Origin of the sequence: Methylohalomonas lacus (assembly GCF_024808875.1) — a bacterium.
In the GTDB taxonomy this organism is placed as follows: domain Bacteria; phylum Pseudomonadota; class Gammaproteobacteria; order Methylohalomonadales; family Methylohalomonadaceae; genus Methylohalomonas; species Methylohalomonas lacus.
Map to the genome: position 1 here is coordinate 1 of NZ_JANUCT010000001.1, position 228,695 is coordinate 228,695.

At 59.2% G+C, this 228,695-nt stretch carries 228 protein-coding genes, 3 tRNA genes and 1 pseudogene (1 of these 232 running past the window's edge); 135 read left to right on the top strand and 97 right to left on the bottom strand.

What is annotated here, in order from left to right; translation table 11 throughout:
• The first annotated feature begins 355 nt into the window (after positions 1-355).
• The 6 genes and pseudogenes from J2T55_RS00005 to J2T55_RS00030 form a co-directional block, all read left to right on the top strand.
• On the top strand, positions 356-1,855 hold the full coding sequence (locus J2T55_RS00005; RefSeq protein WP_321170916.1) for a protein adenylyltransferase SelO: 1,500 nt from the start codon (positions 356-358) through the stop codon (positions 1,853-1,855).
• 327 nt (positions 1,856-2,182) lie between these two features.
• Positions 2,183-6,202: an LAGLIDADG family homing endonuclease gene (locus tag J2T55_RS00010; protein ID WP_259053230.1), complete on the top strand. Its 4,020-nt coding sequence runs from the start codon at positions 2,183-2,185 to the stop codon at positions 6,200-6,202.
• Positions 6,203-6,522: 320 nt separating this feature from the next.
• Entirely contained in the window at positions 6,523-7,989 is a 1,467-nt protein-coding gene (locus J2T55_RS00015) for a mechanosensitive ion channel (protein ID WP_259053232.1), read from the top strand.
• Between the two features lie 293 nt (positions 7,990-8,282).
• Positions 8,283-9,335 (top strand): FtsH protease activity modulator HflK, encoded by a 1,053-nt coding sequence (gene hflK / locus J2T55_RS00020; protein ID WP_259053234.1) that lies wholly within the window; start codon positions 8,283-8,285, stop codon positions 9,333-9,335.
• Positions 9,332-10,273 carry a protease modulator HflC gene (hflC, locus tag J2T55_RS00025; protein WP_259053236.1) on the top strand — a complete coding sequence of 314 codons (942 nt, stop codon included), beginning with the start codon at positions 9,332-9,334 and terminating at the stop codon, positions 10,271-10,273. The genes hflK and hflC overlap by 4 nt, the downstream gene beginning before the upstream one ends.
• An 85-nt stretch (positions 10,274-10,358) precedes the next feature.
• Positions 10,359-10,712, top strand: a pseudogene (locus tag J2T55_RS00030) (ribonucleoside-diphosphate reductase, adenosylcobalamin-dependent); the annotation flags it as partial.
• Positions 10,713-11,706: 994 nt separating this feature from the next.
• Here J2T55_RS00030 and J2T55_RS00035 read toward each other — a convergent pair.
• Positions 11,707-12,045, bottom strand: coding sequence for a hypothetical protein (locus tag J2T55_RS00035; RefSeq protein ID WP_259053238.1), 339 nt, complete (start codon positions 12,043-12,045; stop codon positions 11,707-11,709).
• A 396-nt stretch (positions 12,046-12,441) separates the two neighbouring features.
• On the opposite strand from J2T55_RS00035, the gene J2T55_RS00040 reads away from it, so the two are divergent.
• Positions 12,442-13,143, top strand: coding sequence for a transposase (locus tag J2T55_RS00040; RefSeq protein WP_259053241.1), 702 nt, complete (start codon positions 12,442-12,444; stop codon positions 13,141-13,143).
• Positions 13,144-13,173: 30 nt separating this feature from the next.
• On the opposite strand, the gene J2T55_RS00045 is transcribed toward J2T55_RS00040, so the two are convergent.
• The 5 genes from J2T55_RS00045 to recQ form a co-directional block, all read right to left on the bottom strand.
• Positions 13,174-13,686: a hypothetical protein gene (locus J2T55_RS00045; RefSeq protein ID WP_259053243.1), complete on the bottom strand. Its 513-nt coding sequence runs from the start codon at positions 13,684-13,686 to the stop codon at positions 13,174-13,176.
• 75 nt (positions 13,687-13,761) lie between these two features.
• Complete coding sequence (locus J2T55_RS00050) at positions 13,762-14,115, bottom strand: DUF2513 domain-containing protein (RefSeq protein ID WP_259053245.1); 354 nt, start codon at positions 14,113-14,115, stop codon at positions 13,762-13,764.
• Entirely contained in the window at positions 14,112-14,462 is a 351-nt protein-coding gene (locus J2T55_RS00055) for a hypothetical protein (RefSeq protein ID WP_259053247.1), read from the bottom strand. Before J2T55_RS00055 ends, J2T55_RS00050 begins: the two co-directional genes overlap by 4 nt.
• A gap of 88 nt (positions 14,463-14,550) precedes the next feature.
• The gene (locus J2T55_RS00060) at positions 14,551-15,048 is read right to left on the bottom strand and encodes a hypothetical protein (protein ID WP_259053249.1); all 498 of its coding nucleotides are present in this window, start codon (positions 15,046-15,048) and stop codon (positions 14,551-14,553) included.
• Positions 15,049-15,484: 436 nt separating this feature from the next.
• On the bottom strand, positions 15,485-17,332 hold the full coding sequence (recQ, locus tag J2T55_RS00065; protein ID WP_259053251.1) for a DNA helicase RecQ: 1,848 nt from the start codon (positions 17,330-17,332) through the stop codon (positions 15,485-15,487).
• Positions 17,333-17,731: 399 nt separating this feature from the next.
• Between recQ and J2T55_RS00070 the strand changes: the two genes are divergently transcribed.
• Both J2T55_RS00070 and J2T55_RS00075 read left to right on the top strand, forming a co-directional pair.
• Entirely contained in the window at positions 17,732-18,847 is a 1,116-nt protein-coding gene (locus J2T55_RS00070; RefSeq protein WP_259053253.1) for an aminomethyltransferase family protein, read from the top strand.
• Positions 18,848-18,985: 138 nt separating this feature from the next.
• Entirely contained in the window at positions 18,986-20,197 is a 1,212-nt protein-coding gene (locus J2T55_RS00075) for a PAS domain-containing protein (protein ID WP_259053254.1), read from the top strand.
• Between the two features lie 145 nt (positions 20,198-20,342).
• Here J2T55_RS00075 and J2T55_RS00080 read toward each other — a convergent pair whose 3' ends face one another.
• Complete coding sequence (locus tag J2T55_RS00080; protein WP_259053256.1) at positions 20,343-22,301, bottom strand: sigma-54-dependent Fis family transcriptional regulator; 1,959 nt, start codon at positions 22,299-22,301, stop codon at positions 20,343-20,345.
• 361 nt (positions 22,302-22,662) lie between these two features.
• Between J2T55_RS00080 and J2T55_RS00085 the strand changes: the two genes are divergently transcribed.
• The 16 genes from J2T55_RS00085 (at position 22,663) to J2T55_RS00160 (ending at position 39,844) form a co-directional block, all read left to right on the top strand.
• Entirely contained in the window at positions 22,663-23,265 is a 603-nt protein-coding gene (locus J2T55_RS00085) for a dimethylamine monooxygenase subunit DmmA family protein (RefSeq protein WP_259053259.1), read from the top strand.
• Positions 23,262-24,218 carry a PDR/VanB family oxidoreductase gene (locus J2T55_RS00090; protein ID WP_259053262.1) on the top strand — a complete coding sequence of 319 codons (957 nt, stop codon included), beginning with the start codon at positions 23,262-23,264 and terminating at the stop codon, positions 24,216-24,218. Before J2T55_RS00085 ends, J2T55_RS00090 begins: the two co-directional genes overlap by 4 nt.
• A gap of 29 nt (positions 24,219-24,247) precedes the next feature.
• Positions 24,248-25,312, top strand: a complete 1,065-nt coding sequence (locus J2T55_RS00095) for a heme-dependent oxidative N-demethylase family protein (protein WP_259053264.1) — start codon at positions 24,248-24,250, stop codon at positions 25,310-25,312.
• A 317-nt stretch (positions 25,313-25,629) separates the two neighbouring features.
• The gene (locus J2T55_RS00100; protein WP_259053266.1) at positions 25,630-26,871 is read left to right on the top strand and encodes an FAD-dependent oxidoreductase; all 1,242 of its coding nucleotides are present in this window, start codon (positions 25,630-25,632) and stop codon (positions 26,869-26,871) included.
• A gap of 14 nt (positions 26,872-26,885) precedes the next feature.
• On the top strand, positions 26,886-27,176 hold the full coding sequence (locus J2T55_RS00105) for a sarcosine oxidase subunit delta (protein WP_259053268.1): 291 nt from the start codon (positions 26,886-26,888) through the stop codon (positions 27,174-27,176).
• On the top strand, positions 27,173-30,091 hold the full coding sequence (locus J2T55_RS00110) for a 2Fe-2S iron-sulfur cluster-binding protein (protein ID WP_259053270.1): 2,919 nt from the start codon (positions 27,173-27,175) through the stop codon (positions 30,089-30,091). The genes J2T55_RS00105 and J2T55_RS00110 overlap by 4 nt, the downstream gene beginning before the upstream one ends.
• 15 nt (positions 30,092-30,106) lie before the next feature.
• Positions 30,107-30,823, top strand: a complete 717-nt coding sequence (locus J2T55_RS00115) for an aminomethyltransferase family protein (protein ID WP_259053272.1) — start codon at positions 30,107-30,109, stop codon at positions 30,821-30,823.
• 82 nt (positions 30,824-30,905) lie between these two features.
• Positions 30,906-31,583, top strand: coding sequence for a helix-turn-helix domain-containing protein (locus J2T55_RS00120; RefSeq protein ID WP_259053273.1), 678 nt, complete (start codon positions 30,906-30,908; stop codon positions 31,581-31,583).
• Positions 31,584-31,902: 319 nt separating this feature from the next.
• Positions 31,903-32,802, top strand: coding sequence for a class II glutamine amidotransferase domain-containing protein (locus tag J2T55_RS00125; RefSeq protein WP_259053275.1), 900 nt, complete (start codon positions 31,903-31,905; stop codon positions 32,800-32,802).
• A 124-nt stretch (positions 32,803-32,926) separates the two neighbouring features.
• A complete protein-coding gene (locus tag J2T55_RS00130; RefSeq protein ID WP_259053728.1) occupies positions 32,927-33,613 on the top strand; it encodes a GltB/FmdC/FwdC-like GXGXG domain-containing protein in 687 nt (228 codons plus the stop codon).
• Between the two features lie 45 nt (positions 33,614-33,658).
• On the top strand, positions 33,659-35,011 hold the full coding sequence (locus J2T55_RS00135) for an FMN-binding glutamate synthase family protein (RefSeq protein ID WP_259053278.1): 1,353 nt from the start codon (positions 33,659-33,661) through the stop codon (positions 35,009-35,011).
• Between the two features lie 51 nt (positions 35,012-35,062).
• Positions 35,063-36,400 (top strand): type III glutamate--ammonia ligase, encoded by a 1,338-nt coding sequence (gene glnT, locus J2T55_RS00140; RefSeq protein ID WP_259053281.1) that lies wholly within the window; start codon positions 35,063-35,065, stop codon positions 36,398-36,400.
• Positions 36,401-36,656: 256 nt separating this feature from the next.
• A complete protein-coding gene (locus J2T55_RS00145) occupies positions 36,657-37,385 on the top strand; it encodes a TorF family putative porin (RefSeq protein ID WP_259053283.1) in 729 nt (242 codons plus the stop codon).
• A 78-nt stretch (positions 37,386-37,463) separates the two neighbouring features.
• Positions 37,464-38,885: an ammonium transporter gene (locus J2T55_RS00150; protein ID WP_259053285.1), complete on the top strand. Its 1,422-nt coding sequence runs from the start codon at positions 37,464-37,466 to the stop codon at positions 38,883-38,885.
• A gap of 75 nt (positions 38,886-38,960) precedes the next feature.
• Positions 38,961-39,206 carry a hypothetical protein gene (locus J2T55_RS00155; protein WP_259053287.1) on the top strand — a complete coding sequence of 82 codons (246 nt, stop codon included), beginning with the start codon at positions 38,961-38,963 and terminating at the stop codon, positions 39,204-39,206.
• A 278-nt stretch (positions 39,207-39,484) separates the two neighbouring features.
• Complete coding sequence (locus tag J2T55_RS00160) at positions 39,485-39,844, top strand: hypothetical protein (RefSeq protein ID WP_259053288.1); 360 nt, start codon at positions 39,485-39,487, stop codon at positions 39,842-39,844.
• Between the two features lie 124 nt (positions 39,845-39,968).
• On the opposite strand, the gene J2T55_RS00165 is transcribed toward J2T55_RS00160, so the two are convergent.
• The 3 genes from J2T55_RS00165 to J2T55_RS00175 all read right to left on the bottom strand — a co-directional run bounded on the left by J2T55_RS00165 (position 39,969) and on the right by J2T55_RS00175 (position 42,328).
• The gene (locus J2T55_RS00165) at positions 39,969-40,223 is read right to left on the bottom strand and encodes a hypothetical protein (RefSeq protein ID WP_259053290.1); all 255 of its coding nucleotides are present in this window, start codon (positions 40,221-40,223) and stop codon (positions 39,969-39,971) included.
• A 66-nt stretch (positions 40,224-40,289) separates the two neighbouring features.
• Positions 40,290-41,666 (bottom strand): DNA recombination protein RmuC, encoded by a 1,377-nt coding sequence (rmuC, locus tag J2T55_RS00170; RefSeq protein WP_259053292.1) that lies wholly within the window; start codon positions 41,664-41,666, stop codon positions 40,290-40,292.
• Positions 41,667-41,743: 77 nt separating this feature from the next.
• The gene (locus J2T55_RS00175) at positions 41,744-42,328 is read right to left on the bottom strand and encodes a SprT family zinc-dependent metalloprotease (protein ID WP_259053295.1); all 585 of its coding nucleotides are present in this window, start codon (positions 42,326-42,328) and stop codon (positions 41,744-41,746) included.
• Between the two features lie 131 nt (positions 42,329-42,459).
• On the opposite strand from J2T55_RS00175, the gene J2T55_RS00180 reads away from it, so the two are divergent.
• Positions 42,460-43,254, top strand: coding sequence for a M48 family metallopeptidase (locus J2T55_RS00180; RefSeq protein ID WP_259053299.1), 795 nt, complete (start codon positions 42,460-42,462; stop codon positions 43,252-43,254).
• A 213-nt stretch (positions 43,255-43,467) separates the two neighbouring features.
• Here J2T55_RS00180 and J2T55_RS00185 read toward each other — a convergent pair whose 3' ends face one another.
• The 9 genes from J2T55_RS00185 to J2T55_RS00225 form a co-directional block, all read right to left on the bottom strand.
• Positions 43,468-43,968 carry a cupin domain-containing protein gene (locus J2T55_RS00185; protein ID WP_259053302.1) on the bottom strand — a complete coding sequence of 167 codons (501 nt, stop codon included), beginning with the start codon at positions 43,966-43,968 and terminating at the stop codon, positions 43,468-43,470.
• Complete coding sequence (locus J2T55_RS00190; RefSeq protein WP_259053304.1) at positions 43,961-44,560, bottom strand: sigma-70 family RNA polymerase sigma factor; 600 nt, start codon at positions 44,558-44,560, stop codon at positions 43,961-43,963. Before J2T55_RS00190 ends, J2T55_RS00185 begins: the two co-directional genes overlap by 8 nt.
• Positions 44,561-44,685: 125 nt before the next feature.
• A complete protein-coding gene (locus J2T55_RS00195; protein ID WP_259053306.1) occupies positions 44,686-45,141 on the bottom strand; it encodes a DMT family transporter in 456 nt (151 codons plus the stop codon).
• A gap of 142 nt (positions 45,142-45,283) precedes the next feature.
• Positions 45,284-45,637, bottom strand: coding sequence for a hypothetical protein (locus J2T55_RS00200; RefSeq protein WP_259053308.1), 354 nt, complete (start codon positions 45,635-45,637; stop codon positions 45,284-45,286).
• A 147-nt stretch (positions 45,638-45,784) separates the two neighbouring features.
• Complete coding sequence (locus J2T55_RS00205) at positions 45,785-46,723, bottom strand: coiled-coil domain-containing protein (protein ID WP_259053310.1); 939 nt, start codon at positions 46,721-46,723, stop codon at positions 45,785-45,787.
• A 49-nt stretch (positions 46,724-46,772) separates the two neighbouring features.
• Complete coding sequence (locus J2T55_RS00210; RefSeq protein ID WP_259053311.1) at positions 46,773-47,402, bottom strand: thiol:disulfide interchange protein DsbA/DsbL; 630 nt, start codon at positions 47,400-47,402, stop codon at positions 46,773-46,775.
• A 45-nt stretch (positions 47,403-47,447) separates the two neighbouring features.
• Positions 47,448-48,602, bottom strand: coding sequence for a c-type cytochrome biogenesis protein CcsB (gene ccsB / locus J2T55_RS00215; RefSeq protein ID WP_259053313.1), 1,155 nt, complete (start codon positions 48,600-48,602; stop codon positions 47,448-47,450).
• An 81-nt stretch (positions 48,603-48,683) separates the two neighbouring features.
• Positions 48,684-50,654: a cytochrome c biogenesis protein ResB gene (locus J2T55_RS00220; protein WP_259053314.1), complete on the bottom strand. Its 1,971-nt coding sequence runs from the start codon at positions 50,652-50,654 to the stop codon at positions 48,684-48,686.
• 86 nt (positions 50,655-50,740) lie between these two features.
• Positions 50,741-51,355, bottom strand: a complete 615-nt coding sequence (locus J2T55_RS00225; RefSeq protein WP_259053316.1) for a c-type cytochrome — start codon at positions 51,353-51,355, stop codon at positions 50,741-50,743.
• Between the two features lie 194 nt (positions 51,356-51,549).
• Here J2T55_RS00225 and yihA point away from each other — a divergent pair, with 194 nt between their 5' ends.
• On the top strand, positions 51,550-52,155 hold the full coding sequence (yihA, locus tag J2T55_RS00230) for a ribosome biogenesis GTP-binding protein YihA/YsxC (protein ID WP_259053317.1): 606 nt from the start codon (positions 51,550-51,552) through the stop codon (positions 52,153-52,155).
• Positions 52,156-52,671: 516 nt separating this feature from the next.
• Here the strand turns inward: yihA and J2T55_RS00235 are convergent.
• The 8 genes from J2T55_RS00235 to J2T55_RS00270 form a co-directional block, all read right to left on the bottom strand.
• Positions 52,672-54,150, bottom strand: a complete 1,479-nt coding sequence (locus J2T55_RS00235) for a M48 family metalloprotease (RefSeq protein ID WP_259053321.1) — start codon at positions 54,148-54,150, stop codon at positions 52,672-52,674.
• 65 nt (positions 54,151-54,215) lie between these two features.
• Positions 54,216-55,043 carry a thermonuclease family protein gene (locus tag J2T55_RS00240; protein WP_259053324.1) on the bottom strand — a complete coding sequence of 276 codons (828 nt, stop codon included), beginning with the start codon at positions 55,041-55,043 and terminating at the stop codon, positions 54,216-54,218.
• Positions 55,009-55,209 carry a 50S ribosomal protein L31 gene (gene rpmE, locus J2T55_RS00245; protein WP_259053328.1) on the bottom strand — a complete coding sequence of 67 codons (201 nt, stop codon included), beginning with the start codon at positions 55,207-55,209 and terminating at the stop codon, positions 55,009-55,011. The genes J2T55_RS00240 and rpmE overlap by 35 nt, the downstream gene beginning before the upstream one ends.
• A gap of 144 nt (positions 55,210-55,353) precedes the next feature.
• Positions 55,354-56,124 (bottom strand): exodeoxyribonuclease III, encoded by a 771-nt coding sequence (gene xth, locus J2T55_RS00250; protein WP_259053331.1) that lies wholly within the window; start codon positions 56,122-56,124, stop codon positions 55,354-55,356.
• A 6-nt stretch (positions 56,125-56,130) separates the two neighbouring features.
• Positions 56,131-56,763, bottom strand: a complete 633-nt coding sequence (locus J2T55_RS00255) for a TIGR04211 family SH3 domain-containing protein (protein ID WP_259053334.1) — start codon at positions 56,761-56,763, stop codon at positions 56,131-56,133.
• Positions 56,764-56,767: 4 nt separating this feature from the next.
• Positions 56,768-58,816 (bottom strand): oligopeptidase A, encoded by a 2,049-nt coding sequence (gene prlC / locus J2T55_RS00260; RefSeq protein WP_259053336.1) that lies wholly within the window; start codon positions 58,814-58,816, stop codon positions 56,768-56,770.
• A gap of 63 nt (positions 58,817-58,879) precedes the next feature.
• A complete protein-coding gene (locus J2T55_RS00265; RefSeq protein ID WP_259053338.1) occupies positions 58,880-59,800 on the bottom strand; it encodes an E3 ubiquitin ligase family protein in 921 nt (306 codons plus the stop codon).
• A gap of 15 nt (positions 59,801-59,815) precedes the next feature.
• Positions 59,816-60,388 (bottom strand): LemA family protein, encoded by a 573-nt coding sequence (locus J2T55_RS00270; RefSeq protein ID WP_259053340.1) that lies wholly within the window; start codon positions 60,386-60,388, stop codon positions 59,816-59,818.
• A 187-nt stretch (positions 60,389-60,575) separates the two neighbouring features.
• On the opposite strand from J2T55_RS00270, the gene bfr reads away from it, so the two are divergent.
• From bfr to J2T55_RS00315, 9 genes are all read left to right on the top strand, one after another.
• A complete protein-coding gene (gene bfr, locus J2T55_RS00275; protein ID WP_259053342.1) occupies positions 60,576-61,040 on the top strand; it encodes a bacterioferritin in 465 nt (154 codons plus the stop codon).
• 174 nt (positions 61,041-61,214) lie between these two features.
• On the top strand, positions 61,215-61,436 hold the full coding sequence (locus J2T55_RS00280; protein ID WP_259053344.1) for a (2Fe-2S)-binding protein: 222 nt from the start codon (positions 61,215-61,217) through the stop codon (positions 61,434-61,436).
• Positions 61,437-61,578: 142 nt separating this feature from the next.
• Positions 61,579-63,822 carry a TonB-dependent receptor family protein gene (locus J2T55_RS00285; protein WP_259053346.1) on the top strand — a complete coding sequence of 748 codons (2,244 nt, stop codon included), beginning with the start codon at positions 61,579-61,581 and terminating at the stop codon, positions 63,820-63,822.
• Positions 63,823-63,935: 113 nt separating this feature from the next.
• A complete protein-coding gene (locus J2T55_RS00290; RefSeq protein WP_259053349.1) occupies positions 63,936-64,961 on the top strand; it encodes a Fe(3+) ABC transporter substrate-binding protein in 1,026 nt (341 codons plus the stop codon).
• 357 nt (positions 64,962-65,318) lie between these two features.
• Entirely contained in the window at positions 65,319-66,896 is a 1,578-nt protein-coding gene (locus tag J2T55_RS00295) for an ABC transporter permease (protein ID WP_259053730.1), read from the top strand.
• A complete protein-coding gene (locus J2T55_RS00300) occupies positions 66,880-67,929 on the top strand; it encodes an ABC transporter ATP-binding protein (RefSeq protein WP_259053351.1) in 1,050 nt (349 codons plus the stop codon). Before J2T55_RS00295 ends, J2T55_RS00300 begins: the two co-directional genes overlap by 17 nt.
• 100 nt (positions 67,930-68,029) lie before the next feature.
• Positions 68,030-68,416: a glycine cleavage system protein GcvH gene (gcvH, locus tag J2T55_RS00305; RefSeq protein ID WP_259053354.1), complete on the top strand. Its 387-nt coding sequence runs from the start codon at positions 68,030-68,032 to the stop codon at positions 68,414-68,416.
• 36 nt (positions 68,417-68,452) lie between these two features.
• Positions 68,453-68,956, top strand: coding sequence for a thiol peroxidase (gene tpx, locus J2T55_RS00310; RefSeq protein WP_259053355.1), 504 nt, complete (start codon positions 68,453-68,455; stop codon positions 68,954-68,956).
• A 3-nt stretch (positions 68,957-68,959) separates the two neighbouring features.
• The gene (locus J2T55_RS00315) at positions 68,960-69,334 is read left to right on the top strand and encodes a diacylglycerol kinase (protein ID WP_259053358.1); all 375 of its coding nucleotides are present in this window, start codon (positions 68,960-68,962) and stop codon (positions 69,332-69,334) included.
• 14 nt (positions 69,335-69,348) lie between these two features.
• Here J2T55_RS00315 and J2T55_RS00320 read toward each other — a convergent pair whose 3' ends face one another.
• Both J2T55_RS00320 and J2T55_RS00325 read right to left on the bottom strand, forming a co-directional pair.
• The gene (locus J2T55_RS00320) at positions 69,349-69,480 is read right to left on the bottom strand and encodes a hypothetical protein (RefSeq protein ID WP_259053360.1); all 132 of its coding nucleotides are present in this window, start codon (positions 69,478-69,480) and stop codon (positions 69,349-69,351) included.
• A 20-nt stretch (positions 69,481-69,500) separates the two neighbouring features.
• Positions 69,501-69,794, bottom strand: a complete 294-nt coding sequence (locus tag J2T55_RS00325) for a hypothetical protein (protein WP_259053363.1) — start codon at positions 69,792-69,794, stop codon at positions 69,501-69,503.
• A gap of 204 nt (positions 69,795-69,998) precedes the next feature.
• Between J2T55_RS00325 and J2T55_RS00330 the strand changes: the two genes are divergently transcribed.
• Entirely contained in the window at positions 69,999-70,139 is a 141-nt protein-coding gene (locus J2T55_RS00330) for an entericidin A/B family lipoprotein (RefSeq protein WP_259053365.1), read from the top strand.
• Between the two features lie 45 nt (positions 70,140-70,184).
• Here the strand turns inward: J2T55_RS00330 and J2T55_RS00335 are convergent, their stop codons facing one another.
• From J2T55_RS00335 to hemA, 6 genes are all read right to left on the bottom strand, one after another.
• Positions 70,185-70,355 carry an entericidin A/B family lipoprotein gene (locus J2T55_RS00335; RefSeq protein WP_259053368.1) on the bottom strand — a complete coding sequence of 57 codons (171 nt, stop codon included), beginning with the start codon at positions 70,353-70,355 and terminating at the stop codon, positions 70,185-70,187.
• A gap of 59 nt (positions 70,356-70,414) precedes the next feature.
• Entirely contained in the window at positions 70,415-70,837 is a 423-nt protein-coding gene (locus J2T55_RS00340; RefSeq protein WP_259053370.1) for a M67 family metallopeptidase, read from the bottom strand.
• Positions 70,800-71,585, bottom strand: a complete 786-nt coding sequence (locus J2T55_RS00345) for a HesA/MoeB/ThiF family protein (RefSeq protein ID WP_259053373.1) — start codon at positions 71,583-71,585, stop codon at positions 70,800-70,802. The genes J2T55_RS00340 and J2T55_RS00345 overlap by 38 nt, the downstream gene beginning before the upstream one ends.
• A gap of 126 nt (positions 71,586-71,711) precedes the next feature.
• Complete coding sequence (gene prmC / locus J2T55_RS00350) at positions 71,712-72,557, bottom strand: peptide chain release factor N(5)-glutamine methyltransferase (RefSeq protein WP_259053376.1); 846 nt, start codon at positions 72,555-72,557, stop codon at positions 71,712-71,714.
• 14 nt (positions 72,558-72,571) lie between these two features.
• Positions 72,572-73,672, bottom strand: a complete 1,101-nt coding sequence (prfA, locus tag J2T55_RS00355; RefSeq protein ID WP_259053380.1) for a peptide chain release factor 1 — start codon at positions 73,670-73,672, stop codon at positions 72,572-72,574.
• Between the two features lie 97 nt (positions 73,673-73,769).
• Positions 73,770-75,035, bottom strand: a complete 1,266-nt coding sequence (gene hemA, locus J2T55_RS00360) for a glutamyl-tRNA reductase (protein WP_259053383.1) — start codon at positions 75,033-75,035, stop codon at positions 73,770-73,772.
• 212 nt (positions 75,036-75,247) lie between these two features.
• On the opposite strand from hemA, the gene J2T55_RS00365 reads away from it, so the two are divergent.
• From J2T55_RS00365 to J2T55_RS00400, 8 genes are all read left to right on the top strand, one after another.
• On the top strand, positions 75,248-77,002 hold the full coding sequence (locus J2T55_RS00365; protein WP_259053386.1) for a tetratricopeptide repeat protein: 1,755 nt from the start codon (positions 75,248-75,250) through the stop codon (positions 77,000-77,002).
• A gap of 167 nt (positions 77,003-77,169) precedes the next feature.
• On the top strand, positions 77,170-78,399 hold the full coding sequence (locus J2T55_RS00370; RefSeq protein WP_259053389.1) for a tyrosine-type recombinase/integrase: 1,230 nt from the start codon (positions 77,170-77,172) through the stop codon (positions 78,397-78,399).
• A gap of 26 nt (positions 78,400-78,425) precedes the next feature.
• On the top strand, positions 78,426-79,445 hold the full coding sequence (locus J2T55_RS00375) for a hypothetical protein (RefSeq protein WP_259053391.1): 1,020 nt from the start codon (positions 78,426-78,428) through the stop codon (positions 79,443-79,445).
• A gap of 82 nt (positions 79,446-79,527) precedes the next feature.
• Positions 79,528-79,728 carry a helix-turn-helix transcriptional regulator gene (locus J2T55_RS00380; RefSeq protein ID WP_259053393.1) on the top strand — a complete coding sequence of 67 codons (201 nt, stop codon included), beginning with the start codon at positions 79,528-79,530 and terminating at the stop codon, positions 79,726-79,728.
• 261 nt (positions 79,729-79,989) lie between these two features.
• Positions 79,990-80,673: a hypothetical protein gene (locus J2T55_RS00385; RefSeq protein WP_259053395.1), complete on the top strand. Its 684-nt coding sequence runs from the start codon at positions 79,990-79,992 to the stop codon at positions 80,671-80,673.
• Positions 80,666-82,012, top strand: a complete 1,347-nt coding sequence (locus tag J2T55_RS00390) for a replicative DNA helicase (protein WP_259053397.1) — start codon at positions 80,666-80,668, stop codon at positions 82,010-82,012. Before J2T55_RS00385 ends, J2T55_RS00390 begins: the two co-directional genes overlap by 8 nt.
• A 375-nt stretch (positions 82,013-82,387) precedes the next feature.
• On the top strand, positions 82,388-82,786 hold the full coding sequence (locus J2T55_RS00395; protein WP_259053400.1) for a DUF5681 domain-containing protein: 399 nt from the start codon (positions 82,388-82,390) through the stop codon (positions 82,784-82,786).
• Positions 82,787-82,788: 2 nt separating this feature from the next.
• A complete protein-coding gene (locus J2T55_RS00400; RefSeq protein WP_259053403.1) occupies positions 82,789-82,995 on the top strand; it encodes a hypothetical protein in 207 nt (68 codons plus the stop codon).
• A 322-nt stretch (positions 82,996-83,317) separates the two neighbouring features.
• Here the strand turns inward: J2T55_RS00400 and J2T55_RS13215 are convergent, their stop codons facing one another.
• Entirely contained in the window at positions 83,318-83,506 is a 189-nt protein-coding gene (locus tag J2T55_RS13215; RefSeq protein WP_407660008.1) for an SEL1-like repeat protein, read from the bottom strand.
• A gap of 817 nt (positions 83,507-84,323) precedes the next feature.
• Here J2T55_RS13215 and J2T55_RS00405 point away from each other — a divergent pair.
• The 16 genes from J2T55_RS00405 (at position 84,324) to J2T55_RS00480 (ending at position 103,406) form a co-directional block, all read left to right on the top strand.
• Entirely contained in the window at positions 84,324-85,232 is a 909-nt protein-coding gene (locus J2T55_RS00405) for a hypothetical protein (RefSeq protein ID WP_259053405.1), read from the top strand.
• A gap of 181 nt (positions 85,233-85,413) precedes the next feature.
• Entirely contained in the window at positions 85,414-87,249 is a 1,836-nt protein-coding gene (locus tag J2T55_RS00410; protein ID WP_259053408.1) for a DNA methyltransferase, read from the top strand.
• The gene (locus J2T55_RS00415) at positions 87,236-89,335 is read left to right on the top strand and encodes an Eco57I restriction-modification methylase domain-containing protein (protein ID WP_259053410.1); all 2,100 of its coding nucleotides are present in this window, start codon (positions 87,236-87,238) and stop codon (positions 89,333-89,335) included. Before J2T55_RS00410 ends, J2T55_RS00415 begins: the two co-directional genes overlap by 14 nt.
• Positions 89,332-92,541 (top strand): N-6 DNA methylase, encoded by a 3,210-nt coding sequence (locus J2T55_RS00420; protein WP_259053412.1) that lies wholly within the window; start codon positions 89,332-89,334, stop codon positions 92,539-92,541. The genes J2T55_RS00415 and J2T55_RS00420 overlap by 4 nt, the downstream gene beginning before the upstream one ends.
• Before the next feature lie 183 nt (positions 92,542-92,724).
• On the top strand, positions 92,725-93,342 hold the full coding sequence (lolB, locus tag J2T55_RS00425; RefSeq protein WP_259053414.1) for a lipoprotein insertase outer membrane protein LolB: 618 nt from the start codon (positions 92,725-92,727) through the stop codon (positions 93,340-93,342).
• On the top strand, positions 93,335-94,195 hold the full coding sequence (ispE, locus tag J2T55_RS00430; protein WP_259053416.1) for a 4-(cytidine 5'-diphospho)-2-C-methyl-D-erythritol kinase: 861 nt from the start codon (positions 93,335-93,337) through the stop codon (positions 94,193-94,195). The genes lolB and ispE overlap by 8 nt, the downstream gene beginning before the upstream one ends.
• 73 nt (positions 94,196-94,268) lie before the next feature.
• Positions 94,269-94,344: transfer RNA gene (locus tag J2T55_RS00435), tRNA-Gln, on the top strand.
• A 165-nt stretch (positions 94,345-94,509) separates the two neighbouring features.
• A complete protein-coding gene (locus J2T55_RS00440) occupies positions 94,510-95,463 on the top strand; it encodes a ribose-phosphate pyrophosphokinase (RefSeq protein ID WP_259053417.1) in 954 nt (317 codons plus the stop codon).
• A gap of 269 nt (positions 95,464-95,732) precedes the next feature.
• Positions 95,733-96,425, top strand: a complete 693-nt coding sequence (locus J2T55_RS00445) for a 50S ribosomal protein L25/general stress protein Ctc (RefSeq protein ID WP_259053418.1) — start codon at positions 95,733-95,735, stop codon at positions 96,423-96,425.
• Between the two features lie 12 nt (positions 96,426-96,437).
• Complete coding sequence (pth, locus tag J2T55_RS00450; protein ID WP_259053419.1) at positions 96,438-97,019, top strand: aminoacyl-tRNA hydrolase; 582 nt, start codon at positions 96,438-96,440, stop codon at positions 97,017-97,019.
• Between the two features lie 7 nt (positions 97,020-97,026).
• Complete coding sequence (gene ychF / locus J2T55_RS00455; protein WP_259053421.1) at positions 97,027-98,118, top strand: redox-regulated ATPase YchF; 1,092 nt, start codon at positions 97,027-97,029, stop codon at positions 98,116-98,118.
• A 270-nt stretch (positions 98,119-98,388) separates the two neighbouring features.
• Complete coding sequence (locus tag J2T55_RS00460; protein ID WP_310521953.1) at positions 98,389-98,757, top strand: aspartate 1-decarboxylase; 369 nt, start codon at positions 98,389-98,391, stop codon at positions 98,755-98,757.
• Complete coding sequence (locus tag J2T55_RS00465; RefSeq protein WP_259053424.1) at positions 98,750-99,406, top strand: class II aldolase/adducin family protein; 657 nt, start codon at positions 98,750-98,752, stop codon at positions 99,404-99,406. The genes J2T55_RS00460 and J2T55_RS00465 overlap by 8 nt, the downstream gene beginning before the upstream one ends.
• Before the next feature lie 58 nt (positions 99,407-99,464).
• Entirely contained in the window at positions 99,465-100,514 is a 1,050-nt protein-coding gene (locus tag J2T55_RS00470; protein ID WP_259053427.1) for an NAD(P)/FAD-dependent oxidoreductase, read from the top strand.
• Between the two features lie 46 nt (positions 100,515-100,560).
• Positions 100,561-101,145: a YajG family lipoprotein gene (locus J2T55_RS00475; protein WP_259053431.1), complete on the top strand. Its 585-nt coding sequence runs from the start codon at positions 100,561-100,563 to the stop codon at positions 101,143-101,145.
• Positions 101,146-101,282: 137 nt separating this feature from the next.
• Positions 101,283-103,406 carry a putative bifunctional diguanylate cyclase/phosphodiesterase gene (locus J2T55_RS00480; protein WP_259053434.1) on the top strand — a complete coding sequence of 708 codons (2,124 nt, stop codon included), beginning with the start codon at positions 101,283-101,285 and terminating at the stop codon, positions 103,404-103,406.
• A gap of 63 nt (positions 103,407-103,469) precedes the next feature.
• On the opposite strand, the gene J2T55_RS00485 is transcribed toward J2T55_RS00480, so the two are convergent.
• The 7 genes from J2T55_RS00485 to rpe are packed head-to-tail and all read right to left on the bottom strand — an operon-like array spanning position 103,470 to position 109,745.
• Positions 103,470-104,354 carry an SMP-30/gluconolactonase/LRE family protein gene (locus J2T55_RS00485; RefSeq protein WP_259053437.1) on the bottom strand — a complete coding sequence of 295 codons (885 nt, stop codon included), beginning with the start codon at positions 104,352-104,354 and terminating at the stop codon, positions 103,470-103,472.
• Between the two features lie 39 nt (positions 104,355-104,393).
• Positions 104,394-105,200 (bottom strand): indole-3-glycerol phosphate synthase TrpC, encoded by an 807-nt coding sequence (gene trpC, locus J2T55_RS00490; protein WP_259053440.1) that lies wholly within the window; start codon positions 105,198-105,200, stop codon positions 104,394-104,396.
• 25 nt (positions 105,201-105,225) lie between these two features.
• The gene (gene trpD / locus J2T55_RS00495) at positions 105,226-106,245 is read right to left on the bottom strand and encodes an anthranilate phosphoribosyltransferase (protein ID WP_259053443.1); all 1,020 of its coding nucleotides are present in this window, start codon (positions 106,243-106,245) and stop codon (positions 105,226-105,228) included.
• An 11-nt stretch (positions 106,246-106,256) separates the two neighbouring features.
• Positions 106,257-106,838 (bottom strand): anthranilate synthase component II, encoded by a 582-nt coding sequence (locus J2T55_RS00500; RefSeq protein WP_259053444.1) that lies wholly within the window; start codon positions 106,836-106,838, stop codon positions 106,257-106,259.
• A gap of 22 nt (positions 106,839-106,860) precedes the next feature.
• The gene (gene trpE, locus J2T55_RS00505; RefSeq protein WP_259053446.1) at positions 106,861-108,354 is read right to left on the bottom strand and encodes an anthranilate synthase component I; all 1,494 of its coding nucleotides are present in this window, start codon (positions 108,352-108,354) and stop codon (positions 106,861-106,863) included.
• A gap of 20 nt (positions 108,355-108,374) precedes the next feature.
• Positions 108,375-109,064: a phosphoglycolate phosphatase gene (locus J2T55_RS00510; RefSeq protein ID WP_259053448.1), complete on the bottom strand. Its 690-nt coding sequence runs from the start codon at positions 109,062-109,064 to the stop codon at positions 108,375-108,377.
• A gap of 12 nt (positions 109,065-109,076) precedes the next feature.
• Positions 109,077-109,745, bottom strand: a complete 669-nt coding sequence (gene rpe / locus J2T55_RS00515; protein WP_259053449.1) for a ribulose-phosphate 3-epimerase — start codon at positions 109,743-109,745, stop codon at positions 109,077-109,079.
• A 209-nt stretch (positions 109,746-109,954) separates the two neighbouring features.
• Between rpe and J2T55_RS00520 the strand changes: the two genes are divergently transcribed.
• Positions 109,955-110,797 carry an alpha/beta hydrolase family protein gene (locus J2T55_RS00520; RefSeq protein WP_259053451.1) on the top strand — a complete coding sequence of 281 codons (843 nt, stop codon included), beginning with the start codon at positions 109,955-109,957 and terminating at the stop codon, positions 110,795-110,797.
• 66 nt (positions 110,798-110,863) lie between these two features.
• A complete protein-coding gene (locus tag J2T55_RS00525) occupies positions 110,864-111,232 on the top strand; it encodes a DUF4870 domain-containing protein (protein WP_259053453.1) in 369 nt (122 codons plus the stop codon).
• Positions 111,233-111,280: 48 nt separating this feature from the next.
• Here J2T55_RS00525 and queG read toward each other — a convergent pair whose 3' ends face one another.
• Positions 111,281-112,354: a tRNA epoxyqueuosine(34) reductase QueG gene (gene queG, locus J2T55_RS00530; RefSeq protein ID WP_259053456.1), complete on the bottom strand. Its 1,074-nt coding sequence runs from the start codon at positions 112,352-112,354 to the stop codon at positions 111,281-111,283.
• An 88-nt stretch (positions 112,355-112,442) separates the two neighbouring features.
• Between queG and J2T55_RS00535 the strand changes: the two genes are divergently transcribed.
• Positions 112,443-113,549, top strand: a complete 1,107-nt coding sequence (locus J2T55_RS00535) for an AI-2E family transporter (RefSeq protein WP_259053459.1) — start codon at positions 112,443-112,445, stop codon at positions 113,547-113,549.
• 31 nt (positions 113,550-113,580) lie between these two features.
• Here J2T55_RS00535 and J2T55_RS00540 read toward each other — a convergent pair whose 3' ends face one another.
• The 4 genes from J2T55_RS00540 to J2T55_RS00555 form a co-directional block, all read right to left on the bottom strand.
• Entirely contained in the window at positions 113,581-114,102 is a 522-nt protein-coding gene (locus J2T55_RS00540; RefSeq protein WP_259053461.1) for a hypothetical protein, read from the bottom strand.
• A gap of 172 nt (positions 114,103-114,274) precedes the next feature.
• Positions 114,275-115,699 carry a PhoH family protein gene (locus J2T55_RS00545; RefSeq protein ID WP_259053462.1) on the bottom strand — a complete coding sequence of 475 codons (1,425 nt, stop codon included), beginning with the start codon at positions 115,697-115,699 and terminating at the stop codon, positions 114,275-114,277.
• 16 nt (positions 115,700-115,715) lie between these two features.
• On the bottom strand, positions 115,716-116,183 hold the full coding sequence (locus tag J2T55_RS00550) for a peroxiredoxin (RefSeq protein ID WP_259053464.1): 468 nt from the start codon (positions 116,181-116,183) through the stop codon (positions 115,716-115,718).
• 45 nt (positions 116,184-116,228) lie between these two features.
• On the bottom strand, positions 116,229-116,756 hold the full coding sequence (locus J2T55_RS00555) for a glycine cleavage system protein R (RefSeq protein ID WP_259053466.1): 528 nt from the start codon (positions 116,754-116,756) through the stop codon (positions 116,229-116,231).
• 210 nt (positions 116,757-116,966) lie between these two features.
• Here J2T55_RS00555 and dapA point away from each other — a divergent pair, with 210 nt between their 5' ends.
• Both dapA and bamC read left to right on the top strand, forming a co-directional pair.
• Positions 116,967-117,857, top strand: coding sequence for a 4-hydroxy-tetrahydrodipicolinate synthase (gene dapA, locus J2T55_RS00560; RefSeq protein WP_259053468.1), 891 nt, complete (start codon positions 116,967-116,969; stop codon positions 117,855-117,857).
• Positions 117,858-117,867: 10 nt separating this feature from the next.
• Positions 117,868-118,935 carry an outer membrane protein assembly factor BamC gene (gene bamC, locus J2T55_RS00565; protein ID WP_259053470.1) on the top strand — a complete coding sequence of 356 codons (1,068 nt, stop codon included), beginning with the start codon at positions 117,868-117,870 and terminating at the stop codon, positions 118,933-118,935.
• A 219-nt stretch (positions 118,936-119,154) separates the two neighbouring features.
• Here the strand turns inward: bamC and der are convergent, their stop codons facing one another.
• From der to iscR, 17 genes are all read right to left on the bottom strand, one after another.
• Entirely contained in the window at positions 119,155-120,534 is a 1,380-nt protein-coding gene (gene der, locus J2T55_RS00570) for a ribosome biogenesis GTPase Der (RefSeq protein WP_259053472.1), read from the bottom strand.
• A 152-nt stretch (positions 120,535-120,686) separates the two neighbouring features.
• Entirely contained in the window at positions 120,687-121,847 is a 1,161-nt protein-coding gene (gene bamB, locus J2T55_RS00575; protein ID WP_259053473.1) for an outer membrane protein assembly factor BamB, read from the bottom strand.
• Positions 121,844-122,521: a YfgM family protein gene (locus tag J2T55_RS00580; protein ID WP_259053475.1), complete on the bottom strand. Its 678-nt coding sequence runs from the start codon at positions 122,519-122,521 to the stop codon at positions 121,844-121,846. The genes bamB and J2T55_RS00580 overlap by 4 nt, the downstream gene beginning before the upstream one ends.
• A 165-nt stretch (positions 122,522-122,686) precedes the next feature.
• Positions 122,687-123,982: a histidine--tRNA ligase gene (hisS, locus tag J2T55_RS00585; protein ID WP_259053477.1), complete on the bottom strand. Its 1,296-nt coding sequence runs from the start codon at positions 123,980-123,982 to the stop codon at positions 122,687-122,689.
• A 23-nt stretch (positions 123,983-124,005) separates the two neighbouring features.
• The gene (locus tag J2T55_RS00590; RefSeq protein WP_259053479.1) at positions 124,006-125,025 is read right to left on the bottom strand and encodes a RodZ domain-containing protein; all 1,020 of its coding nucleotides are present in this window, start codon (positions 125,023-125,025) and stop codon (positions 124,006-124,008) included.
• Positions 125,026-125,049: 24 nt separating this feature from the next.
• On the bottom strand, positions 125,050-125,817 hold the full coding sequence (pilW, locus tag J2T55_RS00595; protein ID WP_259053481.1) for a type IV pilus biogenesis/stability protein PilW: 768 nt from the start codon (positions 125,815-125,817) through the stop codon (positions 125,050-125,052).
• A complete protein-coding gene (gene rlmN / locus J2T55_RS00600) occupies positions 125,814-126,929 on the bottom strand; it encodes a 23S rRNA (adenine(2503)-C(2))-methyltransferase RlmN (RefSeq protein ID WP_259053483.1) in 1,116 nt (371 codons plus the stop codon). Before rlmN ends, pilW begins: the two co-directional genes overlap by 4 nt.
• A gap of 18 nt (positions 126,930-126,947) precedes the next feature.
• Complete coding sequence (gene ndk, locus J2T55_RS00605) at positions 126,948-127,388, bottom strand: nucleoside-diphosphate kinase (RefSeq protein ID WP_259053486.1); 441 nt, start codon at positions 127,386-127,388, stop codon at positions 126,948-126,950.
• Positions 127,389-127,536: 148 nt separating this feature from the next.
• Positions 127,537-127,875 (bottom strand): non-heme iron oxygenase ferredoxin subunit, encoded by a 339-nt coding sequence (locus J2T55_RS00610; RefSeq protein WP_259053488.1) that lies wholly within the window; start codon positions 127,873-127,875, stop codon positions 127,537-127,539.
• Positions 127,875-128,450 (bottom strand): putative Fe-S cluster assembly protein SufT, encoded by a 576-nt coding sequence (sufT, locus tag J2T55_RS00615; protein WP_259053734.1) that lies wholly within the window; start codon positions 128,448-128,450, stop codon positions 127,875-127,877. Before sufT ends, J2T55_RS00610 begins: the two co-directional genes overlap by 1 nt.
• 16 nt (positions 128,451-128,466) lie before the next feature.
• A complete protein-coding gene (gene sufU, locus J2T55_RS00620; protein WP_259053490.1) occupies positions 128,467-128,922 on the bottom strand; it encodes a Fe-S cluster assembly sulfur transfer protein SufU in 456 nt (151 codons plus the stop codon).
• Positions 128,922-130,193, bottom strand: a complete 1,272-nt coding sequence (locus J2T55_RS00625) for a cysteine desulfurase (protein ID WP_310521954.1) — start codon at positions 130,191-130,193, stop codon at positions 128,922-128,924. Before J2T55_RS00625 ends, sufU begins: the two co-directional genes overlap by 1 nt.
• Positions 130,190-131,527: a Fe-S cluster assembly protein SufD gene (sufD, locus tag J2T55_RS00630; protein WP_259053492.1), complete on the bottom strand. Its 1,338-nt coding sequence runs from the start codon at positions 131,525-131,527 to the stop codon at positions 130,190-130,192. The genes J2T55_RS00625 and sufD overlap by 4 nt, the downstream gene beginning before the upstream one ends.
• Complete coding sequence (gene sufC / locus J2T55_RS00635; protein WP_259053494.1) at positions 131,524-132,279, bottom strand: Fe-S cluster assembly ATPase SufC; 756 nt, start codon at positions 132,277-132,279, stop codon at positions 131,524-131,526. Before sufC ends, sufD begins: the two co-directional genes overlap by 4 nt.
• A 116-nt stretch (positions 132,280-132,395) precedes the next feature.
• Positions 132,396-133,844, bottom strand: a complete 1,449-nt coding sequence (sufB, locus tag J2T55_RS00640; RefSeq protein WP_259053496.1) for a Fe-S cluster assembly protein SufB — start codon at positions 133,842-133,844, stop codon at positions 132,396-132,398.
• A gap of 24 nt (positions 133,845-133,868) precedes the next feature.
• Complete coding sequence (locus J2T55_RS00645) at positions 133,869-134,228, bottom strand: HesB/IscA family protein (protein WP_259053498.1); 360 nt, start codon at positions 134,226-134,228, stop codon at positions 133,869-133,871.
• A gap of 39 nt (positions 134,229-134,267) precedes the next feature.
• Entirely contained in the window at positions 134,268-134,726 is a 459-nt protein-coding gene (gene iscR, locus J2T55_RS00650) for a Fe-S cluster assembly transcriptional regulator IscR (RefSeq protein ID WP_259053501.1), read from the bottom strand.
• A gap of 281 nt (positions 134,727-135,007) precedes the next feature.
• On the opposite strand from iscR, the gene J2T55_RS00655 reads away from it, so the two are divergent.
• Positions 135,008-135,766, top strand: a complete 759-nt coding sequence (locus J2T55_RS00655; RefSeq protein ID WP_259053504.1) for a hypothetical protein — start codon at positions 135,008-135,010, stop codon at positions 135,764-135,766.
• A gap of 56 nt (positions 135,767-135,822) precedes the next feature.
• Here the strand turns inward: J2T55_RS00655 and J2T55_RS00660 are convergent, their stop codons facing one another.
• Positions 135,823-136,257: a GlcG/HbpS family heme-binding protein gene (locus J2T55_RS00660; RefSeq protein WP_259053506.1), complete on the bottom strand. Its 435-nt coding sequence runs from the start codon at positions 136,255-136,257 to the stop codon at positions 135,823-135,825.
• 187 nt (positions 136,258-136,444) lie between these two features.
• Here J2T55_RS00660 and J2T55_RS00665 point away from each other — a divergent pair, with 187 nt between their 5' ends.
• Positions 136,445-137,092, top strand: coding sequence for a DUF1326 domain-containing protein (locus J2T55_RS00665; RefSeq protein ID WP_259053508.1), 648 nt, complete (start codon positions 136,445-136,447; stop codon positions 137,090-137,092).
• 3 nt (positions 137,093-137,095) lie between these two features.
• Entirely contained in the window at positions 137,096-137,878 is a 783-nt protein-coding gene (locus J2T55_RS00670) for a DUF2182 domain-containing protein (protein WP_259053510.1), read from the top strand.
• A gap of 184 nt (positions 137,879-138,062) precedes the next feature.
• Here the strand turns inward: J2T55_RS00670 and J2T55_RS00675 are convergent, their stop codons facing one another.
• Positions 138,063-138,446, bottom strand: coding sequence for a hypothetical protein (locus J2T55_RS00675; protein WP_259053512.1), 384 nt, complete (start codon positions 138,444-138,446; stop codon positions 138,063-138,065).
• Positions 138,447-138,658: 212 nt separating this feature from the next.
• Here J2T55_RS00675 and J2T55_RS00680 point away from each other — a divergent pair, with 212 nt between their 5' ends.
• From J2T55_RS00680 to J2T55_RS00765, 18 genes are all read left to right on the top strand, one after another.
• Positions 138,659-139,201 carry a hypothetical protein gene (locus tag J2T55_RS00680; protein ID WP_259053514.1) on the top strand — a complete coding sequence of 181 codons (543 nt, stop codon included), beginning with the start codon at positions 138,659-138,661 and terminating at the stop codon, positions 139,199-139,201.
• 83 nt (positions 139,202-139,284) lie between these two features.
• The gene (locus tag J2T55_RS00685; protein ID WP_259053516.1) at positions 139,285-139,602 is read left to right on the top strand and encodes a hypothetical protein; all 318 of its coding nucleotides are present in this window, start codon (positions 139,285-139,287) and stop codon (positions 139,600-139,602) included.
• A 2-nt stretch (positions 139,603-139,604) separates the two neighbouring features.
• Complete coding sequence (locus J2T55_RS00690) at positions 139,605-139,766, top strand: hypothetical protein (RefSeq protein WP_259053518.1); 162 nt, start codon at positions 139,605-139,607, stop codon at positions 139,764-139,766.
• 203 nt (positions 139,767-139,969) lie between these two features.
• Positions 139,970-141,790: a methanol/ethanol family PQQ-dependent dehydrogenase gene (locus J2T55_RS00695; RefSeq protein ID WP_407660013.1), complete on the top strand. Its 1,821-nt coding sequence runs from the start codon at positions 139,970-139,972 to the stop codon at positions 141,788-141,790.
• A 111-nt stretch (positions 141,791-141,901) separates the two neighbouring features.
• Positions 141,902-142,759 (top strand): methanol oxidation system protein MoxJ, encoded by an 858-nt coding sequence (gene moxJ / locus J2T55_RS00700; RefSeq protein WP_259053520.1) that lies wholly within the window; start codon positions 141,902-141,904, stop codon positions 142,757-142,759.
• A gap of 22 nt (positions 142,760-142,781) precedes the next feature.
• On the top strand, positions 142,782-143,324 hold the full coding sequence (moxG, locus tag J2T55_RS00705) for a cytochrome c(L), periplasmic (RefSeq protein ID WP_259053523.1): 543 nt from the start codon (positions 142,782-142,784) through the stop codon (positions 143,322-143,324).
• 199 nt (positions 143,325-143,523) lie between these two features.
• Positions 143,524-143,784 carry a methanol dehydrogenase [cytochrome c] subunit gene (locus J2T55_RS00710; protein ID WP_259053740.1) on the top strand — a complete coding sequence of 87 codons (261 nt, stop codon included), beginning with the start codon at positions 143,524-143,526 and terminating at the stop codon, positions 143,782-143,784.
• 95 nt (positions 143,785-143,879) lie between these two features.
• A complete protein-coding gene (locus tag J2T55_RS00715) occupies positions 143,880-144,920 on the top strand; it encodes an AAA family ATPase (protein WP_259053525.1) in 1,041 nt (346 codons plus the stop codon).
• A gap of 21 nt (positions 144,921-144,941) precedes the next feature.
• Positions 144,942-145,859 (top strand): DUF58 domain-containing protein, encoded by a 918-nt coding sequence (locus tag J2T55_RS00720; protein ID WP_259053526.1) that lies wholly within the window; start codon positions 144,942-144,944, stop codon positions 145,857-145,859.
• A gap of 2 nt (positions 145,860-145,861) precedes the next feature.
• Positions 145,862-146,773: a hypothetical protein gene (locus J2T55_RS00725; RefSeq protein ID WP_259053529.1), complete on the top strand. Its 912-nt coding sequence runs from the start codon at positions 145,862-145,864 to the stop codon at positions 146,771-146,773.
• On the top strand, positions 146,770-147,765 hold the full coding sequence (locus J2T55_RS00730; RefSeq protein ID WP_259053531.1) for a vWA domain-containing protein: 996 nt from the start codon (positions 146,770-146,772) through the stop codon (positions 147,763-147,765). The genes J2T55_RS00725 and J2T55_RS00730 overlap by 4 nt, the downstream gene beginning before the upstream one ends.
• Positions 147,753-148,325 (top strand): hypothetical protein, encoded by a 573-nt coding sequence (locus J2T55_RS00735; protein ID WP_259053534.1) that lies wholly within the window; start codon positions 147,753-147,755, stop codon positions 148,323-148,325. Before J2T55_RS00730 ends, J2T55_RS00735 begins: the two co-directional genes overlap by 13 nt.
• Complete coding sequence (locus tag J2T55_RS00740; protein WP_259053536.1) at positions 148,325-149,341, top strand: vWA domain-containing protein; 1,017 nt, start codon at positions 148,325-148,327, stop codon at positions 149,339-149,341. Before J2T55_RS00735 ends, J2T55_RS00740 begins: the two co-directional genes overlap by 1 nt.
• Positions 149,334-149,867, top strand: coding sequence for an SRPBCC family protein (locus J2T55_RS00745; RefSeq protein ID WP_259053537.1), 534 nt, complete (start codon positions 149,334-149,336; stop codon positions 149,865-149,867). The genes J2T55_RS00740 and J2T55_RS00745 overlap by 8 nt, the downstream gene beginning before the upstream one ends.
• 23 nt (positions 149,868-149,890) lie before the next feature.
• The gene (locus J2T55_RS00750) at positions 149,891-150,841 is read left to right on the top strand and encodes a YncE family protein (RefSeq protein WP_259053540.1); all 951 of its coding nucleotides are present in this window, start codon (positions 149,891-149,893) and stop codon (positions 150,839-150,841) included.
• Between the two features lie 82 nt (positions 150,842-150,923).
• Positions 150,924-151,700 carry a quinoprotein dehydrogenase-associated SoxYZ-like carrier gene (locus J2T55_RS00755; protein WP_259053542.1) on the top strand — a complete coding sequence of 259 codons (777 nt, stop codon included), beginning with the start codon at positions 150,924-150,926 and terminating at the stop codon, positions 151,698-151,700.
• 236 nt (positions 151,701-151,936) lie between these two features.
• Positions 151,937-153,310 carry an ATP-binding protein gene (locus tag J2T55_RS00760; RefSeq protein WP_259053544.1) on the top strand — a complete coding sequence of 458 codons (1,374 nt, stop codon included), beginning with the start codon at positions 151,937-151,939 and terminating at the stop codon, positions 153,308-153,310.
• The gene (locus J2T55_RS00765) at positions 153,307-153,972 is read left to right on the top strand and encodes a response regulator transcription factor (RefSeq protein WP_259053545.1); all 666 of its coding nucleotides are present in this window, start codon (positions 153,307-153,309) and stop codon (positions 153,970-153,972) included. The genes J2T55_RS00760 and J2T55_RS00765 overlap by 4 nt, the downstream gene beginning before the upstream one ends.
• Before the next feature lie 6 nt (positions 153,973-153,978).
• On the opposite strand, the gene cysE is transcribed toward J2T55_RS00765, so the two are convergent.
• The 5 genes from cysE to J2T55_RS00790 form a co-directional block, all read right to left on the bottom strand.
• Positions 153,979-154,710: a serine O-acetyltransferase gene (cysE, locus tag J2T55_RS00770; RefSeq protein WP_259053547.1), complete on the bottom strand. Its 732-nt coding sequence runs from the start codon at positions 154,708-154,710 to the stop codon at positions 153,979-153,981.
• 157 nt (positions 154,711-154,867) lie between these two features.
• Positions 154,868-157,669 (bottom strand): valine--tRNA ligase, encoded by a 2,802-nt coding sequence (locus tag J2T55_RS00775; protein ID WP_259053549.1) that lies wholly within the window; start codon positions 157,667-157,669, stop codon positions 154,868-154,870.
• 112 nt (positions 157,670-157,781) lie between these two features.
• A complete protein-coding gene (locus J2T55_RS00780; RefSeq protein ID WP_259053551.1) occupies positions 157,782-158,201 on the bottom strand; it encodes a hypothetical protein in 420 nt (139 codons plus the stop codon).
• Positions 158,202-158,246: 45 nt separating this feature from the next.
• The gene (locus tag J2T55_RS00785; protein ID WP_259053553.1) at positions 158,247-158,693 is read right to left on the bottom strand and encodes a DNA polymerase III subunit chi; all 447 of its coding nucleotides are present in this window, start codon (positions 158,691-158,693) and stop codon (positions 158,247-158,249) included.
• 196 nt (positions 158,694-158,889) lie between these two features.
• Complete coding sequence (locus J2T55_RS00790) at positions 158,890-160,389, bottom strand: leucyl aminopeptidase (RefSeq protein ID WP_259053555.1); 1,500 nt, start codon at positions 160,387-160,389, stop codon at positions 158,890-158,892.
• 134 nt (positions 160,390-160,523) lie between these two features.
• Here J2T55_RS00790 and lptF point away from each other — a divergent pair, with 134 nt between their 5' ends.
• Positions 160,524-161,657 carry an LPS export ABC transporter permease LptF gene (lptF, locus tag J2T55_RS00795; protein ID WP_259053559.1) on the top strand — a complete coding sequence of 378 codons (1,134 nt, stop codon included), beginning with the start codon at positions 160,524-160,526 and terminating at the stop codon, positions 161,655-161,657.
• Positions 161,657-162,721, top strand: coding sequence for an LPS export ABC transporter permease LptG (gene lptG, locus J2T55_RS00800; RefSeq protein WP_259053561.1), 1,065 nt, complete (start codon positions 161,657-161,659; stop codon positions 162,719-162,721). Before lptF ends, lptG begins: the two co-directional genes overlap by 1 nt.
• Before the next feature lie 69 nt (positions 162,722-162,790).
• Here the strand turns inward: lptG and J2T55_RS00805 are convergent, their stop codons facing one another.
• Positions 162,791-163,216 (bottom strand): RDD family protein, encoded by a 426-nt coding sequence (locus tag J2T55_RS00805; protein WP_259053563.1) that lies wholly within the window; start codon positions 163,214-163,216, stop codon positions 162,791-162,793.
• Between the two features lie 127 nt (positions 163,217-163,343).
• Between J2T55_RS00805 and J2T55_RS00810 the strand changes: the two genes are divergently transcribed.
• A complete protein-coding gene (locus tag J2T55_RS00810; protein WP_259053565.1) occupies positions 163,344-164,288 on the top strand; it encodes an alpha/beta fold hydrolase in 945 nt (314 codons plus the stop codon).
• A gap of 409 nt (positions 164,289-164,697) precedes the next feature.
• Here J2T55_RS00810 and J2T55_RS00815 read toward each other — a convergent pair whose 3' ends face one another.
• The gene (locus J2T55_RS00815) at positions 164,698-166,368 is read right to left on the bottom strand and encodes a sensor domain-containing diguanylate cyclase (RefSeq protein ID WP_259053567.1); all 1,671 of its coding nucleotides are present in this window, start codon (positions 166,366-166,368) and stop codon (positions 164,698-164,700) included.
• A 290-nt stretch (positions 166,369-166,658) separates the two neighbouring features.
• On the opposite strand from J2T55_RS00815, the gene J2T55_RS00820 reads away from it, so the two are divergent.
• Positions 166,659-166,874 (top strand): hypothetical protein, encoded by a 216-nt coding sequence (locus tag J2T55_RS00820; protein ID WP_259053569.1) that lies wholly within the window; start codon positions 166,659-166,661, stop codon positions 166,872-166,874.
• Positions 166,875-166,884: 10 nt separating this feature from the next.
• Here J2T55_RS00820 and J2T55_RS00825 read toward each other — a convergent pair.
• Positions 166,885-166,960 (bottom strand) — tRNA-Glu (locus tag J2T55_RS00825).
• Between the two features lie 156 nt (positions 166,961-167,116).
• Between J2T55_RS00825 and pcnB the strand changes: the two genes are divergently transcribed.
• The 6 genes from pcnB to panD are packed head-to-tail and all read left to right on the top strand — an operon-like array spanning position 167,117 to position 171,754.
• Positions 167,117-168,466, top strand: coding sequence for a polynucleotide adenylyltransferase PcnB (gene pcnB, locus J2T55_RS00830; protein WP_259053571.1), 1,350 nt, complete (start codon positions 167,117-167,119; stop codon positions 168,464-168,466).
• Positions 168,466-168,957 carry a 2-amino-4-hydroxy-6-hydroxymethyldihydropteridine diphosphokinase gene (folK, locus tag J2T55_RS00835; protein ID WP_259053573.1) on the top strand — a complete coding sequence of 164 codons (492 nt, stop codon included), beginning with the start codon at positions 168,466-168,468 and terminating at the stop codon, positions 168,955-168,957. Before pcnB ends, folK begins: the two co-directional genes overlap by 1 nt.
• Complete coding sequence (locus J2T55_RS00840; RefSeq protein WP_259053575.1) at positions 168,947-169,594, top strand: deoxynucleoside kinase; 648 nt, start codon at positions 168,947-168,949, stop codon at positions 169,592-169,594. The genes folK and J2T55_RS00840 overlap by 11 nt, the downstream gene beginning before the upstream one ends.
• A 12-nt stretch (positions 169,595-169,606) precedes the next feature.
• A complete protein-coding gene (gene panB, locus J2T55_RS00845) occupies positions 169,607-170,395 on the top strand; it encodes a 3-methyl-2-oxobutanoate hydroxymethyltransferase (RefSeq protein WP_259053577.1) in 789 nt (262 codons plus the stop codon).
• Between the two features lie 57 nt (positions 170,396-170,452).
• Entirely contained in the window at positions 170,453-171,313 is an 861-nt protein-coding gene (gene panC / locus J2T55_RS00850) for a pantoate--beta-alanine ligase (RefSeq protein WP_259053579.1), read from the top strand.
• 60 nt (positions 171,314-171,373) lie between these two features.
• Positions 171,374-171,754, top strand: a complete 381-nt coding sequence (gene panD, locus J2T55_RS00855) for an aspartate 1-decarboxylase (protein WP_259053580.1) — start codon at positions 171,374-171,376, stop codon at positions 171,752-171,754.
• 38 nt (positions 171,755-171,792) lie between these two features.
• Here panD and J2T55_RS00860 read toward each other — a convergent pair whose 3' ends face one another.
• The 4 genes from J2T55_RS00860 to J2T55_RS00875 form a co-directional block, all read right to left on the bottom strand.
• Complete coding sequence (locus tag J2T55_RS00860; RefSeq protein ID WP_259053583.1) at positions 171,793-172,518, bottom strand: ferredoxin--NADP reductase; 726 nt, start codon at positions 172,516-172,518, stop codon at positions 171,793-171,795.
• 5 nt (positions 172,519-172,523) lie between these two features.
• Complete coding sequence (locus J2T55_RS00865; RefSeq protein ID WP_259053585.1) at positions 172,524-172,856, bottom strand: Rieske (2Fe-2S) protein; 333 nt, start codon at positions 172,854-172,856, stop codon at positions 172,524-172,526.
• A 117-nt stretch (positions 172,857-172,973) separates the two neighbouring features.
• On the bottom strand, positions 172,974-173,507 hold the full coding sequence (locus J2T55_RS00870; protein ID WP_259053587.1) for a response regulator transcription factor: 534 nt from the start codon (positions 173,505-173,507) through the stop codon (positions 172,974-172,976).
• Between the two features lie 5 nt (positions 173,508-173,512).
• The gene (locus tag J2T55_RS00875; protein WP_259053589.1) at positions 173,513-174,781 is read right to left on the bottom strand and encodes an ATP-binding protein; all 1,269 of its coding nucleotides are present in this window, start codon (positions 174,779-174,781) and stop codon (positions 173,513-173,515) included.
• Positions 174,782-175,111: 330 nt separating this feature from the next.
• Between J2T55_RS00875 and J2T55_RS00880 the strand changes: the two genes are divergently transcribed.
• From J2T55_RS00880 to J2T55_RS00920, 9 genes are all read left to right on the top strand, one after another.
• Positions 175,112-175,855, top strand: coding sequence for a competence/damage-inducible protein A (locus tag J2T55_RS00880; protein WP_259053591.1), 744 nt, complete (start codon positions 175,112-175,114; stop codon positions 175,853-175,855).
• A 523-nt stretch (positions 175,856-176,378) separates the two neighbouring features.
• Complete coding sequence (locus tag J2T55_RS00885) at positions 176,379-177,278, top strand: hypothetical protein (RefSeq protein WP_259053593.1); 900 nt, start codon at positions 176,379-176,381, stop codon at positions 177,276-177,278.
• 1,479 nt (positions 177,279-178,757) lie between these two features.
• On the top strand, positions 178,758-180,008 hold the full coding sequence (locus tag J2T55_RS00890; RefSeq protein WP_259053595.1) for a DNA cytosine methyltransferase: 1,251 nt from the start codon (positions 178,758-178,760) through the stop codon (positions 180,006-180,008).
• Between the two features lie 26 nt (positions 180,009-180,034).
• A complete protein-coding gene (locus tag J2T55_RS00895; protein ID WP_259053597.1) occupies positions 180,035-181,720 on the top strand; it encodes a nuclease-related domain-containing DEAD/DEAH box helicase in 1,686 nt (561 codons plus the stop codon).
• Entirely contained in the window at positions 181,720-184,872 is a 3,153-nt protein-coding gene (locus tag J2T55_RS00900) for a DEAD/DEAH box helicase (protein WP_259053599.1), read from the top strand. Before J2T55_RS00895 ends, J2T55_RS00900 begins: the two co-directional genes overlap by 1 nt.
• Positions 184,872-186,695, top strand: a complete 1,824-nt coding sequence (gene drmB, locus J2T55_RS00905; protein WP_259053601.1) for a DUF1998 domain-containing protein — start codon at positions 184,872-184,874, stop codon at positions 186,693-186,695. The genes J2T55_RS00900 and drmB overlap by 1 nt, the downstream gene beginning before the upstream one ends.
• Positions 186,696-186,757: 62 nt before the next feature.
• Positions 186,758-187,963, top strand: coding sequence for an AAA family ATPase (locus J2T55_RS00910; protein WP_259053603.1), 1,206 nt, complete (start codon positions 186,758-186,760; stop codon positions 187,961-187,963).
• A gap of 38 nt (positions 187,964-188,001) precedes the next feature.
• Entirely contained in the window at positions 188,002-189,642 is a 1,641-nt protein-coding gene (locus J2T55_RS00915) for a hypothetical protein (protein ID WP_259053605.1), read from the top strand.
• Between the two features lie 147 nt (positions 189,643-189,789).
• Positions 189,790-190,347: an HhH-GPD family protein gene (locus tag J2T55_RS00920; RefSeq protein WP_259053607.1), complete on the top strand. Its 558-nt coding sequence runs from the start codon at positions 189,790-189,792 to the stop codon at positions 190,345-190,347.
• 417 nt (positions 190,348-190,764) lie between these two features.
• Here J2T55_RS00920 and J2T55_RS00925 read toward each other — a convergent pair whose 3' ends face one another.
• The 5 genes from J2T55_RS00925 to J2T55_RS00945 all read right to left on the bottom strand — a co-directional run bounded on the left by J2T55_RS00925 (position 190,765) and on the right by J2T55_RS00945 (position 195,417).
• Positions 190,765-191,640, bottom strand: coding sequence for an endonuclease I family protein (locus tag J2T55_RS00925; protein WP_259053608.1), 876 nt, complete (start codon positions 191,638-191,640; stop codon positions 190,765-190,767).
• Entirely contained in the window at positions 191,633-192,919 is a 1,287-nt protein-coding gene (locus J2T55_RS00930; RefSeq protein ID WP_310521955.1) for a Y-family DNA polymerase, read from the bottom strand. The genes J2T55_RS00925 and J2T55_RS00930 overlap by 8 nt, the downstream gene beginning before the upstream one ends.
• A 351-nt stretch (positions 192,920-193,270) precedes the next feature.
• Positions 193,271-193,999: a hypothetical protein gene (locus tag J2T55_RS00935; RefSeq protein ID WP_259053610.1), complete on the bottom strand. Its 729-nt coding sequence runs from the start codon at positions 193,997-193,999 to the stop codon at positions 193,271-193,273.
• A 105-nt stretch (positions 194,000-194,104) separates the two neighbouring features.
• Positions 194,105-194,689 carry a LexA family protein gene (locus J2T55_RS00940; protein WP_259053612.1) on the bottom strand — a complete coding sequence of 195 codons (585 nt, stop codon included), beginning with the start codon at positions 194,687-194,689 and terminating at the stop codon, positions 194,105-194,107.
• 56 nt (positions 194,690-194,745) lie between these two features.
• The gene (locus J2T55_RS00945) at positions 194,746-195,417 is read right to left on the bottom strand and encodes an SOS response-associated peptidase (protein WP_259053614.1); all 672 of its coding nucleotides are present in this window, start codon (positions 195,415-195,417) and stop codon (positions 194,746-194,748) included.
• 443 nt (positions 195,418-195,860) lie between these two features.
• Here J2T55_RS00945 and J2T55_RS00950 point away from each other — a divergent pair, with 443 nt between their 5' ends.
• The 4 genes from J2T55_RS00950 to J2T55_RS00965 all read left to right on the top strand — a co-directional run bounded on the left by J2T55_RS00950 (position 195,861) and on the right by J2T55_RS00965 (position 198,978).
• Positions 195,861-196,316: a hypothetical protein gene (locus J2T55_RS00950; RefSeq protein WP_259053616.1), complete on the top strand. Its 456-nt coding sequence runs from the start codon at positions 195,861-195,863 to the stop codon at positions 196,314-196,316.
• Positions 196,317-196,404: 88 nt separating this feature from the next.
• Positions 196,405-196,728: a hypothetical protein gene (locus J2T55_RS00955; RefSeq protein WP_259053618.1), complete on the top strand. Its 324-nt coding sequence runs from the start codon at positions 196,405-196,407 to the stop codon at positions 196,726-196,728.
• A 751-nt stretch (positions 196,729-197,479) separates the two neighbouring features.
• Positions 197,480-197,986: a DUF1737 domain-containing protein gene (locus tag J2T55_RS00960; RefSeq protein WP_259053620.1), complete on the top strand. Its 507-nt coding sequence runs from the start codon at positions 197,480-197,482 to the stop codon at positions 197,984-197,986.
• 11 nt (positions 197,987-197,997) lie between these two features.
• The gene (locus J2T55_RS00965; protein WP_259053622.1) at positions 197,998-198,978 is read left to right on the top strand and encodes a CFI-box-CTERM domain-containing protein; all 981 of its coding nucleotides are present in this window, start codon (positions 197,998-198,000) and stop codon (positions 198,976-198,978) included.
• Positions 198,979-199,129: 151 nt separating this feature from the next.
• Here J2T55_RS00965 and J2T55_RS00970 read toward each other — a convergent pair whose 3' ends face one another.
• Positions 199,130-199,753, bottom strand: coding sequence for a tyrosine-type recombinase/integrase (locus J2T55_RS00970; protein WP_259053624.1), 624 nt, complete (start codon positions 199,751-199,753; stop codon positions 199,130-199,132).
• 122 nt (positions 199,754-199,875) lie between these two features.
• On the opposite strand from J2T55_RS00970, the gene J2T55_RS00975 reads away from it, so the two are divergent.
• The 3 genes from J2T55_RS00975 to J2T55_RS00985 are packed head-to-tail and all read left to right on the top strand — an operon-like array spanning position 199,876 to position 200,920.
• Complete coding sequence (locus J2T55_RS00975) at positions 199,876-200,079, top strand: hypothetical protein (protein WP_259053625.1); 204 nt, start codon at positions 199,876-199,878, stop codon at positions 200,077-200,079.
• Between the two features lie 18 nt (positions 200,080-200,097).
• Positions 200,098-200,304, top strand: a complete 207-nt coding sequence (locus J2T55_RS00980) for a hypothetical protein (protein ID WP_259053627.1) — start codon at positions 200,098-200,100, stop codon at positions 200,302-200,304.
• Between the two features lie 10 nt (positions 200,305-200,314).
• Positions 200,315-200,920, top strand: a complete 606-nt coding sequence (locus J2T55_RS00985; RefSeq protein WP_259053629.1) for a hypothetical protein — start codon at positions 200,315-200,317, stop codon at positions 200,918-200,920.
• A gap of 57 nt (positions 200,921-200,977) precedes the next feature.
• On the opposite strand, the gene J2T55_RS00990 is transcribed toward J2T55_RS00985, so the two are convergent.
• The 6 genes from J2T55_RS00990 to J2T55_RS01015 form a co-directional block, all read right to left on the bottom strand.
• Positions 200,978-201,265, bottom strand: coding sequence for a hypothetical protein (locus J2T55_RS00990; RefSeq protein WP_259053630.1), 288 nt, complete (start codon positions 201,263-201,265; stop codon positions 200,978-200,980).
• 87 nt (positions 201,266-201,352) lie between these two features.
• Entirely contained in the window at positions 201,353-201,916 is a 564-nt protein-coding gene (locus J2T55_RS00995) for a terminase small subunit (protein ID WP_259053632.1), read from the bottom strand.
• 31 nt (positions 201,917-201,947) lie between these two features.
• Positions 201,948-202,871 (bottom strand): hypothetical protein, encoded by a 924-nt coding sequence (locus tag J2T55_RS01000; RefSeq protein ID WP_259053752.1) that lies wholly within the window; start codon positions 202,869-202,871, stop codon positions 201,948-201,950.
• Positions 202,798-203,019, bottom strand: a complete 222-nt coding sequence (locus J2T55_RS01005; RefSeq protein WP_259053634.1) for a helix-turn-helix transcriptional regulator — start codon at positions 203,017-203,019, stop codon at positions 202,798-202,800. Before J2T55_RS01005 ends, J2T55_RS01000 begins: the two co-directional genes overlap by 74 nt.
• 327 nt (positions 203,020-203,346) lie before the next feature.
• Positions 203,347-204,528 (bottom strand): tyrosine-type recombinase/integrase, encoded by a 1,182-nt coding sequence (locus J2T55_RS01010; RefSeq protein ID WP_259053636.1) that lies wholly within the window; start codon positions 204,526-204,528, stop codon positions 203,347-203,349.
• A 244-nt stretch (positions 204,529-204,772) separates the two neighbouring features.
• Positions 204,773-204,859, bottom strand: a tRNA-Leu gene (locus J2T55_RS01015).
• 103 nt (positions 204,860-204,962) lie between these two features.
• Here J2T55_RS01015 and queA point away from each other — a divergent pair.
• From queA to purN, 7 genes are read left to right on the top strand one after another with little or no spacing between them, the layout of a single operon-like run.
• Positions 204,963-206,000: a tRNA preQ1(34) S-adenosylmethionine ribosyltransferase-isomerase QueA gene (gene queA / locus J2T55_RS01020; protein WP_259053742.1), complete on the top strand. Its 1,038-nt coding sequence runs from the start codon at positions 204,963-204,965 to the stop codon at positions 205,998-206,000.
• Between the two features lie 11 nt (positions 206,001-206,011).
• Positions 206,012-207,127: a tRNA guanosine(34) transglycosylase Tgt gene (gene tgt, locus J2T55_RS01025; RefSeq protein WP_259053638.1), complete on the top strand. Its 1,116-nt coding sequence runs from the start codon at positions 206,012-206,014 to the stop codon at positions 207,125-207,127.
• Positions 207,128-207,159: 32 nt separating this feature from the next.
• The gene (gene yajC, locus J2T55_RS01030) at positions 207,160-207,486 is read left to right on the top strand and encodes a preprotein translocase subunit YajC (protein WP_259053641.1); all 327 of its coding nucleotides are present in this window, start codon (positions 207,160-207,162) and stop codon (positions 207,484-207,486) included.
• Between the two features lie 49 nt (positions 207,487-207,535).
• Positions 207,536-209,386, top strand: coding sequence for a protein translocase subunit SecD (secD, locus tag J2T55_RS01035; protein WP_259053645.1), 1,851 nt, complete (start codon positions 207,536-207,538; stop codon positions 209,384-209,386).
• A gap of 15 nt (positions 209,387-209,401) precedes the next feature.
• The gene (gene secF, locus J2T55_RS01040; protein WP_259053648.1) at positions 209,402-210,337 is read left to right on the top strand and encodes a protein translocase subunit SecF; all 936 of its coding nucleotides are present in this window, start codon (positions 209,402-209,404) and stop codon (positions 210,335-210,337) included.
• Positions 210,338-210,370: 33 nt separating this feature from the next.
• Positions 210,371-211,504: a 4-phosphoerythronate dehydrogenase gene (locus J2T55_RS01045; RefSeq protein WP_259053650.1), complete on the top strand. Its 1,134-nt coding sequence runs from the start codon at positions 210,371-210,373 to the stop codon at positions 211,502-211,504.
• 19 nt (positions 211,505-211,523) lie between these two features.
• Positions 211,524-212,138 carry a phosphoribosylglycinamide formyltransferase gene (gene purN / locus J2T55_RS01050; protein ID WP_259053652.1) on the top strand — a complete coding sequence of 205 codons (615 nt, stop codon included), beginning with the start codon at positions 211,524-211,526 and terminating at the stop codon, positions 212,136-212,138.
• A gap of 78 nt (positions 212,139-212,216) precedes the next feature.
• Here purN and J2T55_RS01055 read toward each other — a convergent pair whose 3' ends face one another.
• Positions 212,217-212,639, bottom strand: a complete 423-nt coding sequence (locus J2T55_RS01055) for a DUF4399 domain-containing protein (RefSeq protein WP_259053654.1) — start codon at positions 212,637-212,639, stop codon at positions 212,217-212,219.
• Between the two features lie 194 nt (positions 212,640-212,833).
• Between J2T55_RS01055 and J2T55_RS01060 the strand changes: the two genes are divergently transcribed.
• The 10 genes from J2T55_RS01060 to hisC all read left to right on the top strand — a co-directional run bounded on the left by J2T55_RS01060 (position 212,834) and on the right by hisC (position 220,915).
• The gene (locus J2T55_RS01060; RefSeq protein ID WP_259053656.1) at positions 212,834-213,676 is read left to right on the top strand and encodes an ABC transporter ATP-binding protein; all 843 of its coding nucleotides are present in this window, start codon (positions 212,834-212,836) and stop codon (positions 213,674-213,676) included.
• The gene (gene mlaE, locus J2T55_RS01065) at positions 213,673-214,473 is read left to right on the top strand and encodes a lipid asymmetry maintenance ABC transporter permease subunit MlaE (RefSeq protein ID WP_259053657.1); all 801 of its coding nucleotides are present in this window, start codon (positions 213,673-213,675) and stop codon (positions 214,471-214,473) included. Before J2T55_RS01060 ends, mlaE begins: the two co-directional genes overlap by 4 nt.
• A gap of 95 nt (positions 214,474-214,568) precedes the next feature.
• A complete protein-coding gene (gene mlaD, locus J2T55_RS01070; protein ID WP_259053660.1) occupies positions 214,569-215,069 on the top strand; it encodes an outer membrane lipid asymmetry maintenance protein MlaD in 501 nt (166 codons plus the stop codon).
• Between the two features lie 28 nt (positions 215,070-215,097).
• Positions 215,098-215,739 carry an MlaC/ttg2D family ABC transporter substrate-binding protein gene (locus tag J2T55_RS01075; RefSeq protein WP_259053663.1) on the top strand — a complete coding sequence of 214 codons (642 nt, stop codon included), beginning with the start codon at positions 215,098-215,100 and terminating at the stop codon, positions 215,737-215,739.
• On the top strand, positions 215,736-216,032 hold the full coding sequence (locus J2T55_RS01080) for an STAS domain-containing protein (RefSeq protein WP_259053666.1): 297 nt from the start codon (positions 215,736-215,738) through the stop codon (positions 216,030-216,032). Before J2T55_RS01075 ends, J2T55_RS01080 begins: the two co-directional genes overlap by 4 nt.
• Positions 216,033-216,178: 146 nt before the next feature.
• The gene (locus tag J2T55_RS01085; protein ID WP_407660014.1) at positions 216,179-216,433 is read left to right on the top strand and encodes a BolA family protein; all 255 of its coding nucleotides are present in this window, start codon (positions 216,179-216,181) and stop codon (positions 216,431-216,433) included.
• A gap of 53 nt (positions 216,434-216,486) precedes the next feature.
• On the top strand, positions 216,487-217,746 hold the full coding sequence (murA, locus tag J2T55_RS01090; protein WP_259053670.1) for a UDP-N-acetylglucosamine 1-carboxyvinyltransferase: 1,260 nt from the start codon (positions 216,487-216,489) through the stop codon (positions 217,744-217,746).
• Between the two features lie 28 nt (positions 217,747-217,774).
• Positions 217,775-218,407: an ATP phosphoribosyltransferase gene (gene hisG / locus J2T55_RS01095; protein WP_259053743.1), complete on the top strand. Its 633-nt coding sequence runs from the start codon at positions 217,775-217,777 to the stop codon at positions 218,405-218,407.
• Positions 218,408-218,513: 106 nt separating this feature from the next.
• Entirely contained in the window at positions 218,514-219,818 is a 1,305-nt protein-coding gene (gene hisD, locus J2T55_RS01100) for a histidinol dehydrogenase (RefSeq protein WP_259053672.1), read from the top strand.
• Between the two features lie 23 nt (positions 219,819-219,841).
• Positions 219,842-220,915: a histidinol-phosphate transaminase gene (gene hisC / locus J2T55_RS01105; protein ID WP_310521956.1), complete on the top strand. Its 1,074-nt coding sequence runs from the start codon at positions 219,842-219,844 to the stop codon at positions 220,913-220,915.
• Between the two features lie 416 nt (positions 220,916-221,331).
• Here hisC and J2T55_RS01110 read toward each other — a convergent pair whose 3' ends face one another.
• Positions 221,332-222,492, bottom strand: a complete 1,161-nt coding sequence (locus J2T55_RS01110; protein WP_259053675.1) for a S1C family serine protease — start codon at positions 222,490-222,492, stop codon at positions 221,332-221,334.
• Positions 222,493-222,666: 174 nt separating this feature from the next.
• Here J2T55_RS01110 and petA point away from each other — a divergent pair, with 174 nt between their 5' ends.
• The 5 genes from petA (at position 222,667) to J2T55_RS01135 (ending at position 226,387) form a co-directional block, all read left to right on the top strand.
• Positions 222,667-223,263: a ubiquinol-cytochrome c reductase iron-sulfur subunit gene (petA, locus tag J2T55_RS01115; protein ID WP_259053677.1), complete on the top strand. Its 597-nt coding sequence runs from the start codon at positions 222,667-222,669 to the stop codon at positions 223,261-223,263.
• Positions 223,260-224,495 (top strand): cytochrome b, encoded by a 1,236-nt coding sequence (locus J2T55_RS01120; RefSeq protein WP_259053679.1) that lies wholly within the window; start codon positions 223,260-223,262, stop codon positions 224,493-224,495. The genes petA and J2T55_RS01120 overlap by 4 nt, the downstream gene beginning before the upstream one ends.
• An 8-nt stretch (positions 224,496-224,503) precedes the next feature.
• A complete protein-coding gene (locus tag J2T55_RS01125) occupies positions 224,504-225,223 on the top strand; it encodes a cytochrome c1 (RefSeq protein WP_259053681.1) in 720 nt (239 codons plus the stop codon).
• A 91-nt stretch (positions 225,224-225,314) separates the two neighbouring features.
• Complete coding sequence (locus tag J2T55_RS01130; protein WP_259053747.1) at positions 225,315-225,917, top strand: glutathione binding-like protein; 603 nt, start codon at positions 225,315-225,317, stop codon at positions 225,915-225,917.
• 29 nt (positions 225,918-225,946) lie between these two features.
• Positions 225,947-226,387, top strand: a complete 441-nt coding sequence (locus J2T55_RS01135; protein WP_259053683.1) for a ClpXP protease specificity-enhancing factor — start codon at positions 225,947-225,949, stop codon at positions 226,385-226,387.
• A gap of 23 nt (positions 226,388-226,410) precedes the next feature.
• Here J2T55_RS01135 and J2T55_RS01140 read toward each other — a convergent pair whose 3' ends face one another.
• The 4 genes from J2T55_RS01140 to J2T55_RS01155 all read right to left on the bottom strand — a co-directional run.
• Positions 226,411-227,187, bottom strand: a complete 777-nt coding sequence (locus tag J2T55_RS01140; protein WP_259053685.1) for a TIGR01458 family HAD-type hydrolase — start codon at positions 227,185-227,187, stop codon at positions 226,411-226,413.
• 50 nt (positions 227,188-227,237) lie between these two features.
• Positions 227,238-227,822: a BON domain-containing protein gene (locus tag J2T55_RS01145; RefSeq protein WP_259053687.1), complete on the bottom strand. Its 585-nt coding sequence runs from the start codon at positions 227,820-227,822 to the stop codon at positions 227,238-227,240.
• A gap of 6 nt (positions 227,823-227,828) precedes the next feature.
• Positions 227,829-228,422 (bottom strand): SIS domain-containing protein, encoded by a 594-nt coding sequence (locus tag J2T55_RS01150; RefSeq protein WP_259053688.1) that lies wholly within the window; start codon positions 228,420-228,422, stop codon positions 227,829-227,831.
• Between the two features lie 62 nt (positions 228,423-228,484).
• Positions 228,485-228,695, bottom strand: the 3' portion of a protein-coding gene (locus J2T55_RS01155) for a YraN family protein (RefSeq protein WP_259053690.1). The gene runs 173 nt beyond the window's last position; the window shows 211 of its 384 coding nt (coding positions 174-384); its start codon lies off the right edge, out of view; its stop codon occupies positions 228,485-228,487.

Sequence of the window (228,695 nt, forward strand, 5' to 3'; positions counted from 1 at the left end):
CACTCTTTCCAGGGCATCGGAGGTCTCCCTCAAATGCCTTTATTGTGTAACCCATGTCTCCGGAATACGCTGTCACCTATGTATCGGGAAGCTCATCCAATTTAACTCCAGCTTCCTGAAGATTCCCTTGAGGCAGGTTGCCGGATTCGAACCTGCGACCATCAAAAAAATATAGGTTCGACAGCCGCACCACGTGCGGCTGAACGTCGCCGCGCAGCGGCGGCGGCCCGAAGGGCGAGCGGGTCAACACTAATTTCCCTGCCGGGCGCACGATTATCGGTTTGACGCGTCTGAATGACTGTCCGATAGTGCTGTTCAATTCGTTTCGTTTGAGTCCCTATATAATATGTCAGCAGTGCCACCATCGTTACAGTCAGCCAGACCGATGTTCGCTTTCCGGAACAGTTACGCGCAGTTGCCCGAGGCGTTCTACCGGCTCTGCGAACCGACGCCGGTCGCGCAGCCGGCGCTGGTGAAGCTCAACCGGCCGTTGGCCGAGGGCATCGGCCTGGAACTGGGCGACGCTGACGAAGCGGTCCTGGCCGAGCTGTTTGCCGGCAACTGCCTGCCCGCAGATGCCGCACCGCTGGCCACGGCTTACGCCGGCCATCAGTTCGGCAACTTCGTGCCGCAGCTCGGCGACGGCCGTGCGATTCTGCTCGGCGAGGTCGTCAATGACGCGGGCGAACGCCATGATATTCAGCTCAAGGGTGCCGGCCGCACGCCGTTCTCCCGTGGCGGCGACGGCCGTGCGCCGGCCGGTCCGGCGATCCGCGAGTACCTGCTGAGCGAGGCGATGCACGCGCTCGGCGTACCGACCACGCGCGCGCTGGCGCTGGTGACCACCGGCGAGCCGGTCATGCGCGAAGAACCATTGCCGGGCGCGGTGCTGACGCGGGTCGCCGCCAGTCATGTCCGCGTCGGCACGTTCCAGTTTTTTGCCGCGCGCGGCGATACCGACAGTGTCCGCCAGCTGGCCGACCATGTGATCGCACGCCATTACCCGGACGTTGCCGCCGCCGACAATCCTTACCGGGCGCTGCTCGAGGCGGTCAGCCAGCGCCAGGCCGAACTGATTGCCGACTGGATGGCTATCGGCTTCATACACGGCGTCATGAACACCGATAACATGAGCATCTGTGGCGAAACGCTCGACTACGGCCCCTGCGCCTTCATGGATCATTACCACCCGGAGACGGTGTTCAGCTCCATCGATCGCGGCGGCCGCTACGCCTATAAGATGCAGCCCGCCATCGCGCAATGGAACATCACGCGGCTGGCCGAGTGCCTGCTGCCGCTAATTGACGACGACGAGGAACAGGCGAAAACGTCGGCGCTGGAAGCCATCGAGGCATTCATGACGCATCACCAGACCGCCTGGCTGACACGCATGCGCGCCAAGCTGGGCCTGGTCGACGAACACGCCAACGATCAGGCCCTGATCGACGACCTGCTGGCCATCATGGCCACCAGCCAGGTCGACTTTACCGTGCTGTTCCGCGGTCTCGCCGACGCGGTCGCGGATCCCGGGCGCGCCGATGTGCGCGCGCATTTTACCAACGAACAGGCGTGGGACGACTGGGCAGCGCGCTGGGCCCAGCGGCTGCAGCAGGATTCGGCCGACACGGGCCGCCAGGCCGCGCTAATGCGCGCCAGCAACCCGGCCATCATCCCGCGCAATCACCGCATCGAGCAGGCCATCGACAAGGTCGTCGCCCACGGCGACTTCAGTGACTTCCACCGGCTCGACGCGCTGCTGGCCAAGCCGTTCGCGGACCCGGCACCGGCCGACCGCGACTGGATGGCGCCGCCGGCGCCCGAGGAGCGCGTCCGGCGCACCTTCTGCGGAACCTGATGCGGCGGCCAATGCCCCAACAGGCGTAGGCCGGGCGCATGGCGGCGCTTCAACCAGGGCAGACCGGTCGCAAGATATAGAGCGATCCTGCCTGGCAACCCCCACATTTAGTTTTTACTCGCCAACGCCGGCCATACACGTTACAGTTTCCTTATCATCCGATGCGGCCGTGACCGGCGCGCGGCACCGCCCCTGTTTCTGCAGGCCGGCGGTTCGCCCAAGCGCTCATGCAAATCGAAGCGCCGCCGGCCGCCGGCCCATCGGCGATGAATTCGACACCTTGCCATGATCGATAACCTGTAAAAGCAACAGGGGGAGACCGGGACCATGGATCTACCACTCCAGGGCGTTTCGCAGGACGTTCTTAATACCAAGTACATGAAGGACGGCGAGACCGATCTGTCGCAGATTCACGATCGCATCGCGCGCTCGCTGGCGGCGGTCGAGTCCGATCCGGCGAAGTGGCAGCCGGTATTCCAGCGCGCACTCGACCAGGGCTTCGTGCCGGCCGGGCGCGTCGTTTCGGCGGCCGGCACCGATCTGCAGACCACGCTCATCAACTGTTTCGTTCAGCCGATCGGCGACTGCATGCGCGGCATCGATGACGATGGCTATCCCGGCATCACCGACGCGCTGGCCGAGGCCGCCGAGACCATGCGCCGCGGCGGCGGCGTCGGCTACGACTTCTCGCGCATCCGGCCGCGCAACGGCATCGTGCGCAAGACCCGCTCGACCGCCTCGGGGCCGATCTCCTACATGCGCATGTTCGACAGCATGTGCAAGACGGTCGAGTCGGCCGGCGCCCGGCGCGGCGCGCAGATGGGCATCCTGCGCTGCGATCATCCCGACATCGAGCAGTTCGTCGTCGCCAAGAGCCAGCAGGGCGAACTGACCCAGTTCAACATCTCGGTGGGTGTCAGCGACCCGTTCATGGAAGCGGTCGAACAGGATCGCGACTGGCCGCTGCTGCACAAGGCCGAGCCCAGCGACGAACTCAAGGCCGAGGGCGCCTATCAGCTCGACGACGGCCGCTGGGTCTACCGCACGATCCGCGCCCGCGATCTGTGGGACACGATCATGGAGCAGACCTACGACTTTGCCGAGCCGGGCGTCATCTTCCTCGATCGCGTCAACGCCGATAACAACCTCTGGTACGCCGAAACCATCGAGGCGGTGAATCCCTGCGTCACCGGCGACACCTGGGTGCACACGGCGGAAGGCCCGCGCCAGGTGCACGAGCTGATCGGCCGCCCGGTCGACCTGCTGGTCAACGGCCGGCGCCAGCGCTCCACCGATGCTGGCTTCTTCGTCACCGGCGACAAGCCGGTGCTGCGGCTGATGACGCGCGAGGGCCAGAGCCTGCGCCTGACCGCCGATCATCCCGTGCTGCGCCGGGTCGAGCCGGCCGCCCGCAACGCGCTGCCGCGCAGCGAATGGGTAGCGGCCGGCGATCTGCAGGCCGGTGACCGGGTGATATTGCACGACCACGGCGCCGACATCGCCTGGGCCGGCGAGTCGAACGCCGACGAGGGTTACCTGCTCGGCCTGCTGCTGGGTGATGGCACGCTCAAGGCGCAGACCGCGACCCTGTCGGTCTGGGACGAAGCGGTCGCACCCGCCGCCGACGGCACGCTGCCCGGCAATGCCGTCATGCGCGCCGCCGAGACGGCCGCGCGCAGCCTGCCGCATCGCTCCGACTTCGGCGGCTGGCACGCGATCGAGGGTCGCAACGAATTCCGTTTGAACTCCACCTCATTGCGCGATCTCGCCGGCCGCTTCGGCATGGCGCCCGGCCGCAAGGCCGTGACGCCGGCGATCGAACGCGTCTCCAGCGATTTCTATACCGGCTTTCTGCGCGGCCTGTTCGACAGCGACGGCAGCGTTCAGGGCACGCAGGTCAAGGGCGTGAGCGTGCGTCTCGCGCAGTCGGACCTGGCGACGCTGGAAGCCGTGCAGCGCATGCTCGGCCGGCTCGGCATCGGCAGTACCATTTACCGCGAGCGCCGGCCGGCCCGCCGCGCCCAGCTACCGGACGGCAAGGGCGGCCAGGCCGAATACGACTGCCGTGCGCAGCACGATCTGGTCATCAGCGGCGGCCACCTGCCGCGATTCGCCGAGCGCATCGGCTTCAACGATACCGCCCGCGCCGAGCGTCTGCGCCGCGCGCTGGGCAGCTACCGCCGCAACATCAACCGGCCGCGCTGGTACGCCACCGTCGACAGCCTCGAGGCCGACGGCACCGAGACCGTCTACGACGTCCAGGTGCCGAACGTGCATGCCTTCGACGCCAACGGCCTGTACGTGCACAACTGCGGCGAGCAGATGCTGCCGCCGTACGGCTGCTGCGATCTCGGCAGCCCCGACTTGACGCGGTTCGTGCGCGATCCCTTCACGCCGGAGGCGCGCTTCGACTTCGATGCGTTCAGCGAAGTGGTGGCGACGGCCACGCGCATGCTCGACAACGTCCTCGATGCGACCTACTGGCCGCTCGAGTCGCAGCGCGAGGAGGCGATGAACAAGCGCCGCATCGGTCTCGGCTTCCTCGGCCTCGGCGACGCGCTCATCATGCTGGGCCTGCCGTACAACACCCAGGCCGCGCGCGACAAGGCCGAGCAGATTATTGCCGCCGAGCGTGACGCCGCCTATTGGGCGTCGGTGGAGCTGGCGCGCGAGAAGGGCGCCTTCCCGCTGTTCGACGCGGACAAGTACCTGGCCTCGGCCTTCACCCAACGTCTGCCCGAGGATCTGCGTAAGGCCATTGCCGAACACGGCATCCGCAACAGTCACCTGCTGTCCATCGCGCCGACCGGCACCATCAGTCTGGCGCTGGCGGACAACGCCTCGAACGGTATCGAGCCGCCGTTCGCGCTGGCCTACAACCGCCGCGTGCGCCAGCACGACGACACACACCGCGACTACCTGGTCGAGGATCACGCCCTGCGCGTGTTCCGTCACGTCAAGGGCATTGCCGATCCGCGCCCGGGCGAGGCCATCGGCGACTGGCTCATGGCGCTCAAGCCGCAGCTCGGTCCCGAGTGGGTCACCGCGCTGGAGATGTCGGCGGCCGACCACCAGAAAATGGTGTCGGTGATCGCACCGTACGTCGACTCGGCGATCTCGAAGACCGTGAACGTGCCGGGCGACTATCCGTACGAGGACTTCAAGCAGCTGTACACGGAGTCCTGGAAACACAACGCCAAGGGCCTGGCGACCTACCGGCCCAGCGACGTGCGCGGCGCCGTGCTGTCAACCCACGACAGTAAGACCGAACAGGTCAGCGACATGGACGAGTCGGACCCGGACCGCCGCCTGCGGCTCGACGAAGTGCCGGAACCGCCGCTCGCCAGCCTGCGCTGGCACAAGCGGCCGCGGCCGGCCGCCGGCAACATGGCGTGGACGTATCTCATCGATCACCCGAACAGCTCGTTCGCCGTGTTCATCGGTCAGCTGTCGGGCGGCGACGGCCGCGAACAGCCGTTCGAGGTTTGGGTCAACGGCGCCGAACAGCCGCGCGGCCTCGGCGCGCTGGCCAAGTCACTGTCGATGGACATGCGCTCCGCTGACCGCGCCTGGCTGAAGGCCAAGCTCGAGTCGCTGGGCAAGCTGTCTGCCGACGACGCCTTCGACATGCCCATGCCGCCGGACGGCGAGGTCATGCGCCTGCCGTCACTGGTGGCCGCGTTCGCGCGTCTGGTGCAGTACCGCTGCGAGGCGCTGGGCGCACTGAACGACGACGGCGACACGCCGGTGCTGAACGCGCTGATGAGCGCCAAGGAACCGAAAACCGGCACCGACGGCACGCTGTCTTGGACTGTCGACATCAACAACCCGGCGACCGGCGACGACTTCATGCTGGGCGTCAAGGAACTGGTGCTGCCGGACGGCCAGCGGCGGCCGTACTCGCTGTGGCTCTCCGGGGTCTACCCGCGCTCGCTGGACGGCCTGGCGAAGAGCCTGTCATTCGACATGCGCATCATCGACCCGGCCTGGGCCGGCGCCAAGCTGCGCCAGCTGCTCAGCTACGCCGAACCGCAGGGCGATTTCCTCGCCTGGGTGCCCGGTGCCGATCGCCAGGCCAGCTACCCGTCGACGGTGGCCTATATCGCCCGACTGGTGATCCACCGCTACGCCATGCTCGGCATCCTCGACGAGGAAGGCTATCCGATGGACGCCATGGGCGTGCTCGCCTACAGCCAGGACCATGACAACGTCGTGCCGCTACGCAACGCCGGCGCCCAGGAAGTCATGCCCGGCCGCGGCTGCACCGAATGCGGCAACTACGCCGTCATCAAAAAGGACGGCTGTGACTTCTGCACCGCCTGCGGTGCTATGGGTGGGTGTGGCTAACGTTAGCACTGCGCTCGGCCATACTCCTGGCGATGGCAGCTTGAGTCATTAAAACCGAGGGTTACAGCTTGGCAAGGCCCTCAAGCTGTCCAAAAGAATGGATCCACTTCATCTATTCATAACCATTAAGACTTTTTAACTTTCTGATTTAATTGAAAAAATAAAGCCAATTTGTCGCGCTAATACCACACCCCGGTTTGCCCCTGGGGGGGATATCTCTGTATGGTTGGGCACAGGATTGATGAACATTCAGCCACTGGTTCAGGCCTGTGGTTGACTTGTATTCAATCAAATCAATACAAAGAATAAGGGGAATTGCCGTGGACGCAGGCTCAACTTTTTCATCATTTCAGGAAGTCATGGGCATGCAACTGCCCCGCATTCTGGGTGCTGTTATCGTACTGGCGGTCGGCTGGATACTGGCCATTATCATTCGCGCCGGCAGTCAAAAAGCACTCGCCGCCCTCAAGCTGAACCAGCGCATCACCAAGGAGGCCCACACCAAGCCTGACGTTGATCTGGAGTCGGGCATATCAGCCGGTCTGTTCTGGCTGGTCATTCTGGTGACGGCGATTGCGATTCTGGACGTGCTCAGCATGCAAGTGGTTTCGACGCCACTGAATGCGCTGGCGACCCAGATATTCGATTACATGCCGAATCTCATCGGCGGCACGTTGTTGATTCTTGTTGCCTGGCTGGTGGCATCGGCTATCCGTTTTCTCATCAATAAGACACTTACCTCGACCAGTCTCGATGAGAAGCTATCCAGTGAGGCCGGGATCAGCTCAGTCAGTGACAATCTTTCAAATGCACTCTACTGGTTTGTCATCCTGCTGTTTTTACCCGCGATACTGAGCGCCTTCGAACTGCAGGGATTGCTGGCCCCGGTAGAGCGCATGCTGGACAAGGTACTGGCGTTTATTCCGAATATCTTTGCCGGCGCGGTGCTGGGTGTGGTCGGCTGGTATGTCGCCAAGGTATTGCGTGATCTGGTCACCAACCTGCTTATGGCAACCGGCGCCGACAGACTGGGTCAAAAGGCCGGGCTGAATGAGGATTTCAGTGTCTCGCGGCTGGCCGGCATCCTGGTGTTCATCTTCATCTTCATTCCGGCGCTCATTGCGGCGCTGAATGCGCTGGAGATACGCGCAATCTCCGAACCGGCAACAGAAATGCTGGGTGTCATCCTTAATACCATCCCGAACCTGTTCGCAGCGGTCATTATCATCTTCGTGACCTACTATGTCGCCAGGCTGGTTGCAGGGCTGGTCGTTAATCTGCTGGACAGCATGCAGTTCAACACCCTGCCGGAAAAAATCGGCTTGGCGGGTGTCTTCGACAGCAGCCTGACACCGGCGACCCTGGTCGGTCGTATCATCGTGTTCTTCGCCATGTTGTTCGCAACGGTCGAAGCCGCCAACAGTCTCGGTTTCGATCAGGTTAGCGAGATTGTCTCGATGTTCATCGAGTTCGGCGGTCAGATCGTGATTGGTGCCATCATCCTGGTTGTCGGCTTCTGGCTGGCCAATCTCATTCACCAGGGCATTATGCGTGTCAGTGGTGAGGATTCCAGGGCACTGGCCGGTCTGGCCCGGGTGGCTATTCTGACGCTCGTGATTGCCATGGGCCTGCGCTCGATGGGTATTGCCAATGACATCGTCAACCTGGCCTTCGGCCTGACACTCGGCGCCGTTGCCATCGCCGTGGCCCTGTCTTTCGGTCTGGGCGGCCGCGAGGCGGCCGGTAAACAGATGGAATACTGGCTGAGTAAACTGCGCAAGGAATAGTCATTACGGCTATCCAAACCAGGAAAGAATCGGCCTCGCAGGAAGGAGGCCGGTTCTAACATTCCACGACAACGTGGTGCAGCAGCGTAACGCCGGCGCCAGGGAAGGCATGCCGGCCGCGGCTGTTCGGAGTGTAGCAATTACGCCGTCATCAAGAAGGACGGCTGAGATCTGAACCTGACTCTGCCCCCAGTTTCCTCCCCAGTTCCCTTGGCATTCGTTGTAAACGATAGGCGCTGTTCCGGAGCGTTCTGGACGCGTAGACTGGCCGTTCGATTCAAGAGGGGGCAGGCATGATTCAATCGGTAAAAGGCAATGGTCGCGGGCAACCCGGACCACCCGATCTGTTCGAGTTGATGAAAAAATTCACGCGCCGACTGCCGTCCGGCAAGGGCCTCAGTAGCGGCATCGGTGTTGTCATTCTCATCCTGCTGGTCTGGGCTGGCCTGACCTGCTTTTACACGGTTCAGCCCGAAGAGCGGGCGGTGGTCAAGCGCTTCGGTGCCGTGATCGGTATTACCGATCCTGGCCTGCACTTCAAGATCCCGTTCGGCGTGGATCAGGTGCAACTGGTCGCCACTGAACGCGTATTGAAGCAGGAATTCGGTTTCCGTACCCAGGGCACGCACAGCAGTGGTCGTACGAACTACAGCGAGCAGGCCTTCGAGGACGAGTCGCTCATGCTGACAGGCGATCTCAACATGATCGACGTGGAATGGGTCGTGCAGTACCGCATCGCCGATCCGATCAAGTTCCTCTATGAAACGCGCGAACCGACCCGAACTCTGCGCGACATCGCGGAATCCGTCATGCGCCGCATCGTCGGCAACATGCTCGGCTCCGAGGTGCTGACCATCGGTCGGGTGGAAATCCAGAAGCAGGCGACCACCGAAATCCAGGAAATCCTCAGCGGCTACGACACTGGCATCCACATCAATACGGTGGAGATGCAGGATGTGGTCCCGCCGCCGGCCGTACAGCCCGCCTTCAACGAAGTCAACGAAGCCCGCCAGGAACGCGAGCGTATGATTAATGAGGCCCAGAAACAGGTAAACCAGAGAATCCCCAACGCTGAGGGTACCGCTCTGCGAACCGTTGCCGAAGCCGAAGGCTATGCGACGGAGCGTGTCAATCGGGCCGAGGGTGAGAGCACGCGCTTTTCCGCCGTATTACGCGAGTATCGCCAGGTACCGGAAGTGACGCGTACGCGGCTCTACCTGGAAACGCTTAACGATATCCTGCCCAACATAGGCCAGGTCCTGGTTGTTCAAGACGGACAGGTCGGGCCATTGCCTTTGCTGGATGTGAACCGTCAAGGTCGCCAGGCCATTGGAGGTGACCAATGAAAACGACATTGCTTGCCATCATAGTGGCCATTGCCGCCATTCTCGGCTCTACCATGCTCTATACCGTGGATGAAGCCAAACAGGCCATCGTCGTTCAATTCGGCGAACCCATCGGCGATGTCATCAATGAACCGGGCCTCAAGGTCAAGTTGCCCTGGCAGGACGTGCGCTATTTCGACAAGCGCCTGCTGGTCTGGGATGGCGACGTCACGCAGATTCCTACCCTGGGGCGTGAGTTCATACTCGTCGACACCACCGCGCGCTGGCAGATCACCGACCCGCTGCTGTTTCTCACCAGCGTGCGTGACGAAGCCGGTGCGCGTACGCGCCTGGATGACATCATCGACTCGGTCGTCCGCGACATGGTTTCCTCCACCGAACTCGAGGAAATCGTCCGTTCACAGGACTGGGAAGTCGACATGGATAACCTGGATGATCCGGCACTGGCCGAGCGCAGCGACGTCAACCTGGAAGAACAGCCGAAGCTGGGTCGTGAACTGCTGGAGCGCGAAATCCTGGAGCGGGCACGACAGTCCATGCCCGACCTCGGCATCAAGCTCGACGACGTGCGGATCAAGCGCGTGAACTATATCCAGTCTGTCAGAAAACAGGTGGAAAGCCGCATGATTGCCGAGCGCCAGTCCATCGCCGAGCGCTTCCGCTCTGAAGGCCGTGGTCGCAGCCAGGAAATCCTCGGCAACATGGAACGCGATCTCCGCCGCATCCAGTCCGAAGCGGCCAAAACGGCCGAAGAAATCCGTGGTGAGGCCGACGCCGAAGCCACGCGGATCTACGGTCAGGCCTTCGGTGCCGATCCGGAGTTCTACGCCTTCTTCCGCACCCTGGAAAGCTACCGCGCCCTGGGCGAGAACAGCACCCTTATGCTGCGCTCGGACTCGGACTTTTTCCGTTATCTGGAAGAATCCCAGCGCCAGTAAACAGGACCGCGACCCGCCGTGCCACAAAGCCTGGCATGGCGGGTTTCTTTGAAAAGCCGGGATACCCTGCCAATTTAGTCACTCCGGCGCCAAGCTGCGCCAGCTGCTCAGCTACGCCGAACCGCAGGGCGATTTCCTCGCCTGGGTGCCCGGTGCCGATCGCCAGGCCAGCTACCCGTCGACGGTGGCCTATATCGCCCGACTGGTGATCCACCGCTACGCCATGCTCGGCATCCTCGACGAGGAAGGCTATCCGATGGACGCCATGGGCGTGCTCGCCTACAGCCAGGACCATGACAACGTCGTGCCGCTACGCAACGCCGGCGCCCAGGAAGTCATGCCCGGCCGCGGCTGCACCGAATGCGGCAACTACGCCGTCATCAAAAAGGACGGCTGTGACTTCTGCACCGCCTGTGGTGCTATGGGGGGATGTGGCTAACGCTTTGCTCTGGAAAAACCGAGGCGCAGCGCAGGTTTGTCTCTAGCAGCATTTTGTTATGCACGAATTAAATTACTCCGACCCCTTTTATTCTTTTGGTATTGCCATAACTCCACCTTCCCTGTTTCCGATGACGCTCAACGTTCAGTTGAGCGGCGCGTTACAGCGGGCTTGTCGGAAGTGAAAATGCGAAGCCGCTAGAGGAAGGCCCGCTGTAATGCGTCCGCCTCGAACCGATGGTTAGATTTCACTATTTCGGCCTCCGCGCAACGATTTTATCTATGTCACCTGCCGTGATCTTGTTGAACATAAATTTATGGCCATCCAACGAACTGTGGCATAGAGCGCATAGTGCACTCAAATTCGATTCATAGTTGTTCTTGGGATTTCTATCGTGGTGATGCACATGCAGAAGTTCTCGGCAGTCTTTCAAGTCTGCCTTACACCTCTGGCATCGGTATCCATTCTTCTCCCGGAAATTCGATGATATCGAAAATGACCATTCAAGTGTATAGGGCCCTTCGTCAGTTTCCGTACCTTGTACGAACGCTGCGTGTTCTGGATCGGGCCGCGAACCTTGGCCCAGACGATATGGATCGGTGAGTTCGGGATCGTGGAACTCTTCGGACCAATCGCTTCCATCCCAGTCGTCTTGCGAATACTCATCGGATTGACGTCTGCGGGGAGGCATCGGGAAATCTAACGCCCGCCATAAACGGCGCGAGGAACGAGCGCCCGGCGGCAGAGAGCGAATTTGATGGCTTTGTTAGCTGACTTCCGCGCTACACGCCGGACACTTAGGTTTTGTTGCACGCACTGCCTCCGAGTAGCTCATTTGAACTGGTTTCTCTACTTGTTTTGAAATGCAATCAAGGTTGTTGAAGGTCCAAATCCCATAGGAGGAATAAGGGTTGTCTTCTTCTCGGTAATAAGCGGATGCGATATAACCGCATGAACACGTAATCTCTTTTATTTCTGCTACGGAAAGCTACCTTTAACGATGCTCGATAATAATATCGCTATCTCTCCGTTCATCAGCACGGATGAAAGCAGGATGATCTTCATCAAGACAGCGAAACTCAAGAACCGTTTCACCTGCTTCATTGAACCACCGGTCATTTGTCATGCTGGATTTCAATAAACGCTTACCTTGAGACATGCAGAACTCTCCAGCCTCTTTATAAGCCATAGTTGTTGATTTTGTGGTTCCGCCACAAGCTGGACAGGCTACCGTGCTAATCATGTATGAATCTGGCCCGGTAGGGACAATGTCGCCAGTCATGGTGCAAGACACAACTAAGCCAGCAATTGGCAACAAAAATAATTTCTTCACATTTTCTCCTTTTGTACAACTAGCGTTTTCATTAACCGGCGCCGACTTTGCCGGCGTCCGAATTGCATGCATAGTTAGCCGTCATTTAGCTCATCCTTTTACGCAGATTTGAGATGTTAGGGAATCCACGAATGGGTACAGAGTCTATGTTAATAAAACAATTTGCAACAGGCGAAATAATTGCAAGAAGTGAACCGCCCCGGTTGTCCCGGAGACTGATTTGTGTGAGTCAGGCGGAAATGGCCTGACGGTTCAGGGTTTCATGGTACTGCTGTTCCAGTTCGACCGGTGGCCGGTAACCATTCGGTTCCAGGAATTAAGGGGTCGGAGTGATTTAATTTTCATCAGTTATTCGTTACTCTGACACTTGGCTCCATACACGGCAAAGGAACTGCCATGCCCCGTAAGCCACGGATGTATCTACCCCATATTCCGGTCCATCTGGTCCAGCGTGGGAACAATCGGAACGCCTGCTTCTTCGCCGAGGACGATTATCACTTCTATCTCGACTGCCTCGGCCGGGGCCTGCGCCGCTATGGCGTCCAACTGCATGCCTATGTGCTGATGACCAACCATGTTCATCTCCTGCTCACACCCCAGGATGAAACAGGGATTTCGCGTCTAATGCAATACCTCGGTCGTCAGTATGTTGGCTATATTAACAAGACCTACCGACGTAGCGTCACCCTCTGGGAGGGTCGCCACAAGGCCAGTCTGGTGCAGGCGGACAATTATCTGCTCACCTGCATGCGCTATATAGAATTGAACCCGGTCACAGCGGGCATGGTGGAAAGACCGGAGCAGTATCCATGGACTTCTTATCACCACAATGCCTGGGGCAAAACGGATAATCTCATCAGTCAACAATTGGTATATCAGGCACTGGGCGCATCATCCACCGAGCGCCAGCTCGCTTACCGAGCGTTATTCCGCAATCAACTTCCAGACACCGACATACACGAGTTGCAGGCGTGTCTGACGTATAATTATCCCCTCGGCAATAGCCGGTTTAGGGATGAGATTGAGGCCATGCAAGGACGACCCATCGGCAAGCGTCAGCGAGGCAGACCGAGCAGTCCATCAACTGGCGAAGATTAAATCACTCCGACCCCTTTTTCCCCTTTCCTTCTATGCCGCGGACAGGTAAGGCTGGAACAGTGATTTGAGTTCACGGTTTTCCTCTGCAAACCAGTCTACAAGTGCCTCGATGTTTTCTTCCGCCGTGGAGTACTGGCGATCGTGCGAATTATTCTTCTCTCCGTCAATTCGATCAACGAGCCTCTGCATCTTCCAGGCGTTCTGAACGAACTGCTTTGCTTTGTCTTCTACGTCAGGCATCTCGAGATGTCCGTGCTGTTCGATCTCCCACTTGAACGTGTCGATCCGAGCCGCCAGTTTCCGGCTGCGTCTAACCTCTCCCATGTGATACAACGTCCAGTACGTGGAGCAGTAGTGCGAAAAGTGGTGCATCGCCTGAAACACCTGCAGTCGAAGAGGCCGCCGGCTTTCTCGCGTGGAAATCTCGTTAGCTCGCTTAGCCGCGTTCCGTGCGCCACGAGAGTAGATTGTGGAAAGCACCGCGACAAGTAAGGCGGCCAAGGCAATGAAATCGGTTGGCGACAGTGCCATCTTAAGCGGCATAACGCCTGTCTTCAGCCAGCAGCGGCATAGCGTAGCGAAGCCGCTGTCGGCTGCAAGGCATTGTTATGCATAAAATCACGACAACGCACCCCGGACCACCTGCGAGAGAGCGATCTTTAGCGTCTCAATCGTGAGCGCAGACCCGCGCTCTACAACAATACTCTTGGCCTTTTCCCAAATAGTATTGTTCCTGGCCGCATCAAGGAAGTCATGCCCCGCGGATGTCAAAGAGGTCGCCACCCACTCAGGACCATCATCTGTCGACCAGTTCTGCGCATCGATAAGACCGGCCTCGAACAAAAGCTTAATGTGGTAGACAACCTCGTGCTTCGATCGATCCGGTATATCTGGAATGACAGGCTCATCAAAGCTTTCCAGCTCTTCTAGCGCAACCAGAATATCCCGAGCGAGCTCGATATCACGTTTCATTCAGCCAGCCTCTCCAATTCTCGGCACGCATTATCGCCTTTGCTTAGCATCAACAGATTTCGAACCACACACATTTCAACCCAGCCGGAAATGTTGTTTGGCTGCACTGAAGCCTCAAACGCCTCATGATTAACGGAGCCATGATCACTGAACTCATATAACTCAACCCTGTCTCCAGCCCACTCGCCGCTCCATCCATCATTAGCGCCAACCATCTGAAAAATCTGCTGCTCGTCCTTCTCAAATCCTGCTACCTCCGCGCCATCGATTGACAAATTCTCTGCGGCTTGCCCGCAACCGAACAGAGCTAACAAGGCCACCAAAACTAGCGGATTCATCCTGCGCATGGCATTACCTCCTTATGCATAACGCTTCACATAAACGGCGCGAGGAACGAGCGTCCGGCGACCGTAGGGAGCGAATTTAATGTGATTGTTATATGCCATTCGGCACCCTCTCCAAGAACTTTCTTAGCAGGCATGCTGAATGCGTAAAATTTTCAAACTGGTCGTGCAGATCGTATGCCCACTTGACGCCATGAAAGAAATTATTTCTGAAACGATAAACTATGATCAGGCAACCGATCAGCTGAGAAGCTGAATCTACATTCTCACCGGTTAGCACCATACGCACCAAATCGGGGTTGTCATTGTTACGTAGATGGAGATTCTCAAAGCGTTGGTTCGTATTACCGCCATCAACATATCGGTTGGAGAAGTAGTCTAAATGTTCAGCGAACCAACCGCCGCGAATGATCTCCGGCTCAGCATTTTCGACTTTCTCAGAAATCTTCCTGACGGATGCATTGCTCCCCAACATTTGAGCCTCGAACAGCGTCCAGAGCAGCGTAAACCTTTGCAGCGCTTCATGCTCTTCAGGCGACAGGTTCGCAACACCAGGAGCGATCCTTTCAATATCGGCTAGCTGAACCACAGACCCTCCTTTGGCATATAACTTAAATTCGATGCCCTAAATGGCGTAATAAATCACCCCAATTTTGGGATCTAACATCAATGTTAATGCTCCATGTTGTTGTTTATACGTGCCTTTAATGAGTGTCTTAGAGCAAAATCGGACAAATAACAGAAGAGAAAACCAGACACGTATAACGCGTTTTCTCGCGCGTCACCACGTTGATGATTTCCCATCCCCCTGATTCTGGTGTCATGACCTTAGTAATTAATGGTTGCTCATAGGGACCATAGCGTCAATGTGATGCTCGGATGATGCAGCGCGACATTCCTGCTTATAGCTTTCTGCTTGGCGCTACCAGGCTGAAACCACGCAAAATCCTATTGTTTCCAGGTTCTGCTTTTTCCTGTGGGTGCCGGTGATGGCCATGCAGTGCGGTGACATACTGGTAGCGGTGTCACTCAGCAACCGGCAAAGCATCATCCTCGTCGAGTGTCGTTAACACGCGCAGGAAGATGCGGCCGTATTGCTTCAGCTTGTGCTGGCCGATGCCCGGCACCTGCGCCAGTTCATCCAGTGTGGTGGGGGCGTGGCGCAGCATCGCCGCTAACGTCGCGTCGTGGAATATGACGTAGGGCGGCACGCCTTCTTTCTGTGCCAGGTCGCGCCGGCACTGGCGCAGAGCTTCCCAGGCCGGGTCGTTCGCGGGTCGGTCGTCGTCGGCTTGATCGCTGCGGCTGTGTTTCTTCCGCGGCAGCTGGTCGCGGCGCAGCAGCAGGCTTTCCTCGCCGCGCAGGAGTGGTCTGCAGCTATCAGACAGTTGCAGGCCGCCGTGGCCGTCGGCGTCGGTCTGCAGGTGACCGCGCGCGAGCAGCTGCCGGATGACCGAGAGCCACGTCGCGCGCGGGTGTTCGCTGCCGATGCCGAACGTGCTCAGCTTGTCGTGGCCGAGCTGGGCCACGCGCGGGCTCTTGTGGCCTACCAATATATCGCTGGTATGGGCAGCGCCGAAGCGCTGGCCGCTGCGGTAGACGCAGGACAATGCCTTGCGCGCCGCCTCGGTCGCGTCCCAGCTTTCCGGCGGTGACTGACAGTTGTCGCACTGGCCGCAGTCGCCGGGATGGCTCTCGCCGAAGTAGCGCAGCAGTTCCTGATGGCGGCAGGCGCGGCTTTCGCAGAAGGCCAGCAGCGTCTCGAGCCGTTCGCGCTCGACCTGCTGCTGGTTGGCGTTGACCTCGGAGCGGGCGATGAGCTGGCGCACCTGGACGATGTCCTGCAGCGAATACACCAGCCAGGCATTGGCGGGCTGGCCGTCGCGGCCGGCACGGCCGGTTTCCTGGTAGTACGCCTCCAGGCTCTTGGGCAGATCGAGATGCGCGACGAAGCGCACGTCCGGCTTGTCGATGCCCATGCCGAAGGCGACCGTGGCAACAATAATAATGCCGTCCTCGCGCAGGAAACGCGTCTGGCAGTCCTCGCGCGCCTGCGCCGACAGGCCGGCGTGGTAGGGCAGCGCGGTCAGTCCCTGGTTCGTCAGCCACTCGGCCACCGCCTCGGTGCGCTTGCGGCTCAGGCAGTAGACGATGCCGGCATCGTTCGGGTGGTTCTTTCTAATGAACGCCAGCAGCTGGTCGTTGGCGCGATCCTTGATGCCGACCTGGTAATGGATGTTGGGCCGGTCGAAGCTGTCGATGAAACAGCCGGCGTCGTCGTCGAGTAATTGCTGCTGGATTTCGCCGCGGGTGCGCGCGTCGGCGGTGGCGGTCAGCGCCAGTCGCGGCACCGCCGGGAAGCGCTCGCCCAGCTGGCTGAGCTGCATGTACTCGGGTCGGAAGGCGTGACCCCACTGCGACACGCAGTGGGCCTCGTCGATGGCGAACAGGGCCAGGTCGATGCGTTCCAGTCGCGCCAGCATCGATGCACTGAGCAGTCGTTCCGGTGCGAGGTAGAGCAGGTCGAGCTCGCCGGCGTCCAGTTGCTGCTCGATGGCGCGGCGATCGTCGTCGTCGAGACCGGTATGCAGGCAGGCGGCGCGCACGCCGTAGCGTTCCAGCGCCGCGACCTGGTCGCGCATCAACGCGATCAGCGGCGACACCACCACCGCCGTGCCCGGCCGCAGCAATGCCGGGATCTGGTAACACAATGACTTGCCGCCGCCGGTGGGCATGAGCACCAGCGCGTTGCAGCCTTCGACAATGGCGTCGATGACGGCGCGTTGCTGGCCGCGAAACTCGCGCAGGCCGAAGACGTCGCGCAGCAGCGTCTCCGGTGTCGTCGGGGATGTGCTGGCGACGGCTTCAGGCATGTTCGGCTGGGCTACAGAAGGAAGGCGGCTGTTGTAACAGATTCATGTTTAATAATCGCGCGCGTGGGTTGGTGTTGTCGCTGCCTTCATTGTTGCCGTCCCTGTGTCCGTAGCCGGACCAAGTGTTCCATATACAGTACAGACTGTACCGCGGCGGTCCGCAATGACCCGTTCTTTTAGACGGTTGCAGCCGGCAACGCAACCGGTTTGTGCCTGTAAACGATTGTTTTACTGAATAATAACGCTATTGGCATTGCCATTGCATTTCCTGTTGCCACTGACTGCAGGCCCACAAGGGCTGCCGTGCCGCGTGGCCCGGTGGCCGGGGAGTTGCCGGTCTGCACGAACATGAATGCCCCGCACGGGGCGCCCATAAGGAATAACCGGAGGAATAGAGTAATGGCAAGCCCGACGAGAGAATCCGTACTCGATGAACGTCATCGCCAGCTGGGTTGCAACCTGGATGGCGAAATGTGGAACAGCATGGTCATGCCCTGGGACTATCACACCGATCCCTACGTCGAGATCGCTGTCATGCGCACCTGGGCGGGACTCTACGATGTCTCGGGTCTGTACGTGAAGCACGTCAAGGGTCCGGACGCCGAAGCGGTGGTCGATCACCTGGTGACCTGCGACTGCACGGCGCTCAAGCCCGGCCAGGCCGCGCTCGGTTGCGAGCTCAACGACCAGGGCCATATCGTCGACGATATCATGATCAGTCGCGATGGTCCGGATCATTTCCGCCTCACCCATGGTGAAGGCGCCACGCCCGAGAACCTCGACGCCAGCGCCGAAGGCCGCGACGTCACCATCGAGGACGACAACGACACGCATATCCTGTCGCTGCAGGGACCGCGCTCGCTGGCGATTCTTGATGCCGAAGCCGACGTCAACCTAGCCGATCTGAAGTATTTCCATCACACGCCGGCGAAGCTGTTCGGCAAGTCGGTGATCATCGGCCGCGGCGGCTACTCCGGCGAACTGGGCTACGAGATCTATTGCCACGCCGCCGATGCGCTGGAAATCTGGGATTCGATCCTCGATTCCGGTGAGGACGAGGGCGTTATGCCGTGTTCCTGGAACGCGCTGGATATTTCACGCGTGGAAGCCGGCCTGTTGTTCTTCCCGTTCGACATGCCGGAAGGCGACACCACGCCGTGGGAAATCAACTACGGCTGGTCGGTGTCCGACAAGGGCGACTACCGCGGCAAGGATGCAGTCATGGCGTCCAAGGGCAAGGAGCGCTTCAAGCAGGCCGGTATCTCGGTCGATCACACGGAAGCGATGGAAGTGGGTGACACCATCTACAAGGATGGCAAGGAAGTCGGCCGCGTCAACAGCCCGACCTTCAGCCAGCACCTGGTGCAGTCGATCGCGCTGGTGCACCTGGCCCATGAGGCGGCGGACCTCGGTACCGCCCTGGAAGTGGAACATGGTGGCAAGCGTTATCCGGCCACCGTCGTGCGTACGCCGTTCTATGATCCCATGCGTCTGCGTACCAACGGCCTCAAGTAAAGGTCGTGCAACCGCGCTTGTCGTTGCCGGAGATGGCGCGACACGGCGCGGTTGTTCTATGATTTGTCTAATCGCGCCCCGTTACGACGGGGCGTTCTGTTTGTGCCATGGCATGCCACGCTGCATGCCGGAGAGATCATGATGTCCAGCCGCTCGTTGGCCGAGGCCATGCGTAACGAACCGGATCACGCGCTGTTCGCGCTGCTCGAGGCTATCGGCAGTGCGGTGGTCGTCTGTGATGATGACGGCCGGACCGTGTTCGCCAATGCCGCGGCCCATGATCTGCTGGGTGAATCCATTGCCACGGCAACGTCGCTGGCGGGCAGCTTGCCGGCAGCCGAACAGGCGTCATTACGGCAATTGCTGGCCGACGCGGCCGGGCAGCACGACCTGCTGAAGCGCACGCTGCAGTTCCGCGATACCGGCGGTGCGCGGTCGCGCCTGCGGATCAGTGTGCGCCAGTTGCCGCGTCCGGATCGCTGCTGGCTGATCTGTACCCTGCAGCCGGAAGCCGCCGGCATGGCTGCGCCGCCGCCGGCCGTGGCGGCCGACGACACCATGCTCGCGCGCCTGCTCGACGGTTTCCCGGGGCTGGCCTATCGCGGCCGCGCCAGCGGCGACTGGGACATGACGCTGGTCAGCCAGGGTGGCCGGACATTGACCGGCTATCCACCGCAACAGCTGCAGGCGGGCGGCTCGGTCAATTATCGTGATTTGATTCATCGTGACGACCGCGCCCGCGTCTGGCAGGAACTGCATTCGGCCCTCGGCGAACAGCGCTGTTATCAATTGACCTATCGCATTCGTGCCGGCCACCAGACCGAGAAGTGGGTCTGGGAGCACGGCGTCGGCATCTACGACGGCGCCGAGCCGATGATCGAGGGTTTCATCGTCGACATCACCGACAGCAAGCGCGCCGAGTTCCGCATCCGCGAGGGCCAGCGCTCGCTGGCGACGCTGGTCAGCAACCTGCAGGGCATGGCCTATCGCTGCAGTCACACGCGCGAATGGGACATGTACTTCGTCAGTGACGGCTGCGCGCAGCTGACCGGTTACGCGTCGTCGGAACTGCTCTACAGTCGCAAGATCGCCTACGGCGATCTGGTGCATGCCGATGATCGCGACGCGGCGGTCGCCGAGGTCGAGCGCGCCGTGGCCGAGCACCGGCCGTTCCGCGTGGTCTACCGCATCATTACCGCCGGCGGCCAGGAAAAGCTGGTCTGGGACCAGGGCTCGGGCGTCTTCGCCGAGGACGGCAGCGTTACCGAGCTGGAAGGTTTCATCACCGAACTCGACAGTTCGATGTACCGCGCCGGCATCAAGCCGGACACGACGACCGCCGGTTCGTAACCCGGCAATCCGTCATCCCGGAAACGGCGTAGCTGTTATCCGGGATCCTGTCTTCGTTGTCATGGACCCCGGATAGCCTGTGGCTTCCGGGGTGACGGATTCTGAGGTTGTGTGCGTTTGGTGACGGCCTGGGTGCCTGGATTAATTACTGCTGTTCGCGCGGTGGTTTGATGTTGAAGGCGCGCATCTTGCGGTAGATGGTATTGCGGCTGACGTTGAAGCGTCGTGCGACACGGGTGATGTTCCAGTAGTCCTGTTCCAGTGATTGCAGCAGCGCCTGGCGCTCGGCCGACTGCAGCGGATTGATGTTTGTCGGCGCGGTGTCTTCTTCCCGGGTTGTGTCGGCCGGCGGTGTCGGCACAGGAACGGGGCAGACGTTGGCGGGCAGGTCCGCCACTGTAATGCGCTCGCCGTCGTGCAGTACCAGCAGGGTGCGCAACACGTTGCACAGCTGGCGCAGGTTGCCGGGCCAGTCGTAGGCCTCGAGCTGGTGCAGGGCGTCTTCTTCTATGGCGATCGGCTGACCCTGGTTTTCCAGGGTCAGCAGCTGTTCTATCAACTGGCGCTTGTCCTGGCGATCGCGCAATGCCGGCAGCGTGATCGGAATACCTTCCAGCCGGTAGTACAGGTCTTCGCGAAACTCGCCGGCCGCGATCATCGCCGGCAGATCGCGGTGCGTGGCGCTGATCAGGCGGATGTCGACCTTGACCGGCTGGTCGCCGCCCAGCGGCAGGACTTCGCGCTCTTCCAGCACCCGCAGCAGCCGGCTCTGCAGTGACAGGGGCATGTCCCCGATCTCGTCGAGAAACAGCGTGCCGCCGTCGGCCTGGACGATCTTGCCGCGGCTGCCCTCGCGGCGCGCACCGGTGAAGGCGCCGCCCTTGTAGCCGAACAGCTCGCTCTCGATCAGGGTCTCCGGTATCGAGGCGCAGTTCACCGCGATGTAGGGGGCGTTGGCACGGCCGCTGGCGTTGTGCAGGGCTTTCGCGAACAGTTCCTTGCCAGTGCCGGTTTCGCCGTACAGCAGCACGGGAATGTCGTGGTTCACCACGCGCCGGGCCTGCTGGATGTTGCGCTGCATGCTCGGGTCGTCGAACGCCAGATCCTCAAGCGCGACACTGCCGTCGCTGTGACGGGCGCCGCCCGGCGCGGTTGCCGCTGTGGCCGCAGCCTGCCGCCGACCGGTGCGAGCCGTTGCCTCGGGCGGATGCACCAGGGCGTAGAAGCGGCGGCCATGACCGGCTTCGTAGAGGGTCCGCGGGCGATTGTCATGGCCCGGTTCGTTCAGCGATTCCGGCGTCACGTTGAACACCTCGCCGATATTGCGGCCGAGCAGTTCCGCCACGCCGGCATGGCCGAGCTGATAGGCGGCGCTGCGATTGGCGGCCGTTATGTACCCCTCGTTATTGATGGCGATCAGGCCTTCGCCCGGAACCTGCAGCTGTTCGACGTGGTTGTGAAAACGCACGGTCAGCGCCGTGGATTGCGTTGTAAGCAGGTAGCGGTCCTCGATCTGCTCGGCGAGCATTTCCAGCAGCACGAGCGTGTGATCGGCGATGTGATCGGGTTTGCTGCAGGCGGCTAAAACACCCAGCAGCTCGCCGGCCGGATCGTACAGCGCTGCGGCGGCGCCACCGAGGGTCTGGTAGCGGGTCAGAAAGTGTTCCTGGCCGCGGATGATCAATGGTTCGCCTTCAACCAGGCAGGTCCCGAGGGCATTGGTGCCGCGGTTGGGTTCGTCCCAGAGCGCGCCCAGCGCCAGGCCGTGCTGGCGGGCGTGGCTGTTGAAGTCGGGATCGCCGGAGTAGTTGAGGATCACGCCCTGCGGGTCCGCCAGCAGCAACACGTGGCCGGTGCCGGCGGTGTAGCGTTGCAGGTTGGTGATCACGCGCTGGCTGATGGTCAGCAGATCGGCCAGCTGTTCCTGGCGGGCCTGCAATTGTTCGCCGGGCACGCGGTTGACGTCGGCCTCCGCGCCCGGGTCCAGGCCGTGCTCGTTCAGGCAGCGCCCCCAGGATCGGCTGACGTGCTGGGCCGCCAGCTTTTGCCGGCCGGCCACGACCGCGCGCACGAAGTCAGCATGGCTGGCGGTCTGTCGGCTCATCGTTCTGCCCTGTCCCGGGGCAGGGCCATGCGGTTGTGACGCAGTACAAATGTTCCGTTCATGGTACAGAGTGTGATCATTTGCATGCGTTTGTCACCCCCTTCAACCCGCCCTTGTAACCCGGCCGCCTGGGGCATTATCGGGGGAAATCCCTAATAAATTATATGAATCAAATAGTTATTTTATTATCCGGAGACGATTGTGCGCCCCGACGCCGGTCGGGTGTGACACAAAAGGCCGTCGCTGTGACTGGCATATTAATTGTATGTGAAATTATAGTAAAAATATTTTCCTATAAGTGAAGCATGCGTCCTGCCGTGCCCGGCAATACGCAGCTGGAGTTCAGTGGGAGGTTTTAACAATGATTGAAGGCATCAAGAGCAGACCCGTCTACAGCGATCTGCGACCCGACCTGGATGGTTCGCACCATCTCCTGGTCGCCGAGGGCGCCGGCGCCGAGGCGCTGGTGCGATTCTGCCACGCCTGGGACGCCGCCGGTGACCCGGACGCAGACTATGACATTCTTTATCACCCCGACGAGGATCGCCGGTGGATTGGCACGGTGAACGAGCTGGCCCGCGAGGCGGTGGCCGTGTTCGTCAACCGCGTGGGTCTGGAAAGCGTGCTGGCGCGACGCCTGGCTGCGGCCCGCATGGGACTGCGCCTGTACGTCGCCGGCAGCGAAGGTTTTATCTGGCGCGTGGTGGCGATCGCCCGCGAAGCCGGTCTGAGCGAGGACGCCATCCAGAAGGAACGCTGCGGTACGCAGGCCCGGCCGGTCAGCTGCGTGCATTGCAAGACCATAGCGGATGACGTCACCACGAATGTCTACCAGTGCCCCGGTTGCGGGCTGCACGTGTTCGTCCGCGATCATTTCTCGCGTCTTCTGGGCGCTTACCAGTCGGTGTGCGTCGACGCTGAAAACCCCGGCGAACTGCCCGAGATCGAGGAGGTGTACGCATGAGTCATCCCGCCCACATACCGGTCCGCGTGGCCAACGTTGAAACCGTCACGCCGTTTGTCAAAACGTTTACTTTCGAGCCGCGAAACGGCGCGACGCTGCCGCGGTTTTCCGCCGGCAGTCACGTCGTTGTCACCATGCCCGGCGACGAGCGTCCGTATCGCAACCCGTATTCGCTGATGAGTTCGCCGTTCGAACTGGACTACTACCAGGTATCCGTGCGGCGCGAGGACGAAGGTCGCGGCGGCTCGCTGTACATGCACGAGCGGGTCAGCATTGGTGATGAACTGGATATCTCGGCGCCGACCAACATGTTTGCGCTCCACCCGCTGGCGCGCCGGCACCTGTTGATCGCCGGCGGCATCGGCATTACGCCGTTTCTCGCCCAGCTGCACGAGCTCGAGCGCATGCAGGCCGATTACCAGATGCATTACGCCTTCCGTAACCAGGACAACGCCGCGTTTCACGATTATCTGCAGGACCACTACAGCGATCACCTGCATTGCTACGAAAGCGATAACGGCGTGACCCTCAATCCGGCGCGGCTGCTCGCCGACCAGCCCCTGGGTACGCATCTTTACGTCTGCGGACCGAAGGGCCTGCTGGAGGCCGTGACTGACACCGCGCGGCGCCTCGGCTGGCCGGAGAGCTGCATTCACTACGAGGAATTCGCGGCGCCGCCGGTGGGCAAACCGTTCACGGTTGAGCTGGCCAAAAGCGGCCGCAGCCTGGAAGTCGCCGGCAGCGCAACGGTGCTGGAGACGCTGGAGCAGGCCGGGCTGGAACCGAACTGCCTGTGCCGCGGCGGCGTCTGCGGCGAATGTGAAACGGTCGTGCTCGAAGGCGACATCGACCACAACGATCATTTTCTGTCCGACGAGGTCAAGGCCAGCAATGAACGCATGATGATCTGCGTTTCCAGGGCGCGCTCCGAGCGCCTGGTACTGGACCTGTAAACCGCCCGTTCACGATTGGAGAATTAATTATGTCCGCTCAGCTGCAAATCAACGATCCGAAGATCAAGCCGATAGAGACCTTTCGCGACGACTTCACCTATAGCAACAGTCCCGAAGCGATCCGTCGCTTTCCGTTCCCGTTCCACGAAGACAAGTACATGTACTCGGTGAATATCGAACCGCATAACGTCGGTCCGGCCGGGTCGGTCTTTGCACCGGCGTTCGATATCGACGAGCACTACCTGTCGGAAATCGAGGAACGCCGCCGCGTACTGGAAGAGGACCCGGGCCGCTGCGCCGTGCTGCCGCACATGATGGAAGCGCAGTGGGATACGCTGGAACTGCTGATGACCTCGCTGGCGCGTGATTACCCGCAGCACTTCAAGCTCGAACGTAACGGCGATCGCTGGACCTGGGAAAACCGTCTGCTCGGCATCAAGGATACCTTCACGTTCGACGATGCCAGCACGCTGCCGTACGAACCGTTCGAATACATCACCCGCCAGGTGCAGGGCGATTTCACCCTGCACGGTCAGCGCAACAACATGCTGTACATGGACGGTGGCATGGTGACCTGCCAGGCCGACTGGTCGCTGCAGTTCGACCTGGGCATGGATTTCTACGAGTGGCACGGGCCGGTACCGAAGGCGCACGAGATGGGTATTTTCGAACGCGCGCTCAAGTACCTGCTGAACCTGCAGGTGGGCCAGCCGGTGCGGCGCCTGAACTGGACCATGACGGTGCATCCGCGCATGGACACCTCGCCGGAGAATTATCACAAGTGGGGTATCGACCGCTCGCAGGTGACGGCGGACAACGTTGGCGAGCTGGCGCATCTGCGGGTCGAGCTGCAGTCGCTGTTCCGGCTGCCGCGCAGCAACGCCATCATCTTCAGCATCCGCTGCTATCTCATCAGCCTGAACGAGCTGGTGACGGTGCCGAAGTGGGCGCGGCGCTTTCACCGCGTGCACAAATCGCTGCCGCCGGAGCTGGCCGACTACAAGGGCTTCAGCGGTTACCAGCCCTACGTGATCGACTTTCTGTCACAGTACGACGACGGCGCGCCGACCTCGCCGGGGACGCAACCCGACTGAGCCTGACCGCTTGCAAAGCACCGCCGGTCCGAGCCTCTCCGGAGCCGGCGGTAACCACCGGGCCGCCCGGCGACAGTCTCCGGCTGTTCCGGGCGGTCTTTTTTTGTCCTGCCGGCGGTTTTCTGGCGGCAAGCGGCTTCCTCAAGATAAAAAAATATTCACTACAGTAATAATTTTTTCTTGAAGTTTCCTCATAGCAAAATTATTATAATCATAGTAAACACGGCCCGCGACCGGGTCGACCGGCGGCCGGTCGGCACGCCGCGCACATGCAGCGATTCGATGAAAAGCGAACGATTACAGGAGCTTGAGGATTAATGCCATTTGCATTACTGAAATATGGGCTCAGCGGTAAATACCCCAGCCAGCGCCATTTTCCGGTCCGTCCGGCGCTCAAGTCCAGCTACGACGTCGTCATCATCGGCGGTGGCGGCCACGGTCTGGCGGCAGCCTATTACCTGGCGAAGGACTGGGGCATCACCAACGTCGCGGTGCTGGAAAAGGGCTATCTTGCCGGCGGCAATACCGCCCGCAACACCACCATCGTGCGGTCGAATTACCTGACGCCCGAGGGCGTGCGCTTCTATGACGAGTCGCGCCAGCTGTTCAGCGACCTCAGCCACGAACTCGACTATAACATCCTCTATTCCGAACGCGGCCACCTGACCCTGGCGCACAACGACGCGGCGATGCGCACCAGCCGCTGGCGCGCCGAGGTCAACAAGCATATGGGCGTCGATTCGGAACTCGTCTACCCGGACGAGATCGCCAAAATCTGTCCGCAGCTCAACCTGTCGCGCGACGTGCACCACCCGATCGAGGGCGCGCTGTATCACCCGCCCGGCGCCATCGCCCGCCATGACGGCGTCGCCTGGGGTTACGCCAAAGGCGCGACCGAGCGCGGCGTCGAATTGCACACCCATACCGAGGTGACCGGCCTGAAGGTGAATAACGACGAGGTCACGCAGGTGGAAACCGACCGCGGCACGATCAAGGCAGGCGTGGTGCTGCAGGCGGTCGCCGGCATGAGCTCGGAAGTCGCGCGCATGGCCGGGCTGAAACTGCCGATCAAGACCATTCCGCTGCAGGCCTGCGTATCCGAACCGGTGAAGCCGTATCTCGACAGCATCGTCGTGTCCGGCTCGCTGCATACCTATGTCTCGCAGTCGTCGCGCGGTGAAATGGTCATGGGCTCGGCCGCCGATCCTTACGGGCTCTATTCGACGCGCTCGACGCTCGAATTCAAGGAAGACCTGATGATGAACATGCTCGAACTGCTGCCGTGTCTGGCCAGTCTGCGCGTGCTGCGCCAGTGGGCCGGCATGGCCGACATGACGCCGGACTTCAGCCCGGTCATGGGCGAGACGCCGCTGAAGAATTACTACATCGACGCCGGCTGGGGCACCTGGGGCTTCAAGGCCACCCCGGTGAGCGGCAAGCGCATGGCCGAGACGATCGCCACCCGCCAGGTGCCGGATCTCATCAAACCCTTTGCCCTGTCGCGGTTCGAGCGCTTTGCCCAGGTGGGCGAGCGCGGTGCCGCCTCGGTCGGACATTAAAAAGGAAAGACGCCATGAAGATCATGCCCTGTCCCCTGAACGGTCCGCGCAACATTGCCGAGTTTGTCTGCGGCGGCGAAGTGAAGGCCATGCCGCACCCAAGCCAGGCCGGCGATGCCGAGTGGGCCGACTACCTGTTTCTGGAAGACAACACGCTGGGCTTCGTCACCGAGTGGTGGCTGCATGTGGCCAGCGGTTACTGGTTCATTGCCGAGCGGCATACGGCCAGCAACGAAATCATCCGTACCTATCCGGCCAGCGAGTTGTTCAGTCAGCGCGTCGAATTTCAGGAGAATAATGAATGAGTGACAGTACCCGCCTGCCGGCACCGGCCGGCAGCCTCATCGATCGTTCCGCAACGCGCACGTTCACCTTTGAAGGCCGGCAGTACACTGGCTACGCGGGCGACACGATCGCCAGCGCCCTGCTCGCCAATGGCGTCAATGTACTGTCGCGTTCGTTCAAGTATCACCGGCCGCGCGGGCCGCTGGTGTTCAACGGCCAGGACACCAACTGCTTTCTGCAGGTTGGCAGCACGCCGAACGTGCGCGCCGATCGCGCGCCGTTGACGGAAGGCCTGAACGCGACGCCGCAGAATGTCTTTGGCAGCCTGCGCTTCGATTTCGGCAGTGCGGTCGGCCTGCTGGCGCCGTTTCTGCCGGTGGGTTTCTACTACAAGGCCTTTTACAAGCCGCGCGGCGCCTGGCGTTTCTGGGAGCCGGTCATCCGCCGCATGGCCGGGCTCGGCAAACTCGATCACGACGCCAGGCCTGCCTATCGCGACAAGGCCTACCGCTTTGCCGACACGGTCGTCATCGGCGCTGGTCCGGCCGGGCTGGCGGCGGCGCTGGAAGCCTCGAGTCACGGTGCCAGCGTCATGCTGGTCGAGGCCGGACCGCGGCTTGGCGGTTCGCTGAACTATGCCCGCTTCATGGTCGAGCGCGATCGCGTGGTCACTGCCCGCGATGAACTCGTCGCGGCGGTTGAAGCAGATCCCAATATAGAAGTACTGACCGACGCCGCCTGCACCGGCTGGTTCGACGACAACTGGCTGGCGGTGATGCTGGAAGAACGTCTGCTGAAAGTGCGGGCGAAGTCGGTGGTGATCGCCAGCGGTTCGATCGAACAGCCGATGGTCTTTCGCAACAACGATCTGCCCGGCGTCATGCTCGGCTCGGCGGCGCAGCGGCTGATGCGCGAGTATGCGATCCAGCCCGGCCGGCGCGCGGTGGTGGCAACGGCGAACAGCGACGGTTACGGCGTCGCGCTGGATCTGCTCGACCACGGTGTCGAGGTTGCCGCCGTGGTCGATCTGCGGGCGGTGCCGCCGGACTGTGAATTGTCCCGGGCGGTTGCCGAGCGCGGTGTGCGCATCATCACCGGCCATACGCCGTACGAGGCGCTGCCAGCCGGCGGCAAGCGCGGCATCCGCGGCGTGGTGATCGATGCCCTGGGTCACGGCTCCGGCCTGGTCGCCGGTCAGCCGCAGACGATCGACTGCGATCTGCTGTGTACCTCGATCGGTTATACGCCCGCCGGCCAGCTGGTGTGTCACTCCGGCGGCGCACTCGCCTACGACGAAAAGCTCGCCATGCTCACCATCGAGCAGCTGCCGGGTGACACGGCCGCCGCGGCCGGCTCGGTCAATACCGTGTTCAACCTCTATGCGGTATTCGAGGACGGCCGCCATGCCGGCTGGTCGGCGGCCCGCGCCGCCGGTCTCGCCGTCGGCGCCGAACCCGGCCGCGAGCATGAATCCGATGCCGGGACGCAGAATCATCCGTGGCCGATCTTCCCGCATCCGAAGGGCAAGGACTTCATCGATTTCGACGAGGACCTGCAGGTGAAGGACATCCTGCACGCGATCGAGGACGGCTATGACGACCTGGATCTGGTCAAGCGCTACTCGACCGTGGTCATGGGTCCGTCGCAGGGACGTTATTCGGCGCTGAATACATTGCGCGTGGCCACTAGGGCCACCGGTCGCGAACTGCACGGTGCGCGCGTGACCACCCAGCGGCCACCGTTCGAGCCGGAGACGATCAACAATCTCGCCGGCCGCGCGTTCCAGCCGGTCAAGTACACACCCATGCACCAGCGTCATGTCGATGCCGGCGCCGAGCTCATCAGCGCCGGTGCCTGGCTGCGCCCGGCCTATTACGGCGACCGCGATCAGGTGGCGGCGGCGATCGAGCGCGAGGCGCGCGCGATCCGCGAGGGCGTCGGCCTGATCGATGTGTCGACGCTGGGCAAGATCGAGATCCGCGGCCCGGACGCGGCCGAGTTTCTCAACCGGGTCTACACCTTTGCCTACGTCAAGCAGCCGATCGGCAAGACGCGCTATCTGCTGATGACCGAGGCCAGCGGTGCCATCACCGACGATGGCGTCGCCTGTCGGCTGGCCGAGGATCATTTTTACGTGACGGCCACCACCGGCGGTGTCGATGCGGTCTATCGCAACATGATGCGGTTGAATGCCGAGTGGTGCCTGCAGATCGACATCACCAACGTCACCGGTGCCTGGGCGGCAGTCAACCTGGCCGGGCCCGAATCGCGCAAGGTGCTGGAGAAGCTGACCGACGACATCGACTGTTCCAGCGAGGGCTTCCCGTACCTGTTCTACCGCGAGGGTCACGTCGCCGGCGTGCCGGCACGGCTGGCGCGGGTCGGCTTCGTCGGTGAACTCGGCTACGAGATTCACGTGCCGGCCGGTTACGGCGAACATCTCTGGGACGCGATCCTGGCGGCCGGCGCCGACCACGGCATTCGCCCCGTCGGCGTCGAGGCGCAGCGCTTGTTGCGGCTGGAGAAAGGCCATCTGATCGTCGGCCAGGATACTGACGGCCTGACGACGCCGCACGAGGCCGGCATGGCCTGGGCGGTCGCCGGCAAGAAACCCTTCTTCGTCGGCAAGCGCGCCGTCGAGGTGCTGGCGCGCGGGCCACTGACGCGTCAGCTGGCCGGCTTCGAACTGCCGGCCGGCAGCCCGGTGCCGCAAGAGTGCAACATCGTCGTGCGCGGCGAAGAGATCACCGGCCGGGTCACCTCGGCGGCGGCGTCGCCGACGCTGAACAAGGTTATCGGCCTGGCCTATGTCGCTCCCGATCAGAGCGAGCCGGGCACGACCATACAGATCAAGCTGTCCGACGGCCGGCTGCTGCCGGCAAAGATCGTCACCGCGCCGTTTTACGATCCGGACAGCGAACGCCAGGCGCTGTAACGAGGAATGGAGATCATGAACCAGAATACCGTCACTCCCGAAGCGCAGCCGTACCGGAGCTTTGTCTACCGCCAGCTGCAGGCCGCCGGCGCGCATTTCAGCCACTGCCGGCAGGCAGCCATCGCCGCCGGTTACGCCGGTGCCGACATCGAACAGGCGCGCCTGCAGCGCCTGGCGCTGGCCGACCTGTCGCCGTTGCCGCGGCTCGGATTCAAGGGCGTCGGCGTGCCCGCCTGGCTGCAGGGTCAGGGCGTCAACATGCCCGAGACGGCCAACACGGCCGTGGCCGATCCGCAGTACGGTCTGGTCGCGCGGCTCGGTTATAACGAACTGTTGTTGCTCGGCCGTGACGCGGCGCAGGGCGACGCCCAGGAACGCCTCGCCGCGACCTGGCAGGCCGGCGCGGATATCCCGGCGCAGGGCAACCTGCTGCTGCGCGCGCACAGCCATGCCTGCTTCGGCCTGTACGGCGCGTTCGCCGACCAGGTGCTGGCGAAACTCTGTGCCGTCGACCTGCGGCCGCGGACATTTGCCCAGCACGCTGCCGCCCTGACGTCCGTAGCCCGTGTTGGCGCCATCATCATTCGTGACGACGTCGCCGGGGTGACGGGCTATCAATTGCTGGTCGACGGCAGTTACGCGGTCTACCTGCTGGATTGCCTGAGCGATGCCATGACCGAATTCGACGGTGATTTTATCGGTCTTGATACCCTGGCGGCGGCTGCCGGCTGAGCGGCTCCGGCCCCAATTGCCACGGGTAGGGGGCGATACTATAGTGTCGCCGATACTTACCAGCCAGGATGCCCGGAAAAGGATGACGGAAAAGAAAAAGAGTCGCGCCAGAAGCGTTCCTGCCGAGGCGGATACCGAACAGCAACTCGACGATGGGCAGGGCTCGGCGTTGTCTACCGCGGACGAGGCGTCGCGGCTGGAAATGGCGATCGGCCGCGAAGTGCGGGCGTTTCGTACCCATATGGGCATGACCGTGGTGGAACTGGCCAAGGAGGCCGGCCTGTCCTCCGGCATGCTGTCGAAGATCGAAAACGGCATGACCTCGCCGTCGCTGTACACTATCCAGGCACTGTGCCGTGCCCTGAACATTCCCGTGACCTCCCTGTTCCGGCGTTTCGAGGAACAGCGTGACGCCACCTTTGTGCGCGCCGGCGAGGGCCTGATCACCGAGCGCCGCGGTAGCCGGGCCGGCCACCAGTACCAGCTGCTGGGCCAGTCGATCGGCGGCGACGTCTACGTGCATCCCTATCTCGTGACCATGACCGAGGAGTCGGACGTCTTTCCGCTATTCCAGCACGAGGGGGTCGAATTCATCTACATCCTTGAGGGCGAAGTGGCGTATCGCTACGCCGACAAGACCTACCAGATGAAACCGGGCGACTCGCTGTTTTTCGACGGCGATGCCCCGCACGGGCCCGAGCACTTGACCCAGTGTCCGATCCGGCTGCTGTCGATCATCTGCCGGGCCGGTACCGACTAGGGCAGCCGCCCAGCCCGGCAGTCGCGGCGGTAAAAACAGGCCGGCAGCAGCGATCCTGGCGATCGCATGTTGCAGTGCATTTGTTCAGGTCACGGGCAATTTTTTCACCCGCCGTTCCCGGCCGGATTCCCCGTCTGGCTGTAAAATCTTTTTTATTCAATACCCTGCAGCATATTCCCGCTTTTTCATTTCAGGAATTTTTTTTTCATCACAGGTTGTTTTTTCACTGTTGTTAAAGTATGTTTCCTAACAGTGTTTTTTGGTAACTAGCCCGTCCGGCCCGACCGGGGACCGGATCAACGACAATTTAGGTGAGTCTATGTGCGGAATAGTAGGTTTATTCATCAAGAACCCGGCCATGGAGGCCAACCTGGGAAACTGGCTGTCGGACATGCTGATTGAGATGACCGATCGCGGCCCCGACAGTGCCGGTATCGCTATCTACAGAAATCCGGTCGCCGCCAACCAGACGAAAATAACCTTGCTCAGCCGGGACGAGGATATCGACTGGAAAAAACTGGGCGAGCAGCTGAAAAAAGATTTGCATGCAGCGTTCGAGATCGAACCCGTTCTCAATCACGCCATTGTCACGACAGATGCAAACGCTGACGACATAAAAACCTGGCTGGAACAGAACCGCCCGGAAATACTGGTCAATGCCTCCGGCAAGGTCATTGAGGCCTATAAGCAGATCGGTCTGCCCGAAAACCTGATCGAACGGTTCAATGTCCGCAAGATGCAGGGCACCCATGCGCTGGGCCACTCCCGCATGGCCACGGAGAGTAATGTGACCACCGAACATTCCCATCCTTTTGCCACGGGTGAGGATCTTTGCCTGGTTCATAACGGTTCCCTGTCCAACCATAACCGTCTGCGTACATTTCTCAGGGATCAGAAAATCAAATTCCAGACCGACAATGACAGTGAAGTGGCGGCGGGATATCTGACCTGGAGGCTGCGTGAGGGCGACAGCCTGGAACAGGCGCTTGAGGCAGCGATGAAAGACCTGGATGGCTTTTATACATTCGCCATCGGTACACAAGACGGCTTTGCCGTGTTGCGGGACCCGATTGGCTGCAAGCCCGCTGTTATGGCGGAAACTGATGACTGGGCCGCCATGGCTTCGGAGTTCCGTGCCATCGAGTGCCTGCCCGGCGCAGAGTCCGCGAAGATCTGGGAACCCGAGCCCAGCAGAATATACAGCTGGCAACGGGACTGATTGTCGTTATGGCGATTTTTGCGCCATACAGTGGTTATTAGAACTGATATGAGTTAACGGCAAGTCCGTAAGGCAATTCGGTCAGTACATGACTGATGGTGGACTACAAAAAATTGGTGAACAAATGATTGAAATCGATCTTGATAAGGTAACGATTCGCGAGTTTAACCAGCAACTGCATGATCTGAATGGCACCGATAAAAAGGAGGCCTATAAGATTATGAATCCCAGAGGCAAGCATTCTGTTGCTGTTGGTGCGGATGCCCCCGTCGACATTACTGTTGAAGGCCACGTTGGCTATTACTGCGGCGGTATGAACAAGCACGCGAATATTGATATCAAGGGCAATGCCGGACCGGGTGTTGCCGAAAACATTATGTCGGGCTGCGTGCGTGTACAAGGGAATACGTCGCAGTATGCAGGAGCAACGGGTCGTGGCGGCATGCTGGTTATAGAAGGCGACGCGAGTTCCCGTTGCGGCATATCAATGAAAGGTGTCGATATTGTGGTAGGCGGCTCCGTCGACAATATGAGTGCATTCATGGGGCAGGCGGGAAATCTTGTTGTGTGTGGGAATGCGGGGCACGCTCTTGGTGATTCACTTTATGAAGTCAAGATTTACGTTCAGGGTGAAGTGAAAAGTCTCGGGGCCGACTGTGTTGAAAAAGAGATGACCGAAGAGCATGTTGCGAAACTCGCCGAGTTACTGGAAAAGGCGAAGATCAATGCCGACCCGAGAAAGTTCAGGCGTTATGGCTCTGCAAGGAAGCTATACAATTTCAAGATTGATAACGCCAGATTGCCCGAATAATTCACACCGCGAATATTACTGTTGCGTAGAACCCGGAGTATTACCATGAGTGATTCAACCGATAACGAACATAAACCACAAAGACCTCTGCCCCCACTGGTAGAGTCGTTTACCTGGAATAGGGGCACGATCAGTGAAATACAGCGTGCGGCCGAAGAGGGTATTTACAGTATACGTGGTGGCGGTGCCAAACGTTATGTGCCCCATTTTGACGATCTGCTGTTTCTGGGCGCCAGTATGTCCCGTTATGCGCTGGAGGGTTACCGTGAGCGCTGTGATACCGACGTAGTACTCGGTAGCCGTTTTGCCAAGAAACCGTTGCATCTGGATATCCCGATTACCATTGCCGGCATGAGTTTTGGTGCCCTCTCGGCGGAAGCCAAGGATTCGCTGGGTCGCGGTGCGAGCATGATGGGGACCAGTACCACGACAGGTGACGGCGGCATGACACCAGAGGAACGCAAGTCGTCGAAGACCCTTGTGTATCAGTTGCTGCCTTCGCGCTATGGCATGAATCCGGACGACCTGCGAAAGGCCGACGCCGTCGAAGTCGTATGTGGTCAGGGTGCCAAGCCCGGTGGCGGCGGCATGCTACTCGGCCAGAAGATCAGTGATCGCGTTGCCGAAATGCGTACTCTGCCGAAGGGCGTGGATCAGCGCAGTGCCTGTCGGCATCCCGACTGGACCGGTCCGGACGATCTGGAAATCAAGATCCAGGAGCTGCGTGAAATCACTGACTGGGAGAAGCCCATATACATCAAGGTCGGTGCGACGCGAACATATTATGACGTTAAGTTGGCGGTAAAGGCCGGCGCAGATGTCATCGTGGTAGACGGCATGCAGGGCGGGACTGCTGCCACACAGGACGTATTCATCGAACAAGTGGGGATTCCGACCATGCCGGCAGTGCGTCTCGCCGTTAAAGCATTGCAGGAGATGGGCATGCATCGAAAAGTGCAGCTCATAGTATCGGGCGGAATCAGAAACGGCAGCGATGTTGCCAAATGCATGGCTTTGGGTGCTGATGCTGTTTCTATAGGTATGGCCGCATTGTATGCACTGGGCTGCAACGATCCAAAATACGATGAAGACTATCGCCAACTGGGTACCCGGGCCGGCTTTTACGATGCCTATCATGAGGGTCGTTGTCCCGCCGGCATATCCACCCAGGATCCGGAACTGTCCAAACGACTGGATCCCGAGCTTGGCGGCCGCCGGATAAAGAATCTTCTACAGACCATGATGCTGGAAGCGCAGACCCTGGCCCGGGCCTGTGGCAAATCGCATCTGCACAACCTTGAACCGGAAGACATGGTGGCATTGACGGTGGAATCCGCAGCTATGGCCGGTGTGCCACTGGCGGGTACGGACTGGATTCCCGGCAATACAAGGTACTGATCAATTAATCAAATGATAGCGATATCAATGTAAGTCTTAAGGGGAATAACGATGGTTGACGCATTCAAAGAAACGAATCCCAAGGGGATTAACCTCAAGGACGTGGCGAAGGAAAAAGGGATTGAGTACTTTCTGGTCAGCTTTGTTGATTTGTTTGGTGCGCTACGCTCCAAACTGGTTCCGACCCGGGCCATAGAGCAGATGCAGAATGACGGCGCCGGCTTTGCCGGTTTTGCCACCTGGCTCAACATGACGCCGGCACATCCGGACCTGTTCGGTGTGCCCGATCCGGAAAGCCTGGTGCAGATCCCGTGGCAGAAGGAGATCGGCTGGCTGGCCTCCGATCTGTACATGGACGGCAAGCCGGTTGAAGCGTCGCCGCGAGTGGCCCTGAAGAACCAGCTGAAACGCGCCGAGAAGATGAACCTGCGCATGAAAACCGGCGTGGAATGCGAGTTCTTCATTATCAACCAGAGCGGCACTGCGATCGCCGACACTGCCGATGAGGCCACCAAGCCCTGTTACGACCAGCTCGCATTGATGCGTCGATTCCCGGTGATTCGCAAGATTTGCGACGCCATGATCGAGCTCGGCTGGAATCCCTATCAAAACGATCATGAGGATGCCAATGGCCAGTTCGAGATGAACTGGGACTTTGACGATGCGCTGAAGACGGCCGACCGGCATGTATTCTTCAAGTACATGGTCAAGGCACTGTGCGAGAACGAGGGCATGCGGGCGACTTTCATGCCCAAGCCGTTTTCGCATCTCACCGGCAACGGTTGTCACGCCCATATTTCATTATGGGATCCGTCCGGCGAGGAAAACCTGTTTCTGCATGGGCCGAATGAGCTTGGCCTGTCGGAACTGGCCTACGATTTCCTCGGCGGCATCATGCACAATGCCGAAGAGTTGTGCGCCTTTTTCAACCCGACGGTCAACAGTTACAAGCGCATTAACGCGCCACGCACTTCGTCCGGTGCTACCTGGGCGCCCAGTTCGGTCACCTATTCCGGTAACAACCGCACGCACATGATCCGCGTGCCCGGCGAAGGCCGTTTCGAACTGCGCCTGATGGATGGTGCGGCCAACCCCTATCTGCTACAGGCCTCGGTACTGGCTGCCGGTCTCGACGGTATCAGTAACAAGCGCGATCCGGGCAAGCCGCATTACATCGACATGTACGAGGAAGGTCATACTGTCGAGGCGGACAAGAATCTGCCCAAGTGCCTGCTCGACGCTATTCGTTTGCTGGACAAGAGCACCATCCTGCGCAAGGAAATGGGCGACGATCTGATCGATTCGTTCGTATTTCTCAAGAACCAGGAGTGGCGGGATTATGCCACCCACCTGACGGAGTGGGAACGGGCCAATACGCTGGATATTTGATGCCGGCCATGTAACGCGTCCGGCGGCAAACATAACAATACGGTCGCCTCGATCAGGAACGGGGTCCGGTATAGATAATAATAAAGGGATTCTGAAACCTGTTCGGACAGGTGACTTACCTGGCCAGTCGGCCAATCTTTGATTTTTTAACGGGTTAGTGGGAATTGACCTGGCCAGTTTTCGACCTGGCCCGTACAGGGAGGTACATCGTTGTAATCAATAATTATTAAATAAAAAGCGAGTTCTCAGGAGGTTGATGATGCATAAGCGAGGAAGTTGTCTTCTTGCAGGCATGCTTGCCTGTGTTGCCAGTGGTGCAGCACAGGCGAACAGTCCGCATTCTTTCAGTGCCAATGTCGGTTTGTTCTCCGACTATATCTATCGTGGCATATCCCAGACTGATCGGGGCCCTGCGGTTCAGGGCGGTTTTGACTATGCCTATGATGCCGGCGATGTTGATGCCTATCTGGGTGTCTGGGGATCCAATGTCGAGTTTGGCGGCGGTGATGATAACAGTGTAGAACTGGATGTTTATGGCGGTCTGACCGGTGAGCTTCTGGATTCCGGTGTTGGCTGGGATCTCGGTGGCATTTATTACATCTATCCCAAGGATGACAACGATCTGGATTTTGGCGAGGTCTATCTGGGGCTGGACTACACCTTTCAGAATGCGCCATTGAGTCCGACGCTGGCGACCTATATTTATTACTCGCCTGACTTCTCCGGTAACACCGGCGATGCCTACTATATCAATCCCAGTCTGGGGTTGAGCCTGCCACATGAGTTCAGCCTGAACCTGTCTTATGGCTATCAGGATGTTGACGATATCGGTAACTATTCGAACTGGAGTGTCGGCGTTTCCCGCGATATCAGTATATTTACACTGGGTTTGAGCTACTCGGATACATTCGATAATGAAGATTTCTGTGCCGGTAGCTCCATCTGTGACGATACATTCGTATTCAGCGTTTCAAGCAGTTTCTAGGCAACAGGAAATAACACAGAAGTATTGCCTGAAGCAGTTTGGATATTCCATCAACACTTAGTTCGGGAGTGAGGATAAATGGATAATGAATTAACAGCATTATCAACAATATTTACCGAGTTCTATTACTGGGTAACGGTCGTCATGATGTTTCTGATTCATGTCGGCCTGGTTGCCTATGAGTTCGGCGCGACACGACCCAAGAATGTCAACCAGACCCTGATACGTCATATCATGAGCCTGGCCATTGTAACCATCACCTGGTTCCTGTTTGCCTGGTGGATCTACTGGGCATTCAATAACGGGCCGTTCCTGTTTGGCGGATTAATCTCCAATGATCTGACAGCCGCGGCATTACCATGGGCGAAGGAGATGGGACCGCACTTCCAGGATCATATCTGGGGCGTGTTCTGGGCCGCCTTCCTGCTGTTCTCGTGGGTCATGAGTGCCATCCTGTCCGGCGTCGGTATCGAGCGCGTACGTACCGGTGCCTTCATGATTCTGTCCGTGCTGGTCGGTTCGGTGACCTGGATCTGGCATGCCTCCTGGGGCTGGCATGCGGAAGGCTGGACCACGCAGTTGCTGGGTTATCACGATGCCTATGCCTCGGGCGTGATTCACGCCATCGCCGGTGGTGCCTGTCTGGCGCTGGCCATTGTGCTGGGACCGCGTATCGGCAAGTTCGGCAAGAACGGCGAGGTCCGTGACATCAAGCCGCACAACTCGTTCCAGGCGGTTATTGGCCTGTTGATCATCTACACCGGCTTCTGGGGCTTTTATGCAGCCTGCAATATTCCGATCATGGAATTCACTGCCGGTGGCGAGGCCATCTTCACGGCAACGACCATCTACGGAACTCCGACGACGCTGTCGGCCATTACCTTCAACTTCCTGATGTCGCTGACCGGTGGCCTAATGGCCGGTTACATCGTCAGTAATCGGGATCCGTACTGGACGGTATCCTGTGGTCTGGCCGGCATTATCGCCGCCTCGGCCGGTAATGATCTGTACCATCCGCTGATCGCCATGTTCGTCGGTATCGGCGGTTCGGTTATCGCCTACAAGATGCATCACTATGTCGAACGCCGTTTCAAGATCGACGATCCGGTTGGCGCCGTCGCGGTACACGGTTATGCCGGCACCTTCGGTCTGCTTGCCTGTGGCTTCCTGCTCTGGGGTTACCCGGCAGCACCGGCAGCACCGGGCGTTCAGGACTGGGCCGGCAGTGTCGGCTGGCTGGGCACGACGCCGATGGGCGACCCGGCGATCAATCCGCTCGGCATGTTCATCGGTGCGATACTGTGCTTCGGTGTGTTCGGTTTCCTGGCGACCTGGATCGTCTGTCGTGTACTCAATGCGATGGGCATCCTGCGTGAGCCGGCTGAAGTCGAGGTGGCCGGTGCCGATACCTGGCTTGAACAGGATATTTATCCCTACAGTGCCGGTGCGGTAACCGAGTTCGAGGCCATCGAGCTTGCAGAGATGAATAAAAGGGACTAAATGACAAGTATCGCCTCTCCCGCATGGCGGGAGAGGCTGTCCTAAACTGACTGTAATCAGATCGAGGAAAAGATTATGTCGACAGGAATACAGGATTGGGTGAATTTTTCGGAAATCACGGCTATCTATCCCTTTCAGGGATTCGAAGGCATTCTGGTCATCGCCGCGGTAGTGTTCTGGCTGTGGTGGCATTTCCGGGCCATTCGGGACGAGGACCGGGAAATGAAAGAGGCGGCGGAATACTATCGCCGGGTGGGTCTGGAGAATGTTCTTCATCCGGATGGCAAGGCCCGCAAGAAGAAGTTGATGTCGGACGATTAGCTATCTTCCGAATTTCCAGCTGATCGTTAACACGGATGGTTAACGAGGATGGCCCCGCCAGGGGCCATCTTTTTTTGTGCCCTGCCAATAAAGCCCCGTAATCCTGCCCCTGACAAGGCTGTGCAGACAAAACGGTAGCCGGATTGAGCTGTTGTGATGGCGGTCACGGATTTGCCTGGTTTGTTACACAATCACTGCATCATTCAGGTCTGTAATGACTATGGGCATGCTGGTTGTACTGCATGCCCGTCCATTCTAAATGAAGGAAGGTGATTGCCATGAAAACCAGACTGCTGGCCTTTTTGGGCCTGATACTGTTGTCAGCCCCTGCGTTTGCCGATCACCGCCACGACCAGAGCATCGATTCTGCTATTGGTGGCGGCCTGGGCGGTGCGCTGGGTGGTTTCCTGGGTGCCGAGCTGGGTGATCGCGACGGCGGCATTATCGGCGCCGGCGCGGGTGCCGCACTGGGTGCGGCGTACAATACCCGCGATACCGAACCGCGGCGTTATTATGCCCATGATCGCAAGCGCTACGGCAAGTACCATCACGAACCGCGTTACAAGCGACACGATCGCGGCCATGGTCACGGCCAGCATTTCTGCCCGCCGGGCCAGGCCAAAAAGGGTCGTTGCTAAGCAGGGTGGCACCTGCATTGCCCCGGAAGCGGGTGGCTTCCGGGGCATCAGGATAGTATCGAGATAGCTCGTACTGTTTATGCGATGACGACGCCGTGCCAACGGTTGCGGTCATGATGGTTGCCTAACCGGCATCCGTTTGTATTTGCTGCATCAGCAGGTCGCGCTGGAAGACCAGCACCTTGCCCTGGGTGAGGGCCAGTTCGCGACACTGCGCCAGTGCCTGTTCCGACTTGGTGATTTCAGCGGCCAGCGTTTCATAGGCTTCCTTGTCCAGTTCCTGGTAGAGCGCGGCGTCCGGCCGGTCGCTCTGGCTAAGCTCGTCGGCCTCGTTCAACTCGGCGCTGCTGAGCGGTGTCAGGGAATCGGTGGCGATCATGTGCGGCTACCTCCTTGTTCGCTGTTTGGGGTTGATGCGTTTGTATACGACATCCGGGTCCAGCGGTTAGGTGTTGTTGTTCCCGGAATTTTTGTCATCGGCTTCGAGTGACTGCGTGGCCGTGTCGTCGCCCGCCTGACTGGTCCAGTCGGCCGACAGGCGCTTTTTCGGCGTCAGGCCCATGTCGCGCAACTGTTCGATCTGGCGGACGACGTTGCCGGAACCATCGAACAGGCGCTTGCGCGCATCGCTGTAACTTTTCTGGGCACGGTCGAGGTTGGTACCGATCTGATCCATGGCCTCGCTGAAATTGACGAACTTGTCGTACAGGTTGCTGGCGCGGTCGATGATCGCCTGGACGTTGTTGTTCTGGCGCTCGTACTGCCAGATGCGTTCAATGGTCTTCAGTACGGCGAACAGCGTTGTTGCGCACACGGGAATCACGCGCTTTTGCATGGCCAGTTGCACGAGCCCCGGGTCCTCCTGCATGGCGGCAAAGTAGGCCGGTTCGATCGGTACCCACATGAGTGTGTAGTCGAGCGTATGAATGGCCTTGATGTGGTCGTAGCGCTTGCCGGCAAGTTCGTCGATATGGCGGCGCATCGACTGGACATGGGCTTTCAGCTGGGCGTCGCGCTCGGTGGCGTCGTCACTGTTGGCATAACGTTCGTAAGCGGTGAGTGACACCTTGGAGTCGATGACGATTTCACGCTGCTCGGGCAGATGGATGATGACGTCCGGACGCAGCCGGCCGCCGCCGTCGGCATCATCGGTGGCGTAGCTGGTCTGCACCTCGTACTCTTCACCCTTGCGCAGACCCGAGTTTTCAAGAATCCGCTCCAGCACGATCTCGCCCCAGTCGCCCTGGCTTTTGCTGTCGCCCTTGAGGGCATTGGTCAGTGCGCTGGTCTCGCTGACTATATGCCGGATCTGTTCGCCCAGGGTGTGGCGTTCCTTGCTGGCTTCGCGGACATCGCGATGCAGGCTTTCGACTTCGTTGCGGAACGGCTTGAGCAGATTCTGCAGCTGGTCGGCGCTGGCCTTGCGGAACTGTTCGGATTTCGAATCGAACAGCCGGCTGGCGATGTTTTCGAATTGTTCGCCGAGTTTCTTTTCCGCCTGCTGCAACAGTTCGAGTTTCTCGTTCAGGCTCTTGCGCTCGGCGTTGAAGCCGGCTTCCTGGCTCTTGAGATCGGACTGCAGTGTGCTGACCTCGCGCGCCAGGCGGCTGGTCTCCTGCTTGTAGGCTTCGAGTTCCTGGCCCAGTTCACGCTGACGCTGTTCGGCATAGTCGCGTGCCTGTTCGGCGCGCTGCCGGGCCGCTTCGGATTCGGCCAGGCCGGCGGCGATTTCGGCACGGCTCTGGCGGCCACGCAGCCACCAGGCCAGCAGGAATCCGGCGATGAGTGTCGCGATACTGATCAAGGGCCATTCGATGGCCATGTACGGCTCCCTGTCTTAGTGAACAATGAGTTGATAGTGTAACCGATCGCGTGCAACGGACTGTACCGTACGGCCTTTCATGCCGACGCTGTACTGACCGGGCCGCGATAACGCAGCGGTGCGTGGCAACGGCGACAATAGTACTGCCGCTCGCCGCGTTGTTGTCGGTTATGGCGCACCGTGGTGAGTTGTTGCTCTGTGTCGCAGTCACAGTGATAACTGAAGCGCCGCTGGCGACGTACGGCCACTGCACTCAGGTCGTACTGGTGACAGCGTTCGGCCGGCTGACCGAAGTCGGCCATGATATGTTGCCATGTCTGGCCGTGTCCCAGTCCCTGGCGGCCATGTCGCAGAACCGCGACGGCATGGGCGATTTCATGAGCGACGGTTGTGTGGATATAGGTGTCCGCATTGTGTCGGGCGATGGTCAGGTTAAAGCGAATGGCAAGCGGTCGGATGCGTCGCGGCCGGCGTGTAAACTGGACCTGACCGGCGCTGCTGCCACCGAGATCGAAGCGGATCGCCGGCAGTGCCTGACCGTGTAGAACGCCCGGGTAGAGCCGATCGGCCAATTGCCAGTAATAGCGGGCGGTCTCCAGGATGCGGTGACGGAGTGCCTCGCCGTCAGACACCGTGCCTGGGCTTGTGGGCGATTTGACCATGACGCCTATTGTACCGATCAATAATATTGTCTGGCAGTGTTCGGCGGCGCGCAAACAAGCCGCGCGGCTGTCTATATAATGTGATGGGTCGCCACGATGCGGCACTTGTTTAACCTGAAGGAGTGATCACTATGCCTGTGCGAAGTCTTTTGCTGCCCCTGTTGTTGATTGTGGCGGCCTGCACAACGTCACCGACCGGCCGCCAGCAGTTATTGTTGGTCGGTGATGACCAGATGCAGCAGATGGGCGCGACCGCGTTCGCGCAGATGCGCGAAGAGATGCCGCAGACGAACGACAGCGGCAAGCGCAATTACGTCAATTGCGTGGCCGACCGGATTATCGAGCAGTTGCCGCAGGGCAGCGGCCAGAACTGGGAAGTGGCGGTGTTCGAGGATGACAGTGCCAATGCCTTTGCCTTGCCGGGCGGCAAGATTGGCGTGCATACCGGTCTGCTCGATACGGCCGAAAACCAGGATCAGCTGGCGGCGGTGATCGCCCATGAAGTGGCGCACGTGCTGGCCCAGCACAGCGCCGAGCGCGTCTCGCAGCAGTACGCCACGCAGGCGGGCGTGGACCTGGTCGGTGCGCTGGCCGGCGGTGAGGGTCAGATGCGCCAGCAGTTGCTCGGACTGCTCGGTGTCGGTGCCCAGGTCGGCATACTGTTGCCGTACTCGCGCCTGCAGGAGAGCGAGGCGGATGTCTATGGACTGGAACTGATGGCCAAGGCCGGTTTCGACCCGCGGGCCAGCGTGCCGCTGTGGCAGAACATGAAAAAGACCGGCGGCGGCTCGCCACCGGAGCTGTTGTCGACGCATCCGGCGCCGGACACCCGTATTCGTGAGCTGCAGAATCAGATCCCGAAGGTCATGCCTGCCTACGAGGCGGCGCGGGAACGCGGTAACCGGCCGAACTGTCAGGTCCGCTAGATATCCGCCGGCGGCAAAAAAGACCGCGGCCATCCCTGACCGCGGTCAGCCTCCTCTTCTATCGTGAACAACGCGGGTGGTGGCATTTGCCTGCGTTCGTCATCAAGGGGCATGACGACTGCGCTGCCGGCTCCACCCGTGACCGTTCACGATCATCTCTACGTCGTTTGCGTCTCGGCAGATGCAGTGTCGCGGCGGTCGATTATGAGCGTTCTAGGATTTGAACAGGCCGTAGAGGAAGCGTGTCAGGCGGCTGGTTTCCGGTACCAGCTCGCTGCGGATGAGCAACAGCGCGCCGGTGGCGGTGAAGAACTCGGCCTGCTCGACACCCTTGCGGGCGTACAGGTAATCGCCGGCGTTGAAGGTTTCGTCGCCCATGCTGATACTGCCTTCCAGCACCAGGCATTCTTCCTCCTGGATGTGGCTGTGGCCGGGAATGCGGCTGCCGGGGGCCAGCTCCCAGAGACTCGTCTGCGTGCCCTGGTCGCGGTCCAGCCGCAGGTTCTTGATGCGAATGCCGGGCAGTAACGGTCGCCATTCGCCACTGTCGGCGCGCACGATTTCGGTCTCCGGCTGGCCGACATGCTGCATGATGCGGCCGCGCATGCGTGCCCGTGCCGCGGCATCCGGCGATACCGGCGTCAGCGCCTCGGCCAGCGCCTGCTCCAGGCGCGGGTCCAGATCGTCCGGTGAATGCTGCGGTTCGTCAGCCATGCTGCCCGTTATGCTCGTCGAGTAGTTCGCGCAGCCTCAGCAGACCGCGACGAATATTGGATTTAACCGTTCCCAGTGGTGTGGCCAGGCGCTCGGCGATTTCCTGGTGCGACAAATCTTCGAGAAAGCTGAGCGAGATAGCCTGCCGCTGGGCGGGAGTCAGTTCAGCCAGCGCGGCATGTATATGCTGGCTGGTTTCAGTCAGGTCCAGCAGGTCCACCACCGGGACCTGTTCATAGTCGCTATACGTCGGCGATGACGCTTGCAGATGCTGCTGGCGTTGCTGGCTATGACGACCCAGTTTGCGCAGTCGGTCCAGTGCCCGGCTGCGGGCCATGGTCAGCAGCCAGGCCATGACCGGGCCGCGTTCCCGGTCGAAACGCTGCGCCTGGTCCCAGACCTGGTTGTACACGTCGACGGCCACTTCCTCGGCATCAGGCGGCTGGTGCAGGATGCGCAGGGCCAGCCCGTAAACGCGGCCGATCGTGGTTTCGTAAAGTTCGGCCAGCGCGGTGGCGTCGCCCGACTGAATGCGGATGACCAGTGCCTCGAGCTGGGCGTCAATGTCGGTGTCGGACGCGTCCCGGTTCATGATTGCGTCAGCATAACAGAGACCGTGCCGAGGTCCGTTGCCACGGTTGCTGGCTGTGCCTCGTGCCGGCAGCGGTTTTTGCTAATGGTAGTGTCAGGTTTGGTGACGGCAAATCGAACGTCGTCTCAGCCGCGCTGTACGAGGTAGACGCCCAGGGCCAGCAGCAGCAGTCCGCCGAGACGCGTCAGTGACACGCTTTGTACCGGCACATCGAAAAAGCCGAAGTGATCGAGTATGACCGCGCCGGCCATCTGCCCGGTCAGCATCGCTGCCAGAAACGCGGTGCCGCCGATCTGCGGTACCGCCAGCAACGAGCCGGTAACAAACAGCACACCGAGCATGCCGCCGAAAAACAGATACCAGGGAATCTTGCGCAGGCTTTCGGCCGCCGGCAGCGCCGGCTGCAGGCACAGCAGGATCACGGCCAGAAACAGGGCGCCGCCGACAAAATTGATCGCCGAGGCCTGCAGCGGATGGTGGAGATACTTGCTGAGCAGGCCGTTCATCGCGGCCTGATAGGGCACCAGCATGCCGGCGCCGACGGATATCAGCAGAAAAACGGGGGTGGCGGTCGAACTCATCAGGGCTGTCCGGATGTAAAAAAGTCGATTTTACAGGCTCGCACGCGCCTGTCATCCGGCTTTGGCCATGATTGCCATGGCGGATCAAAAAACCCGGCTTGCGCCGGGTTTTTTGATGCTGCAGTAATGTCGTCCGTGCTGATTACTGCGGCGGCGGGGTGCCACCACCACCTTGCTCTTTCTGCATCTGTTCCATGCGCTTGCGCATCTGTTCCTGCCGCTGACGCTGCATTTCCTCGAGCTGGTCGCGCTGGTCGGCAGTCAGGACATTGTTGATGTCTTCCTGGGTCTGCTGCTGCAGCTCCATCTGTTTTTCGCGCTGTTCCTGGATGATGCCCTCGATTTCGCTCTTTTGGTCGTCGCTCAGGCCGAGCTGCTCAGCCAGGCGGTCCATCGGGTCACCGCCGGGGGCACCGCCGCCAGCGCCCGCGCCCGCCAGCGCCACGCCCGGGGCCAACATGGCAGTGAATACAACCGCACTGAGTAATTTTTGCATAACTGAATCCTTGGAGAATGTATTTATATAGAACAATAACTTAGTCAGTCGCCGTCGGCCATCGTTCCCTCCGGCGCCGCGGCAGGCATGACCATGACTGAGATGGCGCCTGACTGCAAGAGTTCACGGCGATTCGCGTTTGCCGGGCTATTGCGAGCTGTCCCCGGCCGGGCTGGTTTCGACCGTGACCGGTACCACGTCGGCCGGTGGCTCGACGACCAGCTTTTTCAGCGGCTGTTTGCTCGCCGCCTGCAGGCGGCTTTCCAGCTGCGCCTGGCGATCGCGCAGCTGCTCGATGCGCTGCCGGGCGTTGGTCAGTGCCGCGCGTTCGCTCTGCAGTTGTGCGCGCAGCTGCAGTTGCTGCTGCTGCAGTCTGCTGACCTGGCTGACGCGCTCGATCTCGGCCGCGGGCAGGTCGCGCGTTGTCGCCGCTGCCTGGGCGGCCAGCAGGTCGTGCTGGCGTTGGGCCTCGGCGCGATCCACCACCTGTACCAGCTCGGCTTCAACAACCGCGCGAACGGCACGGCTATAACGCTGGCTCAGCGTTTCATGCTGCAGCTCGAGTGTGTCGTAAGCGTCCTTGGTATTTTGCAGGCGTTCTTCCAGCGCCTGGTAGCGCTTTTCGGCAAGCTCGCGCTGGCTCTCGGCCTTGGCGTTCAGGACCTCGATGGTCTCGTCGAGGCGATCATTGTCGTCCTGCAGCTGGCTGTAATCCTGCTCCAGCTGCGCGTGGTTCTCTTCCAGGCGGGCGTAGCGTTCGGGCCAGTTGGCTGCCTCGAACTCGGCCAGCTGCTGTTCGCTCTGTTCGAGCCGGGTCTCGAGTTCGTCGATCGATTCGCGGCTGTCGGCCAGTGCCGTCTGGCTGTCCGCGTAGCGTTTTTCCAGCGCGGCACGCTCGTTTTTCTGTGCCTGCAAGGCGGCGCGCAGCTTTGATTCACGCTGCTCGAGGGTATTGATGCGTTGCTGCTGGTCGGCGTCGTAGCGCTGCCAGAATTGTGACCAGAATACCGAGGTGATGCCGGCCACGGCGACCGCCGTGACCAGCAACAGCGCGATAGGAGTCCGTTTGCCTGTTGCCCCCTGCATGCAGCGGATTTTGAGTCAGGCGCCGGTGCGGGTCAATTGCCGGGCGCTGTTATTGGCTTTCACGCTCGATCAGGTCGTTCATGACCCGGATCATGCCCTCGTAGGTACCGGCCATCGGGCCGCTGGTCTGGTACTTGCCGTTGACAATGACCGCCGGTACGCCGGTTACCTCGTAGCGGCGCAGCATGGCCAGAGAGCGCTGGAGCTGCGATTCGACGCTTTGCGAATTGTAGGCCTTGGTGAAGGCGTCAGCGTCGATGCCCTGGGCGACGAAGAATTCCTTCAGCTCGGCTTCGCTGGCCAGGCGCTTGCCCTGCTCGTGGATGGCCGCGAACATCGCGCCGTGGATCGGGTCGATCGCATCGAGCTCCTTGGCGGTGTAGTAGGCCTTGGCGTGCGGCAACCAATCCTGGCGGAACACCGCCGGCATGCGCACGAATTCGACATTGTCCGGCTTGTTCTCCAGCCATTCCTCCAGGTGCGGCTCGAAGTCGTAGCAATGCGGGCAGCCGTACCAGAAGATTTCGACGACCTCGACCTTATCCTCGGCGGTACTGGTCGGCTGCGGCTTGGACAGGCGCTTGTAGCCGTCATTGCCCTGACTGCTCGCGGTCAGGGGTGCTGTCAGCAGCAGTGCAAAGAACAGCGTTATCAGTAACGGTTTGATCAGTTTTGGCATGGGGTTCCCTGTAGCTGTAAACATTCCGGAAGTTGCTAGGTAGGACTACAGCTCGCCGTAAGAGTGCAGTCCGGAAAGAAACATGTTGACGCCGAGAAAGGCAAACAGCGTCACAAACAGGCCGACGATTGCCCACCAGGCCATGGCGGGACCGCGCCAGCCCTTGGTCATGCGCATGTGCAGCCAGGCGGCGTAGTTGAGCCAGACGATCAGCGCCCAGGTTTCCTTCGGATCCCACGACCAGTAGCCGCCCCAGGCTTCGGCCGCCCACAGCGAACCGAGGATCGTGGCCAGGGTGAAGAATGCGAAACCGAGCGCAATCGCGCGGTACATGAACTCTTCCAGCAATGCCGGTTCGGGCAGCAGTTGCGCCAGGCGACCGGCCGGTGCGGCGCGGTAGCGCAGCAGCGCGGCCACACCGATCATCGCGGCGAGGCTGAAGCAGCCGTAGCCGATAAAGTTGGCCGGCACATGGATCTTCATCCAGTAGCTCTGCAGCGCCGGAACCAGTGGTTCGATCACGTGGGCGCCGCGGCTGTGACTGTACCAGAGCAGGAAACCGACCGCGGCGCTGATCACCAGCATGGCGAAACCGCCCAGCGCGCGCGTCTGGAAACGGCGTTCGTAGAACAGGTAGATGAGCGCGGTGATGAGGCAGAACAGGACGAACACTTCGTACAGGTTACTGATCGGAATATAGCCGATGTCGGCGCCGACCAGGTAGGTCTCGCGCCAGCGGACCAGCAATCCGGTCAGGCCCATGGCCACTGCCGACCAGGTCAGGCCCGAGGCCACCTGGCCGGTGAACGGCGAGCGTGCCAGCAGGGCGGCGAAATAGGTCGGCGTCGCCAGGATGAACAGGGCACTCATCCACATGATCGCTGACTGGCTGGCGAGTACGTAGACCAGCAGGAAGCGAGTGTCGGCATTGGCAAGCTGGTCGCCGTACTGTTGTAGCCCGACCAGCGTCAGCACGGCGACCGCCAGCGTCAGGCCGCGAAAGCTGGGCCAGGCATGGCCCAACCACAGCGTGCCGGCAGCGGCCAGCAGCAGGATGATCACCTCGTAGCCGTTCATCAGCGGCTGCAGGCTGAACAGGGCGTAACCGGCGGCGGCGAGCACCGCCACGGCCCAGGCCAGAAAACCGGCACGGCCACCGGCATACGACGGGTTGGATAGGGAATTAACAGCGCTCGTCATAACTTTTTACTTGTTGAGTGAAATGGCGCGGGCAGCGATTGGACGCCGGGTTCCTGCCAGGGTTGCAAGTGCCTGTACATTTTAACGGCTGGCCTGCTCCGGCGCCTGTCGCGCCTGGCTGGCCAGTTGTTCGAATTCCTGCCGGAACTCGTCCTGCAGCCGGTTGCTTTCGCCGGCAATGTCCACCTGAACGCGGCCGTCGTCGGCTTCGCGCAGCTCGATCCAGACGCGCCGCTGGGCAATATAAAACAACAGGAAGATACCGGCCAGCAATAACGCGAAGCCCGGATACACCAGTAGCTTGCCGGGACTGCGGGCGATCAGCAGACCGGAGGCCTGGCGCTGTTCGTAGTCGTTCAAGGCAATATAAAACGGCGCACCATAGTTTGGCACCCCGGCCAGTGCGCTGATGGCGTCGTCGAGAAACAGCGACTGTGACTCGCTCAGGCCGCTGTCGGCAGATTGATCCAGCACTTCCAGGTAAAGGCTGCGCAAACCGCCATGCAGCAGCTTGATGTAGGCTTCGCTGGCGAACTGGCGCTGGTCTTCCGGTACGCTGGTGTCCATGTGTTCGGCGATGGCGCCGTAGCCGCCGTCACGGAACAGCTTGAGGATCGTCAGGGTGGCGCCGGTCAGCTGTTGCGTCAGTTCACGCTCGTCTTCACTGGGCCGTTGCCCGGCGCGGTCGCGAATGACCTGCGCCAGGCGGTCGTCGTCATGTAACAGGTGTAGCATCTCGAAAAACGTGTCGGCGCTGCCGGCGGCATCGACCGGAATATACAGATAGCGGAATGGCTCGGCCTGCGAGCCGCGCGTACCGCTGAGCAGGTAGTCGCGGCCTTCGAGCGTGACCGGGCGCATGTAATTGCGGTATTCGCGGGCGCTGCCGTCAACGCGCCGCAGCTTGAACTGGAAACTTGGACCGTCGTCGCGGAAATCCTGGCCGCGCTCGACACTGGCCGCGGTGCGATTGATGTTGTACGCGCGGAAATCCTCGATTTCCAGTTTCAGTTCTGAACTGTCGGGCGCCGTGACTTTGACGCTGTCGTTGACGCGCACGCTGACGTCCAGAGCCTCGGGATTGGCGGCCGGCTCGATCAGTGGCCGCAGGGTCAGGTCGAGTTTTGAACCGCCGTCCTCGAAACTGGCCTGGTAGATATTGAAACCGCGGTAACGCAACGGTTCATTGACGGAAATGGTTTTCTCCAGCGTCGTGTCGCGTTCGGGATCGCGCAGCACCAGGTCGCTCTGAAACGATTTCGGCTGACCGGTGCTGTAGTGTTCGATACGGAAATCCTTGAGCCGGATCTGGAACGGCAGCTCCTGCAGGACGTAACCGCGACCGACGTTGATAAAGGCGAAGTCCGCCGCCGAGCCCTCGGGAATGCTGATGTTGGCGCGGAAGGCGCTGTTATCGGTGTCCAGCCGGCTGGCCGCCGGTACCTGCGAAGCCGGCAGGTCGCGGGTTTCGATCGCCAGGCTGCCGAACAGACTCTGCCATTTCATCGGGATGTTGCCGTCGAGCAGACCGCCGATGCAGATTACGACCACCGCCAGATGCGCACAGATGTAGCCGAAGCGGTTGGCCGAGCCCTTCTTGGCCGCGATCAGAACGCGCTCGCCGTCGGCGCGGCTGCGCAGCCGGTAGCCGTATTGCTGCAACAGCTGCTGCAGCTGCCCCTGGACCAGGCTCAGCGGTGCGAAGACCCGCCACTGCTGGTGTTCGGGCATGTGTGCGAGGATCTTGCTGTGCAGATGCTCGCGGTAGTCGCTCGCGCTGGCGACGATGGCCGGACCGTTCAGCAGCAGGCAGACGCTGGTCGAAGCGACCAGAAAGGCGAGCAGCAGCAGAAACCACAGTGAACTGTAGACATCGTACAGCCCCAGGCTCAGGTAGACCTGGTGCCAGAACGGCCCGAACTTGATGAGATAGTCCTGGTAGGGCTGGTTCTGCTGGAGCAGGGTGCCGATAACCGAGGCGATCGCCACCGCGCTGAGCAGCGTGACCGCCAGCGGCATGGAACCGAGAAAGCGCAGTAGACGCGACGACATGATGTAACTCTAGTGACAGCGACCGGCGCTGCGGGCGGGGGCCACGCGCCGTCCGCGGGCCGTATCGGCAGACAGCGACAAGGGAATCAGTACAGGCCGCTGACGTATTCCGCCAGGGCTTTTATCTCTTCATCGCTCAGGTGCTTGGCAACCGCGGTCATCATGTCAGCCTGACCGCCGCCGCGCTCGCCGGCGCGATAGGCCTTGAGTGTGGCAGCGGTGTAGGCGGCGTGCTGGCCGCTGATCCTGGGATAGCCGGCCCCCGGCACACCGTTACCCTTGGGCCCGTGGCAGGCGATACACGCGGGCATGCCGGCGTCGGCCTTGCCGGCGCGATACAGCGTCTCGGCCTGCTCGATGGCCTCCTCGGACGCCGTTTCCAGGGTTATTTCCTGGCTGGAAAAATAGGCCGCCAGGTCGTGCATGTCCTGCTCGCTCAGATCCTGCGCCATGGGCGACATCTGGGGATTCTCGCGCGCACCGGACTTGTACGCCTGCAGCTGGGTGACGATGTAGTCGGCCTGTTGGCCGGCGATTTTCGGCCAGTCGGCATTGCTGCTGTTGCCGTCGGCGCCATGGCAGGCGGCGCAGGACTGGGCCTTCTTCTTGCCGGCATCCGGATCGCCGTTGACGGCGGTCTCCGCCGTTACGGCCATGAACGGGGTCATGATAAACAGCAGCGCAGCGTACAATCTCAACATCGTCTTGGATTCCTGTTGTAACGGTCAGATTCAAAGCCGCCTATTGTAAGCGGCCAGCAGCCGTGATGCGAGTGGACAAAGTTTCCCGCGGCTACACCGTGATGATGCCAGTGCGCCGGCAGGCAGTGCATGGCCGTCGTTATCGGGCTAGACTCGGCAGGCTTTTTACTAGCCCAACCATGGATCATTGCCTCATGCCGGCCCAGCTTTTTCAGGACAGTCGCTTTTTACTCGCCGCCACCCGCCTGGCCCAGTGCCCGGAGGACGCCGGTATCGAGGTGGCCATTGCCGGCCGTTCGAATGCCGGCAAGTCGAGCGCGGTCAATGCCATTTGCGGCCGCAAGGCACTGGCGCGGGTGTCGCGCACGCCCGGACGCACGCGTGAGCTGCTGTTCTTCGAACTCAAGCCGGACTGTCGGCTGGTCGATCTGCCCGGTTACGGTTACGCCAAGGCGCCGGCAGCCCTGGCACGCCAGTGGCCGGCGATGATCGAGGACTACTTTGCCCGGCGCCAGGCGCTGGCCGGGGTTCTGATTATCATGGATAGCCGCCATCCGTTGACCGATCTCGACTGGCACATGCTCGAGTTCTGCCTGGCGCACGACCTGGCAGTGCATGTATTGCTCAACAAGGCCGATAAAATGTCGCGCGGTAAGGCCCAGCAGACACTGGCGGCCGTACGCCGTGAACTGCCGGAAGGTGTCAGCGCCGAACTGTTGTCCTGTCAGACGACGCTTGGCCACGAGGCCCTGCGCCAGCAGCTGGAAAGCTGGTTTGCGCCGCATACCGAACAGGCATAAAAAAAGACGGCCCCGGTACGTTCAGGGGAAGGAGGGCACACCGGGGCCTAAGGTTACCCGGCTGGGGAGACCGGGTCCGGCCGCCACTCTGGGAGAAGAGTGGGCTTGCCAGGAAAATGTTGGATGCGGCCTGACGGCCAAAGTTCAAGGCTTGACAAGGGCCTTTTCCCCGGCATTTTTATGCACAATTAATTTTTGCCGCCCTGATGTGCGCTGCAACATCCCGGTCTGGCCGCACCAACCCCGCCGCAAGCCCCGGGTTGTTTTGTAACTAATTGATTTTTTTAACAAAAAGATTACTGGTTAAATTTTAATAAATCCGTCATAAAGTCAGCAATGACGCCGGATCAGGCCGCATGACCGCATATGTTCCACAGAGTTATCCACAGATTCTGTGAATAAAAACCCGAACGGTTGTTGTGGCAACGCCTTAATGTCCTGAGGTTAGAATTGACATTAACTCTGGCGTGTAACTGACAGCATGGAGCAGTCCCGGTCGGTGCCCGGGCGGGTGGCCTATTCGACGATTTTCAGACGCTGTTCCGGCGCCGGCCGGGCGTCGGGGTAATCGCCGTTCAACAGGCGCAATTGCTCCTCGGCGTAGTACGCCAGCGGCGATTCGGCAGCCAGTTCGGCGTAGTCCCGGTCGTTCGCTGCGACGATCCGCAGGCGCAGTTCCTGCGCCAGCTGCCGTTCGTCGGCGTCGAGTTCACGGAAGCTGCGCATGGCCGGCAGGAAGGCGTCGTCATGCGCCCCAACCGCATCGGCGTCACGGCTGATGCCGATGAGCGTGTAGGCCTTGTCGCGGAAGAACAGCGTCGTGTAGCGCGCCGGCCGCTGGCCCCACTGGGTACGCACGCTGGTGCGCAGCGTATGCGCCGGCAGGCCATTGATGGTCAGATCCTCGGCCGCGCTGGTTGAGCCGCTACCGAGGTTCTTGCGCAGGTAGTCGCCGGGGCTGGTGCGCTTGTTCAGGTCCTGGGCGCTCAGCACCAGCAGGGCGCCGCCGTCGGGGGCGGTGGCGATAACCTGGCTGGGCTGATTGTCGATGCGCCAGCCGGCGGGGAAATCGAGCGCAAAGCCGAGATCGGCGTGGTACAGGCTGCTGTCGCGGACGATACCGTCCTTTTCGCTGTCGCCGTAGACCAGGCCGTCGATGAGTTCCAGGAATGCGTCGCGGCCGATCAGTGGTTCGCCGGGGGTGCGCAATGTACGCGCGGTGCCGACGATTTCCTGCAGGCGCGTGTCATTGTCCGGGTGGGTGGCGAACAGACCGTGATAGGTCTGCGGTTCGCGGCCCTCGCGTTCGGCGATCTTCTGCGCGTAGACCTGCTGGTCCTTGAGCACGCCCAGCACGTCGAGAATTTTTTCCGGGTCGTAGCCGCTCTGCGCCATGTACTCGGCGCCGAGGCGGTCGGCCTGCAGCTCGTGTTCGCGACCGTAGCCGCGCAGGATCGCGGTGCCGGCGATGTTCATCAGCGAACCGGCGGCCTGGTTGTTCATGCCCGGCACGAAGATCGCCGTCAGGGTGGCGCCGATGTTGGCCATCTGCGCGGCGCTGTACTGCTGTACCGAGTGTCGCGCGGTGACGTGGCCGATCTCGTGGCCGAGCACGGCCGCCATCTCCGCTTCGGAGTTCAGATAGGCGAGCAGGCCGCGGGTGATGTAGATGTAGCCGCCGGGCAGCGCGAAGGCGTTGATGTCGGCGCTGTCGAGCACCGTGAAGCGGTAGATGAGCTCCGGCCGGTGGCTCTGCGCGGCCAGGCGCTTGCCGATGTCGTTGACGTAGCGCTGCAGTTCGGGATCATCGTATTCGCCAAACGCATCAATGATTTCCGCGTGCGTCTGCCGGCCCAGCGCCAGCTCCTGCTCCTCGGACATGAAGACGATGTCCTGCTCGCCGCTGACCGGATTGGTGGCGCAGGCGCCCGTCAGCAGCAGGGTCAGCAGCAGCAGCGGCAACAGTGATGTACGCCAGAGGCGGGTGTTGGGCACGACGGTTGTCCTCGTCCATTGAGTCCTTAGTTAGGACCGGTCGTCGGGTCGGACGTTCCGCGTCATCAGTACAGTGTCCAGGCGTCGGGATGCGACAGGGTCAGGCGCAGCTGACCGCTGCGCCGGTAGATCTTGCCGCGCGCCTCGAGCCGCTGGCCGACCAGTGCATCCCAGTCCGTTATCCCGAATCGGCTGCTGTCGTCACGCGCGATGCGCAGCGCCACGTCCTCGGTCAGGTTCAGCCAAATGCAGCAGCGGCTGTGACCGACGCGTTGCACCGTGCCGGTGACGACGCGGTAGCCGCGCGTGTCCGCCGGCAGTGCCGCGGCCGGCTGCGGCTGGTAGGCCGGTAACGCCCACAGGCCGCGGCGCTGTTCGCGCGCCTGGCGCGCGGCGGCGCGGTAGCAGTCGCGGTGGCCGAGATTGGGGGCGATGGTCAGTGGCGTGGCCAGGCCGGCGCGCAGCAGTTCAGCCTGGATATTGACGTCGTCGGCGTAGAGATGGCCGAGCAGGCGGCCGTAATGATCGCGGCGTTCCGCGCCGTAGCGCACGCGCAATGTATCGGCATTGGCGACGATGGCCCGCAGGCGCTCGCGGGCACGCCGGGCGCCGGCTTCGGCCGGTCGATCATCGCGCGCGAGTTCCGGTGTGTCGATGCCGATGAGGCGCAGGCTTTCGCCATCGGCGCGCTTGACCGTATCGCCGTCGTGGACATGGCGCAACGCAATGGTTTGTGTGGCGGGGCTGAGGCAGCCGGACTCGGCGGCGGCCGGGCCGGCCGCAGTCAGGCAGAAAAGCGCGAGCAGCCAGCGGCCGCTGCGCCAGCGCCGTGCCGGGGACGGCACGGCGGTAGAACGGTTACATGCCGTACTTGCGGCGGAACTTGTCGACACGACCGGCGGTGTCCAGCATCTTCTGCTTGCCGGTATAGAACGGGTGGCACTTGGAGCAGACATCCAGGTGCAGTTCCTCGGTGTGGGTCGAGCGCGTCTTGAACGTCTCGCCGCAGCTGCAGCTGACGCTGATTTCTTCGTACTGAGGATGAATGTCCGCTTTCATGATTCTGGTCACATCTTGCTGTAAGACGCCCGCGGGGCGTCGGTGGTTCGTATAATCGGTTTCATTGACCGCAACCGATCCCGGGCGGTCAAGGGCGAAGCAGTCTAGTCGAAAGCGCGCGCCGACGCAACGCCGACGCGCGCGTCAGGGCTCGAATTCGGCCACCACCGGGGCGTGATCGGAAGGCCGTTCGAGGCCGCGCGGCGCCTTGTCGATGTGGCAGCCGACACACTGCCTGGCCAGCGCCTGGCTGGCGAGGATGTGGTCGATGCGCAGGCCGCGATTGCGCTTGAAGCCGTTGGCGCGGTAGTCCCACCAGGAGAAGTCTGCCGCCGGCTGCTCGAACAGGCGGTAGCAGTCGATCAGGCCGAGCGCGGTCAAATCGCGGAACGCCTGCTTTTCCGGTTCGCTGAACAGCACCTTGCCGCGCCATTCGTCCGGGTCGTGGACGTCGCGGTCATCGGGCGCGATGTTGAAGTCGCCGACGACGATGAGCTGGCGGTACTGCTGGCGCAGTTCGCCGACGTAGGCCTGCAGCCGGTTCAGCCAGTCGAGCTTGTAGGCGTACTTGTCGGAGCCGACTTCCGAGCCATTTGGGATGTAGAGGTTGAGAAAGCACAGATCATCATCGGCGACGCACAGCACCCGTTTCTGCGGGTCGTCACTGCCCGGCAGCGCGGTGGCGCGTGTCGTGAAGGCGCGCTCGCGGAAGGCGACGGCGACGCCGTTGTAGGTTTTCTGACCGGAGAACAGAACCTGGTAGCCGGCGGCCTCGAAGTCGGCGACCGGGAAGTCGGCGTCAGCGAGCTTGGTTTCCTGCAGACCGATGATGTCGACCGGGTTCGCGGCCAGCCAGTCGAGCACCTGCGGGCCGCGCACGCGCAGGGAATTGACGTTCCAGGTGGCGACGCGCATGGCGTTTCAGATCCGGAAGCCGCCGTGACGACGGCGCTGGCGGTAGTCCATCAGCCAGCCACCGACGAGCATGCCGATCAGCAGCAGCACGGCCGCGGCCGCCAGCAGGTAGCGCGGCGTCAGCCAGACCGGCGCATGCCCGGCAGCCGCGCCCGGATCGCGCCGGCTTTGCTGCTGTTGCCGGAGTTGCTTGCGCAGCTCGGCGACTTCGGCGCGCTTGCGGCCGAGCTCGGTCTCCAGCCGATCGTGACTGGCGCGCAGATCGGCCAGCGTCGCGCTGGTGTCGTCCGCGGCTTGCGGTTCGAGCTGACGCAGCCGCGCCAGCTCGGCGCGGCTGGCCTCCAGCGCCGCGCGCGTTGCCTCCAGCTTGGCGCGCGTCGGTTCGTCTTCCATGAGGTAGCGGGCGTCCAGCCAGCCGACCTGGTCGTCGGCAGTGCGCACCTGCACGCGTTGGTCGTCCGCGCGCGCCAGTATCTCCACCTCGGTGCCGGTGGGCAGCAGTTCGATGATCGGGCTGGCGGTGCTGTTGTCCTCATGCAGCCCGGCCTCGACGCGGTCGATGATGTAGGCGCGCTCGGCCGGCGCTGACAGCGGCAGCAGCAGCAGTGTGGTCAGCAAAGTGCGTCGCAGTGCAGTCATGGCGTCAGGCGGCGATACCGCTGTGGCGCAGCAGGGGCTCGATGCTCGGTTCACGGCCGCGAAACTCGACGAACAGGTCCAGCGGATCGCGCGCGCCGCCCTGCTCGAGAATGCTGTGCAGGAAAGCCTGGCCGGCAGCCTGGTCGAACAGGCCGCGCTCCTCGAACAGCGAGAAGGCGTCGGCCGACAGTACCTCGGCCCACTTGTAGCTGTAGTAGCCGGCGGCGTAACCGCCGGCGAAGATGTGTGCGAAACCGTGCTGGAAGCGGTTGAACGCCGGCGGCTTGATCACGGCAACCTCGTCGCGCACCTGGTCGAGCAGCTGCTGGATGGCGGCGCTGTCGTGGTTGGCGTAGTCCAGGTGCAGGCGGAAGTCGAACAGCGAGAATTCCAGCTGGCGCACCATCTGCATGCTCGACTGGAAGTTTTTTGCCGCCTGCATGCGCGCAAACAGATCGTCCGGGATGGCTGCCCCGGTCCGATAATGGCGCGCGAACAGGTCCAGCGCCGCGCGTTCCCAGCACCAGTTCTCCATGAACTGGCTTGGCAGCTCGACCACGTCCCAGGGTACGCCATTGATGCCGGCCACCGCCGGGTGATCGATGCGCGTCAGCATGTGATGCAGGCCGTGGCCGAACTCGTGGAACAGCGTCTCGACTTCCTGGTGCGTCAGCAGCGCCGGCCTGTCGCCCACCGCCGGGCTGAAGTTGCAGGTCAGGTAGGCGACCGGCAGTTGTACTGCACTCGCCGAGCGCCGGCGCACGCGGCACTCGTCCATCCAGGCGCCGCCGCGCTTTTCCGGGCGCGCGTAGAGGTCGAGGTAAAAGCCGGCGCGCAGGGTGTCGTCGGCATCGTAAATGTCGTAATAGCGCACGTCGTCGTGCCAGACGGCGACACCGTCGCGTTCGCGAATGCGGATGCCGTAGAGCTTGTGGACAACCGTGAATAGGCCCTCGATCACGGCATGCGCCGGGAAATACGGCCGCAGGTCTTCCTGCGACAGTTCGTACTTCGCCTGGCGCAGCTTCTCCGTGTAGTAGGCAACGTCCCAGGCCTCGAGCCGGTCGAGACCGTCGGTTTCGGCGGCGAATGCGGCCAGCGCCTGGTATTCCTGCTGCGCGGCCGGCCGTGCCCGTTCGGCCAGGTCGCCGAGGAAGTCGAGCACGGTTTCCGGCGTCTTCGCCATCTTGCGTGCCAGCGAGTAGTGCGCGTAGCTGGCAAAGCCGAGCAGCTGTGCCAGCTCGTGGCGCAGCGCGAGGATCTGTTCCATGACTTCGCTGTTGTCCCAGCGGCCGGCGTGCGGTCCCTGATCCGAGGCGCGCGTGACGAAGGCCGCGTAGACCTCACGGCGCAGTTCGCGGTTGTCGCAGTAGCTGACCACCGGTACGAAGGACGGGAAGTCGAGGCCGATCAGCCAGCCGTCGCGATTGTCGCGGCGGGCATTGTCGGCCAGCAGGTCCAGCGCCGAGTCGGGCAGGCCGGCGAGCGCTTGCGGATCAGTGACGTGCTTGTGCCAGGCGTTGGTGGCGTCGAGCAGGTTTTCCTCGAACTTGGTCTGCAGTTTCGAGAGCTGCTGCTGGATCGTCCGGTAACGGGCGCGGTCGTCGCCCTCGAGATCGATCCCGGACAGGCGGAAATCGCGCAGGGCATTGTCGACTATCTTCTGCTGCGCCGTATCCAGGCGCGCGTACTCGGCGCTGTCGGCGACCTGCTTGTAGGCCTGGTACAGGCCGCGGTGCTGGCCCATCTCGGTGGCGTAGTCGGACAGTTTTTCCAGGCAGGCGTTGTAGGCACTGCGCAGGGCCTCGTTGTCGGCGACGCCGTGCAGGTGACTGACCGGCGACCAGACACGGTTGAGCTGATCGTCGAGTTCCTCCAGCGGCTGCAGGGTGTTGTCCCAGCTGTAGTCGGCGGTCGCGTTCAGCAGTTCCTCGATGCGCTCGCGGTTATACGCGAGCTGTTGATCGATGGCCGGTTCAACGTGTTCCGGGCGGATGCGATCAAAGGCCGGCAGGTCGCCGGTTTGGAGTAATGGGTTGTCGCTGTCGTTCATGAATCGAATGGCCTGGCTGGAGGACGCCACACTTTAACCGACATGCGCGGCTAATGGGAGACGTCAGCCGGCCAGTCGTGTCGTGATGAGAAAACTGGCCAGTGCGCCACCGGCCAGCGCCAGAATGAAGTAGCCGAACAGGCGGCGCTGCAGGCGCCGGACCAGGTCCGACTGCGGCAGGGCGGACAGCAGGTACGGCCGGCGTGCGTCATGCGTGTCGGTCAGCGTGTGCACTGGCGTGGCGTTCTGCAACCCGGTGTGCTGAGCGACGACCTCGGCCCAGGCGGCGGCGCGCACCGCTTCCCATTCGGCCAGGCATATCTCGCCGTCGTTATTCCGGTCGAAGCGCTCGACCAGCATCTGCGTGTCCGCCTTCCATTCGCGCAACAGGCTCTTGAGCATGGTTTGCGTGTCACTGCCGCCGGCGCCACCGGTGGTCTCGAACAGGCCGATGGCGTACAGCGGTTCGCCCGGCTTGAGCAGTGACTCGGTGAAGCGGAAGCGACCGCCAAGCAGGAACCAGCGGCTGCCGGTGGTCCGCGGGCGACTGTCGCGGTTCGGGCCGTACCATTTCTGCCGCTGGCGCGGGGTCACACGGGCACCGTCCGGATCGATGACGCATTCGCCGGTACTATCGACGAGCAGGAACAGGTCGTCGCTGGTACCGGACTCGAGCGTCACCCAGCGGCGGTTCTTGCCGCTGCCGCGACGCTCGTGGATGGCGTACTGATACCAGGTGCAGTGCAGGCCGCTTAGCGGCGCGATAATCGGCGGCCCGTCCATGAGCTCGCAGCGGCCCTCGAGCTCGACGTAACCCTGGGCCGCCGAGCGGATTTTCGAGGTCGGCACATCCTCGACCATGCGCTTGCGCAGCAGATGTATGAAACCGCGGAACAGGCCGAAGCCGCAGGCGGCGACCGCCAGCGCGGCCAGCAGCCAGAAATCATCGGTCTCGGCATGCCGGATCCAGGCGCTGAAGTCCATCGCAGCGGCTGCCGTCTAGTCGAATAGCGCCGTCATGTCGACGTCGCGCACTTCTTCCTCGGAAAACTCCAGCAGGGGTTTGGCCTCGAACCTGAACACTCGGGCGATAAGCACGTCGGGAAACTGTTCGATGCGGATGTTGTTCAGGTTGACCGACTCGTTGTAGAACTCGCGGCGGTCGGCGATGGCATCCTCGAGCCCGCTGATACGGCCCTGTAGATGTTTGAAACTCGCGTCGGCCTTGAGATCGGGGTAGTCCTCGGCGACGGCGAACAGGTTGCCCAGGCCGAGGCGCAGTTCCGTTTCCGCCGGCCCCAGTGCGCCGACGTCGCCGCGTTCGCGTGCCGCCGAGACCTCGGCGCGGGCGCGCATGACGCGTTCGAGTGTCGCCTGCTCGTAGTTCATGTACTGCTTGCAGGTCTCGACCAGCTTCGGCAGCTCGTCATGGCGTTGCTTGAGCAGGACATCGATGTTCGACCAGGCCTTGTCGACGTTATGCTTCAACGTCACCAGCTGGTTGTAGAGGATGACGCTGTATAGTACCAGCGCCGCCAGTACACCCAATACGATGTAATTGCCCCAGTCCATGCCTTGCCCCCGGTCAGTATGGTTGTTGTACGAAACCGCCGATACTTTGCCCCAGTATAGCAACGGCCGCCACAGTGTAGATCGAAACGCGAATGATTATTTCCAAAAATCAAAAGCTTATGTCTTGCTTTGGGCGCCTGCGCCACCTAGAATCTAGCCTGATTTTAACCTTTCCGGAGTAACCGCCATGCAGGGCGACAAGAAAGTCATCGACTATCTCAACAAGGCGCTGACCAACGAGCTGACCGCCATCAACCAGTATTTTCTGCATGCGCGCATGTACAAGAACTGGGGCCTGAATCAGCTCAACGAGATCGAGTACAACGAGTCGATCGACGAGATGAAGCATGCCGACAAGCTGATCGAGCGGGTGCTGTTCTTCGAGGGTGTGCCCAATCTGCAGGATATCGGCAAGCTCAAGATCGGCGAGAATCCGAAGGAGATGCTGGAGCTGGACCTGCAGCTCGAGCACGAGGCAGTGCCGTTGCTGCGCGAGGCGGCCGCCTACTGCGAGTCGATCAAGGACTACGTCAGCCGTGACCTGTTCACCGAGATTCTCGACGGCGAAGAGGAGCACATCGACTGGCTCGAAACCCAGCTCGATCTCGTTAACCGGGTCGGCCTGGAGAATTACCTGCAGTCGAAGATGTAGCCGCCGGCCCCGGCACACGGGGGTCCGGAAAGCCCGGTTGCCGGCCGGGCTTTTTTTATTGAATTTTTATTGCAAACGTTTCTCATTAGTACTAATATTCGAATCAAGGTTGAGAATATTAATACCGGCGACAGGCCGCTTCGCGGACGGCGCCGCACCCATGGTGAGAAAGTGATGATTGTCTGTGTTTGCAACGCCATAACCGAACGCGATATCGACGAGGCCGTCGCCGACGGCGCCACTTCCATGCAGGCGCTTCAGGACAGCCTGCGGGTCTCCAGCCAGTGCGGCAGTTGCAGCGGTTGCGCTGAAGCCTGCCTGGAACGCGCCCTGAGCGAGAGAGGCCCCGCGCGGCCCCTGCCGCTGGTTGCCACCAGCGAGTCATTGCCAGCCTAGACGCCGGCTGTTTGCTTCGGCACCACGCCGGAGCGCGTTCTTATTTTATTGAATAAGAATCCTTAGCTTTTATTTTTCATTTTACAAGTCTGGTAAGGACTTACCCGGTGGGGTACCGGGCAATCGATGGGAGAGATGATGTATGTATAAGTACCGATGGGCGCCCCTCGCGCACTTGTTGGCGGCAGGTTTTGTCGCCGCCGTCCCGGCCGCTGTCCTGGCGCAGGACACTGCGGACAGCGACAGTGCCTCGATTCTTAACCAGGTCGATGTCATCGGCGATCCGACCGCGATATACACCATCCCGGGGTCGGCCGATTACGTCGACGCCGAGGAATTCCGCGAATTTGGCTATGACGATATCAACCGCGTGCTCCGCCGCACGCCGGGTGTCTATCTGCGCGAGGAGGACGGCTACGGCCTGTTCCCGAACATCAGCCTGCGCGGTGTCGATACCAGCCGCAGCGCCAAGGTGACGCTGATGGAAGACGGCGTCCTCGCCGCTCCGGCGCCGTATTCCGCACCGTCGGCCTATTACTCACCGACCACCGGCCGCATGAGCGGCATCGAGGTGCTCAAGGGCAGCAGCCAGATCCAGTACGGTCCGCAGACCACCGGCGGTGCCATCAATTACCGGTCAACACCGATCCCGACCGAGGAGCGTACCTACCTGCGCGGTCAGTTCGGCAGCGACCGCGAATACCGGGCGCATGCCTACCATGGCAACACGGTCGACACTGACATCGGCCGCGTCGGTTACCTGGCCGAGTTCTACCTGCGCGATACCGAGGGCTTCAAGTCAATCGACACCACTCCGGATTTCCAGGATGGCGACGAGACCGGCTTCCACAACATCGAGCCGATGATCAAGCTGGCCTGGGAGCCGAACACCGACGCCTACAACCGTTTCGAGTTCAAGTACGGCTATACCGATAAGGAAGCCGACGAGACCTACCTCGGTCTGACCACACCGGATTTCCGCCGCGATCCGAACCGGCGCTATTCCGCCTCGCGGTTCGACAACATCGACACCGAACATCATCGCACGCATCTGCGTCACTTCTTCTCGCCGCATGACGACTTCGATCTCGTGACGACGGCGTACTACAACGAGTTCAAGCGCAACTGGTACAAGCTGGCCAGCACCAGTGCCGGCGATATTTCCGAGGCGTTGGCAGGCGGTGCCGGTCTCGACTGCCTGCGCGGTGACGCCGCCTGTGACCTGAACGTGCGTGCCAACCGCCGTTCCTACCGTTCCTACGGCATCCAGACCGAGGCCACCCAGCGCTTCGATACCGGTACGCTGGCACACGAGGTCACCGTCGGTCTGCGCTACCACGAGGACTACGAGGAACGTAAGCAGGAAGAGGATACGTTCAACCAGGCCGCCAACGGCACGATCACCGACGCGACTTTCCGGCCGTTCGGTAGCCGTGACAACCGCAAGGACAGCGCCGAGGCGATCGCCGTGTTCATCCAGGATCGCATCGAATACGGCGACTGGTGGGTGACGCCGGGGCTGCGCTACGAGCACATCGACTACGAGCGCGACGATCGCCTCGACTCGACCAATAATGGCAAGGAATCACTCGATGTCGTCGGTGGCGGCATCGGTGCCGGCTACAACTGGACCGACGAGTGGCAGACCTTCGGCGGCATCCACTTCGGCTTCTCACCGCCGGGACCGGGCGGTGCCATCGGCGGCCAGGAAGAGGAAACCAGCATCGCCTACGAACTGGGCAGCCGCTATGCCAGTCGCGATGGTGTTCTGACGGCCGAGGCGGTGGCCTTCCTGACCGAGTTTGACGACATGATCGTTGTCGACAACATCGGTGCCACCGGCAGCGGCGATTCCGAGAATCTCGGTGAAGTCCGGTCCTATGGTCTGGAACTGTCCGGCCAGTTCGACCTCGGCCTGGCGCAGGGCTGGTCCTTCAGCAACCCGTATCATATGGCCTATACCTATACCAATGCCGAGCAGCGTAGCAGTGCCGCCTCCGCGGATGCCGAATCGATCTTCAGTTTCGGTGCCAAGGGCAACAAGGTGCCGTATATCCCCGAGCATCAGCTGAATGTCGGCACGGCGCTGGAATTCGCCCGCTGGGGCACGTCACTCAACGTGACCTACGTCGACGAGACCTTTACCAGTGCCAACAATGTCAGCACCGAGGTCAATGGTGACGGTGATCCGGATGCCCGCTTCGGCAAGACCGACAGCTACACGCTGGTGGATCTGGGTGCGCATTACAAGCTGCAGCCGAACACCAAGCTATTCGGTGGCGTGCATAACCTGCTCGATCGCGAATACATTGTTTCACGGCAGCCGCTGGGGCCGCGCCCGGGTATCGACCGGACCTGGTTCGTCGGCATCGAGCTTGAGCTGTAAGATAGACTCAGCCTGTTTAGCGACAGTTGTCTGACAGCCTGGCTGATGAGCATCAGCCAGGCTGTTTTGTCTGAATTCATCGTGGTTGTTAATTGAACAAGAGGTTGTCCGGTATGAAACAACGTTTGTGGTTGATGCTGTTCCTGTTAGTCGCGCTTGTGCCGAGTGCACCGGCGGCTGAGGTTAATGTCTACTCGGCGCGCATCGAGGATCTGATCAAACCGTTACTGGATCGGTTCAGTGAGGAAACCGGTATCGACGTCAACCTGGTGACCGGTAATGCCGACGCCCTGTTGCAGCGGCTGCAGCTCGAAGGCCGCAACACGCCGGCCGATGTGCTGATCACCACTGACGTCGGTCGTCTGCACCTGGCCGAGGCGCGCGATCTGCTACAGCCGGTGTCCTCGGATATTCTCAATGAAACGATTCCGGCACAGTATCGCGATCCGGACAATCACTGGTACGGGCTGTCGCTGCGCTCGCGCGTGGTGGTTTATTCGAAGGAACGGGTCGACCCGGAAGAACTCAGCACCTATGAAGCCCTGGCCGATTCGAAATGGGCCGATCGCCTGTGCGTGCGTTCGTCGTCGAATGTCTACAATCAGTCGCTGGTGGCCAGCTTGATCGCCCATAACGGTGAACAGGCCACCCAGGAATGGGCCAACGGCCTGGTCGAGAACTTCGCCCGCAAGCCGCAGGGTGGCGACCGTGACCAGATCAAGGCCGTCGCGGCCGGCCAGTGCGACATCGCCCTGGTCAACACCTATTACCTCGCCGGCATGCTGGGCTCGAACCAGGAGGCCGAGGTTAACGCGGCGATGGCGGTGGGCGTGTTCTGGCCCAACCAGCCCGGCAGCGGCTCCGACCGCGGCGCGCACATGAACATCAGCGGTGCCGGTGTCACCAAGGCGGCCAACAATAAAGCCGAAGCGATCAAACTGCTGGAGTTCATGCTCAGCGACGAGGCACAACGCTGGTATGCCGACAAGAACTTCGAGTATCCCGTCAAGCCGGGCGTCGAGGCCAATGCCATCCTGCGCCAGTGGGGCGATTTCAAGGCCGACGAACTGGCGCTGGAAAAACTCGGCGAATACAACGCCGAGGCCGTCCGCATCATGGATCGTGCCGGCTGGAAATGACTGTAGCGCGCGGCGCAAGCGCCGCGCGCGTATCTCGTCGTTCGTGAAGCGTATCTCGTGGACGGGATTCGGGATTGACAGATTAGCCCTGGCGGCAAAGTCTCGTTGACGAACGAGATACGAGATACGAGATACGAGATACGAGATACGAGATACGAGATACGAGATACGAGATACGAAGCCGCCACCATCCGTTATACTGGCCAGCTTGCGATTGATAATCCTTACGATGTGTATTAACGCGTGGCCACGTCTTCTCTTTCTGTCGACAATCCGCTGAATCGCCGCCTATGGCCGGCCGTCAACGGCTGGACGCTGGTACAGGTCGGGCTTGCCCTGCTGCTGGCACTGCCGCTGATGACGGTGGTCGCCAGCTGGCTGTGGCCGCGTCCGGAAACCTGGCAGCATCTCGCCGATACCGTCCTCGCCGATTACATCCTCAATTCGCTGGGACTGGTCATGGGTGTCAGCATCGGTGTCCTGCTGCTCGGGCCGGTACCGGCGTGGCTGGTGACCATGTACCGCTTTCCCGCTTCGCGCCAGCTCGAGTGGGCGTTGCTGCTGCCGCTGGCCATGCCGGCCTACATTATTGCCTATACCTACACCGGCCTGCTCGATGTTGGCGGACCGGTACAGTCATTCATCCGCGACAGCCTCGGTTACAGTTACGGTGACTACTGGTTCCCGCCGATCCGTTCGCTGGGCGGCGCCATCGTCATGCTGTCGCTGGTGCTGTACCCGTACGTCTATCTGCTGACCCGTACGGCCTTTATCGAGCAGTCGGTCTGCGTCCTCGAAGTGGCGCGCACGCTGGGGCTGAGTCCGGCACGCCGCTTTCTGCGCGTCGCCCTGCCGCTGGCACGGCCGGCGATCATCGCCGGGCTGTCGCTGGTGCTGATGGAAACCCTGGCCGACTACGGCACCGTGCAGTACTTCGGCGTGTCGGTGTTTACCACTGGCATCTTCCGCACCTGGTTCGGGCTCGCCGACGGCCTTGCCGCGGCGCAGCTGGCGACGCTGTTGCTCGTATTCATCGTCGTTCTGATCGGGCTGGAACAACACTCGCGCCGCGCCGCACGCTACCATCACACCAGTAACCGCTACGCTGCTATCGTCGCCCAGCGTCTGTATGGCTGGCGCGCGGCGGTGGCGTTCACGGTCTGCGCCGTGCCGGTGGTGTTCGGTTTCCTGTTGCCGGCCGGGCTGTTGCTGAACTGGGCGATCGACAGCTGGCCGCGTATCGACCAGGCCGGCTTTCTGCGGCTGATGGGTCACAGTCTCGGCCTGGCGGTGTTCACTGCCGTTCTGGCAGTGGCGCTGGCATTGTTTTTTGCCTACGGCCGGCGCCTGTACGACAACATCGGCACACGTTTGAGCGTGCGCTTTGTCGGTCTCGGTTATGCCATTCCCGGCACCGTGATCGCCGTCGGCGCGCTGTTGCCGTTCGCCTGGTTCGATAACGCGCTGGATACCTGGCTGCGCGCGCAGTTCGGCATTTCCAGCGGCCTGCTGCTGTCCGGCAGCCTGTTTACCCTGGTGTTTGCCTACCTGGTGCGCTTCCTGGCGGTATCGACCAATACCATCGAGGCCGGCCTGGCGAAGATACGGCCGTCCATGGACGAGGCCGCGCGCAGCATGGGACTGCAACGCTGGGCCGTGTTGCGGCGCGTGCACATGCCGATGCTGCGCGGTACCCTGCTGACCGCGCTGTTGCTGGTGTTCGTCGATGTGCTCAAGGAACTGCCGGCGACACTGTTGCTCAGACCTTTCAACTTCAACACGCTGGCGGTGCGCACCTATGAACTGGCCAATGATGAGCGCCTCTACGAAGCAGCCTGTTCGGCGCTGGCGATCGTTGCTGTCGGCATTATTCCGGTGATTATCCTGAGTCGTATCATTTCCCAATCGCGGCCCGGCCATGACGGCGAAGCTTGAACTCGAACATCTAGGCGCCGGTTATGACGGCCAGCCGGTCATCAGCGGCGTGTCGCTGGTGCTCGGCGAGGGCGAGATCGGTTGTCTGACCGGCCCCAGTGGCTGTGGCAAGACCACCCTGCTGCGCGCGGTGGCCGGTTTCATTCGGCCGCTGGCCGGCGAGGTCCGCATCAGCGGCGAGGTCGTCAGCCGGCGCGATTACCTGCGCCCGGTGGAACAGCGCCGGGTCGGCATGGTGTTCCAGGATTACGCGCTGTTTCCGCACCTCGACGTGCACGCCAACATCGCCTTCGGGCTCGGCCACTACAGTCGGACACAACGCCGCGAGCGGGTCGCCGAGCTGGCCGAACTGCTCAGCATTGGCGAGCTGCTCGGCCAGTATCCGCACCAACTGTCCGGCGGCCAGCAGCAGCGCGTGGCACTGGCGCGGGCGCTGGCACCGCGGCCGCAGCTGATGCTGCTGGACGAGCCGTTTTCCAGCATGGATGTTGAGCTGCGTGAGGATCTGGCGCGCGAGGTCGGTGCCATCCTGCGCCGCGACCGGGTCACCGCCGTAATGGTGACGCACAATCAGCTGGAGGCCTTTGCCATGGCCGACCGCGTCGGCGTGGTCCACGCCGGCCAATTGGTGCAGTGGGATACCCCGTTCGAGCTTTACCACCGTCCGGCCAGCCGCTTCGTCGCCGGCTTCATCGGTGAGGGCGTGTTCATTCCCGGCCGGGTACGCGATGCCCACCGCGTCGAGACCGAGCTGGGTCTGCTGGCCGCGCGCGAACCGCACGGACTGGCGGCGGCGTCCGAGGTCGAGGTGCTGGTACGCCCGGACGACATCATCCACGACGATGCCAGTGACAGCGCGGCGGTGGTCGTCGAGAAGGCTTTCCGCGGCGCCGAGTTCCTCTACACGCTGGCGCTGGACAGCGGTACCCGCCTGCAGAGCCTGGTGCCGAGCCACCACAACCACCCGGTCAACCAGGCGATCGGCATTCGCGCCGACATCGAGCACCTGGTGGTGTTTCCGCGCCAGTCGTGAAGGGCAGACGCTTTATGCGCGCGGGCCGATGGACTAGAGTAATGACACCGGCGCCGGCAGGGCGAATAACATCAATCTATAAATCGGGGTAACAATCATCATGGCACAGCTGCCCGAAGAACTGAGATACAGCAACACGCACACCTGGACCGAGCTGCAGGATGACGGCACAGTCAAGGTCGGCATCACCGATCACGCGCAGCAGGAGCTGGGGGATATTGTCTTTGTCGAACTGCCGGAAGAGGATCGCAGCTACGCCAGCGGTGACGAGTGCGCCGTGGTCGAGTCGGTGAAGTCCGCCTCGGACATCTACTGCCCGATCAACGGCGAGATCGTCGCGGTCAACGAGGACCTGAAGGACTCGCCCGAGCATATCAACGAGGATCCGTATGGCGGCGGCTGGATCTTCCGGCTGCAGCCCGATGACGAGGCTGAGCTCAACGAACTACTGGATGCGGCCGGCTACGAGGAGTTCATCAATTCGTAACGCGCGCCCGCTACATTGACACCTGGGAGGTAGAACATGGCTACAGTGACGTTACAGGGCAATACCATTCACACCAACGGCGAGCTGCCGGCAGTGGGCAGTCCGGCACCGGACTTCGTACTGGCCGATCGCGACCTGAAGAACCGCACGCTGGACGATTTCGCCGGCCGTTACAAGCTGCTGAATATTTTCCCCAGTGTCGATACGCCGACCTGCGCCATGTCGACGCGCAAGTTCAACCAGGCCGCGGCCGAGCAGACCAACGCCGAGCTGCTGATGATCTCGGCGGATCTGCCGTTCGCGATGAGCCGCTTCTGCGAGGCCGAGGGCATCGATCGGGTGACGCCGCTGTCGATGATGCGCTCGCGCAATTTCGCCAAGGACTACGGCGTGCTGATCGAGGACGGTCCACTCGAAGGCATCGCCGCCCGCGCCGTGGTGGTTGTCGATGCCAGCGACAAGGTGGTCTATACCGAGCTGGTTGCCGAGATCGGTGATGAGCCGGACTATGACAAGGCGCTGGCCGCGTTGAAAGGCTAGCCCTTGCGTACCGACCGCTTCGTGGTGGGCCAGTCCGGCCTGAAGCGCCTGTGGCGCGCGTTGCACTATTCATTGCAGGGGCTGCGCGCCGCCTGCCGCCACGAACCGGCCTTCCGCGAAGAGGTTTTGCTGTCGGTCGTAATCATCCCGCTGGCGCTGTACCTGGGTGACAGCGGTGTCGAACGTGCCCTGCTGGTCGGTATCTGGCTGCAGGTGCTCATCGTCGAGCTGCTGAATTCCGGTCTTGAGGCGGTGGTCGACCGGGTCGGCGCCGAGTACCACGCGTTATCCGGTATCGCCAAGGACGTCGGTTCCGCGGCAGTACTGCTGGCCCTGCTGACGGCCGCCGGTGTCTGGGGCCTGATCCTGCTGGGCTAACGTTCGCCCGGGATTCAACCGAGAAACAGCAACAGGCCGCCGGCGATCAGCATAGCGGCCAGCGCCAATATCAGGCCGCCGGACTGGCGCTGCCGCGCGTCGACCCTATCCTGATAGCGGGCTGTTACGCTGTACTTATCGGCCATGCCGCCAGCCTCCTGGCGTGTCAGTGCAAAGACGCGGCCGGGCCGTCGTCGGCACAGCGGACGACGCTGGCCGATTCCGCCAGCTGGCGCCAGGTATCGAGCATGTCGCGGTAGATTGCCTGTTGCGGCGGCCAGTCCTTGAGATCGGGATGCTGGATCAGGGCGCCAAGCATGCGCACGATCGTGCGCGCCTTGCCGAGACAGGGCATGACACTGTACAGCGTCATCAATCGGAATAACGAAGCCTGCAGGGCGCCCAGCGGCACCGTGCCGGGGTCCGTTTCGGTAAACAGGCGTGTGTCGGGTGTTGCCATGTCAGTTCCTCCACTTTGTTTTATTAAATGATAATCATTATCATTAGTAATTGCAAGATGGAACAGGCTCGATAGCGTCGTCGTCGCATGGAAATGTGTGACGGTTCACAGAATCTCGCCAGGGCCGTCACCGGACCGGAATTCGGTCCGGGACAGACTGTCCGTCATGACAACGATTGGTTTTATGAACCCAAGGAGTTGACGATGAAAACGCTGACGATGTTACTGCTGCTGGGTGGCTTCACGCTTGGCCTGGCCGGCTGCAACACGATGGAGGGTCTGGGCCAGGATATAGAGCGCGGTGGCGAAGAGCTCGAGGAAGAGGCCAACGAGGCCCAGCATTGACCACAAACGGGGGCTGAACGGCCCCCGTTTATTTATATTTCCTGCCTATTCGTTCTTTTCCCTTTCCGCCTTGTCGGACATCTTGCCGCCGACCGTCTGCAGGTCCTCGCCGAAGCCCGCGACCGTATTACAGGCGCTCAGCCCGATAAAACCGCTCAACACTATCACCAGACAGAAAAACCTTTTCATTGCCGTAACCCCGGTTGGATGAAACATGATGCTGCTGTCGTCATTCTAGCCGTTTTACCGGGCGATGCTAATTGTCAACTTGTGGGCTAACTGCCAACCGCATCGGCGCTGATGATGGACGTGGCGTGAAAGTCACGGCCGTCGTAGTAAAACGCCGCGGTTTCCGGTTGCCGCCTGGTCAGTGAGGTAATGAGGTAATACACGTCCGGGTAGGCGGCCGCGGCCCGGTCCGTGGCCGATGGCCGCGCGGCGCTGATCGGGTGCGAATGAAATACACCGCGCAGTTGTTCGCCGCACTCGCGCATCGTGCGCATGGCGGCGATCTGGCCGCGTGCATCGAGCAGGAAATGCCGCGCCGGATCGGTGGCGCTGTTGGCGACCGGGTAGAAATGCCGCATGACATTCTCGTCGCCGCCGAGCAGGCCGCAGACCTCGACCTGCGGATTTGCCAGCGCCAGGGCGATCAGCTGGTCAGCGATCAGCCGCGGCAGTATCAGCGTGGTCGGCATGGTATCGGTTGGCGCACACGGGACAACCGCGATCGCGCGGCAGGCGCGCGCTGTGCCACTCCATGCGCAACGCATCGAACAGCAGCAGGCGCCCGGTCAGCGGTGTGCCGATGGCCATGATGAGCTTCATCGCCTCGAGTGCCTGAATGCTGCCGACGATGCCGAGCAGGGGCGCGATCACGCCGTTGGCGGTGCAGGTTTCGGCGACCGCCGCCTCGTCGGTATACAGGCAGCGGTAGCAGGGACTGTCCGGCTGGCGCGGATCGAATACGCTGATCTGCGCCTCGAAGCGAATGGCGGCGGCCGAAACCAGCGGCCGGAGGTGCTGCTGGCAGGCACGGTTGATCATGAACCGGGTCTGGAAGTTGTCGCAGCAGTCGACGACCAGGTCGGCGTCCGCCACGGCCGCGGTCAGCGCCGTCTCGTCGAGTCGCGCGTTGATCGGGGTAACGGCAATCTCCGGATTCATGGCGCGCAGCCGTTCGGCGGCGGCCTCGACCTTGGGCCGGCCGATGTCGGCCGTCGCGTAGATGATTTGGCGCTGCAGGTTGGACAGCTCGACGTCGTCATCGTCGACGATCGTCAGCCGGCCGGCGCCGGCGGCGGCCAGGTACATGGCCGCCGCGGCGCCGAGGCCGCCCATGCCGATGACGAGCAGGTGCGCCTGGCCGAGTCGCTGCTGGCCGGCGGCGTCGATCTCCGGCAGCATCATCTGGCGGCTGTAGCGCAGCAACTGGTCGTCGTTCATGGCGGTGTATTCAACTCAAACGTAATCGTCAAATGTAATGGGCCCGGCACACGGGCACTGGAACCGGCATCATCGATCAGCCGCCGGGGTTCTGCAAACGGCGTGGCCGCCGCGCCAGGCTGCTGTTCAGTGATCATGCCGGCCGCCGCTGACGCGCGGCTGGCCGGCGGCGTCATGCCAGCAGTCGATGCGCTCGAAACCGTGCTGTTGCAGCAGTGTGCTGACGGCGGTGGCCTGGTCGTGGCCGTGTTCCAGCAACAGCCAGCCGCCGGCGTTCAGGTGCCGGCCGGCCGTGGCAATAATCGTGCGCAGATCGTCGAGACCGTCGCTGCCGGCAGCTAGGGCGCCGCGCGGTTCGAAGCGGACGCCGTCACCGGCCAGCGCCGGATCGCCGGCGGCGACGTAGGGCGGGTTGGCGACAATCAGGTCGCAGCGCTCGTCGGCCAGCGCCTCTAACCAGTCGCCCTGGCGAAAAACAATATGGCCGCAGTCGTGACGCCGGGCGTTGTCGCGGGCGACGGCCAGAGCCGCGGCGCTGCTGTCGGTGGCGCTGATGTGCGCGTGCGGACGCTCGCGCGCCAGCGCGATGGCGATAGCACCGCTGCCGGTGCCGAGATCGGCGACGCACACGGCCGCTTCGGTCGGCATCAGCGCCAGCGCGCGTTCCACCAGCAGTTCGGTTTCCGGGCGCGGTACCAGGGTCGCTGGCGTGACTGTCAGGGCCAGCGACCAGAACTCGCGTTCACCGGTCAGGTAGGCGAGCGGCTCACCGTTACTGCGCCGTGCCAGCAGCTGTTCGAAGGCGGCGGCCTGTTGCGGCTGCAGGCGGCGCTGCGGGTGCGCGTAAAGGCTGCTGCGTGTTTCGCCGAGCACGTGGGCGAGCAACAGCTCGGCGTCGAGCCGCGTCGGCACGCGGCTGCCGGCGCGCTCAAGCAGTGCACGTATGCTCAGGTCAAGGGTGCTCGTTGTCATGACGCCTGTCGCGGTCAGCCCTGTTGCTGGCCCAGCGCCGCCAGCTGATCGGCCTGGTATTCGCTGATGAGCGGGTCGATGATGCTGTCGAGATCGCCCTGTATGAAGTTTTCCAGCTTGTACAGAGTCAGGTTGATGCGGTGGTCGGTGATGCGGCCCTGGGGAAAATTGTAGGTGCGGATACGCTCCGAGCGATCACCGCTGCCGACCAGTAGGCGGCGCGCCTCCGACTGTTCGTTGAGTTGCTTGTCACGTTCGGCGTTGAACAGCTTGGCGTGCAGGAAGCTCATCGCCTGGGCGCGGTTTTTGTGCTGCGAGCGTTCCGACTGGCTTTCCACGACGATGCCGGAGGGCAGGTGCGTGATGCGAATGGCCGAATCGGTCTTGTTGACGTGCTGGCCGCCGGCGCCGGAGGCGCGGAAGGTATCGATGCGCAGGTCGCTCGGGTTGATTTCAATATCTTCCTCGTCGACCGATTCGACTTCCGGCAGCACCGCCACCGTGCAGGCCGAGGTGTGAATGCGGCCCTGTGACTCGGTAGCCGGTACCCGCTGCACACGGTGGGCACCGGACTCGAACTTCAGCCGTGAATAGGCGCCCTGGCCGATGATGCGGATGATGATTTCCTTGTAGCCGCCGGCCTCGCTCTCGGCCGAACTGATGATTTCCGTCTGCCAGCCGCGCTGTTCGGCGTATTGCAGGTACATGCGCGCCAGATCGCCGGCGAACAGTGCCGCCTCGTCACCGCCGGTGCCGGCGCGGATTTCCAGGAATACGTTGCCGTCGTCGGCCGGGTCGCGCGGCAACAGCAGTATCTTGAGCTCGTTTTCCAGTTCTTCCGCCCGGGTCTCGGCGGTTTCGAGCTCGTCCGCGGCCATGCTGCGAATCTCGCGATCCGGATCCGCGGCCATCTCGCGGGCCGACTCGATCGCCGCCAGGGTATCGTGGTAGCGCTGGTAACAGCCGACGATTGGCTTGATGCCGGCGTATTCGCGCGACAGTTCACGGAAGCGGTTCTGGTCGGCGAGCACGTCCGGTTCGGCCAGCAGGCCCTCGATTTCCTGCAGGCGTTCGCTGAGGTGTTCGAGCTTGGTGTGAAGACTGTCCTGGAGCATGAATTTCGGGCCTGTAATGAATGCGTATGGCTTATAGGGAAAACGCGGCTTAACAGAGAAACGTGCCGGGGGCGGTGCCTGACAACAGGCAACCGTGCTAACGCTGCTTGTGGTTCTTCAGGTCGTAGAGTTCCTGCACGGCCTGCAGCAGATCGTCGCGGCCGCGGGCGCTGGCGTCGCGCAGCTGGGTGGTGGGCAGGTGCAGCAGCTTGTTGGTCAGCGCGCGCGTGACCTCGTTCAGCAGGCGTTCGGGATCTGCGCCCTGGCTGAGCTTGCGCCGCGCATTGTCGACCGCTTCCTGCTGCACCATCCACGCCTGGCCGCGCAGGGCGCGGATCGTGCTGACCGCATCGCGCGACAGCATCCAGTCCATGAAGGTGATGACCTGGTCGTTGATGATCTCCTCGGCCTCCAGTGCGGCCTCGTGACGGTTGCGCAGGTTTTCCTCGATGACTTCGCGCAGGTCGTCCACGGAATACAGGTAGACGTCGTTGAGATCGCCGACGGCCGGATCGATGTCACGCGGCACCGCCATGTCGACGATGAACACCGGCCGGTGCTTGCGGGTCTGGATGGCGGCCTGCATCTGTGCCAGGTCGATGAGCGGCATGGGGCTGGAGGTGGAGCCGATAATGATGTCGGCCTCGGCCAGATGCTGCGGCAGATCGGTGAGGCTGATGGCGTAGCCACTGTAATCGGCGGCCAGATCCTGGGCACGCGCCAGGTTGCGGTTGGCGACCACCAGGCGACCAAGACCGTTCTTGTGCAGGTGGCGGGCGGTCAGTTCGATGGTTTCGCCGGCGCCGAGCAGCAGGGCGGTGTAGCCGCGCAGGTCGCCGAAAATGTGCTGCGCCAGACGCACCGCGGCGAAGGCTACCGATACCGGGTGGTGGCCGACCGCGGTGCGTGAGCGAACTTCCTTGGCCACCGAAAAGCTGTGCTGGAACAGGCGATTGAGCAGGTTGCCGATGGCGCCGGCCTGCAGGGCGGTGTCGTAGGCGGACTTCATCTGGCCCAGCACCTGGGGTTCGCCGACGACCATGGAATCGAGGCCGCTGGCGACACGCATCATGTGCTTGACCGCGCTGGCGTTCGGATGGCTGTACAGGTGCGGCCGGATCTGTTGATCCGGCAACTGGTGATAGCTCTGGAACCAGTCGACCACCGCGGCCGGATCACCATCGCCCAGTGCGCAGTAGACCTCGGTACGGTTGCAGGTCGACAGGATCGCCGCTTCCTCGGCGCCGCTGGCCGCACGCAGCCCGGCCAGTGCTTCGGGCACGGCTTCGGGACCGATGTTGACGCGCTCGCGCAGCGCCACCGGTGCGGTATTGTGATTCAGGCCAACGGCAAGGAGAGACATCAGGTCAGGATCCTGTCTGGACAACTGAAATTTTCGGTGATGACAACATTTTATACAAGTTGTCCCGATAACGTCCCGGAACACGCGCGCCGGGTGACGGTCTGCTGTTAGGCTCGATTATATATTTCCGGCCACCATGACTGATACGGTTGGCGGCCAAGTGTGTAAAATCGTGTCGTGCGCGAACTGTAATCAGGACAAGACTGCAAGTTATGAACGTTATCAAGCACCGCCACTTCCTGCGTTGTTGCGGGCCCGCTGCCGCCCTGTTCCTGGCCACGGGCTGCGCCCTGCAGCCGGCGGAGAAGGCCGCCGAAGCGCCTCCCAGTGAACTGGATGGCATGTCGGTGCGTACGGCGGCAGCCAGCGACAGACCCGTTCAGGGGCTGGATTCGGAGACCCTTTACAAGTTGCTGGTGGCCGAGATCGCCGGTCAGCGCGAAAAGCTCGACCTGGCGGTAGAAAACTACCGCGACATTGCCCGCAGCAGCCGTGACCCGGCCGTCATCGAGCGCGCCATCCGCATCGCCGTCTATGCGCGTGACGATGCCGCCGCCGCCGATATCGCCGAACTCTGGCTGGAGGTCGAGCCGGACAACAGCGATGCCCATCAGGTCCTGGCCGCCGTCGCCATTCGCGCCGGCGATGTCGACAGTGCCGTCGCGCACCTCGAGGCGATTCTCAATTCAGGCAGTGGCGCGCCGGGCCAGAAGCTGTGGCTGATCGCGAACATGCTCAGCCGCGAGGACAATCGCGAAACCACCCTGGCCGTCATGGAGCGGCTGGTGGCCGACTACCGCGATAATCCGGATGCGCTGTTCGCCTATGCCCACCTGGCCGTGCGCGTCAACGATCTGGAACGCGCCGAAAGCCTGCTGGCGCAGTTGCTCGAACTGCAGCCGGACAACCTTAACGCGGCCATGAACTACATCTCGGTGCTGCAGAAAAGCGGCGAGAAGCAGCGCGCGATCGAGTGGTTTGAAGAGAATCTGGACAGCTACGAGGATAACTTCAACCTGCACCTGATGTACGCCCGGCTGCTGACCGATGCGCAACGCTTCGCGGCCGCGCGCGAGGAATTTCAGGCATTGCTGGAGAAAGCGCCGGAAAATGTCGACGTGCTCTACGCACTTGGACTGCTGTCGCTGCAATCGGATCGACTGGCCGATGCCGAGGAGCATTTCCGCCAGTTGGTCGAGATCGGCCAGCGCAAGCCGGAAGCGCGCTACTATCTCGGCCGCATTGCCGAACAACGCGGCGATCTGGATGAAGCCGCCGGTTATTACGACGACGTCGACAGCGGTGACAATGCCATCGACGCGAAGATTCGCTCGGCGCTGATTGAACACAAGCAGGGCCGGGTTGCGGCAGCGCTGGCCCGGCTCAATGCCATTGACGCCAGCGGCGAACGTGAACGCGTGCTGCTGGCGCAGGCCGAAGCCGAAATCTTCATGCAGGAAAAGCGCTACGACGAGGCACTGGCGGTTTACAACGAAGCGCTGGAAAAGGATGCCGGCAACACCGATCTGCTCTACGGCCGGGCCATGCTGGCCGAGAAAATGGACAAGCTCGAACTGCTGGAGCGCGACCTGCGCGCCATCATCGAGCAGGACCCGGACCACGCCCAGGCACTGAACGCGCTCGGCTACACGCTCGCCGATCGCACCGACCGGCTCGAGGAGGCGCGCGAGCTGATCGAGCGGGCACTGGAAATCAGTCCGAACGACTTCTACATCGTCGACAGCATGGGCTGGGTGCTGTACCGCATGGGCAAGCTGGACGCGGCCGAGCGCTATCTGCGCCGGGCGCTGGAATTGCGTAACGACCCGGAAGTGGCCGCACATCTCGGCGAGGTGCTGTGGGTCAAGGGGGAACGCGATGCCGCGCGCGAGGTCTGGGAAACCGCACTGCAGTCGACGCCCGATGACGAGCGGCTGCAGGATGTCATCCAGCGTTTCAATCCGTGAATCTCAATATATGTCCCTGCCGTTCCGGGCGATTCCAGACGCAGTAAAAATGTCCTGCAATAACAGTTAGTTATTGTCCTTAACGTTCCTGTACAGTCCAGCCAAAGCCGGTATACTGTGTGTAGCTACATAAGTAGCTTCCTGAACCAGCTACACAGGCGCCGACTATGGGCAAACTCTCAGATACTCGCCTCAGAGCCATTGTGAAGGCCGGCAAACCGGTTGCCGGCGTTGCCGATGGTGACGGCCTCACCTTCACGCTGTCAGCCAAAGGCACGGCCTCATGGGTGCTCCGGTACCGTTTCGGGGGCCGCCAGAAGGAAATGACCCTCGGGCGATATCCCGACATGACGCTCAAGATGGCTCGTGAGGAAGCCAGCAAGGCCCGGGTGAGAATTGCCGCCGGGACCGACGTCGGCAAGGAAAAGCAGATACAGAAGGCATCCCACCGGACCGCGGGGACAGTGAAAGATCTCTGCGACGAGTTCATGCGCCGGGTCGTAGAGAAGGAGCGGAAACGGCCTGAATACGCCAGGCGGATGCTGAAGAAGGATGTTATCCCCACTCTCGGTAAGTATTCCGCCCGGGAGGTAACAGACCGGCAGATCATCAATCTGCTGGATCGGATCGTTGACCGCGGCTCACCTACCCAGGCCAACCACGCCCTGCGGCTACTCAAGCAGTTGTTCCGCTACGGGGTCAGCCGCCGGTATCTGGACAAAAACCCCTGTGCGGAGATCACGGCGGCCGCTGCCGGCGGCAAGGAAAAGGCCAGGACCCGCGCCCTGTCCAAGGATGAGCTGGGCAAATTCCTTAAGGCATTGAATGAGACCGACATACACGCCGCCGACCGCCTAGCGCTGAAAATCATTCTGGCTACCTGTGTCCGCGTCGGCGAGATGGTTAAGGCAGAGTGGTCAGATATCGACCTCGAAAACGGGGTCTGGCATATCCCTGCCGAGCATACAAAGACAGGCGAAGCCATCGATATCCCCCTGGTGCCGAAGGTGATCGAGTGGTTTGAAGCCTTGAAGCCATACGCTGGAGAGAGTCTTTATGTGCTGCCAGCACGGCGGCGACGCAACAAGACACACCTCAAGGAACAGACGTTGCGGGCCACTCTCAGAAAGGCAGACGGGGCGCTGCCCTATTTTACGATTCACGATCTGCGCAGGACCGCTCGCACCCATCTAGCTGCGCTTGGTATCAGCCGCGACGTGGCTGAACGCTGCCTGAACCACAAGATTGAGGGCCTCGATCGGGTTTATAACCAGCACGATTATTTCGACGAGCGGCGACAAGCCCTCGAGCTTTATACAAGCCTGCTGCAGGCTTTGGAAAGTGGGCAGGCATTCAATGTGGTTTCGTTGGCCCAGGGACAGTCAGCGTCTGCCTAATTTAAGTATTAGTAGCGGATAATTGCATGACAAATAAACAAAGAAAAACCACCAAAGCCTCAGAGGCAGTCTCGATGTTTGATGAGTTCTGGGCAGCGCTGCCTACAGATAGACAAGCTAATAGAGCTAAAGCCAAAGATATATGGAATACAAATAGTCTTGACGATGAGCGGGATCTTATAATTAGCGATGTTAAAAAGCGTGTAAAGGCGGGTTATATACCATTTCCTTGCAGCTATCTTCGCCAGCGGCTATGGGATGAAGGACACCAAGAAAATTTAGACAAAGAGGTTGATGAATTAAGAAATGTTAACGATATAGAAGATCCGTGGAGTCATATAGAAAAAGGCCCTGATGAATATTTATTGGAACAAGTGAAAGCTGCGAAGGGTGGGGATAAGTCTGCATTAGAATTAATTTTAACAATATTTCGTGAAGCAAATATTGGCGATCCTGAATGCTCCCAGATAGTAGTTGACTTTATACAGGATTCAATTGGTAAATTTCTTGACAGAAACGTCGAGTCATTAGACCGGGCATTTAATTTGACTCGGGATAAGACAGGCTCCACCTCCACCCAGTCTACAGTCGATGTTCTGCGTGATTCCTATGCCGCTACGGTAATTTTAAAAATCTTAAGTGGAAAAAAGTCAGCGCTTAATGATGGTTCTGAAGAGAAGACAAATATTGAAGCAATGTTTAAAGAGGTCGCCAAGGAAAAGAATGTATCATTTTCTACTGTTAAGAATGCTTATTATGATTTTCAAAAAAAACATCCCTCTCTTTTTCATGGGGCCGAGCGTAACGAGCGTAAAGAGTTAATAACTCGCCTTGATACAGAAAATGAAGAAATTAAGCCTGAGCCAAAGAATATAACCAGAAAGGAACTATGTGCGCTGGCTGACGCCCCATCGTGCTACCGGCTAACACCATGTCGAGGGATAAGTAACATATGGTTGCCCCCACAATTGGCGATTAATAAATCCGAAACTGATAAGAAGGGCAAAGTAGAGACAAAAACAGCTTTTCTAACTATTTACGGCTAATTATTTAGAAAGGAAAATCAATGACTTAAGTATTTTTCCCGCCTATAGTCCTTCCCAGATTCAATCGGAAGGATGTCGCAGAATGGCAAGCGAAAGATTAATACGGCGGCCGGAGGTCTTGAAGATCACCGGACTGTCTCGTTCCTCGCTCTACGAGCGTATCTCAGAAGGGGCTTTCCCGTCCCCAATACGCATCGGCCCAAATCGAGTTGCATGGATAGCGAGCGAAGTCGACCAGTGGGTACAAGACCGCATTCAAGAGTCTCGGTCTGACGCTGCATGACGGCTCGTATTATCCCTCTTAATCGGCACGGCCGAAGTGCACCGTGCAATGCCCGGTGCATCCAGTGCCGCGACACAAAACGTGAGCTAGACCACCGTGGGTTATGCCCCAAATGCGTCAATTGGGACAAGAAGGTCAGTGTCCTAGAGCAGCTGCGGGAGTGCCACTAATGTTCGGAAAGATCCTCGACAGCATGTATGACGGTACCCTGGTCGAGGACTGTCGTGCCCTTATCGCTTTCCAAGAGATGAGGGGGAGATAATGAGCTTGCCATGGTTTCGGCTATACGCTGAATTCGCGGCCGACCCGGTGATCCAGTCCCTAGCCTTCGAGGATCAGCGCCACTATGTGATCTTGCTCTGTCAGAAGTGCAATGGCGTGCTTGATCGTAACATCGCTAAGCCAGCGAAGGATCGAATTATCGGCAAGGCCCTGGGACTGGATAACGCTGTCAGGGATGAGGCGAAACGGCGACTCATGGAAGTGGACCTGATCGATGATAAGTGGCAACCAAAAGCCTGGAACAAGCGCCAATTTCTCAGCGACAATTCAACCGAAAGGGTTCGTAAGTATAGGAAATCAAAGGAATCAGAAAACGTTCCAGAAACAGACATGAAACGTTCCGGTAACGCCCCAGATACAGATACAGATACAGACACAGATCAAGACAAAGATCTTGCGCAAAAACGCTTTGATGAATTCTGGTCTGCCTACCCTAGAAAGCGATCCAAGGGTCAAGCTCGGAAAGCCTGGAACAAGATCGGACCAGGTGAGCAGTTGTTCCAGCAAATTATGGCTGGGCTGCAGCAGGCCAGGAACTCGTTTGACTGGCAGAAAGACAACGGCCAGTTCATACCGTATCCGGCGACGTGGCTGAACGCTTGTGGCTGGGAGGACGAATACCAGACCCAGGGCGGGCAATCAGAGGACGTGATCCTTGACTGACCTGCTTACACGAGATCGCTCGGGGGATGCCCTCAAAATACCGCCGCACTCACTGCTGTCGGAACAGTCTGTTCTTGGCGGCCTTCTCGTATCACCAGGTTCATGGCATGAAGTGGCCGGCATACTGCATAGCGATGATTTTTACCGCAAGGATCACCGGCTGATTTATGCCGCTATGGCGGCCAAGATGCTAGCGGGCGATCCGGTTGACATGGTGACGCTGGCCGAGGAACTGGATCGCGTTGGCAAGCTTGATGATGCCGGTGGCCATGACTATCTGGCAGCCCTGTGCGAAAACGTGCCGAGTGCTGCGAATGTTGCCTACTACGCCAAAATTATCCGCGACAAGGCCACAGCCAGGCGCCTGATCGATGCGGGATATGACGCTGCCGGTATGGCGTTTAACCCGGAAGGTCACAGCATTGACGAAATTATTGCCATCCACCAGCAGAAAATAGACTCGCTCTCCGAACGCTGGACCAAGCGATCGTCGACGTGGATGGACCTGGTCTCTGAGGGGTTGGCAACGCTTGAAGAGGCCGAGAATATCTGTAAGGCCGGTGGTCATCAGGGTATGCAGTTCGGCCTGCCGCGGTTCGATGACGCTATCGTCGGCATTTACGGCCCGCGCCTGGTATTTGTCTGCGGCCGACCATCCCTCGGCAAGACTGCCCTGGTGCAGCAGATGGCGATGCACAATGCCGCCAAGGGCATGAAGTGCGGTATCTGTTCACTGGAAATGAGCCAGGGCGAGCTGGCATTACGGTCATTCGCGAATCGTTTCAGTATCGATTTCGGGCAGCTCGTGCGCGGCGACGAGGATGCCAGAAAAGAGGTCGACCGCCAGCTGGAGGCCCACCAGATGGCGCATTACAATATCTTCGTGGATACCGATACGTTCAGTCTTGACGGCATTGTCGCGCAGATCAGCAAGTGGAAACGCGACCACGACATCGACTTCGCTGTTGTCGATCACATCGGTCTCGTTGAGGCTCAGGGCTTTAACACGCGCAACGACCAGCTGGGCGGCGTTTCCCGGACACTTAAGAAACTCTGCAAGAGCCTGGATATGCCGATCATCGCGGTATGTCAGCTATCTCGCGCGCTGGAGAAGGAGAGCCGCCGACCACGCATGTCCGATCTTCGCGACTCAGGAAATCTCGAGCAGGACGCAGACGGCATATTTGCCGTGCATTCCGCTGACGAGGATGACCGTAAGAAGAAAGACGTTGAGCTCGGCATTCTAAAATGGCGACTTGGTCACAAGGGCTGGAAGCAGGGATTCGTATTCAACGGCCAGTACCAACGTTTTGAGGATCCAGTCAATATCAACTACTGATCTTTTGATGAATCACAGACAACAACATAACGAGAATAATAATGAACAAGACAATTGTAACCTATCTTTGTTCGCAAATAGCCACTACTGGCTGGCTGTTGCCCGGCTCGGCAAGGGCACACAAGTTTAACGGTTTTTTTTAAAGCCCGGTGCAATCACTGGCTTGCCGCTAAATTTCATGACATTGGAAAAATTGCGTGTGGCGACACCGTGACTAGTCGCAATATGCTGGAGCATATCGAGGACGTCGTGGGCGAGGAACCAGAAATAAAATGGCTGTCCGCATCAGATATGCCAATGAGCGACAACGCCCCCAGTATCGATCTTGATCGGCTTTTCCGCTGAAGCCTGTAATTTTCAGGAAATTATCAGGGCATGCCTAAATTCAAGAAAGGGGAGTCGGGTAATCCATCAGGTAAGCCTAAAGGCGCTAAAGACAAGCGAACGCGACTTAAAGGGCTTTTGGAACCGTATTCCAATGACCTGGTGGAAAAAGCTGTGGAGCTCGCCATGGACGGTGACACCACGGCATTAAAGCTATGTCTCGATCGGCTTATGCCGCCACTGAAGCCTGTGGATAAAGCGCTCAATGTGGAGATAGCGGGAGAGACCGTAACAGACAAATCTGAATCCGTAGTCAATCTGCTATCCAGTGGCGACCTGACGCCTGAGCAGGCTTCAAAAATACTGGCGGCAATGTCATCACATACCCATATTCGCGAAATGGATGAGATTGAACGGCGACTGGTAGAATTAGAAAAGAGGTTAGAATAATCATGCGTAAACAAAACCGTATCAACAGGGTTGAAGAGCGTATGCGCACGCAATCGAACGAGCCTGATCCGATAAAACGCGCCGTAAGGGAATTTCAAATGAAACACGGTTACGATCCCATCAAGGTAGCCTTGAGAGAAATCGCGGCGAAACGAGATATTGGTCCGCCATGCGTTGCCCCTGAACACGAAACCGGAGAAGAATTATGACTGGGATAGCAACATCGCCAATATGGCCAATGTGTGTACCCCGTTATTTGCGCTGCCTATAATTAAGACCATCTGACAATACTGCACTGGCATGCAGCTTTCGCCAAAATTCCATCCCGTCTTTTCTGTCCTGTTCGGCGTACCAGGGGATCTGGATTAACCGAGTCCGGAGATTCCGTGCAGCTTGTTCGCGTCGTTCCCGCTCATCCGGTGGGATCGTCGGCAGACTATCTAGCAGTTCTTGCAAACTTTGTACTTGGTGTTTTGATTCCGCGTCGGTCATAGCCGGAGTTTTATTCCGTGAACGGGTTACTATCTGGAATTATGTTCCCTTGCCAGATACTCTGGCAAATTCGCGCAGCACCTTCAACGTCGATTGTGCCTCCGACTCTCCCCGTTCGGCCTCCCGCTTCCATTGGGCTGCTAATTGCTCATACCAGTGTATCGCCACTGTATCGTTTTGAGGGAAGCCCCAGCGGCCGAATTGGTACGCATAAGCCAGTAGCCACATGGCCCGTGTATGGCCGTTTGAGGCCGCCTGAGATAAGTAGATGCCTGTTTGATTGGAGACCCATGGGGACACCGCCGCCGTCGCGGTAATGCTTAAACAGGGTCAACTGGGCCGCAGGATGACTCTCGACTGCCCATTGTCGAAGACACGTTGGCGTAACCTCGGCAACCATGCTTGGCTGGCCTTTCTTCGATGCTTGCACAAGAAGAAATAACTAAATCATCCATTTTTCGCGGTTATCCCATCGGCTATGTAAAGATGTTGCATTGCAGTATGTATCCTTCGTCACAAAACCGTTTATATGAGGAAAAATTTTTAAGCCAGTGAGGCAATTAGTTTGATCCTATAATCAAGGAGTTACTGTAATTAGATCGCGTAACTTCTTGAGATCGTGGACAAGATTGGGATTTACAACTGGAGGTTGTATGACTACTATCTGCACATCATGTAGAGGCGGCCACCGCCCAGTACCACTACTTATTAGCAGTTAGGCGAAGAGCGGAAGTGTTGGCGCACACGCTCTTTTTGCCCAAACCGCTTACGAGTGTATGCGTGAACAAACACGCTTTTCTCTTTGCGATACATGGCAAGTCTCCATTGTTCGGCAGAATAAGCTACCACTCCGATTCAGGCCCATTCCTGCATCGGGCCGTGGCAATGCTCAGAACGGAGCCTCCGGAGCCAACAAACAGAGAGCGGTGACCGCCAAAAATCGATCTTAGATCAATAAATTACAACCCTCAAGCCAATCCACCACATATAGAGTTAGCAAATACTAACATCTACTAGATAGGTTGACTCACTACAGGGGGGATTAGTGACAACTGCGAATTTCACAGTCGTCTATAACGGCGACAGAGTTAAGAACAACACGATGGACGTGCGGGACTTAGCCCCCGCTTTACTATCTATCGGGTCGTTAGTAGATGAAGCTAATAGAGTCCTGAACGGTGATAATGCAACGGTAAAGTTGCACGTAGATACTACTGCGCCTGGCTGCTTTGAAATAAATATGCTCCTTGATCTGGCTTTTTTAAGTCAGGTCAAAGATTTCCTAACTAGTGATCTAGTCAATTCTGCAATCAACCTCAATGACCTTATTTGGGGCGGAGTAGGTGCTACATGGGGGTTGATTGGTTTAGCGAAATTACTTAAAGGCAAAAAACCTCCAAAAGCTGAAAGGGTTGACGATCATACTGTCCGGATCCAGGTCGATGGACAGACATATGATGTCCCACTCAAGCTGTTACGTCTGTATCAAGATTTAGGCGTAAGAAATGCGTTAGAAAAAACAATTTCCCCCCTAAAAAAGGAGGGGATAGATTCATTAGAAGTAAAGCAGGAGGGGAAAGCGATAGCTTTTATTGAAAAAAAAGAAGCTGACTATTTTGATGCCCCACAGGCAGAAGACGAAGAAATTTTAGATGAAATTGAGAAAGGCGCTTACTCCATATTATCTGTAGCTTTCAAAGAAGATAATAAATGGAGACTTTATGACGGTAATACAACCATAACGGCCTCAATCAAGGACGAAGACTTTATTTATAGGGTAGAGCATGGTTTGGAATCTTTCACTAAAGGCGATGTATTGATATGCGAAGTTCGGAAACGACAATACATAACTGGCTCAGACCTCAAAACTGAATATGAAGTAGAACGAGTTATAGAGCATAAAAAGGCTGCTAGGCAGATTAATTTAGATTTGGATTCGCACGGTGATACCTAAGTGTCAGTAGGCAAATATAAAAGAACGACATATCCGTGTCTTGGGTGGTGCGCCGCGCTATCGACAAATATCTCGACAACCACCGGCATGAGGCCGAACCTGTCCTGCCGTTGCGTGTATCGCAAAAGGTTGAAAGGTCGGCCCGCAGCTTGGGGAAATCAAATGCTTACGAGGAGGATCAATGAAACGCGGCAGTAAGGCGACAAACAGGCCGGGCCTCGACGCTCTCTATGAGCGTGCGCTTCCTGCCAAACGCACCGGTCCACTGTATGGAGCGTTTCCTTATCCAACCAAAATATCCCCGGAAGCCATCGCTCTATACATCGCCTCGCACACAAAACCAGGTGACATCGTGTTCGATGGGTTTGCGGGCAGCGGCACCACTGGCCTTGCAGCTTTGCTATGTGAAAATCCTTCCAATGAGCTGCGTGCCGAGGCAGACAGGCTCGGCCTCCAGGTTGAGTGGGGCGCGCGAAACGCTGTTCTCTACGAGCTTGGGGTGCTGGGTGCATTTATCGGGAAGACGCTGACCCGCCCTCCTGACACCCAATCGTTCCGAGAGGCTGCAAATAGGATTTTGAATCAGGCCGAACGGGATACCGGCTGGATGTATGAAGCCATTGACCCTGATGGCAACAAGGGGGCGCTGCGTCATGCGGTCTGGAGCGACTTGCTGCGGTGTCCGGCCTGCCAGCGTAAAGTGACTATGTGGGATGCTTGCGTTTCACTTGAGCCGGCGAGAATCGAGTCCGCGTTTCACTGCCCATACTGCGACCACCAAAGCAAATTTGACCAAGTTGAGAGGCTTATTGAAACCGTCGCGGACGATGTGACCGGCGATGGGACGGAACGCCGGGCACGAAAGCTCGCGCGCATTTACGGCGTTACAGGTAAAACACGGTGGTCGCGTTCGCCCACCAAAGCGGACCTGGCTTTGCTGGACCGCATCGCAGACGAGCCTATACCGGATTGCGTGCCGAACGTATTTATTCCTTGGGGTGATCTTCATCGGAGGGGGTACCATGAAGGCATTACCCACCTGCATCACTTCTATACTCGCCGGAATTTGATTGTGTTCGCGCGGCTCTGGGAGTTGACCGAAGACTATGATAGCGGATTGCGCGATGCTCTACGGTTTTGGCTTCTCAGCTACAATGCGGCGCATGCGACTATTATGACGCGCGTAGTTGCAAAGTCGGGGCAGAAAGACCTTGTAGTTACGAGCGCACAGCCGGGTGTTCTCTATGTCAGTGGCCTGCCGGTCGAAAAAAACCTATTCGCCGGCCTGCAGCGCAAACTCAAGACAATAGCGGAGGCGTTTTCAGTCGTTCACGGACGTTCCGGCAAGGTTGAGGTTCTTCAGGCATCGAGCTGTGCTGTAGACCTGCCCGATGGCAGTATTGACTACGTCTTCACCGACCCCCCGTTCGGGGGCAACATCCCCTATGCAGAAATCAGTTTCATCAATGAAGCGTGGCTGGGTGATTACACCAACCGTGCGGAAGAGATTATTGTAAGCAACAGCCAGCGGAAAACCCTGAAGGAATACCAAGAGCTTTTTACCACTGCTCTTTCAGAAGTGCGGCGTATTCTAAAGCCACATGGGCAGGCGACACTCGTGTTCCACTCCGCATCGGCAGATGTATGGAATGCCCTCCAGGCCGCCTATAGTGATGCGGGATTGAACGTGGAATGCGCCGGCGTTCTCAACAAGACACAGGGCAGCTTTAAACAGGTCACATCATCGGGCGCCGTGCGCGGTGATCCGGTATTGCTCCTCGGGAAAGACCCTGCGGCCGAAGAGACGACGCCTGAATGCGTCTGGACCATTGCCGCGAAACTCAGCGACGCCGCTCTCACACTCGATCCGTCAGAGCGGACTCCGCAGCGGCTTTATTCGCGGCTCGTGGGCCACTTTCTGACGAAACACCAGAAGGTGCCATTTGATGCCGACGATTTCTATCACTGGCACGATACACACCATTCGGCAAAGGCAACCGGTAGTGCTGAAGATTGAAGCGGACAAAGCCATCAGAAGCGAGGCACGCGCCTTTGAAAAGGCTCTGCCGGCGTCGCAGCGGAAGGAGCTTGGCCAGTTTTTTACTGGCATGCCGCTAGGGCGTGTTCTCGCCGCGCTTGCGGTTGACGCCGAAACGCAATGCATTCTCGATCCCATGGCCGGAAGTGGCGACCTTCTAGATGCCGCTAGTGAAACGGCTATCGTGCGTGGAACGCGGCTGCTACGTCTGGATGCAATCGAGGTCGACAACGCCACTGCGGCATTGTGCGAGAAAAGGCTGCGGCGAGTGGCCGTTGGAACCGAATATACACCCTGCACCTCCTGCGGAGATGTTTTTCTGCCGGCCACGCACGAGAAATTGCCGGATACCGGCTACGATCTGGTGATCACCAATCCGCCCTATGTGCGCTATCAGGTCCTCAATGGCCGTGTGGCAAAGATTCGGTCCGGGCTGTCTAACATTGTCGAGCAATGTCTGTCCGGCGCCGCGCAAGAGGTTTGGGGGGCGCTGACTGACGGCTATTCAGGGCTTGCCGATCTTTCTGTGCCATCATGGCTGCTAAGCGCGCTGCTAGTCAAGCCGGAAGGTACCCTCGCGCTCGTTGTGCCTGCAACATGGCGATCCCGCGCCTATGCCGACGTTATCCGTTACCTGATGCTCCGCAGCTTTCGGCTGGAGCTAGTTGTTGAGGATACGCAGCAGGGCTGGTTTTCCGATGCGCTCGTCCGCACACATCTCATAATAGCGCGTCGCCTGTCAGATGCCGAAGTGGCCGAACCCCTGAGTGCACGCCAGAATTGGCCCGGAGCTCAGTGGGTACAGGTTGCCCCGGAGGCTGGATGCCCGGAATCTCTTTTGGGCGGCGCATTTCCCGGTCGGCAGCCGGAAGAGGATTTCGCAGCTTGGTGCCGCACTGCCGGCCGGCCTGACGTTCGAGGAATACGGCCCCGCGTATTTTCTCTTGAAGAAGAATGGACTGCATTGCGGGCACAAGCTGGCACACGTCCCTGGATGAAGTCATTAGAGCGGGCTGGTACAGCTGTTTCCACCACTGTTCAATCCTATCCAAGTGTGGTGTCTGTGCCCGAAGCGTTGCGCGACCTCTTACCGCCATCATTTGACTGGCACGCGCTCCGCCCTCTCAATGCGGTCGGTATACACGCCGGCCAGGGGCTACGAACGGGCTGCAACCGGTTCTTCTATGTCAAACTAATCGGCGATGAAAACGACGTGATGCGCATCGAGACCGACCCGATATTTGGCGGAGGGCGTGTCATGCCGATACCTGCCAGCGCACTGATCCCGGTAATGCACCGTCAGGCTGATCTTGAAGCATGGCGAAACGGCATGCTTCCCACCACCCGTGTTCTCGTTCTTCGTGACATTGTCCTACCCGAAGACATGGACAAGGTGCGTGAATATGCCGAGCTTCAATTCCTGCACACCGACCAACTACCGGCAGTTATGCCCGACGAACTGGCCGCACATGTCCGTGAGGCGGGCGAGACGCCAGTCGGAAACGGCACGCAGGAGAAGCGGGTCCAAGAGCTATCGGCGGTCCGGACGAATGTCCGCTCCGGCCGCGGAGGCACTTTGCCGCGCTTCTGGTACATGCTCCCCGACTTCAAGCCTCGCCATCTGCCACAGGCATTCGTACCGCGCATCATTCATGATGTTCCCCAAGTTTACGCCAATTCCAGTCCGGCCATCCTTATTGACGCCAACTTTTCGACCTTCTGGACCGAGGCTGACGAGTGGACGGCTGCAGGGCTAGCCGTACTACTGAACAGCACGTGGTGCCGTGCCGTGATGGAGGCTACCGGAACCCCACTTGGCGGCGGCGCGCTTAAACTTGAAGCTGTCCATCTTCGCACAATGCCAGTTCCATATCTTGATCCGGAATCAATCGCCAAGCTGAACGATGCTGGAGATGGGCCTCAGGACCCACAGCTGTGCGACCGGATCGTTCTGTATGCGGTATTAGGGAACAAGGCTTCCGCTGCTGATATCGACGCTTTCGCAGAACACCTGAACGAACGCCGTGCTGCACTGGGCGCGGAGCGCCAGCGAGGTGCAGCATGAGAACAGATCTCTATCAGGCTCGCGAAGCAATCGCACGCTGCCGCGCCCTGCGGCAGAAAGGGGTTGTGGAAGCCGTCCTGCGCAGCGAATTCCAGTCTCGGTTGCGCCGTATATTTCCGGACATGGAAGATGAGAGCTGGATCAATCACTACGGTGAAGGTACCGAAGCGCACACGAGAGTCGGAGTTGCGGGAGGTGTGGCGGCTGACCGGTTCATCGATAATCTGATCGGTTCGACCACGATCGAGTACGAGGCGGACCTGCGGATCGCAGCAAAGCGTGAAGAAGGTTACCGGCAGGTCAAAGAACATGCAGCCGGCCTCATCCGTCGCGGGACTCCCGTATCCCAGGTGCGCGGCATCCTCTCGGATACCGTCGACTGGTATGCTTACGATGTCGTCCTTGTTCCGGGCGTAGAGTCCGAAGCCTGTACCCTCGACCACATCCAGCTTGTCGAAGTCGAGACCTTTGAACCGGAGGCGGATGACGAGCCGACTGCCGAAAGACTCACGCTCTTTCTACGCCGACATCTCGCGCGCGAGCAGTCCCGGCCCCTAATTGCCGATAATCTCGCCTTCGATCTCGGGCTCGACAGTCCCGCTTACAGGCGCAATGTCGAGGCATTTACCGAACTGGTCCGCACTGGTCGCGAAGCCGACACGTCAATCGCGCTCGCGTCTGATCTCTGGTCGCATTTTGTCGATCATCTAGAGGGCGAAGGGGGAGCCTTTCGCATCGCCCCGTATGTCGATGAAGTCTATCTCAATATATTGGCACGCCTTTTAAGCGCTAACGCCCTTGCGGGCTTTGCAATTTTGAGCGATGACGATGAGCTGAAGGCAATACTAAACGGTGCATTTTTCCGGGAAACATACCAACTTAATAATCTCGTCGAAAAAGACTATTTCGGCTGGATTGCCGAACCCACGCATATTGGCGGTTTCCTTCCGGTTGCCCGTGAAATTCAGCGCGATCTGTACGCCTATGATTTTAGCTGGCGGGCAGAAGAAGATCTGTTCGGACGCCTTATGGTGCAACTCGCCCGCCGCAGCCAGCGCAAGCTTCTTGGGCAGGAATGGACACCTTCCTGGCTGGCTCGCCATCTTGTCGAGCGTTGTCTGGACAATGTGCCAAGCGGGGAATCCCCGGAGATCGTCGATATGTGCTGCGGTTCCGGTGCGATAATCGCCGAGGTAATTAAAGCCGCGAAGGAGCGCTACGGCTATGACGACATTGCCCGTCTCGGGATAGTTGCAACAGGATTCGACATCGATCCGCTTGCGGTGGCGTTCGCGAAGACTACGTGGGTGATCACGCTGGCCGACGAGATCAACGCCGCTGCCGCACCGGTGACAATCCCTGTCTATCACGCGGATTCCCTATTTGCCGTCACGCCGGTTTCGGCGTCGCTTCCCATGCTTGGTGAGAGCGAGGCCATTAACATCACGCTCGACGACGAAACCGTACAGTTGCCTGCCGGTCTCATCCAGCCGGAATACCGCGAACTGTTCGATGCCCTAATTGACTGGGCTTACGATGAGGCGCAGCAGGGCGGCGCCCCGCCAACGGCGGAGGATGCGAGGACCACGCTCGATACGGCAGCTGCCGCGTCCTATGTCACCCTATCTGCTGAACTCAGGGAGCCAGCCGCGGATGCGGTGCTGGCGCTTGCCAGCCGGATGAAAAAACTCGCCGATGCTGGACGGAATGGCATATGGGCCTTCATTCTCCGCAATACATACAGGCCCGGCCTACTCGTAGGGCAGTTCAACGGCTTGGTTTCAAACCCGCCCTGGCTTGCCATGAGCGCCCTTGCCGAAAATCCTTACCGCGACATGCTTTCGCGGCGTGCGGGTCTCTACGGCGTGAGACCGAGCGGCCAGTCTTTTCTCCATCTTGAACTGGGGACGATGCACCTGCTGCACGCTGTCGACCGGTATCTTAAATCGGGAGCCGCTGTGGCGTGCCTTGTTCCCGGTACGATTCTGAACGGGAATCACCATGAACGCTTTCGACAGCGCGGTTACATCGGGAGCGACCGCCCGGTGGCTTTCTCCGTTACCGAAGTCTGGCAGGTTGCGCCAGGCACCTTCAAATATCCAGGCGCGGCGCTAATTGGAAAAAAGGAAAAGAATGTGGCCGCCGCAGACAACCCGCCCGGAGTCGCGTCTGTCACATACCCCGACCGGGTCGAACCCGTAGACTTTGCCATACGCCAAATTAACAAGGCGCGGACGGCCTGGGTTCTTGAAAGCGATGGCATGCCGGCCGCAGCAGCGGGCGGGGATGAAGTCTCCCGGCAGGGTGCTGACATTATGCCCCGGAGCGCCGTTTGCATCGAAATCCTGAACGAGACCGGTCAAGAGTATCGTGTCAATACACCACAAACTGGATCGGAGTGGGGTTTTACCGTCAAGCAGGCGAAGGAGCTGAAGGGAGAGCGATTTCCGGGTCATGTCGCCTCCTGTTTCATTCATCGACTGGCTCAGTCGGAAAATTTACTTCCGTTTAGGCTGGGGCGGCATCGTGCCCCAGTAGCTATCCCGGCTTGCCGTGACGATCATGGTACGTGGCAGATTTACGAACCCGCCGATATTCGCCGCATGGGTTTCACGCAGACAGCGCGCCGCTTCACGCAGATTGACAAGAAGCTCGCTACGATTGGCGGCAGCACGCTTGCGCAACGGATCGATTTTCGGCGCAAGCTTTCGCTCCAGAAATTCGGCGATGAGGGATTCATTGTGATCTCAGGTGCCGGTGGCAAGTATATTTGCGCCGCGTGTCTTCCGATCGATGAAGCGGCTAGGCTGGTTATAGATCAGACGCTCTACTGGCAGATTGTGGCCGGTGAGGACGATGCTTGGTTCAGGACCGGTATTCTCAACAGCACCGCGCTCACCGAAGCTATACTGCCGTTCAATCCCGAAGGCGATTTCGGTCCTCGCCATATCCATACTTTGCCTTACCATCTGATGCCGCCTTATGATGCTTCGAGCGATGATCACCGCGCCGTTGCGGCTGCTGCGCGAACGGTAGCGGCGGATGCCGAGGTCATCGCGGCAGGCGACGCCTATATTAGCGATCCCAACCGCTCGCTCTCAGTGCGCCGCCGAAAACTACGCGAGCATCTTGCCGGCAACGTGAGCTTTCATGAGCTCGACAGGCTTTGCGGCACTATACTCGGCATCAATACGGCGATGGGGTAGGTCATGCGAGCTTAAACTGATGAGAGATTATTACAATTTGGGTAAATATACTTTAAGTCAGGCCCCTATTTACTGCTTCCGACAATACCGCAGATTATGTAGCTACACGAGTAGCTATAAATATTATAGTTTAATATTTTGCATATAAAACAAATAGTTAAATATTTTTCATCAGTTCAATCCGTGAGCCGGCCATTCAGGGTCTGGCTGGCGCTGCTGCCGGCGTTGCTGCTGTGTGCCTGCGCCACCACGCCGCCGCCGGAAAAGCAGGATTTCAGCGGTAACGTCTGGCGCCTGCACGCCGATAAGGTGGTGTCGCTGGATAACTGGTTTCTCAAGGGGCGTATCGCCCTGCGCACCGAGGCCGATAGCTGGAGCGCAACCCTGCACTGGCGTCAGAACACCGATGATTTTCGCCTGCGAGTCATCGCACCGCTGGGCCAGGGGACGATTGAACTGTCCGGCAGTTACGGCAACACGATCACGCTGGTCGACAGCGACAACCGGCGCTATACCGCCGACAATGCCGAAAGCCTGATGCGCGAACGGCTCGGCTGGTCGGTGCCGGTCGAGGCGCTGGCCTACTGGGCGCGCGGCCTGCCGGCCCGGGGCGGTGACATCAGCGCGGCTGAACCGGATACCGAGGGCCGCCTGCGCTATCTTGAACAGATGGGCTGGCAGCTGGAGATCGCCGACTATACCGAAGCTCTGGGGCGAACCCTGCCGCGCAAACTGACGGTGCATAACGACACGGTCGAAGTGCGGCTGGTCGTGCAGTCCTGGGAACAACCGGATGCCTGAGCAACAGCGGCCGTGGCCGGCGCCGGCCAAGCTCAACCGCTTTTTGCACATCACCGGCCGGCGGCATGACGGCATGCACGAGCTGCAGACCGTGTTCCAGTTCGTCGACGCCTGCGATGAGCTGTATTTCACGCCGCGGGACGATGCTGAAATCCGGCACCTGAACCCGCTCGCCGGGGTCGCGCCGGATTCCGATCTGTGCGTGCGCGCTGCGTGCCGGCTGCAGGCCGAGACCGGCTGCCGGCGTGGCGTCGACATCCGTATCGACAAGATCCTGCCGCTTGGCGGCGGCCTCGGTGGCGGCAGCTCTGATTGCGCGACGACGCTGGTGGCGCTCAATCACCTGTGGGCACTGGATCTGTTGCCCGATCAGCTGGCCGCGATCGGGCTCGAGCTGGGTGCCGACGTACCGGTGTTCGTGCACGGCCGGGCCGCCTGGGCCGAGGGCGTCGGCGAGCAGCTACAGCCTATCGATATCGATGAGCCCTGGTTCCTGGTTATCCGGCCGGACTGCGAAGTTGCCACCGGCCAAGTGTTTGCCGCCGCTGATTTGACACGCAATACCCCGCCCACGACAATACGCGACTTTTTAAGGGCCCCGGAAGACAGCCGCAATGACTGCGAGGCCGTCGTCCGGACGCTGTTCGCACCGGTGGCCGAGGCGCTGGACTGGCTGCAGCAATTCGCTCCGGCGCGCCTGACCGGCACCGGTGCCTGCCTGTTCGCGCCATTTCCGGATCGCGCGGCGGCGGCAGCTGTGGCGGCGCAGTTACCCAGCCGCTGGCAGGGCTTCGTCTGTCGCGGATTGAATGAGTCGCCATTACGCGCGCGGTTGCAGCAGGAAGTGCGTTAGAATCCGCACCGTCAAGGCTATGCTTTGACAAGTGAATAAGCTGACGGCCATGGACGGCCGTCAGCGGAACAAATGGGGCGTAGCCAAGCGGTTAAGGCACTGGGTTTTGATCCCAGCATTCCCAGGTTCGAATCCTGGCGCCCCAGCCATAATTGCAAATCGCCGGGCAGACGCTGTCGGGCTTTGGGCGCCAGGATGACGCGGATCCCTGGGCTTGCCCCATGTAGTCATATTCAGGCTGTGCAGCCATCGGCTTGCCACGCCTCGTAGCGATACACCAAGCGGCGGACCTAAAAAACTCGGGAGGGTGGCCAATGTCTGCGTCCAACATGATGGTCTTTACCGGCAACGCCAATCCGCGGCTTGCCATGGATATCGCCGGCTACCTGAGCATGCCGCTGGGCAAGGTGACCGTTGGCCGTTTCAGCGATGGTGAGGTCATGGTCGACATTGGTGAGAATGTCCGCAATCGCGACATTTTCATCATTCAGTCAATCTGCGCGCCGGTGAACGAAAGCCTGATGGAGCTGCTGGTCATGGCCGACGCCATGTACCGTGCCTCGGCCTCGAGTATCACCGCGGTCATCCCGTACATGGGCTATGCGCGCCAGGATCGCCGGCCGCGTTCGGCGCGGGTGCCGATTTCCGCCAAGGTGGTGGCCAACATGATCGCCGGCGTCGGCATCGACCGCGCCGTTACCGTCGACCTGCATGCCGACCAGATCCAGGGCTTTTTCGACATCCCGCTGGACAATGTCTATGCCTCGCCGGTGCTGCTGGGCGACATCTGGAAGCAGAAGCACCCGAACCTGATGGTCGTGTCGCCGGACGTCGGTGGCGTGGTCCGTGCCCGGGCGCTGGCCAAACGGCTGGACGACACCACGCTGGCGATCATCGACAAGCGCCGGCCGAATCCGAACGAATCCGAGGTCATGAACATTATCGGTGACGTGCGCGGCAAGACTTGCGTTATAATTGACGATCTGGTCGATACGGCGGGCACCCTGTGTCATGCCGCGAACGCCCTCAAGGACCACGGCGCCGAAAAGGTATTTGCCTACTGCACCCACCCGGTGCTGTCCGGCAACGCGGTCAAGAATATCGAAGGCTCCGCGCTGGACGAGATGGTGACCACGGATACCATTCCGCTCAAGTCCAACGCTGCCGCTTGTAAGAAGATCCGTCAGCTCAGCGTCGCCGCGATGATGGCCGAGAGCATGCGCCGCATCTGCGAGGGCGAGTCGCTGAGCTCGATGTTTGTTGAATGACGATGCGCAAGGCGCGATGCGCGGCGCGCGTATCTCGTCGTTCGTGAAGCGTATCTCGTGGGCGGAATTTGAGTTTGACTGGCTGGCCTTGCCGGCCAAGTCTCGTTGATAAACGAGATACGAGATACGAGATACGAGATACGAGATACGAGATACGAGATACGAGATACGAGATACGAGATACGAGATACGAGATACGAGATACGATTTTTACTCCAGCCCTGGTCGCGGGGCTGGCCTTTAAACGCTAACTCAGGAGTTACAAACCAATGTCCGATGAATTTGAACTGCTGGCCGAGAGCCGTGCAGACGTGGGGAAAGGTGCGAGCCGCCGCCTGCGTCGTGCGGGTCGCCTGCCAGGCATTGTCTATGGCCATCACAGTGAGGCCACACCGATCACGCTGGATGCCGATACCGTCAAGCATCAGCTCGATAACGAGGCGTTCTATTCGCACATTCTGACGCTTAAGCTGAACGGCAAGAGCGAACGGGTGGTGCTCAAGGATTTGCAACGTCACCCGTACAAGCCGCTGGCATTGCATATCGATCTGCAGCGTGTTTCCGAAAATGAAGCGTTGCACATGAACGTGCCGTTGCACTTCCTGAACGAAGAGGACTGCAAGGGCGTGCGTCTGGGCGACGGTATCATCAGTCACGTCTATACCGACGTTGAAATTCTCTGTCTGCCGAGAGATCTGCCGGAGTATATCGAGGTCGATGTGGCGGACCTGGATATCGGCGACAGTGTGCTTATGAGCGAGCTGAAGCTGCCGGCCGGTGTTGAACTTTATGCCGCGCATCATGGCGGTGATATCGAACAGCCAATCGTTACCGTGCAGGCACCGCGTGTCGTCGAGGAAGAGGAAACCGAGGGTGAAGAAGAAGCGCCCGAGGAGCCGATCGCAACATCCCAGAAGGGTGATGCGGAAGACGACGACGAAGCCGAAGCCGACAAGGACTGATTCAAAGCTAACATGCCCGCGGCGCCATTACTTATCGCGGGTCTGGGCAATCCCGGTGCGGAATACGCTGAAACCCGGCATAATGCCGGGTTTTGGTTTATGGATGCCCTGACGCGCGAACACAGGATCAACCTGCGTTTCGACAAGCGCAGCCAGGGCGAGATCGGCCAGCTCGATGGTGACGGCGAACGCTGCTGGTTGCTGAAACCGCAGACATTCATGAATCACAGTGGCCGTTCACTGGCCGCGCTCGCCAACTATTATAATATCCCGGCCGATCGCATCATCGTGGTCTACGACGAGATCGACCTGCCCCCGGGCACGGTGCGTTTCAAGTTCAAGGGCGGTCACGGCGGCCATAATGGCATGCGCGACATCATCCAGCATCTTGGCACGGCGGATTTCTATCGCGTCCGCGTGGGCGTCGGTCATCCCGGCGACAAGGATCGCGTTATTCCCTATGTATTGGGCCGTCCGTCGCGGGATGATCGCAAGCTGATTGATGAAAGTATCGACCGGGTGCTGACCGAGCTGCCGGGCATTCTGCGCGGCGACTACGAGAAAATCATGCACCGTCTGCATACCAAGGAATAGATCACTTATGGGTTTTCGTTGCGGTATTGTCGGTTTGCCGAATGTCGGCAAGTCGACGCTGTTCAATGCACTGACCAACGCCGGTATCGACGCGGCCAACTACCCGTTCTGTACCATCGACCCCAACGTCGGTGTCGTACCGGTCCCGGATCCGCGGCTGTACAAGCTGGCGGAGATGGTCCAGCCGAAGCAGACCGTGCCGGCGACCATGGAATTCGTCGACATCGCCGGTCTGGTCGAGGGCGCGTCCAAGGGCGAAGGGCTGGGCAACCAGTTCCTGTCACATATACGTGAGACCCAGGCGATCGCCCAGGTCGTGCGCTGTTTTGATGACGAGCAGATCGCACATGTTGCCGGTCGCGTCGATCCGATCGCCGACATCGATACCATCAACACCGAACTGTGCCTGGCGGATCTGGATACGGTTGCGCGCGCCTATGACAAGGCCGAGCGTACCGCCAAGAGCGGTGACAAGGACGCCAGGGCGCGACAGGCGTTGCTGGCACGGCTCAAGCCGCAGCTCGATGACGCGCGGCCGGTGCGCGAGATGACACTCAGCGACGACGAGCAGGTACTGCTGCGCGACTATCAGCTGCTGACCGCCAAGCCGATGCTGTACATCGCCAACGTCGAGGAAGGCGACGGCACGGGCAATGCCTGGCTGGATAAGGTGCAGGAACGTGCCGCTGCCGAAGGTTCAATTGTCGTGCCCGTGTGCGCCGCAATCGAATCAGAAATCGCCGAACTGCCGGATGCCGAACGCGATGAATTCCTGCGCGATCTTGGATTGGCGGAACCGGGCCTGAACCGAATCATCCGTGCCGGCTTTGATCTGCTCGGCCTGCAGACCTTTTTCACCGCCGGCCCCAAGGAAGTCCGCGCCTGGACCTGCCGCCGCGGCGCCAACGCGGCACAGGCCGCCGGCGTCATCCATACCGACTTCGAGCGCGGCTTCATCCGCGCGGAAGTAATCGCCTTTGACGACTACGTGCAATACAACGGCGAGCAGGGTGCCAAGGACGCCGGCAAATGGCGGCTGGAAGGCAAGGAGTACAAGGTCGCCGACGGCGATGTGATGCTGTTCCGATTTAATGTCTGAATTTGCGTGAAATCGTCATTCCGGGTACGCCGGAGACACCCTCCGTCTTCACGGCCGGCTGGAAACAATTCATTACGCCAGCAGTCGCTCGCCGCAGCCGGTTTCCAAGGGATGCAAGCCATGACCGTACAATAGAAGTCCGCAAATGCACGCAAATCAACGCGAATGAAAGGGATATGAAAGTCGGCAGTTCGGGATCTTGTCGCTTACTTTTAATTGTTCTGCGCTTAATGCGCGGAAACATGGAATCATGGTAATGATTCAGAACACGTGAAACTGACCATGCGCTGGGTATTACGCTCCAAGATCCACCAGGCCCGGGTGACCGACGGTAACGTCGATTACATCGGCAGCATCACGGTTGACAGTGATCTGCTGGACAGGACCGGCCTCTGGCCGAATGATCAGGTTCAGGTGGTGAGTAACACCTCGGGCGCCAATTTCATCACCTACGTCATTCCGGCCCCGGCCGGCAGCGGCGAGATTTGCATGAACGGCGCCGCTGCGCTGTACTGTCAGCCCGGTGAGGAGATTATCATCATGGGTTATGAACTGACCGACCGGCCGTTGACGGCGCAGGTCATCCTGGTGGATGACCGTAACCGTTTCGTGCGCTACCTCGAGGGCGGCCATGACTGATGCCGGCGACGTCGAGGCCGACCTGCGACGGCAGCTGTTGTCGACCGCACAGCGGTTGCCTATCATCGGCCTCAGCGCGGCGGCGACCGGTAACGTCAGTGTGCGCTGCGGTGACGACCTGCTGATCACGCCCAGCGGCATCGACTACGCCGAATTGCAGGCCGAAGATATGGTGCGACTGGATGCAACGGGCCGGGTCTCCGACGGCCAGCGCCGGCCATCCAGCGAATGGCGCGTCCATCGCGATCTGTACCGGGCGCGGCCGGAGTTTGGTGCTATCGTGCACAGTCATTCGGCCTGTGCGACGGCGATCGCCTGTCAGCGCCGGGCCATACCGCCGTTTCACTATATGGTGATCCGCGCCGGCGGCCATGATATCCGTTGCGCCGAGTATGCGACCTTTGGCACGCAACAGTTGTCGGATAATGTAGCCACGGCCATGGCCGGGCGCAGTGCCTGCCTGCTCGCCAACCACGGCCAGATTGCCGCCGGCCCCGACTTGCCGGGGGCATTGCGGCTGGCCTGGGAAGTCGAGGAACTGGCCCGCCAGTTTTGTTATACCCTGCAGCTGGGTGAGCCCGTGCTGCTCGACGATGCCGAGCTGGCGCGGGTCAGCGCGCAGTTCCGCGACTATGGTCAGCAGTGCTGAAAAACCGATTGCCTGCGGCCGGCGCGCCGCTGTTAATCAATGATCAGGAGTTTGTTGCATGAGTGATGCTGTTGTTGAAACCGATGTGGTAATTGTCGGTGCCGGCCCCGCGGGTTTGTTCCAGGTGTTTGAGCTTGGCCTGCTGGGGATCAAGGCGCATGTCGTTGATTCATTGCCGCATGTCGGTGGCCAGTGTGCCGAGCTGTACCCGGACAAGCCGATATACGATATTCCGGCAATCCCGGTATGCAGTGCGCAGGAACTGATCGATCGGCTCATGGAACAGATCAAGCCGTTCGAACCCAGCTTCCATCTCGGTCATGAAGTTTCGGGTCTCAAGCGGCTCGACGATCAGCGCTTCGAACTGACCACCAGTCGCGGGCAGCAGTTTGTCACGCAAACGGTCATCATTGCCGGTGGTCTGGGGGCTTTCCAGCCGCGGCCGCTGCGGGTCAAGGGGGCGGAGCAATTCAATGGTTCGCTGATTCAGTACAAGGTCAAGGATCCGGAGCGTTATCGCGACAAGACTGTGGCGATTCTCGGTGGCGGCGACTCGGCGCTGGATTGGGCGCTGGAACTCGAGAAGATTGCCAGGCGCGTCATTCTCATCCACCGGCGCAAGGAGTTCCGCGGTGCCCAGGCGTCGGTCGACAAGCTGATGCAGCTGTGTACCGAGGGTGACATCGAATTCATTCCGGCACAGATGAAGCAGGTCAATGAAGAAGAAGGCCGGTTTGCCGGTCTGACGGTGAAGCCGCTGGACAGCGACGAGTTGCAACAGGTCGATTGCGACGAGGTGCTGGTATTCTATGGCCTGTCACCGAATCTCGGTCCCATCGGCGAGTGGGGACTGAACCAGCAACGCAACCAGATCGAGGTCGATACAGAGACCTTCCAGACCAGTATCCCGGGTATTTTTGCCGTCGGTGATATCAATACCTATCCGGGCAAGAAGAAGCTCATACTGAGCGGTTTTCACGAGGGCGCGCTGGCCGCGTTTGCGGTCGACAAGTATCTGAACCCGGACAAGAAGCAGTTCCTGCAGTACACCACGACGAGCCCGGTGATGCACGAGCGTCTCGGGGTCAAGGAAACTGACGACGCCTGATGGCCAGTCCGACTGTAGTAACCAACATTTTGCGAGGAGATGGATTATGAAACCGTTGTCAGCACTGATGCTTTTCATGGTCGCATTATCCATCAGCGGCTGCGCCCTGAGTCCGCAGACCATTAATATCCAGCCGCAGGTGGCGCTTGATGATGCTGTTGCCCGGGGCGACGGGCGGACACTGGCCCTGACCGTGACCGATGAACGTAAAACCCGCGTATTGGGTACACGCGGCGGTGTTTACGCGGCAACCTCGGAGATCAGCACAGCCGCGGATATTCGCCCGGCCATCCGCGACGAGCTGGCGCGGCAGCTGGACAAGCTCGGGTTCAGGGTCGTGGATTCCGGGGCGGATGCGGACGCGGCACTGAAGGTCATTGTCGACAGCATCGAGTACCAGGCCAGTGGTGCGCCCGTGGTCAAGTCGGTGGAAACGGCGGCCACCATCCGGGTTCAGGCACGAGTGGACAATCGTGAATACTCCGGCCGCTATCGCGGTACACGAACCACGGACGTGTTCACGGCACCGGATGTCGAGGAAAATGAAGCCATGATCAATGCTGCCGTCGCGCGGGTGCTGGAACGGCTGCTGCGCGATACGGAATTACAGGACTTCCTGCGCGGCGCCTAGTCCCTGTCGTGCTCCAACAACAGGGATATTGATCCACTTCACACAATACGCATGTCCCCAGTGACGGAGGACGCCCAGGCTACGCTTTATGCCGGAGAGGCTGTATAGTTGCCGAAAAAATAAAATACAACATACGTATGGACAACACTACAACTAGAACAAGTCCATTCAGTCCCGACGAAAATGGCGACAGCGGCAATACACCGCAACGACAATCCAGCGATCAGCAGCTGCGTCTTATTGCAAACGCGCTACCGGCGCTGATTGCCTACCTCGATACCAAATACCACTACCGGTTTGTCAACAGGACCTATGCGGACTGGTTCGGCTATGAGCCGGATAAACTGGTCGGCAAGTCGGTCCGCACCGTACTGACCGCTGACCAGCTCGAGCAGCGGCTGCCGTATCTGGAACGCGCGCTGACCGGTGAAACAGTGCGTTTCGAGGCCGAGGTTGACAGTTTTAACGGTCACAAGCGGGTGCTTGTGACCTATATTCCCGACATCAACAATGCTGGCAGTGTCGTTGGTATTAATTCCCTCGTCTGGGATATCACTTCAAGCAAGGAAGCCGAGGCGTCACTGCGCAAGCTGCAGCATGATTACGCGGCGCTGATCAATTCCATTGAGGGTATCGTCTGGGAAGCCGATGCCAAAACCTTCCAGTTCACCTTCGTCAGCGCCCAGGCCGAGGCCATACTCGGCTATCCGCTGGCCGACTGGCTGTCGGAAACGGATTTCTGGAGCAACCACATTCATCCGGATGATCGCGACTGGGTGGTTCGCAGTTGCCTGGAAGCCACGGCCAATCTGCGCAACAACGATTTCGAATACCGGATGATCGCCGCTTCCGGCCAGGTGGTCTGGTTGCGCGATATCGTCACGGTCCGTGTCGAGGACGGTGTGCCCAAGCTGCGTGGTGTCATGATCGATATCACCAGCCAGAAGAAGAACGAGGAGCAACTCGAATACCTGGCGAATAACGACAGTGTAACCGGTGTGCCGAACCGGAACCTGTTGCTGGATCGCCTGGAACAGGCGTTGGCCTATAGCGGCTGGCAGAAACGCCCCATGGCGGTGGTCTGCATCAGTATCAACCGTTTCAAGCGCATCAATGAAAGTCTCGGTCATGAAGCCGGTGATGAACTGCTGCGGCAAATGGCTGCCTATCTGCGCACGATCCTGCGCGAACGCGATACCGTAGCCAGGCTGGCGGGTAATGAATTCGCATTGATACTCACGGAGATGTCCCGCGATGCCGACGTCGCGCGCATCATGCAGAAGATTTGTCACGGCCTGGAGGCGCCGTTCAGCATCGCCGATCAGGAGGTGGCCGTTGACGTCAGCGCCGGCATCAGCATGCCACCGAACGATGGCCAGCAGGCGGTCACGTTGCTCAAGCATGCCGAGTTTGCCATGCATTCAGCCAAGAAACAGCATAGCGGCGGCAACGCTTACCAGCATTACTCGGAATCGCTGGGCAGCCAGATATCCGACACGCTGGCACTCGAGAATGCGCTGCGTCGCGCTATTGAAGAGGATGAATTCGAGCTCTATTACCAGCCCCAATACGACATGGGCACGGGTCGGATCGTTGCGGTCGAGGCCCTGTTGCGCTGGCCGCGGCCGGACACCGGCGAAATGGTGATGCCTGCAACCATCATCCCGATGTGCGAAGAAAGTGGCCTGATAACACCGCTGGGATTGTGGGTACTCAGGCGCGCCTGTCGCGATTACAGCCGCTGGCAGCGTCAGAGAATCGCGCCACCACGGGTGGCGGTAAATATTTCGGCGCGACAATTCCAGGCCCAGGATCTGGTGGAAACCATCCGCGAGATACTGCAGGCGCAGCAGATGCGCGCCGCGCAGCTGGAACTGGAGCTGACCGAAAGCGTGTTGCAGACGCAAAGCGCCACCGAGCAGATGCATGCCCTGGCCGGACTGGGCATTCAGATCGCGATTGATGATTTTGGTATCGGCTATTCGTCACTCAGTTATCTGAAACACCTGCCGGTCAGTAAATTGAAGATCGATCGTTCGTTTTTGCGCGGTATTCCGGAAGACGAGGATAACAAGGCCATTGTCGAGGCCGTGATCAGCATGGCGCGCAGCCTGAAGTTACAGGTTCTGGCCGAGGGGGTCGAGAATGCCACCCAGCGGCGCTACCTGCGCGCACGCGGCTGCGACCAGGTCCAGGGCTATCTCTATAGCCGACCGCTGCCGCTGGCGGATATCGAGGCACTGTTGCAGCAAAGCGACTGACACATGCTGCGGACGTAAAAAAGCCCGGCGCGGCTGCCGGGCTTTGTGCCAGCAAGCCTGGCGTCAGTCTGCGTGTATGCGGTAGGCCTGCAACGTGCCGTCGTTCATCATCGGGATCAGAATGAGACTCTTGCCCGGGATGTATTCCAGATCGGCGCTGCCCTGATTCAAATCCAGAAGCTGTTCGGCTTCACCGCGGGGTGTGACATGCAACAACTTACCGGCCATCCAGTCGGTAACGTAAAAATCACCCTCGAGATCGACCTCGACACCGTCGAGATTGCCGATGGGGTCGCCGGAACCGATACTGCTGATGGACTTGTCGGCCAGTGCGACGGTCTTGAGGTGGCCCGGGGTGTCCGTGGCGAAACCGTCGGTCATCACGCCCCAGCTGCCGACAACAAGCTGGTCGTGCACGACCTGCAGGCCGTTCGGATTTTCCAGCTGATCGTTTTCCAGCCAGATGGAAAACACGCCGTTTTCCAGCCGGTGAATACGGTTCAGCATCATGTCGGAAACATAGATGCTGCCGTCATCGGCCGCGGCGACATCATTCAGGAACTGCGCATCTGCCACCACATAGCGGTTGAGTATCTCGCCGCTGGCAATATCGATCTCGACCAGTGTGTCGATGTCGGCGACATAGAGCCGGTCACCATGAATGGCCAGTCCCTTGGGCGCATTCAGGCCGCTGACCCAGTCACGCTGTTTGATTGTCCCGTCCATGGCAACCGTGGCGATGAAACCCTTGCCGTTCTTGGCATCAGGCTGCCCATTGACGTTGGAAACGTATAAAAGGTCACGCTGCTCGTCGTAAACGACCGACTCCGGGTTCTTGAAACCGGCCGTTTCCCAGACGGCCTCCACTTCGCCGGCATGCGCCGACACCGGCAACGGCGCCAGCATGACGGCGGTTACGATGAAAGCAACCAGTCCTGTCTTCAGCATTGGATTCTCCTGCGATGAAATGAAATTAGCGCAACACAGTTACGCGTTCTTGTAATCGAACAGTTCCGTGAGTTTGTTGCCCGGATCCGGCGCACTCATGAACGCCTCGCCGACCAGGTAGGCATTGACACCGTGCTTGCGCAGCAGGGCGACGTCGGCGGGGCTATGAATACCGCTTTCGCTGATTACGGTGCGATCATGAAATACGTCAGGCAGCAGGCCAATGGTGGTCTGGATGTCAGTGTTGAAACTGCGCAGGTCGCGGTTGTTGATACCGATCATGGGCGTGCGCAACATCAGCGCGCGCTCGAGTTCCTCGCGGTCATGCACCTCCACCAGTACGTCGAGACCGAGATCGGCTGCCAGCCAGGCCAGCTCCTGCATCGGTTGGTCCTCGAGCGCAGCGACGATCAGCAGGATGCAGTCGGCGCCGATGGCGCGCGCCTCATAGACCTGGTAGGGATCGATCACGAAATCCTTGCGCAGCACCGGCAGGCTGCAGGCGTCGCGGGCCTCGGCGAGATGCGCGTCATTGCCCTGGAAGAAATCGACGTCGGTCAGCACCGACAGGCAGGTGGCGCCGGCGGCGGCGTAGGAACGCGCGATCGCCGCCGGATCGAAATCATGACGCAGCACGCCCTTGCTTGGCGAGGCGCGCTTGATCTCGGCGATCACCGCCGCCTGGCCCTCTTCCATGCGCGTCCTGATGGCGCGGTAAAAGCCGCGTGGTGCCGGTTGATCGCGCAGCCGCGCCTGCAGGTCCTCTATGCTGGACTGGCATTGGCGTTCGCTGATTTCCTCGCCTTTGCGTGCGAGGATGCGCTTGAGGATATCCGGCGTATTCATGGCAGAAGGGCGTTTAACGGACGGTTTAGAGTTCATGACTGAGATCGATCAACTGCTTCAGTCTGGCGGCGGCGTCGCCGCTGGCGATCACCTCGCCAGCCCGGCGCACACCGGCGGCCAGATCGTTTTCCAGGCCGGCGACGTAGATGGCGGCGCCGGCGTTGAGCTGGACAATGCGGCTGGCGGCGCCGTGACTGCCGTCCAGGGCGGCGCGGAACAGTTTCAGACTGGACGCCAGGTCAACGGCGGCCAGATCGGCGGCGTCGCACGGCGCCAGATCGAAATCGGCCGGCGTGATTGAATAGCGCGAGATGGTGCCGTCTTTCAGTTCGGCAATCTCGGTGGTTGCGGCCAGGCTGATCTCGTCGAGTCCGTCGGCGGCGTGAACGACCATGACGTGGCGGCTGCCGAGCTTGTGCAGAACCTCGGCCAGGTGCTGCAGCCAGTCGCGGCTGAACACGCCGAGTACCTGGTTGGGCGCGGCAGCCGGGTTGCTCAGCGGGCCGAGCAGATTGAACAGCGTGCGCAGGCCGAGTTCCCGGCGCGGGCCGACGGCGTGTTTCATGGCACCGTGATGGCGCGGCGCGAACAGGAAACCGACGCCGATGCGATCGATGCAGGTGCCGACCTGGTCGGCCGTCAGTTCGAGATTGACGCCGGCGGCTTCCAGTACGTCGGCACTGCCGCAGGTGCTGGAGACGGCGCGGTTGCCGTGCTTGGCGACGCGGCCGCCGGCGGCCGCGACGACGAAGGCCGCCGCCGTGGATATGTTGAACGTGTTGGCGCCGTCGCCGCCGGTGCCGCAGGTATCGACCAGGTGCGTCCGGTCGCGGACCGCAACCGCGGTGGCGAGCGAGCGCATGACCTCGACCGCGGCGGTGATCTCGTCGACCGTCTCGCCCTTCATGCGCAGGGCGACCATGACGCCGGCGATCTGCGCCGGCGTCGCCTCGCCGGTCATGATCGTTTCCATGACCGCACGCATGGAGGCGCGATCCAGGTCGATGCGGTTGACCAGCTTGTCGAGGGCGGTGCGAATGTCCATGGCGATGTCGCTCAGTGCAGGTCGAGAAAGTTCTGCAGAATATCGTGGCCGTAGCTGGTCAGGATCGATTCCGGGTGGAATTGCACGCCGTAGATCGGCAGCGTCTTGTGGCGCACACCCATGATCTCGTTGATCGAGCCATCGGCCTTCTGTGTCCAGGCGGTGACTTCCAGGCAGTCCGGCAGCGAGTCCTTGTCGATGACCAGCGAGTGATAGCGCGTCGCCGTGAACGGGTTGCTGAGGCCGCGGAAGACGTCACTGTCATTATGATAAACCTCCGACGTCTTGCCATGCATGATCGCGCCGGCGTGCACGACCTTGCCGCCGAACGCCTGGCCGATGCTCTGGTGGCCGAGACAGACGCCGAGGATCGGCAGCTTGCCCTGGTACTTTTCGATCGCCGCGACCGAGATACCGGCCTCGTTGGGCGTGCACGGCCCCGGTGAAATTACCAGGCGTTCCGGTTTGAGACTGCCGATTTCGTCGACCGTTATCTGGTCGTTACGCACCACGCGCACGTCGGCACCCAGCTCGCCCAGGTACTGCACCAGGTTATAGGTGAAGGAGTCGTAATTATCGATCATCAACAGCATGGCGGTGATCCCGGTCGTACGGCTAGGTGTCGGCCAGTGTGTGCAGGCCCTGTTCGGCCAGTGCCACGGCGCGGAACATGGCACGGCGCTTGTTCAGTGTCTCTTCCCATTCAGTTTCCGGCACCGAGTCGGCGACGATGCCGCCGCCGGCCTGGATATGCAGCATTTTATCCTTGATCACCGCCGTGCGTATGGCGATCGCGGTGTCCATGTTGCCGTTCCAGGCGAGGTAGCCGACCGCGCCGGCGTAGATGCCGCGCTTGACCGGTTCCAGCTCGTCGATGATCTCCATGGCGCGGATCTTCGGCGCACCGGATACGGTACCGGCCGGAAAGGTCGCGCGCAGTACGTCGATCGCCGACAGTTCCGGCCGCAGCCGGCCGGTGACGTTGGAGACGATGTGCATGACGTGCGAGTAACGTTCGATAACCATTTTGTCGGTCAGTTGCACCGAGCCGATCTCGGCAACGCGGCCGACGTCGTTGCGGCCCAGGTCGATCAGCATCAGGTGTTCGGCCAGTTCCTTCGGATCCGCCAGCAGTTCCGACTCCAGCGCGCGGTCCTCGGCTTCGTCGGCGCCGCGCGGCCGGGTGCCGGCGATCGGCCGCACCGTGACTTCGCCGTCTTCCAGGCGCACGAGAATCTCCGGCGACGAGCCGACGATGTGAAATTCGTCGAGGTCGAAGTAGAACATGTACGGCGACGGGTTCAGCGTGCGCAGGGCGCGGTAGACGTCCAGCGGTTCCGACTGATGGCAGCGGATCGACATGCGCTGCGACGGCACCACCTGCATGACGTCGCCGTCGACGATGTACTGCTTGATGCGCTCGACCGCGTTCATGTAGCCCTCGCGCGAAAAGGTCGAGTCGAAGTCGTTCTCGTCCACGGTCACCGGCGCATGGGCGTGGCCGTAGGCCGGGCGGCTGTCGCGCAGGCGCCCGGCGATCGCATCGAGGCGTTGCTGGCCCTGGTTCAGGGCATCGTCAGTGGCCGGGTCGACGTGGATGATGATGTACAGCTTGCCGCTGAGGTTGTCGAAGACGACCACCTCGTCGGCCACCATCAGCAGGATGTCCGGCAGGTCGAGCGGGTCCGGGTTGGCGCCATCGGCCAGCCGCGGCTCGATGTAGCGCACCGTGTCGTAGCCGAAGTAGCCGACCAGACCGCCGCAGAAACGCGGCAGGTGATCGATTTCCGGGACCTTGAAGCGTGCCTGGTAGGCTTCGATCCAGGCCAGCGGATCGTCGGTCTCGACCTGCTCGATCACGTCGCCGTCACGCGTGATGGTGACGGTGTGATCGTCGACGCGCAGCAGGGTCCGCGCCGGCAGGCCGATGATCGAATAGCGGCCCCACTTCTCGCCGCCCTGAACCGACTCGAACAGGAACGAGTTCGGGCCTTCGGCCAGCTTGACGTAGGCGGACAGCGGCGTGTCCATGTCGGCCAGTACCTCGCGCAGCAGCGGGATGTGGTTGTAACCGGCAGTGGCTAGCGTGTTGAAACGATCGGCGTTCATAGGGATTCGCGGCTGAAAGTTCAGGCGGCGGCACGCGGCAATAACGCGGACAGCTCGGCCAGCGTGTCGATGACGTGGTCCGGTGCGGCCGCGCGGATGTCACGGCCGTTGTTATAGCCGTAACTGACGCCAACGATATCGACGCCGGCGGCACGTGCCGCACGGACGTCGGTGATCGAGTCACCGACCATCAGCATCTGTGTCGCCGTTACCTGCAGCTGTGCGCCGGCGTGCTGCAGCGGCAGCGGATCCGGTTTGCGCCGCGGCAGCGAGTCGCCGCTCAGGACCAGGCTGAAATGATCGTAAACGCCCAGTGCGTCCAGCAACAGATCAGTGAAACGACTGTGCTTGTTGGTGATGCAGGCCAGCTGGTAGCCGGCCGCCCGCAGTTCGTTCAGGCTGCGCTCGGCGCCCGGGTAGAAGCGACTGTGCACGCATGGCCGCGCGGCGTAGGCTTCGAGAAACACAGGCCAGCCGCGGGCCAGCAGGTCAGCATCCGGCTCGGCCGTAAGGTCGTTTGTCAGGGCGCGCCGGACCAGCCGTTCCATGCCGTTGCCGACCCAGTCACGGACCCGCGCCTCGCCGCGTGCCGGCAGGTCGAGCGCGGCCTGCATGGCATCCACCGCGGCGGCCAGGTCCGGTACGGTGTCGACCAGTGTGCCGTCGAGGTCGAAGGCGATCAGGCGCTTGGCGGTGAACACGAGGGTCATTCCGGAGTGTGGTCAGGCCGTAGCAAGTTGCTGGCGCATGGCCGCGATGGTGGCGGCGTAGTCGTTGCTGCCGAAGATCGCGGAGCCGGCAACGAAGGTGTCGGCGCCGGCGGCGGCGACTTCGGCAATGTTGTCGACCTTGATACCGCCATCAATCTCCAGGCGCACATCGCAGCCGCTGGCATCGATGAACGCGCGTGCCTCGCGCAGCTTGGCCAGCGCCGAGTGAATGAAGGACTGGCCGCCGAAGCCGGGGTTCACCGACATCAGCAAGACCATGTCGATCTTCTCAATCGTGTGTTTGAGATAGTCCAGCGGCGTTGCCGGGTTGAACACCAGGCCGGCCTTGCAGCCCTGGTCCCGGATCAGCTGCAGCGTACGGTCGATATGCTCGCTGGCCTCCGGGTGAAAGGTGATGTAGCTGGAGCCGGCGCGGGCGAATTCCGGGATCAGCGCGTCCACCGGCTTGACCATCAGGTGCGTGTCGATGGTCGCAGTGATGCCGTAATCGCGCAGCGCCTTGACGATCACCGGGCCAAACGTCAGGTTCGGCACATAGTGGTTGTCCATGACGTCGACGTGGATGAAATCGGCGCCGGCGCCGAGCACCGCCTCGGCCTCGGCGCCGAGTCGGGCCAGGTCCGCGGACAGGATGGACGGCGCGATGATGTAGTCTTGCATAGTCGTATGCTTACGGGTTGCTGAATCGTCCAAAAAAGGACCGGAAAATCCGTTTGTTGCGCCGTTATCGCGAGCAGCGGCAGGCGACCGGCGCAAAGACAGCAACTTTACCCGATCGCGCCTGTTCAGGCCAACGCCGCACCGCCATGTCTGGTACGGCACCGGGTCGCTCTCTATACTGGTCGGCCAGTTACGGGGGACCTGCCATCATGCTTTTATCCGGCCGCTTGCTGGCATTACTGCGTCTGTTCGTGCTGGCCTGCAGCCTGCTGCAGGCGCCGGGTGGATTCGCGGCCAGCGAGCGTGAACAGCAACTGGCCGAGCGTCTGGCGGCGCAAACGGGTTCGGGCGAGCAGGTCTGGCTGACCGCCGGCGATGAACCTTTCCTGGCGTTACACAACGCGGTGCTCGGCGCGCTGCCGCGCCGTGCCGTGCTGCTGGTTCACAATATGGGCGGTCACGCCGACTGGCCCGAGGTCATTGCGCCGCTGCGCCGCGGTCTGACCGAGCTGGGCTGGAGCACGCTGTCGCTGCAGATGCCGCTGCTGGCTGCCGGCGCCCTGGCCGATGACTACGGGCGTACCTTGCCAGCCGCCGGCCGGCGCATCGACAGCGGCATTGATTATCTGCGCGATCAGGGTTACGGCCAGGTCGTGCTGCTGGGGTACGGTTTCGGCGCCAGCCAGGCGCTGGCCTACCTGGCGGAAAATGACACGGCCGACGGCCTGATTCTCGTCGGTATCCTGGCGCGCGAATTCCTGCAGCCGGCGCCGGACCTGCCGGAACTGCTGGGTCGGCTGGACCAGCCGGTGCTGGATGTCTACGGCCGTAACGATTTTCCCGAGGTGATCGAGCGTGCCCAGGCCCGGCGCCGCGCCGCCACCGGCGCCTACAGTCAGCGGGCCGTCGCCGGCGCCGATCACTATTTCACGGGCCGGGAACAACGCCTGCTGGCTGTGCTCGGCAACTGGCTGAACGAGACATTCGCAGTTGCCGGCGACACATCTTATGATGGGCAGGCTGACGGCAGCGCGTCACGATTGCCGGACTAGTCATGCCGGCATGTTTCAAGGACTGGCAACAACATTAATACGCTATCAATTAAGGGGAAGACGACCATGCAAGATACAGTGGAAATGCAGCCCGAGCCGAACAAGGACGAACGTACCTGGGGCATGTTGTGCCACCTGAGTGCCTTTGCCGGCTTTATCATTCCATTCGGCGGCATCATCGCGCCGCTGATCATCTGGCTGATCAAAAAGGACGAGATGCCCTTCGTCAACGATCAGGGCAAGGAGGCAATCAATTTCCAGATCACGGTCTTTATCGCCGCACTGATCTGTTTCGTGCTGATGTTTGTCGGTATCGGCTTTCTGCTGCTGTTTGCACTGGCCATTTATGCCATCGTCATGATCATCATCGCGACCATCAAGGCGAACGAGGGCAGCTATTACCGTTATCCCCACGCCCTGCGCCTGATCAAGTAGCAGCCGTGCCGTCGGTTCATGGACCGGGCGGGGGACCGGTCCATGGCCCTAGCGGCCGTGCTGTGCCAGCGCCCAGTCGACGTGTTCGCGTACCATGGCCGAGGCGTGGTTGCGGCGTGACTCGAGTGCGCCAATGACCGCGTCGCTGGTCGGTGCGTTGCCCAACGCCACGGCGATGTTGCGCAGCCAGCAGTCATGACCGATGCGGCGGATGGCCGAACCGGCAGTTTTGCTCTGGAACGTCGCTTCATCCCAGGCGAACAGGTCGACCAGCGCAGCGCTGTCGAGACCGTGGCGAACCTCGAAATCGGCCTTGTCGCTGGGGTGGGCGAACTTGTTCCACGGGCAGATCAGCTGGCAGTCATCACAGCCGTAGATGCGGTTGCCGATCGCCTTGCGGAATTCGACCGGGATCGAACCGCGTAGCTCGATGGTCAGGTAGGAAATGCAGCGTCGCGCGTCGACCTGGTAGGGACCGACGATCGCCTGTGTCGGGCAAATGTCCATGCAGGCGGTGCAGCTGCCGCAATGATCCGTTGCAAATTCATCATCGACCGGCAGTGCCAGGTCGGTGTAGAGCTCGCCGAGAAAGAACCAGGAACCGGCCTGCGGGTGGATCAGGTTGGAGTGTTTGCCGATCCAGCCGAGCCCGGCATTGCGGGCCAGCGCCTTTTCCAGCACCGGCGCGCTGTCGGTGAAGGCACGGTAGCCGAATGTGCCGACTTCGTTCTGCAACCAGTCGGCGAGTTTCTGCAGACGGCTGCGCATGACCTTATGGTAGTCACGGCCGAGCGCGTAGCGCGAGACGTAACCGCGCTGCTTGTCCAGCAGCACCCGGTGTGGCGCCTCGGCCTGTGGCGGCAGGTAGTCCATGCGCACCGAGATGACGCGGATCGTGCCGGGTACGAGTTCGTCCGGGCGCGAACGCTTGCGGCCATGGCGGCTCATGTAATCCATCTCGCCGTGGTAGCCGGCAGCCAGCCATTTTTCCAGGTAGGCCTCGTCCCGGCTCAGGTCGACGCCGCTGATCCCCAGCGCCTGGAAACCCAGCCGCTCGGATTCGTCGCGCAGGCGCCGCGCCAGTTCCGTGCTGTTGACCGGGTTGTCGGTTGTCGGACTCATCACACCCAGTCTAATCGTTCGCGCCGATCGTGTCCGTGGTCTGCCGCCAGTTTGTTATGATGGCACTAAACCCGGGACACCGCCGCCGATGTTCGAATACCTGAATTCCTGGTACCGCCGTTATTTTTCCGATCCGCAGGCCGCGCTGATGGTCGTGCTGCTGGTCGTCAGCCTGATCATTCTGCTGACCCTGGGGACGACACTGGCGCCACTGCTGGCGGCTATCGTGCTGACCTATCTTCTCGAAGGGCCGATCCAGAGACTGGAGCGCCGCGGTCTGTCGCGTGTGTTGTCGATGAACCTGGTGTTCTTCACCTTCATCGCGTTTCTCATCTTCATCGTCCTCGGCCTGATACCGATTCTCTGGCGCCAGCTGGCACAGTTTTTCCAGGAACTGCCGCGCATGATCAACAACGGCCAGGATCTGTTGCTGCGTCTGCCGGAACTCTATCCGCAGATTGTCAGCGAAGAGCAGGTGTGGAATTTAATCAACGCCCTGCGCAGTGGTATTACCGATATCGGTTCGAACTTCCTGTCGCTGTCGCTGGCGACGATCCCGGCGGCCGTGACCATTCTCGTCTACCTGTTCCTGGTGCCGTTGATGATGTACTTCTTTCTCAAGGACAAGGCGGAGATTCTGGATTGGCTGAGTCGTTTCCTGCCGCGCGAACGGCGGCTGGTGCGCGACGTCTGGCAGGAGATGGACGCGCAAATGGGCAACTATATCCGCGGCAAGGTCTACGAGATTCTCATCGTCGGTGCCGCCGCCTACATCCTGTTTACCGTGCTGGGACTGGCGTATGCGCCATTGCTGGCGGCGTTGGTGGGGGTGTCGGTACTCATTCCCTATATCGGCGCCGCCGCGGTGACGGTGCCGGTGGCACTGGTCGGCTACTTCCAGTGGGGCTGGAGCCACGAATTCACGGTGCTGATACTCGGCTATTTCGTGCTGCAGTTTCTCGACGGCAACGTGCTGGTGCCGGTACTGTTTTCCGAGGCCAACGCCCTGCATCCGAACGCGATCATCGTTGCCATCCTGGTGTTCGGCGGTATCTGGGGCTTTTGGGGCGTGTTCTTCGCCATTCCGCTGGCGACGCTGGTAAAGGCACTGATCAATGCCTGGCCGACGACGCAGGAGCTGACCGGGCAGTCGGCCACAGCTGCCGGTGGCGATGACGCAAACAACGGCAGCTGATTCCGAAAGATCGCCATGCCCGGCCGGCCAATCAGCCGTTCGGCTGGAACTCCGCGACGATCGCGGGGCGACACAGGCGCCAGGCAATCCAGCCACACAACAGGCTCAGCGCGACGGCCAGGACGAGCGACAAGATATCCAGCCCGCTGGCGAAATCCTGCCGTGCCAGCGTGCCTGTCGCAGGCTCGCGCGCAGATTGTTGCTGCAACAGCAGTGAGGCGATATTCCAGACGATAACCAGGCCCATCAGGGCGACGAACAGGCGCCGGCCCCAGTTGCGCCGCTTCAGCAGGGCGATCGCTGCGGTCAGCGTGACCACCGCCAGCAGTAACAGGCACAGGAACAGCGTGCCGATGTGCCGGGCGGTGAAGGCGTTCGGCGCCATCTGCTGCAGTTGCTCCGCACTGAGCAGGAAATGAACGGCAATGTTCTGCATGACGGCAATAAATGTTGCAAAGCCGCCAAGCACGATGAAGACCCAGGCGACCACGCTGACGAAAGCTGAGCGTTGTGTGTGCGAGTTGACTGGTGACGGGTGATTAGTGATCGACAAGGTTCGACTCCTGTGGGAGTGCATTAACTAACAGCGCGTAGCGCCCCTTCAATCCCTCCCCCGTCAAGGGGGAGGGAATATGACTTGGTGGCTGGTTAATTGGTTATCGAAATTGAATTGTTTCTTGACATCGAAACAAGGTCGCTCACGTTTTTTTAGTCACCAGTCACCATCAAAGCATCTCGCTGGCGAAGTCGGCCAGTCGCGAGCGTTCGCCGCGCGCCAGCGTGATGTGGCCGCTGTGCAGCCAGTCGCGGAAGCGCTCGACGACAAAAGTCAGGCCCGAGGTCGTTTCCGACAGGTAAGGGGTGTCGATCTGGCTGATGTTGCCGAGGCAGACGATCTTGCTGCCCGGACCGGCGCGCGTGATCAGCGTCTTCATCTGTTTCGACGTCAGGTTCTGCGCCTCGTCGAGGATTATGTAGCGGTTGAGGAAGGTACGCCCGCGCATGAAGTTCAGCGACCTGAGCTTGATGCGTTTCTGGATGAGGTCGTCGGTGGCGGCGCGGCCCCACTCGCCACCTACCTCCGACTGCGTCAGCACTTCCAGGTTGTCCATCAGTGCGCCCATCCACGGCGCCATTTTTTCTTCCTCGGTACCGGGCAGGAAACCGATGTCCTCGCCGACCGGGATGGTTACGCGGGTAATGATGATCTCGCGGTAGCGGCGCGTGTCGAGGGTTTGCTGCAGACCGGCGGCGAGCGCCAGCAGGGTCTTGCCGGTGCCGGCGGCGCCGAGCAGGGAGACGATATCGACCTCCGGGTCCAGCAGCAGGTTGAGTGCAAAGTTCTGTTCCGTGTTGCGCGCGTTGATGCCCCAGACCGAGTTGTGTCCCTTGCGGTAGTCGGTTGCCAGCTGCACGGTCGTGCCGTCGGTGTCGTGGTCCTTGACGATGGCTTCGAACTGTTCTTCGCCCTCGGTATACAGACATTGCTGGCTGTGCGGTCGTTCCACCAGCGGTGTCTTGAAACGGTAGTAGGTGCGTTCACCCTGCTGCCAGGACTCCAGGTTGCGGCCGTGCTCGGCCCAGAAGTCGCCGTCGATGCGGGCGACGCCGGTGTACAGCAGGTCGGCATCGTCCAGCACTTTGTCGTTGTAGTAATCCTCGGCCTGGATGCCGAGCACGCGCGCCTTGATGCGCAGATTGATGTCCTTCGACACCAGCGTGACCAGGCGATCCTGGCGTGTCTCCTGCAGTGACAGGGTGGTCGCGAGGATGGAATTGTCGACGTTCTTGCCCGGCAGGTAGGCCGGTAGTTCATTGGCCAGGTTGTGGGTCTGCAGATATAGGCGACCGGCCGGTGGCAGCGGCTGGTCGTCGTGGCCGTTACCATTGCCATTACACGGGCCGGGTAACGGCAGACCCTCGTCAATGCGTTCCTTGTCGGCGTTGCCGATCAGATCGTCGAGGAAGCGACTGACCTGGCGGACGTTGCGTGCGACCTCGGAAACTCCTTTTTTGCCGGCATCAAGTTCCTCGAGTACCACCATCGGCAGGAACAGGTCGTGTTCCTGGAAGCGGAACAGGGCGGTCGGATCATGCATGAGCACATTGGTGTCGAGTACGAACAAACGCAGACTATCGGCGTCGGACATCTGGGCGGATCCCCCGTTAGATTGATTTGACGGCTTCAAGAACCTCCGCGACGTGACCATCGACCTTGACCTTGCGCCATTCCTGTCGCAATACGCCGGTTTCGTCGATGAGGAAGGTGCTGCGCTCGATGCCCATCACTTTCTTGCCGTACATGTTCTTTTCCTTGAGTACATCGAACATGCGACAGAGCTCTTCCTCGCTGTCCGATAACAACTCGAACGGAAAGCATTGCTTGTCCTTGAATTTTTCATGCGACTGGATGCTGTCGCGCGAGACACCGAGAATGACGGCGTTGTGGCTGATGAACTTGCGCATGTTGTCGCGAAAATCCTGACCTTCGGTGGTGCAACCCGGGGTGTTGTCCTTGGGGTAGAAGTACAGTACCAGTTTGTGACCCTTGAGATCCTTGAGACTGATTTCCTGATCACCGGTGGCTGGCAGTTTGAAATCGGGAACTTTTTTGCCGACTTTGACTTGGCTCATGGTTGTATTGTCCGCGATTGTGAATGAATGTATTTGGTCGTTGTTCTATTTGACAGGTTCCATGATGGCATCGAGATTGAGTTGATCGCAGAAATCCATGAAGTCGCCGCGCAGCGCGGCGATGGACACATCCGTGGGTATGTTGATGGTCATGTGCAGCGACAACATCGGTGTGCCGGTGTTCGCCGCGCTGTAGCTGTTGCTGTAGAGCGCCTGGATATTGATGTTGTTGTTGGCGATGAACTTGGTGATGTCATGAACAACACCGGGCTGATCGAAGGCGACCACATCGATGGCATACGGCATCAGGGTCTGCTTCGGTCGTTCCGGACGGCTGCGGGTCGAGGTGATCGTCAGCTGCAGGCGCTCTTCCAGCCGTGGCAACAGATCCTCCATCTTGGCGATGGCGTCCCAGGAGCCGGTAAGCATGAGGATCATGGCCAGACGGTCACCGAGCGCCGCCATGCGCGATTCGGCGATGCTGCAGCCGCTATCCTTGATGGAACGGGTGAAATGTTCGATGAGCCGGGGGTCGTGGTCGCCGAGGGCGGTGATAACCAGATAATTCTGCATGGACTGTGTTTGATAGAGCCGGGCGGCTGAAACGGGCCGGTACAGCGTTTAACCGGCATTGTCTTGATTTGGCCGGCGAGCCGCAAGCATATTTTTCCGCGGCGGCCGGCCGCCGCGGAAGTGCCATTTTGCCTTGTCTAATGCGGACGTGCTCAGTACCATAGACCTTTGTTTCCCCAGTTACACGTACCCTAAAGGTTAGAAGTCTGCATGTTTAAAGGCAGCATGGTTGCTATTGCCACGCCGATGCAAGCCGGCGTCGCCCCCGATACTGCGCTGGACCCGGACGCCATGGCGCAGCTGGTTGAATTCCATATAGAAAATGGCACTGACGCGATCGTCGCCGTCGGCACCACCGGCGAATCGGCGACGCTCGACGAGACCGAGCACGGCACTGTCATCAGGCAGGTGGTCGAGCAGGTGAACGGCCGTGTGCCGGTTATCGCCGGCACCGGCGCCAATTCGACCACTGAGGCCATGCGCCTGACCCGCCACGCGCGCGACGTCGGCGCCGATGCCTGCCTGCTGGTGACGCCGTACTACAACAAGCCGACCCAGGAAGGCCTGTACCAGCACTACCGCACCGTTGCCGAGAGCGTCGACATCCCACAGATCCTCTACAATGTGCCGGGCCGCACCGCCTGTGACATGCAGCCGGAAACCGTCGGCCGGCTGGCGCAAATCGACAATATTGTCGGTCTCAAGGACGCCAACACCGATCTGGACCGGGTCCGGAAGATGCGCGAGCTGTGCGGCGACGACTTCATGCTGGTCAGCGGCGATGACGCCACGGCCATGGATTTCATGCTCGCCGGCGGCGATGGCGTCATTTCGGTGACCGCCAATGTCGTGCCGAAAGCCATGCACGACCTGTGTGTCGCCGCCACGGCAGGCGATAGCGTGGCCGCCGCTGAAATCAACAAGTCTATCGAGAAGCTGAACCAGGATTTGTTTATCGAATCCAATCCCATCCCCGTCAAATGGGCATTGCACCGTATGGGGCTCATTCAGCCCGGCATTCGCCTGCCGCTGACCTGGTTATCGGCCAATTACCAGCCGGTCGTGACCGAGGCCATGCGCGAAGCCGGCCTGCTCAACTGAAATGATGACTATGTATCGATTGAAAAGCCTAGTTTGCATCCTGCCGCTGATACTACTCGCGGGCTGCCAATTTCTGCCCAACCTCGACAACGTGCTGCCCGACCAGCGCGAATCCTATCGCGAGGCACGCGACATGCCGCCGCTCGAGGTGCCGCCGGACCTGACCCGCGAGCGCATCAACGACAGCATGGCCATCCCCGGCGAGGAGGATGATCCGAATACGCTGTCGGCCTATGAACGCCGGCAGCAAGCGGGTGGCTCGGGGAGCAGCCTGAGCTCCGCCATGGCCGACGAGCAGACGGTGGTCGTGCAGGGTGACAAGCGCAGCGTCTGGCCGGAACTGGCGGCGTTCTGGAGCGAGCAGGGCCACGAACTGGCACTGAACGATGTCGAGCTGGGCGTGCTGGAAACCGCCTGGTCACAGCCGCAAACGGGTGCCGAGGGTGAAGTGCGCGAACGCTATCGCATCTTCGCTGAGCCGGGTAACGACGCCGATACCACGCTGCTATTCGTCTCCCAGGAGCAGCAGCAGCGCGCCAGCGCCGGCGATGAATGGCTGGATGTCGGCGGCGACGCCGAGGCGCGCGAGCGCATGGCGGCGGATCTGAACAGCTATTTCGGCGGCAGCGGCGGCCAGCAGGTGGCAGCCGCCGGTGGCGACAGCAGTGCGGCGTCCGGCGGTAGTAGCGGTTCCGGCGGGCGGAGCGAGAGTATCGCCCGGGCCGAAATCAGCAACAATGATGACGGCCAGGTTTACATGTCTCTGCCGAACGACTTCGACACGGCCTGGGATCGAATCGGCTCGGCACTGATTGATGTCGGCATGGAAATTCGTTCCAGTGACGCTGACGCCGGCGAGTACCTAGTGGCCTATCAGCCGCCGGAAGAGGAAGACAAGGGCTGGTTCGACGCACTCAAGTTCTGGAGCAGTGGTGACGAGCCCGAGATCTACCGGATCAGCCTGACCGCCGACGCCGACCGTACCGAGCTGATTCTGCGCGACGAGGACGGCGACTGGCTGTCGGACGACAACGCCCGCAACCTGCTGTATCGCATCCAGCAGCGGTACAATCGCTGAGGTGCGGCGCTTCGCGCATAGCGCGCGTATCTCGTCGTTCGTGAGGGCTGCGCCCGTATCTCGTCGCTCGTGAAGCGTATCTCGCGGGTGAAATTCGGCCTTGACAGTATGGCCCTGGCGGTCAGGCTTCGTTGACAAACGAGATACGAGATACGAGATACGAGATACGAGATACGAGATACGAGATACGAGATACGAGATACGAGATACGAAGCTCGCTTACTTTCTCCGTCTTGACCGGCGTTCCCAGCGTGGCGGGTTCTTGCGCCCGGCGTAGGGGTTTTCACCCTGCTTGAATTCCAGCAGTAGCGGCATACCTTCCAGTTGTAACTGTTCCCGCAGTGATCGGGCCAGATAGCGCTTGTAGTGATGCGGCAGGTGCTCGACCTGGTTGCCGTGGACGATTACGCGCAATGGCCGGCGGCCGCCCAGGTGGGCGTAGCGCAGTTTGATGCGGCGGCCGCGCACCAGCGGCGGTTGGTGTGCCTCCAGGGCGCGTTCCATGCAGCTGGTCAGAAGCGCGGTATTCAGCGGCATGTCGAACAGTTCGCCGATGTGCGCGGCACTGGCGAACATTTCACCGACACCGCTGCCGTGCAGCGCCGAGATGAAATGCACGCGGGCGTAGTCGGCAAACACCAGCCGCTGATCCAGCTGGGCCTGCACCTGCTGACGCTGGTCCGGTCCCAGCCCGTCCCACTTGTTGATCGCGATGATGATCGCCTTGCCGCGGTCGACGGCCATGCCCAGCAAATGGGCGTCCTGCTCGGTGATGCCGGTGTGTGCGTCGACCACCAGGATCACCAGATCGGCACTGTCGATCGCTTTCAGGGTGCGGATGACGCTGATTTTTTCCAGTGCCTCGCTGACCTGGGATCGCCGCCGCACGCCGGCGGTGTCGATGAGCGTGTAACGGCGGCCGTCGCGCTCCAGCTGTGCATCGATACTGTCGCGGGTTGTGCCGGGGCGGTCGAAAGTGAGCATGCGTTCCTCGCCCAGCAGTCGGTTGATCAGGGTCGACTTGCCGGCGTTCGGCCGGCCGAGCACGGCGATGCTCAGTTCGCCGGGGCGGTCGGCATCGGCGGCTGCGCTGTCGGCGGCGGGCAGGGTGGAGAACAGCGTGTCCAGCAGTCGCGGTATGCCGCTGCCGCGCTGCGCCGACACCGCCAGCGGCTCGCCGACGCCGAGCTGATAGAACTCGGCGCAGGCCAGTTCCGAGTCCGTGCCTTCGGTCTTGTTGACGACCAGCCGCAGCCGCTCGCCCAGCGGCCGCAACTGCCCGGCCAGTTCCTGTTCCTCGACCGTGGGTCCGGTCCGGCCGTCGACCAGCCACAGGACCAAGTCAGCCTCGTGCACCGCCTGCAGGCTGTGTGCCGTGACCCGCTCGGCCAGCGCCGGATCCTCGGCGGCGGCGTGGCCGAGACCGCCGGTGTCGACGAGCAGGCAGCGCTGCTGACCGTGCCGGATCTCGCCGGCAATGCGATCGCGGGTCACACCGGGCTGGTCGTCGACCAGCGCCCGGTCGCTGTTGGTCAGGCGGTTAAAGAGGGTGGATTTGCCGACGTTGGGTCGGCCGACAATAACGACGACGGCGGTCATTGCGGTCGTATCTCGTATCTCGTCATGCGTATCTCGTTAGTCAAGCCGGCTTGTAAAAGCCAATGTGAAGCAGTTCGCATGAACGCAAAATACCACAATCTTGCGTTTGCGCCCGTCGGTGTCGAGATACGAGATACGAGCGACGAGATACGCTATTTATAGGTATACGCGGCGAGCTCGCCGTCGCTGCTGTAGAAGTAGACGCTTTCACCGTCGCTGACCGGGGCGGCGAGCAGCGGGCTTTCGTCGATGCGCGTGCGGGCGACGAATTCGCCGCTGTCGCGATCCATCCAGTGTACGTGGCCTTCGATTCCGCCGACAGCAACATACGGACCGAGCACGACCGGTGCCGTTGTCGCACGCGCCTGCAGATCTTCCTGGCGCCAGACCGAGGCACCGGATATCTGTTCCAGCGCCCAGACATGGCCATTATCGGCGGTGACATAGACGTTGTTCGCGTCGACGTCCAGACCGGCGTACGAGGCGACGTCGCGGTTCCACAACATGCGGCCAGCGTCGACGCTGATGGCGGCGACGCGGCCCTGATAGGTGGCGACGTAGACGATGTCGTTGCGGACCACCGGCGTGGCGTCGATGTCGACCATGCGTTCGAGGTCGGAGCTGCCGGTTCCCATGGCAATGCGCATCTCCCACAGGGGCTTGCCGGTCGACAGTTCCAGCGCCAGCAGGCGGCCGGCATCGAAACCGGCGAGGATGACGCCATTGTGGATGACCGGAGTGCTGGTGCCACGTAATGACAGCGCCGGTACGCTGCGGTCATAGATCCACAGCTGGTCGCCACTGTCGGCGTTGAGTCCGGTCAGCTTGCCGTCGACGGTGCGCACGACGACGACACCGTCGGCAACCTGCGGCGCCGCCAGCACCTCACTGGAAACACTCTGTTGCCACAGCGGCTCGCCGCTGTCGGCGTCCAGAGCCACGACCTTGCCATTGCTGCTGCCGACCAGCACCAGACCAGAGCCAGCACCGGTGGCGCTGGCCAGCGGCTCGTCGGTGTCATGGCGCCAGGCCACGCGGCCGCTGTCCAGTGCCAGGGCGGTGACGTCGCCATTGCGGGCGGCGGCGTAGATGCGGTCACCGGCGATCGCCGGGGTCATTTTCAGGTATTGTTCGTCACTGCCGTTGCCGATGCTGCGCGTCCAGCGGTTGTCGATGTTGGCAGTGGTTTCGAATTCCACCAGCGGTGCCGGCGGTTCGGCGTTATCCTCGCCGCCACTGAAATAGTTGGTCAGCGTCGTGCAACCGGACAGCAATAATGCCATCCCCGTGAGTGCCAGCGATCGTGCCATCATAGGTTGTCCGCCGCGCTGTCGAGTTCGGTCGTATTCACGGGTGTAGCCTTGCCGCCGACGCTTTCCAGTTTCATCTGCAGCAGTTCACGGCCGCCGGCCTGCGGTGACGTGTTGGCCAATGCCAGGCGGTAGGCTTCGCGTGCGCCTGCCGTGTCCTCCCGGCCCAGCAGTATATCGCCGCGCAGTTCCTCGTACTCGGCCGTGAAGCGGCCAAAGTCGGTCGACTGCAGCAGTTCCAGCGCGGCATCGTACTGTTCCCGGGCGGTCAGTACCCGCACCAGCCGCAGGCGGGCAACGTGCTGCAAGGAGTCCTCGTCGAGGCTTTCCAGCGCCTGGCGCAGACGGCTTTCCGCCGTTTCCAGATCGTCTGCAGCCAGCGCCTGCCGGGCCAGAGCGAGCGCCGCGAAACCGGCGTAGGGCGTGGCCGCGTAGTCCGCCAGCAGCTGGGTACCCTTGTCCTGCAGCTGTTCGCTGTCGCCAGCGGCGCGCGCGGCGAGCATTTCCTGGTACAGGCTGGAGGCCTCGCGGGCGCGGTTTTCCTGGTACTCGCTCCAGCCACGCCAGCCGACCAGCGCGCCGATACCGACCACGATGCCGATGACCACGGCCATGCCGTTCTCGCGCCACCATTCCTTGATGGCTTCTACTTGTTCTTCGTCGGTTCTGTCTGCCACGCTCACTTCTCCACTGGGGCCGATCGTCGCCTGTGGCGTTGTGATCGACGCTTAATCTACCCAAAACAAAACATTATAACCGGCTAACGGTGGCCGCGCCGAGCCCCGTCTGCAAGGCAACATGAAATCCGGCCACCGCGGCCACGGTCGTTTTGCTGCTGTTTGTTATTGCGGCGTTGAATCTGTCTCTGGGAGCGCCGCGGCTGCCAGCAGTTCCTTGACGGTGTCGGCGGCGGCAGCCTGCGCGACGCTGTGCTGCTCGCCCTGGCCGCGCAACGGTTTCACGGTCACACGGTCACTGGCAAGTTCGTCATCGGCCAGGATGAGTGCGAGCAGGGCGCCGTTGCGGTCGGCGCGCTTGAACTGGCTTTTCAGGCTGCCACCGCCGCAATGACTCATCACCCGCAGCCCCGGCAGGGCGTCGCGCAGTTGATCGGCTAGCTGCAGCGCGCGGGCCGCGGCGCCTTCGCCGGTGACGATGTAGACGTGCGGCTGGCGCGGTCCCGGGTCGAGACCGAGCAGTTCCAGCAGTCGCTCGAGGCCGATGGCGAAGCCGATCGCCGGTGTCGGCGGACCGCCGACCTGTTCGATCAGGCGATCATAACGGCCGCCGGCGCAGACGGTGGCCTGCGCACCAAGCTGATCGGTGGTCCATTCGAACACCGTGTGATTGTAATAGTCGAGGCCGCGTACCAGCCGTGGGTTGATCACGTAATCGATACCGGCGGCGGTCAACAGTTCGCACAGGCCGGCGAAATGCGCCCGCGACTCGTCGTCGAGGTGATCGGCCAGTGCCGGAGCATCGGCGATCAGCGCCTGCATGTCGGGATTCTTGCTGTCGAGTATGCGCAGCGGGTTGTGTTCCAGCCGGCGCCGGCTGTCGTCGTCAAGCTGGTCGCGATGTTGGCCGAAATAGTCGACCAGCACTTCGCGATAGGCCGCACGCGATTCCGTGCTGCCGAGCGAGTTGAGTTCCAGTTGCAGGCCGTCCAGGCCAAGCTGGCGCCAGAGCCGCTGGCACAGCAGGATCAGTTCGGCATCGATGTCCGGACCGGCCATGCCGTAGGCCTCGACGCCGATCTGGTGGAACTGGCGGTAGCGGCCCTTCTGCGGGCGCTCATGGCGGAACATCGGGCCCAGGTACCAGAGTCGCTGGGTCTGGTTGTGGAACAGACCATGTTGCAGGCCGGCACGCACGCAGCCGGCGGTGCCTTCCGGCCGCAGGGTGATCGAGTCGTCGTTGCGGTCGGCGAAGGAGTACATTTCCTTGCTGACGATGTCGGTGTGTTCGCCGATGGCACGGGCGAAGACCTCGGTCTTTTCCATGATCGGCAGGCGGATTTCCTGGTAGCCGTAACTGTCGAGGACATCGATCAGGACCTGCTCGAGCTCGCGCCAAGCCGGGCTGCGCTCCGGCAGAATGTCACTCACGCCGCGAATGGCTTGGATGCGATTGGCCACCAGTGGATCCCTGAAGTTATCGGCTAGTCGCCAACGCGGAACTGGGCGACGCCGGCTTGCGATTGTTCGAGGGTGTCGATGGGGTTGCCGTTGTAGCTGACGTTGACGCCGGGCGCATAGCCGAGCAGCACTTCCAGCGGCGGCTTGCCGTTGACGCGGATGGTTTCGCCGGTCTCGGCCAGACCCAGATACAGGCGCTTGCCATCGGCGTCATAGACTTCGATCCAGGACTCTTCCTCGATGCTCAGGCGTAAACCGCGGTCACCGCTGTTGCCGCGCCCGGATTCGCCGACCTCGGGCAGTGTCTCCAGCAGTTCGGCATCCGCGCCGGCGTCGTTGCCGGTTGCGCGACTGTCATCTTCGGTCTCGTCTGCCGTGGCGGTCAGGGGCGCCGGTGCCAGCTGTTCCGGCGTTGCATCGTCGCCGGTTGCCGCCGCTGGCGATTCGGCCTGCGTTGCGCTGGCATCCATATCCGGCCCGCCCGGGTGACGGACGATCGGGATCGGGTAGCCGAGTGCGCTGTCGACGGTTTCCGCCTCACTGTCGTCCGCCGGTTCGTCCACATCCGCGATCGGCTCAACGGACTGTTCTTCCAGCTGCCAGCTGTCGAGATCGATGAGGCCTTCCTCGCCCAGGTGGCGGCTCTGCCACCAGGCCAGCAACAGTACCACCAGGCCCAGCGTCAGCAGATAGGTGACCGCGCGAACCGGCTTGTCGGAGCTGCTGACCTGGCTTTTGGCCGCGACCGGCGGTTTCAGTTCCGGATGCTGGTTGTCACGCGCGTCGTAGGCGGCCAGTACGGTTTCGCTGTCCAGGTCGAGCAGACGGGCGTAATTGCGCAGGTAGCCGCGCACGTAGATTGGCGTCGGCAGTTGTGTCTCGTCGTCGCGCTCCAGCGCTGCGACGATCCGCTGGTGCAGGTGTAGCTTGGTGGCGGCCTCCTGCTGGGTTAGGCCACTGGCTTCACGGCCCTGGCGCAGCAGTTCGCCGGGCGTCGGGCCGGTACGGACATCATCGGCGGCGTTGTCGTCGGTCTCACTCATAAAAATAGTCGGGGACGGTGCCGCCTAGCGTATGCCGGACTCGCGCAACAAACGCACCTGGTCGGAATCGGGGAAATTGGATTTTAGCGACAGAGCATAACTCGACACGGCATCCTTGTTGCCAAGCTTGTCCTCGATGCGGATGCCGAGCCAGAGGCTGCTGGCACTGTGTCGGGCGACGCTGGCGTAGCGCTGCAGATAACCGCGTGCCGACAGATATTCCTCGGCCTGGTATTGCAACTCGGCCATCTGTAGCAACGCCAGCGGCTGCTCCGGGTTGCGTTCCAGTGCCTTGCGGTAATATTGCTCGGCCTTGTCGGGCCGGTCGCTGACCGAGGCACAGGTGCCGGCATTGGTCAGTGCCCGCGCCGGGTTGTTGTTGAGCGGGTTTTCACTGGCTTTGACGAAGGCCGCCTCGGCTTCCGCGAAACGATCCTGGCCGCAGAGAAACTGGCCGTAGTTGTTGAGGATGTTCGGCTGTTTCGGTGCCAGCTTCAATGCTTTTTCAAAGTTGGCCTCGGCCTTGTCGTAGACCCCCATGCGCTGATGTAGCAAACCGAGCATGTTATAGGCCATCGGGTATTCCGGGTCGGCCTTACGTGCACGTTCGAGCTTTTCCAGTGCCTTTTCGAAATTGCCGTCCTGCATGTAGGCGACACCAAGCCGCATATTGGCCTCGGCAATATCGTTGGCGTCGTGTTCGCTGCGCAGGTCACTGCCGGTGGTCGCGCAGCCGCCGGCCAGCAACAGCGCCAGCAGTGGCAGGATTCGGATCAGGCCGCGTTGTGTCATGGACGTCGTTCCATTCTGTGAACCGAAACGGGTTGCCGTACTGCCTGATGGCGGCGCGCCTTGGCCCGCACCTCGCCGACCAGCTGGCCGCAGGCAGCATCGATATCATCCCCACGGGTCTTGCGGGTGATGGTAAACAGCCCCGACTCTAGCAGAATCTCGCGGAACTGATTAATTTTTTCCGGCGCCGAGCAGTGGTACTGCGTGTCGGGAAAACGGTTGAACGGAATCAGGTTAATCTTGGCCGGGATGCCGTTGAGCAGCTTGACCAGCTGGCGGGCATGCGCCGGCGAGTCGTTGACGCCGTCGAGCATCACGTACTCGAAGGTGATGTACTCGTCGCCACGGACCTCGACGAAACGCCGGCAGGCGGCCGTCAACTCGGCCAGCGGATAGGTCTTGTTGATCGGCACCAGTTCGTCGCGCAGGCCGTCATTCGGTGCATGCAGCGATACCGCCAGCGCCGCGCGCGTGTCGTGCGCCAGAGCGTCCATCTGCGGCACCAGGCCGGAGGTGCTGACGGTGACCCGGCGCCGCGCCAGGCCGTAGGCGTTGTCGTCGAGCATCAGCTCGATGGCGCGGACGACGTTGTTGTAGTTGAGCAGCGGTTCACCCATGCCCATGAAGACGACGTTACTGACCGCGTAGCGGTCATGGTCGGTGCGCGGCAGCCGCTGATTGGCCAGCCACAGCTGGCCGATGATCTCGGCCACCCCCAGGTTGCGGTTGAAGCCCTGGCGGGCGGTGGAACAGAAGCTGCAGTTCAGCGCGCAGCCGACCTGCGACGATACGCACAGCGTGCCGCGGTCCTTTTCCGGGATGAATACCGTTTCCACCGAGTTGCGCTCGTCGACCCGCAACAGCCACTTGTACGTGCCATCGGCCGAGGCCTGCTCGGTAACGATCTCGGGCACGGTCACGCGGGCGCTGTGCTTGAGGTTTTCGCGCAGCGCCTTGCTGAGGTTGGTCATGGCATCGAAGTCGCTGATGCCCTCGTGGTGTAGCCAGCGGATCACCTGCGTGGCGCGAAACGGTTTTTCGCCCTGCGCGCTGAAATACGCCGCCAGTGCCTGGCGGTCATAGTCGAGCAGGTTGATCGGCGTTTCGCTCATCGGCTTGCGGTCCCGGCCCTAGCGCGGGCAGATCTCGTCGGCGGCGAAGAACTGTGCGATCTCGGCCTTGGCGCTGTCGACGCCGTCGGAGCCGTGCACGGCGTTGTCGGCGGAGTCGGGGTTGTCCGGGTCGTAGGCCAGATCGCGGCGGATGGTGCCGGGCTCGGCGTTCTTCGGCATCGTCGCCCCCATCAGCTCGCGGTTTTTCGCGACCGCGTTTTCGCCTTCCAGCACCTGGACCATGACCGGTCCGGAGGTCATGAACTCGACCAGCTCGCCGAAAAACGGCCGCTCCTTGTGCTCGGCGTAGAATTGTTCCGCCTGCTTGCGGCTGAGCTGCATCATTTTTGCGGCGACAATGCGCAAGCCATTATTTTCAAACCGGGAGTAGATATCACCAATCTGATTACGGCCAACAGCGTCGGGTTTGATAATGGATAGCGTCTGTTCAATTGCCATGCACGGAACTCCGTTTGGAATGGGTCAAAATTAATAGCTGCACCGCAGCCCCGGCGGCGGTAGCGGTAGTAAACCGCTAATTATACGTGCTAATCGTGACCCTTGAAATACAAACCGGGGCCGGTTTCGCCGTGCCGGTCCGGCTTTTTCAGTCCCAGCGGTCGTCGCGCACCTGGATGCGGCCGGCGCTCACGCGCACCGGGAAGGTGGTGACCGGCTCGTAGGCAGGGGGCGTCAGGGCGTCACCGGTGCGCAGGCAGAAGCGGGCACCGTGGCGCGGACAGATGATCTGGTCGCCGTCGAGCACGTCCTCGGCTTCCAGGCCGCAACCGAGCATCGGCGCTTCGTCGTGGCTGCAGGTATCCTCGATGGCGCGATACTCGCCGTCGATGTTGAACACCGCCACCATGATGTCGTCGACGTCGACCAGTCGGGCCTGGCCGGGGGCGAGTTCGTCGCTGTCGGCAACATCCACCCAGTCGCTCATTACAGCATGCCCGTTTCGAGTCGCGCCGCCTCGGACATCATCTCGAAGCTCCACGGCGGGTCGAAGGTCAGCTCGACGTCGACTTCGGTGACGTTGTCCACCGCAGCGACCTTGCGCTGCACGTCGTCGGCGATGAACTGGCCCATGCCGCAGCCGGGTGCGGTCAGGGTCATCAGGATGTGCACCTTGTTGCCGGTCAGTTCGCCTTCGCCGTAGTCACTGTCGGCACGCTGCGGGATGATTCGGCAGTCGTAGATGAGACCGAGGTCGACCATGTTGATCGGGATCTCGGGATCGTAGCAATCACGCAGCGCATCCCAGACCGCTTCTTCGTTTACCGTACCGTCGCCGGTCAGTTCCTTCTTCTGCGCTTCTTCCTCGGCCTCGAAACCGAGCGCATCGGCATGCTTGCCCTCGATGCGGGCGAGGTTGCCGTTGAAGTTGACCGTGTAGCTGCCGCCCAGTGACTGGGTCATGAAGACGACGCTGCCTTGCGGCAGCACGATCGGCGTGCCGTCGGGAATCAGCGCCGCCGGGCAGTCGCGTTCCAGGGTGATCGGTTCCGGTGTATTCATCTGGTTCATGGTGCGTCTACTCGGTGGTGACCGGTTCGTCCTTGCCTTCCAGGGCTGAATGCAGGGTATGCCAGCATAACGTTGCGCACTTGATGCGCGTCGGATAGTCGCGCACGCCGGCCAGTGCAGCCAGCTTGTCGAGCTTTTCAACTTCGGCTGCTATGGGCATGTCCCGGGCGGTCAGCAGCTCATGGAAGTCATTGAAGATCCGTTCGGCATCGGCTTTGGTCTTGCCCTTCAGCGCCTCGGTCATCAACGAGGCCGAGGCAACCGATATGGCGCAGCCGCTGCCGTCAAATTTGACGTCGCTGATGCGCTCGTCATCGAATTTTACATACAGGTTCAGCTTGTCGCCGCACAACGGATTGTAGCCCTCGATGACGCGGTCGGCGTCTTCGAGCGCGCCGAAATTACGCGGGCTGCGGTTGTGATCGACGATCACTTCCTGGTAGAGGTCTTTCAGGTCGAACATCAGGCGAGCACCTCGTGGGCGTGTTTCAGCGCCGCGATCAGACGGTCGATTTCCGCATGCGTGTTGTAGAATGCGAACGACGCGCGCGCTGTTGCCGGCACGCCGAAGTGATCCATGACCGGCATGGCGCAATGATGGCCGGTACGAATGGCAATACCCTCGCTGTCGACAATCGTGCCGAGATCGTGCGGGTGTACGCCGTCCATGATGAACGACAGGATGCTGGCCTTGTTCTGCGCTGTGCCGATCAGCTTCAGCCCCTCGACTGTCAGTGCCTGTTCGGTGGCGTACTCGAGCAGGTCGTGCTCGTAGGCGGCGATCGCCTCGAGGCCAATGTCCTCGACGTATTCAACGGCTGCGCCCAGACCGATGCCGCCGGCGATGTGCGGCGTGCCGGCCTCGAACTTGTACGGCAGGTCGTTGTAAATGGTGCGGTCCAGCTTGACCATTTTGATCATGTCGCCACCGCCCTGGTAGGGCGGCATAGCCTCGAGCAGATCCTCGCGGCCGTAAAGCACGCCGATACCGGTTGGACCGAACAGCTTGTGGCCGGAATAAACATAGAAGTCACAGCCCAGCGCCTGGACGTCGACCGGTGTGTGCGGTACCGCCTGGGCACCGTCGACCAGCACCAGCGCACCGGCTTCATGCGCCTGGTCGATGATCGATTTCACCGGGTTGACGGTGCCGAGCGCGTTCGACAGGTGATTGATAGCGACCAGCTTGGTACGCTCATTCAGCAATTCTTCATAGATATCGAGTTGCAGTTCGCCGGCGTCGTTGATCGGGATAACTTTCAGTTCGATGCCGATCTGATCGCGCAGCATCTGCCACGGTACGATGTTGGAATGGTGTTCCATTTCCGAGATGATGACTTCATCGCCGGCCTTGAGCTGGCTGCGACCCCAGGACTGTACGATCAGGTTGATCGCCTCAGTGGCGCCGCGCACGAACACGATTTCGCGGGTTGACTCGGCGTTGATGAAACGCCGCTGCGCTTCGCGCGCATTTTCATAGGCACTGGTCGCCTGTTCGCTCAGGTAGTGTACGCCGCGGTGAATGTTCGAGTTCAGAGCGCGGTAGTAATGATCCACCGTTTCGATCACTTTAGCCGGTTTCTGCGAGGTTGCGGCATTGTCGAAATAGGCCAGCGGTTTGCCACGGACTTCCTGATGCAGAATGGGAAAGTCGGCGCGCACGCGCTCGACATCCAGGGCCGGCCGGTTGCCGCCTAACAGTTCTGCTGCGGTGCTATCGACGGGCTGGTTCATACGAACTCACCGATCTGTTCAGTCTGCGGCAGTTTGTCGAGCACGATGTGCTCCAGCCGCTCGCGTATGGGCGCCAGCTTGATCTGGGCAACGACTTCGCTGGCGAAGGCGTACGTCAGCAGACTGCCGGCGGTAGATTCGTCGATCGCGCGGCTGCGCAGGTAGAACAGCGCATCCTCGTCGAGCTGGCCGACGGTAGCGCCATGGCTGCACTTGACATCATCGGCGTAGATCTCGAGTTCCGGCTTGGTATCGACCTCGGCGGTCTTCGACAGCAGCAGGTTGGCGTTCGACTGCTGGGCGTCGGTCTTCTGGGCGTCACGGTGAACGTAGACCTTGCCGTTGAAGACGGCGCGACTGTTGCCGTTGAGCACGCCGCGATAGGTTTCGACACTGTTGGTGTGCGGTACCAGGTGATCGACCCGGGTGTGATGATCGACGTGTTGCTTGCCGTCGACCATGTACAAGCCGTTGAGGATCACGGTGGCACCCTCGGCTTCCAGACGCGTGTTGATATCGGTACGCGTCAGGTTGCCGCCGAGGGCCAGCGAGTGCGACTCGAGGCGCGAATCGCGTGCCTGCCTGGCATTGATGCTGCCGATATGGAAATTCTTGCCGCCGCCCTGGACAATCTTGTAGTGGTCCAGGCGCGCGTTGTCGGCCAGATCGATCTCGGTCACCTGGTTGGTCAGGTTTTCGGAACTGTCATCCAGACCGGCGAAACTTTCCACCAGGGTCGCCGCGGCGTTCTCGCCGAGACTGACGAAGGTGCGCGGATGGCAGGCCGTCGGCGTATCGGTGGCCGTGTCGAGATACAGCAGCACGATCGGTTTGTCGACCTGCACGCCGCGGGCGACCTCGATCACGGCACCGTCCTGCAGGAAGGCGGTATTGAGTTCGGTGAACGCGTGAGTGTTTTCGCCCAGGCAGTGGCCGAGCCGTGCCCCGATGCCGCTGTCGCTATCGGCCAGCGCCGCAGCGAGACTGCGTATGCTGATGCCCGAGGCGGTGTCGCCCAGCCGTGACAACTGTGCATTGAAACGGCCGTTAACGAATACCAGCTCATGGCAGTCGAGATCGCCGAAGCGTACCGCGTCGACCTGACCGACATCGATCGGCGGGGCCGCCTGGGTCGTATTGAAATGGCGCTTGGCAATAGGCTGCACGTCGGTGTACTTCCAGGCCTCGACCTTTTTCGTCGGCAGGCCGGTGGCGGCGAAGCGTTCCAGCGCCGCCTTGCGTTCATCGCGCAACGGGTCGTTGTCGAGTTCGCCGATGAGACGCGCGTACTCGGACTGGAAATGCTCGACGGGGTTGTTGACTACCGCATTCATGCTGCCGCGGCCTCCTGCTTGACCCATTCGTAACCGCGCTCCTCGAGTTCCTTGGCCAACTGCTCGTCGCCCGACTTGATGATCTTGCCGTCGGCCAGCACGTGGACGTGATCCGGCTTGATATAATCGAGCAGGCGCTGGTAGTGGGTGACGAGGATCATGGAGCGTTCCGGGCTGCGCATGGCGTTCACGCCCTCGGCGACGATCTTCAGCGCGTCGATGTCGAGGCCGGAGTCGGTCTCGTCAAGGATGGCAAGCTTGGGTTCGAGTACCGCCATCTGGAAGATCTCGTTGCGCTTCTTCTCGCCGCCGGAGAAGCCCTCGTTGACCGAACGGTTCAACAGGTCCTCGTTGAGCTTGACCAGTTTCATGCGCTCGCGTACCAGTTTCATGAACTCGACGGCGTCAAGCGCATCCTCGCCACGGCTCTTGCGAATGGCGTTTAGTGCCGCCTTGAGCAGGTAGATGTTGTTGACGCCGGGGATTTCGACCGGATACTGAAAGGCAAGGAACAGACCGGCGCAGGCGCGCTCTTCCGGCGCCATGTCGGCCAGGTTCTGGCCCTCGAACAGGATCTCGCCCGCGGTTACGGTATAGTCATCGCGACCGGCCAGCACATTCGCCAGCGTACTTTTTCCGGAACCGTTCGGGCCCATGATGGCATGAATTTCTCCCGGTTTGATTTCCAGATCGACACCCTTGAGGATGTCGGTGTCGTCGACCTGGGCATGTAGATTTTTGATACTCAGCATTTGATAACTCTTTCAGTTCATGAATCCAGTGTTTGTGAAGAGTGAATAGTGATGAGTGAAAAGCAGAGAACCGATAGCTGCCTATTCACATTTCACCATTCACGTTTCACCTAAAATCAGCCAACCGCGCCTTCCAGTGTGACGCCGAGCAGCTTCTGCGCCTCGACGGCGAATTCCATCGGCAGTTCCTTGAACACGTCCTTGCAGAAACCGTTGACGATCATGTTGACGGCGTCTTCCTCGGTAATGCCCCGGCTGCGGCAATAGAACAGCTGGTCCTCGCCGATCTTCGAGGTCGTCGCCTCGTGCTCGACCTTGGCGCTGTTGTTGCGTACTTCCATGTACGGGAAAGTGTGCGCGCCGCACTGGTCACCCATCAGTAACGAATCGCACTGGGTGTAGTTGCGCGCATTGGTCGCCGTCGGTGCTATCCGGACCAGACCACGGTAGGCCTGATCGCCGTGCATGGCAGAAATGCCCTTGGAGACGATGGTGCTTTTGGTGTTTTTGCCCAGGTGGATCATCTTCGTGCCGGTATCGGCCTGCTGCCAGTTGCTGGTGACGGCCACCGAGTAGAACTCGCCGACCGAGTTGTCACCGCGCAGGATGCAGCTCGGGTACTTCCAGGTGATGGCCGAGCCGGTCTCGACCTGGGTCCAGGATATCCTGGAATTGTTGCCGCGCGCGTCGCCGCGCTTGGTAACAAAGTTGTAAATGCCACCGACACCGTTTTCATCACCCGGATACCAGTTCTGCACCGTCGAGTACTTGATGTTGGCATCATCCAGAGCGACCAGCTCGACCACTGCGGCATGCAGCTGGTTCTCGTCGCGCTGCGGCGCGGTGCAGCCTTCCAGGTAACTGACCTGGCTGCCTTCGTCGGCGACGATCAGGGTGCGCTCGAACTGGCCGGTGTTCATGGCGTTGATGCGGAAGTAGGTCGACAGCTCCATCGGGCACTTCACGCCCTTGGGGATGTAGACGAACGAGCCGTCAGTGAACACGGCGGAGTTCAGCGCGGCGAAGAAATTATCGCCCTGCGGCACGACCGAACCCAGGTACTGCTTTACCAGGTCGGGGTGATTCTGCACAGCTTCCGAGAACGAGCAGAAGATGACACCGGCCTCGTGCAGCTTTTCCTTGAACGTGGTGGCGACCGAAACGCTGTCGAACACGGCGTCGACGGCGACGCCGGCCAGCATCTTCTGCTCGTGCAGCGGGATGCCGAGCTTTTCATAGGTTTCCAGCAGTTTCGGATCGACCTCGTCGAGGCTCTGCGGCGCGTCGTCCTTGGACTTCGGCGCCGAGTAATACGAAATCGCCTGGTAGTCGATCGGCGCATGCTTGATGTGCTGCCAGGTTGGCGTCTTCATTTTCTGCCAGGCGCGAAACGCCTCCAGGCGCCACTGCAGCAGCCAGTCCGGTTCGTGTTTCTTGTTCGAGATGAGACAGATCACATCCTCGTCGAGGCCTGGCGGTACCGTATCGGTCTCGATATCGGTATGGAAACCGTGCTCGTAGCGCTTCTTGATGAGGGCTTCGACATCGTGGGATTGCGTCGCCATGAAAACTCTCCTGGTTGCTCCCGATTAGACCTGCGCTGACGGCTGCTTGACACTGAAGCTTTCGCCGCAGCCGCAGGTCTCGCTGACGTTCGGATTATTGAAATGGAAACCTTCGTTGAGGCCCTCGCGGCGATAGTCCAGTTCGGTACCGGCGAGGTAGTTCAGGCTCAGACTGTCGACCACGATCTTGACGCCGCGACTTTCGAATACCGTATCGGTGTCGTTGACCTGTTCGGCCGGTTCGATGACGTACTGGTAGCCGGAACAGCCCGTGGTCTTGACGCCCACGCGCAGGCCGATGCCGTTATCGCGTCCGGCGAGGAAATTCTGTACGTGTTCGGCGGCGCGTTCGCTCAGGGTGATCTGTCTGCTGTCAGTGCTCATATATAATGTGTCCGCATATCGTTTGTCTTAAGTAAACACTCACTGCGCCCGTGCATGAATTGTCACAGTATCCTGACGGGCGGAAACCTGCTGTACGGCCTGCTTGCGGACGAGGTCCTCAAGGCTGATGCTGTCGAGGTACTGCGAAATCTGTTCGCTCAGGTCCTCCCAGAGATCGTGAGTCAGGCAGCGCAGCTCGCCCTGGCAGTTTTTCTGGCCGCCGCACTTGGTCGCGTCGACCGACTCATCCACCGCCCTGATCACGTCGGCGATGGAGATATCGGTTGTCGCGCGCCCCAGCGAGTAACCGCCGCCGGGCCCGCGGGCGCTGTACACCAGGCCGCTCTTGCGCAGGCGCGAGAACAGCTGCTCCAGGTAGGCCAGCGAGATACCCTGGCGCTTGGAGATGTCCGCCAGCGTATTGGGACCGCGGTCCCTGTGCAGCGCGAGATCCAGCATGGCGGTCACGGCGTAGCGGCCTTTGGTGGTTAAGCGCATAATCGATTTCCGGCTCCCGCGAGATACTGAAGTCTGTTGGCTCTTGCCTGTCGGCGTCCGACAGGGTCGGCAAGATTTACATAGCTGAGTAATTCAGTCAAGAATTTCCCTGACTGTTTAGGTCGGGAATTGACTGTTCGGTTCCGTCGCTTCGGCAGCCGCCGCGCCGAGTCCCGGCATCGGCGTCATGACAAGGGCGTGTGGCGCCTGGGGAACTATCGCGCCGGCTCCGGCTCAGACCTGTAAGCCGCTCAATTTTAAGCAAATTCCAGAGGAACCCGATGAATCGATTAAAAATTAACCGGCTCGCCGGCGTATTGGCCGCGCTGGCCACTGCTGCCGTGCTGGCTGCCTGTTCAACCTACGGTGAGCGGGTTGCGCCGCTGCCGGTACCGGGGGCCCAGGCCAATGCCGTTTCCGTCCACGGCGCCGATATCGTCGCCAGCGGCTATCTCGACCGGCAGGCCGCCGAAGACGCCTTTGGCTTCAATATACGCCGGGCCGGTCTGCTGCCGGTGCAGTTCGTGGTCGACAACCAGAGCGGCAAGGAGATATCCATCGACAGCCGTGACGCGCTGTTGCTGGACGACGCCGGCAATGCCTGGCCGTTGCTGTCGGGCGACAAGGCCACCGCAAGGGTGCGCGACTCAGTCCGTGCCGGCGAGAGCATTGCTTCCGGTGCCCGCGCCTCGTTGCTCACCGGCCTGGCCGGCGCGATTGCCGGTGCCGCCATCGGCGTGGTAACCGGTGGCGATGTCGGCGAGGCTACCGGCCGTGGCGCGGTGGCCGGTGCTGCGGTCGGCGCGCTGGGTGGCGGTGCCAAGCGTTATACGGAGCTGGATCGCGAGATTGGCCAGGACATGCTGGAAAAATCGCTGACCCAGCGTCCGATCAAGCCCGGCGCCCTGGTACACGGCTTCCTGTTCTTCCCGGGGCTGGAATCGGAGGCCGATTCCCTGCGCTCGTTGCGCCTGCGTATCCAGGTGGGTGACGACGAGCAGGTCGTGTCGGTCCCGGTCAGCCCGGCAACGCGGCGCTGAAGCACCGGTCGACTGCTCGTCATCAGTCGACCGGTCCGGTCAGTCCGGGTAGCGAATCAGGTGCGCCACGGATGTTCGGGGAGATCGCAGACGCCAATGGTTTCGGCGCCGGCGCGGGCAACCTTGTCGTCATTGTCCACGGTACTGCCGCTGACGCCGATCGCGCCTGACATGATGCCGTCGTCATCGACGATCGGTACGCCTCCCGGAAAGGTGATCAGGCCGTCATTCGAATGCTCGATGCCGTACAGTGGTTTGCCGGGTTGTGACAGTTCGCCGATCTCGCCGCTGGGCATACCGAAATAAACCGCGGTACGCGCCTTCTTGATGGCAATATCGATACTGCCCACCCAGGCATCGTCCATGCGGTGAAAGGCTTTTAATGTGCCGCCGGAGTCGACCACGGCGATACACATGCGGGTGCGGGTTTCCGCGGCTTTTTTGAGTGCGCCTTCTAGCGCTTTTTGCGCCTGTTCCGAGGTAACATGCATGTTGACTTCTCCTTGAGGGGAATTGTCCGGCCAGCCAGTAGAAGCCGGGCCGGGGAAACCAATGATAGACCTGCCTGTTGGTTGTCACCAAGGTAGGCTGTTATTGCTCGCTGTGTCACGTGGATTCGTTGATCTGGTTTGACCGGCTATAATTGCTTCTGTTCGCTTGCCACGGGAGTGATGGAAAATGAATCGTGTCGATTGGCTGATCGAGGGTGTCGAGTTCAGTAACTGCAATTGTAATTATGCCTGTCCCTGCCAGTTCGAGTCATTGCCGACCGAAGGCGATTGCAAGGGCTTCGGCGTCATGCGTATCGATCATGGTCACTTCGGTGAAGTCTCGCTGGACGGCCTGTATGCGGCCATGATCTTTGCCTGGCCGGGTGCCATTTTCGAGGGTGGCGGCGAGATGCAGATCATCATCGACGAGCGTGCCAGCGAACCGCAACGTGCGGCGCTGGACCGCATCATGCACGGCGAGGAAGTTGTCGAAGCCGGCAACCACTGGTGGGTGTTCAATGCCATGTGCGATACCCGTCATGAAACCCTGTTCAGCTCGTTCACTTGTGATATCGCTGTCGATAAGCGCACTGCGGACGTACTGATACCCGGAGTGGTTCGGGCCAGCGGCAGACCGATCAGGAGCCCGGTAAGCGGTGCCGATCACCGCGTGCGCATCGATATGCCCGAGGGAATCGAATTTGAACGGGCCGAGATCGGCAGCGGCAGTTCGACCACTGAGGGCGCGATAGCGATGACCCTGACAGATACCTACGGCCAGTTCAGCCTGCTGCGCCACAGCCATAACGGTATCGTACGCGACCACGAGCGCTAGTCCATGCAGTCGATCGAGTCACTGCTCAGGCGTGATTTCTGGATCAGCCTGGGTACGCTGATTCTGATTATCGTTATGACCTGGGCCTGGCTCGTCACTGGCGCCGGTATGGACATGACTGCGCTGGAGATGACACGCATGGATCCGGCGATGGCCATGCCTGCGGCAGTCTGGAATCGTGACTACGCTGTGCTCATATTTTTCATGTGGTGGATCATGATGATCGCCATGATGCTGCCGAGTGCTGCACCGGTCATCCTGTTGGGAGCTGCGTTGAACAGGCGCACCAGCCCCGAACACTCGCCCTATGGTTCAAGCAGCTGTTTCCTGACAGGGTATCTGCTCGCCTGGGCCGTATTTAGTGCAGTCGCAGTTATGGGGCAGTGGCTGTTGCAGACAAACGGTTTGTTGACCGGTTTTTTACACCTAAACAGTCAGAGCATGGCCGGCGTGTTATTGATAGGCGCAGCGCTATGGCAGTTGACGCCCGTCAAGCAGGCCTGTCTGCGCCATTGCCGCAGTCCCGTGGATTTTCTCATACAGCGCCGCCGGCCCGGCACGACGGGGGCACTCCGCATGGGTGCTGAGCATGGGATCTATTGCCTGGGATGTTGCTGGTTCTTGATGCTGCTTTTGTTCGTCGGTGGCGTAATGAACCTGTACTGGATTGCTGCGTTGGCACTCTATGTGCTGGCGGAAAAGCTGTTGTCGACCGGCCGATCCATAAGCTACGTCGCGGCCGGCCTGCTTGCCTGCACGGGCATATACCTGCTACTGAACGCCTGACGGCCGCCAGCCATTCCGAAGCCGGTACTGTCAGCATGGCGGCTCGAACATACTGTTCCATCTCACATATGCGCCGACTATACCGGACAGATTATCGATAATCCAGTCGGTCAGAAAAGCCGCCAATAAAACCGCTATGTTTCGTATATCTGGAATAACCGGCTATATCCTGCAGTAGCGGTCGCTAATTCAGATAGACGGCCTTGACCAGCTTCCAGTGCTGTTCCGCCCGATCAACAAGCACACGGCTGCATCCCAAAGGTTGGGGCGCATCTCCGGCGTTTAGCCTGACTACCGAACGCCCGCCTTGGCGTACATTCATGAAATAGCGCTCGAGTTGTGCCTCTATGTCCTGGCTCGGATGATTGTTGTGCACGACGACAAGTTTACCGCCCCGGGCTTCGCAGTCGGCATCATATACGGCATTCAGTATCACATGGCTACTGGCCGTATCTTTCGCCATAGTAGGTGTGCCGAGGCAACAAAACAGAATCAGTGCTAACAATGATCTGTCCAGAATGCAGGTGTTGCCTGAAAGATCCGCTATTGTTTTGTCTCTCTGTTTCATGTCTGCAGTTTCGTGGTGATTTTAAAAGCCATGCATTGAACCACATCGGTTGTTGCCACGAAATGGGTCGTGTGGATCAGGAATGAATAACACTGCTGTTGTGATCATGATGGACATTATAGGAATAAGTTGCCACATGATTGGGAATTTAGTCTCTGGTCAGTGGCGCGGGCATGACGTATAAAAAATGAGATGTTGGCAGATGATTCAGTATGACCATGTCGCACAAGGCACAGCGTGCCATGAAGCCAATATCATGTCCGGTCGCCGTTTTGGCCTTGCTGGTACTGTTCGCCTGCGATCAGCCGGAAAGCACGCATCAATCCGCGATCAATCCGGCAAATGATGCTCGGCAGGAAGATGCGTCAAAAACCATGTCAGTGCCTGACTGGCTTGAATGGCATCACGATATGGATGCAGCGGTCTGGCTGGTCAAGCATGAAGCGCAAATACATATGGAACCGGCTGATCGTTCAGAGTACGCACGAATTCTGGACAGCCTCAGCAAGCGTTTCCGGGAAAACAGACGCATGATCGCCAACCGAACGGTCGATATGCAGGCGCAGCTCATTTCTGCCGGCATAAATGATCCGGTCTACAAAATCATGCAGGGCATCAATTCGATCCCCCTCAATGTTGAGTCAGCCAGTTATGGCGAGCAATGCATGCGCTATCGTCAGCAACGATTGCAGGGGCGCTCGCATGAGGCCGCAATTGCCAGGCTGGCTTCCTATATGCAATCCGATCAAGGGTGATGTGTTCACCACTGCTTTCAATTCACTACTCTGTTCATGGAATCCCGTAGGGCTTCTGCAGAGACAATCAGGGGATACTTTAAATGCAATCTTTTAGCAGACATATCCTGCCGGGCGTTGGTTTGATCCTGGCGTTGCTCATGGCAAGCGCGGATGTTTTGGCAGAACCACTGGCGGAAAAAGATTTTGTGCGTCAGGTGATGGGACAGCCGCAGGAGGAAGTACGCGGCGTAATGGGTGAGCCTGACAGCATCAGAACGGAAGGTAAGTACGAGTACTGGATCTATCATGATGCAGTGCGCGACATGATATCGGACAGAATATTCCGGCAAACCCAGGTGCTGTTTGTCGACGGTCGTGTGGCTGATTCGATCCACAGTAATTCAGAACCGGAAGACTGACGGTGCCGATTCTGGCAACCGATGTTCTGGCTGGAGTATTTGGCAAATTTTTCCTGGCAGGGATGGGAAATATTGCTCTCTTTTCAGGACTGATTGCCAGAATCATGGTCATGCAAAGCCAGCTTATGTATGAAACATTGCTCTCGCATCAAACCGATTTATAAAACATTATCACCATGGCTTTGTATCCAGTGTTGTTTTGCTTGTTCGAGTCATTGTCTTCTTGTGGGGGCTCATGGTTGAGCAATGATTTGTTCGAAGACCGACGACGGGATAGCCCGCAAATAATATAAAGAGAACTTTAGAGGAGGTTCTTCTGATGAAGATTAATAGCATGCGGTTTCTGAGCGCCATTGCGTTGGCGCTTATGGTGGCGTCGCCATATACCATGGCCAATCAGAAACTTGACAAAATGTCGAAAGAGGACAGCAACTGGGTCATGCCCGGCGGCACCTATGACTTCAACGTGTTTGGTGAGCAGACTGAAATCAACGTCAACAATGTTGACCAGTTGCGGCCGGCATGGTCGTTTTCAACAGGTGTGCTGAGTGGTCATGAAGGTACGCCATTGGTAATCGATGGCATGATGTATATACATGGCCCGTATCCCAATAATACGTTTGCTCTGGATCTGGATAATCCGTCGGAGATCGTCTGGCAGCACAAACCGAAGCAGGATCCGGCTGCACGGGCAGTTGCCTGTTGTGACGTCGTCAATCGCGGTCTGGCTTACTGGCCCGGTGACGGTGACACGCCGCCACTGGTCATCAAGACCCAGCTGGACGGTCACCTGGTTGCCCTGAATGCCAAGACCGGTAAGGAGTACTGGAAGGTCGAGGTGATGGATATTTCCGTCGGCCAGACGCTGACCCAGGCCCCTTATGTCGCGAAGGACCTGGCTATCGTCGGCTCCTCCGGCGCCGAACTGGGTGTGCGCGGCCTGGTCAGCGCATTCAACGTTAAAACCGGTGCGATGGAATGGCGCTGGTATGCAACCGGGCCGGACGAGGATATTGGTCTGGCTGACAACTTCAACAGCGAAAATCCGCACTACGGCCAGGAAGGTCTGGGTCAGAAGACCTGGGAGAAGGATGCCTGGAAGATCGGTGGTGGTACCAACTGGGGCTGGTATGCCTACGACCCGGACCTGGAGATGTTCTACTACGGTTCCGGTAACCCGGCGCCCTGGAACGAAACCATGCGTCCCGGTGACAACAAGTGGACCATGACCATCTGGGGACGTGACGTGAATACCGGTCTGGCCAAGTTCGGCTACCAGAAAACACCCCATGACGAATGGGACTATGCCGGTGTTAATGTCATGGTGCTGACCGAGCAGGAAATCGACGGCGAGATGCGTAAAGTGCTGACACATCCGGATCGCAACGGCATTGTCTATACGCTGGACCGCGAAACCGGTGATCTGCTCCGTGCTGACAAGCTCGACGAGACCGCCAACTGGGTCAAGTATGTCGATATGGAAACGGGCCTGCCGGTACGTGACCCGGAATATTCCACCCGTATGGGGCACCGCTCACGTGATGTCTGCCCATCAGCCATGGGCTTTCATAACCAGGGCGTGATGTCTTACGACCCCGAGCAGCAGAACTTCTTTATCGGTATCAATCATCTGTGCATGGACTGGGAGCCCTTCATGCTGCCTTACCGGGCCGGTCAGTTCTTCGTCGGTGCCAACGTCTGGTCCTATCCGGGTCCGAAAGGCAATCGTGAGGAAGGCATTGGTTCCGGCCAAGTGAAATCCTATAACGCCAAAACAGGTGAGTTCGAGTGGTCCGTTATGGAGAAATTCTCCGTCTGGGGCGGCACGATGGCCACCGCCGGAAACCTGGTCTTCTACGGTACGCTTGATGGTTTCATCAAGGCCCGCGATTCACGCAATGGCGAGCTGCTCTGGAAGTACAAGCTGCCATCCGGTTCCGTGGGTTATCCGCTCACCTATACCCATAACGGTACGCAGTACGTCGGTATCAACTACGGTGTTGGCGGCTGGCCGGCTGTGGGGCTGGTGTTTGACCTGGAAGATCCGTCCGCCGGTCTCGGTGCCGTGGGCGCATTCAAGGAACTGCAGAACCATACGCAGATGGGCGGCGGCTTCATTGCCTTCTCGCTGCGTGGCCAGGGTCCGTTTGATGATTTGAGTGTTGGCGAATACAAGCCAAACAATTAATGATCAGACAGACGTAAATCTCTCTTCCTAACTTTTGATGAGTGAGTTTCGGGAACAGGCGCCATCTTTAATGGTGGCGTCTGTCTCCCGATTTTTGCTAGCGGAGGATGTATGAACAAGTTGTTGAGCCTGCTTATCGCAGTGCCGCTGAGTATGGCAACACCCGTAATAGCCCAGGCTGAAAGTGAAACGTTGCGTGTCTGTGCAGCTGAAGACGAGATGCCCTATTCGAATAGTTCCGGTGACGGTTTTGAAAACGAAGTCGCCAAGGTTATTGCCGATGAACTTGACTGGAAAGTCGACTTTGTCTGGCTGGACCGTGCCGCAATATTTCTGGTCAAGGATCTTCTGGAGCCTGGAAATTGTGATGTGGTCATGGGGCTGGATGCGGATGATCCGCGTGTGCTGACCTCAGACCCCTATTACAAGTCCAGTTACGTGTTTGTGTACCGGAAGGATAGTGGTTTGACCATCAAGGATTGGGAAAGCCCCGACCTGAAAAAGGTGCAGAATTTTGCCATTACCGCCCATAGTCCCGCTGAAGCGGCATTGCGGGAGATAGGCAAGTATGAATCCAATCTCAACTACATGTACTCACTGATTGGTTACAAGTCCAGACGTAATGAATATGTTCGTTATGAGCCCGCAAAAATGATCTCCGAGGTTATCAACGGCAATGCCGGGGTAGCTATTATCTGGGGGCCCTCGGCTGGCCGCTACGTAAAGAACTCGAGCGTGCCGCTGGAAGTACAGCCGGTACCCGACTATCAGACAGGCGAGGGAGAAAACATCAGGTTTACTTATGAGCAGTCTCTGGCCGTTCGTAAAAATGATATCGACTTGATGAAGAAGCTAAACAGGGCCCTTGAGCAGGCCAGGCCACAAATACACAAAGTGCTGAAAGCCGAAGGTGTACCGCTGGTCAAGGATGGCGAGTTGCAGACAGCAAACAAACTTGAATCCAAATAGAGCTGAAGAGACGTTAGAAGTTATGAACAAAAAAATTATCCTGATTCCGTTATTGCTTGCCTTGCCCTTCTTGCTGATTTCAGCGCCTACACTTGGTGATGTTCTGTTCCGGAATGTTATTTCCGGCCAGGAATTTGACCTATCCAAGGCCAAAGAAGGTGAGGAAACCGAGGCCGTCAAGCATTTCAAGGAGACCGGTGAAAATCTCTATAACGATGATGAGGAAGCTTGGCGTTCCGGTTACGACCTGTTTGCAACGGCATGTGCTGGCTGTCACGGTCATCACGCCGAAGGCAAGCTCGGTCCCGCGCTGGTTGATGATTACTGGACCTACCCTACCGGCAGAACGGATAAGGGCCTGTTTGAAATCATATATGGCGGTGCACGTGCCATGATGGGCCCCCAGCGGGGCAATCTTTCCATCGACGAGATGCTTAAGATTATGGGCTGGTTGCGTGCCGCCTATCAGGGTGACCCCAGTGAGGCCAAATGGATGACACCGGAAGAGCAGAAGAATTTTGAGCCGATCCCGGTGGATCATTTCGATGACAAGGAATCTGGTTGAAGATTGTCGGACCGGCAGGTGACAGTACACAGGTGATTGATGAAGTAACTGTCTTTTGATGAAAGCCCCCACACATCATGCGCTGTGTCGGTCTACAAGAAGTCGGCGAGTCCGGCTGGTATTTTTATAACAACGGGAGTTAACAGGAGGACTTAAGCGTATGGTCAACAAGATGAAAATTATTGCTGCATGTGGCGTCATGGGACTGTCGATTGCGTCATTCAGCGCGGCTGTGACGGCCTATGATGGTACTAATTGTGATGCGCCGGGTGATTGCTGGCAGCCCAAGCCGGGTTTCCCGGAAAAGATTGAGGGCACAAAGTACGATCCCAAGCACAGCAAGGAAGAACTCGGCAAGCAGCAGAAAGCTATCCAGGCAATGGAGCGCCGTAATGCCAAGCGTGCCGAGCACTTCAAGAAAACCGGCGAATGGGTTTATGACATTTCAAAACTTGAATGAGGTTTTCACCGTATGACATCAAGCCCCGGTCATCGGCCGGGGCTTGATTAATAATGATTTACAGAACGGATTATGTAATCCGTTGGAGAAGTGAAGTGAACGAATCCGTGGCTTCTGACGCCCTGCAATCCCGCCTTGGCGACTGGCGCGAACAGGCACTATCGTTGGAGAGTGCCGTCAATGCAGCGGTGATTGGTCAGGAGCATGCCGTACGCATGGCAACCGTGGCCATTTTTGCGCGCGGCCATGTTCTTCTGGAGGGCGATGTCGGTGTTGGCAAGACAACCCTGCTGCGGTGTGTCGCCCGTGCTGTCGGTGGCGCCTATGAGCGTATAGAAGGCACGGTCGATCTGATGCCAACCGATCTTGTCTACCATACATACATTAGTTCAGACGGCAAGCCCTGTGTTGATCCGGGCCCATTGCTGCGCCATAGCGAGGAGCTGGTCACGTTTTTCTTCAATGAAGTCAACCGCGCACGACCACAGGTACATTCGCTGTTGCTTCGGGCAATGGCAGAGCGCAGCGTTAATGGTTTCAATAGGGAATACCATTTCCCCCATTTGCAGGTGTTCGCCGATCGCAACCGTGTCGAGAAGGAGGAAACATTCGAATTGCCGGCCGCTGCCCGGGATCGTTTCCTGATGGAAATCAACATCGAATCCCCCGCCGACGAGGACCTTCAAAAGGCACTCATGTTTGACGTTCGTTTCCATGATGCTGATGCACTCGTTAACTCCGTACCCGAAGCCGTTGTCCCGTATCAGCAACTGAACTCTATTGCCGAGCATATCCAGCAGAGCATCCATGTCGCTCCGGCCCTGCAGGATTATGCGCTTGGCCTGGTTCGTGCCCTACGTCGGCCGCAGGATTATGGTATTGAGCTGGAGGATGTCGATACATCTAATCTGGTCATCGGCGGCGGTAGTCCACGCGGCATGAGTGCACTCATGCGGGCAGCACGGGTACATGCCTGGCTAAGCGGCCGGGATATGGTTGTGCCCGAGGATCTGCAGGTTCTTTTTCAGGAGCTTATGGCACATCGCGTATTCTTTAATCCGATATACGAGTATCGACGTGAAACCCTGGCTGTTCAGCTGATTGATGCTGTAGTCAAGACTGTCGCCGCACCCTGATAAACGGGACGGGAGTTTAGAGTGGCGTCGAATAATCCGGCATGGCCCCGGTATTCCAGTAACCGGCATTTCGACAATAATTATGCCAGCGTCGAACCGGAAGAATTTCATTATCGCATCAGACAGCCGGCGTCTGGTTTGCGCCCCGGGTTCCATCGCAGTATACAGATTGGGTCCGGCGATCAGTTTCGTGAATATGGTAGTTTGCTGCGCCAACCGGACCCCAGACGTCTGGATTTGCGCGCCAGTCTGCGCGATCCGCTACAGCAGTTGCAGGTCAGGATTTATAATCAGCGCAGCACGCTCACAGTCTGTCTCCTTGCCGATCTGACTGCTTCCATGAGTTTTGGCGGCACTGGCGGTAAATTACGATTGCTGACTGAAATTGCTGCCTCTATAGCCCTGTCTGCCTTTCGAACCGGCGATGCATTCGCCTTTTACGCCGCCGATACGATACTGCGTCAGGAGCTTCTGATACCTCCCACCCGGCGCTCGGGCTTGCCCTGGCAGATTGCCGGACAGCTGTATCATGCAGCGCCAGCTGGCAACCATGCGCGCGGCATGCTGGCAGCCGTGCAACGCGTGCCGGCGCGGACCTCATTGATTTTCCTCGTCAGTGATTTTCACTGGCCGAATGATTTGCTTCATGAAGTCCTGGGACGCCTGTCCGGACACATTGTAGTGCCGTTGGTTTCATGGAGCGCGCACGAGTATGTCCCGGCTGCCACATTTGGCCTGGTTGCAATACGGGACCTTGAAAGTGGCCAGCGTCGTCTGCTGCTGGCCCGTCCCGGCCTCAGAGCTCGTCTGACAAAAGCACAGCATGGTCGTCGCAGCCAGCTGCACAGAACTTTTGTAAGCCATGGTCATGAGCCGGTTTTTTTCGAGGGGCATTATGATCCCCGGCAACTAACCGAATACTTTCTGGCCCGGGGATAGCCATGCAGCTGATTCATACAAGGTGGTATTACAGTCTGTTATGGCTGCTGCTCTTCCTGCCAGGTGCGGTTGTTATGGCCGCCGAGCCATCCATACAGCGTTTCGCCCCCAAACCATTCGGCTATCAGATGGGCGATGTCATCAGGCACCGAATTGTGGTGCGCACCGATGAGAATTTCGCTCTGGTCAGGGAGGCGCTGCCGAGGACCGGGGCACTGGATTACTGGCTGGAATTGCAGTCCGTCAGTGTCGAGGAGTCTGCCGGAGGTCAGAAGTATGTCATTTTACTGGACTACCAGGTTTTCTATGCGCCGCTTGATGTAAGGGCATTGGAACTGCCAGAGCTGGAGATCAAGCTGGCCAGTGAGACGCAAACCAGGAGCCTGAAACTGCCGGCCTGGGAATTCACGATATCACCGATACTGGAAACCATGGGTGCACGTTTCAGCGAGTCCGGCGTCTACATGCGCGAGGATGCCGCACCGCTATTACGCACTGCGAGCAGCCACAGACAGCGTCTGTTCATATGGTTGGCGACCGGTCTCGTACTGGCTGCCACGGCAACAGGCCGTTCAATCTGGTTGCGTGGTTCACGCCAGCCGTTTCGACGCGCCCTTGTACAGTTGCGTCGTCTGGCTCGGCATGGCGATACCGATTCCATGTATGAGGGCGTTCGCTGCGTGCACCGCGCATTCAATGAAGTCGCCGGCGAGTCCGTGTTTGCAGACACGCTGGACCGTCTGTTTCAGAAACAGCCTGGCCTGGAGGGGCTGCGGCAACGTATTGAAAATTTCTATCAGCAGTCGCGCAAGCTATTTTTTGCCGATCCTGCACTAGCAGATAATGCGTCGGACAGGATGGGTTTCGCTGAGCTTAAGCATCTGTGCCGTGACTGTGCCCGGGCCCTGAAATGACACTGAATCTGGGCGTTAGTTATCCATGGGTATTGCTGTTGTTGCCCCTTGTCGCGTTGCCATGGCTGCAGATGCCCCTGGACAGCCGTGACCATTCCTGTGTTGCTGCATTGCCGGCCGATAGCCTGTCGCGAGCTCTGCAGATTGGCCTGGCGGTGGCAGGTTCGGCCGCGATTCTGGCAACGTTGCTCGGCATCGCGGATCTGCATCGCGTGGAACACAGCATACCGCGTGTGGGCACCGGGGCCCATCTGGTTCTCTTGCTGGATCGCAGCAAAAGTATGGACAACACGTTTGCCGGGCGGCGCGCGGATGGTGACGAGGAATCGAAAGCGGAAGCCGCCCGGCGTTTGTTAAGTGAATTCATGCAGAAACGCGAGCATGACCTGTTTGGCGTGGCCGCATTCAGTACCACCCCTTTATATGTGTTGCCGCTGACGGATCGGCGCCAGGCCACACAGGCGGCGATAGATACCCTGGCGACACCGGGCCTGGCCTATACCAATGTCGGTGATGGTCTGAGTCTGGCCCTGTCCTATTATCGCGATCTCCCGATGACAGGTTCCCGTGCCATTGTCCTGGTATCCGACGGTGCCGCCACGATTGACTTTCGTACCCAGGAGAAACTGCGACAGTATTTCCCTGAACTGGGTGTACGCCTTTATTGGGTGTTCCTGCGCACCAGCGGTGATCGCGGACCATTCGATGAGCCCGAGAATGAGCAGGAAGACACTCCGGAGGCTATGCCCGAACGCCACCTGCACAAGTTTTTTCAGACCCTGGGCGTTCCCTACAGTGCCTACGAAGCGGAAAATCCGCAGGCACTGGAACAAGCCATCCTGCAGATTGCGAGACTGGAAAACGAGCCACTTGTGATCCAGGAAAAGGTGCCGCGGGTAAACCTTGCCCATCTGTGTTATGCGCTGGCCCTGGGGGCGCTGTTGCTGTTGTTGTCGGCAAAACTCATGGAGGTGCGTGCATGGCAGGCGTAACCCTGAAATCAGCCAGTCTCTGGCTCGGAGCCTGCAGTATGCTGCTGCTCGTTGCCGTTATTGTGGATGCAGTACCGGTCCTTAACGCCTACCGCATTAACAGCAACGTCGAACGCATCATGCAGTCATCGATACGTGAGCCGGCACCGGAGGATCTGTCGCATGAAGAACGCCTGGCCTATGCCTGGCGTTTGAATGAACTGGGCGAGGAAGAACTGGCCGTGGCGGAATATCGATTACTCGCCGGTTCGACGGGTGTTGCAGAGAAGATACGCATTGCTGCCCACTACAATCTGGGCAACATCTACCTGCGCGATGCATTGGCAGAAGCGGAAGATATCAACGTTGATCAGGCCCGCACCCGGGGGCAGCTTGCCAAGGCGCAACTGCGGGATGCGTTGCGGCTGGATCCGGAATACTGGGATGCGCGCTACAACCTGGAACTGGCCCATCATATTGTGCCGGACCTGCCATTGGGTGAAGGTGGTGAAGATCCCGAGGCTGTCGAGCGCGAGGATGTCTATTCGGACATGTCCGGGTCACCTTACGGGATGCCGTAATGAACAGGTTGCGTGGCTGGCGTCTGGTTTGTCTGTTGCTGGCAGTCGTGCTGCTGGCTGTTGCCATAACCGATCCGCATTATGAACTGGAGCAGCCGGTTTACAGCTTCATGGCGGTTGTCGATATCACGCGCAGCATGAACACGCGCGATTACCGGCTTGGTGATCTTGATATAAGCCGACTGGAAACAGTGCGCCGTACGTTGAAGGAAATGTCACGAACATTGCCCTGCGGCTCACGTCTTGGCGTTTCCCTGTTCACTGAGCGACGTGCAGCCGTACTGTTAATGCCGGTAGAAGTCTGTGACAACTATGCACCGTTAGCGGAAACGATTGACCATATAGACTGGCGCATGGCGTGGGCCGCCGACAGCAACATCATGCAGGGGCTGTATAACACACTGGAACTGATGCGCGATCTGTCCGTCCGCGAGATGTTGAATGCAGACCTGTTGTTCATTACGGACGGTCATGAGGCGCCACCGCCAAACCCGAATTACATGCCCGATCTGAAAGACTTTCAGAACCAGGGCGAATGGCAGCCTGGCGGCCTCGTTATCGGCGTGGGCGGCGATGAGTTGAGCCGAATTCCCAAGCATAACCAGGAAGGCGAAATGATTGGTTATTACGGTGCGGATGATGTTACCCAGGTGACCAGTTTCGGATTGCCCGAGGATCCCGAATCAATTGAAGGCTATCATCCGCGTAATGCGCCCTGGGGAAATCGTGACACCAGTGGTAACGAGCATCTATCCAGTCTGAAGGAAAGTTATCTGCTTGAACTGGCTGGGCAAAGTGGTCTGGATTATATACGTCTGGAAACACCTGCCCAGCTCGCAACCGACATACAGGAGCAAGTCACGGCCAGGCGTGTCGAACGGCCGGTTCGTATCCATTTTATTCCGGCAATGCTGGCACTTGCCGCCGTACTTGCACTCTACGTGGCTGTCTGGTTCCGCCATATTGCGGCGTTGTTGATTTCATACACCATAATCAAGAGGTATTTGCATGAATAAAAAACTGTTGGCCACTCTGGTATTGTTCCTGCCGCTGGTTGCTCATGGCCACGGCCCGACACCGCAGAAAATCGAGGAAACCATTGTGATAGATGCATCGCCGGATGCTGTCTGGGCAGTCGTAGGCAAGTTTGGCGAGATTGAAGGTTGGCATCCTACGGTCAAAAAATCGGTTCCCAGTGGCGAACATGAGCAGGCGGGCGCCAGCGAACGCGACTTGACACTGGAAAATGATGAGGTGGTTGGCGAAAGCCTCGATCAGTATGAGCCTGAACAGCATCATCTGGCCTACCGGCTGCTGAGAGAAAATCTGGAAGCGCTGCCGGTCAGTTTCTATTCAGCCGATATGCAGCTGACCGCTACGGACGGCGGCACTAAAGTCAGCTGGTCGGCCCGTTTTTATCGTGGGGATACCGGTAACTTTCCGCCCGAGGATCTGAACGACCAGGCGGCAATCGATGCATTAACCGAGTTTTTTCAAAGTGGACTCCAGGGATTGAAAAAACGGGTTGAGTCCGATACATGAGGCACAGTTATCGGCAAGCAATCATGTTCATCAGCCTGTTGTTGGCCAGTATGCTGGTGAATGCAGACGAGTTGTATGTGATCAATCAGGCGGCCGCTACAGTCATAGTTATTGATGAACGTACCGGCGAAAGACAGGAGACCATCGCGGTCCCGCCAGGTCCCGTAGGTCTGGCGTTTTCAGGCGATGGCAGCAGGGCTTATGTCACCCATCCGGAGCAGGGTCAGGTCAGCGTCATCGATACCGCCCAGCGGCAAGTGCTGCGCAGCATTGATGTTGGTGGCATGCCGTTCGGCATCGCCGTGGATGAAGGTACGCACCGGCGGTTGCTGCTAGTGACCGACTGGCAACGCAATGCCCTGGTGTTTGTCGATCCGCAGCGTGGTGCGGTTATCGATCTGCTGGCGACCGGTGATGCACCGACTGGCATCGCCGTGGACGAGCGGAACCGCCGTCTGTATGTGGCCAACCGTGACAGCGGCACGATTACGGTATTGTCTGCGGATACACCGGAACTGTTTGCCACAATCGAGGCCGGCAGGGCGCCCTACGCCCTGCAACTGTCGGCCAGTGGGGGCAGGCTGTACGTGGCTGACCCGGGCGGCAATGAAGTGCTGACGATTGATACGTCCAGTCACGCGGTCAGCGGCCATGGCGAAGTGGGCCACGCTCCTTACGCACTGGCGTTGACGCCGGATGAGCAACGCCTGCTGGTGACCAGCCAGGGCGATGACATGCTGTCGATACTGGCGCCGGATCGCGACCTGGAAAAGCTCGCCGGGATTGAAGTGGGTCGTGACCCGGAAGGTGTTGCCGTAGCCAGTAATGGGCAGCGAGCCTGGGTGGCCAACTGGTTCGACGAGACGCTGTCCTTGATCGATCTTGAGACCTACGAGGAACTGCGCCGTATTGCCTGTGATCCCGGTTGCCGGACAATTGTACCCGTGCCGCACCAGGATGAAGCAGGGTCATGAGCATTGCGGTTACAGAACCAGTTCTTCCGAATTGGTGATGGACGTCCGCCATTTTCTGTTACTTGTAGGTCTATTGGCCTGTATGTCCGTATTGGCCGAGACTGATGATGGCCGGCGCGCGGCCTCGGAAAGAGTCTGGAGCGACAGCCTGAAACCGGATAATTTTTCAGGCCGTGCCGTCATTCTAGATAGGGCGCACGATATCATACGGATTCAGGCACCGGAGTGGGTGGAGGATCCGACGGCAGTGCCGGTGTCTGTACATGCAGTTCGGGCACAGAGCGATGAATTTTCAATTCGTAGGATGTGGCTGTTTATCGATCGCAACCCATTGCCGCTGGTAGGCCGATTCGAACTGACGCCGCAAAGCGGGCGGGCGGATCTGGCGCTGAAAGTCCGGGTTGATGATGCCAGCTTCGTTCGGGTTGTGGTCGAGACGAATGATGGTGAACTGTACATGGATAAAACCTTCATGCGCAGTGCCGGTGGCGGCTGCTCGGCGGCGCCCGGTCCCGGTGCGCAGGAATCCATGGACAGGCGCGGGGAGATGAAGCTGAAATTCCTGGCGGATCCGACACTGGGCGCACCTGTGCCCGTCCAGTTGATGGTCCGGCATCCGAATATTACCGGCCTGAGTATTGATGTAGAGACACGCAACCGGCCCCCGGCCTATTTTCTGAATGAGCTGCTCATCAGCTACGCCGGCAGAACGGTACTGAAAGCCCAACTGACCTTTGCGCTGAGCCGGGACCCGGTGCTGCGTTTCCATTTCCGGCCACAGGGGGTAGGCGCCCTGACGGTTCAGGCCAGTGATACCAGGCAGGGACAGTACGCGAATCATTTTCCGGTTCCTCTTTAACAGGTATGGACCGGCATTCAAATAGGTATGAAATAGGATATGCCTGCCAGACAGACGGGCATGATTGGAAGTGAGAAGAGGGAAAAATGCCCTGTATAGGAGATGTATTGTACTGATACTTTAGACCATTCAGCCTGCCTGAACAGTCATGGCCTTCGGCTGGGGTGCATTCCAGATTCTGTGACTGTTCCAGGCGATGAAACTGCCCTTTGTAATGTGAGCCTGCAACGTGCCGTATGACGGTAAATTATCCTTATCGCCAGCGATTGTCGCTACGCCTGCGTTCATTATTGCTGATAGTTGCAGTCATGCTGCTGATGCTAGTGGCAGGTAGCGTTGTCCTGCTTTACGTGGCGCGCGGGGCCGTGGAAGAAGAAATGGAGGCCGGCGTCGGGCTCGCCAGCCTGCTGGTGGATGGCACACTGCATGCCGCCGATCCCCGCGGGTTCCTGCCGGTGCGGGACGTTCTGCAGGGTCTGCAGTCCCTGCGGCACGTGGATGTCATGCTCGACAGCCAGCCGGTCAAGCTGACGCATATCGAGCCACCCCAGGACGCACCGCAATGGTTTTATAACCTGTTGCGTCCTGAGGACTCGGTGCCGACCTATCGCCTGCCCATAGAAGTCGGCAGAAATACGGACTACGTCACTATACGTCCCAATCCCGGCGATGAAATCGATGAGATATGGAAGGACTTCAAGCTGCTCGTCGGTATTGCTGCCGTTGCCACGTTTCTGACGTGCTTTCTGATTTATCTGGCCATCTGGCGTGGACTGAAACCACTGCAAGCTTTACAGGATGCTTTTGTGCGTCTGGAGCGTGGATATTTTGAGACCCGTATTGCGAGTTCCGCGCCGCGCGAATTGGCGAAGTTGCAGGATGGATTTAATCACATGGCCGAGGTGTTGCAGTCCAATATTGCCGAACGCCGGCGTCTGGCCGGACGAGTGGTTGAAATGCAGGAGAATGACTGGCGCGGGCTTGCCCGGGAAATACATGATGAACTGTCACCGCAGATTTTCCGTCTGCGGGCAGATGCAGCCGCCTTGTCCGATATGCTCGCTACAGCAAGTCAGCCGGCGGCGCAGAACATGGTGCGTTCTATTGCAGAAAGCGTGGAAGTATTGCAGACACAAATGCAGAGCCTGTACAAGCGGCTGCGTCCCCAGGCCCTGGACGAACTCGGACTGAAAGGTGCCCTGGAGGACATGGTCAATCGCTGGCGCCGGTTGTATCCGAACGTCGAGTGGCTGCTGTATATGGATAAGTTGCCGGAACCCCTGCCGGACATGGTGAACGTTACCGTCTACCGTTTCGTGCAGGAAGGCTTGACCAATGCAGGCAGGCACTCAGGTGCCAGCAGGATTGAAACAAGTCTGCAGCACGTGGCCGAGCGGGAAATGCTCCTGGTCACAATAAGCGATAATGGCAAGGGACTGGCCGAGGCAACGGGCGGTTACGGGTTTGGACTATCCGGTATGCGTGAGCGACTGTCAGCACTGGGTGGCGTTCTGGAATACGATCATATTACGGGCGGTGGTCTCCTGCTGCGGGCGGAAATCCCGTTGCTTACGGACCAGGCGCCAGTGCAAACGGAAGGTGTGTTATGAGCCAGTCAGAAGAACTGAATGTGTTGATTGTCGACGATCACCCCGTTGTAAGAGAAGGTTGCCGAAGCCTGTTCAAGTCGGCCGGCGACCTGCGGCTTATTGAAGCCGAATCGCCGTCCGCCACGTTGACCTTGTATGAACAGGAACAGCCGGATGTGGTGCTGCTTGATATCAACCTGCCTGAAACGGGCGGACTGGAACTGCTGGCGATGCTGCTCAAGGAATATCCGGGTGCTAAAATATTAATGTTCTCGATGTACGATAATGCGGCGCTCGCAGCCCGTGCCATTGAGCTCGGTGCGTCCGGCTATATAACCAAAAATAGCGCTGTACCGCATCTGATCAGTGCGATCAGGCAGGTGGCCAGAGGCAAACCGTTTCTCGATCCGAACCTTGTTCAGGACGTGCTTTTCATCAATCTGGATATTCCCGGTTCGCAGGGCGACAAGCGGGATACCATGATCATGGATCTGCTTGGGCAGGGCAAAACATTGCGCGAGATCGTATCGATTACCGGCATCAGCTACAGGACGGTTTGCCGTATATGTACACGCCTGAAGTCGCGTCTGAACGTTACCTCGATTAATGCACTCAGCCGACTGGCAGTATTGCGCAATATCGTCAGTAGCCACCCCGACGGTAGACAGAAAGCGCAATCATAGTCCCGATTAGGGCTTGTCCGTATCCTGGTCCTGGCCCGAATCCTCCTGCGCAGGCCGGTTTTCCTCGTCGGGATGTTCCAGTTGCTCGAGCCGCTGTTCGACCTTGTGCATATGATCAAGCAGCCGGTCCAGTGCATTGGCAACCGGGTCGGGCATATCCTGACTGGCACCGTAGGCGTCGAAGCCGATTTTCTTGGCCATTTCCGCGCGATGCGCCTGCATTTCCTTTTTCACCACCACGCGACCGGGAATACCGACGACGGTGGCGCCGGGCGGCACGTCCTTGACGACGACGGCGTTGGAGCCAACGCGCGCGCCCTCACCGAGGGTAACCGGGCCGAGTATCTTGGCACCGGCACCAACGACGACGTTATTCCGCAGGGTCGGGTGGCGCTTGCCCTTCTGCCAGGTCGTGCCACCGAGCGTGACGCCATGGTAAATCGAGCACTCGTCGCCGATCTCTGATGTCTCGCCGATGACGATACCCATGCCGTGATCGATGAAGAAGCGTTTACCGATTACTGCGCCGGGATGAATCTCCACGCCGGTCAAGAACCGCGCCAGGTGCGCAAATATGCGTGCCAGCAGACGCAGCTTCTTTTTCCACAACCAGTGATTGAAGCGATGCATGACTATGGCCTGGAAACCGGGGCAGGTAAAAATCGTTTCCAGAACCGAACGCGCGGCCGGGTCGCGCTCGAAAACGACCTGAATTTCCTCTTTAAACCATTTGAACATGGCGTCTTACCTTGAATGAATCCGCGAATGAACGCGAATGTACGCAAATAATATGGATACCTGATAAATAGATGCCGAGCAAAATCCTGATATCAATGCCAACATCGTAGTATTGGCATATCGTATTCGCGTTGATTGGCGTTTATTTGCGGACTATTCAATTTAGGCTTTCAATACGTTCGTACTGCTGTTCGAGTTTGACGATCGCGGCTTCGATTTCATTGCAGCGTTGCCGTTCCTTGTCGACCACCGCAGCCGGCGCCTTGTCGACGAAGCTGCTGTTTTCGAGCTTGGCACTGATACGCTGGCGATCATTGCGGTACTTGTCCAGTTCTTTCTGCAGCCGCGCCAGTTCGGCCTGCGGATCGATCAGCCCGGCCAGCGGAATGGCGATGGTCATGTCACCGGCCAGCGCCGTTGCGGCTTCGTCCGACTCGTTCCAGGGTTCCAGCGATTCAATCTTCGCCAGACTGGTCAGGTAGGGACGGTATTCATCGAGCCAGGACTGCTCCTGCGCGTTGCCGCCGGTGAATCGCACCGGTAATGGTTTTCCGGGGGCGATATTGAATTCCGCCCGAATGCGCCGGACACCGAGAATGAAGGCCTTGACCCATTCGACCGCCGCCAGCACCGTCGCGTCGATACGGCTTTCATCGGCCTGCGGATACGGTTGCAGCATGATGGTTTCGCCGTCCTTTATGCCGGCGTAGGGGGCGACGCGTTGCCACAGTTCCTCGGTGATGTACGGAATGATCGGATGTGCCAGGCGCAACAGGGCTTCGAGCACCCGCACCAGAGTCCGCCGGGTGCCGCGCTGTGCCGCCGCACTGCTGTCGCCGGTCAGGGTCACCTTCGACAGTTCCAGGTACCAGTCGCAGTACTCGTCCCAGGTAAATTCGTAGATTGCCTGGGCGGCAAGATCGAAGCGGTAGTGTTCGAGCTGCTGGGCAACCTCACGCTCGGTCTGCTGCAGCCGGGCAATAATCCAGTGTTCGGCCAGACCGAGTTCGACCGGACTGGATTCATCGAGACCGGTATCCTGATCCTCGATACTCATCATGACATAGCGCGACGCGTTCCAGAGCTTGTTGCAGTAGTTGCGATAGCCCTCGATGCGGCCAATGTCGAACTTGATGTCACGACCCGGACCGGCCAGTGAGGCAAAAGTGAAACGCAGCGAGTCAGTGCCGTAGGCGTTGATGCCGTCGGGGAAGTGCTTGCGGGTCTGCTTCTCGATCTTGTCGGCCTGTTGCAGCTGCATGAGACCGCTGGTGCGTTTTTTGACCAGTGTGTCGATGTCGATGCCGTCGATTAGATCAATCGGATCGAGCACGTTACCCTTGGACTTCGACATCTTCTGGCCCTCGGAGTCGCGCACCAGGCCGTGGATGTAGACCTCGCGGAACGGTACCTCGCCGGTGAATTTCAGTCCCATCATGATCATGCGCGCGACCCAGAAGAAGATGATGTCGAAGCCGGTTACCAGCACGCTGGTCGGGTAGAAGGTTCTGAACTCGGGCGTGTCCTGCGGCCAGCCCAGCGTCGACATCGGCCACAGCGCCGACGAGAACCAGGTGTCGAGCACATCCTCGTCGCGGCGCAGACTTATGTCATCACCGAGCTTGTACTGGGCGCGCACCGCCTGCTCGGACTCGCCGACATAGATGTTTTCCTCGGCGTCGTACCAGGCCGGAATGCGATGGCCCCACCACAGCTGGCGGCTGATGCACCAGTCCTGAATATTGCGCATCCACTCGAAGTAGGTCTTGCTCCAGTTCTCCGGCACAAAGCGGATACGGCCGTCCTCGACGGCCTGGATCGCCGGCTCGGCCAGTGGCGCGACTTTCACGTACCACTGATTGGTCAGGTAAGGCTCGACGACGGCATTGGAACGGTCACCGCGCGGCACCATCAGCTTGTGCGCCTCGGTTTTTTCCAGCAGGCCGGCCGTTTCCAGATCGGCAACAATGCGCTTGCGCGCCTCGAACCGATCGAGGCCCCGGTATTGCTCCGGTACGCTGTCGTTCATTGCCGCATCGATGGTGAAGATGTTGATCAGGCCGCCGTTGTCCAGCGCCTGGATTGCCGCTTCATGACTGTGCCGGTTCCAGACCTCGTAGTCGTTGAAGTCATGCGCCGGCGTAATCTTGACGCAGCCGCTGCCGAACTCGGGATCGACATAGTTGTCGGCAATGACCGGGATCGTGCGATCGGTCAACGGCAGTCTGATCGACTGGCCGATGATCGATTGATAGCGTTCGTCATCCGGGTGTACGGCCACCGCGGCGTCACCGAGCAGTGTCTCCGGCCGGGTGGTGGCGACGATGACGTGGCCACTGCCGTCGGCCAGCGGGTATTTCATGTGCCACAGCTGACCCTGTTCCTCTTCACTGAGCACTTCCAGATCGGAAATGGCGGTATGCAGCACCGGGTCCCAGTTGACCAGACGCTTGCCGCGATAGATGAGTCCCTCGTTGTACAGATCAATGAATACCTTCTGTACGGCGGCGGACAGATCCTCGTTGAGCGTAAAGCGTTCGCGCGACCAGTCCAGCGATGAGCCCAGGCGTCGCAGCTGGGTGGTGATCGTATTGCCGGATTCCTGCTTCCATTCCCAGACCCGCTCGATGAACTTCTCGCGACCGAGATCGTGACGCGATTTGTTTTCGCCCTGCAGCTGGCGTTCGACCACCATCTGCGTGGCGATGCCGGCGTGATCGGTGCCCGGTTGCCACAGTGTGTTATAGCCACGCATGCGGTGGTAACGGGTCAGGCTATCCATGATGGTGTTGTTGAAGGCGTGACCCATATGCAGCGTGCCAGTGACGTTCGGTGGCGGCAGCATGATGCAGAACGGTTCGGCGCTGTCATCCATGTGCTGGGGCCGGAAATAACCGGCACTTTCCCAGTAGTCATACCAGCGCGTTTCGATCGCTTTCGGGTCGTAAGTCTTGTCCATGGTCTTTCTATCGGTCAGATCGCCGGCCAATGTCCGGCAGTGGCATACAGGTGGTTTCAGTACTTACCCGCTGATGGGACAACAGCGGGTAACGAATGGCGTCAGCGCCTGGTCAGCGGACGGCAGAATCATCGTTGCTGTCCTGATCGGCGCTGTCGAGTTGTTGCGGGTCGAGCTTCAGTGCGGCGGCCAGCTCGTTGCGGAATTCGGTCAGTACGCTGTATTTGAGCATGCCGACCACGGTCTCCAGTTCGGTCTCCAGTTGCTCTGCGAGCTGGTCCAGCAACTGCCGAATCTGCTGCGGGTCCGGCCCAGCTGCCGCTGGCACTGCGGACGGCGCGGCAGCATGATCGTCCGCGGCTGGTTCGCTGTCGTCGTCTGCAACGATGTCATCAAGCAATGGCAGTTTTTCGCTCGCCGGGCTGCCGTCATCGGCCTGCGAGTCGAGCAGCGTTTCCAGCTGGCGGATGGCATCGCCCAGGTCGGCATCGCTGCTGTCCGGACGCTGGGGCTGGCGATCAGATTGACTCATTTATAGGCTCGCGCTTGTGGCTGGACCATCACGGTCGCATCGGTATCAGGCGTCGATGCTGTGATTGTGCAGTTCGTGGCCCTGGTCGCGATAGGTTCGATAGCGCTGGCGGGCCGCTTGCCGCTCGTCGGCATTACCACCGACGATTTCCGCGATTCTATCAAATTTGCCGACCGCAGGTGGCATGTCATCACCGAGGTTCACCAGCACATCGACGTCGGTAATGCCGTTCTGGATGGCGGCGGGGTCGCCCCAGCCAATCAGGACCGGGACTTCGCCGACGGCATCGCTGTCGACCAGCGCGTGGGGCACGAAGCTTATATCACGGAAGGTCCACAGCAGCTCGTCGAATTCGGTGGCGCGGTCGCGATCAGCGGCCAGCAGGCAGACCCGGTGGCCGGCCTTCCAGGCTTTCGCGGTCAATGCGCAGGCGAACTGCTTGCGCGACTGGCCGCCGCTCTCCGGCAAAATATAGAAGTCGACTCTTGCCATAAAACGTCAGTCCGCAAATGAACGCAAATGAACGCAAATCCTGGAACTGCTGATGCTAGAGCCAGCTGGTCTGAATGTGTCATAGCCGGGTCGATGCACGGTGACTCCTTATATTTTCAGTGTTCACGGGCGGCCGGATATTCGCATAATGCCATCACGGTTGGCCCATTGGCGTTAATTCGCGTGCATTCGCGGTTCATCTCTCATTGATACGATCCAGCAGGTACTGCACCAGCAGTGGTACCGGCCGGCCAGTGGCGCCCTTTTCCTTGCCGGTCAGCCAGGCGGTGCCGGCGATGTCCAGGTGGGCCCAGTGGAATTTCTTGGCAAAGCGCGACAGGAAGCAGGCGGCGGTTATGGCACCACCGTCGCGGCCGCCGCCGACGTTGGCCATATCGGCGAACGGGCTGTCCAGGGCCTGCTGGTACTCGTCCCACATCGGCAGCTGCCAGGCCGGATCGCCAATGGTGCGGCCGGCGACCAGCAGGTCATTGGCCAGTGCCTGGTGGTTGGCGAACAGGCCGCTGGCATGCTTGCCCAGTGCAACCACGCAGGCGCCGGTCAGGGTGGCGATGTCGACCACCGATTCCGGCTCGTACTGCTCGCAGTAGGTGAGGGCGTCGCACAGGATCAGCCGGCCCTCGGCATCGGTATTCAGGACCTCGATGGTCTGGCCGGACATGCTCGTGTAAATATCGCCGGGGCGGGTGGCCTTGCTGCCGGGCATGTTCTCCACCGTCGGCACCAGGCCGATAAAATTGATCGGCAGGTTGAGTTCGGCGACAGCGGTCATGGCGCCGAAGACGCTGGCGGCACCGCACATGTCGTATTTCATTTCGTCCATGCCGCTGGCCGGCTTGATCGAGATGCCGCCGGTGTCGAAGGTCACGCCCTTGCCGACGAAGGCCACCGGTTTTTCGTCCTTGCGGCCACCCCGGTATTCCATGACGATCAGCCGGGCCGGTTGCTCGCTGCCCTGGGCCACCGACAGCAATGATCCCATGCCAAGCTCTTCCATGGCCGCCTCGTCGAGCACCTTGACGTCAACGGACTTGTATTTTTTCGCCAGCTCAAGCGCCTGGTCAGCAAGATAGGTCGGGTTGCAGATGTTGGGCGGCAGGTTGGCAAGTTCCTTGGCGGTCTGCACGCCGTCGGCAATCGCCTGGCCGACTTCGACGGCTTCCTCGCCGGCGGTCAGGTCGCGACGCGTGGGCACGCCCAGCACGACCTTGCGCAACGGCCGGCGGGCACTTTCCTTTTTGCTCTTGAGCTGTTCGAAGCGATACAGTGAATCGCGTACAGTCAGTACGGCCTGCTGTACCTTCCAGCGGACATCGCGGCCCTTGACGTTGATCTCCGGCAGGTAGCAGACCGCCTCCATGGAGCCGGTGTCGTTGAGGCTGTGCGCCATGGTGGCGATGATGCGGCGATACTGGGTCTCGCCAAGCTCGCGCTCTTTGCCACAGCCGATGAGCAGGACCCGGTCGGCGAGTGTGCCGGGAACATTGTGCAATAACAGGGTCTGACCAAGTTTGCCCTCGATATCGCCGCGACGTACCAGGTTGGAAAGAAACCGTTCACTGGCCTGGTCGATGGTACGTGCCGCTGATGACAGGCGCCGGGGCTCGAAAACACCGACCACGATGCAGGCGCTGCGCTGCTTCTCCGGATTACCGCTTTTGATCGTAAATTCCATAATAATTCTCTGGTTAGACGGCTCCGCCGGCACCGGGAAAAACTGTCATTTAAGGGTGCTTAGTCGTTCAAGGCCGGATATGCGTTGGTTTTTGCAAGTTTATTCCTTTACTCTAGCCGACGCAAAAAACCGCTTTGCTGCCACAGCCGCTCGTACACAGGAATAATTGCCGCACCGTCGTGATCATCGAACGCTACATTCAGCAGGAAATATTTCGCTATTTGGTCTGGCTGGCGGGCTTATTGTTCCTGATCCTGATGAGTCACCGCTTCGTCGACTACCTGGCCGACGCCGCCGCCGGCAAGCTGGCCGGCGAGCTGATTTTCCAGATGCTGGGGCTGAAGTTGCTGGCCAACATGCCGACGCTGCTGCCGGTATCGCTGTATCTGGCCATCCTGCTCGCCTACGGCCGACTGTTGCGCGACTCGGAGCTGACCATCATGGGCGCGGCCGGGCTGGGCCTGCGTTTCCAGCTGCGCGTGGCGACCCGCTTCACGGCGCTGTTCGCCATGCCGCTGGCGCTGGTGGTGTTTTACCTGGCGCCCTGGGCCGAGGCGACGATCCAGTCGCTGGAGGTGCGCGCCCAGCAGGAAGCCGATATTTCCGGCCTGAGCGCCGGTCAGTTCCGCGAATTCGGCGACGGTGAGCGCATTGTCTACATCGAGGGCCTGACGCCGGACGGCAATGCCATGACCGACGTGTTCCTGCAGGTGCGCCAGGAGGGCCAGCTCGGTGTATTGAGTTCGGACCAGGCGCGTTTTGATTACGAACCGACCGTCGGTACGCGCTACATCGTCTTCGCGGACGGTCATCGTTACGTCGGCCGCCCCGGCCAGCTTGATTACGAGATCACCGACTATGCCACCTACTCGGTCCTGCTGAGCCGGTCACAGGCCGTGCCGACGTCGCTGGATCTGGAAGCGCGCTCCACACTCGAGCTGTTGCGCAATCGGGATGCCGGCAAGTACGCCGAGCTGCAGTGGCGGCTGGCGGTGATGATCGGTGCTTTTCTGCTGGCGCTGCTGGCGGTCATGCTCAACCGCGTGTTCGTGAAACAGAAACAGTACCTGAGCATTTTCATCGCCATGCTGTTCTATTTCCTCTATAGCAATCTTCTGAGCATCTCCAAGACCATGGTCGTGCGCGAGGTGTTGCCGCCCTGGCTGGGCCTGTGGTGGGTGCACGGCCTGATGGCGGGCGTCATCTTGTTACTGGTCGGTCTGCCGTATTTGCGCGGCTGGCGGCCACGCTTCAGGGTCAGGCACTGATGGTTATTATCGATCGTTACCTGGGCACCATGCTGATCCGCACCACCGCGCTGGTGCTGTTTGTACTGATGTTGTTGTTCGCGTTTTTCTCGCTTATCGATCAGCTCGAGGATACCGGTCGCGGCGCCTTTGGCGTCTATAACGCGTTCGAGTACGTCGCCCTGACCATGCCGCGCACAGTGGCCGAACTGTTTCCCATCGCCGCGGTCATCGGCGCGATGACCACGCTCGGACTGTTCGCGCGCAACAGCGAACTGACGGTCATCCGCGCCGCCGGCGTGTCGCGGAACCGGGTCCTGTACGGCCTGCTGAAAGGCGGTCTGGTGCTGGCCGTTGTTGCCGTCATGCTCGCCGAGATCGTCGCACCGCCGGCCGAACAGGCTGCGCAGAAACGTCGCTCGGTGGCGCTGTCGGAGCAGATCTCGACCGAGTCGCGTTATGGTTTCTGGGTCCGCGACGGCAACAGCTATATCAACATCCGTACGCTGCTACCGGATGACGAGTTCCGCGATATCTATATTTACGAGTTCGATGGCAGCAATCGCCTGCGTTTTAGCACACATGCCGAACGTGCGCATTATCGCGATGGCGAATGGCGGCTGTTCGACCTGCAACAGACGGTCATCGATCGCGAGAAGGTGCGCCAGAAGGCGATTGAATCAGCCGACTGGGACACGCAGCTCAATCCGGACGTCATCAACCTGGTGGTAGTCAAACCGGAGCACCTGGGACTGTTCGACCTGCGTGAATATATCGACTACCTGGCCGCCAACAACCAGAACACGTTACGTTACCGCCAGGCATTATGGAGCAAGATCGTCTATCCGTTCTCGATTCTCGTGCTGATCGCACTGGCCGTGCCGCTGGTCAAGGCCGAGGCGCGCTCCGGCGCGATCGGCCAGCGCATATTCATTGGTACGCTGATCGGCATCCTGTTTCATATCGTCAATCAGGCGATGTCACACTTGGGCGTGGTCTTCAAGCTGTCCCCTGTCTTCAGTGCGGCGTTGCCCAGCGTCGTCATCTTCGTGGTGACGCTGTGGTTGATACGCCGTAGTCATTGATACCCGCCATGAATGGGGCCGGAGAGTGGTGCGGCGCCTGCCGTGGCAAGCGGTCTTGAGCCGACCCGGTTACGGATCGGGCGTGCGCTCCAGGCGCGTTGCCGATAGCCGGTCGTGCCAGGTCAGGCGCTCACGGTCGACGAGCAGCCAGGCGTAACCCAGTCCGCAAGCGGCCAGCGACAGCAGGGCCGCCAGAAATCGCAACAACGCGCGCGCCCAGTTCAGACCGTTAGCGTCATTACTGACCAGCCGCAGGCGCCAGGCCTTCATGCCCAGGGTCTGGCCGCCGCGGGTCCATTGCCAGGCCAGGTAGAGAAAGATGATGCCGAGCAGGTAAAGCTGGAAAGCCGGGGCACCGGCAGGAATTGCGCCGCCGCTGAGCAGGGTAACGGGCAGGCTGGCGACAAACAGGACACCGACCAGCAACAGGCCGTCGTAGACCATGGCCGCGAGTTGCCGTGCCAGCATTTTCAGGCTTGCTCTGTCGGGCAGCATAGTGAGCGTTTCGTGGTGGTTGGATTTATCTTGTGACGGCTTGAAATCATCCGTCCCGTGACAGGTCACACAGATAACTGCAGCCACTACAACTATACCGCAAGTTGGCGAGACGATGATGCTGGACATGTTCAGAAAGCTTGTCCTGTCAGGCCTGTGCCTGCTGCTGCCCGCCATGGCCCTGGCCGGGCAGCCGCGCTATGCCGTCGACGCGCCGCCGGGCCAGCGGCTGGATGTCGGCGGTTACAAGCTGCATATCCACTGCCAGGGCCGGGGGACGCCGACGATCATCCTCGACGCCGGCGTGGGTGGCTTTTCCCTGGAGTGGTTGCCGGTCCAGCGGGCATTGTCGGCGCATACGCGTGTCTGTGCCTACGATCGCGCCGGTTACGGCTGGAGCGACATGGGACCTTTGCCGCGGACGACGGCCCGCATCAGCAACGAGCTGCAGCGGTTGCTGGCGGCGGCGACCGTACGGCCGCCCTATATTCTGGTCGGCCACTCGTTCGGCGGTTATTCCGTGCAGCACTATGCCCGCAGTAATCCCGACAAGGTGGCCGGCATGGTACTGATTGAGGCCTCGCACCCGGAGCAGGTGCAACGCCTGCCGCAGTACAGGCAGCCGCGCCGGCCGGCACCAGGCGGACGTCGTGTGGCGTTGTTGCGGCAGTTGCGGCTGCACCCGAATTACCCGGAACCGTACGTGGCACTGGCTTACCAGCTGATTACCACCTGGAAGACGGCCATGACCGTGCACGAGGAAATGGAGCACTTCCCGCGCAGCGCCGAACAGGTGCGCCAGGCCGGCGAATTGCCGGATGTCCCGTTACTGGTATTGACCCGCGGCCTGCGGGTTTGGCCGCACACGGCTTACGGCGATGCGATGGAATTTACCTGGATGGCGTTGCAGGACGAGCTGGCCGGGCTGGACGCCGATGCCGTGCACCTGATCGCCGAGCATTCGGGGCATTCGATTCACATGGACGAACCCGGGCTGGTCGTCAATGCCATCAACACGCTGCTCAACCGCATCGATAATAAGGACACTTATGCCCGGCACGACGGACCCTGAAAAAAAGCGGGCGCCGAGGTGGCGCCCGAATGGCAGGAAGTGCTGCATGCCTGGTTACTAAGAGGAGAGGATATCTGCACTGTAGTTACTGCACGTGGCGTGCCAATGTTGTGTTTCAATAAAATCAACAACATGACGACCGGAATTCAGGCATGAGGTTGCACTCACGCACCCTGAGGGGGCAGTCGGCACCATTCGTGTGCGTCCCGGCCCATATTGCCTGTTTCCAGCACACCCGTGGCGAGGGCCGGCACGCGTGTCATGCTTTTAGTAGTCACTTTGTAGACGCGGCGTTTGGCATGCATGGCTGCGGATTACTGAGGCAGGCCGGGGGAGATGATTGCCTGGCCGCGGGGAAACTGACTCCACGGCTTGATTCACTTGCCTGAGAGTCAGTCCATGCCAGCAGTTACGCCGGGTTCGCTGCCGATGTCTTGTCGCCGTAATCAGTGACCACCACCCGGTCACGGCCGGCGCGCTTGGCCTGGTAGAGTGCGGTATCCGCCAGGTGCAATACCGTTTCCCAGTCCTGATCCTGATTGGTAAAGGCGGCCACGCCGAATGAGGCGGTCACTGTCGGCAAGGACTGGCCGTGAAAATCGAGCTGGAGACTGCTGAGCCCCTGGCGCAGCGACTCGGCGCGGTCGCGGGCCTGCTCCAGCGTACTGCCCGGCAACAGCAGCACGAATTCTTCGCCGCCGTAACGGCAGGCAATGTCTTCGCCACGGATATGTCGGCGCAGGTAGTGGGCGAACTCCTTGAGCTGCAGATCACCGGCCTGGTGACCGTGATTGTCGTTGAACTGCTTGAAGTGATCGATATCGACCATGATGACGCCAAGACCACTGTTGTCGCGCTGGGCGCGCAAATGCTCGCGTTCCACGGTTTCTTCCAGGTAGCGGCGGTTGTAAAGGCCGGTCAGCGGGTCGCGAATATTCTGTTGTTGCAGGGCCTCGCGCAGCGAGATGCTCGCCAGCGCACTGCCGATGTGTGCGGCCAGTATTCCGGCGCGTTTTTCCATCACATCGATCGCGTTGTCGGCGGCCGGCCGCAGATGCAACAGTCCCACCGTCTCGCCCTGCGCCATCATCGGTACGCAGATGTAATGGCCACTGTGCTGGGCGGCATGGTGACAGCGCAAATCCGTCAGCGTCGAACGCAGGCTGTGCAGGCGGCCCAGTCGCAGTGCCCAGCAATCGTTCGGCTCGATGGGATCGACCAGAGGGTTGGTGTCGTCGTCATCGCCCCAGCGCGCTGCCAGCTGCAGCAGGTTGCGCGACGCGCGCATCATGTAAAAGCCGCCCCGGGTTGCGGGAAACAACAGTTGCATGAAGTGCTGGATGACCTCGGCGGCGGCGGCCTGCGATTCGCAGGATTGCAGGCTGTTGCTGAGCTGGTTGATGTAGGTGATTTCGTCGCTGTAGGCGCGCAGCTGGTCCACCGATGTCTCGGCGCGGCGCTGTTCATGCCGGATCAGAATAAACGCCCAGCCGAGCAGCAGGATGTTGAGCAGGCCGCCACCGCCTAATAGATAAAAGAGTTGTTGTTCATGTCGCTGGACAGTGGCACGGCGGTTGGCGAGTACGCTCGCTTCCGTATCGAGGATGTTGTTGCTGATGGTGCGGATTCTGTCGGTCAGTCGCTCGCCTTTATGTGTTTCGATGTAGGCTGCGGCAGCGGCGGTACCCTCTTCATCACGAATCTGCACGAGTTCATCCATGCTCTGCGCGCGCAGCTCTATTAGGTCAGCAAGCTGAGCAATCTGATCAGTGCTTATTGCCTCAGGGAAGGTCTGTTGCCGCAGTTGCGTCAGGATGGTCTCGAGTTCGCGGCGGACAATGACATGTTCTTCCTTGAACAGCGGGTCGCCGCTGGCGGCGTAGGCGCGCTGACTGGATTCGGCCTCGAACAGGGTTGCCACCATATCCTTCAACAGCAGCAGCCGTTCGCGGCTGTCGCTGGCTTGCTGGCGGGTTTCCTGACCCTCGTAGGCATTTGCCATGATCAGGCCGATGAACACCACGCCAAGCAGAACGGCGCTGGCGAACAGCAGGAGGACTTTGCGCTGAAATGTCTGCATCGATCGGGAATGTTGCGCTCGGAGCAAATCACCTAAATTATTGCATCTGTGCCGCTGGCCCGCAGCCGGTTTTCAGGGCTCGCCCCAGCCTGCAGCGGCTCATTTGATGAAGTCCGTCACGTTATGCATGGCATGCTGCGGTTGAACAGGGCGAAAGCGCGGTAATCCTTGCTATGCTGAAAAGCGGGGGTGGAGTATGCACGGGGAGACGGTATTCATAGACCGGCCCCGTTGATACAGGCTGCCGCGGCGTCACCCGCCGGGCGGCCCGGCTAACCCGGGAGCACTCAATGGCCGACGAGACCCTGCCCAAGACCCTGTGGTCGGAAACCCAGCTCGATATTCTCTTCGATGCCCTGAAACACCGGCGGCCGGATTATCAGTTGCTGGAAATACTCGTGGATTTGCGCAGTCGTGGTTTCCGGCGCCGCTATTTACTGCGCAAGGCCGAACAACAGGTCGGCAGCGAGGCGGTCACCCGACTGAAGAGACTGCTGGGCGGATGATGAGTGAAAATGGCGCTCCCTAGGGGACTCGAACCCCTGTTTTCGCCGTGAGAGGGCGACGTCCTGGGCCGCTAGACGAAGGGAGCAGTCGGACAGTTCAGGATCAGCTGTAATTGTGATGTTATTATACGTACCTGCCGGCAGCGCTCCAAGCGTTGCCTGAACAAATCCAGCGATTGAATGCGCCAGGCGGCGCTTTCAGCATAAATGTTAATTGATCAACCGGGCGGCACGCTCCAGGTATGCAGGACTCAACAGGCGCCAGCGCCGACTCAAATATCAGCAAGCTTGATGTGAAGCCACGGATTATTCCGCGCGCCGAGCACAATGTCTCGCGTGACAACATCAGCCCCAATGCGCTGAAGGTATTGTACCGGTTGAAGAACGCCGGCTTTCAGGCGTACATGGTCGGCGGTGGTGTGCGTGATCTGTTGCTCGGGCGCGAACCGAAGGATTTCGACGTCGTGACCGATGCCCTGCCGGAACAGGTGCGCGAGCTGTTCCGCAACTGCCGCCTGATCGGTCGCCGCTTTCGTCTGGCGCATGTACGCTTCGGCCAGGAGATCATCGAAGTCTCCACGTTTCGTGCCACCGTCGATGCGGAGGAAGTCGAGGACGAAAGCCGCGAGGGCCGCATCCTGCGCGACAACGTCTATGGTTCGGTGGACGAGGATGTCTGGCGGCGCGATTTCACCGTCAACGCGCTGCTCTACAATATCGAGGACTTTTCCATCGTCGACTACGTCGGCGGTCTGCACGACATCAAGACCGGCAACCTGCGCCTGATCGGCGAACCGGAAAGACGCTATCGCGAGGACCCGGTGCGCATGCTGCGCGCCGTGCGTTTCGCGGTGAAGCTGGGTTTCCGCATTCATGAGGACACGCAGAAACCGTTGCCGGAACTGGCACACCTGCTCGACGATATTCCTGCGGCGCGGCTGTTCGAGGAATTCCTCAAGCTGTTTTTGAGCGGCTACGCGGTGCAGACTTTCGAGGCGCTGCGCCATCATGGCCTGTTCGCCTACCTGTTTCCGCAGACCGAGGCGAGCCTGTCAGCACAGGAAGGCGGTTTCCCGCATACTTTCGCCATTCGCGCGCTGGCCAATACCGATCAGCGGCTGGCCGAGAACAAGCCGGTGACGCCGGCGTTCCTGATCGCCGCACTGCTCTGGGACCCGCTGCGCCAGCAGTCCGAGGCCTACGTCGCCGAAGGCATGAACACGCATCAGGCGCAGCAGCTGGCCAGCGACGACGTGGTCTCGAAACAGATCGCCAGCATCGCCCTGCCACGACGTTTCACACTGGTGGCCAAGGACATCTGGGCGTTGCAGGCGCGGCTCGAGGCGCAGGCCGGCCGCCAGGGCAAGCGCGCCACCAAGCTGCTGACGCATCCACGCTTTCGCGCCGCCTACGACTTCCTGCTGTTACGTGCCGCGGCTGGTGAGCCGGTGCAGGACATCGCCGAGTTCTGGACCGAACTGCAGGTCGACATGCCGGCGGTTCCGGATCGCGAAGAAGACCCGCGCAGCCCGCGCCGGCGCCGGCGCCGCGGCGGCCGCCGGCGGCAGAGCAAGCCCGATAACGATTCCTGATGACGACCGTTTATATCGGTCTCGGCAGCAACCTCGATGCGCCGCGGCAACAGCTCGCCTCGGCCTTGGCCGAGCTCGGCCGTCTGCCTGAGACGGATCGCTGCACGGCTTCGCCGCTGTATCGCAGCCGGCCGGTCGGGCCACAGGATCAACCCGATTACCTCAACGCGGTTGCCTGTCTGGAGACGCGGCTGGCGCCGCTGGATCTGCTCGATCGCTTACAGGCCATCGAGCAGCAGCAGGGCCGGCGGCGCGACGGCGTGCGCTGGGGCGCGCGCACCCTGGACCTTGACGTGCTGCTATACGGTGATGCAATCATCGACAGCCCGCGGCTGACCGTGCCGCATCCGGAAATGGCCAACCGCGGTTTCGTGCTCAAGCCCCTGCATGACCTGGCGCCGAATCTGGCGATCCCCGGCCTGGGCCCGGTCAGCGATCTGCTGGCGCGAATGAACACGGACGATCTGGAAGTCATTGCCGATGCCGAGTAACAACCGCTCCGGTTATATCGTCGTCGAGGGGCCGATCGGCGTTGGCAAGACGACGCTGGCGAAACGCCTGGCGCAGGCCTATCAGACCGATCTATTGCTGGAACGCGCCGAGGATAACCCGTTCCTGCCGCGCTTTTACCAGGATCCCGAAAACGCCGCGCTGCCGACGCAGCTGTTCTTTCTGTTCCAGCGCGCCCAGCAGATCCAGTCGTTGCGCCAGGGCGACCTGTTCCAGCCGGCACGGGTGGTCGATTTCATGATCGAAAAGGATCGCCTGTTTGCCGCGTTGACTTTGAACCGTGACGAGCTCGCCCTGTATCAGCAGGTCTACGACAGGATGACGCTGGCCGCGCCGCAGCCGGACCTGGTGATCTATCTGCAGGCGCCGATCGAGGTGTTGCTGAAACGCATCGAGACGCGCGCGATTGATTACGAGCAGCTGATCGACGAGAGCTACCTGCGGCGCGTGGCCGAGGCATACGTCGAATTCTTCCATCATTACGAGCGTTCACCGCTGTTGATCGTCAACACCGCCGATTTCAACCTGGCCGCCGGCCACGACGACTTCAACCTGCTGCTGGAGCGCATCCGCGATCTGCCGCCGGGCCGGCATTACTTCAATCCCGGTGCGATATAGAATGGTTGCATCATGAGTACGCCCGTCACGCTGGATAACCTGGCGGCGCTGAAAGCGCAGCGCGAACCGATTGTCAGCCTGACCGCCTATGACGCCGGCTTTGCCCGGCTGGCCGAAGCCGCCGGCATCGAGGTGGTGCTGGTCGGTGACTCGCTCGGCATGGTGCTGCACGGCGAGGCCGACACGCTCGGTGTCACCATGGCGGACATGGCCTACCATACGCGACTGGTGCGACGCGGTCTGACAGATACGCTGCTGGTTGCCGATCTGCCGTATCAAAGCTACACCAGCGCCGGCCAGGCGCTGGCCAATGCACGGCAACTGGTTGCCGCCGGCGCCGACGTGGTCAAGCTGGAAGGTGGCGCGGTCATGGTCGATACGGTGGTGCAGCTGAGCCGTGCCGGGATCGCCGTCTGCGGCCACCTCGGCCTGCAGCCCCAGTCGATCCGCGAACTCGGCGGCTTCCGCATCCAGGGCCGTGACAGCGAATCCGCCGCGCGCATCCATGCCGACGCCGTAGCGCTGGAAGAAGCCGGTGCGCAGCTGCTGGTGCTCGAGTGTGTGCCGCCACAGCTGGCGGCCGACATCCGCGCCGCCGTGCGCATGCCGGTCATCGGTATCGGCGCTGGCGGCGACTGCGACGGCCAGGTGCTGGTACTGCAAGACGTGCTCGGCATCAGCGAATACCAGCCGCGCTTCGCGCGGAACTTTCTCACCGGTCGCGACAGCATCCAGGCGGCGCTGGCGGCCTATGTAGCGGCGGTCAAGGCGCGCGAATTCCCGCCGCCGGCAGCCGACTAGCCCGGCGCCGGCTGTTACAATTCCGGCGTTTTTCGCCCGATTCAGGTTCCGAGACTTATGCAAACCGTTCGCGAACGCCCGGCGGCACGGGCGCAGCTGGCTGACTGGCAGCGCCAGGGCCGACGCGTCGCCCTGGTGCCGACCATGGGCAACCTGCACGCCGGCCATCTGGGCCTGGTGGAGACGGCCCGAAAGAGCGCCGACCGGGTGGTCGCGACGATCTTCGTCAACCCGACCCAGTTTGTCGCCGGTGAGGATTACGACCACTACCCGCGCAGCGAGGCGGCCGATCGTGAGCAGCTCGAGGCCGCCGGCACCGACCTGGTGTTCATGCCGGACGTGGCCAGCATGTACCCGGCCGGCCTCGAGGGCCATACCGAGGTGCGTGTGCCGGCTCTGGATGACGTGCTGTGCGGGGAATACCGCCCGGGCCATTTCACCGGCGTCGCCACCGTGGTGACCAAGCTTCTGAACATGCTACGCCCCGATGTCGCGCTGTTCGGTGAAAAGGACTACCAGCAGTTGCTGGTCATCCGGCGGCTGGTGGCCGACCTCGCCCTCGACGTCGATATCGAAGCGGTGGCGACGCAACGTGAGCGTGACGGTCTGGCCATGAGTTCGCGTAATGCCTACCTGGACGCGGACGAACGCGTCCGTGCGCCGCAACTGTACCAGCTGCTCAGCGGCATCGCCCAGGCGATCGCCGCCGGCGAGCGCGACTTCGCCCGGCTCGAGCGCGAGGCCCTGGTCGCGCTTCACGACGGCGGCTGGCGGCCACAGTATGTCGCGGTTCGCGACGCCGCCGATCTGAGCGTACCGACTGCCGCCAGCACGGCGCTGCGCGTCCTCGGTGCTGCCTGGCTGGGGCGTGCGCGGCTCATCGACAATGTCGCCGTCGGCGCGCCATCCGATGATTGATGCAACGCGTCTGATCGGCCATACTTATTGCCCTGCACAATCCAGCCAGCGTAAATTCGAATGCAACTGACTGTTTTAAAAGCCAAACTGCATCAGGCCTGCGTTACTCATGCGGAGCTGGAGTACGACGGTTCCTGCGCGATCGATGGCCGCCTACTGGAAACGGCGGGCATCCACGAGTACGAGCAGATCCAGATCTACAACATCGACAACGGCGAGCGTTTCACCACCTACGCGATCCGCGCCGAGGACCACTCGCGCGTGATCTCGGTCAACGGCGCCGCCGCCCACAAGGCCAAGCCCGGTGATCGCGTCATCATCTGCGCCTATGCCGCGATCGCGGCCGACAAGATGAGCAGCTTCAAGCCGACGCTGGTCTACCTCGACGCCGATAACCACGTCCGCCGCATCAGCCAGGCCATCCCTGTCCAGGCCGCCTAAGCGCAACGGCAGGTTCCCGCCGGCATCCTGTTGTCCCACTAGTAGCCGCTGAATTTTTCGCTGCGCACGTCGGCGGCGGGCACATCGAGTTCATCCTGTAGCAGGTTTTCCATGGCGCTGACCATGCCTGGCGGTCCGCATAGGTAATAGACCGGGCTGTCGAGATCATCGCTCTGGCTGGCGATGAGTTCGGCGTCGATGCGGCCGCTGCGGCCAGTCCAGTGCCCGGCGCTGTCCGGCTGCGTGATCGTGTGCACCACGTCCAGCCAGTCCGCCTGTTCGGCAATACCGTTCAGTTCATCCTGAAAGGCGATGTCTTCTGGCGTGTCGTTGGAATACAGCAACCTGATGCTGGGCGCGTCCGGTTGATCCCGTAGCCAGCGGAGCATGCTGATGAACGGCGTGATGCCGATGCCGCCGGCGACCATGACCGCCGGCCGCGCCGGCTCCAGCGTGAAATCGCCCAGCGGGCCGCGCAGCTGCACGCGGTCTGCCGCCCCATCCGTGGCGATCGCCTGTAGGGCCTGCTTAAACGGGCTGCCGGTCATTTTGACCGTAATGGCCAAATGATCCGTTGCCGTCGGACTGGAGGACAGGGTGAACGGTCGTTGCGGCCCGCGCGGATCGTCGACGCCGGCCAGTTTCACCGTCACGTATTGCCCGGCGCGGTAGGCGGGCGGGTCGTCAAAGTGGAAAACGAAGGTACGGGTGGTTTCGGTCTGCGGCTGTGTTTCAACCGCCGTCGGCGTCAGGGTAGTGGCCATGATCTCTATAGATCCACGTAGACATCGTTATCCTGAACCTCGACGTCGTAGGTTGTCGTGTCGCTCGCCCAGGGTGTGTCCTGTTCGACCGTGCCGTTACGGATATCGAAATGCGCCGCGTGCCAGGGGCAGGTCAGCATGTAGGGGTTGTCGTCGTAGACGCCCAGTTCGCCTTCATGCAGCGGCGCGTCCTGGTGTGTACAGATGTCATCGAGCGCGTAGATCCTGCCGTCTACCTTGGCGAGTGTGACAAAAAGGCTTTCATGATTGCGCATGATCATGCCGCCTTCGGGGATCTCATCCGTGGTGGCAAGCTTGACCTTGGTCATCGGCATCATCTCCCCGTGTCCTGCGGACACGTCGCAAAAAACGGTTCCCCCCGCCTGCTGCCCTCACTTCAATAGACTGCTGGCGGCCCTGCCGCGTTCCGATCGGTCATGGTCTGACTGCTGTCGTCAGCGGCTGGGCCGCTTCTGCAGCTTGCGCTGCAGGGTGCGCCGGTGCATGCCGAGCCGGCGCGCCGTCGCCGAGATATTGCCGTCGCATTCCTTCAGAACGCGTTGGATGTGTTCCCACTCGACCCGATTGAGCGGGACCGGCTGCTCGGTGACGTCGATGCCGGCGTTGCCGGTGTCGAGCTGGAAAGCTTGGCAGACGGCATCGGCATCGGCCGGCTTGGTCAGGTAGTGCATGGCGCCGAGCTTGATCGCCTCGACTGCGGTGGCGATGCTGGCGTAGCCGGTCAGTACCACGATGCGCATGTCGGCGTTGATGGCGATCAGCGGCTGTATCAGTTGCAGCCCGGATTCGCCCGGCATGCTGAGATCGATGACGGCGAAGTCCGGTGGCTGCTGCCGGGCCTGTGTCAGTGCCGCGCTACCGTCGCCGGCCTGACTGACCGTAAAGCCACGCCGGGTCAGCGCCCGCGCCAGCACCCGGCAGAAGGTGGCGTCGTCGTCGACCAGCAGCAGTTCGCCGTTTTCGTTCATGGACGTTACTCTGCCAGCAGTGCCCGCAGGGGCAGGTCGATGTCAACGCGGGCGCCGCCGCTGGTGCTGTCGTCAATTTCGAGACGGCCGCCAAAGCGTTGCAGCGTGGTACGCGCCAGGAACAGTCCGAGCCCGAGGCCGTCACCAGCGGCTTTGCTGCTGTAGGGCTCGGCGCCAAGGCGCGCGCGCGCGGCCGCCGGCAGACCGCTGCCGTCGTCGCTGATGCGCACCAGCAAACGTTCGCCGGACCAGCAGGCGACCAGCCGAATGTGTCCGGCATCGGCATCGGCAGCGTTGTTCAGCACGTTCAGCAAGGCCTGGGTGAGGGTGCGATCGGCGAGCAGCCGTGGCGCCGGCCGCCGCCCCAGCCAGCGGCTGTGCAACTCGATGCCGGGCCGCAAGGCACGCCATTCGTCGACGACACCGGCCAGGTAGTCGTCCACTGGCTGTGCCTGGCCGGTGTCGGCCTGCAGCTGGCCGGCGTCGCTGGCCAGCCGCGCGAGGACCTGTTTGCAGCGGTCGATCTGCTCGCGCAGGCAGTGCAGATTGTCGCGCGTCTCCGGATCGTGATTGCGCACCGGATCGGTTTCCATGTCGGCGACCACCACCGCCATCGTTGACAATGGCGTGCCGAGTTCGTGCGCAGTGCCGGTCGCCAGGGTGCCCAGGGCGATCAACTGGTCGGCGCGCAGCGCGTTTTCCCGGGCGATGGCCAGCTGGCGGTCGCGCTCGCGCAGGGCGTGGCCGATGCGGCCAACGAAGTACACCAGCAGGGCGGCGCTGATGATGAAGCCGTACCACATGCCCCACAGGTGCAGGGCAAAATTCTCGCCGTGGCCGTGATGGGGCGCCAGCACCGGCCGGTGAAAAAACATCAATAGCGTGTAGGCCAGCACCGCCAGCCCGGCCAGCGGCCAGGCATGGCGGGGGCGCAGGCTGGCGGCGGCGAAGGTGATCGGCAGCAGGAACAGGGCGATGAACGGGTTGGCTGGACCGCCGCTGTAATAAACCAGTGCCGACAGGGCGACAATGTCGACCAGCAGCTGGCGGAAAATGGCGGCATCACTGCTGGCATTGGTCTCGCGCGCGTGCTGCCAGGCCAGTCCGGTATAGCCGAGCAGGCCGGCCAGGATCAGGACCAACGGCAGCCACGGCAGGTTGATGCCGAACAGCCCGGCCATGAGCAGCAGGGCAACGAGCTGCGCGGCCACGGCGAGCAGCCGCAGTAGCAGCAGGTACTGCAGCCGGCGTTGCAGAAATGCGGGGCTTTGCACTTGCGAGGCTGTCATTCAGGGCATTGGCGGGTGTCGGGTTACGGCTGCGGACGCCATTATAGCGGGCCGGTTCGGCGCCGCGAGAGATACTGGCGACATATTTAGTAAATGATAATAAAAATCGTTTGCATTATGTTTTTTGCTGTCCTAGACTGTTTCACGCAGCTCAGCGATAACTTGGATGCACAGGGACGTGCGCTTTTTTAATTCGCTGGGTGTTGCACCTCAGCCGCGCAGTCATGGGATCATCGCGTTGCGTGTATTCCGTCGCCCGACAGTGGGCGAATGCATTATCATGCAGCAATCCCTGAAGAATCCTTGCGCCAGCCGATGTCCGAACCCACCACGCCCGTCGCCTGCCTGCTACTAATAGGCAACGAACTACTGTCCGGTCGCACCCAGGATCAGAATCTGGCCTTTGCCGGCCAGCGGCTGGCCGCGCTCGGCATTCCGCTGGCCGAGGCGCGGGTGATCGCCGACGATACCGCGACCATTGTGCGCCACGTTAACGACTGTCGTCAGCAATTCGATTACGTCTTTACCACTGGCGGCATCGGTCCCACCCACGACGACATCACGGCTGCCGCTGTTGCGCGGGCCTTCGACCGTGAACTGGAACGTAATCCTGCCGCCGAGCAGGTGCTGCTCGAGTTCTACGGCGACAAGGTGAACGCGGCGCGGCTGAAAATGGCGGAAATGCCCGTCGGCGCGGTACCGATCGACAATCCGCTGAGTGGTGCGCCCGGTTTCCAGATCGAGAACGTGTTCGTGCTTGCCGGTATTCCCTCGGTTATGCAGGCGATGTTCGATGCGCTCGCCGAGCGGCTCGATCGCGGTGCGCCGATCCTGAGCCTGACGCTGACAACCAACTGCCGCGAGGGTGAACTGGCCGCCGGTCTGGGCGAGATCCAGCAGCAGTTTCCCGCGGTTAGCATCGGCAGTTACCCCTTTTTCGAGACCGACCGTTACGGCGTGAATCTGGTCTTGCGGGGTACCCGGCAAGACGATCTGGAGACTGTCGCCGCCGCGACCGAAGCGCTGATAGCCTCGCTGGCGGGTGACTGTCAGCGTTAACGCGATTGAACGAGCGGGCGCGATGGCGCGCGCCAGTCTTTACAACCCGATCGCCACGGACGTCGTGTTTAAGCGGGCGGCAGGTGCAGGTCTCGAATTGTTCGGGAAAGCAAGTGGTGCGGGAGCGACATCCAAACTAATACTCTAACTATATGTTATTTTGGAAGAAATATGGACTAACTTGATACTTCTACCCCCATATATACCCCTATAACGCCTATTTTTCTGGGGTGAGTAGCTCTCAGGCTACTACCCAAGTATACCTACGTATTACACGACGGTCTAAATGTGGAGAGCTGCCTTCCCCCTCCATCCGTCCTCACCTCAATGTGCCACGCTACCTCTAGCAGTCTCTAAAAGCGCTCTAAGGCTTTTTTCCGGCTATTACGCCTGGATATGGTGCCCTGTGTGGCAGAAGATATTCCTTAAATATTTCTATTATGAACTTGCATATCATATTTGACCCGTCTATTATTATGTCCAGTATTAACGTTTTATTCACATCAGACACAAGGAACCAATCATGGTCGAATATAGCAAATCAGAAGTACCCGAGTTCTTTACTAAGGAAACCCTGCGCCAGGACATACAAGAAGCCCTTGCCTTGCTAGAGTCACACCTGATTCACATGACTTTTGGCAGGAAATGGACTGACGAACCGATAGCGCGCAATAGGCAATGGTATGTCGACAGTCTCCCCGTCACATACTTAGCCTCGGCCTTCATGGCGCTGTACGACTATGCTTTTGCAGCCGAGTGGGATTGGAGTAAGAACGGTCATATTTTCGATGCGCAGCAGGATGCCGAGACATTTATGTATCATGCGAAGTTCCTGGAAGATTTAGATTCTGAGTCTTACAAACGAATTAGGCATGTCAGTCAAGTCGCGCGAGCGCGGGCCCGGTTCGACAGCATTAGCAATCCTGCTATCTCGATTGAAGAACCTATCACCCCCGAAGATGTAGCGCTGCTAGCTCATATGTCCATAGCCAGTGTCCGAAATGCCATCAGCCGGAGTGAGCTGAAAACATACCTTGAGGATGACGGCCGGCAATGCGTAGCCGATGCAAGCCTGCTCGAGTGGTTACCGAGCCGTAAAGGCTTCAGGTCTACTATGTTCATGGGGGACTACGCAGATTACAGGGGCTTCAAGCCCGTCTCTCAACAGAACCGTAATACCGTCACAGTGCCCATAGACCGAGAGGGTAGGCCGTTTAGACCTTCTTTGAAACGGAAAAAGGGTTATCAGATTGGACCGAAAGGACGTGAGTGCTACATATCCGATTTCGAGGAAGCCCTGGATACACTTAAACGGGCGGAGTCGCCCTACTGGCGCCGGCCGAACAGCAACGGTATTTACGGTATCGTTAAAGGTGTTGGCTGGAAGGAATACAGCATCGACGAACTCTACAGTTTAGATTAAGAGAGGCGCTCAAACATGGACTCACTGCACAAAACAACGCACGCACAGACGCGCGTAAGCAGCGATGCATTCCCGATGCGGTCCTGGATTATCTGGACAAGTTTGGGGCATCTATTAATGCAGGTGATGGTACTGAAAAGCGATTCTTCGATAAGAAGACAAAGCGCAGGGTGCGTCAACATCTGGGCAGCCATCTTTTTCAAGCCTTCAGTCAATATTTCAACGCCTATATGGTGATAGGACGTGAGGGAATAGTAGTAACAGAAGGATACCTCAGTCAGCGAATTCGGCGGAATTGAGTCTTAGTCTGTAGCCGCAATTTATTAAGCATATATGATAGCCCGGTCGACCATCAGGGTGCGCCGTTGTGGATGCCGGCATCGATCATCGAATCGCCCTTCACGCGTAAGAAGAAGGTGGCTTCCTTGTATCGGATGAGCTACTTTTCATGCCAATGGCTTTCTAGACGTAATGCTCAATTGGTGATGCGAAGCCGGTCGGGTCGGTCCTCCGTATTCGATACGGCCGTCGCCAAACATAAGTCGCCAGATGAGGGGGCGCCCTGTGAACTCATTGGGACACCTCCATTCTTTGATTGCAGTACAGTAATTAAAAAAAACCGAGATCGATAATCTTGGCTACGAGTAGGCTTAGGGCTGGTCGGCGATAGGCAGAAGCGGATCCGGGCTCTAGTTATGGGATTGTGTTCACGCGTGGGTATAGGATGAGTCACGAAGTCGGCCTAGGACGAGGCCACGATGTCTGCCAGATCGGAATAGGGTGTGTCCGGCTCAAGCTAGGTCCATCAGGCGTGCCTTTGTAGCAACAGGGGTGTGAGGGGGCAAATTTCTTTGACAGAATCGGAGGCCGGTCCGATGATGATGGTGAAGAACTCGGCGCGACGTTCTAGGGGGGCGGTACGAAATGGGTAAAGGATATTACGTAAGTCCCTACGGCCAAGAGATTACTGTACCTGTGTATTGTGCGGGACCTCTGGCATCATCAGGTCGTTGGCTGATTCATAAGTCTCCGTCAGTATCAATAGCTGGTATTACAGGCCGTGCTGGTGGCATTATGGCAACATGGTACCCACCACGCCGATGGTATTGCACTCGGCTGGGGATTGCCAGTATTAACAATAACGAGTACTAACGCTTTCTAGAAGGTCATAACCTTCTTCTCAGCAAGAGTGAGTTCGGTAATAGCATTGTCAATGCGGTTTGGGAAGAGTTCTTGGCATGTGTAAACGTGAGCAGATGAGCTAGCGTCGATGCCAGAGTCCACCCGAAGTCGTCGCAGCTGTTTTTAGTTGCATCGCGTGCATCTATGATCCCAGGAAACACCGGCAGTGGGGAATGTATCAAGACAACGAATCGCATTTGATTCAACTGTCTATAGAAGAAGGGTAAAACCCATGTTTTTTATATAGACAAGCAGTCAATGTTCCAATTATTTATTTAACAATAAAGAAATAGTGATATGAGTATTAATTTTGTAGATCTTTTTGCCGGTTGTGGTGGTTTTTCACTAGGTTTTATGTTGGCAGGATACAGAGGTATCTTAGCGATTGAGTCAGATCAGATGGCATTTTCTACACTCAAGAATAATCTAATAGATAGTGATAGGTTCGGAAAATTTTGCTGGCCAAATGATTTAGTTAAATGCAAAAATCACACATTAAATGATTATTTTATTAAAAAATATATCAAATCGATTGATAAATTAAGGCCGACCATAGATGTGGTTGTAGGTGGTCCACCATGTCAGGGTTTTAGTACATATGGCAAAAGGGATGAAAGAGATCCGCGCAATCAACTGATATATAGATATATTGATTTTATTGACAAGATAAGACCAAAAGTAATTTTGGTAGAAAACACTAAAGGAATTGCAAGTAGTTTTAAAGCTAATGGTAATGGCAGGGACGATAGTACCTATGCAAAAAAGATGATCAAAAGACTCGAGGCTATAGGTTACGATTGCAGAACAAAAATAATTGATGCTTCTGAATATGGTGTTCCGCAAAAAAGGATCAGGTTTTTTATTTTAGGGATTAACAAAAAAATAATAAAAAAGGAACAAGTACATCCCTTTGATGACGAAGAAATGTTAGATGATATAAGAAGGAATTTTCTGGTGGCTAAGGGTATAGGGAATAAACAATATATAACTGCATATGAAGCTATATCCGACTTAAAAGAAAACAGAAGATGCAAACTTATACCTTGCCCAGATAGGGCAAGGTATTATCAGGTTGATTATAAAGGGCCTAGTAAAAACAAACCCTATCAGGTATTGATGCATGGTGATATGGAAGGCAAATCGCCGAATAGCATGGCTTTAACTAATCACTCGGATGAAACAGTTAAAAGATTTTCTGAACTCCAAGAAAAATACAATGGCTATGGAACTATGGGTATCCCCAGTAAAGATTTAATTAAGCTGGGTCTCAAGAAGCATAGGATTAGTGTACAGGCGAAAAATCGACCATCGCCTACTATTACGACATTGCCAGATGATATTTTGCATTACGAAAGTCCAAGAGTATTAACTGTTAGGGAGTCGGCTAGATTGCAATCATTTCCTGACAAGTTTGAATTTCATGGAAAATATACAACTGGAGGGCATCTTAGAATTAAGCAGTGCCCTAGGTACACACAGGTAGGTAATGCAATTCCACCATTACTGGCCGAGTATTTGGCTTTGGTTATAAAGAAGTATATTAATTAATACTAAATACATAGCTAGGATGCTATATGAAACTTATCCCATCATTTATATACCCTCGGGAATCGATAAATGATCTTGTAAATGTTAATGAGGGAGAAAGACGTGTTTTTGAATTGCTAAAACACGTAAACCTATTAAAACACGATGTAGCCCTGCACTCGTTGAATCTTTCAAATTATGATAGATCACGCAAAAGATGGCACGAGATAGACTTTTTAATTATATGCGAATTAGGAATACTCGTTGTGGAAGTAAAAAGCGGAAGCATCGAGTGTTCGGGTGGCATTTGGAAATACAGCGGTAAGACTACCAGGAACAGTCCTGCTGTACAGGCAAAGGATAATTATTATGCACTAGTGGACCAGTACTTAAGGCCCGAATTTGGTGGTCTTGTAGACAATATGGTATCCGGTTGGGCTTGCATATTTTCTGATATAGCGCGTATATCAGGCAATCACGCAGCGGCGCTAGCCGAGCAAGGTGATGAAATTACAGGGTACACAGACATAGTTGGATCGGCTAGCACTATGAAGCAGTTCTTAAGCCGGGTATATGATCATTGGCAAAGCAAGCGGCCACATTCAAGAAAGTTAACTGGCGAAGAAGTGAAGGCTATAGCCGATTATTTAAGGCCCGATTTCGATAAGGTTCCTTCGATCAGTAGCAGTTTGAGAGTGATTAAGGCGCAAATGCAAGGGTTAACCCAAACTCAGTACTCGCGTTTATCAATGCTTGAGGGGTTGCCTAGACTGATGGTTTTGGGAGGAGCTGGTACTGGCAAATCCTTCTTAGCAATGTACGTAGCGCGCAAGCACTCTGCCGATGGCAATAGTGTGGCATTTATAACTAGGAGTGAAAATTTCGCAAATTTTGTTAAAAACGAGCTCTTCCGTACAGGTGTTAATGTTATCTCGTACGCATGCGAGCTACGTAATGATGCCAAGAATATGTACGATGTGCTCGTTATAGACGAAGGTCAAGACCTGTGTGACTGGGATGCCATAGAATACCTAGATAGCATATTGATGGGGGGCTTGGAAAACGGCAGGTGGATTTGGTTTGGAGATCCTAACAACCAGGTATCGCCATCAGTGGCCTTTGATAAAGATGCATATAACTACTATTTTGAGAATGCGGTACATGTGCCACCCGTGATGCAAGAAAATATAAGGAATGCCCACAGTATCGTAGAAAAACTTAATCACTGGTCGCATGCTGATGTAGGCGTAAGTGCTATAGAAGAACCAGTTCTGAAGCGCAACGTCGAAGTCGGTCGTGCCGCTGATATAAGTAACGAGATTCGTGAGGCAATCAAAAAGATTGACCAGTTGATAGCGGATGGTCTTGATCACGAAGACTTTGCAGTGCTTGTGGCTAGTGAAGACCAGTTAAAAGAGGTAAATGCCGAACTGAGTAATAGCAATATAAAGGCAATCGGCTTACCAGAAATTTTAGCTGATGGCACGAGCGCGCCGGGTAAGGTTGTTGTTAGCACAGTAGAAGAATTCAAGGGGCTTGAACGACCAGTGATCATATTGCTGGGCTTGTCGAAGTATGCTGACAACTCCGATCTCGGAGAGCTTAAATCTCTGTTATACAAGGGTATTTCAAGGGCTAACCACAGTGCATTTATAGCGGCGAGCAAGAGGCTTAGATCGGCGCTTCAGGTATTACTAGCCCAAGTAATGGCAGAAAAGGTAGGTGCTGAGTAATGGACACGCGTAACGAAATCAGAGATTACTTGAAAAGGCACCTCGTGGGACCACGATGGTGTGAACATGAAGTTATAACAGGGCGTGTACATCTCAACTACATGATGGGCATACTATACGCTCAAGAATCTGACGCCATGGACATGGCAATCGATGAGGCCATGGATGATAGTTCAGAGGCCACCACGACCTCGGAAGATACATCCAACGACTCTTCTTCTGTATTTGGAAACTTTAGTTTTCTCCCTTCTAGTGCGGGATTCAGCATTTGCGTCGACGAGATTAACGACATAAGAGTAACTGTTAGGGCTGGTATATATGATGAGCAAGACAGGGAATCTGGTAAAAAAATATGGGTACGCTCACAGCTCGAAGAGATACTCGAAATACCCGCCAAGCAAAGCAAGAAGTACGATGTATTTAACGGCAGAGCCTCGCTAAGGGTTGTGTCGAGAACCAGCATGGGCCACATCATTACCAGCATCGTGCTAGTGAACGAGTTGACACGAAGCAATAACTCTGATGCCTCGCTTGATCTATTCCAGATACATATCAGGTGCGAGCCAACCGCCGGGAGATTCCAGCAGTATCCGCGAGTAGAAAGTCCGGGAGATTCTTACGCACAACATGAAAAGGCGTACAACATACTTAATAAGCGACCATATGCAATAGGTCATTCCGTATCCGTGGATTGGCTAGAGGATGAAAATGGTGCCAGTTACGTTGAAACCGAGTATATCCCCTGCGAGTACGTCGGTAGGCCGTTATTCGACGAGCTTAAAATCGGTAACATGAGTTTCGAGGATAACGACTTATTCTCTTTGGCATACCTTGGCGGGTGCGATGACCAAAATGAGCTGGCCGATAGGCTAGACAAAATGGTCGATTTTTATCAGCAGTGGAGAGATGGGCTGGGAAACGAGGATGTACCCGGCGAATTTCGAGAAGTCGTTACCAATAGGCTGAGTAGTATTGATAATACAATATCCAGGATGAGAGAAAGCATATCGAGGATAAGGCACGATACAAAAGTATTCAAGTCATTTACATGGGCAAATCTGGCCATGCTCATACAAATGGTTCACAACAAAAAAAGACAGGGAGGCCCTTACCAAAGGGGCGAGGCAGACACTACTCTACCCGATTACCTTGACGAGCCAAGCTATAATTGGCGACCGTTCCAGTTGGCGTACGCTTTAGTTGTGTTAACTTCGCTCGCTGACGAGGATAGCCAATGGCGTGAAGATGTCGATCTCGTCTGGTTCTCAACCGGCGGTGGCAAGACCGAAGCATACCTTCTCATCTCGGCATTTATTCTTATATACCGGCGGATGAAATACGGCGACAGGGGGCGTGGAACCGCCGTGATCAACAGGTACACCTACAGGTTCTTAACAGCCGATCAGTTCGACAGGACCGCTAGCCTAGTGTGTGCACTGGAAATCCTGAGAGAAAAGTATGCAACCAACCTAGGTGACCAGCCATTTACGGTCGGGCTATGGGTGGGAGGCGACCTAACACCCAACCGTTACGAGGATGCCAGGGAGAAGTACGATAAACTAAAAGATTCCCTGCAGCAGGAAGAGTGTATGAACGCCTTCCAGATAGAGTCATGCCCCTCATGCGGTACACGCATGTTCCCAGATAGACGCATCAAGGACGAACAGGGAAACGACGATGACAGCTGGTACGGATTTGTACCAGGTGCTGCGTCGTTTAAATGCAAATGCCCAGACGAATCATGCTTCTTTAAAGAGTCGTTGCCAATAGCGATGGTAGACGATGAGCTCTACAGGAAACCACCATCTTTCCTAATTGGCACCATAGATAAGTTTGCAAACTTACCGTGGAAGGAACAATCAGGCGTATTCCTTGGCACGGGCTCTGACGTAGAGCCCCCTAGCCTAATCATTCAGGACGAGTTGCACCTGATCTCGGGTCCACTAGGGACGATCGCGGGCATTTACGAAGCTGGCATCGAGAGTGTAATAAGGTCCAATAATAATAATAAACCTCCGAAAATTATCGCTTCAACTGCCACTATCAGTAACGCGGAGGAGCAGAGCAAGAGGTTGTACGGCCGAAACGTCAAGTTATTCCCGAGCCCCGGCTTGTACTCGGATGATTCATTTTTCCAGCGTATTGATAATAGTCCAGAGTCAAGCAGGATGTACCTCGGCTTGATGGGCCAAGGTATAACTAACACCGTGGCAGTATACTGGTCAATCGCCGCGCTACTCCAAGGGATTTACGAGACGCCGATGAGCAAAGAGGAGACGGACTCGTACTGGACATTACTGGCATACCATAACAGCAAGAGGGAGCTTGGCAGAACACGCAACGCAGTTAGTGACGAAATATCGTCACGCATGCAAGTATACACCTATCTGGAAGAGGATGTACGCAAGCTTGGCGACCCACTTGAAATTAGCTCTAACGCAGTGGACAGTGTGGCAACTGCCCGTGCCAAATTAACAAAAAAGCACTCAGAAAGTGACCCTGCCATAGATGTTGTCCCGTGTACTAACATGATCTCAGTCGGTATTGATATTGATCGCTTAGGCATAATGTTCGTTAACGGCCAGCCCAAGCTCACCGCGGAATACATACAGGCAACAAGTAGAGTAGGCAGGCGAAGGATACCCGGGCTAGTTGTAACAGCGCTTTCAGCAAGCAAACCTAGAGATAGGTCGCACTACGAGTCATTTAAGTATTACCACCGCGTGATGTCTACCTTCGTAGAGCCAACCAGCGTTACGCCGGGATCGTATCCCGCTACAGAGAGAGCACTGCATGCAGCACTTGTGACAGCTATTAGGTTTGGTACGGATCTTAGGGGTAATACAAAAGCAAGTAATTTTTCGAGCGTACGCGAAGACTGTAATCATGTAATTAAGCTACTTGAAAGCAGGCTGTCCAAGGTATATGACCCCAATAGAATGGAAAACCGCACTATGCATGAGCATCTTTCCAAATGCATACAGGAATGGGAAAACTGGACCACGTTCACGGGGAACCTTAATTACGTGGCTAACGACATGAATAGTAACGGCTTAATATATGATTACTCGGCAAAAGAAAGAACCGTTGGTTGGCGAACATTAAGATCGATGCGTTTCGTGGACATAGAGGTCAACCTGGGAGTGCTGTAATGACTACTCATACCATTAGGAGAGGGCAAATCATACAACCCTACGGTGTTGGCGCACTAGTAGAGGCCGAGGGGGAGTCCTTTATTATTAAGGACATATCAAGCTGGTCGATGAGCAAACTTGAATCGGTGTATCTAAATCGGCTCCGACAGGTAGTTCCCGGTATTAGTGAACTAAAACAGCCACGGGACAAGGATAGCAACATACCCGTGACTAGGTTCCCCAAGTGGTTATTTTGCCCAAGCTGTAGGGTGATGTATTACTGGAAATATGATAGGGAGTTAGCTAACCAAGGTCGTGTACCACGCTGCAACAGACAGACATGCAGTAGAAAACAGCTCGTACCCATGCGATTTATCAGGGTGTGTGACGCGGGCCACATAGATGACATTGATTGGTACTTCATGGTGCATAAGGGCGTACAGACACGTGAAACCGGGCAATGCAATAAGGATACCGCGACAATGAAATTCTTAACTGGTGGTGCCCGGGGCGGCGATTTTGATGCCATGAAGATCGTGTGTGATTGCAATCCAAGGGAAGCCAATACAAACTTTAGGTTTATCCAGCAAAGAGTATTGCCTGGCAAGTGTTCTGGCAGGCATCCTTGGCAAAGATTTGACGACGCCGTCGAATGTAACGAAGAAACCAAGGCAGAACCCAGAGGAAGCAGCTCGTTGCACTACCCAAGCAGCATTAGTGCCCTAGACTTCCCCGATAGCAGTACCGGCTCAGACCGCGATATATATGACAACTTGCTACGGGACGGTGGACTCAATCCGTTCATAGAGACTTTACGCCAGTGCGCAGGCCCCGAAGAACTGGGTTCAAATCTCGTGGATATAATAAAAAGACTTACCAACACCTATGCGGACGATCATGACTATGAGCGTGATTACGTCTACAACCTATTCATCAAGTATACATTTTCTCACCAGACAGAGGCTAACAGGAACGAGCAGCGTCAAGTAGATCAGGGCGAGATCCTGAATACTGAATACGAGAAACTTGTATCAGATGCAGATGTAACCCTTACAAACTATACTATTCGGAACGACCTCCTAAAAGACGACGGGCCTTGTTCCCTTGGTCACTATTTCAGGAAGATTTCTCGCGTCGAAAGGCTTAAAGAAGTTAGAATTTTCAAGGGATTTTGCCGCAGGGATCCATCTAACGAAAGTCAGCCGGCAGACTTTTCGGGGAATCGAATGTGGTTGCCGGCAAGCGAGGTGATCGGAGAGGGTATATTCCTAGAGTTTAATCCCCGCACCATGTGTGCATGGGAATCTAATAACGGTGAACAGCTGGAAGAATGGATAAAGGTGCAGGTAAAAATAGCCTTGGCCAAGAACTACATGGATAGGCTGCAATTACATCCGTCTCCTCGGTTCGTGATGATGCACACGCTTGCGCACCTGCTGATCAGGGAGCTGGCATTTGAATGCGGCTATTCATCGAATTCCATAAGAGAGCGGATCTACATCGCTTCTTCAGGCACAAGCCCGGGTGGAATATTGCTTTACACGGCGGATTCCGATTCCGAGGGCTCGATGGGGGGGCTGGTCGAGCTAGGTTATGTGAATAGATTCTGGCCCATCTTTACCAGCGCAGTCAGAAATGCACTCTGGTGCTCATCGGATCCCGTGTGCCGGGAAGCCAAGGAGCAGGGATTATTTGGGCTGAACAAGGCCGCTTGCCACGCATGTGCTTTGGTAGGAGAAACGAGCTGTGTGCACGGCAACAGCTTCCTGGACCGGTTACTTGTATCAGGCAGCAGTGACAATGAGATACCGGGTTACTTCCAAGAACTTATAGATTGCTAACGTAGCGTACCATGCGATTACCGAGCCTGTCTGACCTAGACAAGGAACAAGAACGAATTTACATGAATGCGCCACTCGACGGTGCCATTCTAGTTACTGGCCCGCCAGGTTCTGGTAAGACCGTCATGGCCTATTACCGCTGCGAGGTGTTGGCACAGCGTAAACAAAGTATCAATCTCTTGATGTATAACCGAGTGCTACGAAAGTATGTTGGAGAGAGTAACAACAAGCATGTAGATGTAGACACGATGGAAACTTGGCTGGGAAATTGGTGGCGGAAAGCTTTTAATAAGGGGGTTCCCAGACAGTCAAATCAAGGAGGATCAAGATATAGCCCAATCGACTGGGATCGAGTGCTCACCCACGCACTCGAGAATAGCTCAAATAAAGGAATAATGGAAAAGTTAAAATGGGGGCACCTTGTCATAGATGAAGGTCAAGATTTCCCAATGGAACTATACAGGGTAATGTATTCTATCGGAATGGCAGCAAACCCGGGTAATGAGCCCTGTATTACAGTATTTGCCGATGATAACCAGCAATTGAATGAAGCCCTAAATGCCACTACGTGGCAGATTAGGAAGTCTCTCTGCATTAATAAAGAACCCAAGAGAAACTTGTCACTTACTAAGAATTACAGAAACACCCTTCAGATACATAACTTTTCCACGTATTACAAAATATTCGAAGCAGAGGCGGATCCCCCTCAGAAAGAGGGGGAGCTACCCACGGCGCGAATATACAAGAGTGATAGCGATTGCATGGATAACGTAACAAGATTGTGCCGTCTGTCGACAGGGAAAGAAATCGGTATCATAGTACAAACAACCAAGAGAAGGGTGAAGCAAATCTATAATAAAATCTCAACTAGGCTAAAATCTAGCAATTTTAAGATACAGGCTTATATGAGCGGTGATAGGGTTCACAGTGATTCGGCACTCACTTTTGATACTAATGACACGATAACCATAGTACATACAAATTCTGCGAAGGGTTTGGAGTTTGACGTGGTATTCTTAATGGACATGCAAGATGTAGGTGTTCATGACGATAGGCTCGAGCAAGCAGCAAAAAGCGTGTACATGCTGAGCTCACGTGCTAGAGAGCAACTGCACTTATGTTACTTAGTTGACGAGGGCGATGAGTTGCCTGAATCGATCGGCTTGCTACCCCCTTTCTCTAACAATCTCTACAAGGTGTATCCTAACGATTACACCGATAAGGTGAATAAGATAGCAGGCTCGCTCGAGTTACCCAGGCATACATAGCCTTGTCCAGAAATAGCGCATGAAAAAGAGAGATATACATGGCGAGCAAAAAGGATAAGAAACAGGCAACAATGTTTCCAGACGAGGTAGATGTCAAAAATGGCGAGGTTACGATGTTGTACGTACCTGTTTCCATATCCTACCTGGCACGTAACCTCGCACTGTGTTCCCTTAGTGCCAGAGAGGGTGACAAGCTTACCGGTTATACGGAAACCGTGCCCAGTGAGGATCTGGAGCACTGCGCGCTTGATGAAAGTCAACCAGTAATCGTCAGGGTCTCAGTACCACAAGGCACGGCAACCGATCAAAACGGCGCCTACGAGATTAAGGCTCCGCTTCCATGCTCCTCTATCAAGGAAATTGTGTTCCAATCTGAGGACATGAAAAACGAGCTCGGTGACAGGCTGAGAATGTTTGCTGATGTGCCCCTGCACCTGTTCGACTTAGCTGTGAGGCCGGGATGTTTTGATGACGCATTCACGTTCGACCAAGAGCGCATGGCAGGAGACGCAAACGAGTCATCCGTACACAATCCTGTCATGGACGAACTTGGTAAGCTAGGTGGAGTCCTGGCCTCAATAAAGTTCATGTTACAGAAAACCAGAGACCACGATGAGCATGCCGAGAAGTTACTGTCGACGTTGTCATCCCGCGACGAGCTCGGCATAAATGCCTACGAAGTAGCAGTGGGCACGGACAACAGGAACTACGAGGAACTGGATGCACTTGCGTGGAAAAGCGTCTGGAATATTGTCCGGGAGAGAGGTATTAACAGGGGGGTTACGCCTAATCACATATTGTCAGGGGCGGATAATCTTACTGGCGAGTTGTCTCAGCAAAACGCGGAGAAGATACACAAGTGGATCGATTACGTTAAGCGTATACAGGATGGTGATAAGGAGATACCTACTAGGCTCGACGATTCGTCCACACCTGCGTTGCGGGCAGCCTTAGCATTCATGTTCACGAAGAAAATTGAAGCAATAGAATCATTTCAGAACGATCATCGGCTTGGTGCCACCGTCCAATTCCTGGTATACGTCCTTGGAGGGTTGTACGAGGGGCTCGGACGTTTCCACGCGGGGCTAAAGGGTAAGACTCGGGAGGAACTAGATACGTTTAGCGAAATGCTCATTGATCTTTACTCCGGTAAACCCAAAAAACTGAGTTATTCGGAGATAGATTCCACCGAATATTATTCTACGGTAGACACCGTTTACTACGGTGATAAGTGTTTCCTGTCACGTGATATTAAACTGGACTCTTCTCACTTGATGCTCATTGCCCTTGCCAGAGGGCAGAATTATAGGGTGGGCTATAACGTGGAGGCAGCTTCCTATTACATTGAACCACTGGGCGGGGGAGAAAAGGAAAAGAAGCAGAAAATATACTTCGAGATTCTGGACAAGAAACCCGGGGATGAAACTAGTATCGTCCGATACTACACGCCGTTACGCAAGCTGGGCAAGAAGGGGTTGCTTAAGAAAGAGTATGAGGAGTATCTTTCCGGTGCCTGGCAATCAGGTCTAGCATTGGCCATCACCGAAATATCAGGTGCCAACTATCTGGTCGTCTATTGGCTCCAACCCATTAGCACCTTCGACGACGAAGAATTTCAATACCTGGTATCACGTTTCTCCAATTTCTATTCCTATTACGAGGTAGATACTGATATATAATGTGGATAAAAAGCGGAGTGAGATGTATTGATCCGTGTTTCAGAAAGAAGGATTACCTCGTTCAGGAATAAAATCTACAATTGGTACCTAGTCAATGGTCGGATATTCCCGTGGCGAACGAGTGACGCCGACACCTACCGATTAATCGTGACAGAGATACTCCTGCAGAGAACTAGGGCAGCAAACGTTGCAGCCTTCTATGATGATTTCTTTAGCCATTATCCGGATTGGTATAGCCTGACCAACGCGGACTCCGAGGGTTTGGAGAGCTTTTTAAGGCCGCTGGGTATTTGGCGACGCCGTACAGCAACACTGGTAAACCTCGCCAATGCCATCATGGAAATGGATGGCCGAGTACCCCACGATAGGGTAGAAATTGAAAAGCTCCCTGGCGTGGGCCAGTACGTGGCCAACGCGATCCAGTTACTGGCTGCCGGCACCCCGGCCCCACTGCTCGACGCTGGTATGGCGCGGGTCTTGGAAAGGTATTTCGGACCACGGACGCTCGCAGACATCCGTTATGACAAGTACCTACAAGATCTAGCGTGGCGAGTTGTTTCTTGTGATAAAGCTATTGAGGTTAACTGGGGCATACTTGATCTAAGTGCAGTTCTTTGCAAGAACAGAGAACCCTTATGTAGTCAATGTCCTCTCAAGAAAGGCTGCAATTATTATCAAGGAAACGTTTCAGAAAGACTCGTCTAGCAGATCCGCCATCTACAAATGTCATAAACCTGTAAATAGTTGATTAGCCAAGCTAAGTCATGGAAGAGTACAGGTGGTTAATAATATAGGTACATACGGCTGACGGTATTATATTGTAATCCTTGATCTCAATAAATTTGGCCGGATAATCATTGACTATATATATTAGGAGCTGAGTGTAACAGTGAAGGCATGGCGTTATTACGTCAGATTCTGCTAGGAATTTATGCAACATCCTGTCCTTCTTCCGGAATTAAGCCTCTTACAAGAATAACTACTTTCCTATATATGACCATTTTCGGGAAAGTCTGCGAGCCACTTCCCCGCGATGCCGCAATTTCAGCCGCCTGTTCAGGTTTTTCCCAATGTTCGAAAATGGGAAAGTTTGATTTTCCCAATTTGATCTAGCCGCCCTGATCAGGCTTCACATCGCTGGCCCCAGATGAGGTTCGCCCAGCCGGGCTCGTCGATGAAGGGATTGCGGTTGCCCTGGATGGCATGGACCCGGTCATTGCGCCGGCGCTCGAAGTCGGTCGGTCCGTACTGGTTGTGCCAGTCGAGCAACGTGCACAGTCGGCCGATGCGGGGCTCATCGGTCAGCTCGGTGCGGTTGACGAGTTCCAGATCTGGCATGTCGCCGTCACCCTCGTAGCGCACCGCCATGTAGAAGAGCATCCGGGCGACCTGCCCCTTGGCGCGGTCCGGCGGCTCGAAGGACGCACGATCGCGGTCGAGCCGGGCCGTGGTGGCTACCTCGCTGCCATCGGACAACCGGTCCATGACCCGCTCACCGCCATCGTCGTAGCCGTAGTTGCGGTGGGCACCGTTCAGACTGCGATCGGCCGGGCGCAGGTGATGCAGATCCGTGTAGCCGTCCTGGGACTGGCGCGGGAAGCCGCGTGACTTGGGCCAGATGTGCTCGCGGGACCACTTGTCAGGCCCGCGTCCGCCGCGGTACGCCATATCCAGATGCCGGAAGTCATCCAAGTACAGCAGCTGGACCAAGCCGCATTCCGGCCGGTAGTCCGGGCAGGCCGAGTCGGTGTAGAGCAGTGCTTCCCAGACATCCCGGTCCTCGCCATCCAGCCAGTCGTCGTTGCCGCTGCGGGTATACGGCAGGACCTCATGGTCGCGGATGATTGCGTGCAGGGCCTCACGCAGTGCCGCTCCACTTTTGCCGCGGGCATCCTCGTAATAACCGCTGGGCGGGTCGGCCTGCAGCCCGCCGGCGAACAGGCCGAGCAGAACAACGCCAATCAGGATCCGTATGGATTTGAAGGCAACATCACGCATGGGCACATACCAGGCCGTTCCAGTCGGTCGTAAAGGTGGCCGTCAGGTTCTCGCGCCGCATCCGCCAGCCTTGCGTAAAACCTGCCGAGGCCCGCCGCAAACAACCCTGCCCGTAGCGCCTATTCAGCTGATCGACCAGATCATTCAGTCGGTCGGTCGCATAGTGGTCATTATATGTATCCCCGTACAGGTCGGCCTGGATCTGATCGCCATCGATTAAGTCCATTAGCATCACCCCCGCCTTCTTGTACCGATAGCCGGGCCGATAGATTTTCCGTAATCCCACCAGTGCCTGTCGGGTCAGGGCACCGGTATCGCTGGCTGGTTGCGCCAAGCGTGTGACGGCCCCGTTATGGTACTGCGGCTCGCCGGGGATGAACGGGTTAGTCTCGATGAACACCTGCAGCGCGCCGCACACGCTGCCCTGGCCCCTGAGTTTTTCGGCGGCGCGGGCGACATAGTCGGAGACCGCCTCTTCCAGCTCACGCTGCTCGGTAACGGGCCGGCCGAAGGACTTCGACGAGACGATCTGCTGTTTCGGCGCAGGCTCGCTCTCCAGCGGGTAGCAGGCGATGCCGTTCAGCTCTCGGATGGTGCGTTCCATGACAACGCCGAAGCGGGCGCGCAGCGTTGCTGCCGGCTCCTGTTTCAGGTCGAGCACGGTCTGAATGTTGTAACCAGCCAGGTGCTCGGTCAGGCGACGACCCACGCCCCAGACCTCGCCGACCGGCGTGTCGGCCAGCAATGCATCAACCTGTCTCGCATTCAGCACCGAGAGATTACAGACACCATTAAAAGCGGGACGCTTCTTGGCGTAGTGATTGGCAAGTTTCGCGAGCGTCTTGCTCGGACCGAGGCCGACGCACACCGGGATGCCGATCCACTGCTTCACCTGCTCGCGTAGCTGCTGGCCATGAGCCGTGAGGTCCCAGTGCTCGAAGCCACTAAAACGCAGGAACGACTCGTCGATGGAGTAGATTTCCTGGTCGGGGCTGTACTGGCCGATGAGCGTCATCATGCGCCGCGACATGTCACCATAGAGCGTGTAGTTCGACGACAGCGCTACCAGGCCGTGGCTTTGAGCCAGGTGGCGGATCTTGAACCAGGGCGCGCCCATGGCAATGCCCAGTGCCTTGGCCTCGTTCGACCGGGCCACGGCACAGCCGTCGTTGTTCGACAGCACGACGACGGGTTTGCCCTCGAGCGCCGGGTTGAACACCCGTTCGCACGAGACATAGAAGTTATTGCCGTCGATGAGCGCATACTGGGTGGTCATCATGGTCGCTGAATGGCTCGTGGTTAATGTTCGGGTTCATTCCGGCCTTGCCCGGGGTCGCGTTTCAGCCAGCGGCGCACGCAGCTATACAGGCTTTCCAGGACTTTTGTCGGCGGCCTGGGTGGTGCCATACGCAGCTGTTGCTGGCAGGCTGTGCAGTAGCACTCACCGACGCAGACCAGCCGATGACAGTTGCGGCAATACATGGTGGCGACTCCGTCCGTGGGTGAAGCGCCACTCTAGCCAGTCATACCCACCTACGCGTCCCCCATATGGGGTATGTACGTCCCGTGATGAGCGGGTGCGATACTGCCTCGCAGGTCGCCCCTGGCTACGGATTCAGCGAACCGGCCATCAGCGCGATCGCGGCAATTGGGCCCGCAGCGAGTCGAAAATGGCGGGCCTTAAAACCTTGCGGTACATCATGTCGATGTCCTCCAACAGGATCGCCCGGATCTCGTCACTGTAGAGCACCTGGTTGAATGCCTCATCGGCACTGATCGCTTCGCCCTGTTCATCGGCGATAGGTTCGTCTGTGTTGTAAATGTCATCGACCAGGCCCCGCACGAGGTGCTCCAGCCTGAAAAGGCTCTTGCCGATGGCCTCATGATAGGTACTTACGGGCACAATCAGTCCGCCGTCGCCCTCCTTGTCTGCCCGCGTAACCCGGTCGTGCATCAGCGCATAGCCGCCTTCCTCGAAGCGTTGCTTGTAGAGTTCGAGTGTTACCTCGCTGAAGACGACGCCCTCATCGTCGCCTATATAGCTGACTTCCGAGTCATCGGCCAAATGCCAGATGACCAGATAGGCATCCCCGGCCGCCAGTTCGTACTCGAGCGGGTCATGGCCGTGTTCGAGTTCGTCTGAACCCGGTTCGTAAAACGGGTACGTCCTGTAAATCGCGTCTCTGCTGCAAACATACAGGAGCTGCCCTTCGTCATCACCGACGCAGTACGGATAATCACCGTGCGTCTGGCCCGCTTTCTCGAGCAGCGCCAGGTAATCAGGGGCATGTTGCAGGGCCGTTTCCTGGCGCTTTCTGAGGCGCACGAGGTACGCTTCGGCAATTGAATCAATATCCATACGACATCCCCTCGAATCAGTCCTTGTGGCCTATGGCCATTCTGCCTGTCGCTTTAACTACCGAGCCAGCAGGGCCTTCATTAGTGACATCCTGCGCACGACGGCTCAGAACGAATGGATGGCGTGCTTGACCACGCCCCAGATGTCACAGCCAGTCTCCGGATCCAGCTTTATGGGCGCGTAGGCCGCGTTCTCGGCATGCAGCCAGACCTCGCCCTTGTGCTTGATGAGCCGTTTGACGGTCAGCTGACCGTCGATGACGGCGAGCACGATGTGCCGGTGCTTGGGCTCGATGGCGCGGTCCACGACCAGGGTGTCGCCGTCATGGATCCCGGCGTCGATCATGGAGTCACCTTTCACGCGCACGAAGAAGGTCGCCTCCTTGTGCTGAATGAGCTGTTCGTTCAGGTCGATGGTCTTCTCGACGTAGTCCTCGGCCGGCGACGGGAAGCCGGCCGGCACCCGGAAGGCGAACAGCGGCCGCCGCAGGCGTTGCGGATTGGCCGCCGGCGCCAGCAGCTCGGCCGTGTCAGCCGCGGCGCGGCCCTGCCGGTTGCGGTACGCGGCCAGGACCGCCTGCAGCTCGGGCACCAGGCTGGTCGGTACCCGAACCGGGCGCGTCGGTTCGCCGTAGTCGTTGCTGCCGGGCTTGCGGCCGGCACCGGGCCGTTGGCCCCCGCGTGGACTCATGTACACCTCCGTTCTCTGATTCCCGTACGGTAATCAGAAATGGCGGCCGATGGCAATCACTCACCGCCCGGGGCGCCCTGCGGCTGGACGAGGTCGGGACTGTCGTTGCGGGGATTGTTCACGCGGGTACTGATGGGATGGTGATGCCAGGCCGTAATGGGCGCTTCGAGCAGTGTCTGGCACTCGGCCCGTGATGTGGCCGGGTCCAGCCAGGCCGACCAGACCCGCTCGGGCAGCGCCAGCGGCATGCGCGGGTGGAGGTCGGCCACCGCCTCGGCCGCCGGGCCGGTGATGATGGTATAGGATTCGAAGGGCTCGGCACCGTCACCGGCCCAGGTCTCCCAGAGACCGGCGAAGGCGAAGAGCTCGCCGCCCTGGTGGATGTAATACGGCTGCTTGCCGTCCCCCGTTTTGCGCCACTCGTAGTAGCCGTCGGCCGGGACCAGGCAGCGGCGCTGGCGGAAGGCGTCGCGGTAGAACGGCTTGTCGGCGACCGTCTCGACCTTGGCGTTAATAGTGGAATACTGGGTCTTGGGCTCCTTCAGCCAGTGCGGGACCAGCCCCCACTGGAAAAGGCCCAACTGGTAGCCGGCAGCAGTGGCATGAATGATTGGATTAGCCTGACCGGGAGCAATATTGTAGCGCGCCTCCAATTCAGGCAAAGTTACTTTGAGGGCTTGCTCGAAGCGGGTCAGTTTACAGCTGGCCAGTGTGTAGCGTCCGCACATGTCGAATATAGATGCTGTTCAAGGATACAGCCACGTTAGCAAAAGCCCATAAGAAAATAAGAAGGAGTTAGTCAGATTGGCTGAGTGCCTACGGAACCGTCAGCAGGCCATTGGCCGGGCGCATTGCATAGGCCATATCGATCGTTATATTGGGCACCCTGTTTGCTCATGTAAACATAGGGGAAACTGAGACCATGACACTTGCCGAGCGTGTCGTCGAATTCCTGAACAGCAGGCGACCATCCGCTTTCTGCGATGACTGTATAGCGGATGAAATGGGCTCAAACCGGCATCACACGCAGCAAACCACGCACCCGCTGGGGTTAACACGGGGTTACGAGCGCGCCCGCAACCACTGCCACCGGTGCGGGGCCGATAACAAGCTGGCTATCAGGGGTCTCTAAATACCCAATCATCAGATTCAGCCTACTGGGGGACCAAGGATGGAAAATCAGCCACATATTCGGATATTTCCCCACAACCGGGATGAGTTTCCAACAATTGATACACTGACGACTTGGTTACTGACCGGGCTGAAGGCGCGTGGTGGGCACTACCACATGCGCTCAGGCAGGGCCGTGAAGTCGCTCAGCACGGGTTCCATTGTCCTGTTCCGCTATAATGACAAGATAGTTGGGGAAGGCGTCATAACTGGTTACTCACGAAGTACCGATGGGCAGGCAGTGGACAACGACGAACCATTGTATGCCTCCATGGCCAAGTTTGCGCCGACATCCATCCGTATCTATTCACCACCGGTGTCTGTTACCGATTTACAGGCCATTATTGGTGATGAGCCCAATATTGTTCCCAGTGCACAGCCCTACTTCATCATCAAGGACTGGGCGGTCTATCCCAAGTTGATCGCCTTTGTCACTGCGCGGGGGCAGTTCATGTAAGGATGGATAACGAGCCGGCTCCCGTAACATTGGCAAATCCATTCATCGCTCCGAACCAGATCAAACATGCTTGGCAGGAAGCTATCTCATGAACAATAACCTAGAAGACAGGTTTCACGCCGACATGCTGAATATTTATCAGCGCGCGATGTCCGAGGCCGGTTATCACGCAACACGTTTCCTGCACATGGTCGGCGAAAACGGTGGCATACAGGCAGCACGTACACTGCTTCATGCAAATGGCGTTTCGGAGGGGTACACGGCCCTATGGGAGCTTGGACGGCTCGACCTGACGGTAGAAGCGTTGATCGTCGACAATCCAGACTATCATGGCCTTTTCACCGATGATGAATTGGCCATTTGTCGTCAGAGATTGCGGGAATACAATTATAAGAACCTGCAATCTGGATAGAGTACAGAAAGTGTCGTTAGTTAACCTGACGGATGACGCTGACTTTCTCCGGAGTACTGGTCAGCATACAAAGTAAGTCATGTCATTATATGAACAGTATCACACAGCATCATCACGCCGTGTTCCTGCAACATCCGCTGTTTGTGATCAGTCTGGTCAAACGGAGCTATTCCAGTGGAAGCCTTTTGAAGGCTACCAGAAGTTCTCTGCAGCATGGTCGGCCAGCTGCTCCCAAGACACTTCAAAAAAAACGAACAGGGGCGGGAAACTAAGCAGTCTCGGGACAATTACTCTGAGCTTGCGGCCTTGATCAAACAATCTGGAGGGATTTGAAACACTGTACGCGCAAGGTCATTTACGGGTGCCACCTGCCTGAGAAAGACGTATGTGCTCAGGCATGATACCTGCACTCAGTCAGAGAATGTGTCCGTTACGGGCATGCAGTCACGTCTACAAATGCTCAAGAAGCAGCAATACATTTTGCCATAGATATTATTCGGGCTACCTGCTGTCTGATCTGTCGTCTAGTTCATCTCTTCGATTCGATCAGCTCGGGACGCCAGAGTTATATTTTGATCTACATTTATGTGCAGCTATTTAGTTGGCAAAGTAAAATTTAATGATTTTTTGGACTTATTATTCATAGCTAGAAGCTAATACTCCGATACTACAGCATTTTTTATTATCTACTCACCGAAATGGTGGCTGAAATACTTAGGAAAAAACTTATAAATAATTGGGATAAAACAGGATGGACAGAAAACTTACTAAAAAGCATATAGAACTAATATCCAGAACAATTGGCAATATTAAATCACCTAACTATGAAAAATTACTAAATGTATTAAAAGGAAAAGAAGAGTTTGAAGACATAACCTTAGATACAACTGATCTTAAAAACATTCATAAAATTATAAATAATTATGATACGGCCGAAGAGGCTGCAGCAGACATTTTAAATAATGAAGACAGCAGCCTCGAATATATTGCTAATAATATAAATGAGATTTCAAGCAATAAACCTGTCAGCAACAAAACATATAACCAAACAAATTCATCCAATCCTACTATACATGAATCTATGAAAATCAAGGATTACGTCATAAAGTCATCAAAGACACAAGCTGGTTTGTGTGAAGAAGTTATGAATGCCATGAAATTCGGCTGGGTGCCTCTGGGTGGGGTGAGTTCTGCAGCATTTGGGATGTCGCCTGTAGCTGGTAATCAATACATACAAGCAATGGTCAAATACGAATAAGGATATAAATTATGTCTGATTTGAATAACGATATATTAAATCCAGAAACCAACTCATTAGAATCTATAGCGCTTTTAGTAGGCATAATTTATACGATTGGAGTTCTGGATGAAGCCAACTCTTCAGAATCTGAGATAGAGGAGCGAAATGATATTGTATTTCATGCAATTGTGCCTGCACTGTATACATTATACTTTCGTATAAAAAATCCAGAAAAAGTTGGGGCTGACATCATCGAGCCTCTTATGCCTCTTATGGATGGGATTTCTTCCGAGCCTGGCACCATTCCTGAAAGGAGAGAAGTTTTTAGACGTAGAGATATGATGGAAATAATTAACCATCTTTCAACTGAATTAAACGTAGATAATTTCGAATTCATAATCACCCAGAGTTGTGATTATATCAAGCATCCTGTATTACGTACTGCGGCTTGTATATATTGTGTTGAAGTTGCTTCAGCTGGCGACGGCATCGGAAAAATCGAAGAAGGAGCCTTGAATTTCATTACGCAAGAACTCAACTTACAAAATAGTGATGGCACTTTGAATGAAGTAGCAATAGGTGCTACACGAATGTTCCTAGCATTGGATGACGTTCCCGAACATGACAATTTTGGGCATCTGAACCCAAAAGTAAGGCAAAAGATAGAACAAAATTATAACCAGATTGAAGAAAAAGATGCCTTTGATGAACTTTTCGAGGAGATGGAAAAAGCTCGTGAAGAAGCTAAAAATGAAGCAAGAGCTAATTCAAAATGTTTTATTGCAACAAGTCTTTTAGGTAGTACTCATCCGGACTTGGATGTCTTAAGAAATTTCAGGGATACTGTTCTAAGTAAAGCAGCTGCTGGCAGGCTATTCATAGATTGGTATAACGAAAATGGAGAGTATTTAGCTACCCGTATAAAAAGAAATTCTCTAGCGTCTATAATAATTAGGCAGCTAATTCTTAAGCCTATTATTTTCATAATAAAAATGACTAAAAGAAAATAGTTATAAAAGTAATAAATCTGTAATACTGTCTTAATAGATGATCTGGGTTTCTACTCCCGCTCTACTATATAGCGCGTGATGACTCAGCATCCTGCACTGCTGATACAGGGTTCAAGTTTTAATTTGCACGCCGGACGCTGACATCGAATCGCTAGTCACCCCAGAATCCATTGAACCGTTGGGCATTCAGCTCAGTGTAGCGCACCGTGTGCTGGATATTGCGGTGGCCCAGGTAGTGCTGCAGGGCCCGGGTATCCTGGCCGTCGTTGGCCAGCTTAAACCCGCAGGCGTGTCGCAGCATGTGTGGATGGACCGGGAACGGCAGGCCCGCGGCCTGACCGGCCCGCGCGACCAGCTTGCGGACGTTTGACGCCGTCATCGGGCCCCGGCGCTCGGTCACGAAGACATACGGCGTGTCCGGGTAGTCCCGCTTCAGCCGCCGCAGAGCGCGTAGTTCGGGGCCCCGAAGCGGGTGGGTAGACGGGGTGCCGTTCTTCAGGCGGGTGATGTGCAGCAGGCCCTGCTTCAGATCGACCTGCTCCCAGCGCAGGCTGACCAGCTCCGAGACGCGTAGGGCGTGACGGTAGGCCAGCAGGATCAGCGTGGTGTCCCGGTGGCCATGTCGGCCCTGGTTGCCAGCGGCCTTCTGCAGCGCCTGGACCTCGTCTTCGGTCAGGTATTCGCGGCTGCGGAGCTCGGCGTTTGTCGGCCGGCGCGGCAACTTTCCCGAAAACGAACGCTGGTTGAGCGGGATAACCTTCGCTTCAGCTCCCATTGTGGCTGTCCTCCCCGTCGTGAACTTTCCCGTTTTGGGGTGATTTCGGGAAAGTCGGTTTGGTTTATGGCTGTGTCTTATATGCGTTACAATGTAACGCATACTTTCACGAGGTGCCAACCATGACCGCCCGCAAAGTCGCCACCCTGAACCTGCGCATCGACCCCGGTCTCAAGGAGGCCGCCCGCATCGCCGCCGAGCGCGAGCACCGCAGCGTGGCCAACTGGATCGAGGTGCTCATCCGCGAGCGCTGCGACACCCTCGGTATCCCCGTCCCCGAACAGCAGGCACTGTTCACGGACACACCGGATGCGCCCGAGGATTGAAGAGACCCCGTTTGCGCCATGAGTGAACGCCCCAAACCCTATGCGATCACCGAGGACCGCAAGGTCGTGTGGCTGCCCATGCAGGGCCATTGCCTGATCGACTGCACCCAGCGCCCGGATGATGCACCGTCGTCGTCGGGTTCGTTGACGGCGGATGGTCAATACAATGTCCGGCCCAGGCGGTCCGCCGCGATTATTCCGTTCCCGCGTTTACACAAAAGCTGAATGGCCCGTCATGCCGATGGAGCGCAGCAGACAGGGTTATGTCGACATTGAGCTGACGGCCTGGCACGAGGCCGCACACGCGGTGGTCGCTCTGCATCACCGCCGGCCGGTGCAAGACATTCGGGTTTCGACACGGCTGCCGGGCGATGGCTGCACCCGGCTTGGGCCCAGGATGCGTTGGCCGGTCTTTGAACCCACCCCCGGCAACATCCGTGCGGTCTGGTTGCAGACCCTGGCGAAGTACCAGGCTGACATACGGATTTTTCTGGCGGGGCCACTGGCCGAGGCAAAGCTGTTGGCGACGCCGCTGCGCTCGCTGGGTGCCCGATCGGACCTGCAACGGGCCGAGCGCTGTCACGACTTCCTGGTCGATGCGTACCGCTACCTGTCGCGGTATTGCGCCTTACCGAAACCCCTGCCGGCCGATTGGCTGGCCTGTGAACGCCGTTACACGCGGCGCCTGGTGGCCCGGCCTCGACACTGGCAGGCCATCGGTGCCGTCGCGGCGGCGCTGCTCCGGCAACGACAGGTTCACGCGGTGGAGTTGACCGCCCTGATTCAGTCCGCTCTGGATTCCCACCGCAGCGACAGGACCATGGGATTATTCATGAGCTGATCCGCTGAATATCGTTCAGATGGACTAGGGCCGGCAGCATCTGACGACGACGGCCCGCTACCAGTCGTAGCCAGTATCAAAGTCCGTGTCGTAGCCGCTGTTGGTGCCGTAGTCCGATTCCAGATCGGGGCTGCTGAACTCGTGATCCTTATAGCCGGGCTCGCCGGTATAGGGATTGGTATTGCCCTCGGCCGAGTAGTTATCGAACTTGAACTCATTAGGCTCGGTCCGGTAGTGCCCTTCGACACGCGTACCGTCATCCCGGGTGTAGCCCTCGACATACGTGTCAGCCACAACCGGCATGGTCACGGCGGCCAGGAGCGTTGTCAGAACGAGACGTCGCATTGTGTCACCTCCCCGTATAACTGGACTGATGACCGCAAGGCTAGGAGTCACCCGCGGAATACGTCAATGACGGGTAGGTCAGACAGCTCATTGCTCATCCGCCGCTGACAAGTCGTGGTTTATATAGACTTTGACACGTTGTTCGGTATTCCCGTCGTTATTGAACAAGCCAAGACGTTGCCCCAAAAGATAAAGGGCTTCACGTTTCTGTAACTTAACGCTCACGCTATCACGAGTCTGCCTCAGCTCCACGATACCAGCTTGTTGCATGGCATCGAGTGTCTTGCAATCTCTGAGGCTGATCCCTTCAGGACCCCAATACATGAAATCAGAAAGGCGCGCGAACGCCATCGCCGAAAGTTCGCGGATGATGTTGTCTTCGTTGGCCTCATATTGGGCCATTAGCCTGTCGTGAATTTCCTGTTCCTTCTGTTCAACATAAGCTGAAACGTTAGCATTTGCTAGCATCCGGGAGGCATTGGCCCTTGCGGTCTTATCGTTAACTTTGGGATGAAGCTGCTTGTAGACCCGAGTGCCGTTTCTTTCGGGATCAGCGAGATAAGCGTCACAGAAGCGCTGCTGCGCTTTTGTGAGCTTGATTCCGTTGTGTGTTCGACTGGTGTTGGCCTTGTCGTTCTTGTTGGTAGCCATGTGGTATCTCCCCTTGATCGATTTCATACGTTTAATTCTCAGACCTATCGATAGGCTGGATCCTCATTGCATCTGGATGTTCAGCCAGTATCTCCTCGTACGTCGCTTGAGGCGCACACTTAAACCGATGGATTTCCTTGCCGTTGGGCAGACATATATGCCATCCATAGCTATATGTATTTAGAGAGGGGGGACTATCCTGAGGTATCTGCGCGCCTGGGTGACTGGGGATCTGTGCAGTATTCGTGTCATGCACCTCTGTATCGCTGCAAAGCCCATCTGCCGGGGATTGTGGAGTATTGCCCGTGCCTGGAGCATGTGCGTGCTCTGTGCGATTCTTGTGCGGTTTTTGTGCTTGCTTTGTGCTCGCCTCAAGTGATCTGACCGGCTCAATAGACTTGATCTTCAAGTATGGTTGCTCGTTGCTGTCCCGGGCCGTTTCGACTCTCGCCGAGAACACGAATCGTGATAATTGGCGTTCCAGCTCTTCATGGACACGGCACCACCTACGAGGTTTTTTACCAACTACCCGAAACCAGAATTTCCTGAAATGGCTCCTCTTTTTCGAGTTGAACTGCCCGTTTGTGCCAGTTCTGTAAGTTCTACCGTTCCTGCCTTTCAGCGAAATATTGAAAAACAGGGTTGCCTCTTCACCGGTTTGTGCGTCCACAAAAGAAAGCGCCAGGGTACTTTTTCGAGTTGTGCGGTGTTCCTGGTACAGCATTTCACGAGTTTGGCGGCCATGCCCCGGGTTGCCCTCTGAACCATTTAAACAGGATCGTTCGGCTGTAGAGGCGCCGTCATACTCGGCAAGCCACTCACCGGTCGATTGATCGTGAACACGATCGGTATCTGGCTTCACTGGGGATTCAGCGAGTATCTTAACCATGCGTACCGTAATACGTTGCAGTATTGTCGGAAGGACGTTCAGAGATTCGGGCTGCGATCCACTCATCTACTTCAGATTCCAGCCATCCGACAGCACGGCCGCCCAGTGGAACTGGACTAGGGAACAAGCCTTGGGATACACGCAGGTAGATGGAGCTTCTGGACAAGCCAGTTCGTGCTTTTACTTCTGGAAGCCTAAGGATTTTATTTTTCATTATTAGTTATCCTCGGTTATTCATGTATTGCGCAGGATAAACATAAGAAAAATAGAAATTCTATAGCCTTTAAGAGCTCATAAAGTGATATGAAAGGTTGTGCCCAAATATAGAATAGCTTATTGATTATATTGATAAATTGTCTGTTGGCAAAGATACTGAATTCGACCTAAAAAGACTCTTTTTGTCTTTTTTGTGCACTTTCGGGAAAACAAAAAAATTTTCCCTATAACAAATCGATCTAGCCTTTAACGGCAATTGAAAAGGGAATAACCACGTATCATCGAGCTGTGATCAGCTCTTGTGGAACAGGTAGGGAGGGCTTGATTAGGAGGCAGATTTGATTTGGTCGAGGTGATCAGCCCATGCCTGCATCAGGCTTTGGCGCTTGGTTAAGTATTCTGCGCGGTTGTAAGCGGCCCTGACCTTGTTTTTGGGCACATGGGCAAGCTGTCTTTCGATGACGTCCGGGTCCCAGCCCTGCTCATTGAGAATGGTTGATGCAGTAGCTCTGAAACCGTGTGCAGTAGCCTTGGAGTGGTAGCCCATCCTGTGCAGGGCGTAGGTCAATGTGTTCTCGCTGATGCACTTGTGCAAGTTGCTGCGGCTGGGCAGCAGGTAAGGGCTCTTCCCTGTTAAGGCATACAGCTCGTTCAGTACGGCGAGGCTCTGGCGGGACAATGGGACTATATGCTCGGTCCTCATTTTCATCCGGGAAGCCGGGATCCGCCATTCACAATGATCAAAATCAAATTCTTCCCAGCGAGCGCCCCTTAACTCACCGGGCCGAACAAAGGTGAGGGCCAGTAGTTGCAAGCCGAGCCTGGTTTCAGGTTTGGCGTCGCAGGTGTCAATTTTCTTGAGCAGTTCGGGCAGTTCCTTACCATGAACAGCAGCCCGGTTGCCTCTCTTGGGTGCCTTGAGTGCTCCTTTGAGATCGGATGCTGGATTTTCTGTGCAGATGCCCGAGGCGATACCGTAGCGAAACAGCATGTTCACCCGCTGCAGGATCCGCTGCGCGTAATCATGCGCGCCGCGTTTCTCAATTTTACGCAGTGCCATCAAGAGTTCCGGCGCGGTGATGTCGGCTATGGGCCGCTTGCCCAAATCCGGAAATAAATTCCTCTCTAAAGAATCCTGGACCCGCTTGGCATGCTTTTCGGTCCATTCATTGCGCTTATTCTCGATCCATTGCTTGGCAACCTTTTCAAAGGTATTGGCGGCTTTGATTTCCGCTTCGTGTTTTTGGATCTTCCGGACGACAACCGGGTCTTCACCCCGCTTGATAAGCCGTTTGGCGTCTTCGCGCGCTTCCCTGGCTTCCGCCAATGGGACTTGAGGATAGATGCCCAGGGCAAGGGTTTTCTCTTTGCGGGCATGGCGGTATTTGAGGCGCCAGTATTTGCTGCCATTGGTATGGACAAGCAGGTAGAGTCCCCCACCATCAAATAACTTATAGTTTTTATCACTGGGCTTGGCGCGTCGTATGGCGACGTCAGTCAGCGGCATAAACTACTCGGCGTCTATTGGGTTGGTTGCTTGTACCCCCGCATCAGCGAATTCGAGTTCGAATTGCGAGTTTGATTCCGGGATTATCGAGCGATGCAGGGGAAATTCTGTGCCCCCAAATCTGCCCCCAGATACCCCCGGATTTTAGCAAATTTGCTTGGATTTTCTAGGACGGCGAGATCGTCTGAAATGCCCGTATGGTATGGCTTTTATGGATTTCTTTGGAAGTCGTTGGAAGGTGTAATGGTGCCGGGAGCGAGAGTCGAACTCGCACTCTGTTGCCAGAACCGGATTTTGAGTCCGGCGCGTCTACCAGTTCCGCCATCCCGGCACGGTGATGCGAAGGGGGCAGAGTATAACAACAACAGCGCTGAATCCCAGAGGTTTGCACGTCCGCCGCCCGCGGGCGGATGTTTCTGGTAGTATCGCGCGCCATGCGCCGCCAGGACTTCCATTACGAATTGCCCGAGGAGCTCATCGCCCAGTATCCGGCCGACCGCCGCGATGCCGCGCGACTGCTGACCCTCGACGGCGCCAGCGGCGCTGTCACTGATCGCCTGTTCAGCGATATCGGCGAGCTGCTGCGTCCGGGCGATCGGCTGGTGCTCAATGACACGCGGGTGATTCCGGCGCGACTGCATGCGCGCAAGCCCACCGGCGGCCGCGTCGAGATCATGATCGAACGGTTGCTGGACGAGCGCCGTCTGCTGGTACAGCTGCGCGCCAGCAAGGCTAACCGGCCCGGCACGCGGTTGCAGATCGACAGTGGCGTTGAATTCGAGATCGGCGCGCGCCGCGGCGATCTCTACGAACTCACACTGCACGCCGAAGCACCGCTGGCCACCGTGCTCGAACGCCATGGCCACATGCCGTTGCCGCCATACATCCAGCGTGCTGACGAGCAAACCGATCAGGAGCGCTATCAGACGGTCTATGCACGGACGCCGGGTGCCGTCGCCGCACCGACCGCCGGCCTGCATTTCACGCCGGACCTGCTGACACAGCTGCAGGCCGCCGGCATTGAATTGAGTTACGTCACCCTGCACGTCGGACTCGGCACCTTCAGCCCGGTACGGGTCGATGACATACGCGAGCACCGCATGCACCAGGAGTACCTGCAGGTCAGCAGTGAGACCTGCCGGGCGATCGCTGCGACCCGCGCCCGTGGTGGCCGTGTTGTCGCCGTCGGTACGACCAGCGTGCGCAGCCTCGAGGCGGCCGCGGCCGGCGGTGAACTCGAACCGTTCCAGGGCGAGACCGACATCTTCATCTACCCGGGCTACGAATTTCGCGTGGTCGACGCCTTGCTGACCAATTTTCACCTGCCGGAGTCGACCCTGCTGATGCTGGTCTGCGCCTTCGGCGGTTATGACAATGTGCTACGCGCCTACGCCCATGCAGTCGCCCAGCGCTACCGGTTTTTCAGTTATGGTGATGCCATGTTCGTCACCCGGGCCGCGCACGGCGGCTGAAGGAGCCAGCCATGGAGTTCCAGATTACCGCCGAGGACGGCGCCGCGCGCAGCGGCCGGCTGGGCTTCGCCCGTGGCGAGGTGGCGACGCCGGCGTTCATGCCGGTCGGTACCTACGGCGCGGTGAAAACGCTGACGCCGGAAGAGCTGCGCGAACTCGGCAGCGATATCATCCTCGGCAACACCTTCCACCTCATGCTGCGGCCTGGCAGCGATATCGTCAGTGCCCATGGCGGCTTGCATGGATTCATGCACTGGCAACGGCCGATCCTGACCGACTCCGGCGGCTTCCAGGTATTCAGCCTGGCTGCGAACCGCAAGGTGACCGAGGACGGCGTCGCCTTCCGTTCACCGGTTGATGGCAGCCAGGTGTTTCTGGATCCGGAAACGTCGATGCGGGTGCAGCGCGATCTCGGCAGCGACATCATCATGATCTTCGATGACGTGGTCGGTTACCCGGCCGACTACGCGGCGGTCGAATCGGCCATGCAGCGCTCATTGCGCTGGGCGGCGCGCAGCAAGACGGCACACGGTGACCACGCTGCGGCGCTGTTCGGCATCGTCCAGGGCGGCATGCATACCGACCTGCGCGACGCCTCGCTGGCCGGTCTGGTCGATATCGGTTTCGACGGCTACGCCATCGGCGGCCTGTCGGTGGGTGAGCCGCATGCGCTCATGCTCGAGGTGCTCGACCACGTCACGCCGCAGATGCCGGCCGACAAGCCGCGCTACCTAATGGGCGTCGGCCGCCCGGAAGACATCGTCGAGGCCGTGTGTCGCGGTGTCGACATGTTCGACTGCGTCATGCCGACGCGCAATGCCCGCAACGGCCATCTTTTTACCCACCAGGGCGTGCTCAGGTTGCGCAACGCCGCCAATCGCAGCAGCCAGGCACCCATAGACCCGGCCTGTGGCTGCTACACCTGCCGCTACTACAGCCGTGCCTACCTGCATCACCTGGACAAGACCGGCGAGATGCTCGGCAGCCGTCTGAACACGCTGCATAATCTGTATTATTATCAGGAACTGATGCGCGGCCTGCGGGCGGCGATCGCCGCCGGCCGGCTGGCCGAGTTCGTCAGCGATTTCCATGCCGCCCGCATGCAAAGCCCATCAGCTGTGTCATAATACGCGGCCTTTAAACAGCAAAAGAGCAAACTATGGACTTCTTCATATCCAATGCTTGGGCGCAGGATGCCCCGGCCGGCGGTGGCGGTATCAGCCTGCTCATCTGGACGCTGATCTTCATCGCGTTGATGTATTTCCTGATGATCCGGCCGCAGATGAAGCGCGCCAAGGAACACAAGCAAATGGTCGAGGGTCTGTCCAAGGGCGACGAGATTGTCACCAGTGGCGGACTGCTCGGTCGCATCAAGGAAATCGGTGACAACTTCCTGCTGCTGGAAATCGGCAAGGAACTGGAAGTGAAAGTGCAGAAACAGGCAGTGTCTGCGACCCTGCCCAAGGGCACGATGAAATCCCTGTAAACAAACAACCTGCGCTCGCCGGCCACAACAATAACAAGTTGACTGACGTATGAACCGCTATCCGCTCTGGAAATATCTGCTGCTGCTGATCGTCGTGCTCGTCGGCGCTGTTTACGCGTTGCCGAACCTGTTCGGCAAGGACCCGGCCATCCAGGTGTCGCCCACTTCCGGCGAGGTCAGCGAGCTGACCGAACTGGAGGTCACCGGCGTGCTGGACGAGGCGGGTATCACGCCTACCGCCGTCGAGCGTCAGCCGGACAGCCTCATCCTGCGCTTTGCCGATTCCGACGCCCAGCTCGAAGCCCGTGATCACCTGCTCGATGAACTCGGTCGCAGCCATACCGTGGCACTGAACCTGGCGCCGGCAACACCGGACTGGTTGCGGTCACTGAATGCCGAACCGATGTTTCTCGGTCTCGATCTGCGTGGCGGTGTTCACTTCCTGCTTCAGGTGGACATGGAAGCGGCGATCGACAAGGCCGAGGAACGCTATGTCAGCGATATTCGCGCGTTGCTGCGCGAGGAGCGTGTGCGTTACAAGTCCGTGCGCGAAGCCGACGACGGCGGTGTCGAGCTGGTGCTGCGCGACCAGGCGGATAGTGACAAGACGGCCAGCCTGGTGAGCAATAATTTTCTCGATCTGAATGTCGAGGAAGCTGATGCCGAATACACACTGCGGGCAACGTTGAGCGAACAGAGCATCAAGGAAACCCGCGACTTCGCCCTGCAGCAGAACATCACCACCCTGCGCAAGCGCGTCAACGAACTCGGCGTGGCTGAACCGATCATCCAGCAGCAGGGCAACAGCCGCATTGTCGTGCAGCTGCCGGGCGTGCAGGACACGGCCCGCGCCAAGGATATCCTCGGCGCCACGGCGACGCTGGAATTCCGCATGGTCGATACTGACAACAGCGTCCAGGATGCGGTCGATGGCCGCGTGCCGGCCGGTTCGAAACTCTATTACGAGCGTAACGGTAGCCCGGTACTGCTGGAACGCGAGATCATGCTGACCGGTGACTCGATCACGGATGCCTCGTCCGGTATCGAACAGACCACTGGCGGGCCGATGGTCTCGATCACGCTGGACAGCAAGGGCTCACGCATCTTTTCGCGGCGCACCGCCGACGAGGTCGGCAACCCGATGGCAACGGTCTACATCGAGAACAAGACGGTGACCGAGCGCAACGACGACGATGAACTGGTGCAACGCAAGGAAACGGTCGAGGAAGTCATCAATATCGCGACCATCCGCGAGCAGCTCGGCCAGCGCTTCCAGATCACCGGCCTGGAATCCACCCAGGAAGCGCGCAACCTGGCGCTGTTGTTGCGCGCCGGCGCACTGGCCGCCCCGGTAACCATCATCGAGGAGCGCACCATCGGTCCCAGCCTGGGACAGCAGAACATTGACCAGGGCTTCATGTCGGTCTTGATCGGTTTCGTGCTGGTCCTGCTGTTCATGGCCGTGTATTACCGCGTTTTCGGTCTGGTCGCGAACCTGGCATTGACCCTGAACCTAGTGCTGCTGGTTGCCTTGCTGTCGTTGTTGCAGGCCACGCTGACGCTGCCGGGTATCGCCGGTATCGTGCTGACCGTGGGCATGGCGGTGGACGCCAACGTTCTTATCTTCGAACGCATTCGCGAAGAAGTACGCAACGGCAATTCGCCGCAGTCGAGCATCCACGCCGGTTACGAGAAAGCGTTCTCGTCGATCGCCGACGCCAATATCACAACCCTGATTGCCGCGGTGGTGCTGTTCAGCTTTGGTACCGGGCCGGTCAAGGGCTTTGCCGTAACGCTGTCGCTCGGCATCCTCTGCTCCATGTTTACCGCCATTTTCGGCACCCGCGCCGTGATCAACCTGATCTATGGCGGTCGGCGGTTGAGCTCCATTTCGATTTAGGTCGGGTAACACATCATGGAATTTTTCAAACGGGCGACACATATCGATTTTCTCGGCCAGCGCCGGATAGCCGCGGTTTTGTCCGCCGTGCTCATCCTGGTATCGGTCGGCTCGCTGGCGATCCGCGGCCTTAATCTCGGCGTCGACTTTACCGGCGGCACCCTGGTAGAGGTCGGTTACAGCGCGGCAACCGAGCCGCAGACCACGCGCGATGCGCTGGCCGGTACCGAGTTCGCCGACGCCCAGGTCCAGGCCTACGGCAGTACCCGCGATATTCTCATCCGGGTGGCACCGCGTGCTGACACGAGCAGTGCCGAGGTCAGCAACCAGGTCATCCAGACCCTGCGCTCGGCCGGTCAGGATGTCGAACTGCGCCGGGTCGAATTCGTCGGTCCGCAGGTCGGCGAGGAACTGACCGAGGATGGCGGTCTGGCGATGCTGTACGCGCTGTTCGGCATTCTTATCTATGTCGGCCTGCGCTTTGAAACGCGCCTGGCGGTGGGCTCGGTGGCGGCCCTGCTGCACGATGTGGTGCTGATCATCGGCTTTTTCTCGCTGACGCAGCTGACTTTTGATCTGACCGTTCTGGCGGCAATCCTGGCGGTTATCGGCTACTCGCTCAACGACACTATAGTGGTCTTCGATCGTGTGCGTGAAAATTTCCGCATCCTGCGCGAGCGACCGCCGGTGGAAGTGTTCAACATCGCCCTGAATAACACCCTGAGCCGGACCATCATGACCGGTGTCACGACCCTGCTGGTGCTGTTCGCGTTATTTATCTTCGGCGGTGAAACGCTGCGGGGCTTCTCGCTGGCACTGATCCTCGGCGTGATTGTCGGTACCTATTCGTCGATTTATGTCGCCGGTGCCACATCGCTGGTGCTCGGCGTCAGCAAACAGGACCTGATGCCGGTGGCCAAGGAAGGCGCCGAGGTCGACGATCGCCCCTGATACCGGCGCGTGGTAGGCCATAAGGCAACTGCCTTGAAGATTGTCGCCGATCAGTACATTCCCGGTCTGCCGGCGGCATTTGCCGACGTTGCCGAGCTAACCCTGCTGGACCCGGCGGCCATCGACCGCGCCAGCCTGCATGATGCCGATGCCCTGCTGGTACGCACCGTCACCCGGGTCGATGCCGCGTTGCTCGCCGGCACGCCGGTACGCTTCGTAGGCACCGCGACCAGCGGTTGCGACCATGTCGATCGGGATTATCTCGATGCTCATGATATCGGCTTTGCCGATGTCGCCGGCTGCAACGCGCGGCCGGTGGCCGAGTACGTGCTCAGTGCGCTGGGCGTGCTGAGCGAGCAGCGCGGCTGCCGCCTGGCCGATCTCAGCGTCGCCATCATCGGCTGTGGGCATGTGGGCGGTCAGCTGCGCGCATTCCTGCAGGCGCTGGGCGTGACCTGTCTGTGCAATGACCCGCCGCTGGCGGAGCAGGCGGGGACGGCAGCCGGCTACTGCGATCTGGCCACGGCCCTGACGGCCGACGTGATCAGCCTGCATGTGCCGCTGACCGATGAAGGACCACACGCGACCCGGCATCTGCTGACCAGTGATCGACTGGCTGATCTGCGTGACGGTGCCATTGTCATCAATACCGCCCGGGGCGAAGTCATCGATGAACGCGCGCTCAAGGCGCAGTTGCACGAGCGGCGGCTGACGGCCGCGATCGATGTCTGGCAGAACGAGCCGGCGATCGATATTGGTCTGGCTGCCGATGCGGCCATCGCTACGCCGCACATCGCCGGCTATAGTCTCGATGCCAAGCTACGCGCCAGTAATCACCTGCGGCAGGCATTCGCCGAGCATTTCGGGCAGGCACCCGGTGCGGCCCAGCCACCACCACCGGCCCTGCAGACGCTGTCTCTCGATGCCGACGATCTTGATGAACTGGTGCGGCTGGCCGTGTTAACCAGCTATGATGTTCGCGCTGACGCGGTGGCGCTGCAGCGGCTGGCGGCTATTCACGGCGAACGCTCGGCCTATTTTGCCGGCCTGCGCCAGGATTATGCGCTGCGGCGCGAATTTTCATCGCTTCGACTGCATCTGCGCGGTGGCGCCCGCGATCATGCCGCAACGCTGCGGCAGCTCGGCTTTGCCGTAGAAGCTAATTGACCATGGTGGTAAGTGAAACATGATCCGACTGGGCTTTTTGGCCTCGCATCGTGGCACCAATATGCAGGCCGTGGTCGATGCCTGTCTGGCCGGACGCCTGGCGGCGACGCCGGCCGTGGTCGTCAGCAACAACCACACCGCCGGCGCGCTGACCCGGGCGCAGGCGCTGGGCATTCCGGCCTACCACCTGAGCCAGAAGACGTTTGCCGATGCCGACGCTCTCGACCAGGCGATCGTGCGCACCATGGAACGCCATCTGGTTGACTGGATCCTGACCGTTGGTTACATGAAGAAGCTGGGGCCGCGGCTGCTGGCCAGCTATCACAACCGCATCATCAACATTCATCCATCGCTGCTGCCGAAATACGGCGGCCAGGGCATGTACGGCGAGCATGTGCATGCCGCGGTACTGGCGGCCGGCGAGTTCGAGACCGGTGTCACCGTGCATCTGGTCAACGAGGAATACGATCAGGGACCGATCCTGGGGCAGGCGCGGGTACCGGTCATGCCGGGTGATACGCCGGCCAGCCTCGGCGCGCGCGTGCTCGAGACCGAACACGTATTCCTGGTCGAAACGCTGGGCCAGCTGCTCGCCGGCGAAATCGAGTTGCCGGCGGCATCGGCTGACAGCTAGCTGAAATACGAACCGTGGCGGAGCGGCCCGCGTTGCTGACCGCTCGTCGCCGGAATCCCTGTGCTGGTGACGCGCGTCTTACTCTTCGACGGTGATGGTGATTTGTTCCGACATCACCGGCGGATCGTGCGGTATGTGGTTATGGTCGCCGAGCAGCAGCTGCAGGGTATGTTCGCCGGGCGGCAATTCCAGTGTGGTTTCGGTCTGGCCGCCGCCGAAGTGACGGTGCTGTTCGTTGCTGGGGACGGGCTTGTCCAGTGCCGGTAGCCCGGTGTTGACGAGCAGGTGATGATGACCGGTGGCCGGTTTGTCCACGCCGGCTGGTGCCACGCCCATGTTTTTCAGACCGAAACGCACCGTCACCGGGCTGGTCACCGTATCGCCGTCGCTCGGACTGATGAAGTAGGCCTGGGCGGCAGCGGTGTCGGCTTCGGCGGCCAGCCACGGGCTTGCCACGACCAGCAACAGCCCTGCCAGTATAGGTTTGAAGGATATCTGCATGGTGTTCTCCTCGTCGGCAATGCCGGTCTTGATGCTTTGACGCCGTGCTGTTGTTCTGTGTCTGTATCTAGTGACTCATGATGGGCCATGGGGTTCAGCCGTGAAAGACCGTTGGCGCACTCTTGGTTGACGCCAGCCAGACGCTACCGGAGAATATCGCTCTTTGCCAACCATCCGGCGTAACCCGTTCGCCAATGACAGAAAACAATAATGCCAGCGCGGCGGCTGACCAGCCGCTGGTCAGGATCCGTAATCTGAGCTTTCGCCGCGCCGGGCGGCTGATTTTCGACGACGTCGATATCGACATTCCACGCGGTCGTATCACCGGCATTATGGGCCCCAGTGGCTGTGGCAAGACCACCCTGCTGCGGCTCATCGGCGGTCAACTGAAACCGGCGGCCGGCAGCATCGATTTCGACGGCATGATCATCAACCAGCTGCGGCGGAAATCGCTGTTCGAGGCACGCAAGCGCATGGGCATGCTGTTCCAGAGCGGCGCGTTGCTGACCGACATGAATGTCTTCGACAACGTCGCCTTTCCGCTGCGCGAGCACACCGAACTGCCGGAATCGATGATTCATGATCTGGTCATCATGAAACTCGAGGCGGTCGGTCTGCGCGGCGCGCGCAATCTCATGTCGAGCGAACTGTCCGGCGGTATGGCGCGGCGCGTGGCGCTGGCCCGGGCCATCGCGCTGGACCCGGACATGATCATGTACGACGAGCCATTCACCGGTCAGGATCCGATTTCCATGGGCGTGTTGATCCGGTTGATCAAGCGCACCAACGATGCGCTTGGCCTGACCAGCATGCTGGTTTCGCACGACGTCGCCGAAACCGCCTCGATCGCCGATTACATCTACGTGCTGTCCGACGGCAAGGTGGTCGGTCAGGGTAGCCCCGACGAGATACGTGATTCCGAATCCGAATGGGTGCGCCAGTTCATGGATGCGCGGCCGGACGGCCCGGTGCCGTTCCACTATCCGGCGCCGGCGTTCGAGGACGAACTGCTGGCCGGCACGCGGGAGTCGTCATGATGAACGCGGTTCTGGCTGGCGTGATCGGCTTCATTCGTTACCTGGGACGCTTCGGCCTCGGTTTCTTCGAGCGCCTCGGCCGCGCGCACCTGTTCCTGATCAGCCTGCTGCTGGCGCTGCCGGCCGTGCTGGCGCGCTTCCGGCTGACGGTCGTACAGATGTACTCGGTCGGCTTTCTGTCACTGGTAATCATTGTCGTATCCGGACTGTTCGTCGGCATGGTGCTGGGGCTGCAGGGCTACAATACTCTGGTTGATTTCGGCGCCGAGGAATCGCTGGGCGTACTGGTGGCACTGTCGCTGGTGCGTGAGCTGGGTCCGGTCGTCTCGGCACTGTTGTTCGCCGGGCGGGCGGGTTCGGCGCTGACCGCCGAAATCGGCCTGATGAAGGCGACCGAACAGCTATCGGCAATGGAAATGATGGCCGTGGACCCGTTCCGGCGTGTGCTCGGCCCACGCTTTCTCGCCGGCTTCATATCCATGCCGTTGCTGGCGGCCATGTTCAGTGCTGTCGGCATCATCGGTGGCTACTTCGTCGGTGTCGGCCTGCTGGGTGTGGATACCGGTGCGTTCTGGGCGCAGATGCAGTCGGCCGTCGGTGTGCGCGAGGACATCATGAACGGCGTTATCAAGAGCATTGTCTTTGGTTTTGCCGTGACCTGGATCGCCGTGTTCGAGGGCTATGACACGATTCCGACCTCGGAAGGCATCAGCCGGGCGACCACGCGAACGGTGGTCAATTCCAGCCTCGCCGTGCTCGGGCTGGATTTCATCCTCACGGCACTGATGTTCAATTAATGGGTCTGCTGTGGCGTATAATGATTATTCCGGATGGTCCCGTTTACTGCGATAGATCGACTGCGACGCCAGCGTCGTAAGACAGAGAGAAAGCTATGCTGCAATCGAAAACGATAGAGATCATCGTCGGCATCTTCGTGCTGCTGGGCCTGGCCGCCCTGCTGATGCTGTCGATGAAGGTAAGCAATATCGGCGGTCCGGGCGAGGGCTCCGGCTACAAGATCGAGGCCGAGTTCCTGAACATTGGCGGTCTCAAGACCCGTGCGCCGGTAAAAATGGCCGGCGTGACCATCGGCCGGGTGCATGGCATCAGTATCGATGAGGATACCTATAACGCCGTTGTGGTCATGAATATCAGTAATGATTACAAGAATATACCGATGGACACCTCGGCCAGCATCTATACTGCCGGTCTGTTGGGCGAGCAATATATCAGCCTGCAGCCGGGCGGTTCGGAAACCTATCTGGCTGAAGGTGACCAAATACAGATAACGTCTGACGCGGTGGTGCTCGAGGAGATCATCGGTCAGTTCATGTACAACCAGGCCGCCGGCGGTAACGAGGATGGCGGCAATGGCGGTGGCCTGGATTTCTAGACGGCCAGGCCGCGCAGGAGGAAGAATAATGAGTTTGATGAGGTTGAGTCCGGTTTCAGTCTTACTGGCATTGTCGCTATTGCTGGCGCCCGTGGGGGCGATCGCGCACCCGGCCGGCGAAGTGGTCAAGGACACCGCCGATGAAGTGCTGGAACGATTGCGTGCCGAAAAGGAGAAACTCGAGCAGGACAGCGACCAGATCTACGCGCTGGTGTATGAAATGATCATCCCGCATTTCGACTTCGAGGGCATGTCAAAGTGGGTGCTCGGTCGCAACTGGCGCCAGGCCAGCGAAGAACAGCGCGAACAGTTCACCAAGGAATTCCAGACCCTGCTGGTGCGCACCTACGCCAAGGCTCTGCTGGAATACTCCGACGAGGAGATCAAGTACTCGCCGGTGCAGAAAAAGGAAGGTGCCAAGCTGGTCAAGGTGCAGACCGAGGTCAAGCAGTCGAGCTCGTCGAACATCCCGATCAACTACACCATGCACCAGGTTGATGGCGAGTGGAAAGTGGTCGACGTATCGGTCAATGGAGTGAGCCTGGTGTCGACCTACCGCGGCTCGTTCGCCTCGGAAGTGCGGCGTGATGGCATGGAAGGCCTGCTGGAGAAACTCGCCAAGCGTAATGCCGGTTCCAATGCCGCGGTCGAGGCGCACGAGTCCGAATGAGCGACGCGGTGCTGCATACGGCGACCGGCGACACGTGGAAGGTCGAGGGTGACCTGAATTACGCCACCAGTGCCCGGCTCCATGAGTCGGCGCGTGCCGCCATGGCCGAACAGTTGCCCGGCAGCGTCGACCTGGCTGCTGTCGAGCGGGTGGACAGTGCCGGCGTGGCGCTGATGATCGACTGGATCCGCGCGGCCCGTGCCCGCCAGCAGAATCTGACACTGCATAACGTGCCGGAGCATATGCGGCGGATCGCCGATCTTTGCGGCGTCGCTCACCTGTTCAAGAGTTGAAGCGGGCTGCCACTCGGATCACGGTCCGCGTGATTCCCCGGTAATCATTCCCGCCAATCCGTGCGATAATTCGCGCCCTGACGCCGCTACTGGCCAGCGCCGGTAGCGGCGATAGTCCTATTTCAATTCCGTGGTACCTAGTTATGATGCAGCCAGAGACGATCAAACAGTTGATAGAAGCCGGCATCGCTGACAGCGAAGCCATCGTCCAGGGTGACGACGGCACGCACTTCGAGGCGATCATCGTCAGCGACGCGTTCGCCGGCAAGGGCCCGGTACAACAGCATCAGCTGGTTTACCAGGCACTGGGCTCGAAAATGGGCAACGAGATCCACGCCCTGTCGATCCAGACCTATACGCCCGAGCAGTGGGCCGAGGTACGCGAACTGCGCGGCTTGTAAGAACCGGTGGCGTAGCGGACAACGCCGCCACACTAACGTCCCGATAAAAAAGCATGGACCGATTACTCATCAAGGGCGGCGTGCCGCTGAACGGCGATATTTTCATCTCCGGCGCCAAGAATGCCGCGTTGCCGATTCTCGCCTCGACCATCCTCTGCCACGAGCCGGTGACGATCGGCAACGTGCCGCACCTGCACGACATCACCACGACCATGGAATTGCTCGGCCAGATGGGCGCCGAGCTGACCATCGACGAACGCATGAACATCGAGGTCGACAGCTCGACCATCACCAACCTGTACGCACCGTATGAGCTGGTGAAGACGATGCGCGCCTCGATCCTGGTGCTCGGGCCGCTGCTGGCGCGCTACGGCAAGGCCGACGTGTCCCTGCCCGGCGGTTGCGCCATCGGTTCGCGCCCGGTCAACCTGCACATACAGGGTCTGGCCGCCATGGGTGCCGATATCCGCGTCGAGGGCGGTTACATCCGTGCCACCGCCGATCGGCTGCGCGGTGCACACCTGATCATGGATATCGTAACCGTCACCGGCACCGAAAACCTGATGATGGCCGCCAGCATGGCCGACGGCCTGACGGTCATCGAAAATGCCGCGCGCGAACCGGAGGTCGTCGATCTGGCCAACTGCCTGAACGCCATGGGTGCCCGGGTGTCCGGTGCCGGCACCGACCGCATCGAAATCGAGGGGGTCGAACGGCTGGGTGGCGGCACCTACAATATCCTGCCGGATCGCATCGAGACCGGCACCTACCTGGTGGCGGCGGCGATGACCGGCGGCAGGGTAAAGCTCAAGAACACGCGGCCGCAATTGCTCGACGCCGTGATCAGCAAGCTGGTCGAGGCGGGTGCCGATATCGACATCGACGGCAGCAACATCACGCTGGACATGCACGGCCAGCGACCGCGCGCCATTGATGTGCACACGTCGCCGTTCCCGGGTTTCCCGACCGACATGCAGGCGCAGTTCACGGCCATGAACTGTGTCGCCGACGGCGCCGGGACGATCACCGAGTCGGTGTTCGAGAACCGCTTCATGCACATTCACGAGTTGCAGCGCATGGGCGCGGATCTCAAGCTCGAGGGCAATACTGCGATCAGCCGCGGCGTCGACAAACTGACCAGCGCGCCGGTGATGGCCACCGATCTGCGCGCCTCGGCCAGCCTGGTTCTGGCCGGTCTGGTGGCCGACGGCGAGACGGCGGTCGATCGCATCTACCACATCGATCGCGGTTACGAGACGATTGAGGAAAAGCTGGCCCAGCTCGGTGCGCGCATCCGTCGCGTGCCGGCCTGAGTCGCTTGCGGGATTCGCCATGAACGATATGTTGACCATTGCCATGTCCAAGGGCCGTATCTTCGAGCAGGCGATGCCGCTGCTGGCGCGCGCCGGTATCGAGGCGGCCGAGGACCCGGACAAGTCGCGCAAGCTGGTTTTGCCGACCAGCGATCCGCAGGTGCGGTTGCTGATCATCCGCGCCAGCGATGTGCCGACCTATGTCGAGCACGGCGCCGCCGACGTCGGCGTGGCCGGCAAGGACGTGCTGCTCGAGCACGACGGTGACGGCCTGTACGAACCGCTGGACCTGAAGATCGCCCGCTGTCGACTGATGCTCGCCGGCCGCGCCGGCGACACGACGCCGCTGCACGATCACATGCGCATCGCTACCAAGTACGTGCAGACCACGCGCCGTTACTTTGCCGCGCGCGGCCTGCAGGTCGAGACGATCAAACTGTACGGCTCGATGGAACTGGCGCCGCTGATGGGACTGGCGGATCGCATCGTCGATCTGGTCGATACCGGCAATACCCTGAAGGCGAACGGCCTCGAGGCGACCGAGACGATCGCCGAGATCAGCTCGCGCCTGATCGTCAACAAGGCGGCGCTGAAGATGAAATCGGCGCGCGTCAAGCCGCTGCTGCAGCAGCTGGACGCGATCGTTTCGGCAGATAACTGAAGTCCGCAAATACACGCGAATCAACGCGAATGAATGAATGGGGTATAAAAGTCGGCAGTAATTCGCAGATAGCCGAGAGCAACACGAGCCAGACAGGACGAACGGCATGACCAGTCACAGCATCAACCGACTCGCCCACGACGATCACGATTTTGACGTCCGCCTCGAGGCCATTCTCGAGCGCAGCGAGGGCAATGACCCGGCCATCGAGGGGCGCGTGCGCGAGATCATCGCCGGCGTGCGCGAGCGCGGCGACGATGCCCTGCTCGAGTACACCAATCGCTACGACCGGCGCCAGGCGCAGTTGGCCGACCTGACGATCCCGCAGGCGGCGCTGACCGCGGCACTGGACGGTCTCGATGCCGAACTGCGCGCCGCCCTGCAGGATGCCGCCGACCGCGTGCGCCGCTACCACGAAAAGCAGGTCCAGCAGTCATGGCGCTACGTCGACGACGACGGCATCGAGCTCGGCCAGCAGGTGACGCCGCTGGACCGCGCCGGTGTCTACGTGCCCGGCGGCAAGGCGGCGTATCCGTCGTCGGTGCTGATGAACGTGATCCCGGCGCGCGTCGCCGGCGTCGGCGAGGTGGTCATGGTGGTGCCAACCCCGGACGACCAGCGCAACCCGCTGGTACTGGCGGCGGCGGCCATCGCCGGCGTCGACCGGGTGTTTGCCATCGGCGGCGCCCAGGCGGTGGCGGCGCTGGCCTACGGCACGGAACTCGTGCCCCGGGTCGACAAGATCGTCGGCCCGGGCAACGCCTACGTCGCCATGGCCAAGCGGCTGGTGTTCGGCCGCGTCGGCATCGACATGATCGCCGGTCCCTCGGAAGTGCTGATCGTCGCCGATGCCAGCGCCGATCCCGACTGGGTGGCGATGGATCTGTTTGCCCAGGCGGAGCACGACGAACTGGCGTCGGCGATCCTGATCACCGCCGACGCCGATTTTGCCGAGCGCGTCGCCGCCAGCATCGAGCGCCTGCTGCCGGAGATGGAACGCGCCGAAATCATTGCCACGGCGTTGCGCGACAACGGCGCGATTGTCACGGTGGCGGACGCAGACGCGGCGGCGGCGCTGGTCAACCGCATGGCGCCGGAACACCTGGAACTGGCGCTGGCTGATCCGGAAGCATTCCTGCCGCGGGTGCGCCATGCCGGTGCAATCTTTCTCGGCCATTACAGCGCCGAGTCGCTGGGCGACTACTGTGCCGGCCCGAACCACGTCCTGCCGACCTCGCGCACGGCACGGTTTTCCTCGCCGCTGGGCGTTTACGACTTCCAGAAGCGCTCGTCGATCATCGGCTGCAACGCCGCCGGGGCCGATAAGCTGGCGCAGACAGCGTCGGTTCTGGCACGCGGCGAGGGCCTGACGGCGCACGCGCGCTCGGCCGAGTACCGGCGCAAGCCGTAACCGGGCGGCCGGACCGGCCAATAATGATGAACGACCGCCTACAACGCATCATCCGCCCGCAGACGCTGGCCGCCAGCGCCTATCAGGTGCATGACGCCGGCGATCGCATCAAGCTCGATGCGATGGAAAACCCGTACCCGGTGCCTGCGGCACTGCGCGCCGAACTGGCCTCGCTGCTGAGTGCGGCGCCGCTGAACCGTTACCCCGACCCGCAGGCCCGGCGGCTGAAGGCGCGTATCCGCGCCAGCTTCGGTCTGGCCGCCGACCAGCCGCTATTGCTGGGCAACGGTTCCGATGAACTGATCCAGATCATTGCCCAGGCTGTTGCCGGTCCGGACGTCACGCTGCTGGCGCCGGAGCCCGGCTTCGCCATGTACCGGTTGATCGCCGCCGCCACCGGCAGCCGTTATGCCGGTGTCGATCTGAACGCCGCTGACTTCTCCCTTGATATCGACGCCATGCTGGCGGCGATCGAACGTGAACGGCCGGCGGTGGTATTTCTCGCCTGGCCGAACAACCCGACCGGCAATCGCTTCGATCTGAACGCCGTGCGCCGGGTCATCGAAGCGGCGCCCGGCATCGTCGTCATCGACGAGGCTTACCACGCTTTCGCCGGCAACAGCTGCGTCGATCTGCTGGCCGAGTACGCGCACCTGATCGTGTTGCGGACACTGTCGAAGCTCGGCCTGGCGGGGCTGCGCATCGGCTTCATGGCCGCCGCCGGCGACTGGATCGAGCAGTTCGACAAGCAGCGCCTGCCCTATAACCTGGGCACGCTGAACCAGCTTGCCGCCGATGCCATCCTCGCCCGGCACGAATTGCTGGATGAACAGGTCGCGGCGATTCTCGCCGAACGCGAGCGCCTGCACACGGCACTGCAGGCACTGAGCGGGGTGCAGGTCTGGCCCAGCGACGCCAACTTCCTGCTGTTTCGCGTAACCGACGCCGACCGGGTCTACGCCGGTTTGCTTGAGCGGGGTGTGCTCATCAAGAAGCTGCACGGCAGCCATGCGCTACTCGACAATTGCCTGCGGGTCACGGTGGGTACGCCGGAGGAGAATGATGCGTTTCTGGAAGCGTTGCGCACCAGCCTTTGATTGGATGTTAAGGAAACCGCCAATGAACGCGAATTAACGCCAATAAAGAAAGGATGCCATTGGTAGGAGCGGCGACCCCGCCGCGAAAAGTTTGAATGTCACGCCGTAACCGGCCGCCTGTTCGGCCCGGGGTCGGGCCTCCTACGGTGTGGTTGCTTAGTGATTGTCGATGCCTACCCTAGCGGAAGCGCCATCTTCATTCCTTCCTCTTTTTTTTTTGGGGGGGGTACGGATGGGGTGAATGAAATATACCCGATATATACGGTCCCCATCTGAAAGCCGCGACGCCTCCGGCGCGTGTTTCGCCGGCTGAAGTCGATGCCTACACAGAAATATTCAAAATGGAGTATTTACGGTTTGCGTTAATTCGCGTTTATTAGCGGTCTGAAACAGGTTGATTGGCCGCCCGTTTACAGCTAGCCGCGATCGAAGCTGGGCCGTTCGGCGACCTCGGGCTTGAATTCCATGACGTCCCAGCCGCGCAGCACCTCGAGGCTGATCTCGGTGCCGGGGTCGATGCTGGTGATGCGACGGATGGTCTCTTCCGGGCCGGTGACCGGCTCGTCGAGGATACTGATGATGATGTCGCCCGGCTGCAGGCCGACCTGGTCGGCGGGGCCGCCGGGCATGATGCCGGCGATGAGCACGCCGTTGTCGGCGATGTCCTCGGGGATCGAACCCGGCGGCGCGATCTGCGCCTCGATGCCGAGCCAGCCACGGGTCACGCGACCGTTCTCGATCAACTGTTTCATTACGTTGGTGGCAATATGCACCGGCGTGGCCAGGCCGATGCCCTGCGAACCGCCGGTATTGGAGATGATCGCGGTATTGATGCCGATCAGCTCGCCGCTGGCGTTGACCAGGGCGCCGCCGGAATTGCCCGGGTTGATGGCGGCGTCGGTCTGAATGAAGTCCTCGAAGGTGCTGATGCCGAGGCGCTTGCGGCCGGTGGCGCTAACGATGCCCTGGGTGACGGTTTGGCCGAAGCCATAGGGGTTGCCGATGGCGAGCACGACATCGCCGATGCGCAACCCGGTCGAGTCGGCGATGGTCAGGGCCGGCAGGTTGTCCAGTTTGACCTTGAGCACCGCCAGATCGGTGTCCGGATCGCTGCCGATGACGCGGGCGTTGGCCTGGCGGCCGTCGCGCAGGGTTACCTGTATTTCATCGGCCGTGCTGACCAGGTGGTTGTTGGTGAGAATATAGCCCTGGTCGTTGAGGATAACGCCGGAGCCGTAGTTGTCGTCGCGCTTGGCGCGCGGCTGTTCGGGCAGCTCGCCGCCGAGAAAGTCGCGCATCTGCGGGTCGTCCAGCAGCGGATTGTGCTCGACCGGGGTGATGGTGGTGGCGAGCACGTTGACCACGGCGGGTGCGGCTTTTTCCACCGCCGCGTGGTATGAAGCCGGCCCCTGTGTGCTAGAATTGCCGGCTTTCGTCGCCGGGGTGGCGGATTTTTCGCCATCGTGGTTGTCGGCGGAGTCCAGCAGTTCCGGACGGATGATCAGGATCAGCACAGCGGCAATCAGGCCGATGAGTGCTGATTGCACAACGAACAGCAGTATTTTTTTGACACTCATTGGTCGCGATCCGGTAACAGACTGGACATGTCCTGAGCCGTCGTCCCTGACGTGATCCGCGTGGTCGGACGGCCAATCAGCGCAATCTAACATGATATACTGCCGGCCGCAGATTCGGGCGACAATCCACTTTTACAGACTAAAAGCAGAAAGATATCGGGAGCGCGTTCATCCATGTGTAGTGACGAAGTCAATCGCAAGCGGCGAAACCTGATCGCGGCAACCACCGTGGTTGGCGGTGCTGGTGCTGCGGCGACGGCGGTGCCGTTTCTATCCTCCTGGCAGCCGAGCGCCCGCGCCCGGGCCATCGGTGCACCGGTCGAGGTCGATATCAGTGACATGCAGCCGGGTGACCTCAAGCGGACCCAGTGGCAGGGCAAGCCGGTCTGGGTACTGCGCCGCGGCGACGAAACCATCGATGAGCTGGCCCGTATCGAGGGCGAATTGCGTGATCCCGACTCCAGCGTCGAGCAGCAGCCCGCCTATGCCCGGAATGAATACCGTTCGCTGAAGCCGGAATACCTGGTCGTCGTCGGCCTGTGCACGCACCTGGGTTGCTCGCCTTCGTACAAGGCGCCGGACGAGGACAACGATTTCGGTGACGACTGGATCGGCGGCTTTTTCTGTCCCTGTCACGGCTCGCGCTTTGATATGGCCGGCCGCGTTTACAAGGGTGTACCAGCGCCGACCAATATGGTCGTGCCGCCATACAAGTTCATCAGCGACAACCGTATTCTGATAGGCGAAGATTCCAGCGAGGGGGTGGCATGAGCCGGTTTGGCAAGGCAGTAGACAGTACCATCGGCTGGATTGACGCGCGCTTTCCGCTGATCAAGATGTGGAATGATCATCTGGCGCAGTATTATGCGCCGAAGAATTTCAATTTCTGGTATTACTTCGGATCGCTGGCGCTGCTGGTGCTGGTGCTGCAGTTTTTGACCGGCATTTGGCTGACCATGAATTACAAGCCGTCGGCGGAAAACGCGTTCGCCTCGGTCGAGTACATCATGCGTGATGTTGAATGGGGCTGGCTTATACGGTACATGCACTCCACCGGGGCATCGGCGTTCTTTATCGTCGTCTACCTGCACATGTTCCGCGCCATGCTCTACGGCTCGTACAAGAAACCGCGCGAGCTGATCTGGATCCTCGGCATGTTCATCTATCTGTGCCTGATGGCTGAAGCGTTTTTTGGTTATCTGTTGCCGTGGGGGCAGATGTCCTACTGGGGCGCGCAGGTCATTATCTCGCTGTTTGGCGCGATACCGTTCATCGGCGAGGAACTCACGCTGTGGATACGCGGTGATTTCAATGTTTCCGATATCACCCTGAACCGCTTCTTTGCATTGCACGTCATCGCCCTGCCGTTGCTGCTGGTCGGGCTGGTATTCCTGCACATCATTGCGTTGCACGAGGTCGGTTCCAACAATCCCGACGGGGTCGAGATCAAGAACAAGAAGGATGCCAATGGTGTGCCGTTGGATGGCATCCGTTTCCATCCCTACTACACGGTCAAGGACATGGTCGGCATGGTGGTCTTTCTGATCCTCTTCGCCATGGTCGTATTCTTTGCGCCGGAGATGGGCGGTTATTTCCTTGAGCACGCCAATTTCGAACCGGCGGATCCGCTGAAAACACCCGAGCATATCGCGCCGGTATGGTATTTCACGCCGTTTTACGCGATTTTGCGTGCGGTTCCGGACAAGCTGTTCGGCGTGCTCGCCATGGGCGCGGCGGTAATGCTGTTCTTTGCCTTGCCCTGGCTGGACAAGAGCCCGGTCAAGTCAATTCGCTACCGCGGCTGGAAATACCGTGGCGCGCTGACGGCCTTCGCGATCAGCTTTGTTGCCCTGGGCTGGCTCGGACTGCAGGCGGCAACACCGACCTATACCTGGTTGGCGCGTTTCTTCGCCGTGGTGTACTTCGGTTTCTTCCTGTTGATGCCGTTTTATACCCGCAATGATAACGATAAAACTGTGCCGGAACGGGTGACCGACCGATGATATGTTCTATGTTACGTTCAATTTCCGCCGTCAGCCTGTTGTTGCTCGCCGGCATTGCCAGCGCGGCCAGTGATGGCCCAATTTACCACGTCGACGTGGATATGGATGACGAGGCTTCACTGCAGCGTGGCGCCCGGCTGTTTGTCAATTATTGCATGGGCTGCCATTCCGCCAAGTTCATGCGCTATAACCGCATGGCCGAAGACCTCGGCATCCCGGAAACGGTGCTCGAGGACAACCTGATGTTCGGCACCGACAAGGTGGGGGAAACCATGCAGACGGCGATGCCGGCCGAGCAGGCGGAAGAATGGTTTGGTGTGGCACCGCCCGACCTGACCCTGACGGCACGTTCGCGTGGTGCTGACTGGATATACTCGTACCTGATGACGTTCTATCGCGACCCGGCCAGCTCGACCGGTTTCAACAACCTGCAATTCCCGGATGCCAGCATGCCGCATGTGCTGGCCGAGCTGCAGGGCATCAAGGCACCGGTTTACGAGGACGGTGACGACGAGCACATCGCGGGTCTGGAAACCGTCGTCGAGGGCAGTATGAGTGATGACGAGTACGCCCGCGCAATGCGCGATCTGGTCAATTTCATGGCGTACATCAGTGAGCCGGCACAGATGCAGCGCTACCAGATTGGTTTCTGGGTAATCTTCTACCTGCTGATCCTGCTGGGTGTGGTTTATGCACTGAAAAGGAATTTCTGGCGGGATATCCACTGAGCCGGTCTGGCCGTCGAACGGTGCCAACTGGTAAGGTGACAGACAATATGGAGGTAGTAACGACGTGAGCACGACGAACAGGCGTTCGGTGATGATGCTGTATTCGGATAAGATGGATCCGGTCGGCCACGCTGTACGCATCGTGCTGGCGGAAAAGGATATCAACGTCGAGATTCAGTACATCGATGCCGGTGATCCGCCGGTCGAGTTACGTGAACTGAACCCGTATACCGATACGGATACGCTGACCCTGGCGGATCGCGATCTGGTGCTGTACGACATCCAGGTAATCATGGAGTATCTGGATGAACGTTTCCCGCACCCGCCATTGATGCCGGTGGATCCCGTTGCCCGGGCCACCTGTCGGCAACTGTGTTTTCGCGTGCGCCGTGATATCTACGTGCCACTGGCGCAGCTGCAGGGCGGCAATGAAATCGCTCTGGCGAATGCCCGCAAGACCATTCGCGACAATCTGACCGCGATTGCCGGCGCTTTTGACCAGAAGCCCTATTTCATGTCTGATGAGTACTCGCTGGTGGATTGCTGTCTCGCGCCGGTGCTCTGGCGCCTGCCCTATCTGGGCATCAAGCTGCCGGCCGCGGCCAAGCCCCTGCAAAAATATGCCGAGCGCCTGTTTGCGCGACCGGGTTTCCGCAAGAGCCTGTCGGACGCCGAGCGCGAACTGCAGCCCTGACCCGCAACCTCCAAGCGCCGAGATTTCTTATGGCCGAAACACCCGAAATGAGTTCCAGTCGCCCGTACCTGATACGGGCACTGCATGAGTGGATCAGTGATAACGGTATGACACCGTTGCTGCTGGTGGACGCCGATGCCCCGGCCGTGGACGTGCCGCGAGCCTTTGTCGAGGACGGCAAGATCATTCTCAATGTCTCCATGAGCGCGGTGCAGGGCCTGGAGCTTGGTGATGAGCTGATCCAGTTTCGCGCCCGCTTCAGTGGTGCCGTTAAGCAGATCAGTGTACCGGTGACGGCCGTACTGGCGGTCTATGCGCGTGAGACCAGTGCCGGCATGATGTTTCCGGAAACGGAGTCTGACGCCGAGCAAACTGATGAGGCTGGCGCCGAAGCGGATGCGACGAACAGCGATACAGACACCCAGCCAGACGACAAGCCGTCGCGGCCACACCTGCGCGTTATCAAGTAAACCGGCGTCTGCGAGGCGGATCGTTACGCTGTCGCGTTGCGTTCCCACCAGTCCGGCAATTCGGCTATCGAACCCAGCACGGCGTCCGGCCGGGTTTCTCCCTGCAAATCCTCCGGCCTGAATTTACCGGTTTGAACCAGTGCCGCCTTCAGTCCGGCCTGCTGGGCGCCAGCGATGTCGCCGCGAATGTCGTCACCGACCATCAACGCTTGTTCCGCCGTGACGCCGAGTTTCTCCAGTGCCGTCTTGAAAAAATCCGTGGCCGGTTTGCCCAGCACGGTTGCCGTTCGACCACAGGCGAATTCCAGTGCCCGTACGAACGGGCCGGTGTCGAGGCTCAGCCCGGCTGCTGACCGCCAGTAACGCGTCATGCCCAGCGCCAGCAATGAACATTGCGGATTATCCTGCAACAGGCGGAAGGCGTGGTTGAGGCGCCGGTAATTCCAGTCCTCGCCGAGATCTCCGACGATCACGACCCGGGCATCCGCCTCGGCCGCGGTGAAGTCGGCGAAATCCTCACGGGTGGCTACAGGGACGAACAGGGCGAGATTATCCAGTGCCCGCTCGTGCAGCCAGTGACAGGCGGCCACGGCGGGTGTCAGGATGGTTTCGGCATCGACCTGCAGGCCCATGTCCGCCAACTGGGCGTGGACGGCCTGGCGCGGTTTTGAACTGGTGTTGGTGACGAACAGGCAGTCGATGGTGTGCTCATGCAGCCATTCCAGGGTTGCGGCGGCGCCGTCGATCAAGCGCCCGTCCTGATAGACGACGCCATCGAGATCGCATAGAACGGCGTGCATCGTCATGTCTGCTTACATGAGCCAGATTGATTGCAATGGCTGCATGGTAGTCATGAATCTTCGTAAGTCTCGAACAGTTTAACCACCTTTTGTACGCCGCCGACCCGGCGTGTTCTCTCGACCGCGCGTTCACCCTCTTCGGCGGTCAGCAAACCCATGAGGTAGACGATACCGCGCTCGGTCACCACCTTGACATGGGTGGACTCTATGCCGGCCTCGCCGAACAGTGCCGCCTTGACCTTGGTGGTGATCATGCTGTCGCTGCTGCGGGACATGAAGGAACTGGGTGAGGCGATAATAACCTCGTTATAGACGCGACTGACCTTGGGGATGTTGCGCACTATTTCAATGGCGCGGTCGCGCAGTTCCTCGGTCGGCGCTTCACCGGCCATCAACACCTTGGTGTTATAACTGGTGACATTGATGTGCGCATCATCGCTGAGCTCGGTGTCCGCATTGAACGCACGCGACGCCTTGACCTCAATGGCCTGGTCTTCCATGACCGTGCCGGTGGTGCGACGGTCATAGGCGACGGCGGCACCGGTTGCCGCACCGCCCACGGCCACGGCCGCGCAGCCGCTGATCAAGCTACAGAGCAATACGATGGTTAGGGCTTTAAGCAGTTGACTGGACATATCTGGTTAATCCTCCTGTCCGAGTAGGTGGCGATCAATCAAGTCACAGATTGAATGAATCACTGTCACATGTGTTTCCTGAATACGGGCCGCGACCCAGCTGGGTACACGAATTTCCAGGTCTTCTTCTTCAAGCAGACCGCTGCAACGACCACCATCCTGGCCGCTGAGCAGGATGATACGCATCTTGCGATCATGCGCTGCGTCCAGGGCATGGACGAGGTTGCTGGCGCTGCCGTTAACGCTGATAGCCAGTAAGATGTCTCCCGGACTGGAAAGTGCCCGAATCTGTTTCGCAAATACATCGGCAAACTGGTAATCATCGGCAATGGACGTCAGCGTCGTGCTGTCGGCGGTCAGTGCAAAAGCGGGCAGTCCCGGGCGTTCCATTTCAAAGCGATTGACCATGAGGCTGGTGAAATGCTGGGCACAGGCCGCGGAAGCGCCGTTTCCGCAGGCCAGAATACGGTGGTCGCCGAGCAGCGCCGAGGCCAGCATGTCGCCCGCCTGTACGATACCCGGCGCGAGCTGTTCACTGGCTTCTGTCTGTACCGCGATCGTGTCCTTAAACAGTTGGCGGACCTTGCTCACGGCATCCATGGTGACTCCTCGGTAAAAAAACAGTGATTAATGATTATGGCTGATGCGCTGGCCGTTGCTGCTCAGAACGCATTGCGCATCCAGTTGTAGGCAGGGGACTGTTGCGGCCCGGACAGGGTGATGACATCAAAGCGACAGTCGTACTTGTGTGCCTGACGTTGTTGCTGCAGATAGTGCTCGGCTGTTGTACGAATGCGTTGCTGCTTGGTACGGCTGATCGTTTCAACTGCCGGGCAGAAGGTCTCGTTGGCACGATAGCGTACCTCGATGAAG

Bases quoted from the DNA above. Each gene is read 5' to 3' on its own strand.
- J2T55_RS00660 (WP_259053506.1), bottom strand. From the start codon at position 136,257: ATGCATGTTACCTCGGAACAGGCGCAAAAAGCGCTAGAAGGCGCACTC.
- J2T55_RS00185 (WP_259053302.1), bottom strand. From the start codon at position 43,968: ATGGCTGACGAACCGCAGCATTCACCGGACGATCTGGACCCGCGCCTG.
- J2T55_RS00190 (WP_259053304.1), bottom strand. From the start codon at position 44,560: ATGAACCGGGACGCGTCCGACACCGACATTGACGCCCAGCTCGAGGCA.
- J2T55_RS00095 (WP_259053264.1), top strand. From the start codon at position 24,248: ATGTCCGCTCAGCTGCAAATCAACGATCCGAAGATCAAGCCGATAGAG.
- J2T55_RS00810 (WP_259053565.1), top strand. From the start codon at position 163,344: ATGTTCAGAAAGCTTGTCCTGTCAGGCCTGTGCCTGCTGCTGCCCGCC.
- J2T55_RS00900 (WP_259053599.1), top strand. From the start codon at position 181,720: ATGGACACGCGTAACGAAATCAGAGATTACTTGAAAAGGCACCTCGTG.
- J2T55_RS00220 (WP_259053314.1), bottom strand. From the start codon at position 50,654: ATGTCGTCGCGTCTACTGCGCTTTCTCGGTTCCATGCCGCTGGCGGTC.
- rlmN (WP_259053483.1), bottom strand. From the start codon at position 126,929: ATGAGCGAAACGCCGATCAACCTGCTCGACTATGACCGCCAGGCACTG.
- J2T55_RS00115 (WP_259053272.1), top strand. From the start codon at position 30,107: ATGAACCAGAATACCGTCACTCCCGAAGCGCAGCCGTACCGGAGCTTT.
- J2T55_RS00365 (WP_259053386.1), top strand. From the start codon at position 75,248: ATGAACGTTATCAAGCACCGCCACTTCCTGCGTTGTTGCGGGCCCGCT.
- dapA (WP_259053468.1), top strand. From the start codon at position 116,967: ATGTTTAAAGGCAGCATGGTTGCTATTGCCACGCCGATGCAAGCCGGC.
- pcnB (WP_259053571.1), top strand. From the start codon at position 167,117: ATGCAGGACTCAACAGGCGCCAGCGCCGACTCAAATATCAGCAAGCTT.
- trpE (WP_259053446.1), bottom strand. From the start codon at position 108,354: ATGAACGCCGATCGTTTCAACACGCTAGCCACTGCCGGTTACAACCAC.
- J2T55_RS00380 (WP_259053393.1), top strand. From the start codon at position 79,528: ATGGCAAGCGAAAGATTAATACGGCGGCCGGAGGTCTTGAAGATCACC.
- yihA (WP_259053317.1), top strand. From the start codon at position 51,550: ATGCCGGCCCAGCTTTTTCAGGACAGTCGCTTTTTACTCGCCGCCACC.
- J2T55_RS00760 (WP_259053544.1), top strand. From the start codon at position 151,937: ATGACGGTAAATTATCCTTATCGCCAGCGATTGTCGCTACGCCTGCGT.
- J2T55_RS00160 (WP_259053288.1), top strand. From the start codon at position 39,485: ATGAAAACCAGACTGCTGGCCTTTTTGGGCCTGATACTGTTGTCAGCC.
- prmC (WP_259053376.1), bottom strand. From the start codon at position 72,557: ATGACAACGAGCACCCTTGACCTGAGCATACGTGCACTGCTTGAGCGC.
- J2T55_RS00675 (WP_259053512.1), bottom strand. From the start codon at position 138,446: ATGAAACAGAGAGACAAAACAATAGCGGATCTTTCAGGCAACACCTGC.
- J2T55_RS00210 (WP_259053311.1), bottom strand. From the start codon at position 47,402: ATGCCAAAACTGATCAAACCGTTACTGATAACGCTGTTCTTTGCACTG.
- J2T55_RS00335 (WP_259053368.1), bottom strand. From the start codon at position 70,355: ATGTTTCATCCAACCGGGGTTACGGCAATGAAAAGGTTTTTCTGTCTG.
- bamB (WP_259053473.1), bottom strand. From the start codon at position 121,847: ATGATGGCACGATCGCTGGCACTCACGGGGATGGCATTATTGCTGTCC.
- J2T55_RS01150 (WP_259053688.1), bottom strand. From the start codon at position 228,422: ATGGATGCCGTGAGCAAGGTCCGCCAACTGTTTAAGGACACGATCGCG.
- J2T55_RS00990 (WP_259053630.1), bottom strand. From the start codon at position 201,265: ATGCGACGTCTCGTTCTGACAACGCTCCTGGCCGCCGTGACCATGCCG.
- J2T55_RS00815 (WP_259053567.1), bottom strand. From the start codon at position 166,368: ATGCAGACATTTCAGCGCAAAGTCCTCCTGCTGTTCGCCAGCGCCGTT.
- hisC (WP_310521956.1), top strand. From the start codon at position 219,842: ATGATGAACGACCGCCTACAACGCATCATCCGCCCGCAGACGCTGGCC.
- trpC (WP_259053440.1), bottom strand. From the start codon at position 105,200: ATGAATACGCCGGATATCCTCAAGCGCATCCTCGCACGCAAAGGCGAG.
- J2T55_RS00475 (WP_259053431.1), top strand. From the start codon at position 100,561: ATGAAACCGTTGTCAGCACTGATGCTTTTCATGGTCGCATTATCCATC.
- J2T55_RS00525 (WP_259053453.1), top strand. From the start codon at position 110,864: ATGCAAGATACAGTGGAAATGCAGCCCGAGCCGAACAAGGACGAACGT.
- J2T55_RS00735 (WP_259053534.1), top strand. From the start codon at position 147,753: ATGGCAGGCGTAACCCTGAAATCAGCCAGTCTCTGGCTCGGAGCCTGC.
- J2T55_RS00970 (WP_259053624.1), bottom strand. From the start codon at position 199,753: ATGGGAGCTGAAGCGAAGGTTATCCCGCTCAACCAGCGTTCGTTTTCG.
- murA (WP_259053670.1), top strand. From the start codon at position 216,487: ATGGACCGATTACTCATCAAGGGCGGCGTGCCGCTGAACGGCGATATT.
- J2T55_RS00935 (WP_259053610.1), bottom strand. From the start codon at position 193,999: ATGGATATTGATTCAATTGCCGAAGCGTACCTCGTGCGCCTCAGAAAG.
- queG (WP_259053456.1), bottom strand. From the start codon at position 112,354: ATGAGTCCGACAACCGACAACCCGGTCAACAGCACGGAACTGGCGCGG.
- J2T55_RS00265 (WP_259053338.1), bottom strand. From the start codon at position 59,800: ATGGACTTCAGCGCCTGGATCCGGCATGCCGAGACCGATGATTTCTGG.
- J2T55_RS00870 (WP_259053587.1), bottom strand. From the start codon at position 173,507: ATGAACGAAAACGGCGAACTGCTGCTGGTCGACGACGACGCCACCTTC.
- lptG (WP_259053561.1), top strand. From the start codon at position 161,657: ATGGTTATTATCGATCGTTACCTGGGCACCATGCTGATCCGCACCACC.
- J2T55_RS00070 (WP_259053253.1), top strand. From the start codon at position 17,732: ATGGCAAGCCCGACGAGAGAATCCGTACTCGATGAACGTCATCGCCAG.
- J2T55_RS00105 (WP_259053268.1), top strand. From the start codon at position 26,886: ATGAAGATCATGCCCTGTCCCCTGAACGGTCCGCGCAACATTGCCGAG.
- J2T55_RS00895 (WP_259053597.1), top strand. From the start codon at position 180,035: ATGAAACTTATCCCATCATTTATATACCCTCGGGAATCGATAAATGAT.
- panB (WP_259053577.1), top strand. From the start codon at position 169,607: ATGAGTACGCCCGTCACGCTGGATAACCTGGCGGCGCTGAAAGCGCAG.
- rpe (WP_259053449.1), bottom strand. From the start codon at position 109,745: ATGCAAGACTACATCATCGCGCCGTCCATCCTGTCCGCGGACCTGGCC.
- J2T55_RS00730 (WP_259053531.1), top strand. From the start codon at position 146,770: ATGACACTGAATCTGGGCGTTAGTTATCCATGGGTATTGCTGTTGTTG.
- J2T55_RS01130 (WP_259053747.1), top strand. From the start codon at position 225,315: ATGATGCTGTATTCGGATAAGATGGATCCGGTCGGCCACGCTGTACGC.
- J2T55_RS00710 (WP_259053740.1), top strand. From the start codon at position 143,524: ATGGGACTGTCGATTGCGTCATTCAGCGCGGCTGTGACGGCCTATGAT.
- J2T55_RS00295 (WP_259053730.1), top strand. From the start codon at position 65,319: ATGACGGTGGTCGCCAGCTGGCTGTGGCCGCGTCCGGAAACCTGGCAG.
- sufB (WP_259053496.1), bottom strand. From the start codon at position 133,844: ATGGCGACGCAATCCCACGATGTCGAAGCCCTCATCAAGAAGCGCTAC.
- J2T55_RS01110 (WP_259053675.1), bottom strand. From the start codon at position 222,492: ATGAGTGTCAAAAAAATACTGCTGTTCGTTGTGCAATCAGCACTCATC.
- J2T55_RS00165 (WP_259053290.1), bottom strand. From the start codon at position 40,223: ATGATCGCCACCGATTCCCTGACACCGCTCAGCAGCGCCGAGTTGAAC.
- ndk (WP_259053486.1), bottom strand. From the start codon at position 127,388: ATGGCAATTGAACAGACGCTATCCATTATCAAACCCGACGCTGTTGGC.
- pth (WP_259053419.1), top strand. From the start codon at position 96,438: ATGCCCGCGGCGCCATTACTTATCGCGGGTCTGGGCAATCCCGGTGCG.
- moxJ (WP_259053520.1), top strand. From the start codon at position 141,902: ATGAACAAGTTGTTGAGCCTGCTTATCGCAGTGCCGCTGAGTATGGCA.
- J2T55_RS00960 (WP_259053620.1), top strand. From the start codon at position 197,480: ATGGACAGAAAACTTACTAAAAAGCATATAGAACTAATATCCAGAACA.
- J2T55_RS00790 (WP_259053555.1), bottom strand. From the start codon at position 160,389: ATGGAATTTACGATCAAAAGCGGTAATCCGGAGAAGCAGCGCAGCGCC.
- bfr (WP_259053342.1), top strand. From the start codon at position 60,576: ATGCAGGGCGACAAGAAAGTCATCGACTATCTCAACAAGGCGCTGACC.
- J2T55_RS00780 (WP_259053551.1), bottom strand. From the start codon at position 158,201: ATGAGTCAATCTGATCGCCAGCCCCAGCGTCCGGACAGCAGCGATGCC.
- J2T55_RS00750 (WP_259053540.1), top strand. From the start codon at position 149,891: ATGTTCATCAGCCTGTTGTTGGCCAGTATGCTGGTGAATGCAGACGAG.
- panC (WP_259053579.1), top strand. From the start codon at position 170,453: ATGCAAACCGTTCGCGAACGCCCGGCGGCACGGGCGCAGCTGGCTGAC.
- J2T55_RS00945 (WP_259053614.1), bottom strand. From the start codon at position 195,417: ATGTGCGGACGCTACACACTGGCCAGCTGTAAACTGACCCGCTTCGAG.
- sufD (WP_259053492.1), bottom strand. From the start codon at position 131,527: ATGAATGCGGTAGTCAACAACCCCGTCGAGCATTTCCAGTCCGAGTAC.
- J2T55_RS00985 (WP_259053629.1), top strand. From the start codon at position 200,315: ATGCCGATGGAGCGCAGCAGACAGGGTTATGTCGACATTGAGCTGACG.
- J2T55_RS01085 (WP_407660014.1), top strand. From the start codon at position 216,179: ATGCAGCCAGAGACGATCAAACAGTTGATAGAAGCCGGCATCGCTGAC.
- rpmE (WP_259053328.1), bottom strand. From the start codon at position 55,209: ATGAAAGCGGACATTCATCCTCAGTACGAAGAAATCAGCGTCAGCTGC.
- J2T55_RS00975 (WP_259053625.1), top strand. From the start codon at position 199,876: ATGACCGCCCGCAAAGTCGCCACCCTGAACCTGCGCATCGACCCCGGT.
- J2T55_RS00370 (WP_259053389.1), top strand. From the start codon at position 77,170: ATGGGCAAACTCTCAGATACTCGCCTCAGAGCCATTGTGAAGGCCGGC.
- J2T55_RS01145 (WP_259053687.1), bottom strand. From the start codon at position 227,822: ATGTCCAGTCAACTGCTTAAAGCCCTAACCATCGTATTGCTCTGTAGC.
- hflK (WP_259053234.1), top strand. From the start codon at position 8,283: ATGATTCAATCGGTAAAAGGCAATGGTCGCGGGCAACCCGGACCACCC.
- J2T55_RS00395 (WP_259053400.1), top strand. From the start codon at position 82,388: ATGCCTAAATTCAAGAAAGGGGAGTCGGGTAATCCATCAGGTAAGCCT.
- J2T55_RS00090 (WP_259053262.1), top strand. From the start codon at position 23,262: ATGAGTCATCCCGCCCACATACCGGTCCGCGTGGCCAACGTTGAAACC.
- J2T55_RS00255 (WP_259053334.1), bottom strand. From the start codon at position 56,763: ATGACTGCACTGCGACGCACTTTGCTGACCACACTGCTGCTGCTGCCG.
- J2T55_RS00345 (WP_259053373.1), bottom strand. From the start codon at position 71,585: ATGAACGACGACCAGTTGCTGCGCTACAGCCGCCAGATGATGCTGCCG.
- J2T55_RS00470 (WP_259053427.1), top strand. From the start codon at position 99,465: ATGAGTGATGCTGTTGTTGAAACCGATGTGGTAATTGTCGGTGCCGGC.
- J2T55_RS00040 (WP_259053241.1), top strand. From the start codon at position 12,442: ATGCCCCGTAAGCCACGGATGTATCTACCCCATATTCCGGTCCATCTG.
- J2T55_RS00290 (WP_259053349.1), top strand. From the start codon at position 63,936: ATGAAACAACGTTTGTGGTTGATGCTGTTCCTGTTAGTCGCGCTTGTG.
- J2T55_RS00885 (WP_259053593.1), top strand. From the start codon at position 176,379: ATGGTCGAATATAGCAAATCAGAAGTACCCGAGTTCTTTACTAAGGAA.
- J2T55_RS00400 (WP_259053403.1), top strand. From the start codon at position 82,789: ATGCGTAAACAAAACCGTATCAACAGGGTTGAAGAGCGTATGCGCACG.
- panD (WP_259053580.1), top strand. From the start codon at position 171,374: ATGCAACTGACTGTTTTAAAAGCCAAACTGCATCAGGCCTGCGTTACT.
- J2T55_RS01140 (WP_259053685.1), bottom strand. From the start codon at position 227,187: ATGCACGCCGTTCTATGCGATCTCGATGGCGTCGTCTATCAGGACGGG.
- J2T55_RS01080 (WP_259053666.1), top strand. From the start codon at position 215,736: ATGAGCGACGCGGTGCTGCATACGGCGACCGGCGACACGTGGAAGGTC.
- J2T55_RS00145 (WP_259053283.1), top strand. From the start codon at position 36,657: ATGATGCATAAGCGAGGAAGTTGTCTTCTTGCAGGCATGCTTGCCTGT.
- J2T55_RS00325 (WP_259053363.1), bottom strand. From the start codon at position 69,794: ATGGCAACACCCGACACACGCCTGTTTACCGAAACGGACCCCGGCACG.
- J2T55_RS00510 (WP_259053448.1), bottom strand. From the start codon at position 109,064: ATGACCCTCGTGTTCACCGCCAAGCGCCTGATCGCCTTCGACCTCGAC.
- J2T55_RS01135 (WP_259053683.1), top strand. From the start codon at position 225,947: ATGGCCGAAACACCCGAAATGAGTTCCAGTCGCCCGTACCTGATACGG.
- J2T55_RS00420 (WP_259053412.1), top strand. From the start codon at position 89,332: ATGAGAACAGATCTCTATCAGGCTCGCGAAGCAATCGCACGCTGCCGC.
- J2T55_RS00545 (WP_259053462.1), bottom strand. From the start codon at position 115,699: ATGTCCGACGCCGATAGTCTGCGTTTGTTCGTACTCGACACCAATGTG.
- J2T55_RS00910 (WP_259053603.1), top strand. From the start codon at position 186,758: ATGAATGCGCCACTCGACGGTGCCATTCTAGTTACTGGCCCGCCAGGT.
- J2T55_RS00010 (WP_259053230.1), top strand. From the start codon at position 2,183: ATGGATCTACCACTCCAGGGCGTTTCGCAGGACGTTCTTAATACCAAG.
- J2T55_RS00655 (WP_259053504.1), top strand. From the start codon at position 135,008: ATGAATCGATTAAAAATTAACCGGCTCGCCGGCGTATTGGCCGCGCTG.
- J2T55_RS00725 (WP_259053529.1), top strand. From the start codon at position 145,862: ATGCAGCTGATTCATACAAGGTGGTATTACAGTCTGTTATGGCTGCTG.
- J2T55_RS00485 (WP_259053437.1), bottom strand. From the start codon at position 104,354: ATGCTGAAGACAGGACTGGTTGCTTTCATCGTAACCGCCGTCATGCTG.
- J2T55_RS00940 (WP_259053612.1), bottom strand. From the start codon at position 194,689: ATGAGTCCACGCGGGGGCCAACGGCCCGGTGCCGGCCGCAAGCCCGGC.
- J2T55_RS00130 (WP_259053728.1), top strand. From the start codon at position 32,927: ATGATTGAAATCGATCTTGATAAGGTAACGATTCGCGAGTTTAACCAG.
- J2T55_RS00100 (WP_259053266.1), top strand. From the start codon at position 25,630: ATGCCATTTGCATTACTGAAATATGGGCTCAGCGGTAAATACCCCAGC.
- folK (WP_259053573.1), top strand. From the start codon at position 168,466: ATGACGACCGTTTATATCGGTCTCGGCAGCAACCTCGATGCGCCGCGG.
- secF (WP_259053648.1), top strand. From the start codon at position 209,402: ATGGAATTTTTCAAACGGGCGACACATATCGATTTTCTCGGCCAGCGC.
- drmB (WP_259053601.1), top strand. From the start codon at position 184,872: ATGACTACTCATACCATTAGGAGAGGGCAAATCATACAACCCTACGGT.
- J2T55_RS00085 (WP_259053259.1), top strand. From the start codon at position 22,663: ATGATTGAAGGCATCAAGAGCAGACCCGTCTACAGCGATCTGCGACCC.
- pilW (WP_259053481.1), bottom strand. From the start codon at position 125,817: ATGACACAACGCGGCCTGATCCGAATCCTGCCACTGCTGGCGCTGTTG.
- yajC (WP_259053641.1), top strand. From the start codon at position 207,160: ATGGACTTCTTCATATCCAATGCTTGGGCGCAGGATGCCCCGGCCGGC.
- J2T55_RS00045 (WP_259053243.1), bottom strand. From the start codon at position 13,686: ATGCCGCTTAAGATGGCACTGTCGCCAACCGATTTCATTGCCTTGGCC.
- prlC (WP_259053336.1), bottom strand. From the start codon at position 58,816: ATGAACGACAGCGACAACCCATTACTCCAAACCGGCGACCTGCCGGCC.
- J2T55_RS00440 (WP_259053417.1), top strand. From the start codon at position 94,510: ATGTCTGCGTCCAACATGATGGTCTTTACCGGCAACGCCAATCCGCGG.
- hflC (WP_259053236.1), top strand. From the start codon at position 9,332: ATGAAAACGACATTGCTTGCCATCATAGTGGCCATTGCCGCCATTCTC.
- J2T55_RS00225 (WP_259053316.1), bottom strand. From the start codon at position 51,355: ATGTTGAGATTGTACGCTGCGCTGCTGTTTATCATGACCCCGTTCATG.
- J2T55_RS00880 (WP_259053591.1), top strand. From the start codon at position 175,112: ATGTCCGAACCCACCACGCCCGTCGCCTGCCTGCTACTAATAGGCAAC.
- J2T55_RS00480 (WP_259053434.1), top strand. From the start codon at position 101,283: ATGGACAACACTACAACTAGAACAAGTCCATTCAGTCCCGACGAAAAT.
- rmuC (WP_259053292.1), bottom strand. From the start codon at position 41,666: ATGGCCATCGAATGGCCCTTGATCAGTATCGCGACACTCATCGCCGGA.
- J2T55_RS00610 (WP_259053488.1), bottom strand. From the start codon at position 127,875: ATGAGCGACTGGGTGGATGTTGCCGACAGCGACGAACTCGCCCCCGGC.
- tpx (WP_259053355.1), top strand. From the start codon at position 68,453: ATGGCTACAGTGACGTTACAGGGCAATACCATTCACACCAACGGCGAG.
- J2T55_RS00280 (WP_259053344.1), top strand. From the start codon at position 61,215: ATGATTGTCTGTGTTTGCAACGCCATAACCGAACGCGATATCGACGAG.
- J2T55_RS00645 (WP_259053498.1), bottom strand. From the start codon at position 134,228: ATGAGCACTGACAGCAGACAGATCACCCTGAGCGAACGCGCCGCCGAA.
- J2T55_RS01055 (WP_259053654.1), bottom strand. From the start codon at position 212,639: ATGCAGATATCCTTCAAACCTATACTGGCAGGGCTGTTGCTGGTCGTG.
- J2T55_RS00950 (WP_259053616.1), top strand. From the start codon at position 195,861: ATGGAAAATCAGCCACATATTCGGATATTTCCCCACAACCGGGATGAG.
- J2T55_RS00625 (WP_310521954.1), bottom strand. From the start codon at position 130,193: ATGAACCAGCCCGTCGATAGCACCGCAGCAGAACTGTTAGGCGGCAAC.
- sufU (WP_259053490.1), bottom strand. From the start codon at position 128,922: ATGTTCGACCTGAAAGACCTCTACCAGGAAGTGATCGTCGATCACAAC.
- J2T55_RS01000 (WP_259053752.1), bottom strand. From the start codon at position 202,871: ATGAGTGGATCGCAGCCCGAATCTCTGAACGTCCTTCCGACAATACTG.
- J2T55_RS01010 (WP_259053636.1), bottom strand. From the start codon at position 204,528: ATGCCGCTGACTGACGTCGCCATACGACGCGCCAAGCCCAGTGATAAA.
- J2T55_RS00930 (WP_310521955.1), bottom strand. From the start codon at position 192,919: ATGATGACCACCCAGTATGCGCTCATCGACGGCAATAACTTCTATGTC.
- J2T55_RS01075 (WP_259053663.1), top strand. From the start codon at position 215,098: ATGAGTTTGATGAGGTTGAGTCCGGTTTCAGTCTTACTGGCATTGTCG.
- xth (WP_259053331.1), bottom strand. From the start codon at position 56,124: ATGCGCGTCGCCACCTGGAACGTCAATTCCCTGCGCGTGCGCGGCCCG.
- J2T55_RS00685 (WP_259053516.1), top strand. From the start codon at position 139,285: ATGCAATCTTTTAGCAGACATATCCTGCCGGGCGTTGGTTTGATCCTG.
- petA (WP_259053677.1), top strand. From the start codon at position 222,667: ATGTGTAGTGACGAAGTCAATCGCAAGCGGCGAAACCTGATCGCGGCA.
- J2T55_RS00500 (WP_259053444.1), bottom strand. From the start codon at position 106,838: ATGCTGTTGATGATCGATAATTACGACTCCTTCACCTATAACCTGGTG.
- sufC (WP_259053494.1), bottom strand. From the start codon at position 132,279: ATGCTGAGTATCAAAAATCTACATGCCCAGGTCGACGACACCGACATC.
- J2T55_RS00520 (WP_259053451.1), top strand. From the start codon at position 109,955: ATGCTTTTATCCGGCCGCTTGCTGGCATTACTGCGTCTGTTCGTGCTG.
- gcvH (WP_259053354.1), top strand. From the start codon at position 68,030: ATGGCACAGCTGCCCGAAGAACTGAGATACAGCAACACGCACACCTGG.
- ispE (WP_259053416.1), top strand. From the start codon at position 93,335: ATGCCTGAGCAACAGCGGCCGTGGCCGGCGCCGGCCAAGCTCAACCGC.
- iscR (WP_259053501.1), bottom strand. From the start codon at position 134,726: ATGCGCTTAACCACCAAAGGCCGCTACGCCGTGACCGCCATGCTGGAT.
- J2T55_RS00840 (WP_259053575.1), top strand. From the start codon at position 168,947: ATGCCGAGTAACAACCGCTCCGGTTATATCGTCGTCGAGGGGCCGATC.
- J2T55_RS00590 (WP_259053479.1), bottom strand. From the start codon at position 125,025: ATGAGTGAGACCGACGACAACGCCGCCGATGATGTCCGTACCGGCCCG.
- J2T55_RS00785 (WP_259053553.1), bottom strand. From the start codon at position 158,693: ATGGCAAGAGTCGACTTCTATATTTTGCCGGAGAGCGGCGGCCAGTCG.
- J2T55_RS00075 (WP_259053254.1), top strand. From the start codon at position 18,986: ATGATGTCCAGCCGCTCGTTGGCCGAGGCCATGCGTAACGAACCGGAT.
- purN (WP_259053652.1), top strand. From the start codon at position 211,524: ATGATCCGACTGGGCTTTTTGGCCTCGCATCGTGGCACCAATATGCAG.
- J2T55_RS00860 (WP_259053583.1), bottom strand. From the start codon at position 172,518: ATGGCCACTACCCTGACGCCGACGGCGGTTGAAACACAGCCGCAGACC.
- queA (WP_259053742.1), top strand. From the start codon at position 204,963: ATGCGCCGCCAGGACTTCCATTACGAATTGCCCGAGGAGCTCATCGCC.
- J2T55_RS13215 (WP_407660008.1), bottom strand. From the start codon at position 83,506: ATGTGGCTACTGGCTTATGCGTACCAATTCGGCCGCTGGGGCTTCCCT.
- J2T55_RS00695 (WP_407660013.1), top strand. From the start codon at position 139,970: ATGGTGGCGTCGCCATATACCATGGCCAATCAGAAACTTGACAAAATG.
- J2T55_RS01125 (WP_259053681.1), top strand. From the start codon at position 224,504: ATGTTACGTTCAATTTCCGCCGTCAGCCTGTTGTTGCTCGCCGGCATT.
- J2T55_RS00180 (WP_259053299.1), top strand. From the start codon at position 42,460: ATGCCTGTGCGAAGTCTTTTGCTGCCCCTGTTGTTGATTGTGGCGGCC.
- J2T55_RS00055 (WP_259053247.1), bottom strand. From the start codon at position 14,462: ATGCGCAGGATGAATCCGCTAGTTTTGGTGGCCTTGTTAGCTCTGTTC.
- ychF (WP_259053421.1), top strand. From the start codon at position 97,027: ATGGGTTTTCGTTGCGGTATTGTCGGTTTGCCGAATGTCGGCAAGTCG.
- J2T55_RS00125 (WP_259053275.1), top strand. From the start codon at position 31,903: ATGTGCGGAATAGTAGGTTTATTCATCAAGAACCCGGCCATGGAGGCC.
- J2T55_RS00820 (WP_259053569.1), top strand. From the start codon at position 166,659: ATGGCCGACGAGACCCTGCCCAAGACCCTGTGGTCGGAAACCCAGCTC.
- secD (WP_259053645.1), top strand. From the start codon at position 207,536: ATGAACCGCTATCCGCTCTGGAAATATCTGCTGCTGCTGATCGTCGTG.
- J2T55_RS00200 (WP_259053308.1), bottom strand. From the start codon at position 45,637: ATGCAAAAATTACTCAGTGCGGTTGTATTCACTGCCATGTTGGCCCCG.
- J2T55_RS00965 (WP_259053622.1), top strand. From the start codon at position 197,998: ATGTCTGATTTGAATAACGATATATTAAATCCAGAAACCAACTCATTA.
- J2T55_RS00205 (WP_259053310.1), bottom strand. From the start codon at position 46,723: ATGCAGGGGGCAACAGGCAAACGGACTCCTATCGCGCTGTTGCTGGTC.
- prfA (WP_259053380.1), bottom strand. From the start codon at position 73,672: ATGCTCCAGGACAGTCTTCACACCAAGCTCGAACACCTCAGCGAACGC.
- J2T55_RS00995 (WP_259053632.1), bottom strand. From the start codon at position 201,916: ATGGCTACCAACAAGAACGACAAGGCCAACACCAGTCGAACACACAAC.
- mlaD (WP_259053660.1), top strand. From the start codon at position 214,569: ATGCTGCAATCGAAAACGATAGAGATCATCGTCGGCATCTTCGTGCTG.
- J2T55_RS00135 (WP_259053278.1), top strand. From the start codon at position 33,659: ATGAGTGATTCAACCGATAACGAACATAAACCACAAAGACCTCTGCCC.
- J2T55_RS00680 (WP_259053514.1), top strand. From the start codon at position 138,659: ATGACCATGTCGCACAAGGCACAGCGTGCCATGAAGCCAATATCATGT.
- recQ (WP_259053251.1), bottom strand. From the start codon at position 17,332: ATGCCTGAAGCCGTCGCCAGCACATCCCCGACGACACCGGAGACGCTG.
- J2T55_RS01005 (WP_259053634.1), bottom strand. From the start codon at position 203,019: ATGAAAAATAAAATCCTTAGGCTTCCAGAAGTAAAAGCACGAACTGGC.
- der (WP_259053472.1), bottom strand. From the start codon at position 120,534: ATGACCGCCGTCGTCGTTATTGTCGGCCGACCCAACGTCGGCAAATCC.
- J2T55_RS00150 (WP_259053285.1), top strand. From the start codon at position 37,464: ATGGATAATGAATTAACAGCATTATCAACAATATTTACCGAGTTCTAT.
- J2T55_RS00980 (WP_259053627.1), top strand. From the start codon at position 200,098: ATGAGTGAACGCCCCAAACCCTATGCGATCACCGAGGACCGCAAGGTC.
- J2T55_RS00375 (WP_259053391.1), top strand. From the start codon at position 78,426: ATGACAAATAAACAAAGAAAAACCACCAAAGCCTCAGAGGCAGTCTCG.
- hemA (WP_259053383.1), bottom strand. From the start codon at position 75,035: ATGTCTCTCCTTGCCGTTGGCCTGAATCACAATACCGCACCGGTGGCG.
- J2T55_RS00865 (WP_259053585.1), bottom strand. From the start codon at position 172,856: ATGATGCCGATGACCAAGGTCAAGCTTGCCACCACGGATGAGATCCCC.
- J2T55_RS00555 (WP_259053466.1), bottom strand. From the start codon at position 116,756: ATGCAGAATTATCTGGTTATCACCGCCCTCGGCGACCACGACCCCCGG.
- J2T55_RS00340 (WP_259053370.1), bottom strand. From the start codon at position 70,837: ATGCCGACCACGCTGATACTGCCGCGGCTGATCGCTGACCAGCTGATC.
- J2T55_RS00755 (WP_259053542.1), top strand. From the start codon at position 150,924: ATGTCCGTATTGGCCGAGACTGATGATGGCCGGCGCGCGGCCTCGGAA.
- glnT (WP_259053281.1), top strand. From the start codon at position 35,063: ATGGTTGACGCATTCAAAGAAACGAATCCCAAGGGGATTAACCTCAAG.
- hisG (WP_259053743.1), top strand. From the start codon at position 217,775: ATGTTGACCATTGCCATGTCCAAGGGCCGTATCTTCGAGCAGGCGATG.
- J2T55_RS01060 (WP_259053656.1), top strand. From the start codon at position 212,834: ATGACAGAAAACAATAATGCCAGCGCGGCGGCTGACCAGCCGCTGGTC.
- J2T55_RS00925 (WP_259053608.1), bottom strand. From the start codon at position 191,640: ATGCGTGATGTTGCCTTCAAATCCATACGGATCCTGATTGGCGTTGTT.
- moxG (WP_259053523.1), top strand. From the start codon at position 142,782: ATGAACAAAAAAATTATCCTGATTCCGTTATTGCTTGCCTTGCCCTTC.
- tgt (WP_259053638.1), top strand. From the start codon at position 206,012: ATGGAGTTCCAGATTACCGCCGAGGACGGCGCCGCGCGCAGCGGCCGG.
- J2T55_RS00535 (WP_259053459.1), top strand. From the start codon at position 112,443: ATGTTCGAATACCTGAATTCCTGGTACCGCCGTTATTTTTCCGATCCG.
- J2T55_RS00670 (WP_259053510.1), top strand. From the start codon at position 137,096: ATGCAGTCGATCGAGTCACTGCTCAGGCGTGATTTCTGGATCAGCCTG.
- trpD (WP_259053443.1), bottom strand. From the start codon at position 106,245: ATGGACATTCGCACCGCCCTCGACAAGCTGGTCAACCGCATCGACCTG.
- mlaE (WP_259053657.1), top strand. From the start codon at position 213,673: ATGATGAACGCGGTTCTGGCTGGCGTGATCGGCTTCATTCGTTACCTG.
- J2T55_RS00665 (WP_259053508.1), top strand. From the start codon at position 136,445: ATGAATCGTGTCGATTGGCTGATCGAGGGTGTCGAGTTCAGTAACTGC.
- J2T55_RS00285 (WP_259053346.1), top strand. From the start codon at position 61,579: ATGTATAAGTACCGATGGGCGCCCCTCGCGCACTTGTTGGCGGCAGGT.
- hisD (WP_259053672.1), top strand. From the start codon at position 218,514: ATGACCAGTCACAGCATCAACCGACTCGCCCACGACGATCACGATTTT.
- J2T55_RS00915 (WP_259053605.1), top strand. From the start codon at position 188,002: ATGGCGAGCAAAAAGGATAAGAAACAGGCAACAATGTTTCCAGACGAG.
- J2T55_RS00050 (WP_259053245.1), bottom strand. From the start codon at position 14,115: ATGAAACGTGATATCGAGCTCGCTCGGGATATTCTGGTTGCGCTAGAA.
- J2T55_RS00805 (WP_259053563.1), bottom strand. From the start codon at position 163,216: ATGCTGCCCGACAGAGCAAGCCTGAAAATGCTGGCACGGCAACTCGCG.
- J2T55_RS00110 (WP_259053270.1), top strand. From the start codon at position 27,173: ATGAGTGACAGTACCCGCCTGCCGGCACCGGCCGGCAGCCTCATCGAT.
- J2T55_RS00385 (WP_259053395.1), top strand. From the start codon at position 79,990: ATGAGCTTGCCATGGTTTCGGCTATACGCTGAATTCGCGGCCGACCCG.
- sufT (WP_259053734.1), bottom strand. From the start codon at position 128,450: ATGAATACACCGGAACCGATCACCCTGGAACGCGACTGCCCGGCGGCG.
- J2T55_RS00155 (WP_259053287.1), top strand. From the start codon at position 38,961: ATGTCGACAGGAATACAGGATTGGGTGAATTTTTCGGAAATCACGGCT.
- J2T55_RS00745 (WP_259053537.1), top strand. From the start codon at position 149,334: ATGAATAAAAAACTGTTGGCCACTCTGGTATTGTTCCTGCCGCTGGTT.
- J2T55_RS00080 (WP_259053256.1), bottom strand. From the start codon at position 22,301: ATGAGCCGACAGACCGCCAGCCATGCTGACTTCGTGCGCGCGGTCGTG.
- cysE (WP_259053547.1), bottom strand. From the start codon at position 154,710: ATGTTCAAATGGTTTAAAGAGGAAATTCAGGTCGTTTTCGAGCGCGAC.
- bamC (WP_259053470.1), top strand. From the start codon at position 117,868: ATGTATCGATTGAAAAGCCTAGTTTGCATCCTGCCGCTGATACTACTC.
- J2T55_RS00740 (WP_259053536.1), top strand. From the start codon at position 148,325: ATGAACAGGTTGCGTGGCTGGCGTCTGGTTTGTCTGTTGCTGGCAGTC.
- J2T55_RS00175 (WP_259053295.1), bottom strand. From the start codon at position 42,328: ATGGTCAAATCGCCCACAAGCCCAGGCACGGTGTCTGACGGCGAGGCA.
- J2T55_RS00300 (WP_259053351.1), top strand. From the start codon at position 66,880: ATGACGGCGAAGCTTGAACTCGAACATCTAGGCGCCGGTTATGACGGC.
- J2T55_RS00465 (WP_259053424.1), top strand. From the start codon at position 98,750: ATGACTGATGCCGGCGACGTCGAGGCCGACCTGCGACGGCAGCTGTTG.
- J2T55_RS00890 (WP_259053595.1), top strand. From the start codon at position 178,758: ATGAGTATTAATTTTGTAGATCTTTTTGCCGGTTGTGGTGGTTTTTCA.
- J2T55_RS00320 (WP_259053360.1), bottom strand. From the start codon at position 69,480: ATGGCCGATAAGTACAGCGTAACAGCCCGCTATCAGGATAGGGTCGAC.
- J2T55_RS00195 (WP_259053306.1), bottom strand. From the start codon at position 45,141: ATGAGTTCGACCGCCACCCCCGTTTTTCTGCTGATATCCGTCGGCGCC.
- J2T55_RS00330 (WP_259053365.1), top strand. From the start codon at position 69,999: ATGAAAACGCTGACGATGTTACTGCTGCTGGGTGGCTTCACGCTTGGC.
- J2T55_RS00765 (WP_259053545.1), top strand. From the start codon at position 153,307: ATGAGCCAGTCAGAAGAACTGAATGTGTTGATTGTCGACGATCACCCC.
- J2T55_RS00445 (WP_259053418.1), top strand. From the start codon at position 95,733: ATGTCCGATGAATTTGAACTGCTGGCCGAGAGCCGTGCAGACGTGGGG.
- J2T55_RS00550 (WP_259053464.1), bottom strand. From the start codon at position 116,183: ATGAGCCAAGTCAAAGTCGGCAAAAAAGTTCCCGATTTCAAACTGCCA.
- J2T55_RS00955 (WP_259053618.1), top strand. From the start codon at position 196,405: ATGAACAATAACCTAGAAGACAGGTTTCACGCCGACATGCTGAATATT.
- J2T55_RS00270 (WP_259053340.1), bottom strand. From the start codon at position 60,388: ATGGACTGGGGCAATTACATCGTATTGGGTGTACTGGCGGCGCTGGTA.
- J2T55_RS00410 (WP_259053408.1), top strand. From the start codon at position 85,414: ATGAAACGCGGCAGTAAGGCGACAAACAGGCCGGGCCTCGACGCTCTC.
- ccsB (WP_259053313.1), bottom strand. From the start codon at position 48,602: ATGACGAGCGCTGTTAATTCCCTATCCAACCCGTCGTATGCCGGTGGC.
- J2T55_RS00775 (WP_259053549.1), bottom strand. From the start codon at position 157,669: ATGGACAAGACTTACGACCCGAAAGCGATCGAAACGCGCTGGTATGAC.
- J2T55_RS01120 (WP_259053679.1), top strand. From the start codon at position 223,260: ATGAGCCGGTTTGGCAAGGCAGTAGACAGTACCATCGGCTGGATTGAC.
- J2T55_RS00120 (WP_259053273.1), top strand. From the start codon at position 30,906: ATGACGGAAAAGAAAAAGAGTCGCGCCAGAAGCGTTCCTGCCGAGGCG.